This window comes from Methylobacterium sp. CM6257, assembly GCF_054611515.1.
In genome coordinates this window covers 227,660-454,680 of the sequence record NZ_CM137735.1, presented here as the reverse complement: position 1 = coordinate 454,680, position 227,021 = coordinate 227,660, and the positions used below count along the sequence as shown (strand labels likewise).

Annotated in this window: 197 protein-coding genes, 3 tRNA genes, 15 pseudogenes and 1 other annotated feature (2 of these 216 running past the window's edge); of the genes and pseudogenes, 103 read left to right on the top strand and 112 right to left on the bottom strand. The window is 67.6% G+C overall.

Annotated elements, in window-relative coordinates; all coding sequences use genetic code 11:
* Together ACYCO6_RS02265 and ACYCO6_RS02260 are read left to right on the top strand one after the other, a co-directional pair.
* Window positions 1-104, top strand: partial view of an IS110 family RNA-guided transposase gene (locus ACYCO6_RS02265; protein WP_459773400.1) — the final stretch only. The gene continues 1,081 nt to the left of window position 1, outside the view; the window shows 104 of its 1,185 coding nt (coding positions 1,082-1,185); its start codon lies off the left edge, out of view; it ends in the stop codon at window positions 102-104.
* A 299-nt stretch (window positions 105-403) separates the two neighbouring features.
* Window positions 404-1,189, top strand: a pseudogene (locus tag ACYCO6_RS02260) (IS110 family RNA-guided transposase); the annotation flags it as partial.
* A 187-nt stretch (window positions 1,190-1,376) separates the two neighbouring features.
* Here ACYCO6_RS02260 and ACYCO6_RS02255 read toward each other — a convergent pair.
* Window positions 1,377-2,590 (bottom strand): IS3 family transposase gene (locus ACYCO6_RS02255; protein ID WP_459768911.1). Its coding sequence is split into 2 segments (ribosomal slippage): window positions 1,377-2,302 and window positions 2,302-2,590, totalling 1,215 coding nucleotides; the frame shifts between segments, so codons are not numbered across the junction.
* Window positions 2,193-2,309: a sequence feature (AL1L pseudoknot), on the bottom strand. (Overlaps the previous gene by 117 nt.)
* 50 nt (window positions 2,591-2,640) lie before the next feature.
* Window positions 2,641-3,402: pseudogene (locus ACYCO6_RS02250) on the bottom strand (IS481 family transposase); the annotation flags it as partial.
* A gap of 129 nt (window positions 3,403-3,531) precedes the next feature.
* Between ACYCO6_RS02250 and ACYCO6_RS02245 the strand changes: the two are divergent.
* Window positions 3,532-3,750, top strand: a pseudogene (locus ACYCO6_RS02245) (IS5/IS1182 family transposase); the annotation flags it as partial.
* Between the two features lie 23 nt (window positions 3,751-3,773).
* Here the strand turns inward: ACYCO6_RS02245 and ACYCO6_RS02240 are convergent.
* Window positions 3,774-4,136 (bottom strand): hypothetical protein, encoded by a 363-nt coding sequence (locus ACYCO6_RS02240; protein ID WP_459768909.1) that lies wholly within the window; start codon window positions 4,134-4,136, stop codon window positions 3,774-3,776.
* Between the two features lie 234 nt (window positions 4,137-4,370).
* Here ACYCO6_RS02240 and ACYCO6_RS02235 point away from each other — a divergent pair, with 234 nt between their 5' ends.
* Both ACYCO6_RS02235 and ACYCO6_RS02230 read left to right on the top strand, forming a co-directional pair.
* Window positions 4,371-5,528 carry a hypothetical protein gene (locus ACYCO6_RS02235; RefSeq protein ID WP_459768908.1) on the top strand — a complete coding sequence of 386 codons (1,158 nt, stop codon included), beginning with the start codon at window positions 4,371-4,373 and terminating at the stop codon, window positions 5,526-5,528.
* Between the two features lie 47 nt (window positions 5,529-5,575).
* A complete protein-coding gene (locus ACYCO6_RS02230) occupies window positions 5,576-6,109 on the top strand; it encodes a J domain-containing protein (RefSeq protein ID WP_459768905.1) in 534 nt (177 codons plus the stop codon).
* A 99-nt stretch (window positions 6,110-6,208) separates the two neighbouring features.
* On the opposite strand, the gene ACYCO6_RS02225 is transcribed toward ACYCO6_RS02230, so the two are convergent.
* The 3 genes from ACYCO6_RS02225 to ACYCO6_RS02215 form a co-directional block, all read right to left on the bottom strand.
* Window positions 6,209-6,688: a hypothetical protein gene (locus ACYCO6_RS02225; protein WP_459768903.1), complete on the bottom strand. Its 480-nt coding sequence runs from the start codon at window positions 6,686-6,688 to the stop codon at window positions 6,209-6,211.
* 93 nt (window positions 6,689-6,781) lie between these two features.
* On the bottom strand, window positions 6,782-7,267 hold the full coding sequence (locus ACYCO6_RS02220) for a hypothetical protein (RefSeq protein ID WP_459768901.1): 486 nt from the start codon (window positions 7,265-7,267) through the stop codon (window positions 6,782-6,784).
* A gap of 137 nt (window positions 7,268-7,404) precedes the next feature.
* On the bottom strand, window positions 7,405-7,917 hold the full coding sequence (locus ACYCO6_RS02215; protein ID WP_459768899.1) for a hypothetical protein: 513 nt from the start codon (window positions 7,915-7,917) through the stop codon (window positions 7,405-7,407).
* Window positions 7,918-8,270: 353 nt separating this feature from the next.
* Here ACYCO6_RS02215 and ACYCO6_RS02210 point away from each other — a divergent pair, with 353 nt between their 5' ends.
* Together ACYCO6_RS02210 and ACYCO6_RS02205 are read left to right on the top strand one after the other, a co-directional pair.
* Window positions 8,271-8,696 (top strand): hypothetical protein, encoded by a 426-nt coding sequence (locus tag ACYCO6_RS02210; protein WP_459768897.1) that lies wholly within the window; start codon window positions 8,271-8,273, stop codon window positions 8,694-8,696.
* Window positions 8,697-9,505: 809 nt separating this feature from the next.
* Window positions 9,506-10,069, top strand: a complete 564-nt coding sequence (locus ACYCO6_RS02205; protein ID WP_459768896.1) for a hypothetical protein — start codon at window positions 9,506-9,508, stop codon at window positions 10,067-10,069.
* Window positions 10,070-10,369: 300 nt separating this feature from the next.
* On the opposite strand, the gene ACYCO6_RS02200 is transcribed toward ACYCO6_RS02205, so the two are convergent.
* The 3 genes from ACYCO6_RS02200 to ACYCO6_RS02190 all read right to left on the bottom strand — a co-directional run bounded on the left by ACYCO6_RS02200 (window position 10,370) and on the right by ACYCO6_RS02190 (window position 13,691).
* Window positions 10,370-11,254 carry an efflux RND transporter periplasmic adaptor subunit gene (locus tag ACYCO6_RS02200; RefSeq protein ID WP_459768894.1) on the bottom strand — a complete coding sequence of 295 codons (885 nt, stop codon included), beginning with the start codon at window positions 11,252-11,254 and terminating at the stop codon, window positions 10,370-10,372.
* Window positions 11,255-11,375: 121 nt separating this feature from the next.
* Complete coding sequence (locus ACYCO6_RS02195) at window positions 11,376-13,076, bottom strand: ATP-binding cassette domain-containing protein (protein WP_459768892.1); 1,701 nt, start codon at window positions 13,074-13,076, stop codon at window positions 11,376-11,378.
* Window positions 13,077-13,412: 336 nt separating this feature from the next.
* On the bottom strand, window positions 13,413-13,691 hold the full coding sequence (locus tag ACYCO6_RS02190) for a hypothetical protein (protein WP_459768890.1): 279 nt from the start codon (window positions 13,689-13,691) through the stop codon (window positions 13,413-13,415).
* A 337-nt stretch (window positions 13,692-14,028) separates the two neighbouring features.
* On the opposite strand from ACYCO6_RS02190, the gene ACYCO6_RS02185 reads away from it, so the two are divergent.
* A complete protein-coding gene (locus ACYCO6_RS02185; protein WP_459773405.1) occupies window positions 14,029-14,925 on the top strand; it encodes a LysR substrate-binding domain-containing protein in 897 nt (298 codons plus the stop codon).
* Between the two features lie 48 nt (window positions 14,926-14,973).
* Here the strand turns inward: ACYCO6_RS02185 and ACYCO6_RS02180 are convergent, their stop codons facing one another.
* The gene (locus tag ACYCO6_RS02180) at window positions 14,974-15,744 is read right to left on the bottom strand and encodes a potassium channel family protein (RefSeq protein WP_459768889.1); all 771 of its coding nucleotides are present in this window, start codon (window positions 15,742-15,744) and stop codon (window positions 14,974-14,976) included.
* A gap of 357 nt (window positions 15,745-16,101) precedes the next feature.
* Window positions 16,102-16,455, bottom strand: a complete 354-nt coding sequence (locus ACYCO6_RS02175) for an ArsA-related P-loop ATPase (RefSeq protein WP_459768887.1) — start codon at window positions 16,453-16,455, stop codon at window positions 16,102-16,104.
* A 402-nt stretch (window positions 16,456-16,857) separates the two neighbouring features.
* Here ACYCO6_RS02175 and ACYCO6_RS02170 point away from each other — a divergent pair, with 402 nt between their 5' ends.
* Together ACYCO6_RS02170 and ACYCO6_RS02165 are read left to right on the top strand one after the other, a co-directional pair.
* Complete coding sequence (locus ACYCO6_RS02170) at window positions 16,858-18,090, top strand: efflux RND transporter periplasmic adaptor subunit (RefSeq protein ID WP_459768885.1); 1,233 nt, start codon at window positions 16,858-16,860, stop codon at window positions 18,088-18,090.
* A 41-nt stretch (window positions 18,091-18,131) separates the two neighbouring features.
* Window positions 18,132-21,260 carry a multidrug efflux RND transporter permease subunit gene (locus ACYCO6_RS02165; protein ID WP_459768884.1) on the top strand — a complete coding sequence of 1,043 codons (3,129 nt, stop codon included), beginning with the start codon at window positions 18,132-18,134 and terminating at the stop codon, window positions 21,258-21,260.
* A gap of 689 nt (window positions 21,261-21,949) precedes the next feature.
* Here the strand turns inward: ACYCO6_RS02165 and ACYCO6_RS02160 are convergent.
* The 5 genes from ACYCO6_RS02160 to ACYCO6_RS02140 are packed head-to-tail and all read right to left on the bottom strand — an operon-like array spanning window position 21,950 to window position 24,963.
* Complete coding sequence (locus tag ACYCO6_RS02160; RefSeq protein WP_459768882.1) at window positions 21,950-22,336, bottom strand: rhodanese-like domain-containing protein; 387 nt, start codon at window positions 22,334-22,336, stop codon at window positions 21,950-21,952.
* Window positions 22,337-22,347: 11 nt separating this feature from the next.
* On the bottom strand, window positions 22,348-23,259 hold the full coding sequence (locus tag ACYCO6_RS02155; protein ID WP_459768880.1) for an MBL fold metallo-hydrolase: 912 nt from the start codon (window positions 23,257-23,259) through the stop codon (window positions 22,348-22,350).
* 19 nt (window positions 23,260-23,278) lie between these two features.
* Window positions 23,279-24,085, bottom strand: coding sequence for a sulfite exporter TauE/SafE family protein (locus ACYCO6_RS02150; protein ID WP_459768878.1), 807 nt, complete (start codon window positions 24,083-24,085; stop codon window positions 23,279-23,281).
* Entirely contained in the window at window positions 24,085-24,534 is a 450-nt protein-coding gene (locus tag ACYCO6_RS02145; RefSeq protein WP_459768876.1) for a DUF6691 family protein, read from the bottom strand. Before ACYCO6_RS02145 ends, ACYCO6_RS02150 begins: the two co-directional genes overlap by 1 nt.
* A gap of 3 nt (window positions 24,535-24,537) precedes the next feature.
* Complete coding sequence (locus ACYCO6_RS02140; protein ID WP_459768874.1) at window positions 24,538-24,963, bottom strand: YeeE/YedE family protein; 426 nt, start codon at window positions 24,961-24,963, stop codon at window positions 24,538-24,540.
* A gap of 165 nt (window positions 24,964-25,128) precedes the next feature.
* On the opposite strand from ACYCO6_RS02140, the gene ACYCO6_RS02135 reads away from it, so the two are divergent.
* Window positions 25,129-25,587 (top strand): hypothetical protein, encoded by a 459-nt coding sequence (locus ACYCO6_RS02135; RefSeq protein WP_459768872.1) that lies wholly within the window; start codon window positions 25,129-25,131, stop codon window positions 25,585-25,587.
* 37 nt (window positions 25,588-25,624) lie between these two features.
* On the opposite strand, the gene ACYCO6_RS02130 is transcribed toward ACYCO6_RS02135, so the two are convergent.
* From ACYCO6_RS02130 to dsbD, 4 genes are read right to left on the bottom strand one after another with little or no spacing between them, the layout of a single operon-like run.
* Window positions 25,625-26,092: a DsrE family protein gene (locus ACYCO6_RS02130; protein ID WP_459768870.1), complete on the bottom strand. Its 468-nt coding sequence runs from the start codon at window positions 26,090-26,092 to the stop codon at window positions 25,625-25,627.
* The gene (locus ACYCO6_RS02125) at window positions 26,076-26,915 is read right to left on the bottom strand and encodes a L,D-transpeptidase (RefSeq protein ID WP_459768869.1); all 840 of its coding nucleotides are present in this window, start codon (window positions 26,913-26,915) and stop codon (window positions 26,076-26,078) included. Before ACYCO6_RS02125 ends, ACYCO6_RS02130 begins: the two co-directional genes overlap by 17 nt.
* Window positions 26,915-27,547 carry a DsbA family protein gene (locus tag ACYCO6_RS02120; RefSeq protein ID WP_459768868.1) on the bottom strand — a complete coding sequence of 211 codons (633 nt, stop codon included), beginning with the start codon at window positions 27,545-27,547 and terminating at the stop codon, window positions 26,915-26,917. The genes ACYCO6_RS02125 and ACYCO6_RS02120 overlap by 1 nt, the downstream gene beginning before the upstream one ends.
* A gap of 34 nt (window positions 27,548-27,581) precedes the next feature.
* Complete coding sequence (gene dsbD, locus ACYCO6_RS02115) at window positions 27,582-29,366, bottom strand: protein-disulfide reductase DsbD (RefSeq protein ID WP_459768867.1); 1,785 nt, start codon at window positions 29,364-29,366, stop codon at window positions 27,582-27,584.
* A 106-nt stretch (window positions 29,367-29,472) separates the two neighbouring features.
* On the opposite strand from dsbD, the gene ACYCO6_RS02110 reads away from it, so the two are divergent.
* The gene (locus ACYCO6_RS02110) at window positions 29,473-30,135 is read left to right on the top strand and encodes a response regulator (protein WP_459768865.1); all 663 of its coding nucleotides are present in this window, start codon (window positions 29,473-29,475) and stop codon (window positions 30,133-30,135) included.
* Entirely contained in the window at window positions 30,132-31,448 is a 1,317-nt protein-coding gene (locus ACYCO6_RS02105; RefSeq protein ID WP_459768863.1) for an ATP-binding protein, read from the top strand. The genes ACYCO6_RS02110 and ACYCO6_RS02105 overlap by 4 nt, the downstream gene beginning before the upstream one ends.
* A 14-nt stretch (window positions 31,449-31,462) precedes the next feature.
* On the opposite strand, the gene ACYCO6_RS02100 is transcribed toward ACYCO6_RS02105, so the two are convergent.
* Entirely contained in the window at window positions 31,463-31,786 is a 324-nt protein-coding gene (locus ACYCO6_RS02100; protein ID WP_459768861.1) for an ArsR/SmtB family transcription factor, read from the bottom strand.
* Window positions 31,787-32,113: 327 nt separating this feature from the next.
* Here ACYCO6_RS02100 and ACYCO6_RS02095 point away from each other — a divergent pair, with 327 nt between their 5' ends.
* Window positions 32,114-33,364 carry an NAD(P)/FAD-dependent oxidoreductase gene (locus ACYCO6_RS02095; RefSeq protein ID WP_459768858.1) on the top strand — a complete coding sequence of 417 codons (1,251 nt, stop codon included), beginning with the start codon at window positions 32,114-32,116 and terminating at the stop codon, window positions 33,362-33,364.
* A gap of 342 nt (window positions 33,365-33,706) precedes the next feature.
* Window positions 33,707-34,228, top strand: a complete 522-nt coding sequence (locus tag ACYCO6_RS02090; protein ID WP_459768856.1) for a hypothetical protein — start codon at window positions 33,707-33,709, stop codon at window positions 34,226-34,228.
* Window positions 34,229-34,257: 29 nt separating this feature from the next.
* Here ACYCO6_RS02090 and ACYCO6_RS02085 read toward each other — a convergent pair whose 3' ends face one another.
* From ACYCO6_RS02085 to ACYCO6_RS02070, 4 genes are all read right to left on the bottom strand, one after another.
* Window positions 34,258-34,731, bottom strand: coding sequence for a thermonuclease family protein (locus ACYCO6_RS02085; RefSeq protein ID WP_459768854.1), 474 nt, complete (start codon window positions 34,729-34,731; stop codon window positions 34,258-34,260).
* A 63-nt stretch (window positions 34,732-34,794) separates the two neighbouring features.
* Window positions 34,795-35,547 (bottom strand): TlpA family protein disulfide reductase, encoded by a 753-nt coding sequence (locus ACYCO6_RS02080; protein WP_459768852.1) that lies wholly within the window; start codon window positions 35,545-35,547, stop codon window positions 34,795-34,797.
* Window positions 35,548-35,620: 73 nt separating this feature from the next.
* Entirely contained in the window at window positions 35,621-36,139 is a 519-nt protein-coding gene (locus ACYCO6_RS02075) for a DsrE family protein (RefSeq protein ID WP_459768850.1), read from the bottom strand.
* 62 nt (window positions 36,140-36,201) lie between these two features.
* Entirely contained in the window at window positions 36,202-36,897 is a 696-nt protein-coding gene (locus ACYCO6_RS02070; protein WP_459768848.1) for a DsbA family protein, read from the bottom strand.
* A 560-nt stretch (window positions 36,898-37,457) separates the two neighbouring features.
* On the opposite strand from ACYCO6_RS02070, the gene ACYCO6_RS02065 reads away from it, so the two are divergent.
* From ACYCO6_RS02065 to tetH, 3 genes are read left to right on the top strand one after another with little or no spacing between them, the layout of a single operon-like run.
* Entirely contained in the window at window positions 37,458-38,138 is a 681-nt protein-coding gene (locus tag ACYCO6_RS02065) for a c-type cytochrome (RefSeq protein WP_459768846.1), read from the top strand.
* Entirely contained in the window at window positions 38,135-39,061 is a 927-nt protein-coding gene (locus ACYCO6_RS02060) for a c-type cytochrome (RefSeq protein WP_459768844.1), read from the top strand. Before ACYCO6_RS02065 ends, ACYCO6_RS02060 begins: the two co-directional genes overlap by 4 nt.
* A gap of 32 nt (window positions 39,062-39,093) precedes the next feature.
* On the top strand, window positions 39,094-39,864 hold the full coding sequence (gene tetH / locus ACYCO6_RS02055) for a thiosulfate dehydrogenase (protein WP_459768842.1): 771 nt from the start codon (window positions 39,094-39,096) through the stop codon (window positions 39,862-39,864).
* A gap of 211 nt (window positions 39,865-40,075) precedes the next feature.
* Here tetH and ACYCO6_RS02050 read toward each other — a convergent pair whose 3' ends face one another.
* The 12 genes from ACYCO6_RS02050 to soxC form a co-directional block, all read right to left on the bottom strand.
* Complete coding sequence (locus tag ACYCO6_RS02050) at window positions 40,076-40,984, bottom strand: molybdate ABC transporter substrate-binding protein (RefSeq protein ID WP_459773403.1); 909 nt, start codon at window positions 40,982-40,984, stop codon at window positions 40,076-40,078.
* A gap of 274 nt (window positions 40,985-41,258) precedes the next feature.
* Window positions 41,259-41,774: a GlcG/HbpS family heme-binding protein gene (locus tag ACYCO6_RS02045; protein ID WP_459768839.1), complete on the bottom strand. Its 516-nt coding sequence runs from the start codon at window positions 41,772-41,774 to the stop codon at window positions 41,259-41,261.
* The gene (locus tag ACYCO6_RS02040; RefSeq protein ID WP_459768837.1) at window positions 41,761-42,216 is read right to left on the bottom strand and encodes a DsrE family protein; all 456 of its coding nucleotides are present in this window, start codon (window positions 42,214-42,216) and stop codon (window positions 41,761-41,763) included. The genes ACYCO6_RS02045 and ACYCO6_RS02040 overlap by 14 nt, the downstream gene beginning before the upstream one ends.
* Before the next feature lie 13 nt (window positions 42,217-42,229).
* Window positions 42,230-42,697 carry a DsrE family protein gene (locus ACYCO6_RS02035; RefSeq protein ID WP_459768835.1) on the bottom strand — a complete coding sequence of 156 codons (468 nt, stop codon included), beginning with the start codon at window positions 42,695-42,697 and terminating at the stop codon, window positions 42,230-42,232.
* Window positions 42,694-44,475 carry a thiosulfohydrolase SoxB gene (gene soxB / locus ACYCO6_RS02030; RefSeq protein ID WP_459768833.1) on the bottom strand — a complete coding sequence of 594 codons (1,782 nt, stop codon included), beginning with the start codon at window positions 44,473-44,475 and terminating at the stop codon, window positions 42,694-42,696. Before soxB ends, ACYCO6_RS02035 begins: the two co-directional genes overlap by 4 nt.
* Window positions 44,472-44,780 (bottom strand): hypothetical protein, encoded by a 309-nt coding sequence (locus ACYCO6_RS02025; protein WP_459768831.1) that lies wholly within the window; start codon window positions 44,778-44,780, stop codon window positions 44,472-44,474. Before ACYCO6_RS02025 ends, soxB begins: the two co-directional genes overlap by 4 nt.
* A gap of 8 nt (window positions 44,781-44,788) precedes the next feature.
* Window positions 44,789-45,649 carry a sulfur oxidation c-type cytochrome SoxA gene (gene soxA / locus ACYCO6_RS02020; RefSeq protein ID WP_459768828.1) on the bottom strand — a complete coding sequence of 287 codons (861 nt, stop codon included), beginning with the start codon at window positions 45,647-45,649 and terminating at the stop codon, window positions 44,789-44,791.
* Entirely contained in the window at window positions 45,646-45,957 is a 312-nt protein-coding gene (gene soxZ / locus ACYCO6_RS02015; RefSeq protein ID WP_459768826.1) for a thiosulfate oxidation carrier complex protein SoxZ, read from the bottom strand. Before soxZ ends, soxA begins: the two co-directional genes overlap by 4 nt.
* A 28-nt stretch (window positions 45,958-45,985) precedes the next feature.
* A complete protein-coding gene (soxY, locus tag ACYCO6_RS02010; protein ID WP_459768824.1) occupies window positions 45,986-46,474 on the bottom strand; it encodes a thiosulfate oxidation carrier protein SoxY in 489 nt (162 codons plus the stop codon).
* A 13-nt stretch (window positions 46,475-46,487) separates the two neighbouring features.
* Window positions 46,488-46,835 (bottom strand): sulfur oxidation c-type cytochrome SoxX, encoded by a 348-nt coding sequence (gene soxX, locus ACYCO6_RS02005; protein ID WP_007562708.1) that lies wholly within the window; start codon window positions 46,833-46,835, stop codon window positions 46,488-46,490.
* Between the two features lie 20 nt (window positions 46,836-46,855).
* The gene (locus ACYCO6_RS02000; RefSeq protein WP_459768822.1) at window positions 46,856-47,524 is read right to left on the bottom strand and encodes a c-type cytochrome; all 669 of its coding nucleotides are present in this window, start codon (window positions 47,522-47,524) and stop codon (window positions 46,856-46,858) included.
* Complete coding sequence (gene soxC / locus ACYCO6_RS01995; RefSeq protein ID WP_459773401.1) at window positions 47,508-48,725, bottom strand: sulfite dehydrogenase; 1,218 nt, start codon at window positions 48,723-48,725, stop codon at window positions 47,508-47,510. Before soxC ends, ACYCO6_RS02000 begins: the two co-directional genes overlap by 17 nt.
* A gap of 294 nt (window positions 48,726-49,019) precedes the next feature.
* On the opposite strand from soxC, the gene ACYCO6_RS01990 reads away from it, so the two are divergent.
* Both ACYCO6_RS01990 and ACYCO6_RS01985 read left to right on the top strand, forming a co-directional pair.
* Entirely contained in the window at window positions 49,020-49,346 is a 327-nt protein-coding gene (locus ACYCO6_RS01990) for an ArsR/SmtB family transcription factor (protein WP_007562714.1), read from the top strand.
* Window positions 49,347-49,348: 2 nt separating this feature from the next.
* Complete coding sequence (locus tag ACYCO6_RS01985) at window positions 49,349-50,347, top strand: MBL fold metallo-hydrolase (protein WP_459768819.1); 999 nt, start codon at window positions 49,349-49,351, stop codon at window positions 50,345-50,347.
* 4 nt (window positions 50,348-50,351) lie between these two features.
* On the opposite strand, the gene ACYCO6_RS01980 is transcribed toward ACYCO6_RS01985, so the two are convergent.
* Window positions 50,352-51,389 (bottom strand): YeeE/YedE family protein, encoded by a 1,038-nt coding sequence (locus ACYCO6_RS01980; protein WP_459768817.1) that lies wholly within the window; start codon window positions 51,387-51,389, stop codon window positions 50,352-50,354.
* 618 nt (window positions 51,390-52,007) lie between these two features.
* Here ACYCO6_RS01980 and ACYCO6_RS01975 point away from each other — a divergent pair.
* The 4 genes from ACYCO6_RS01975 (at window position 52,008) to ACYCO6_RS01960 (ending at window position 55,216) form a co-directional block, all read left to right on the top strand.
* Window positions 52,008-53,126, top strand: coding sequence for a site-2 protease family protein (locus ACYCO6_RS01975; RefSeq protein ID WP_459768815.1), 1,119 nt, complete (start codon window positions 52,008-52,010; stop codon window positions 53,124-53,126).
* A 392-nt stretch (window positions 53,127-53,518) separates the two neighbouring features.
* Window positions 53,519-54,217, top strand: coding sequence for a cyclic nucleotide-binding domain-containing protein (locus ACYCO6_RS01970; RefSeq protein WP_459768813.1), 699 nt, complete (start codon window positions 53,519-53,521; stop codon window positions 54,215-54,217).
* 38 nt (window positions 54,218-54,255) lie between these two features.
* On the top strand, window positions 54,256-54,477 hold the full coding sequence (locus tag ACYCO6_RS01965) for a hypothetical protein (protein WP_459768811.1): 222 nt from the start codon (window positions 54,256-54,258) through the stop codon (window positions 54,475-54,477).
* Window positions 54,478-54,979: 502 nt separating this feature from the next.
* Entirely contained in the window at window positions 54,980-55,216 is a 237-nt protein-coding gene (locus ACYCO6_RS01960) for a hypothetical protein (RefSeq protein ID WP_459768809.1), read from the top strand.
* A gap of 22 nt (window positions 55,217-55,238) precedes the next feature.
* Here the strand turns inward: ACYCO6_RS01960 and ACYCO6_RS01955 are convergent, their stop codons facing one another.
* The 14 genes and pseudogenes from ACYCO6_RS01955 to ACYCO6_RS01890 all read right to left on the bottom strand — a co-directional run bounded on the left by ACYCO6_RS01955 (window position 55,239) and on the right by ACYCO6_RS01890 (window position 66,756).
* Complete coding sequence (locus ACYCO6_RS01955) at window positions 55,239-55,619, bottom strand: response regulator transcription factor (RefSeq protein WP_459768806.1); 381 nt, start codon at window positions 55,617-55,619, stop codon at window positions 55,239-55,241.
* Window positions 55,620-55,728: 109 nt separating this feature from the next.
* Window positions 55,729-56,034: pseudogene (locus tag ACYCO6_RS01950) on the bottom strand (LuxR C-terminal-related transcriptional regulator); the annotation flags it as partial.
* A gap of 299 nt (window positions 56,035-56,333) precedes the next feature.
* Window positions 56,334-57,518: an IS110 family RNA-guided transposase gene (locus tag ACYCO6_RS01945; RefSeq protein WP_459773400.1), complete on the bottom strand. Its 1,185-nt coding sequence runs from the start codon at window positions 57,516-57,518 to the stop codon at window positions 56,334-56,336.
* A 61-nt stretch (window positions 57,519-57,579) separates the two neighbouring features.
* Window positions 57,580-57,888 (bottom strand): annotated as a pseudogene (locus tag ACYCO6_RS01940) (response regulator); the annotation flags it as partial.
* The gene (locus ACYCO6_RS01935) at window positions 57,881-59,449 is read right to left on the bottom strand and encodes a PAS domain-containing sensor histidine kinase (RefSeq protein ID WP_459768803.1); all 1,569 of its coding nucleotides are present in this window, start codon (window positions 59,447-59,449) and stop codon (window positions 57,881-57,883) included. The gene ACYCO6_RS01935 and the pseudogene ACYCO6_RS01940, both read right to left, overlap by 8 nt.
* 437 nt (window positions 59,450-59,886) lie before the next feature.
* Window positions 59,887-60,225: a c-type cytochrome gene (locus tag ACYCO6_RS01930; RefSeq protein WP_459768801.1), complete on the bottom strand. Its 339-nt coding sequence runs from the start codon at window positions 60,223-60,225 to the stop codon at window positions 59,887-59,889.
* Window positions 60,226-60,289: 64 nt separating this feature from the next.
* Window positions 60,290-60,917: pseudogene (locus tag ACYCO6_RS01925) on the bottom strand (NRAMP family divalent metal transporter); the annotation flags it as partial.
* A gap of 678 nt (window positions 60,918-61,595) precedes the next feature.
* The gene (gene fixJ / locus ACYCO6_RS01920; RefSeq protein ID WP_459768799.1) at window positions 61,596-62,210 is read right to left on the bottom strand and encodes a response regulator FixJ; all 615 of its coding nucleotides are present in this window, start codon (window positions 62,208-62,210) and stop codon (window positions 61,596-61,598) included.
* The gene (locus ACYCO6_RS01915; RefSeq protein ID WP_459768797.1) at window positions 62,210-63,535 is read right to left on the bottom strand and encodes a PAS domain-containing sensor histidine kinase; all 1,326 of its coding nucleotides are present in this window, start codon (window positions 63,533-63,535) and stop codon (window positions 62,210-62,212) included. Before ACYCO6_RS01915 ends, fixJ begins: the two co-directional genes overlap by 1 nt.
* Before the next feature lie 641 nt (window positions 63,536-64,176).
* Window positions 64,177-65,138, bottom strand: a protein-coding gene (locus tag ACYCO6_RS01910) for an IS630 family transposase (protein ID WP_459764350.1) whose coding sequence is annotated in 2 segments (ribosomal slippage) — window positions 64,177-64,799 and window positions 64,799-65,138 — 963 coding nt in all. Because the reading frame shifts where the segments join, the coding sequence is not laid out codon by codon here.
* A 292-nt stretch (window positions 65,139-65,430) separates the two neighbouring features.
* Window positions 65,431-65,697 carry a hypothetical protein gene (locus ACYCO6_RS01905; RefSeq protein WP_459768795.1) on the bottom strand — a complete coding sequence of 89 codons (267 nt, stop codon included), beginning with the start codon at window positions 65,695-65,697 and terminating at the stop codon, window positions 65,431-65,433.
* 27 nt (window positions 65,698-65,724) lie between these two features.
* Window positions 65,725-66,075 carry a c-type cytochrome gene (locus ACYCO6_RS01900; RefSeq protein WP_459768793.1) on the bottom strand — a complete coding sequence of 117 codons (351 nt, stop codon included), beginning with the start codon at window positions 66,073-66,075 and terminating at the stop codon, window positions 65,725-65,727.
* A 145-nt stretch (window positions 66,076-66,220) separates the two neighbouring features.
* Complete coding sequence (locus ACYCO6_RS01895; protein WP_459768792.1) at window positions 66,221-66,445, bottom strand: hypothetical protein; 225 nt, start codon at window positions 66,443-66,445, stop codon at window positions 66,221-66,223.
* 71 nt (window positions 66,446-66,516) lie between these two features.
* The gene (locus ACYCO6_RS01890; RefSeq protein ID WP_459768791.1) at window positions 66,517-66,756 is read right to left on the bottom strand and encodes a biotin/lipoyl-containing protein; all 240 of its coding nucleotides are present in this window, start codon (window positions 66,754-66,756) and stop codon (window positions 66,517-66,519) included.
* Window positions 66,757-66,932: 176 nt separating this feature from the next.
* Between ACYCO6_RS01890 and ACYCO6_RS01885 the strand changes: the two genes are divergently transcribed.
* Entirely contained in the window at window positions 66,933-67,541 is a 609-nt protein-coding gene (locus ACYCO6_RS01885; protein WP_459768789.1) for a hypothetical protein, read from the top strand.
* Between the two features lie 169 nt (window positions 67,542-67,710).
* Here ACYCO6_RS01885 and ACYCO6_RS01880 read toward each other — a convergent pair whose 3' ends face one another.
* From ACYCO6_RS01880 to ACYCO6_RS01870, 3 genes and pseudogenes are all read right to left on the bottom strand, one after another.
* Window positions 67,711-68,571 (bottom strand): universal stress protein, encoded by an 861-nt coding sequence (locus tag ACYCO6_RS01880; RefSeq protein ID WP_459768787.1) that lies wholly within the window; start codon window positions 68,569-68,571, stop codon window positions 67,711-67,713.
* A 15-nt stretch (window positions 68,572-68,586) separates the two neighbouring features.
* A pseudogene (locus ACYCO6_RS01875) lies at window positions 68,587-68,919 on the bottom strand (c-type cytochrome).
* The gene (locus tag ACYCO6_RS01870) at window positions 68,919-69,734 is read right to left on the bottom strand and encodes a universal stress protein (RefSeq protein ID WP_459768785.1); all 816 of its coding nucleotides are present in this window, start codon (window positions 69,732-69,734) and stop codon (window positions 68,919-68,921) included. The pseudogene ACYCO6_RS01875 and the gene ACYCO6_RS01870 overlap by 1 nt, the downstream one beginning before the upstream one ends.
* 213 nt (window positions 69,735-69,947) lie before the next feature.
* Here ACYCO6_RS01870 and ACYCO6_RS01865 point away from each other — a divergent pair, with 213 nt between their 5' ends.
* The 6 genes and pseudogenes from ACYCO6_RS01865 to ACYCO6_RS01840 form a co-directional block, all read left to right on the top strand.
* Entirely contained in the window at window positions 69,948-70,943 is a 996-nt protein-coding gene (locus tag ACYCO6_RS01865) for an ABC transporter transmembrane domain-containing protein (protein WP_459768783.1), read from the top strand.
* Window positions 70,944-71,017: 74 nt separating this feature from the next.
* Window positions 71,018-71,746 (top strand): annotated as a pseudogene (locus ACYCO6_RS01860) (bifunctional enoyl-CoA hydratase/phosphate acetyltransferase); the annotation flags it as partial.
* Window positions 71,747-71,817: 71 nt separating this feature from the next.
* Entirely contained in the window at window positions 71,818-72,927 is a 1,110-nt protein-coding gene (locus ACYCO6_RS01855) for an alpha/beta fold hydrolase (protein WP_459768781.1), read from the top strand.
* Between the two features lie 28 nt (window positions 72,928-72,955).
* A complete protein-coding gene (locus tag ACYCO6_RS01850; protein WP_459768779.1) occupies window positions 72,956-73,435 on the top strand; it encodes a universal stress protein in 480 nt (159 codons plus the stop codon).
* Window positions 73,436-73,625: 190 nt separating this feature from the next.
* Window positions 73,626-76,028: an HAD-IC family P-type ATPase gene (locus ACYCO6_RS01845; RefSeq protein ID WP_459768777.1), complete on the top strand. Its 2,403-nt coding sequence runs from the start codon at window positions 73,626-73,628 to the stop codon at window positions 76,026-76,028.
* A gap of 173 nt (window positions 76,029-76,201) precedes the next feature.
* Window positions 76,202-76,300 (top strand): annotated as a pseudogene (locus tag ACYCO6_RS01840) (BA14K family protein); the annotation flags it as partial.
* A 737-nt stretch (window positions 76,301-77,037) separates the two neighbouring features.
* On the opposite strand, the gene ACYCO6_RS01835 reads toward ACYCO6_RS01840, so the two are convergent.
* Together ACYCO6_RS01835 and ACYCO6_RS01830 are read right to left on the bottom strand one after the other, a co-directional pair.
* Window positions 77,038-78,198 (bottom strand): IS110 family RNA-guided transposase, encoded by a 1,161-nt coding sequence (locus tag ACYCO6_RS01835; RefSeq protein ID WP_459768776.1) that lies wholly within the window; start codon window positions 78,196-78,198, stop codon window positions 77,038-77,040.
* A 254-nt stretch (window positions 78,199-78,452) separates the two neighbouring features.
* Window positions 78,453-79,491 (bottom strand): annotated as a pseudogene (locus ACYCO6_RS01830) (IS110 family RNA-guided transposase).
* 574 nt (window positions 79,492-80,065) lie between these two features.
* Between ACYCO6_RS01830 and ACYCO6_RS01825 the strand changes: the two are divergent.
* The 3 genes and pseudogenes from ACYCO6_RS01825 to ACYCO6_RS01815 form a co-directional block, all read left to right on the top strand.
* Complete coding sequence (locus ACYCO6_RS01825; RefSeq protein ID WP_459768774.1) at window positions 80,066-80,608, top strand: cache domain-containing protein; 543 nt, start codon at window positions 80,066-80,068, stop codon at window positions 80,606-80,608.
* A 461-nt stretch (window positions 80,609-81,069) separates the two neighbouring features.
* Window positions 81,070-81,588: a Cache 3/Cache 2 fusion domain-containing protein gene (locus ACYCO6_RS01820; RefSeq protein WP_459768772.1), complete on the top strand. Its 519-nt coding sequence runs from the start codon at window positions 81,070-81,072 to the stop codon at window positions 81,586-81,588.
* Between the two features lie 129 nt (window positions 81,589-81,717).
* A pseudogene (locus ACYCO6_RS01815) lies at window positions 81,718-82,107 on the top strand (transposase); the annotation flags it as partial.
* A gap of 443 nt (window positions 82,108-82,550) precedes the next feature.
* Here ACYCO6_RS01815 and ACYCO6_RS01810 read toward each other — a convergent pair.
* The gene (locus ACYCO6_RS01810; RefSeq protein WP_459768769.1) at window positions 82,551-82,937 is read right to left on the bottom strand and encodes a rhodanese-like domain-containing protein; all 387 of its coding nucleotides are present in this window, start codon (window positions 82,935-82,937) and stop codon (window positions 82,551-82,553) included.
* A gap of 289 nt (window positions 82,938-83,226) precedes the next feature.
* Between ACYCO6_RS01810 and ACYCO6_RS01805 the strand changes: the two genes are divergently transcribed.
* The 5 genes from ACYCO6_RS01805 (at window position 83,227) to ACYCO6_RS01785 (ending at window position 92,108) form a co-directional block, all read left to right on the top strand.
* A complete protein-coding gene (locus tag ACYCO6_RS01805; RefSeq protein WP_459768767.1) occupies window positions 83,227-85,608 on the top strand; it encodes a phosphoketolase family protein in 2,382 nt (793 codons plus the stop codon).
* 266 nt (window positions 85,609-85,874) lie between these two features.
* Window positions 85,875-88,685, top strand: coding sequence for a cation-translocating P-type ATPase (locus tag ACYCO6_RS01800; RefSeq protein ID WP_459768765.1), 2,811 nt, complete (start codon window positions 85,875-85,877; stop codon window positions 88,683-88,685).
* Window positions 88,682-89,389, top strand: coding sequence for an HAD family hydrolase (locus tag ACYCO6_RS01795; protein ID WP_459768763.1), 708 nt, complete (start codon window positions 88,682-88,684; stop codon window positions 89,387-89,389). Before ACYCO6_RS01800 ends, ACYCO6_RS01795 begins: the two co-directional genes overlap by 4 nt.
* Window positions 89,386-91,698, top strand: coding sequence for a glycoside hydrolase family 65 protein (locus ACYCO6_RS01790; protein ID WP_459768761.1), 2,313 nt, complete (start codon window positions 89,386-89,388; stop codon window positions 91,696-91,698). The genes ACYCO6_RS01795 and ACYCO6_RS01790 overlap by 4 nt, the downstream gene beginning before the upstream one ends.
* 113 nt (window positions 91,699-91,811) lie before the next feature.
* The gene (locus tag ACYCO6_RS01785) at window positions 91,812-92,108 is read left to right on the top strand and encodes a hypothetical protein (RefSeq protein ID WP_459768759.1); all 297 of its coding nucleotides are present in this window, start codon (window positions 91,812-91,814) and stop codon (window positions 92,106-92,108) included.
* A 152-nt stretch (window positions 92,109-92,260) separates the two neighbouring features.
* Here the strand turns inward: ACYCO6_RS01785 and ACYCO6_RS01780 are convergent, their stop codons facing one another.
* The 3 genes from ACYCO6_RS01780 to ACYCO6_RS01770 form a co-directional block, all read right to left on the bottom strand.
* Window positions 92,261-95,551 (bottom strand): efflux RND transporter permease subunit, encoded by a 3,291-nt coding sequence (locus ACYCO6_RS01780; RefSeq protein ID WP_459768757.1) that lies wholly within the window; start codon window positions 95,549-95,551, stop codon window positions 92,261-92,263.
* A gap of 3 nt (window positions 95,552-95,554) precedes the next feature.
* Window positions 95,555-96,784: an efflux RND transporter periplasmic adaptor subunit gene (locus ACYCO6_RS01775; RefSeq protein WP_459768755.1), complete on the bottom strand. Its 1,230-nt coding sequence runs from the start codon at window positions 96,782-96,784 to the stop codon at window positions 95,555-95,557.
* A 340-nt stretch (window positions 96,785-97,124) separates the two neighbouring features.
* Entirely contained in the window at window positions 97,125-97,967 is an 843-nt protein-coding gene (locus ACYCO6_RS01770) for a universal stress protein (RefSeq protein ID WP_459768753.1), read from the bottom strand.
* A 313-nt stretch (window positions 97,968-98,280) separates the two neighbouring features.
* On the opposite strand from ACYCO6_RS01770, the gene ACYCO6_RS01765 reads away from it, so the two are divergent.
* The 3 genes and pseudogenes from ACYCO6_RS01765 to ACYCO6_RS01755 all read left to right on the top strand — a co-directional run bounded on the left by ACYCO6_RS01765 (window position 98,281) and on the right by ACYCO6_RS01755 (window position 102,307).
* Complete coding sequence (locus ACYCO6_RS01765; protein WP_459768751.1) at window positions 98,281-100,611, top strand: heavy metal translocating P-type ATPase; 2,331 nt, start codon at window positions 98,281-98,283, stop codon at window positions 100,609-100,611.
* A gap of 700 nt (window positions 100,612-101,311) precedes the next feature.
* Window positions 101,312-101,398, top strand: a pseudogene (locus tag ACYCO6_RS01760) (IS5-like element ISMex42 family transposase); the annotation flags it as partial.
* Between the two features lie 261 nt (window positions 101,399-101,659).
* Window positions 101,660-102,307: a BON domain-containing protein gene (locus ACYCO6_RS01755; protein WP_459768749.1), complete on the top strand. Its 648-nt coding sequence runs from the start codon at window positions 101,660-101,662 to the stop codon at window positions 102,305-102,307.
* 330 nt (window positions 102,308-102,637) lie between these two features.
* On the opposite strand, the pseudogene ACYCO6_RS01750 reads toward ACYCO6_RS01755, so the two are convergent.
* The 5 genes and pseudogenes from ACYCO6_RS01750 to ACYCO6_RS01730 all read right to left on the bottom strand — a co-directional run.
* Window positions 102,638-102,943: pseudogene (locus ACYCO6_RS01750) on the bottom strand (MBL fold metallo-hydrolase); the annotation flags it as partial.
* A gap of 25 nt (window positions 102,944-102,968) precedes the next feature.
* Window positions 102,969-103,448, bottom strand: coding sequence for a thioredoxin domain-containing protein (locus ACYCO6_RS01745; protein WP_459768747.1), 480 nt, complete (start codon window positions 103,446-103,448; stop codon window positions 102,969-102,971).
* Between the two features lie 99 nt (window positions 103,449-103,547).
* The gene (locus tag ACYCO6_RS01740) at window positions 103,548-104,432 is read right to left on the bottom strand and encodes an MBL fold metallo-hydrolase (RefSeq protein WP_459768745.1); all 885 of its coding nucleotides are present in this window, start codon (window positions 104,430-104,432) and stop codon (window positions 103,548-103,550) included.
* 35 nt (window positions 104,433-104,467) lie between these two features.
* Window positions 104,468-104,680, bottom strand: a complete 213-nt coding sequence (locus ACYCO6_RS01735) for a YgaP family membrane protein (protein ID WP_459768743.1) — start codon at window positions 104,678-104,680, stop codon at window positions 104,468-104,470.
* Between the two features lie 73 nt (window positions 104,681-104,753).
* Window positions 104,754-105,539 (bottom strand): sulfite exporter TauE/SafE family protein, encoded by a 786-nt coding sequence (locus ACYCO6_RS01730; RefSeq protein ID WP_459768741.1) that lies wholly within the window; start codon window positions 105,537-105,539, stop codon window positions 104,754-104,756.
* Between the two features lie 211 nt (window positions 105,540-105,750).
* Between ACYCO6_RS01730 and ACYCO6_RS01725 the strand changes: the two genes are divergently transcribed.
* The 3 genes from ACYCO6_RS01725 (at window position 105,751) to ACYCO6_RS01715 (ending at window position 108,638) form a co-directional block, all read left to right on the top strand.
* Window positions 105,751-107,433, top strand: coding sequence for a bifunctional protein tyrosine phosphatase family protein/NAD(P)/FAD-dependent oxidoreductase (locus ACYCO6_RS01725; protein ID WP_459768739.1), 1,683 nt, complete (start codon window positions 105,751-105,753; stop codon window positions 107,431-107,433).
* A 154-nt stretch (window positions 107,434-107,587) separates the two neighbouring features.
* The gene (locus tag ACYCO6_RS01720) at window positions 107,588-107,929 is read left to right on the top strand and encodes a carboxymuconolactone decarboxylase family protein (RefSeq protein WP_459768737.1); all 342 of its coding nucleotides are present in this window, start codon (window positions 107,588-107,590) and stop codon (window positions 107,927-107,929) included.
* A 73-nt stretch (window positions 107,930-108,002) separates the two neighbouring features.
* Window positions 108,003-108,638: a peroxiredoxin gene (locus ACYCO6_RS01715; protein WP_459768734.1), complete on the top strand. Its 636-nt coding sequence runs from the start codon at window positions 108,003-108,005 to the stop codon at window positions 108,636-108,638.
* Between the two features lie 30 nt (window positions 108,639-108,668).
* Here ACYCO6_RS01715 and ACYCO6_RS01710 read toward each other — a convergent pair whose 3' ends face one another.
* Window positions 108,669-109,058, bottom strand: coding sequence for an ArsR/SmtB family transcription factor (locus ACYCO6_RS01710; RefSeq protein WP_459768732.1), 390 nt, complete (start codon window positions 109,056-109,058; stop codon window positions 108,669-108,671).
* Entirely contained in the window at window positions 109,058-109,720 is a 663-nt protein-coding gene (locus ACYCO6_RS01705) for a peroxiredoxin (RefSeq protein ID WP_459768729.1), read from the bottom strand. Before ACYCO6_RS01705 ends, ACYCO6_RS01710 begins: the two co-directional genes overlap by 1 nt.
* Before the next feature lie 182 nt (window positions 109,721-109,902).
* Here ACYCO6_RS01705 and ACYCO6_RS01700 point away from each other — a divergent pair, with 182 nt between their 5' ends.
* The 3 genes from ACYCO6_RS01700 to ACYCO6_RS01690 all read left to right on the top strand — a co-directional run bounded on the left by ACYCO6_RS01700 (window position 109,903) and on the right by ACYCO6_RS01690 (window position 112,464).
* Entirely contained in the window at window positions 109,903-110,133 is a 231-nt protein-coding gene (locus tag ACYCO6_RS01700; RefSeq protein WP_459773398.1) for a recombinase family protein, read from the top strand.
* 79 nt (window positions 110,134-110,212) lie between these two features.
* Window positions 110,213-110,479 (top strand): hypothetical protein, encoded by a 267-nt coding sequence (locus tag ACYCO6_RS01695; protein ID WP_459768727.1) that lies wholly within the window; start codon window positions 110,213-110,215, stop codon window positions 110,477-110,479.
* Between the two features lie 1,130 nt (window positions 110,480-111,609).
* Window positions 111,610-112,464 carry an SGNH/GDSL hydrolase family protein gene (locus ACYCO6_RS01690; RefSeq protein ID WP_459768725.1) on the top strand — a complete coding sequence of 285 codons (855 nt, stop codon included), beginning with the start codon at window positions 111,610-111,612 and terminating at the stop codon, window positions 112,462-112,464.
* 37 nt (window positions 112,465-112,501) lie between these two features.
* Here the strand turns inward: ACYCO6_RS01690 and ACYCO6_RS01685 are convergent, their stop codons facing one another.
* Window positions 112,502-113,629: a hypothetical protein gene (locus tag ACYCO6_RS01685; protein WP_459768723.1), complete on the bottom strand. Its 1,128-nt coding sequence runs from the start codon at window positions 113,627-113,629 to the stop codon at window positions 112,502-112,504.
* 188 nt (window positions 113,630-113,817) lie between these two features.
* On the opposite strand from ACYCO6_RS01685, the gene ACYCO6_RS01680 reads away from it, so the two are divergent.
* From ACYCO6_RS01680 to ACYCO6_RS01670, 3 genes and pseudogenes are all read left to right on the top strand, one after another.
* A complete protein-coding gene (locus tag ACYCO6_RS01680) occupies window positions 113,818-114,252 on the top strand; it encodes a hypothetical protein (protein ID WP_459768721.1) in 435 nt (144 codons plus the stop codon).
* Between the two features lie 295 nt (window positions 114,253-114,547).
* The gene (locus ACYCO6_RS01675; protein ID WP_459768719.1) at window positions 114,548-115,468 is read left to right on the top strand and encodes a hypothetical protein; all 921 of its coding nucleotides are present in this window, start codon (window positions 114,548-114,550) and stop codon (window positions 115,466-115,468) included.
* An 11-nt stretch (window positions 115,469-115,479) separates the two neighbouring features.
* A pseudogene (locus ACYCO6_RS01670) lies at window positions 115,480-116,415 on the top strand (IS110 family RNA-guided transposase).
* Window positions 116,416-116,976: 561 nt separating this feature from the next.
* On the opposite strand, the gene ACYCO6_RS01665 reads toward ACYCO6_RS01670, so the two are convergent.
* Window positions 116,977-117,567 carry a helix-turn-helix domain-containing protein gene (locus tag ACYCO6_RS01665; protein WP_459768717.1) on the bottom strand — a complete coding sequence of 197 codons (591 nt, stop codon included), beginning with the start codon at window positions 117,565-117,567 and terminating at the stop codon, window positions 116,977-116,979.
* A 241-nt stretch (window positions 117,568-117,808) separates the two neighbouring features.
* Here ACYCO6_RS01665 and ACYCO6_RS01660 point away from each other — a divergent pair, with 241 nt between their 5' ends.
* From ACYCO6_RS01660 to ACYCO6_RS01650, 3 genes are all read left to right on the top strand, one after another.
* Window positions 117,809-120,427 (top strand): PriCT-2 domain-containing protein, encoded by a 2,619-nt coding sequence (locus ACYCO6_RS01660; protein WP_459768715.1) that lies wholly within the window; start codon window positions 117,809-117,811, stop codon window positions 120,425-120,427.
* 268 nt (window positions 120,428-120,695) lie between these two features.
* Complete coding sequence (locus ACYCO6_RS01655; RefSeq protein ID WP_459768713.1) at window positions 120,696-121,088, top strand: hypothetical protein; 393 nt, start codon at window positions 120,696-120,698, stop codon at window positions 121,086-121,088.
* Complete coding sequence (locus ACYCO6_RS01650) at window positions 121,081-122,346, top strand: integrase (RefSeq protein WP_459768711.1); 1,266 nt, start codon at window positions 121,081-121,083, stop codon at window positions 122,344-122,346. The genes ACYCO6_RS01655 and ACYCO6_RS01650 overlap by 8 nt, the downstream gene beginning before the upstream one ends.
* Before the next feature lie 90 nt (window positions 122,347-122,436).
* On the opposite strand, the gene ACYCO6_RS01645 is transcribed toward ACYCO6_RS01650, so the two are convergent.
* The 3 genes from ACYCO6_RS01645 to aroA form a co-directional block, all read right to left on the bottom strand.
* Window positions 122,437-122,512 (bottom strand) — tRNA-Lys (locus ACYCO6_RS01645).
* 97 nt (window positions 122,513-122,609) lie between these two features.
* Window positions 122,610-123,248: a (d)CMP kinase gene (gene cmk, locus ACYCO6_RS01640; protein ID WP_459768708.1), complete on the bottom strand. Its 639-nt coding sequence runs from the start codon at window positions 123,246-123,248 to the stop codon at window positions 122,610-122,612.
* Between the two features lie 5 nt (window positions 123,249-123,253).
* On the bottom strand, window positions 123,254-124,603 hold the full coding sequence (aroA, locus tag ACYCO6_RS01635; RefSeq protein WP_459768706.1) for a 3-phosphoshikimate 1-carboxyvinyltransferase: 1,350 nt from the start codon (window positions 124,601-124,603) through the stop codon (window positions 123,254-123,256).
* 243 nt (window positions 124,604-124,846) lie between these two features.
* Here aroA and ACYCO6_RS01630 point away from each other — a divergent pair, with 243 nt between their 5' ends.
* The 3 genes from ACYCO6_RS01630 to ACYCO6_RS01620 all read left to right on the top strand — a co-directional run bounded on the left by ACYCO6_RS01630 (window position 124,847) and on the right by ACYCO6_RS01620 (window position 125,581).
* The gene (locus ACYCO6_RS01630; RefSeq protein WP_459768704.1) at window positions 124,847-125,224 is read left to right on the top strand and encodes a TIGR02300 family protein; all 378 of its coding nucleotides are present in this window, start codon (window positions 124,847-124,849) and stop codon (window positions 125,222-125,224) included.
* Between the two features lie 150 nt (window positions 125,225-125,374).
* A tRNA-Ala gene (locus ACYCO6_RS01625) sits at window positions 125,375-125,450 on the top strand.
* A 55-nt stretch (window positions 125,451-125,505) separates the two neighbouring features.
* Window positions 125,506-125,581: transfer RNA gene (locus ACYCO6_RS01620), tRNA-Ala, on the top strand.
* 120 nt (window positions 125,582-125,701) lie between these two features.
* On the opposite strand, the gene ACYCO6_RS01615 is transcribed toward ACYCO6_RS01620, so the two are convergent.
* Complete coding sequence (locus ACYCO6_RS01615) at window positions 125,702-126,190, bottom strand: Lrp/AsnC family transcriptional regulator (RefSeq protein ID WP_459768702.1); 489 nt, start codon at window positions 126,188-126,190, stop codon at window positions 125,702-125,704.
* Window positions 126,191-126,400: 210 nt separating this feature from the next.
* Between ACYCO6_RS01615 and mdeB the strand changes: the two genes are divergently transcribed.
* The 6 genes from mdeB (at window position 126,401) to ACYCO6_RS01585 (ending at window position 134,072) form a co-directional block, all read left to right on the top strand.
* A complete protein-coding gene (gene mdeB, locus ACYCO6_RS01610) occupies window positions 126,401-129,076 on the top strand; it encodes an alpha-ketoglutarate dehydrogenase (protein ID WP_459768700.1) in 2,676 nt (891 codons plus the stop codon).
* A 74-nt stretch (window positions 129,077-129,150) separates the two neighbouring features.
* Window positions 129,151-130,527, top strand: coding sequence for a 2-oxo acid dehydrogenase subunit E2 (locus tag ACYCO6_RS01605; RefSeq protein ID WP_459768697.1), 1,377 nt, complete (start codon window positions 129,151-129,153; stop codon window positions 130,525-130,527).
* Between the two features lie 11 nt (window positions 130,528-130,538).
* Complete coding sequence (gene lpdA / locus ACYCO6_RS01600) at window positions 130,539-132,251, top strand: dihydrolipoyl dehydrogenase (RefSeq protein WP_459768695.1); 1,713 nt, start codon at window positions 130,539-130,541, stop codon at window positions 132,249-132,251.
* Window positions 132,252-132,624: 373 nt separating this feature from the next.
* Window positions 132,625-133,212: a hypothetical protein gene (locus tag ACYCO6_RS01595; protein ID WP_459768693.1), complete on the top strand. Its 588-nt coding sequence runs from the start codon at window positions 132,625-132,627 to the stop codon at window positions 133,210-133,212.
* A gap of 34 nt (window positions 133,213-133,246) precedes the next feature.
* Window positions 133,247-133,657: a DUF2147 domain-containing protein gene (locus tag ACYCO6_RS01590; RefSeq protein WP_459768691.1), complete on the top strand. Its 411-nt coding sequence runs from the start codon at window positions 133,247-133,249 to the stop codon at window positions 133,655-133,657.
* 130 nt (window positions 133,658-133,787) lie between these two features.
* Complete coding sequence (locus ACYCO6_RS01585) at window positions 133,788-134,072, top strand: hypothetical protein (protein WP_459768689.1); 285 nt, start codon at window positions 133,788-133,790, stop codon at window positions 134,070-134,072.
* A gap of 81 nt (window positions 134,073-134,153) precedes the next feature.
* Here ACYCO6_RS01585 and alaS read toward each other — a convergent pair whose 3' ends face one another.
* Entirely contained in the window at window positions 134,154-136,832 is a 2,679-nt protein-coding gene (gene alaS / locus ACYCO6_RS01580) for an alanine--tRNA ligase (RefSeq protein ID WP_459768686.1), read from the bottom strand.
* A 231-nt stretch (window positions 136,833-137,063) separates the two neighbouring features.
* Here alaS and ACYCO6_RS01575 point away from each other — a divergent pair, with 231 nt between their 5' ends.
* From ACYCO6_RS01575 to ACYCO6_RS01555, 5 genes are all read left to right on the top strand, one after another.
* Window positions 137,064-138,242, top strand: a complete 1,179-nt coding sequence (locus tag ACYCO6_RS01575) for a transglycosylase SLT domain-containing protein (RefSeq protein ID WP_459768684.1) — start codon at window positions 137,064-137,066, stop codon at window positions 138,240-138,242.
* A gap of 119 nt (window positions 138,243-138,361) precedes the next feature.
* Window positions 138,362-138,958, top strand: coding sequence for a response regulator (locus ACYCO6_RS01570; RefSeq protein ID WP_459768682.1), 597 nt, complete (start codon window positions 138,362-138,364; stop codon window positions 138,956-138,958).
* 132 nt (window positions 138,959-139,090) lie between these two features.
* Complete coding sequence (locus ACYCO6_RS01565; RefSeq protein ID WP_459768679.1) at window positions 139,091-140,020, top strand: transglutaminase family protein; 930 nt, start codon at window positions 139,091-139,093, stop codon at window positions 140,018-140,020.
* A 66-nt stretch (window positions 140,021-140,086) separates the two neighbouring features.
* A complete protein-coding gene (locus tag ACYCO6_RS01560) occupies window positions 140,087-140,905 on the top strand; it encodes a transglutaminase-like domain-containing protein (RefSeq protein WP_459768677.1) in 819 nt (272 codons plus the stop codon).
* A 150-nt stretch (window positions 140,906-141,055) separates the two neighbouring features.
* On the top strand, window positions 141,056-141,703 hold the full coding sequence (locus ACYCO6_RS01555; RefSeq protein WP_459768675.1) for a L,D-transpeptidase: 648 nt from the start codon (window positions 141,056-141,058) through the stop codon (window positions 141,701-141,703).
* Between the two features lie 113 nt (window positions 141,704-141,816).
* Here the strand turns inward: ACYCO6_RS01555 and ACYCO6_RS01550 are convergent, their stop codons facing one another.
* On the bottom strand, window positions 141,817-142,188 hold the full coding sequence (locus tag ACYCO6_RS01550; protein WP_459768673.1) for a hypothetical protein: 372 nt from the start codon (window positions 142,186-142,188) through the stop codon (window positions 141,817-141,819).
* 130 nt (window positions 142,189-142,318) lie between these two features.
* Window positions 142,319-142,807 carry a phasin gene (locus ACYCO6_RS01545; protein ID WP_459768671.1) on the bottom strand — a complete coding sequence of 163 codons (489 nt, stop codon included), beginning with the start codon at window positions 142,805-142,807 and terminating at the stop codon, window positions 142,319-142,321.
* Between the two features lie 222 nt (window positions 142,808-143,029).
* On the opposite strand from ACYCO6_RS01545, the gene ACYCO6_RS01540 reads away from it, so the two are divergent.
* The 5 genes from ACYCO6_RS01540 to ACYCO6_RS01520 all read left to right on the top strand — a co-directional run bounded on the left by ACYCO6_RS01540 (window position 143,030) and on the right by ACYCO6_RS01520 (window position 152,065).
* Entirely contained in the window at window positions 143,030-145,477 is a 2,448-nt protein-coding gene (locus ACYCO6_RS01540) for a PAS domain-containing protein (protein ID WP_459768669.1), read from the top strand.
* Window positions 145,478-145,782: 305 nt separating this feature from the next.
* Window positions 145,783-147,729, top strand: coding sequence for an acetate--CoA ligase (gene acs, locus ACYCO6_RS01535; RefSeq protein ID WP_459768666.1), 1,947 nt, complete (start codon window positions 145,783-145,785; stop codon window positions 147,727-147,729).
* A gap of 142 nt (window positions 147,730-147,871) precedes the next feature.
* On the top strand, window positions 147,872-148,240 hold the full coding sequence (locus ACYCO6_RS01530) for a DUF485 domain-containing protein (protein ID WP_459768664.1): 369 nt from the start codon (window positions 147,872-147,874) through the stop codon (window positions 148,238-148,240).
* Window positions 148,240-149,922 carry a cation acetate symporter gene (locus ACYCO6_RS01525; RefSeq protein ID WP_459768662.1) on the top strand — a complete coding sequence of 561 codons (1,683 nt, stop codon included), beginning with the start codon at window positions 148,240-148,242 and terminating at the stop codon, window positions 149,920-149,922. The genes ACYCO6_RS01530 and ACYCO6_RS01525 overlap by 1 nt, the downstream gene beginning before the upstream one ends.
* A gap of 460 nt (window positions 149,923-150,382) precedes the next feature.
* The gene (locus tag ACYCO6_RS01520; protein WP_459768660.1) at window positions 150,383-152,065 is read left to right on the top strand and encodes an MFS transporter; all 1,683 of its coding nucleotides are present in this window, start codon (window positions 150,383-150,385) and stop codon (window positions 152,063-152,065) included.
* Window positions 152,066-152,733: 668 nt separating this feature from the next.
* Here the strand turns inward: ACYCO6_RS01520 and ACYCO6_RS01515 are convergent.
* The 4 genes from ACYCO6_RS01515 to ACYCO6_RS01500 all read right to left on the bottom strand — a co-directional run bounded on the left by ACYCO6_RS01515 (window position 152,734) and on the right by ACYCO6_RS01500 (window position 157,902).
* Window positions 152,734-152,940, bottom strand: a complete 207-nt coding sequence (locus tag ACYCO6_RS01515) for a hypothetical protein (RefSeq protein WP_459768658.1) — start codon at window positions 152,938-152,940, stop codon at window positions 152,734-152,736.
* Between the two features lie 475 nt (window positions 152,941-153,415).
* On the bottom strand, window positions 153,416-155,014 hold the full coding sequence (purH, locus tag ACYCO6_RS01510; protein WP_459768656.1) for a bifunctional phosphoribosylaminoimidazolecarboxamide formyltransferase/IMP cyclohydrolase: 1,599 nt from the start codon (window positions 155,012-155,014) through the stop codon (window positions 153,416-153,418).
* Window positions 155,015-155,083: 69 nt separating this feature from the next.
* The gene (locus ACYCO6_RS01505) at window positions 155,084-156,820 is read right to left on the bottom strand and encodes a heparinase II/III family protein (protein ID WP_459768655.1); all 1,737 of its coding nucleotides are present in this window, start codon (window positions 156,818-156,820) and stop codon (window positions 155,084-155,086) included.
* A 155-nt stretch (window positions 156,821-156,975) separates the two neighbouring features.
* On the bottom strand, window positions 156,976-157,902 hold the full coding sequence (locus tag ACYCO6_RS01500) for a metal ABC transporter substrate-binding protein (RefSeq protein WP_459768653.1): 927 nt from the start codon (window positions 157,900-157,902) through the stop codon (window positions 156,976-156,978).
* A 180-nt stretch (window positions 157,903-158,082) separates the two neighbouring features.
* Between ACYCO6_RS01500 and ACYCO6_RS01495 the strand changes: the two genes are divergently transcribed.
* The 7 genes from ACYCO6_RS01495 (at window position 158,083) to ACYCO6_RS01465 (ending at window position 167,879) form a co-directional block, all read left to right on the top strand.
* On the top strand, window positions 158,083-158,616 hold the full coding sequence (locus ACYCO6_RS01495; RefSeq protein ID WP_459768651.1) for a Spy/CpxP family protein refolding chaperone: 534 nt from the start codon (window positions 158,083-158,085) through the stop codon (window positions 158,614-158,616).
* Between the two features lie 123 nt (window positions 158,617-158,739).
* Complete coding sequence (locus ACYCO6_RS01490) at window positions 158,740-160,500, top strand: ABC transporter ATP-binding protein (protein ID WP_459768649.1); 1,761 nt, start codon at window positions 158,740-158,742, stop codon at window positions 160,498-160,500.
* Between the two features lie 125 nt (window positions 160,501-160,625).
* A complete protein-coding gene (locus ACYCO6_RS01485; protein ID WP_459768647.1) occupies window positions 160,626-161,714 on the top strand; it encodes a branched-chain amino acid aminotransferase in 1,089 nt (362 codons plus the stop codon).
* Window positions 161,715-161,741: 27 nt separating this feature from the next.
* Complete coding sequence (locus tag ACYCO6_RS01480) at window positions 161,742-163,559, top strand: DEAD/DEAH box helicase family protein (RefSeq protein ID WP_459768646.1); 1,818 nt, start codon at window positions 161,742-161,744, stop codon at window positions 163,557-163,559.
* A gap of 133 nt (window positions 163,560-163,692) precedes the next feature.
* A complete protein-coding gene (gene oxlT, locus ACYCO6_RS01475; RefSeq protein WP_459768644.1) occupies window positions 163,693-164,979 on the top strand; it encodes an oxalate/formate MFS antiporter in 1,287 nt (428 codons plus the stop codon).
* 51 nt (window positions 164,980-165,030) lie between these two features.
* Window positions 165,031-166,776, top strand: coding sequence for an oxalyl-CoA decarboxylase (oxc, locus tag ACYCO6_RS01470; protein WP_459768642.1), 1,746 nt, complete (start codon window positions 165,031-165,033; stop codon window positions 166,774-166,776).
* Window positions 166,777-167,183: 407 nt separating this feature from the next.
* On the top strand, window positions 167,184-167,879 hold the full coding sequence (locus ACYCO6_RS01465) for an alpha/beta hydrolase (protein ID WP_459768640.1): 696 nt from the start codon (window positions 167,184-167,186) through the stop codon (window positions 167,877-167,879).
* Window positions 167,880-168,086: 207 nt separating this feature from the next.
* On the opposite strand, the gene frc is transcribed toward ACYCO6_RS01465, so the two are convergent.
* A complete protein-coding gene (gene frc / locus ACYCO6_RS01460; protein WP_459768638.1) occupies window positions 168,087-169,337 on the bottom strand; it encodes a formyl-CoA transferase in 1,251 nt (416 codons plus the stop codon).
* 55 nt (window positions 169,338-169,392) lie between these two features.
* A complete protein-coding gene (locus ACYCO6_RS01455) occupies window positions 169,393-169,866 on the bottom strand; it encodes a PAS domain-containing protein (RefSeq protein WP_459768636.1) in 474 nt (157 codons plus the stop codon).
* 299 nt (window positions 169,867-170,165) lie between these two features.
* On the opposite strand from ACYCO6_RS01455, the gene ACYCO6_RS01450 reads away from it, so the two are divergent.
* Window positions 170,166-170,819 (top strand): ABC transporter ATP-binding protein, encoded by a 654-nt coding sequence (locus ACYCO6_RS01450; protein ID WP_459768634.1) that lies wholly within the window; start codon window positions 170,166-170,168, stop codon window positions 170,817-170,819.
* Window positions 170,820-170,959: 140 nt separating this feature from the next.
* Window positions 170,960-172,201, top strand: a complete 1,242-nt coding sequence (locus ACYCO6_RS01445) for a capsule biosynthesis protein (protein ID WP_459768632.1) — start codon at window positions 170,960-170,962, stop codon at window positions 172,199-172,201.
* A 72-nt stretch (window positions 172,202-172,273) separates the two neighbouring features.
* On the opposite strand, the gene ACYCO6_RS01440 is transcribed toward ACYCO6_RS01445, so the two are convergent.
* A complete protein-coding gene (locus ACYCO6_RS01440) occupies window positions 172,274-172,855 on the bottom strand; it encodes a hypothetical protein (RefSeq protein WP_459768630.1) in 582 nt (193 codons plus the stop codon).
* Between the two features lie 242 nt (window positions 172,856-173,097).
* On the opposite strand from ACYCO6_RS01440, the gene flhA reads away from it, so the two are divergent.
* A complete protein-coding gene (gene flhA, locus ACYCO6_RS01435) occupies window positions 173,098-175,242 on the top strand; it encodes a flagellar biosynthesis protein FlhA (RefSeq protein ID WP_459768629.1) in 2,145 nt (714 codons plus the stop codon).
* Window positions 175,243-175,520: 278 nt separating this feature from the next.
* On the opposite strand, the gene ACYCO6_RS01430 is transcribed toward flhA, so the two are convergent.
* The 3 genes from ACYCO6_RS01430 to fliI form a co-directional block, all read right to left on the bottom strand.
* Entirely contained in the window at window positions 175,521-176,588 is a 1,068-nt protein-coding gene (locus tag ACYCO6_RS01430; RefSeq protein ID WP_459768627.1) for a lysylphosphatidylglycerol synthase domain-containing protein, read from the bottom strand.
* A gap of 183 nt (window positions 176,589-176,771) precedes the next feature.
* Window positions 176,772-177,179, bottom strand: a complete 408-nt coding sequence (fliJ, locus tag ACYCO6_RS01425) for a flagellar export protein FliJ (RefSeq protein WP_459768625.1) — start codon at window positions 177,177-177,179, stop codon at window positions 176,772-176,774.
* A 148-nt stretch (window positions 177,180-177,327) separates the two neighbouring features.
* Window positions 177,328-178,680, bottom strand: a complete 1,353-nt coding sequence (gene fliI, locus ACYCO6_RS01420) for a flagellar protein export ATPase FliI (protein WP_459768622.1) — start codon at window positions 178,678-178,680, stop codon at window positions 177,328-177,330.
* Window positions 178,681-179,100: 420 nt separating this feature from the next.
* Between fliI and ctrA the strand changes: the two genes are divergently transcribed.
* Entirely contained in the window at window positions 179,101-179,802 is a 702-nt protein-coding gene (gene ctrA, locus ACYCO6_RS01415) for a response regulator transcription factor CtrA (RefSeq protein WP_010683835.1), read from the top strand.
* 69 nt (window positions 179,803-179,871) lie between these two features.
* Here ctrA and ACYCO6_RS01410 read toward each other — a convergent pair whose 3' ends face one another.
* Complete coding sequence (locus ACYCO6_RS01410; protein ID WP_459768619.1) at window positions 179,872-180,672, bottom strand: trypsin-like serine protease; 801 nt, start codon at window positions 180,670-180,672, stop codon at window positions 179,872-179,874.
* Window positions 180,673-180,770: 98 nt separating this feature from the next.
* Complete coding sequence (gene cysS / locus ACYCO6_RS01405) at window positions 180,771-182,168, bottom strand: cysteine--tRNA ligase (protein ID WP_459768617.1); 1,398 nt, start codon at window positions 182,166-182,168, stop codon at window positions 180,771-180,773.
* Window positions 182,169-182,479: 311 nt separating this feature from the next.
* Between cysS and ACYCO6_RS01400 the strand changes: the two genes are divergently transcribed.
* Entirely contained in the window at window positions 182,480-182,827 is a 348-nt protein-coding gene (locus ACYCO6_RS01400; RefSeq protein ID WP_459768615.1) for a hypothetical protein, read from the top strand.
* Window positions 182,828-182,872: 45 nt separating this feature from the next.
* Here ACYCO6_RS01400 and ACYCO6_RS01395 read toward each other — a convergent pair whose 3' ends face one another.
* Entirely contained in the window at window positions 182,873-183,385 is a 513-nt protein-coding gene (locus ACYCO6_RS01395) for a CreA family protein (protein WP_459768613.1), read from the bottom strand.
* Between the two features lie 159 nt (window positions 183,386-183,544).
* Between ACYCO6_RS01395 and ACYCO6_RS01390 the strand changes: the two genes are divergently transcribed.
* From ACYCO6_RS01390 to ACYCO6_RS01370, 5 genes are all read left to right on the top strand, one after another.
* The gene (locus ACYCO6_RS01390) at window positions 183,545-184,624 is read left to right on the top strand and encodes a DUF2865 domain-containing protein (RefSeq protein WP_459768611.1); all 1,080 of its coding nucleotides are present in this window, start codon (window positions 183,545-183,547) and stop codon (window positions 184,622-184,624) included.
* 79 nt (window positions 184,625-184,703) lie between these two features.
* Window positions 184,704-186,539 (top strand): OmpA family protein, encoded by a 1,836-nt coding sequence (locus ACYCO6_RS01385; protein WP_459768609.1) that lies wholly within the window; start codon window positions 184,704-184,706, stop codon window positions 186,537-186,539.
* A 92-nt stretch (window positions 186,540-186,631) separates the two neighbouring features.
* Entirely contained in the window at window positions 186,632-187,840 is a 1,209-nt protein-coding gene (locus tag ACYCO6_RS01380; protein WP_459768607.1) for an MFS transporter, read from the top strand.
* A gap of 15 nt (window positions 187,841-187,855) precedes the next feature.
* Entirely contained in the window at window positions 187,856-188,623 is a 768-nt protein-coding gene (locus tag ACYCO6_RS01375) for a class I SAM-dependent methyltransferase (RefSeq protein ID WP_459768605.1), read from the top strand.
* 127 nt (window positions 188,624-188,750) lie between these two features.
* Window positions 188,751-190,037: a hemolysin family protein gene (locus ACYCO6_RS01370; protein WP_459773397.1), complete on the top strand. Its 1,287-nt coding sequence runs from the start codon at window positions 188,751-188,753 to the stop codon at window positions 190,035-190,037.
* A gap of 19 nt (window positions 190,038-190,056) precedes the next feature.
* Here the strand turns inward: ACYCO6_RS01370 and ACYCO6_RS01365 are convergent, their stop codons facing one another.
* Together ACYCO6_RS01365 and gltX are read right to left on the bottom strand one after the other, a co-directional pair.
* The gene (locus ACYCO6_RS01365; protein WP_459768603.1) at window positions 190,057-191,274 is read right to left on the bottom strand and encodes an RNA-guided endonuclease InsQ/TnpB family protein; all 1,218 of its coding nucleotides are present in this window, start codon (window positions 191,272-191,274) and stop codon (window positions 190,057-190,059) included.
* A gap of 67 nt (window positions 191,275-191,341) precedes the next feature.
* Window positions 191,342-192,682, bottom strand: coding sequence for a glutamate--tRNA ligase (gene gltX / locus ACYCO6_RS01360; protein WP_459768601.1), 1,341 nt, complete (start codon window positions 192,680-192,682; stop codon window positions 191,342-191,344).
* A 157-nt stretch (window positions 192,683-192,839) separates the two neighbouring features.
* Between gltX and ACYCO6_RS01355 the strand changes: the two genes are divergently transcribed.
* On the top strand, window positions 192,840-194,117 hold the full coding sequence (locus ACYCO6_RS01355) for an NAD(P)/FAD-dependent oxidoreductase (protein ID WP_459768599.1): 1,278 nt from the start codon (window positions 192,840-192,842) through the stop codon (window positions 194,115-194,117).
* Between the two features lie 3 nt (window positions 194,118-194,120).
* Here ACYCO6_RS01355 and ACYCO6_RS01350 read toward each other — a convergent pair whose 3' ends face one another.
* Window positions 194,121-194,591, bottom strand: coding sequence for a hypothetical protein (locus tag ACYCO6_RS01350; protein WP_459768597.1), 471 nt, complete (start codon window positions 194,589-194,591; stop codon window positions 194,121-194,123).
* Complete coding sequence (locus ACYCO6_RS01345; RefSeq protein ID WP_459768595.1) at window positions 194,588-195,001, bottom strand: hypothetical protein; 414 nt, start codon at window positions 194,999-195,001, stop codon at window positions 194,588-194,590. Before ACYCO6_RS01345 ends, ACYCO6_RS01350 begins: the two co-directional genes overlap by 4 nt.
* A 214-nt stretch (window positions 195,002-195,215) precedes the next feature.
* On the opposite strand from ACYCO6_RS01345, the pseudogene ACYCO6_RS01340 reads away from it, so the two are divergent.
* Both ACYCO6_RS01340 and ACYCO6_RS01335 read left to right on the top strand, forming a co-directional pair.
* Window positions 195,216-195,365 (top strand): annotated as a pseudogene (locus tag ACYCO6_RS01340) (TadE/TadG family type IV pilus assembly protein); the annotation flags it as partial.
* A gap of 118 nt (window positions 195,366-195,483) precedes the next feature.
* Window positions 195,484-195,873 carry a hypothetical protein gene (locus ACYCO6_RS01335; RefSeq protein ID WP_459773896.1) on the top strand — a complete coding sequence of 130 codons (390 nt, stop codon included), beginning with the start codon at window positions 195,484-195,486 and terminating at the stop codon, window positions 195,871-195,873.
* Window positions 195,874-195,983: 110 nt separating this feature from the next.
* Here ACYCO6_RS01335 and dksA read toward each other — a convergent pair whose 3' ends face one another.
* From dksA to ACYCO6_RS01315, 4 genes are all read right to left on the bottom strand, one after another.
* Window positions 195,984-196,403: an RNA polymerase-binding protein DksA gene (dksA, locus tag ACYCO6_RS01330; RefSeq protein ID WP_459768593.1), complete on the bottom strand. Its 420-nt coding sequence runs from the start codon at window positions 196,401-196,403 to the stop codon at window positions 195,984-195,986.
* A 173-nt stretch (window positions 196,404-196,576) separates the two neighbouring features.
* The gene (locus tag ACYCO6_RS01325) at window positions 196,577-197,593 is read right to left on the bottom strand and encodes a hypothetical protein (protein WP_459768591.1); all 1,017 of its coding nucleotides are present in this window, start codon (window positions 197,591-197,593) and stop codon (window positions 196,577-196,579) included.
* 2 nt (window positions 197,594-197,595) lie between these two features.
* Entirely contained in the window at window positions 197,596-198,969 is a 1,374-nt protein-coding gene (locus tag ACYCO6_RS01320; protein WP_459768589.1) for an MBOAT family O-acyltransferase, read from the bottom strand.
* 101 nt (window positions 198,970-199,070) lie between these two features.
* Window positions 199,071-200,318: an Hsp70 family protein gene (locus ACYCO6_RS01315; protein ID WP_459768587.1), complete on the bottom strand. Its 1,248-nt coding sequence runs from the start codon at window positions 200,316-200,318 to the stop codon at window positions 199,071-199,073.
* Window positions 200,319-200,474: 156 nt separating this feature from the next.
* Here ACYCO6_RS01315 and ACYCO6_RS01310 point away from each other — a divergent pair, with 156 nt between their 5' ends.
* Window positions 200,475-201,971 (top strand): helicase HerA domain-containing protein, encoded by a 1,497-nt coding sequence (locus ACYCO6_RS01310; protein WP_459768584.1) that lies wholly within the window; start codon window positions 200,475-200,477, stop codon window positions 201,969-201,971.
* A gap of 157 nt (window positions 201,972-202,128) precedes the next feature.
* Here ACYCO6_RS01310 and ACYCO6_RS01305 read toward each other — a convergent pair whose 3' ends face one another.
* Window positions 202,129-202,557: a flagellar assembly protein FliX gene (locus ACYCO6_RS01305; protein ID WP_459768582.1), complete on the bottom strand. Its 429-nt coding sequence runs from the start codon at window positions 202,555-202,557 to the stop codon at window positions 202,129-202,131.
* A gap of 242 nt (window positions 202,558-202,799) precedes the next feature.
* On the opposite strand from ACYCO6_RS01305, the gene ACYCO6_RS01300 reads away from it, so the two are divergent.
* From ACYCO6_RS01300 to ACYCO6_RS01290, 3 genes are read left to right on the top strand one after another with little or no spacing between them, the layout of a single operon-like run.
* The gene (locus ACYCO6_RS01300) at window positions 202,800-203,936 is read left to right on the top strand and encodes a flagellar basal body P-ring protein FlgI (RefSeq protein ID WP_459768580.1); all 1,137 of its coding nucleotides are present in this window, start codon (window positions 202,800-202,802) and stop codon (window positions 203,934-203,936) included.
* 25 nt (window positions 203,937-203,961) lie between these two features.
* Window positions 203,962-204,321, top strand: coding sequence for a rod-binding protein (locus tag ACYCO6_RS01295; RefSeq protein WP_459768578.1), 360 nt, complete (start codon window positions 203,962-203,964; stop codon window positions 204,319-204,321).
* The gene (locus tag ACYCO6_RS01290) at window positions 204,308-204,781 is read left to right on the top strand and encodes a hypothetical protein (RefSeq protein WP_459768576.1); all 474 of its coding nucleotides are present in this window, start codon (window positions 204,308-204,310) and stop codon (window positions 204,779-204,781) included. Before ACYCO6_RS01295 ends, ACYCO6_RS01290 begins: the two co-directional genes overlap by 14 nt.
* Window positions 204,782-204,789: 8 nt before the next feature.
* Here the strand turns inward: ACYCO6_RS01290 and ACYCO6_RS01285 are convergent, their stop codons facing one another.
* From ACYCO6_RS01285 to ACYCO6_RS01265, 5 genes are all read right to left on the bottom strand, one after another.
* Window positions 204,790-205,101 (bottom strand): porin, encoded by a 312-nt coding sequence (locus ACYCO6_RS01285; RefSeq protein WP_459768574.1) that lies wholly within the window; start codon window positions 205,099-205,101, stop codon window positions 204,790-204,792.
* A gap of 1 nt (window position 205,102) precedes the next feature.
* The gene (locus tag ACYCO6_RS01280; protein ID WP_459768572.1) at window positions 205,103-205,363 is read right to left on the bottom strand and encodes a hypothetical protein; all 261 of its coding nucleotides are present in this window, start codon (window positions 205,361-205,363) and stop codon (window positions 205,103-205,105) included.
* A gap of 168 nt (window positions 205,364-205,531) precedes the next feature.
* On the bottom strand, window positions 205,532-207,163 hold the full coding sequence (locus ACYCO6_RS01275) for a flagellin (protein ID WP_459768570.1): 1,632 nt from the start codon (window positions 207,161-207,163) through the stop codon (window positions 205,532-205,534).
* Between the two features lie 2 nt (window positions 207,164-207,165).
* A complete protein-coding gene (gene flgK, locus ACYCO6_RS01270; protein ID WP_459768568.1) occupies window positions 207,166-209,052 on the bottom strand; it encodes a flagellar hook-associated protein FlgK in 1,887 nt (628 codons plus the stop codon).
* Between the two features lie 34 nt (window positions 209,053-209,086).
* Entirely contained in the window at window positions 209,087-210,361 is a 1,275-nt protein-coding gene (locus ACYCO6_RS01265) for a flagellar hook protein FlgE (protein WP_459768567.1), read from the bottom strand.
* Between the two features lie 301 nt (window positions 210,362-210,662).
* Here ACYCO6_RS01265 and ACYCO6_RS01260 point away from each other — a divergent pair, with 301 nt between their 5' ends.
* Both ACYCO6_RS01260 and ACYCO6_RS01255 read left to right on the top strand, forming a co-directional pair.
* Complete coding sequence (locus tag ACYCO6_RS01260; protein WP_459768565.1) at window positions 210,663-211,130, top strand: BLUF domain-containing protein; 468 nt, start codon at window positions 210,663-210,665, stop codon at window positions 211,128-211,130.
* Window positions 211,131-211,138: 8 nt separating this feature from the next.
* Window positions 211,139-211,597 carry a response regulator gene (locus ACYCO6_RS01255; RefSeq protein WP_459768563.1) on the top strand — a complete coding sequence of 153 codons (459 nt, stop codon included), beginning with the start codon at window positions 211,139-211,141 and terminating at the stop codon, window positions 211,595-211,597.
* Window positions 211,598-211,805: 208 nt separating this feature from the next.
* Here ACYCO6_RS01255 and ACYCO6_RS01250 read toward each other — a convergent pair whose 3' ends face one another.
* Complete coding sequence (locus ACYCO6_RS01250) at window positions 211,806-213,419, bottom strand: peptide chain release factor 3 (RefSeq protein WP_459768561.1); 1,614 nt, start codon at window positions 213,417-213,419, stop codon at window positions 211,806-211,808.
* Between the two features lie 423 nt (window positions 213,420-213,842).
* A complete protein-coding gene (locus ACYCO6_RS01245) occupies window positions 213,843-214,889 on the bottom strand; it encodes a threonine aldolase family protein (RefSeq protein WP_459768559.1) in 1,047 nt (348 codons plus the stop codon).
* A 220-nt stretch (window positions 214,890-215,109) separates the two neighbouring features.
* Between ACYCO6_RS01245 and rpsU the strand changes: the two genes are divergently transcribed.
* Window positions 215,110-215,445: a 30S ribosomal protein S21 gene (rpsU, locus tag ACYCO6_RS01240; protein WP_459768557.1), complete on the top strand. Its 336-nt coding sequence runs from the start codon at window positions 215,110-215,112 to the stop codon at window positions 215,443-215,445.
* Window positions 215,446-215,621: 176 nt separating this feature from the next.
* Here rpsU and ACYCO6_RS01235 read toward each other — a convergent pair whose 3' ends face one another.
* Window positions 215,622-216,014, bottom strand: coding sequence for a response regulator (locus ACYCO6_RS01235; protein ID WP_459768555.1), 393 nt, complete (start codon window positions 216,012-216,014; stop codon window positions 215,622-215,624).
* A 325-nt stretch (window positions 216,015-216,339) separates the two neighbouring features.
* Here ACYCO6_RS01235 and ACYCO6_RS01230 point away from each other — a divergent pair, with 325 nt between their 5' ends.
* Window positions 216,340-217,131: a class II glutamine amidotransferase gene (locus ACYCO6_RS01230; RefSeq protein ID WP_459768553.1), complete on the top strand. Its 792-nt coding sequence runs from the start codon at window positions 216,340-216,342 to the stop codon at window positions 217,129-217,131.
* A 106-nt stretch (window positions 217,132-217,237) separates the two neighbouring features.
* Complete coding sequence (locus ACYCO6_RS01225) at window positions 217,238-218,671, top strand: NAD-dependent succinate-semialdehyde dehydrogenase (protein WP_459768551.1); 1,434 nt, start codon at window positions 217,238-217,240, stop codon at window positions 218,669-218,671.
* 46 nt (window positions 218,672-218,717) lie between these two features.
* Here the strand turns inward: ACYCO6_RS01225 and ACYCO6_RS01220 are convergent, their stop codons facing one another.
* The 4 genes from ACYCO6_RS01220 to ACYCO6_RS01205 all read right to left on the bottom strand — a co-directional run bounded on the left by ACYCO6_RS01220 (window position 218,718) and on the right by ACYCO6_RS01205 (window position 225,463).
* Window positions 218,718-218,924: a SlyX family protein gene (locus ACYCO6_RS01220; RefSeq protein WP_459768549.1), complete on the bottom strand. Its 207-nt coding sequence runs from the start codon at window positions 218,922-218,924 to the stop codon at window positions 218,718-218,720.
* Window positions 218,925-219,242: 318 nt separating this feature from the next.
* Complete coding sequence (locus ACYCO6_RS01215; RefSeq protein ID WP_459768547.1) at window positions 219,243-220,394, bottom strand: GGDEF domain-containing protein; 1,152 nt, start codon at window positions 220,392-220,394, stop codon at window positions 219,243-219,245.
* Window positions 220,395-220,687: 293 nt separating this feature from the next.
* Window positions 220,688-224,764, bottom strand: coding sequence for a Pls/PosA family non-ribosomal peptide synthetase (locus ACYCO6_RS01210; RefSeq protein WP_459768546.1), 4,077 nt, complete (start codon window positions 224,762-224,764; stop codon window positions 220,688-220,690).
* Between the two features lie 111 nt (window positions 224,765-224,875).
* Window positions 224,876-225,463: a histidine phosphatase family protein gene (locus ACYCO6_RS01205; RefSeq protein WP_459773395.1), complete on the bottom strand. Its 588-nt coding sequence runs from the start codon at window positions 225,461-225,463 to the stop codon at window positions 224,876-224,878.
* 97 nt (window positions 225,464-225,560) lie between these two features.
* Here ACYCO6_RS01205 and ACYCO6_RS01200 point away from each other — a divergent pair, with 97 nt between their 5' ends.
* Complete coding sequence (locus ACYCO6_RS01200; RefSeq protein WP_459768544.1) at window positions 225,561-226,553, top strand: polyphosphate kinase 2 family protein; 993 nt, start codon at window positions 225,561-225,563, stop codon at window positions 226,551-226,553.
* A gap of 79 nt (window positions 226,554-226,632) precedes the next feature.
* Here the strand turns inward: ACYCO6_RS01200 and fabI are convergent, their stop codons facing one another.
* Window positions 226,633-227,021, bottom strand: partial view of an enoyl-ACP reductase FabI gene (fabI, locus tag ACYCO6_RS01195; RefSeq protein WP_459768542.1) — the 3' end only. Its footprint extends 436 nt past the window's final position; 389 of the gene's 825 nt are visible here — the last part of the coding sequence; its start codon lies off the right edge, out of view; it ends in the stop codon at window positions 226,633-226,635.

Sequence of the window (227,021 nt, the reverse complement as noted above, 5' to 3'; positions counted from 1 at the left end):
AAAAGATCGCCATCGTGGCTCTCGCCCGCAAGCTTCTCGTCGCGCTCTGGAAGTATGTGACGGCAGGTGTGGTCATCGAGGGCGCTGCGATGAAGAGCGTCTGACCGAGAGCGACTGCAATCCCTCTCAATCCACCGAGGCACGAGAAGCCTTGGCGGATCCAGGTGGACGAACCGACGAACGGTATGGCCTCAGCCGCCGCAGTTAAGAATGGTCTCGTCCTCCTGAGCTCGGCCCGCCGGATGCGGGATCATGGTGCAGCCGAGATCGATCGGCGACCGCATGTGAGCTTGAGCGCGTCCGCTGCGGCCGCTTCACCCATCGGGCTCGGACCTGCGATCTGGAACACGCCAGGAGATCACTCATGACCGGATGAGATCCCTTGCACATCGACTCCTCATGTGAGCCGTTCATCAAGCGGCAGAAGAACGATGCCGCCGACGCGGAGGCGATCGCCGAGGCCGCCTCGCGCCCGACGATGCGCTTCGTTGCGATCAAGAGCGAGGCTCAGCAGGCGCGAGCCATGATCTTTCGGACGCGCGACCTTCTGGTCCGGCAGCGCACCCAGCTCATCAATGCGTTGCGCGGCCATCTCGCCGAGCACGGCATCGTGGCACCGCAGGGAGCGACCAACGTGCGCCAGCTCGCCCTGGCGCTTGACGACGTCACGACTTCGCTCGATCCGCTCGTCGCTGATCTGAGCCGTCTCTACCTCGACCAGATCAAGGATCTCGACGCTCGGATCTCGGAGTTGGAGAAGCGGGTCGCGCGGGAAGCCAAGCGATCTGGCACGCCGTCCCGCCTCATGACGATGCCGGGCATTGGACCAATCACCGCGATGGCGATCGAGACGTTCGCGCCGCCGATGGCGACGTTCAAGCGCGGACGCGACTTTGCAGCCTGGCTCGGCCTCGTGCCGCGGCAGTTCTCTTCAGGCGGAAAGCAGGTCCTGGGTCGCGTCTCCAAGATGGGCCAGCGCGACATCCGGCGTCTCCTGATCATCGGCGCCATGACGGTCATCCGCTGGTCGATCCGCAAGGGAGCACCGGCAGGCTCCTGGCTGGCGAGGATGCTGCCACACAAGCCGCGTCTGGTCCTGGCCATTGCGTTGGCGAACAAGATGGCCCGTGCAGCCTGGGCGATGCTGATGAAGAACGAGAGTTACAAGGCTCCGGTGCCGGTGGCTTGATCAAGACATCAAGCCGCCGTCGCACCGGTGTGGCGGGCAGGAAGGTCGAAGAGAGGTAAGGACGGAACGATCGGTCAGATCGGGATCAGGAAAAGCAAGACTGGTTGACGAGCTACGAACTCGCGTGTGTTGATCTGCACCTGATCCGCGCATCTCCATACTGGCCCGCGGCATGGACATGGCCGCATCATGAGGCCTGAGACATGACCGCACCCGATCCCCCGTCAGAGCCGCTCGACACCCTCTTGCGCGTCAGGGGGCATCCAGACATGAACCAATCCACCCATTCGAGCGTGGCGTACTCGACTGCCTCGAACGAGCGCCACGGCCCGCGCCGATGGATCACCTCCGCCTTGAACAGGCCGATCACCGTCTCGGCGAGAGCGTTATCGTACGAGTCGCCGACGCTGCCGACGGACGGTTCGATGCCCGCCTCGGCCAGGCGCTCGGTGTAGCGGATGCTCACATATTGCGACCCGCGGTCGGAATGGCAGACGAGGCCGCTGCCGGCGAAGGGGCGGCGCTCGTGCAGGGCCTGCTCCAGAGCATCGAGCACGAAGTCTGCCCGGGCCGAGCGTGAGACACGCCAGCCCACGATCCGGCGGGCGAAGACGTCGATCACGAAGGCCGCGTAGACGAAGCCGGTCCAGGTGGCCACGTAGGTGAAATCCGCCACCCACAGCCTGTTCGGGCAGTCGGCCCTGAACTGCCGATTGACTCGGTCGCGCGGATAGGCCGCCGCCGGATCGGGAACGGTGGTGCGGACCCTGCGCCCCCGGACGACGCCGGCTAAGCCCATCATCCGCATCAGTCGGGCCACTGTGCAGCGCGCCACCACGATCCCCTCGCGGGCGAGTTGCCGCCAGACCTTGCGCACGCCGTAGACCCGGAAGTTCGCCTCGTACACGCGCCGGATCTCGGCCGAGAGCACCGCGTCGCGCCTGGCCCGGGCCGGCAGCCTCTCGGGCTCGGAACGCCGCGCGGCATGGGCGTGGTACGTCGACGGGGCGATCGGCAGGACCCTGCAGATCGGCTCGACCCCGTAGGTGGCGCGATGATCGTCGATGAAGGCGATCATGACCGGAACCGGCGGTCGAGCTCCGCCTGGGCAAAATACGCGCTCGCCTTCCTCAAGATCTCGTTGGCCTGCCGGAGCTCGCGGTTCTCCCGCTCCAGCGCCTTGATCCGCTCGCGCTCATCCGTCGTCGGTCCGGCTCGTACACCCCGGTCGCGCTCGGCCTGGCGCACCCAATTGCGCAGCGTCTCACCCGAGCAGCCAATCTTGGCGGCGATCGAGCGGATCGCTCCGTACTGCGACTCGTGCTCGCCTTGGTGCTCCAGCACCATCCGCACCGCGCGCTCGCGGACCTCGGGGGAGAAGGGTGGGGTATGCTTCGTCATGGCTCCAGTCTCTCAAATGTTGGAGCCTCCGAAAATCCCGGGGCGGTTCAGTCGGCGATGTCGGCGGATTTCGGATCCATTGTGGTCCAGAACTCTTCGAGAACGGCGCGATGGCTCCGCTCGACCTTGCCATTCAGATGGGGCGATCGTGGAAGGATCGGGCGGAACTTGATGCCCCAGTCGATCAGCCGCTGCTGCACAGCCTCGGCAAAGAATTCGCGTCCGCGGTCGGTCTGGATCCGCTGAATGGCAAACGGCATCTCCTCGATCACCCGGTCGAGAAAATCGAGAGTGTTCGCGGCGGTCCGGCGTGGATAGATCCCAAACACGGCGTAGCGCGAGCAGTCGTCTATGGCTGTGTACTGGTACACGCCCGGGCAGATTTTGCAGACGTCCATCTGCACCCGATCGCCCGGCACGGGTCGACTATAGCGGAGCTTTCCTCTGACGCGCCGCCGCGGCCGCTTGAGCACCTGCTCGCCGTGACGGACGAGCACGCGATGGATGGTGTCGAGCGACAGCGTCAGATCGTGTTGACGGACGAGCTCATTGCGGAGCTGCTTGATCCCGAGCTTGCGGTCGCGCCGGAGGCTGAGGATCAGCGTCTCGTGCTCTGCAAACACCTTCTGAGCTGCCAAGCGGCGCGGACGGCGGCTCTGTTCCACCAGCCCAGCTGGACCAGCGGCCTGATACCTTCGCCACCATTTGCGCAACGTCGGGCGTGAGATGCCGCAGCGGCGGCAAACGAGGCCGGCGTCGCCGGTCCGAGCATAGAGTTCAACCCATCCCAGACGCGCCTTCGTCAGATCCATGGCCGTGTCTCGCGCGGGCTGGGGATCTGATGGACAGCGCGTGCCGCGCTGCCCACAGCTCCACAGCAGAAGCAGCAATCAGGATGCCAGATCGGCCGGGAGCGCGGACGGCGAGGTAGAAACGATGTCGCCGAACCTCACACATGGGCAAACGTGAAGCCGATGCCCAACCGCAAACAGGTGCTGGCCTTCAGCCCGTTCTTGTACAAATACCGCAACCTTGTCGAGCGCTTCTTCAGCAAGATCAAGCACTTCCGAGCTGTTGCCACGCGCTACGACAAGGATCCCGACAACTTCCTCGCCAGCGTCAAACTCGCGGCCATGCGGGTCTGGCTGCGAACTTTATGAGTCCGCGACCTAAACCGCGCGACTCAGATCGTTGCGGTAGTTTTTGGGAAGCTCGCTCGCAAGATCTTCATCGTGAGCAGGTGGGCGCCCCACCCTCCCCTCACGCTGAGCTCCCAACCCTGACCGTGCTTCGGGCGCTTCTCGGCAAGAACGCGCTCCCGGGTTGCCGCATAGTGCTGCTCAACGTGAACACTCCAGCGCGCTTGGCGCCACTCTCGCTCGAACGTGGCACGGACCGGCAGCAGCGGCAGCTGCGCCTCACGTCGCAGAGCATTGCGTGCCCAGATTGAGGCCAGGATCGCAGCAGCATCTACTTGCGTAGTTGCAGAGGTTTCGTCCGCCATGAACTCAGAGTGTAATGCTTTGAGCGTTGCTCCGTCCATCATCGTTGACGATTAATCCTAACCGTAGGTACCAACCTCTACAGAACCATTGCACCCGATGTGCCTTGTGCTATGATGATGCTTCTATCGAGACGGGTGATGCGCAGGCTGGCGTGACCACGGCGATGCTCTTGGAGCTCGCCCTTGGCCCTGCGCTTGAACGATCTCGCAATCGCGAGTGATCCAGAGACGGCTCGGGCGCCTGCGCCAATTTCCGGCTGGGCGTGCGAACCCCTGATGCGTCTCGACCGAGCCGGTGCGCGCGGCCTCGTGGCCGATCTCACCGTCGCGGGATGCTTGACGCGGCAGGCGGCCTTCTCTGTCGCTGCCGCCATGCTGGAGCGCGGTGAAGCCGCGATCGACGCTCTGATCGCACCCTTCGACCTCGCCCAAACGGGTGCGGAGGCGGTCGGCGTCATCCTGCGTCGCCAGCGCGCCCGCGAGGTCATTGCGGCCATCTACGGGATCCGGCCAGCCGCCGTGCCGGGCGGGTTCTTGCGTGCCCTTCTGCGTGTCCAAGAGGTCCGCTCGGTGACGTCCGGACTTGATCCGTTCGCTGAACCCGTCGCCTACGCGCGCCTGTTCGAGATCTTCGTTCAGCGCAAGCACAGCCCAGCTGCACACGCCCTCCGCTATGCGGGACCGCTGCATGCGCTGCACCTCCGCGCCGTCGCTGAGCTGGATCCGCTGTTGGTCTTGCCCGAGGTGCTGCGGGTCCTGCATGGGCCGGACACGATCCGGGCGGCTAACCGCCTCGTGGCGCTGCTGCGCGCCTGTGTCTCTACCGCCGATGACGACAGCCTAAGGCTCGCCTTGCGCCAGTCGCTCGGCGGCACCGAACCGCTGCGCAAGTTCGCGGAGCGGGTGCTCCAGCGCGCCGACCGCCTGCCCGTTCCGGATCTCCCTCCGCTGGAGGGGCTCCGCTTCTTCGCCAGCACGGCTGAGATCGAGACGTTCGCCGCGGAGATGAAGAACTGCGCCGCCAGCTACATCACGGAGATTGCCCTCGGGCTCAAGCTGGTGTGCTCATACACCCACATCGACGAGGCCGGCGTGGCGGTCCCTCTGGCCGTGCTCCTTGCGCCGATGGCAGATGGAGGCTGGGAGATCGACCAGATCGCCGCCAAGGCCAACGTCCGGCCACCAAAGCCCGTGCTGCGGGCCGCGCTGCAGCGCCTGATGGGCATCGGCCTGCGCGTGGCGGGACCAGCGCCGGGCGGGAGCTACGATCGGGATCTGGCCAACCTGCTCGGGCAGCACTGCTACTTCCGCCTCGGCGATGCGCTCCCCGACATCATCGAGGACACCGAGACCGCCTCCGATGACGGGGTGAGCGGGATCGAGCCGTCCGAGGGTGTCCAGGCGATGCTGCAGCGCGTGACAGGAGCTACCTGATGCTCAGCGTCGCGTTCCATCCGCCCACGCCGCGGTGGTGATCAGCCATGCTGACTCTCGTCGGCAATGGCCTCGCGGCCATCGAGCAACGGTTGGCGGCCCTGGATGAGATCGGGCTGCGCCTTGTGGCTGGCATCGGCGCTGCGGCGATGCTCTCCATCTGCCCCATCTGGGTCGCCCCCGTGCTGGGCTGGTGTGGTGTGCTTCGCTACGCGCCGCGGGCAATCAGGGCCGCACGAGAGCACGATGGTTTACGGGCAGCTGTTCGAGCCGCTCAGTCAGCCGCTGCTGAGGCCAGGACAGCCCTCGACGAGGCGTGCGAGCGCATAGCCGAGCTGGAACGTGATCTGGCCGCGGCCCGTGCCGCAGTTCGGCCAGCGCAAACCCCGAACCCGCTCTATCACCGCGTTGGACTCCACGAGGGTAGTCCGACCTTTCTGATCCAAGCAGCCAGAAAGGCGTTCAGGGCCCGGCTACACCCGGATCGGCACCCACGATATCGCGAGCAGGCGCACGAGCGTTTCGTAGAAGCGGAAGAGGTGTTCGCTCGCATCTTCCGCGAACGCGGGATCCGGGAGTGATACCCTTCGCTCGAGCTCCGGATGTTGAGGTCGGGCCGGCGGACGGCGCCGCAGGGGTCGCGATGCCGCCGATCCCGGAGGGCCGCATCGGAGGTCGTGCTACTTGCAAGGTCCTGCCGGCAGCTCGTCCATCGACCAGATGAAGCTCGTCACGATCGCGTCCCAGCGAAGGTAGATACTGCGATAACGGGTGAACCGCTCCCGGTTCGGCTCGATCGTCGCGGTGACGATCTCCGCGGCCTGCCGGATGTGCGGGTGGCGCATCAGATCCGGCCGGTAGTGCTCGACGAGTTGCAGGAGCATCTCCTGCACCGCGGCAGAGTGGGCCGCCTTGCGAGTGGAGTCGCGCAGGACGGCCGCGGAGGCCACCGGATCAAGGCTGCCCGGATCGCGGATGGGGAGACCGCTCGCGTCGGTATGCGCCCAGGCGCACGTGCGGTCATAAGGATTGCCCCCGGTGCTCACGAAGGTCTCGTTCGTCACCGGGGTCCGGACCGTGTGGGTGATGGGCGCGCCCTTGGCGCGCAAGATCCGGTTAAGCGCGGTCGTGCTCCGCGCGGTGGTGGATTTCAAAGGCATGGTGTCTCGTGATCGTAAGAGGATGAATTTTGGGGTGTGGGCCAGATGGTCCGGTCGTGCGCGAGCAACCGCAGCGTCACGATCAGAGGGCGGTCAGAGGCGAGCGGCGATGTCAGCAATCACCGGGGGCGCGTAGGCATCAACCTTGACGAACTCGCCCGCAGCGTCGGCCGTGGCGATGGCGTCGGCGAACCGGGTCCACGGGTCGTCGAGGTCGTCCAAGGTGGCCTCGGCCCGCGCATTGACCGCGCCGCGCCAGAGATCATCGCCTTCGATCCTCGCGAAGGTCTCGGAACAGGCGAGCCACAGCTCAGCGCCAGGGCGCATCCGCTTGAGCGCCGCCAACGCATCCAGACCCTCCGCGAGGCTCGCGAACCCCATCACGTACATGTGGGGGGAGGCGTCAGCCGGTCCGACGTGCAAGGCGAAACCGCCCTCGTCTTCGGCCGCCTCGACAGAGGCTCGCACGTAGCCGTCGGGTCCCTCGCAGCAGCACTCCAGCACGAAGCCGGTCGCGCTCGGCAGATCCTCGCGAACTCGCGGAGGAAGGCGGTCCAGGTTGATGTAACCGTTGATCATGAATTGATGTCCTGAAATGTCTTGATTGAAATCGAGGTCGAAGCGCGCCCAAACGGCGCGCCGGGGCGCGGTATGGCTGGAAGGGGCGACCGACCGAGATCGTGATGAGGCACTGGGTCGGCCCGCCCTGGTGCTGATCAGAGGTGGTCGATGACGCTCCAGATCACGTCGGACAGGTCGTCGCCGTGGCCGATCAGCCAGTCCTTGAGGGGGCGGCGGAGCGAAACGCCATCGGTGTCCGCCCGCGTGATGACGGACGCGAGCTGGTTCCACTCGTTGTCGTAGTCGGTGTCATCGATCTCGGCCTGCACGAAGACGACGCCCTCCCAGACATCGTCGGCTTCGATCTTCGCGATGATCTGCTGGGTGCTCAGGTACAGGTCCGCGTGAGGTTGCCTCTCCCGAAGCTCCGCGAGACGAGCCACCCCCTCCTCGAAGGTCATGAAGATCTCGGCGCGGCGATCATCCGGCCGATCAGGCAGGCCGATGTGGAGGGCGTATCCGCCCTCGTTCTCGGCGTCCTCCAGCGTGGCGAGCAGGTAGTGGTCACCGAACTCGGTATACGCCTCCAAGATATAGTAGGCGGCGCGCGAGTTGCCGGTGGCGCCGTCAGAATCGACGGAGCACGCAGGAAGATTATCGATGGACATAACGGGTCTCTGAAAAGGAGCTGCTGGTGAAAATGGTGGGTGGTCCGCTCCCAAACGGCGCGGTGATCTCTGGGTAGCAGGGTCCGCGACAAGAAGTCGAAATTCATCTCGCGCCGACTTTGTCTGGCGGGCCGACGCACCCTATCCGGATGAAATCACACGTGGTGATCGCGCCCGGCCACCCAGCAAGGCGGGGCTTCCGGACCCGACATGTCGTAGCACCTGCGCGCCAAGGCGCGCCCGCGCGCGCGACCCTTTACGAGAATTTCGACTTCCGCGGGTCCGGTCTGGCAGACCGGGTGTCAGCGCCCACGCGGATTTCGAGGGGTGCCGGCCGCATTGCCGAGGAACCGATGAACAAGAACCCCGACCACAACGCCCGCGCCGAGTTGCTGGCACGCCAGCTCAATACCCGTCTTGCCGCCGAGGGCCTCGGCGTGCAGGCGCGCAGGGACCGTCGGGCGCTCGCCCGCGACGCCGTGGCCGAGACTGCCGAGCGGCGCCGGATGATCGAGATGCGTTGCCGGCCGAGCTACGCGGCCAGTGAGGCTCGTCAGCCGTTCGAGGCCGGGACGCGCCTGATCCCGGCGGCAAACCGTTCACACGACGCCGAGACCCACGAGAAAATCGCCGAGACCTCAACACGACCGACCTACGAACAGATGCGGGCCCAGAGGGACGAGTACCCGGACATGCCCGCCGAGGTGCGCGAGCATGAGCGGCGCAGGCGAGAGCAGCGGCGCGCCAGGAGCCGAGCGGGCAGCTGCAAGAAGAAATAGACCGGCGACGGCCCCACGTGGCTAAATAGAGGATCACGTCGAGGGCGATCTCGCAGGGGATCTCGGTGGCTGGCCCGGCCCGAAACTCTCAGACCGGGACTCAGACCGGGGGAGAAATCGGCACGACAGCCGGGACGCAGGAGGGTCGTCTGCAGTTCGACTGCTGAAATCCTCCACAAGCGATGGCAATGAGCACGCCTCAACCATCACCTCTCGCCTGTCATGCAGATCGGGCTCGCGAGGGGCGCGCCGCAAGGCACCCGCTGGCCCTCGGGCCGTAGTGGGCGAGCAATGCCGGGTCCCGCCAGGGAGCCGCCCGGCCCCGGTAAGACGGGTACGCCGCCCGGCGGTCTGCTGCCGAGACTCGAGTGGGATCTCAGCAACCTCTACCCCGCCCTCCTCAGAAGACGCCCGGCATTGGACCGCCCGGCTATCCGCTTCTGGGGAGGGCGGGGGATAGACGCGTGCCTCGATCTGCGTGGGTCCGGCGCCGGACGGGCGCAACCTGAAGATCCACGATCACCTCCTGATGAGCATCGATCTACCTACCAACCACTCGGCAAAGGGATCGCCGATCGTCGAGCGCATGCGAGACGAGAAGGCGATCACGAAGCCGAGCGCACGGGCGACGCGCAGCGAGCCCGGGCGCCTCACATCTACGGGTGACAAGGGACACCTCCTGCGAGGTGTTCGAGAGGAGGCGGGCAATCAGCCCGTCATGGATGTCGAGCTTGCAGGGAGCTCTCCGTCCCGCACGCCGAGTTCGACGTGTTCCGCTGAGCACGAAGCGTTGCCACCGGCGTTTGGCTATGAGCTCTGTCGACACCGAGGCGTTGGATCAACCCATCCGCATGGGCGAGATAAGGGCACTGAATGAAATATTGAGATGTCGATGTTGTGTCGGGCAAGCTGAGTCCGTTAACAAAAAACCGGACATCAACGTGACCTGCTTCAAGAACACCAAACGCAGCCCTTGGGACTGCTACATCGACGCGCCCGGATACGGCCCGATCGTCGAGATGACGCCGCGCTGGCTCGATGACCTCACCCTGCAGGTCGCCTTGAGCGACCATGGCCGCTATTACAAGATCCACACGCACACGACGCTGGCTCGGTTGGTCGGTGTGCGCCGGGCTGTCCCCGAGCTCGCGGAGGCTCTTCGCTGGTGCGCCGAGCGCCGCATGGGCACGCGCGTCGTCTGTGTCCCGGGGTCGATGAACGACCAGCTCGCCGCTACCTTGCGGGATTGGAAGGGTCCTTATGGGCTCCATTCGGCGGAAGCTCTGCTCGCCCCCGACTACCCGCTCGCGTCGCACCAGCTGAAGTTCAAGACTTGGCAGCGCGCTTTCGAGTTTCGCATGGCTTGGTACTGATGCAGCCCTGAAGCTGCCCTCGATCGAGGGCAGCTTCAGAGCGCCATGGCCTCTACTGACCGGGATCTGAGGTGTGATACCGCCTGCTTGCGGCGCTTCCGCGGAAGGTCGGAGAGGTCGCTCCCGCGCCACTGCTGAACGGCAAAAATCGCTCCTTCTCGGGCCTTTGGAGCGTCCGCTTGCTGGCAGTCTGAGCGGCCCGGACTGACCGAAGCTGGCCGAAAGCCGCCGGTCTGCTTCAGAGAAGAGAACCGGAAAGGCGGTCGTCTTCCTCTCGATCGTCGCCCCCCACTCGATCTTTCAGATTGGATCTGAGCGTTTTTTCGGAAACTCCAGCGGGAGGTCGTTGAGCACGCGCCAGAGCTCGTAGCCGATAGAGACGGTCTCCATCCGGATCCAGCCCCGCACCTTTGCCCCCAGTGGGATGAAATCGGCGTCGGGCCACGCGGACCGGTCGGGGTCCTGCTCGACCAGCACGCGAAACAGGCCGCTCTGTTGCGCCGAGGGGTCGACCGCACGCACCCGCCCATCGAACATGCCATGGGCTACCGAGGGCCAGCCGCTAAACTGGATGGCCGGCCATCCCTCGAAGGCAAGGCGCACGCTCTGGCCGGGCCGGATCAGGGCGACATCCCGGCCGTCGACCATCAGTTCGACGACGCGGGCCGGCGCGAGCGGCGCGAGGGTGGCCAGAGTGTCCCCCGCGTTGACCAGCGTGCCGGCGGCTGCCGCGTTGATGTGCAGGATCCGGCCGTCCCGCGGCGCGCGAACGAGCTGCGCCGATTGGCGGTTCACGGTCACTTCGAGTCGGCTGAGCTTGGCCTTGGCCTCGGCCAGCTTCGCGCGCTGCTCCGCAACACGGATCTGCGCGGCCTCGAAGTTGCGCCGGATTACGAAACCCTTCTCTGCGGCCTCGCGCGTCTGGCTGACCTGGCTCTCCGCAACCTTCACCGCCTGCTCCGCCGCAGCGATCTCGGCCTCGATCTGCTCCCGCTCGGCCGCGAGCCGCTTCAGCAGAAGCGGATCGTTGTCGACGAGACGGGCGATAGGATCCCCCGCGCGAACCCGCTGGCCATCCTCGACGTACCAATGCTCCACACGACCCTGGACCAGGGCCGTAACCGTCTGCACGCGGTCGGCGGGGTTCGGGGCGATAACGCGCCCCGTCCCGGCCGAGGTCTGCACCCAGGGAACATACAGAAGGACCAGGACCGCGAGGCAGATCCCGATGCCGATGATCCAGCCGAGGACGACCGCCGCACGCGGAGGCCGGATCGCGGTCAGGGTCGGAAAGCGATGGAGGTGTTCAGGCCGCGACAGCATGGGTCGTCTCCCTCGGCATCGCTTTGTCGAGCCGGTCCTCACGCTCGGTGGCGCGCACATAGCCGCGCGAGCCCAGCCGGATCTGGTCATCGTGGATCGGTTGTGGGGGGCGCCGGGTGACATGCAGCACCGTCGTGCCCGCCTCCCGGAACCTTGCGAGCGCCGCCGCGACGCGATCCGGTGGAAGCAGGTCGAACAGCGTCGACAGGACGACGAGCTTCGGCGGTTGCAGAAGGGTGGCGGCCAGCTTCAGCGCGACGGCCTCACCCGCCGAAAGCGGCGAGCCGGACGCGGACAGCGGCGTGTCGAGGCCGGAGGACAGGCGCCGGATGCGCTCGACTAACCCAACACGCTCCAAGCATTCGTGGATCCGAGCAGGGCACGGCCCATCGTCCGGCGACAGGTATTCGCGGATGGTCGTCTCGGCGAGCGTCGGCCGATCCAGGACAAGGATCTCCGACCGCAGCCTCTCTGGACCGAAAGCCGCGATGTCGGCTCCGCCGACCATCACCCACCCGCGCTGCGGCCGAACCCTCCGCGCGAGGAGCGCCGCGACCGTCCGCTCGATCCCCTCGTCGGCAGCCACGGCGAGGATCTCACCGCTCTCGACCGCAAAGTCGAAGCGGCAGCCTTCGAGCTCAACATCGCGCAGGCGCAGGCTGCCATTGGCGGGGCCAGGGCCGGTCCACCCATCCCCGTCCGCTTGCTCGATCCCGTCGAACAGCGACAGTTCGTGGAGCGCCGCGACGAGGTCGTAGAAGGTCCTCGCATGCGAGCCCAGTTGCGAGATGCCGTAGAAAGCCCCTGACAGGACGAGTTCCGCCGCCACGAGTTGCCCGAGCGACAATTGCCCCTGCAGGATGAGCCATCCGCCCATGGCCAGCAGGGCGGCACTGGCGACCGCGTAGACCACGAGGAATCCGATGGTCTGCGCGAAGGTGTGGCGGAAGTGGCGGCGATGCGCTCGCAGGTAGGCGGCGGTCATCGCGTCGGAGCGCGCCATCGCGGCCGAGAGCCGACCACCGTTCTTGTAAAAGCCGTTCGAGGTGCCGACGCTCTCCAGCCAACGCGCCGTCTCGTGCTTCGCATGGCTCAGCGCCGCGCCGGACCGGACCGCCGGCCCCGCCCAGAGGAACCCGATGCCGAGCAGGACGGCGGCGGCGACAAGATTGAAGGCGAGAAAGAACGGATGATAGAAACTTGTCAGGACGAGGCCGATCCCGGCTTGTAGAAGGATCGCCAAGCCGCCGACCAGAAGATGCGGGACCGCTTTCTGGACCGTCATAAGATCGAAGAAGCGGTTGAACAGGTCGCGGCGCCCTGCGTCGTCGAAGTGCGGGTTTCTGGCGTGGAGGGCACGCAGGGTGATTTCCGCGACAAACCTCGCGAACACGCGCCGCTCGAACAGCGCAAGGACGTATATCCGCGCGGCGCTGAGCATGGCGGCGGCGAGCAGAAGCCCGAGCAGAAGCCCGGACAGGACGAACAAAGGCGCCGGCAGCGCCGTGTTGGCCACCGAGTTGATCAGGAGCTGCACCGACACCGGCACGGCGAGGCCCAGGAGCGACACGGCAATTCCGTAGACAACCGCTGTCCAGACGAAGCCCGCCTCCGGTTTCAGGAGGCGCGCGATGAGCCTGCAGGCTTCCGCGAACGTCAGGGGCGTGTGTTTGATCGCATCCACGGGTCGAGGACCTTCCAGATCGGATCGAGTGCGTGCAGGGAGGCCATGGCGCCGCCATGTTGCCGGGCACGGCCGTGGAGAAACGGAAAAACCGTCGTCATGCGGGAGCGCGGAGCCGACCCGGAACACCCGGCTCATGCCGGGCTCGAACCTCATGGGGTCAGATCGAAGCGACTGGCGGTCCACCGGAGGGCGTTTGGCGGATGCCGGTGAGATGCCCTCCAGGGCGAGGATCGCACGCGCGGTCAGCCATGCCCGGGTGGCACGGCGGACCATGTTGATGTCGGCGATTGCTGGACAGCCGGACGGCTGTCGCGTCGAGGTGATGCGCCCGCTTCAGCAGCGATAGCCGCCCGACGTCTGCCCGTACTGCTGCACCGGGAAGTGCTGCTGGTCGGCGTTGCCTTCCTGGGCTGAGCTTCTGCGGCAGCCGCCGACCGTGCGGGTCAGCATCTCCCCCGAGAGGATCGAGCCGGTCGAGAGCCCATCCCAGGTCGTCTGCGGGAGGGGCCGCGTCGGAGAGCCTACACGCAGGTCGGCGAATGCGGCGGAGAGCGGCGCGACACAGAGCGCGGCCGCGACCGTCACGATGGATAGCTTCTTTGACGCCTTCATCGCTTGTCTCCAATCAGATTTACGGTCGTGACGACCTGTCCGTGGATCGAGGTCGGCCTGGCCACCACAGTTTTCCAGACAGGTCCGCTTCATCCACGCAAATGATTTTGAGACACTTGGTTCGCAGTACAATTTCGCGGTTTCAATGACAATCATTGCGAAAACAAATGAGGATGAATGCTTCGCGTATGCAGATCGAAATTTAATCCCCGAAATAGACATCTGGTCAAAGAGCAATGTGTGTTCCGTCACATCGCGCCATTACGATCAGTAAGGATTTCGCGGAGGCTTGAGGCCGGAGCTTGAGATTCGACCCAGGAGAGCTGATGTGACGGCGATGCCCGTCCCGCCATTGCCTTTCGACCTCGACCTGCTGCGCACGTTCATCGCCATCGTCGACAACGGGAGCTTCACGCGCGCGGCCAGTAGACTGGGCCTGACGCAGTCGACCGTGTCGCTGCAGATCAAGCGTCTGGAGGACGGCATCTCCCGTCGCCTGTTCGACCGGGACGGCCGGGAGCTCAAGCTGACGCCCGAAGGCGAGGTTCTGCTCACCTATGCACGGCAGATGCTCAAGCTCAGTGCAGAGGCCCTTTCCCGGATCGTCACGCCGGAATTGACGGGCCTCGTCAGGCTGGGCACGCCCGAGGATTTCGCGACCACGCACCTGTCGGAGGTTCTGGCGTGTTTCGCTCGCTCCCATCCGCAGGTCGCGCTCCAGGTGAATTGCGACTTCACCGTCAACCTGCTCGACGACTTCTCGAAGGGGAAGTACGACCTGATCCTGTTCAAGCGCGAGCCACAGGGTCCGAGCGGCGGGACGCGGGTCTGGCGGGAGGTGCTCGATTGGGTCGCGTCACCGCGTCTCGTTGCGGAAGCCGGTGACCCGATCCCGCTCGTCCTCTCGCCGGCGCCGGACGTCTATCGCAAGCGCGCGCTGTCGGCCCTCGATGTCGCCGGACGCGATTGGCGCATCGTCTACGCCAGCCCGAGCTTGGCCGGATTGCAGGCCGCCGTGCAAGCCGGGCTCGGGGTGACGGTGTTGCCGACGGAAATGGTCCCTGCGGACATGGTGTCGGTTTCGGGCCGCCTTCAACTGCCTAAGCTCCCCGATACGGAGATCGTCCTCTACCAAGCGCCGGGCCACGTGTCGGCGGCGGCGGAGTTATTGTCGTCGACGATCGTCGCGGCGCTGGAGCGACGCGTCGTGGCCCCTATGGCTATCGTCCCTTGACGACATTGGGGCCTGCACCCGACTCGAAGGTTTGCCGCGCTCGCGCCGTCAGTCCGCCCCCTCGTCGGGGATATTCAGGAGGTTGCCGCAAGCCTTGCAGTGCACGGCGTCTGGCTCGTGGCGCTGCAGCCCGCAGGCGTCGCAGGGGAAGCGCACCTTGTAGGGTCGGAACACCACCTGGGCGAGGCGGAAGAACAGCGTCACGCCGCAGATCATCACGAAGACCGAGAGCAATCGTCCCGAGGAGCCCGGCAGTGTGATGTCGCCATAGCCCGTCGTTGTGAGCGAGGTAACGGTGAAGTACAGCGCGTCGACCGGCGTCTGGATGGCCGGGTTGTGGTCGTGCTGCGTGGCGTAGACGATGCCCGTCATCGTGAACACGAACACCACGAGGTTGGTCGCGGCCAGGATCGCGTCCTCGTTGCGGCGGAACAGCCCGCTGTCCCGCCGCAGGCGCTCTAGCAGGTGGTAGGTGCGCAGCAGGCGCAGCGTCCGCAGGATGCGCAGGAAGCCGACACCCTCGACGAGCACGGGGGCGAGGAACGAGGCGACCGCCACGAGGTCCGTCCAGGTACTCAGGTGCCGGAATTCGCGCAGCGGGGCACGGCTGATGCCGAGGCGGGCGGCGAAGTCGAGGAGGACGCACAGGCCCACCGCCACGTCGCAGGCGACGATCCAGGGCATCAGCGGCAGGAATGAGGTGACGATGACAAAGGCGACGGTCGCCACGTCGAATACGAGCAGGGCGTAGCGGAAGCGGTGCGCGCGTCCCGTGTCCCCCTCGTAGAGCTCGCGCAGCGTGGCGGTGGCTGTCGTCATCGGTCGTCGGGCCGGAAGGGGGACAGAATCAGGAATCCCGCGTCAGCACGTACGCGGCCTTGGCGCCACCCCTTCAGGCCGCTTCGCCACACGTCCAAACCAACCGGGATAGAAGAGTCATCGCCTCTCCGGCGAAGCCGGCCTATTCTCGTATTGATCCTTCCGCACCTCATCGTCCGGCGCCGCGAGCTGCATGAGCGCCGGTACGCCGGTCGGCACGCCGGCCAACCACGGAATGACGAAGACCTTTCGGGATAGCCCACCGCGGATTCGGTTGACCTGCTTCGCTTCGCCGGCCAAGCGCATGCGCAGCAGCGGATCATGCGTGCCGATTGCCAGGAGGCTTCGGTTGATCACTCAAGCATACGGTTCGATCTGTGCCCGGCGCAGATCCTCCCGGAGCGCGGCCGCCTCCGAGACGGGCGTGGTCTCGGGCAGGGTTACGACAATGACATGGGTGTAGGCGGGATCCCGCAGACGCATGAGAGGGGTGACGCTCCTACCCGAGGCGTGCGTGCCGGGTGCGGCGATGAGATCGCGCGTCATCTGGCGGCGATAGGCCCCGGTCGCATCGAGTAGGGGCAGTGTGCGTCCAGTGGGTGCGGCGTCGAGAACGACGAATGCACTGCGCGCCTCCGCGACGATGCGCGAGAAGGCGTGGAATACGGCGACTTCCTCGGTACAGGGTGAGCGCAGATCCTCGTGCAGCATTTCACCCCACTCAAAGTCTGGTCGCGGTCTGCAACGGAACCTGACTGTATGAGGACGTCTGCCCAGACCTGTTGATGTAGCTCAAGGTAGTCGGCTGCGGTCGGCCTACGCTGTCGAAGATGGTCCGACATCGCGAGATCGCCGGCAGCTCTCGCCAGAGGGGCGCGGACCGGGGATGCTGTGCAGTTAAGTGACGGACCTAATACGAGCAAGGCGCGTTTCGCCAATGCGGCTCATTGAGGAAGTCAATCGACTTTTCTCATCCGCGCGCTTGAAACGGCGAGTGTAGATCACGAACCTATTTATACGGAGATCCGGGCTCCTCTGGTAGTCTCATGTGAGAGTGCGATGTCGGATGCTCTCGGAGCGCGCCTCATCAGTGCCAGACCAGAGGATTGTCCGATGCTGTTCCGCATTGGAAGCGAGCCGATACCTGGGCATGAACGCGTAGGTGCGCGCACGCGGAGTCAACTTACGGGCACTGCGGCGATCCTGGTTCTGTTCATCGCATTGATAGGCTGCCAGGACAAACAGGCCGCCTCCTCCGCTCACACAGCAGCGACGGCTCCCGCAGTCAGCATCATCGTCGCGGAGCCGAAGGCCGTAACCCTGGTCAAGGAATTGCCGGGTCGGATCACGCCGATGCGCATCGCCGAGGTACGGCCGCGCGTGTCCGGTATCATCGTCAAGCAAACCTTCGAGCAGGGTAGTCTCGTCAAGGAAGGGACCGTCCTATATCACATCGATCCCAAGCCATTTGAGGTCGAACTCGACGCCGCCAAGGCGGCGCTGGCCAGGGCCGACGCGACACTGTTCCAGGCAAATCGTCAGGAGGACCGCCTGCGGCAGCTCCTCAGCGGGCAGACCACAACCCAGGCGCAGTACGATCTAGCACTGGCGGCAGAAAAGCAGGCCGAAGCGGACGTCGCAGCTCAGAAGGCCGCCGTCCAGCGTGCCCAGCTCAACCTTGACTTCGCAACCCTGCGGGCGCCGATCACCGGGCGGATCGGGCGGGCGCTCGTGACAGAGGGCGCCCTCGTCGGCCAGAACGAGGCCACACACCTCGCTACCATCCAGCAGCTCGATCCCATCTACGCCGACTTCACGCAGTCCGTGACCGAGCTGAACCAGCTCAAGCGCGATCTCAGCGACGGCCGGCTGCAGAAGGTGTCGCCCAACGCCGCCAAGGTGCGCCTCGTATTCGACGATGGCACTCTCTACCCACATTCCGGGCGGCTTCTCTTCTCCGATGTCACGGTCGACCCCGGCACTGGCCAAGTAATCCTGCGCGGCGAATTCCCGAACCCAAACGCGGAACTCTTGCCGGGCACCTACATGCGCGTGCAAATCGAGGAGGGTATCGACGCCGATGCCGTCGTGCTGCCGCAGCAGGCGATCCAGCGCAACAATGCCGGCGGCAGCGAGGTCTACGTCGTCAACGACGAGGGCCGCGCCGTACTGCAGCCGGTGCGTGTCGGCCGCACGCTCGGCAACGAGATCGTGGTCGAGGACGGGCTGAAGCCCGGCTATCGCGTCGTCGTCGAGGGCTTCCAGAAGTTCACGCCCGGCAGTGTGGTGCAACCCGTGCCGTGGGTGCCAGCCAAGCAGGCGGCGGCGCAAGCCCGACCGAACTGATCCCTTTCCAAGCGCCCCGCTCCCTCCGGAGACCTGCCGCCATGCCCGGCTTCTTCATCGCGCGTCCGATCTTCGCCTGGGTGGTGGCGATCTTCATCTGCCTGGGCGGACTGCTCGCGCTGCCGTTCCTACCGGTCGCGCAGTATCCGGTGATCGCGCCACCCTCGATCTCGATCTCGACCGTCTACCCCGGAGCCTCGACCCAGAACCTCTACTTCAGTGTCACCCGGCTGATCGAGGAGGAGCTGAATGGGGCCGCCAACGTCCTCAACTACGAGTCGACGAGCGACACCACCGGCGAGGTCGAGATCATCGTCAACTTCCAGCCCGGAACCGACATCGCGCTGGCCGCCGTCGATGTCCAGAACCGTATCAAGCGCATCGAACCACGCCTGCCGGAGGCGGTCCGCGAGCAAGGCATCCTAATCGTCGAGGCGAGCAGCGCCATCCTACAGTTCGTGACGCTCACCTCCAGCGACGGCAGCCTCGACGAGGTCGGCCTAGGCGATGTCGCCACCCGCAACGTGCTTCCGGAGCTGCGGCGCCTCCCTGGTGTCGGCCGGGCGCGCCTGTTCTCGACCGAACGTGCGATGCGGGTCTGGCTCGATCCGGACAAGATGCTCGGCGTCAACCTGACCGCGCAGGATGTCGAGGACGCGATCAAGGCGCAGAACGCGCAGGTCGCCTCGGGCTTGCTCGGCGTGCAACCGAGCCCGAGAGCTCAGCGCACGCAGAACATGGTGCTGGTGAAGGGCCAGCTCGAGTCGCCCGAGGATTTCGGCTCAATCGTGCTGCGCGCCAACCCGAACGGCTCCACCGTGCGCTTGCGCGACGTCGCACGACTGGAAGTCGGCGGCCTATCCTACGCCTTCTCAACCCGCCTGAACGGCAAGCCCGCGGCCGCCATCGCCGTGCAGCTCGCGCCGACCGGCAATGCGCTCGCCACCGGCAAGGCGGTGAAGGCCAAGATGGAGCAGCTCGCCCGCTTCTTCCCGCCGGGCATCAAGTACGAGATCTCCTACGATGTCACGCCGGTGATCACGGCGTCGGTCAAGAAGGTGCTGCTGACGCTCGCCGAGGCGGTGGTACTCGTCTTCGTCGTCATGTTCCTGTTCCTGCAGAACTTCCGCTACACGCTGATCCCGACCATCGTGGTGCCGATCGCGCTGCTCGGCACCTGCGTCTCCCTTCTCCTGATGGGCTTCTCGATCAACGTGCTCACCATGTTCGGCATGGTGCTGGCCATCGGCATCCTCGTGGATGACGCCATCGTGGTGGTCGAGAACGTCGAGCGCATCATGGCCGAGGAGGGCCTCTCGCCGAGAGCGGCCACCGAGAAGGCCATGGGTCAGATCACGGGCGCCGTGATCGGCATCACGCTTGTCTTGATGGCGGTGTTCGTGCCGATGGCGTTCTTTCCCGGCTCGGTCGGCATCATGTACCAGCAGTTCTCGGCCGCCATGGTCGTGTCGATCGGCTTCTCCGCATTCTTGGCGCTGTCGCTCACCCCGGCTCTGTGCGCCACGATGCTGAAGCCGATCGCCAAGGAGCACGGTCACGCCAAGGGCGGCGTTTTCGGCTGGTTCAACCGCGGCCTGGACTGGCTGACGCGCCGCTATGGCACCACGACGCGCTGGATGGTGGCGCGCTCGGGCCGCTTCATGCTGCTCTACTTGGCATTGCTGGGCGGCCTCGGCTACGCCCTTTGGCGGCTGCCTGCGGGCTTCGTGCCAATCGACGACCAGGGCTTCGTCATGGCCGACGTTCTGGCACCTTCGGACGCGAGTGCGAATCGGACGCTCGATGTCGTCCGCTCGGTGGAGGAACAGCTCGCCGGAACGCCGGGCGTCGACAAGATCACGTTCATCACGGGCTTCAGCTTTTTCGGTCAAGGCGCGATGACGGCACAGGCCTTCGTCACCCTGAAGGACTGGTCGGAGCGCGATGCCGATCAGAGTTCCGCGGCCATCATCGACCGGAGCAATGAGACTTTCGTAGGCTTGCGTGACGCGGGGGTGTCGGCGCTCGCCCCACCGCCGATCGCCAATCTCGGCACGACGAGCGGCTTCAGCTTCCGTCTGCAGGACCGCTCGCAGCGTGGCTACGAGGCGCTGATGGCTGCCAAGGATCAGCTTTTGGCGGCCGCTAGCCGCTCGCCGATCCTGCGCGAGGTGACAGTCGAGGGTCTGCCGCCAGCCCCACAGATCCGGCTCGACATCGACCGCGAGAAGGCAGCAGCCCTCGGTGTGACGTTTGCCGATATCAACACCACGCTCTCGGCACAGCTCGGATCCAGCTACGTCAACGACTTCCTCAATCGCGGCCGTATGCAGCGCGTGGTCGTCCAGGCACGTGAGGATAAGCGGGTCAGGCCGGAGGATCTGCTGACGTATAGCGCCCGCAACAGCAGCGGTGCCATGGTGCCGTTCGCCTCGTTTGCTCGGGTCACCTGGGTTGTCGGTCCAACCCAGGTGATCGGCTTCAATGGCTACCCGGCCGTTCGGATTACTGGCAGCCCGGCACAGGGCTACACCAGCGGCGACGCGCTCGCCGAGATGGAACGGTTGACGAGCGAACTGCCGGGCGGCTTCGGCTACGAGTGGACGGGTCAGTCGCTGCAGGAGAAGCTTGCCGGCTCCCAGGCCGCATTCCTGCTCGGGCTCTCGATCCTGTTCGTGTTCCTGTGTCTCGCCGCACTCTACGAGAGCTGGTCGATCCCGTTCGCCGTCATGCTGGTGGTGCCGCTCGGCATCGTCGGCTCTGTGGCGGCCGCCTACCTGCGCGGGCTGCCGAACGACGTCTACTTCACGGTGGGCCTGATCACCATCATCGGTCTGTCAGCCAAGAACGCGATCCTGATCATCGAGTTCGCCAAGGACCTGCGCGCGCAAGGCAAGCCGTTGATCGCGGCGACGCTCGAGGCGGCGGAACTACGCTTCCGGCCGATCGTGATGACGTCGCTGGCCTTCATCCTCGGCGTGGTGCCGCTGGTGATCGCCTCCGGCGCGAGCGCTAAGAGTCAACAGGCCCTTGGCACAGGTGTACTAGGCGGCATGATTACCGCGACTGTGCTCGCCGTGTTCATGGTTCCGATTTTCTTCGTGGTTGTGATGCGGTTCCTCTCGCGGGGACAGAGGACAAGAAAGTCAGAGCTTGCCGACGCCGCTTAGTGGCAGCCGTATCAGCTCGAATTATACGAAGCGCTTCCGCAATGAAGCGGCTGACCCAGATCCATCAAAATGGTCCACGCCGAGCGCAAGTTTTTTCGGGCATCCTGAACCCTGAAGGAGGGTGGGTGCCATGCCTCGCAAACGCTTCACGAATGAACAGATCCCCTTTGCCCTACAGCAGCCGGATTGTGCCGCGCCGGCCGACCGAGAGCGTCTCTGCCTCGAAGATCCGGGCCGAGCCATGATCATGAACTGGCTTACCGCTGGTTGTTGGTCCTCGGCATTGTCTTGGTGATCACCGGGCCTCTGGCGGCGCTCTCGGCGTCCGGGTTCAACCACGTTAACGCCACATGCGGGTTCGCCGCGCTGGTGGCGAGCGTCGTGAACGTCTGCGTTCCGAAAGCCGCCCTTATGCGAATGGGCCGCCGCCGCGGCCGTCACGGTGAATGTCCGCTATGGAGGAGCATCCGCGGCTCCTTGGATGACCGGGATGGGCGCCAAGCCGAACGTCCGTTCCTGCGCGCGATGGCGATCCGGCGTGACGTAGTCTGGCCGAAAGCGGCTCGTCCGCTTCCGGCGTTCAGACCGCAGAAGCGGACCTTCGTTTCCGACGCTTGTCGCCAGGCGGGGACTCAAACGCCGAGGATAACCGCTGTAGGGGCCAAGCGCCGGATACAGTTCGCCTGCGGTCACATCCGCTCTACTGACCCACCCGCTTTCTCTAGCGCGGAGAAGCCGCCGGCTACGTGAGCGACGGACGTGAGCCCCATATCCCTGAGCGCCTTGGCGGCCAGGGCCGAGCGGTTGCCCGAGGCGCAGTAGAGGACCAACCTCTTGTCGCCCGCGAGCTCGGCCTTGTGGGTCGGGCTCGCCGGGTCAGCCTGGAACTCCAGAAAGCCCCGCGGCACGTGCACCGCGCCGGCGATCTTGCCGGTCTTGGCCAGTTCCTCCCCCTCGCGCACGTCAACGAGCACCGTGTCGGGCTGCCCGAGACGCGCCAGCGCCTCCTCGGCCGACAGGGTCTCCACCGCGCGGCTCGCCTCAGCCACCAGGTCCTTCGCGCTCTTCGTCGTCATGATCACCTCCGTCACTCGCCCCAAGCCGCGCCGTCGAGCGCGTTCAGCGGGATCTTCAGGTAGCGTCTTCCGTTCGCCTCGGGCTCGGGCAGGCGGCCGCCCCTGATGTTCACCTGCAGCGAAGGCAGGATGAGCTTCGGCATCGGCAGCTCACGGTCGCGCGCCTCGCGCATCCGCACGAACGCCTCCTCGCTCCCAGTCTCCGTCAGGTGCTTGTTTTCGGCCCGTTGCCGGGCGACCGTGCTCTCCCAAGCGGCCTCGCGCCCACCCGGGCGGTAGTCGTGCCCGGTGAACAGCCGCGTCTCGTCTGGCAACGCCATGATGCGCTCGATGCTGCGCCAGAGCACGTGCGCGCTGCCGCCCGGGAAGTCCGCCCGCGCCGTGCCGCTATCTGGCATGAACAAGGTGTCGTGGATGAAGGCGGCGTCCCCCACCCGGTAGGCGACGGAGGCCAGGGTGTGACCCGGCGTGAACATCACCTCGACGTCCAGGGTGCCGATCCGGAAGCGCTCGCCGTCGGCCAACAGGCGCGACCACTGCGAGCCGTCCGTCCGGAACGTGTCGGGCAGGTTGTAGAGCCCCTTCCAGAGCCGCTGCACCGCGACGACCTTCTCGCCGATGGCGGTCGGGACGCCGGTCCTGTCGTGCAGGTAGCCCGCCGCCGAGAAATGGTCGGCGTGCGGGTGCGTGTCGAGGATCCAGTCCAACGCGTAGCCCTCACGTTCGATATGGGCGAGCAGGGCGTCGGCGGACCGGGTGGCGGTCGCGCCGGACCTCGGGTCGAAGTCGAGCACCGGGTCGATGATGGCGCAGCGCTTCGTCTCGGGATCCGCGACGACGTACTGGATGCTGCCGGTCGGCTCGTCGTAGAAGCCCGTCACGATGGGCCGTCCGCGCAAGGGCGCGGTGGTCTGGTCCGACATGGATCTCCTCCTTCCGGGTTCAGGTCGTCGCGCCGAGGAGCGGTAGGGCTCCGCGGGCGACGACATAGAGGCCGACCGAAATGACGAGGCCGGCGAAGGTGATGGTCAGGGCACGCTTGTGCTCGGCGAGGCGTTTGCCGAGGCGGGCGCCCGCGAGGCCGCCGAGCACGCCGCCGAGGATGAACAGGCCGGCCAGCGGCCAGTCGATCAGACCGGAGGCAGCGTAGCTGGCCGCGGTGGCGGCGCCGAAGGCGCTGACCGCCACCAGCGAGGTGCCGATGGCCATCGGCAGCGGCATACCGGTCGCTAGCATCAGGCCCGGCACGATCAGAAAGCCCCCGCCGATCCCGAAGAAGCCGGAGAACAGGCCCACGGCGAACCCGATACCGAGCAGCCAGGGCAGGAGCACCGGGGCGCTCTGTTTGGTCAGGCGCACGTCCGGATCGCCCGCGCCGCGCCGCTTGCGCAGCATCAGGCCCCCGACGACGAGCATCACGACCCCGAACAGGGCCAACAGGCTCTGTCCGTCGATCGCTTTGGCCGCGGCGGCGCCGGCGAGCGCGCCGAGGACTCCGGCAGCCGAGAAGACCGCCGCGCACCGCCACTTCACCATCCCGGCGCGCCAATGCGGGACGAGGTTGCCCGCCGCACTGGCCGAAACCGCCAGGGCGCTCGTGCCGATGGCCACGTGCGGCGAGCTCACCCCGACCACGTAGGTCAGGAGCGGAACTGCCAGGATCGAGCCCCCTCCGCCAACGAGGCCGAGGATCACGCCGACGACCCCGCCCGAGCCGGTCGCGAGGCCGGACGTCAGCAAGTTGGGCATCACGCGTCCGCTCCCTGCGCCGCCGAGGGCTTCGTGGCCGCCGAGGACACGAGGCGAAACAGCAGCATGCCGACGACCATGGCGGCCACGAAAGTGGCGGCCTGGGCTGGAACGACCGTGAGGATGGTCAGCGCCGGCCCGGGGCAGAGGCCGGCAAGACCCCAGCCGAGGCCGAAGATCGCCGCTCCCGCGATCAGGCGCGGGTCGAGCTCGCGCCGGGTCGGGAGCTCCAACCGCGGCGCAAGCAGCGGCCGGCGCCTGCGCCTCGCGATCAAGTAGCCAGCGGCCGAGACCGCGACGGCGCCCGCCATGACGAGGGCGAGGCTCGGGTCCCAACGTCCGGTCACGTCGAGGAAGGCGAGGACCTTGGCCGGGTTAGCCATGCCGGAAACGAGCAGGCCGAGCCCGAACAGCAGGCCGACGGCAAAGGCGGAGGCGATCTTGGCCATGACTCAGGCTCCGAGCAGGTGACGCGCGACGAAGACGGTGGCGATCGCGACGGCCATGAAGGTGCCCGTCGCGACGATGGAGCGGGGCGAGCCGCGACCGATGCCGCAGACGCCATGGCCGCTGGTGCAGCCGGCCCCGAGGCGCGCTCCGAACCCGACGAGCAGGCCCGCGAACACCAGGAGCGGGAACGAGGTGGCGACCGTCACCGGCGGCAGGCTGCCACCCAGGCCGGCATAGACCAGCGGCGCCAGGACCAAGCCGGCCAGAAAGGCGATCCGCCAGCCGGTCTCTCGTGACGGCCAGGCGAGCAGCCCGCCGAAGATGCCGCTGATGCCGGCGATGCGTCCGTTGAGGAGCAGGAACAGGGCCGCGGAGGCGCCGATCATGAGGCCGCCGAGGGTAGCGCTGAGTGGCGTGAAACCGTCCATGGTGATCTCTCCCGAGCCGCGGCAGCGGCAAACCCGTGGGCACCGCATGATCCTCAGGCCATCTCCGGGGTTGTCGTTGACCAAGTGCCCCCGCGCTCGGCCGCAGAAACATTAGGTGATACTTAATTAGTAAGATCTAATCCAACGTCAAGAGGGAGATGGCCGATGATCCCCGGAACGGCGGAGCGGGTCCCGCTCCACACGGGCGCGCACGACAACCGGCGCATCGCCGCCGACCTTGATGCCAGTGTCCGCTGGCATGCCGAGCACCCGCAGGCCATCGGTCGCCGGATACGCGAGCTCGACGCGGAGTGGGACATCGAGCGGACACTGGAGGCCAATGCCGCGACGCTGGCGCTCACCGGAACCGTGCTGGGCATGACCGCCGACCGGCGCTGGCTCGCCCTGCCGCTGGCAGTGACAGCGTTCCTGCTCCAGCATGCCGTTCAGGGCTGGTGCCCGCCCTTGTCGGTGCTTCGGCGGCTCGGCTTCCGCACGGCCCGCGAGATTGAGGTGGAGCGCAACGCTCTGAAGGCGCTCCGGGGCGATTTCGGCCCCATCGGACCGGGCTCGGGCGACCACGACACCCGGGCGAGCCACGCGCTCATGGCGGCCAGGCTCTGATGCTAGGACGCCAGAACGGCCTCGCCATCTCGCCGGGCTAAGGGTGGATGTAGGCGAACCCCATGCCCTGCAGGCGCGCCAACTCGGCGACGCCGCTCGGCACGATATCGTCCGCGCTCACGCCGTAGAGAGCGCCGCGGTCGATCTTCCGTTCCCGCAACGTGTTGGCGCAGACCAGGAACCTGACGCCCGCGGCCCGGAGGGCATCGATGCGTCCGGCAAGATCCGTGTTGTCCACGGCAGACTGGAGGAGCGCGACCCCGTCGCCGAGGCTCACCACGCGTATGTCGACGTGCTCCTTGCCTACGGCCTCGACATGGTTGCGCAGATTGCCGAGCAGGCGCTTGAAGTAGGCGGTATCGTCGGGGCCTCTCCCACCGTTGCGGTAGACCACCTTCTGGTCCGCGTAGTAGCCGGCCGGCGCTGCCGAGCCGGACCGGGCGACTCCCGCGCCAAGGGTTGCGAGTAGGACCGCGAGCAGCAGGCTTCTAAAGACGATCGTCACCGGGCTCTCCGTCGTCGGTCAGGGGCTCCGGGGCCTGGGCAGACAGGCTGTCGAGCCGCGCATGGTCGAGCCCATCCTCCAGCTCCGGTCCGGCGGACGCGCCGCTCCGGAGGCTGCCCGTCGTCTCCGGCCTGACCTGCCGTGCGGCGTGGGCCGTACCTCGTGATCCGAGCACCACGACCTTCGTGCCGGTCGGCACCCGCCGGTGCAGGTCGATCACATCCTGGTTCATCATGCGGATGCACCCTGAGGAGACCGCCTCGCCGATGCTCCACGGCTCCGTGGTGCCGTGTATGCGGTAGAGCGTGTCCTTGCCGTCCTTGAACAGGTAGAGCGCCCGCGCACCGAGGGGGTTCCTCTCCCCGCCCGGCATGCCGCCCGCCCAGCGCCCATTCCGTTCCGGGTCTCGCCGGATCATGTCGGGCGTCGGCGTCCAGCGCGGCCACGCGGCCTTGCGGGCGACCGTCGCCTCACCGGTGAACTCGAAGCCCGCCTTGCCGACGCCAACCCCGTAGCGCATCGCCTTGCCACCCTCCATGACGAGGTAGAGGAAGCGCTTGTAGGGGTCGACCACGAGTGTGCCGGGCGACTCATTCGTCGGGTAGTCGACCACCTGGCGGACGTTGCGGGCCTTGAGGTCGCGCGGATCGACCGCCTCCACCAGAAACGGCTCGTCTGTGATCGCCGCGTACCGGCGCAGGGCATCCGGTGCGATGCGTGGCCGGGCTTCCGCGACCGGAGCCGGTGCCCCCATTGAGGCCGTGCAGGCGCCGAGCGCCGAGGCGAGCGCGATCAACGCCGAGAGGCGCAGGACCCGCCGCATCACGAGCGCCCCCTGGCGCGCGCCTGGGCCGCCGCCTGCTTGAAGCCGTCGTAGTCGAGCGCCGCGGCCACCTTCAGCGGGCCAATCAGGAAGACGGGCGTGCCCTGCAGGCCGAGAGCATCGGCCTGGTCCAGGTTGCGCTGGAGCAGAGCGGCGATCTCACCCTGATGGGCCTTCCCATCTTCCTCCAAGCGGGCCATGTCCGCGCCCGCGGCGGACACGGCCTCCAGCATCCGCTCCTTCGAGATCCTGCGGCCCGGAATGGCCATGAGCGCCCGGTGCACCGCGTCGTAGCGGCCCTGGTACTTCGCCGCGAGGGCGAGCTGGGCACCGTAGACGGAGGCGTCTCCGAGGATCGGCCAGTCCTTGTGGACGAGGCGGATGCGCCCGTCCGATTTCACCAGCCGGAGGAGGTCGGGCTCGGACTTCTTGCAGAAGGGGCAGTTGTAATCGAGGAAGGCGACGATGGTCAGGTCGCCCTTCGCGTTGCCGGAGACCGGCGCCTCGGGGTCGTTGAGGATGGCATTCGCGTCGATGCCTTCGGCGAAGGCTTGGCCAGCTCCCGGCGGTGCCAGCAGGGCCGGCGCGAGCGCGGCGGCAGGCAGAAGGGCGAGCAGGGTCCTGCGGTCCATGACGGTCTCCGTGGGGTTGTCGAAGGGGGCTGGCTCAGGCGCCGACCAGGGCGAGGCGGCGGGTCAGGGCCTCGACCGTGAGCTCGCCCTCGGTGCGACCCTCCCGTATCTCGCCCCCGTCGGTGCGCATCAGGATGAGGGTCGGCGGTCCGACGACTTCGAAGCGCCGCATCAGGGCACGCGCGTCGGCGTCGTCGCGGGTGACGTCGGCCCGGATGACCGAGACGGCCTTGAGCCTCTCACGGATGCCGGCGTCGGCCAGGACCGTCCGCTCGTTCGTCCTGCAGACGGTGCACCAGTCGGCGGCAAACTCGATGAGCACCGGCTTCCCCTCGGCACGTGCGGCCTGGAGGGCGGCCTCGAAGGCAGTGACCGAGGAGACCGTGTGGGCCTCGGCACCGCGATCCGCTTGCGAGGTGACGAGGCCGGCGAGTGGCCGGAGAGGGTCGCTCGCGCCAGTGGCGGCTCCGATCAGGAGGACGCCGCCATAGGCAACGGCCACCATGCCCGCCGCCCGACCTGCACGCGACGGCTGGCCGTTCGTAGCCATCGCCGCGACCGACAGCCCGAAGCCGATGGCGAGCGCGGCCCAGATCAGGAGTGACAGCCCGTCCGGCAGCAGGCGGGTGATCAGCGAGACCGCGAGCGCCAGGAAGACGAAGCCGAACGCCTGTTTCGCCCGCACCAGCCACGGGCCGGACCGCGGCAGTATGCCGGCGCCGAACGTGCCGACCAGCACGAGCGGTGCGCCCATCCCAAGGCCGAGCGCGAACAGGGCCAGCGCGCCGCGCAGGACGTCGCCGGTCTGGGCGACGTACAGGAGCGCGGCGGCAAGAGGCGGCGTCACGCAAGGCCCGACGACGAGGGCCGAGCTGAAGCCGAGCAGCGCGGCGCCCACGACCGATCCTCCCTCCGCCGCCGGGGCGGCGCCGAACCGGTCCCGCCACCAGCGCGGTGCCTGGAGGTCGAACAGACCGAACATCGATAGGGCAAGTGCGGCGAAAGCGGCGGCCATGAGGCCGAGGGCCGGGGGTGTCTGGAGGGCGACCTGCAGGTTGCGACCCAGCCATGCCGCCGCGACGCCGAGGCTGGCATAGGCTACCGCCATCGCGAGGACGTAGCTCCCGGACAACACGAGCCCCCGCCCTGGCGTGAGCGCTTGGCCGGAGCGGACCAGCATGCCCGACAGGATCGGCACCATCGGCAGCACGCAGGGGGTGAACGCCAGGAGGAGGCCGAGCCCGAACATCCCCATTAGGACGCCGGTCAGGTTGCCGAAGAGGAAGATGGCAGGTCCGGCGGGAAAGACGCCCGGGCGCGAGGCCGTCGTGGCCATCCCGCCGGGACGCTCGGCGGCACGGACGGCTTCGCCGCCTGAGCGTGCATCGGCGTTTGCCAGGGCGGCGAGGTCAACTCGCTTTGTGACCGGCGGGTAGCAGATGCCCCGCTCGGCGCAGCCCTGGAAGGTGACCCGAACCTCCCGCAGGCTGGCGAGCGCCGCGCCGGGCACGATGGCCTCGGCCGAGCCGTGATAGACTTCCGTTGGCCCGAAATTCGGATCGTCTTTGGTCTCGCCTGGCGCGGTTCTGAGGGGCAGCTCAAGGCCGGCCCTGGCTTCTGCCCCGATCTTGTCCCGGTAGAGGTAGGTGCCGGGAGGAATGGTCCAATGCAGGCGGAGCGAGAGGTCGGCTTCGCGGGTGGCGGTGAGGGTGAACGGCGTCCGCCGGGCGGACCCTTCCTGACACTGCCCCGGCGACCAGAGCGCCGCGCCCGCCCAGACGAGGATGGCAAGGACGATGTGGATGAGAAGGTTCGGCATGAACGGGCGGGGTCCGGAATCGGATCGGTCCGCCGCGGGTCGGAAGCGCAGCTTAAGCCAGGCTTAAGCCAAGCTCGGAGGGTGCCGGACAGCCAGGGAGACATGCATGCGCATTCTCGTCGTCGAGGACGACCACATCATCTCGGACGGCCTCCGGGCCGGCCTCGCCATGAGCGGCGCGACGGTCGACTGCGTCGCCAATTGTGCCGATGCGGACGCCGCGCTCGCGGCGAGCCGGTTCGGTGCCGTTGTCCTGGACCTAATGCTGCCGGACGGTTCCGGCTTGGATGTCTTGCGCAGCCTGCGCGGCCGGGGTGATCGAACACCCGTCGTCCTGCTGACGGCCCGCGACGCCGTGGCGGATCGGATCGCGGGGCTCGATGGCGGAGCCGACGACTACCTCAGCAAGCCCTTCGATCTCGACGAGCTCTCCGCCCGAATCCGCGCCGTCGTCCGGCGGGCCTCGGGACGGGCCGCGGCCAGCCTGGAGCACGGCGGCATCAGACTCGACCCTGGCACCTCGACCGTCACGGTCGACGGGGCACCGGTCACCGTGTCCCGGCGCGAGTACATGGTGCTGGCGGCCCTCATGGAACGGCCGAGCGTGCTGCGCTCGAAGTCCGAGCTGGAGGATCGGCTCTACGGCTGGCAGGAGGAGGTCGAGAGCAACGCAATCGAGGTCCATATCCACAACCTGCGCGCCAAGATCGGCAAGCACGCCATCGAGACGGTTCGGGGCCTTGGCTATCGCATGAGGGCGCTCGCATGAGGTCGCTGCGCATCAGGCTCTTCGCCATCCTCCTGCTCGCGACCGGCCTGATCTGGCTGAGCGCCATGGCGTGGATCTACCTGGGCTCCAGGCGCGAGGTGGAACGGGTCCTCGACAACCGCCTCCAGGAAGCCGCGCGCATGGTCAGCTCCCTTGTGGGTGCGGTCGGCGGAACGGATCCGGACGGGACACCGCACACGATCCAGGCCCCGATGTCCTACGAGCGGCAGCTCTCCTGCCAAATCTGGTCCATCGACGGGCGCATGGTCGCGCGCTCGAGCGGCGCCCCCGAGCAGCGCCTGAGCGATGCGCCGGCCGGCTTCTCGGAGCGCGAGGTGGATGGCGAGACCTGGCGGGTCTTCACCGTCGAGGAACCCGAGAAGAAGGTCCGCGTCATGGTCGGCGACCGCCTCGGCTTGCGTGAGCGCCTCGTCACGGACCTCATCATGGGCCTGCTCGCGCCGGCCCTCCTCATCGTCCCGCTGCTCGGCATGCTGATCTGGGTGAGCCTGGGGCGTGGCCTCCGCCCCTTGCGGCTGATGGCCCGAAACCTGGCGGCACGGGACGCCGACGACATGAGCCCCATCGACGCCGCACGGGCGCCGGCCGAGGTGCGCCCCCTGGCGGCCGCCCTCAACGGGTTGTTCCTCAAAGTCGAAGCGGCCCGCCGTCACGAGCGGGACGTGACAGCCTTCGCCGCGCACGAACTGCGCACGCCGCTGACTGGCCTGAAGACCCAGGCTCAGGTGGCTCTGGCCGCCACGGACCCGGACGTCACGAAGGCCGCACTCCGCCAGATCATGGCAGCGGTGGACCGGAGCACGCACCTCGTGCGCCAGCTCCTCGACGCCGCCCGGCTCGACGCCGCCACGGAAGCCCGGCCGTTGACGGAAGTCGACCTGGGCGCGCTCGTCACCGAAACTGTGAGGGGCATGCGGACGCCGCCTGGCATCCGAACCACCATCGATCCCGGGCTGCGGGGCTTCACGATCCGCGGGGACCCGGACAGCCTGCGCCTCGCTGTCAGGAACCTGCACGAGAATGCCGTGCAGCACATGGAGACCGGGACGATCGAGTGGGGACGGCGACCGGAGGGCGGGGGCGTCTTCGTGCGCGATGAGGGTCCAGGCATTCCAGACGAGGAATTGCCGCACGTGACGAAGCGTTTCTTCCGGGGACGCCATAAGAGTGCGACGGGGAGCGGTCTCGGGCTGGCCATCGCGGAACTGGCGTCGCGCCGGAGTGGATTGAGCCTGCAGCTCCGCAACCGGTCTGACCGGCCGGGGCTTGAAGCGGAGATCCTCCGAGGCTGATCGGGCTCGTGCGCTCAGCCGAGGTTCGGACAGAAGATATCCTTTAAGGTCGCGAGCACGCGCGCCGCCCGCGGGTCCTCCAATCGGTAGTAGAGCGTCTGGCTCTCTCGCCGGAACGCCACGAGCCCGTCCTCACGAAGCTTGGCGAGATGCTGCGACAGGGCCGACTGGCTGAGTTCAACGGCCTCGGCGAGACTGGTCACGTCCATCTCGCCGCGCGCGATCAGCAGGCACAGGATGAGGAGGCGCTTCTCGTTGGCGAGCAGGCGCAGCAGCCGCGCCGCATCGGCCGTCTTGTCTTGGAGGCGCAGCAGGTCGGAGGGCGTCACGGCATCCACGCGGGCATTTCCCATAAATTAGAATTGACTTATTTAGAATAATCTAACATATAAGGCCAGCGACGCTCTATTGCCCCTGGTAGCTCGAAAGGAGAACAAACGCCCCTCGACGAGTGCCCTTCACGGCGAGCCAACCACCTGAACCTCGCGAAGGAAACTCTCGCCGCCCTAAGAGCCTGCTGTCCTCAAACCAGGTGACCGCTCGGGCAAGCCGGGCCGCCTCTAGCTGCGTGAAGAGGAATAGCGTCAGTCACTCGCCCATCTGCGTCGAGCCGAAGCGCACCCAAGCGTGAGCGGTGCTTCGTTCATCCAAATGGATCACTTCCTATGACCCTGCCCGTCACCAATGCCACTGTCGTCATCGTTGGCGGTGGTGCTGGCGGCCTTGCGACTGCCGCGAGCCTGCTCCGGCGCCGGCCCAATCTCAACGTCACCGTGATCGAGCCGCGTGACACCCACTACTATCAGCCTGGCTGGACCTTTGTTGGCGGCGGCATCTTCGACCAAGCCAAGACTGCCCGGCCGATGGCCTCGGCCCTTCCTCCCGGCGCGAAGTGGCATCAAGCGGCGGTTACCGGGTTTGAGCCGGCGCTGAACCGGCTCAGCCTGAAGGGCGGCACGCGCATTGGCTATGACGCCCTCGTGGTCGCGCCAGGCATCGAACTCAACTGGGATGGGATTGAGGGCCTGCGGGACACCTTGGGCCAGAACGGTGTCACGTCGAACTATGCGTTTGATTTGGCTCCCTATACCGACCGGCTAGTGCGAGACCTTCGTGGAGGCCGGGCCTTGTTCACGCAGCCGCCGATGCCGATCAAGTGCGCTGGCGCTCCCCAGAAGGCCATGTATCTGTCCTGCGACCGCTGGCGCCGAGCTGGCCGCCTCGGGGACATCGATGTGGAGTTCCATTCTGCCGGCGCCAACCTGTTCGGGGTTGAACACTTCGTGCCGTCCCTCATGCGCTACATCGAGCGCTACGGGATCGATCTGAAGCTGACATCGACCCTGACGGCGGTGGATGGTCAAACCAAGCGGGCCCGGTTCTCCACAAAGGTTGCCGACGGCACTCTCCGTACCGTCGAGCGCGATTTCGAGATGCTGCACGTCTGTCCGCCTCAGCGGGCGCCGGCCGTCATTCGGGAGAGCGAACTGGCGGATTCGGCCGGCTGGGTCGAGGTCGATCCCGGCACTCTCCGTCACCGTCGGTTTGGCAATATCTTCGGCTTGGGCGACGCCTGCTCGGCTCCGAACGCGAAGACGGCGGCCGCGGTGCGCAAGCAGGCGCCGGTCGTGGCAGAGAACCTGCTCGCCGCCATCGACGGTCGCGCTCCTGCCGCCATCTATGACGGCTATGGATCCTGCCCTCTCACTGTTGAGCGCGGGCGGGTAGTGCTCGCCGAGTTCGGCTACGGTGGCAAGCTAATGCCGAGCTTCCCCGCGTGGCTGATCGACGGGACGAAGCCGAGCCATTTGGCGTGGCTCCTGAAGGAGCGGATGCTACCGCCGATCTACTGGAAGGCCATGCTGAAGGGCCGCGAGTGGATGGCGAAGCCCCGCGAGGCCGAAGAAGCTGCCTGAAGCCGCTCTCCTTTGCAGGCCCGGCAATCCAGAGCGGTGCCCCGGGCTGCAGGGCCCACGTTACTGGGGGCCTCGCGTTTCCCTCGCTCGCGGCGGAGAGAGTCCCGATGAAGGGCATAGAGGGAATGTGTCGCCGTGCGCGGCCTGAGCGGCGACGCGAGGGAACGGCGTCCGGTGCCTCGCATACCCGTCGATGCTCCCGACCGGAGGCTCACGCGCAGGGACATCACGCTCTCCGACCGACAGAGAACGAAAATGGCGCCGATGGGTCATGCCGGAACAAGATGTAACGCGGTACTCCCCGGAGCCCTGCTTCTCGTCAATGCCGACAGACAAGGGGCAATGATCCTCTCCGAGGCTCTCCGATCGCGCGGGCACTCTGTCACGATCTCCGAGAGGCTTCCCGAGGCCTTCGACAACTTGTCGGCCCCGGTCCCCTCCGCGGCGGTCCTGGACTATGGCAGTCTCGCGGGAGGGGCTGCCTGCGCAGTTCGCGCTCTTCGCGCACTCAGTCCGGACATTCGGATCATCCTCCTCTCGCATATCGCCTCGTTGTCCGGCGCCGTCGCCTGCATCAAGGCAGGTGCCGACGAATTTCTGACTCAACCGGTTTCGGCCGACGAGATCGATGCCCTGGTACGGACAGGGTATGACTCGGCGCCGCTGCCTAGCGTGACGAGCCTAGCGGAAGCGGCCCGCCTGCACGCGCACGCGACCTTGCGGGGCGTCGAGAACAACCTACCCGCGGCCGCGCGCTTGCTGAGGGTCAGGCCCCTTACCCTGCGGCGCCTTCTCGACCTGCCGGAGCCCGCGAGCCCCGATCTCGCCAGGCGCAGGACCCGTTCGGCGGGCGACCAGGGTTGAGGCGCGCAACCACCTTATCGCTCGCCACCTTACATCGGCTCCGCTCGACGGTGGGCCCGCCGCCAACTGGCTGGCTCGTCGAAGACGCCGGCCCACAGGCCGACCCGCAGGCCCCACGCGACGTCTTCTGTCGCCGAATAAACGCCGGTGACGTCGCGGAGCGCGAGCGCATGCCCCTGCGCCACCATCCACGCCGAGAGGTCGGTCTCCCCAACGTGGCAGACGGCCGTCAGTCGGTCCTGCGTAGTACCGCCCTTCGGGGTGCAGGACACCGGTGTCGCTCCGATCCGCTGCCGAAGCGCGCCGGCCGCTGTCTGCCCGCACCGGTATTGGCTACCATCGGCCCGCGCGCAGACCTGTTCGGCCTCGGGGGCATCGATGCCATACAGATCGATGAGGCGGCCCTGCAGCTCAAGCGTGTCCCCATCCAGAACCTTCGCGGCTCCGGTCAGGGTGTCGCCGGCACAGGCGGGGCGGCGGTCAGGAGGATCGCGCCAACCCAACGCAGCATGGCGTCTCGTCCCCACATCCGGCTTATCTCGAATGCGCGCTTTGGTACGGCCACGCTATCGGGGCCTTTTCAGCAGCCGCGCGATTCCCGCCGCGAGCACGTCCTCGGAGATCGCCCCCGTATGCATATCCGCGAGGGACCCGTCGGCACGCAGGAACAGGGTCAGCGGGATGCCGCGGGTGCCGTAATGGCGAGGAACCTCCATGCCCCTGTCCAGAGGCACATGCACGAGCGAGAGCTTGCTCGCGGAGAGGTATGCGCGAACCCGGTCGGCGCTTTCGCCCTGGTTGACGAAGGCGAAGGCGACCGCCGACTCGGCGGCGGCGGCCTGAGCGAGCGACGGCATCTCGCTCCGGCACGGGGGGCACCACGTCGCCCAGATGTTGACGACCGCAGGACGGCCGTGCAGGTCGCTGATGGCGAGCGGCTCCCCTTCGAGCTGCTCGAACAGCGTGTCGGGCGCGGCTTGGCCGAGCGTCGCCGCGGTGAGAAGGCTGACCACCCGCCAGACGAGCAGTCCGCCACCGGCGGCCGCTGTGCCGGCCGCCACAGAACGCAACGAACGCAGGTAGATGGCGCTGACTGGCGCGAGCCCGAGAAGCCCGGCGCCGGGCTGAAAGCCGCCTTGCCAGACCGCCAGCGCACGCCAGGGCGCGGGCGCGAAGGACGGCCAGTTCTCCCAAACATAGCCGAGCCGCGCGGTCACCAGGGTCGCGATCACGGTCCACGTCGCCCACGCATACAATCCCCGGCCGAACCGCGGTGCGAAGACTGACGTGGCAGCCAGGTACGCGCCGATGCCGGCCACGACCGCGAGACGTTCAGGGTCAAGGACCAAAGGGCCGAGTGAGATCGCGTTCACGTTGCGTGAAGCTCACTGATCAAGGATGGATTTCGGCGAAGCCGTCTTGCTGCAGCTGCACCAGCCGCAGGTTGGCGCCAGAATTGACCAGCACGCCGGGGATAAGGTCGGCATTTACCCACCCATTGTTCCGGGCCGTCTGGCCGCATTCCTCGAATTGAACGCCCTGCTTCTGCAGATTCAGGATCTCTTCCTTGTAAGGGTTGCCCCGGTTGGTCTTCCGAGCCTTGTTGTAGGCCGCATCATCCAGCAAGAGATACCCGATTGCCCCGTGGAAGACGGCTATGATCTCCAGTTTCGCCCCGGATGCTCGATAGTTTTTCAGCATCAGCTGCATGTATGTTAGTCCAATCGACTGATCGCCGTTGAACGCCAGATGGTCCATGTTGAAGGCCACGCGGCTGTCCCTGACCTTCACGGGAACGTCGATATGAAGCCCGCTGGTGTTGAGATCCTGTGCAAGGGCTGGGGTAGAAAGCGGGACTGTGATGGCAAGATGAATGCAGGCCATTGCGCAGACTGCTAAGTTGCGTTTCATGATCAGGTCCTTCGGCGGGTGTGCGGGTGTCGCAAGTCGGGGCGTTGTAGGCGAGGAATAGTTCAGCAAATGGGCTCACCGCAGACGCGCCCCGCGGCGATGATCTTGGAAAACGATTCCGGTCCCGGATAGCCGGTGATCCCACTGTTCCCGAGCACGAAGGCCGGGGTCGCCGACAAGCCCAGATTGGCGGCGGACTGCATCTGCCTGTTGAGCATCGCCTTGACCTCGGCGCTCTCCGCCCGCTGACGAAGCAGCTCGCGATCCACGCCGAGCTCGACGCCGATCCGCAGCGCGCGTTCGCCGTCGGCAGGTCCCGACATCGCCATCAGCCGTTGCTGGAGCGTGTATGCCAGGCTCGATCCCTTCAGGCTGAGCATCGCCAGCTCGACCTTCGCCGACTCGACTGAGCGGGGCGAGAGGACAGCGTTGTTGATCAATCCCAGACGAAGGTCGGGCGTCCGACTTAGAATTCGCTCGATGTCTTTGACGGCGCCGCGGCAATAAGGACAGTTGTCGTCATAGAATTCATAGAGCGTCAGCGCGTCGTCGTGCGAGCCGGCCCAGATGATACTCGGAAGGCTGGCGAGCTCACCGGTTAGCTCGCCCGGCAATCTGGTGTTCCGGACCGGACTGCCATCGTCGCCATGCAGGTCGTACCAGAAGTCGTCTGCCGAGGCAGAGGCATCGACGATGAGGGACCCCGCCACGGCACCGAGGGCCAGCCGCAAAGTCTGTCGCCGGTTCGGAGGCAGCATGGAATTCACCCCTGGAACGCCTGTCATCGGGTCGCGACAGCCACCGCTCAGCCGGGTCACCGGGAGGGCTGGTTGCCGAAGCGCCGAAACGTCGAACGGGGCTCGGCCTGCAAGCTTAAGTGACGCTTAAGTCAGGAGAGGGACGGGGATGACCCAACCATCGCCCTCGTGCGCCGTGCGCGTCAGGATTCGACCATCGCTAGGCGCGTGTGGGCAATTCGGTCCTGGGGTTCTTCAAGCAATATCCTCGACGGGCTGGTCGCACCGGGAAGCGACGGGCCACGCTCTGCCGAGCAACTGGCCGAGTGTCACTGGCCGTCGGCGAAGGTGGTTGACGGCCGCAATTTGCCGAAGCGGCGGGCGCTTCCGCGCAGCCGCCCATGCTGTCGGCGGGCGTTCCGCCGTAGGTCAGCCCGATTTCCAGGATTGGATCGTCTCCCGCAACGAGGAGCACACGGGTATCGGCTGGCGGCGACGTAAGGACGCTGCCTTAAGTTCGGCTTAAGCGAGATGGTGAGGCTGGCGGGATGAGTGCCGGTTCAACCGGGAAGTAAATCACCATGCGGGAGGGGGCCATGGGGCGGAAAGGCAGGAACACCCGCATGGCTCTTGGAGGGCTGATGGTTCTTCTTGCCTGTCCAGCCTGCGCCAGCGACGGTGGCGAGATCGCGCGAAGCGGCACCCAGACTGGCGCACCGGCCTGTGCCGCGTGTCACGGGGATGACGGGGGCGGGAGCGTCAACGATGGCTTTCCCCGTCTCGCCGGCCTTACGGTCGGTTATCTCACACACGAACTCGACAGTTTCGGGGACGGCAGCCGGGAGAACGAGACCATGGGTCCTATCGCCCAGCTTCTGACGTCCGACGAGCGACGAGCAGTTGCCGCCTATTACGCCGGGCTCTCCGCACCGAGGACGGCCGAGGCCTCTGCCCCGGACGGGGCCATATCTTCCCGTGGCCGAAGTCTGGCGGAGGAGGGAGATTGGTCGAGAGGGCTGCCCTCTTGCGGACAATGCCATGGCCCGGCAGGACAAGGCGTTGGCGCCGCCTTCCCTGCGCTTGCCGGCCAGCCGGCCGCATATCTTTCGTCGCAACTCTCCGCCTGGAAGGCCGGAACACGCCATAACGATCCGCTCGGGCTAATGAAGGGGATTGCCGATAAGCTCAGCGATCAAGACGTAGCGGCCGTGTCCGCCCATTACGGAGCCCTGCCGGCTACACAGGTCGGGGGTAAGCAATGAGCCTCACGAAACATGGCGCCGCGCCGCTGACGACTATCCTGGCCCTCGGGCTTACCTTGGCCTTGCCGCAGGTCGGTGCGACAGGGGCCGAGCGAGAGGCGGCCGTCCCCCCATTCATATCGCCGCCGGCTTCGGCAATCCCCGATGACGCCTTCGGCGAGGTCATCCGCCTTGGCGAGCGCATTTTCCACGATACGCCCAACCAAGCTCTAACCTTCGTCGGCAACGATCTGCGGTGCACGAACTGCCACCTTGATCGAGGCCGTCTCAGCAACTCGGCCCCACTCTGGGCCGCCTACGTGACGTATCCGGCCTATCGAGCCAAGAACCGGCACGTGAACACCTTCGCCGAGCGGCTTCAGGGCTGCTTCCGCTACAGCATGAACGGCAAGGCGCCGCCGCTCGGCGATCCCGTTCTGGTCGCGCTGGAAAGCTACGCCGCCTTCCTCGCCCACAGCGCTCCCGTGGGGGTGAAGCTCCCAGGCCAAGGCTATCCGAAGCTGACCAAGCCGAAGGGCCTCGACATCCCCCACGGCCGGGAGGTCTACGCCGCGAAATGCGCACTGTGCCACGGGGAGAACGGCGCGGGCCAAGCGAGTTCTGACGGGACGATCGTCTTCCCGCCGCTCTGGGGCGGCAGGTCCTACAACTGGGGTGCGGGGATGAGTTCCGTCGTCAACGCAGCGGGCTTCATCAAGGCCAACATGCCCCTCAGCCAGGGCAACAGCCTGACCGATGCCGAAGCCTGGGACGTGGCGGCCTACATCGACAGTCGCGAGCGCCCACAGGATCCGCGCTTCAACGGCGACCTTGCTGCGACCCGCGCCGCCCATCACGAAAGCCCTTACGACTTCTACGGTCAGACTGTGGACGGCGTGACGCTCGGAGCCCAATCCTCGCCCGCCGGGACGGTGGCGCGCTGATCCGTCGTCGGGGGCAGACAGGAGGGACTAAGATGAATCCTGAACGCCGCACACTTTTTGCACTCGGTGCCGGTCTCGCGGCGGGGCTTGCCGAAGCCCGTTCCGCCACGACAGCCGGCGCCGCCGAATCGCCGGAGGGGGCGCAGACCTTGGGCGCGCTCTCGGAGTGCTTAGCGAAGGCGCCCCGGCGTCGCGACTTCAAGTCCGTTCCGATAATCCTCGACCGGCCCAACCTCTGGGATCACGAGGCCCTGTCGGCGGTGATTGCCTACCGGGGCGGCCCGCGGCAGGTCTGGGACAACACCGAGATCGGCGGGCCCTGGCTCAACCTGATGCGCAACGCCCTGAACAATCAGGTCTGGTCGTTCCGACACCCCGATTTCCTGGCGGCTTCGGCAACGCACGGCTCGGCCAACATTGCCCTCTACGACCAGGCGATGTGGGACAAGTATCAGCTGACGAAGCTCGCTGGCGAGGCCTTCGCGATCAACACGCTGATCGTGGCCAAGAAGGCGGCGCAGGCAGATGCCGCCAGTTTCGAGGATCCGACGGGCGTGTTCTCGCCGGAAAACAATTCCATCCCCGCGCTGATGGCCCGGGGCGTCGTGTTCCTTTCCTGCCACAACGCGATCTGGGAGCAGGCGGCCGCGCTCATCAAGCGCGACCTCAACCCCGACAAGCTCTCGCACGACGCACTGGCGGCAGAACTCACGAACCACCTGATCCCGGGCGTGGTGCTCACCCCCGGGGCCGTCGGCACGCTGCCCGAATTGCAGCAGGCTGGCTTCCATTACGCGAAGTGAGGCGCGCGATGCCCGGGACAGCCGTGCTGGCGCTCGTCGGAGTGCTCACCCTTGCCTGGGCCACGGAGGCATCGGCGACCAGGCGGCCGATACGCTCGTCGGAGGCGGTATACTTGGAAAACGCCTTCGCCCACGAACTTTGTTCCAGGGACGACCGGAGCTTGAATGCGCTCAACCGCGCTCTGGCGCGCGGCGCCCGACCCAGGGCAGCTCAGGGTCGATATTCGCCGAAGCCGTAGCGGGCAAAGATCGCCTTGGCCTCGTCGCCCATGAGGAAGTCGAGCCAGAGCTTCGCCTCGGCCGGATGGATGGCGTCCTTGACCACCGCGCCGGCATAGATTCCCGTGGCATTCTGGTCGGCCGGAATGTCGACGCGCCCAGTCGGCAATCCAGCCTGTTCCTGGAAGATTGTTTCGGAGCGCCACGTCATGCCAGCCTCGGCGCGCCCCTGCATCAGCCAGACGGGCGTCTGCCGGTGATGCATTCGGGTCAGCAGGGTCGTGCCGCCGGCGACCTTGGTCTCGTAGACCGCCTTTACCAGTGCGTCACCGCCCGCCTTGGCTAAAGCGGCCTTGATCTGGCGGGCCACGCCTTCGAATTCTGGGTTCGGCATGGCGAGCTTGAGGTCCGGCCGGGCGAGATCGGCCAGACCCTTCACCCCGGCCGGGTTGCCCTTGGGAACCATGATTGCGAGCTGGTTCGTGGCGTAGATCGTCGGAGGGCCGACGAGCTCGCCGGCCTCGATCAGACGCTTCACGGCCATAAGCCCCGAGAAATAGACATCGGGCTTAGCCGTCCAGGTCATGTTGCCGACAGTAATGCGCCCGCCGGCCTTCATCTGCCGCGCGAGGAGCCCAGGCGGGATGGTCTCGTAATAGATGCGGCCCTTGAGATCAGTATGTTTCGTCTCGAAGGCCGCCACCAGCGGTGCCATGGCAAAGAAGTAATTGCCGCCGACATAGAGCACGAGGCGAGCATTCGTAACATCGCCGTGGAAATCGGCGAGGTTGTCGGCTTCCTTGACCGTGAATTCTAGTCCCTTGTCCTGGGCGGGGTTGTTGGCGCCATTCTGCCAGGGCGGTAACCGGTCGACCGGGAGTTCTGAAGCGTGGCCCGGCATCACTTGGACGCTCGTCGCGCACGCCATCGCAATCAGGGTCCGCCGTCCTGCTGAGAGCATTGGTTCCTCCGTTGGCGGCTTCGCGCCGCCAGCGTCAAACGAACGTCGATGCCTTGCCACGCCTCAAGACGACGGGACGATCAGGATCCGAACGGAAAAGTCCTTCGGCGGGTGCAGGGTGGAGCGCTGCAAGATGCCCCCGGGACTTTGCCATTGGACTCCCTGAAGGGATGAAGTCTTCGGAAGTCGATGACGGCCACAAGGTCCGGACACATCAGAAATCCAAGCGGTCTCTCACCGCTTCGATGCCCGCAGCGGCGCAGGCGTCGTCCTTGTCGCCCCCCGGCGCGCCCGAGACGCCGACCGCGCCGACAATGCCCCCGCCCGCCTCTATGGGCAGGCCGCCGGCCATGGCTACCACGTTCGGCAACCGGCCGAGGCCGGCATCGAGGCGCTTCGTCTCGATGCCCTTGGCGAATTCGGCGGTGGTGCTGCGGAAGCTCAAGGCCGTGTAGGCCTTGGACGAGGCCGTGGTCGCCGAGGGCAGGCCGGCGAAGCGGTCGCGCAGCAGCACGAGCGGCGCGCCGAACCGGTCCATGACTACGACCGCCACCTGAAGCCCGTCCTCCCGGCACCGCTTCAAGGCAGCTTGGGCGATCTCGAAGGCGATGTCGGGCGAGACCGACTTGTAGGTGACGAGGGCCTCCTCTGCCGCAGCCGGGCGGACGAGGAACAGGCTCGCGAACGCGACGAAGACCGCGCGCCGGCTGATCACCTTACGGCCGTACATAGCTCCACCCCTGCTCCTGCCGCTCCATGATCTGCACCACACCGGATGGGACGATCGTCGCCTGCGGCAGCAGCGTGATCGGATGGCCCTCGGCCCTCTCCATGGCGGTCTTCGTGTTGTTGCAGGCCGAGAACTGGATCTTCGACGGAAAGCCGTAATCGGCGAAGTGCGCGATCCGGTCGGCCACGGTGGACTTGTCGGCCCGGTACATGGCGAGGCCCGGCCCGAAGGCGACGATGTCGATCTCCACCTCCTCGTTCTTGGCGCGGTAGTGATCGACGACGTTGGTGGCGTTGTTGAGCGTCAGGTTCATCGTGGCCGGGTCGGCCGTGTCTACCTGGAACACCACGCGGTGCTGCTTGCCCGCCTCGACGGCTGAGACCGGGGTGGCGGCGAGCCCGGCCAACAGGAGCAGGATCAGGCGTCGGGCGGGCTGTCGCATGGCGGATCCCCGGTCAGGGCCGGACCAGGATATACCCGGCCTCGGCGAGCGTCATGAGTTGCACCACCCCAGCCTCGACCGGGATGGCGTGCGGGTTGAGCGCCGGCCGTTGCCCGGTCTCGCGGGCGATGGTCTCGACGGTGTTCAGGCACAGGTCGAAGCGCACGCCCTGCGACACGAGACTGTCGACCTCGCTCCTCCGGGGGCTCTCCGCCCGCAGGAGGTCGATGCCGGAGCCGAAGGCGACCACCTCGATGGCGACCTTGTCCGGTCCGTAGGCCTTGAGCACGTTGTTGGCGACGCTGAGCACGAGGTCCTGCCGGTGCGGCTCGCGCTCGGAGAGCTGCAGGGCGAGGCGATGCTCGGCGAAGGCCGATACCTCCGGCGCCGGGCCGCCGCCGACGGTCCCGGCCGCTTGTGCGGCGACCGGAGCCAGAGCTGCGCCGAGCAGCAGCCTGCGCGGGAGGCCGGACCGGCTCACGCCGCTCCGCCATAGCCGGGATTGCCCGCGACGCCACCGACCTCGACCGGCTTGTCGGCAGACAGGGTGGCCCTGCCCGAGCGTCCGAGATGGGCCTCCAGCACCTCCCAGACCGGCTTGCCCTCCTGCGTGTTCACCGAGGCCCAGCCCGCCACCTTGTAGGTTTTGGCCGGATCGAGGGGGCCGCCGCCCGTGAGGGTGAGGTTCGAGAGGCGCTTGCCGCTCTCGGCCCCGGGCTCGCAGCGATAGCTCAGGCCGCCGACGCGGACCATGTCACCGCCCTGCTGATAATACGGATCCGGATTGAAGAGGTTGTCGCAGACATCCTCCAGGATCGAGCGGATCTGGGCGCCGGTCATCGGCTGAACGTAGACCTCCGAATAGGTCGTCGCGGTTTGGGCCAGCACGTCGGCGGCCGTGATCTCGCCGCCGGCGAGCGTCGTTGTGCCCCAGCGGAAGCCCGGCGACAGGGAGATCTCCGCGTCGAGCTGCCCGCGCAGGGCGTCGCAGAGCAGGTGGTCCATCGTGCCGGTGAAGTTGCCCCGGCGGTAGAGCAGGCCTTCCGCGCTTGCGACGCGCCGCCCGAACGCGGCCGCGTGCGGGGCTTCGAGGGAGGCGATCAACGCCTCCATCTCGGCATCGGGCTTCAGGAGGTCGGCGAAGACCGGGAGCAGACGGTAGCGGATGCCCCGCAGGGAGCCCGGGGCGAGATCGAGATCGACCACCGCCAGGAACTTGCCGTTCGAGCCGGCATTCGAGACCAGCGTCTTGCCGCCGGAATTCTCCACCGCGACCGGCTCGGGCACCGCGTCGTGGGTGTGGCCCCCGAGGATGAGGTCGATACCGGAGACGCGGCTCGCGAGCTTCAGATCGACATCCATGCCGTTGTGGGAGAGCAGCACCACGGCGTCGACCTTCTCCTTCGCCCGGAGGTCGTCCACCAGGGCCTGGAGTTCGTGGTCGCGGATGCCGAAGGTCCAGTCCGGCGTGAACCGCTTCGGATGGGCGATCGGCACGTAGGGGAAGGCCTGACCGATGATCGCCACGCGGCGGTCGCCGAACGCCTTCACGGCCGCCGGCTTGAACACCCGGCCGGACGCGGAATCGAAGGCCGGCGCCTCGTTGAAGGCCGCCTCCTCCGTGAGGAACACGTTCTGCGCCAGGAACTCGCCCTTGAACCGGTCGAGATTGGCCCGAAGCCCGTCCTGCCCGTAGGTGAACTCCCAGTGGCCGGTCATGGCCTCGATGCCCAGGAGATTGGCAGCCTCGACCATGTCGGCGCCCTTGCGGGCATTCGAGAGGCCGCTGCCCTGCCAGAGGTCGCCGCCGTCCACGAGCATGGCATGGCCGCCGGGCGCCTCGGCGCGCAGCCGGCCGACGAGGCTCCGCAGATGCGCGAAGCCGCCGAGCCGGCCGTAGCGCTTCGCGCCCTCCTCGAAGTCGAGATAGGTGAAGGCGTAGGCCTCGCGGCTGCCGGGGGCGATGCCGAACCGCTTCAGGAACGCCTCGCCGACGAGGTGGGGCGGTCGGCCGCGCATCGCACCGATGCCGATATTGACGCTCGGCTCCCTGAACAGGACCGGCCGCAGCTGGGCATGGGTGTCGGTCATGTGCAGGAGGCGGGCATTGCCGAACGGCTGCAGCTCGTAGAGGCCGGCGCCCGTGTCCTGCGCCAGGGCGCGGCGCCACAGGAACGGCAGTGCCAGGGCGGCGCCGCCGGCCTGGAGGAGTTGCCGCCGGTGCAGGCCGGGGCTCGATGCGTCGAGGTCGCGCGTCATCGGATCACCGCATCCTTCCAGGCGGTCTTCTCCCGCTCGGTCTGGTCGATAGAGGCGCGGGCCAGCGCCTCGGCTTCCTTCGCATTGGCGAGGGCCTCGTCGTAGCGGCCCGCCTCGCTCGCGGCCTTGGCGGCGGCGAGTGCCGTCGCCGTGGCGGGCCACTGGTTCTTGTTGGCGGCGGCCTTGTCGGAGAGCGCCTTGGCCGCTGCATAGGCGTCGTTCGCCTCCTGCGCGCTCGCCGCCAGGGCGGCCGAGCCTGGGAGCAGAAGGAACACGAGGGCGGCGCGCGCGAATGCCGAGATCATGCCGGACCTCACGGACGCGCACCGGGGCCGGAGATCGGCAGCCCGTTGCTCATGAAGGAGAGAAAATAGTCGACGTCGCGATAGAGCGCGTCGTCGGGCGCCAGCGGCGTGCCGCGGACCTGGCTGTTGCAGGACATGTAGCGGCGGGTCGCCGTGCCCATGCCGCCCCATTCGGAGCGGTAGATCGGCAGGGCCGCGGTGATGCCGAGCGCCGGCGCCAGAACCTCGGCGCGGATGCGGCGGCCGGGATTCTGGACGTGGCAGCTCGCGCAGGAGAAGTTGAGCTGCCCCCGGCGGGTGTAGAAGTACTGCTTGCCGGCCTCGTAGGCCGCGAGCGCCCGCGGATCGTCCGGCACCGTGATGGCGAAGGGTTTTCCGCGCGAGGTGAACGCCATGTAGGCGGTCACGGCGGCCATGTCGTCCTTCACGTAGGAATAGGGCGTCTCACCGTTCTCGGTGAGACAGCGGTTGACCGCGTATTCGAGCGTCACGACCTCGCCGAGCTTGGCGTCGAAGCGCGGATAGGTCTGGCGCACACCGATCCCGCCATTCTCAAAGCAGTCGGCGAAGGTCTTGCCGTTCTTGAACCGTGTCTCGAACAGTTCCTTGCCCTTTTCGACGGCGAAGTCATAAGGAGGAAATTCTTCTTTCTCCTCCCATTGCTTGCGCATGCCTTCGTCCATCGAATACGGCCCGTTCACGAAGTCCTCGTGCTTCACGTTCGGGAATTTCTCGTAGAAATAGGCCTGGAACGCCTTCATATCGGCCTTCGGATCGACGGCGTCGGCGGCACGCGCCCCGGCGATGCCGCAGACGGCGAGGCCGAGGACCAGGGCGAGCCCAGCCGCCGGAGCGTGGCGGGCACTCATCCGATCTTGGCGACGGACGAATCCGTCTTGCCCATGTTATCGGTCCAGGTGACCTTGAGCTCGTCGCCCTTCTTGGCCCCGGAGAACTTGAACTTCAGGTATGGGTCCTTGGAGACCGCCGGCCCCCAGAAGGCGGTGAGCACCACCTTGCCGTCATGCTCGAAGGTGACGGTCTCGATGTAGTGCGGGGGGATCAGCTCCCCCTTCGCATCCTTCACGTAGCCGGAATCCATGGGATGCTGGATGAGCGACTGGACATCGGTCTGGTCGCCGCTGGCGGTCGCGCGCACGCGGATGGTCGATGGCATCTGTGTTCCTCCCGTCGTGTGATCGTCGTCAGCCGCCGCAGCCGCCGACCGTGACCTTCACTTCCCTGGTCGCGCTGTAGAGCTTGCCGCCGGCCTCCACGACGGCGATGACCGGCGTTGTCTTGGCCATCTTCAGGCGGCTCGCCACGGTGGGCGGCGTGCCGGGTGCGAACTTGTACAGGGCGGCCAGCGCGCTCGGGTTCTCGGCGACGAGGATCGCGATCGCGGTCACGTCCGGCAGGTCGGTGCTGACCGACACCGGTACAACGGCGCCGTTCTCGGCGATCTCGGGAGCGTCGAGCTTCACCTTGTCGGAAGCCGTCGCCGCCTGCCCGAACAGCGTCTTCACGGCGTCCGCCTCGCCCTTCTGCTTGAAGGCATCGGCGGGATAGGCGGCCGCGGTACTGGCCGAAGCCCGGAGCGGGAAACCGAAGCCGGTCACCGCCAGAACGCTCCCGAGACCCGCCGCCCGGAGGACGAAGCGACGGTCGAACATCTTGCTGTCATAGGCAGCCATGACGGCCTCCCTTTCAGTACGAATACAGGTACTCGACGACGGACCGGATCTCCCGGTCGGAGAGGAGCAGGTTCCGCCCGAACGGCGGCATCACCGTCGCCGGATTGCGCAGGGTCTCATCGCGGATGATCGCGACAACGTCCTCGCGGTTCGGGTAGCGCTCCTTCAGGCCCGCCAGGGACGGGCCGATATTGCCCGGCAGGTCGCCGCCGGGAATCGCGTGGCAGGACAGGCAGTTGCCCCGGCCGCGGTCGAACGCGATGGCCTTCCCCTCGGCCGCATCGCCCTGCGCCAGGGCGGCTCCCGCTGGGGCGAGGATCAGGGCGGCGGCCAGGAGTGCCGTGACGGGATGCCGGCGCATGGAGGCCTCCTTCGGGAACGTCATTTCGGCTGCATGTCGTCGAGGGGCCCCGTGGTGCGCGGGGTCAGGGTCTTGCCCTCGGCGGTCGAGGTGATGGTGACCGCCTTCGGATCGCGGCAATTGGTCATGCACGGCTCGGCGCGGGTGTCGGGCCGCGGATCCTCCCAGGTGAAGTTGTCGTGGTTGGGCATCCTGACCTTGGGCAGACTGTCCTTGTCGGCCACGAAGTCGCCGGGAACGAGGTTGTTGAGGTTCAGGATGTAGGCGGTGAGCGCGTAGACCTCGTCCGGCGTGAGGCTGCGCGGGTTCGGGAACGGCATCGCCCGGCCGATGTAGTCGTAGAGGGTCGCCGCGAAGGGCCAGTAGCTGCCCACTGTCGGCTCCGGACGATCCGCCTTCAGGGTGCCTTCGCCGCCCGCGAGCTTCGGCCAACGGTCGACACCCTCGCCGAAGGTGCCGTGACAGGCTGCGCATTTCTCGGCGAAAACCTCGCTGCCCTGATCGACGCTGCCCTTGCCGGCCGGAAGACCGAGGCCGTCCTGCCCGCGCACGTCGATGTTCCAGGCGTCAATCTGCGCCTGGGTCGGGCGCGTGCCGTAGCCGTAGAGAGGCTTGTCCCCGGCCAGGGCGGGGCCTGCGAGCGCGAGGAGCGCGCTGACGGCGAGAAGGGCTTCAAGCGGTCTGGACATCGAACACGCTGCCATCCGGCTTCACCTGCCAGGTCTGGATCGAGTTGTTGTGGTAGACGGAATTCACGCCGCGGATCTTGCGCAGATCCGCGATGGTCGGCTGCACGTAGCCGGTCTCGTCGATGACCCGGGATTCCAGCAGGGCTGGCTTGCCGTCCCACTGCCAGGGCAGGGAGAACCGGGTCAGGGCCTTCGACAGGACTGGCTCATGCAGGCTGGCGGCCTGCCAGTTGACACCGCCGTCGAACGACAGGTCGACCCGCTTGACCTTGCCGTTGCCGGTCCAGGCGAGGCCGCGCACCTCGTAGAGGCCCGGCTTGCCGAGCGGTTTCTCGGGGCAGGGAAAAGTGATGACCGACTTGGCGTCGATGCTCCACGTAAAGCCCCGGGATGTTCCGTCGGGCATCAGGTCGGTGTACTTGGAGGTCTCCTCGCGGGTGTACCACGGCTGGTCGCCGATCTTGATACGGCGAAGCCACTTGACGCTGACGTTCCCCTCCCAGCCCGGCACCACGAGGCGCAGCGGATAGCCTTGCTCGGGCCGCAGCGCCTCGCCGTTCTGGCCGTAGGCGATGAGGCAATCGTCCAGGCACTTGGACAGCGGCAGAGACCGGTTCATGTGGGCGCCGTCCGCGCCCTCGAACATCACCCACTTGCCCTCGGGCTTCACGCCGACCTCCGCGAGCAGCGTCGAGAGCGGCACACCGGTCCATTCGGCGCAGGAGATCATACCGTGGGTGAACTGGAGGGAGTTGAGCTGCGCCGCGCGCCACTCCATGCCGCCATTGGCCGGGCACTCGATGAAGTGGATGCGCGAGACGGACGGGTAGCGGACGATGTCGCTCATGGAGAGCAGCAGCGGACGCTCCACGAGGCCGTGGATCATCAGGCGGTGCTGCTCCGCGTCTACGTCGACCCGGCCGGCATGGTAGCGCTCGAAGAACAGGCCGTTGGGCGTGAGAATGCCCTTTAGATCCTGGATCGGCGAGAAGCTGATTGAGGATTCGGTGCCTGCCGTCAGCCAGGGCACGTTGCGGCGTATCACGCCCGCTTCCTGCGCGGCAGGCTGGCCGTAGGGCCTGTCCACGACGCCGGCCCCGAGGCTCTGCGACCAGGGGTATTCAGCCGGCGGCCCGGCGTCCCCGGCGCTGACCAGAGTGGGCAGCGCTGCCCCGCCGGCCCCGGCTGCTGCGAGGCGCAGGAAACTCCGGCGGCCAAGGGAATGGGCAAGAGATCGCGTCGACGCTCCGCCCCGCGGCGTGCGCCCGTCAGCCCGGTTCGTCACCGGCTTCCTCCCGAATTGACCGGCTTCTGCCGTTTCACTAGGGCTATCCAGCCGCCTTCTATCAGTCAATACTAAAGTTAGAAAAACCTGATATACGGGTCATCGCGGTGTTGTGGCGCTGTGCTGACTGGCCACGGCGCCGCGTTCGGGCAACCATGGTGACACCTTCCCCTGCCCAACGCGATTGGGCCAAGCCGGTTTTGCGAGACCATGCAGGCGACTACGATCGACGAGACGACCCTGGATGCCTTCGCGGAGCAGGCCGCTGAGGCGGTGCGCCTGTTGCGCCTGCTCGGCAACGAGCACCGGCTGATGATCGCCTGTTTGCTGATCGTGCACGGGGAACTGTCTGTCGGCCAATTGGTCGAGGAGCTTCGGCTCAGCCAGTCGGCCCTGTCGCAGCATCTTGCGCGGATGCGGGAGGATGGGGTGCTGACATTTCGGCGGGAGGCCCAGACGCTCTACTACAGCGTCAAGGACCCGAACGCCGTCGCGGTGATCGGGCTCCTGAAGCAGCTCTACTGCAAGGACTTGTGAGGATGATCCGGCGGGCCGCGTTGATCCTGGCTGTCCTGCTCACAGGGTCGGCGTCGGCTTCTAATTACGCGCCGATCAGCAGGCCGCTCACCGTCGCGCAGGTGCCTGGCGAACCGGTCTATTACAGCCTCGGAAATACCGGCGTGCCGAGCCAAGCCAACGAGGGCAACACCTCGAATGGCGGCTTCGTGGTCACAGACGAGGGGGTGGTGGTTTATGATGCCCTCGGTACGCCGAGCCTCGGCTGGGCGCTCCTCGAGCAGATCCGGAAGGTCACGGACAAGCCGGTGCGCTACGTCGTGGTGAGCCATTATCACGCCGACCACATCTATGGGTTGCAGGCCTTCAAGGACCATACAGGCGCCGTCGTCATCGCTCAGGAGCGGGCTGCGGAGTACCGCGAGAACGACGAGACCGCCGACGAACGGGCCGACGCCCGCCTGCGCCAGCGGCAGGGAGCGCTTTCTCCCTGGGTCGACGAGCACACGCGGATCGTCCCGCCCGACGTCACCTTCGCCGAGCGGCTGACCCTCACGCTCGGCGGCAAGCGCTTCGTGCTGCTCTATGCCGGGCCCGCCCATTCGGCGAGCGACATGATGATGATGGTCGAGCCGGACGGCGTCCTGTTCGCGGGCGACATCGTCCAGAACGGCCGCATCCCGCACATGAACAGCGACGACGTCGATACCGGCCGCTGGCTGGCGGCCCTGAAGCAGGTCGAGAGTTTGAAGCCGCGCTTCATCATCCCCGGTCACGGCGAGCCTTCGACCGAGGCGGCGAAGGCTATCGCCTTCACGGCGGGCTACATCGCTGATGTCCGGCGGGTCATGAAGGCGGCGGTCGACACTTGGACCGATTTCGACGTCGCATATCGGGCCGCCGACTGGTCGGCCTACGATGCGCTCCCGGCCTTCACCGCCAACAACCGTGGCAACGCCTACCGGATCTTCCTGGAACTCGAAGGCGCGAATTTCGGCGACGGCAAGAAGCCCGAACCCTAGGCGGTCATACCTGCCGCTCCACCAAGTAGTAGAGGCCGGCACGTCCCCCGAGGGCGATCGACGCCAGGGCGATGGCCGACCCGGTCGACAGCGTCGCGATCCCGGTGACGCCCTGGCCGATGGTGCAGCCCAGCGCCGTGATGCCGCCGGTGCCCATCAGGAACGCGCCGACGATGTGCCGCCGCAACTCGCCCACATCGTCCGGCGCCTCCCAGCGGAAGCGCCGCGCCTGCCGCGCCTCGATGAACGCCCCCATGAGCACGCCCAGGACCGAGGCGATCCCGAAATCCACCTGCATCCCGGAGGCCAGCATCGCGAAGAGCACGGTGTCGCCGACCGGCCGGGCGAAGCTCAGCGACATCGGCCGCTCGGTCCCAAAGGCATCGAACCCGGCGAATCCTGTCGCCCACCAGCCCGCGGTCACACACAATCCGATCACGACCGCCGCCGCGGCGAGCTTCCGGTCCTTCCGGAAGGCTTTATCCGCGAGGGCGTAACCGGTGAGGAAGACGGCGCAGGCGACCGCGAGGAGCATCGATGCGGGTTGCCCGACGCCGAGCAGGTCCGGAAGGAGTTGCAACCGCCCGCCGGGTATCGCCACGTAGAGAGGATCAATCGCCATCACCCGCACGACGGCGGTGAGCCCGCGCATCGCCATCACCGCCGAGACGGCCGCGACGAGGAGAGCGACCAAAGCTTTCAGATCCCCGCCGCCGAGCCGCAGGAGATTCCCGAAGGCGCAATTGCCGACGAGTGCCATGCCAAACCCGAAGGTGAGGCCGCCGAAGACCAAGGGGCCGAGTTCGAGTTGGGATGAGGCGTACAGCGTTCGGTGGAGTGCTAGCCCGTTCAATTGAAGGCCATGGACCCCGACCATTGCCACGGCGATGGCCAGCGCCCAGGCGCGCAGACGCCGTGTATCCCGGCCATAGACGGCATCCTCCAGCGCACCGAGCGTGCAGAAGCGGCCGCGCCGCGCTGCAAAACCGAGCGCAAATCCGATGCCGAAACCTAGGACCGCACGAATGAGATGCGGCTCCATCCTTCCTCCTATCGCCTCGCCGAACTCGATCGGCTCGGGTCTCATTGAGCTCAGGAAGCTTGAAGGCTCGGCTTAAGGGAAGCTTATGAGGCTGCTTAGGAGGAACACTCAGCCGCGGATCCATAGGACCAGAGGGCCGTCCTCCGATGATGCGGGCGGTCGCGAAATGCGGTCAACGCCCCCGCACATGAATTCCCGGCAGTTGCTGTGTCTGCTTGCAAGTGACTGTCCTGATCAGTCAGGTGACCGCTTCGGACGCGAAGCCGAACGACCGGTCCGGCGTGCGATGGCGCTCCCCCGTGACGTAGTCTGGCCGAAAGCCGCTGGTCCGCTTCGACGCGGTCCAGGCCGGAAAGCGGCCGTTCGCGCGGCACTGGCTTAACGACAAAAATCGACCCCTTTTCGGGCCTTCGCCAGGTCTGCTTACCGACAGTCGGATCAGGCGCAAGCGACCAAGCCTGGCCAAGAGCCGCGTTTCGGGCCGATAGGCTCCACGGGACCTGTGGGCGAAGCCACCCTCAATTTAGCATTTTGAGTATGCGGCGCTGCAGGCGCGAGGCGTAAGCTGGCCCGCACAGCTGCCGCCCCTGAGACGCGGTGTCAGAAGGACGATTCGAAATGGGATGGTCGCTTCCGATCGGTGTGGTGAAGGGCACCGTTATTCGGGTCCACATCACCTTCCTGCTCTTCCTTGTCTGGATCGGCATGGCGGCCTTCGCCCGGGGCGGCCAGGATGCCGCCCTGCAGAGCATCGTCTACATCGTGCTTTTGTTCCTTTGCGTGTTGCTGCACGAATTCGGGCACGTCTTCGCAGCCCGACGCTACGGCATTCAGACGCCGGACATCACGCTCCTGCCCATCGGCGGCGTTGCTCGCTTGGAGCGCATCCCCGAGAAGCCCGCGCAGGAACTCGTCGTGGCGCTCGCCGGGCCCGTGGTGAACGTTGCCATCGCAGCCGCGCTTTTCCTCATCCTCGGCGGGCTGGCCTCGGACGCCGGAACCGAGGTTGCCAACCCCGGCGTCAGCCTCCTGGAGCGCCTGCTCTGGGTGAATCTGTTCCTTGTGGTGTTCAACCTGATCCCGGCCTTCCCGATGGACGGGGGTCGCGTGCTGCGCGCCATCCTCGCTTACCGTCTCGGCTATGCCCGAGGCACTCAGATCGCCTCACGCGTGGGGCAGGCGCTTGCCTTCGCGTTCGGCTTGGCAGGGCTGCTCGGCGGCAATGCGCTGCTGATGTTTATCGCGCTGTTCGTCTACCTGGGGGCCGCCTCAGAGGCCCATGCCGTTCAGATGCGGCAAGTCTCCCGGGGTCTGCTGGCGGCGGACGCGATGATCACGCGCTTCGAGAGCCTGGGGCCGGCCAGCGTGGTGGAGGACGCGGTGCGCTGCCTCATCGCCACGACGCAGCATGAATTCCCCGTCGTGGATGACACCGGGCGATTACGTGGTGTGCTCACCCGAGACGACATGATCCGCGCCCTTCGTGAGCGTGGTCCGGAGACGCCGGTTCTGGAGGTGATGCGTTCCGACATCCCGGTGGTGCGCGACCGTCAGCTGCTGGAGGACGCACTACAGTTGATGCAGCAGAAGCAGCTGCCCGCTGTCGGTGTTACCGATGGAGCAGGTCGGCTTGTCGGTCTGATCACGCCTGAGAACGTCGGCGAGATGATGATGGTGCTGTCTGCGCGCCCTGAGAGGCGACCGCCCCTCGTGCCCCGCGTGCGGCCCTCTGCGTGAAGGTGAACATGCGGCCGTGAAGCTTGGTCGTTGGTCTGACCCCGTCGGTTGGCTCGCACCGCCACCATGATCACAGATTTGCGCGGGATGTGGTCGTCGTCTCGACCGAGGCTGGCCGAAAGCTGCCGGTCCGTTTCGGAGTTGGCAAGGCGGTGAGGCGGACATTCTGCGCGGCTTAGATGAATGCCTCAGAGTGACCCCTCACAGACCTTGAGCTTCGCCGCAGCAAACAGGCACGCGTAGGCAGGCAATACGCCAGCTGCGCGGTCATCCAGGCGCCGCGCCTACGTAATGGCCCTTAAGCGGCCCCGCTTAAGATGCCGTCCGGAATTTCGTCGCCGCCATACCTCAGGCATTCAAGCTGTCATCCAACACGGATGAGGAGCAAACCGATGCCGAGCGCGATCTCCCTGCCCCAGCCCTCGCAGGCAGCCGTGAGCTTCGATGCGCCGGTCGGCGACATCCGCGGAAGCGCTCACTTCGCGGGCTGCCCGGAGCTCATCGGGACGCCGTTCGCCTACACCCGCGAGGAGGAGATCTACGGCGAGGGCGAGGACGCCGAGTTCGTCTACAAGGTCGTCGAGGGCGCGGTGCGCACCTACAAGGTCCTGAGCGACGGCCGCCGGCAGATCACCGGCTTCCACCTGCCGGGTGACCTGTTCGGCTTCGAGCAGGAGGAAACCCACCGGCACACCGCCGAGGCTCTGTCCGAAACAAAGGTGCTGATCTTCAAGCGCCGCCAGATCGAGCGTGCCGCGACCCATCGCGCCGAGGTCGCTTGCCAGCTCTGGAGCATGGCAACGAACAATCTGCGCCACGCCCAGGATCATATGCTGCTGCTCGGGCGCCGGTCGGCCACGGAGCGCGTCGCCTCTTTCCTGATGGAGGTGGACGAGCGCCTCGGCGGCACCGGCACCTTCACCCTGCCGATGACCCGACGCGATATCGCCGACTACCTCGGCCTGACCATCGAGACCGTGTCGCGCACCATCACGCAACTCGAAGGGGACGGCGCGCTGCTACGCAGCAGCATCGGTGGTCGGCAGGTCAGCCTCCGCCGCGGCCGGATGCGTCGCGCGGTCGAGGACTGAGTTGATCGCTAATGACAGCTGGTGGCAGCGAGGCACGTATGACGGCAGGGCAGCGACGGGCTTGGCGGAGCATCCTCGGCGCCGCAGCCATTTTGGCCACGGCGGATTTGACATCGCGGCTTGCCTACTCGGATGCGGTCGTCGCGGCGCAGGTCGAGGCTGCCGTCAGCCGTGCCAATGATGACATGGCGCTCGCCACCCGAGAGGAGCCACGCATCGTTTACCCGCGTCCGCATCAGCGGTTCGCGGCTGGCCCGTGAGAGTGTGTCCCTCATAGGACACCAACCCCCCCGCTCCCGCGAGGACACCTCCCGTCCTACGCACCGATTGTGGTGCCGAGCCGTACCATGCGGATCCGCGACGCATGACGCCCTGGACGGCGGCCTGTCCCTTGGCCCGGCAGCCTTTACTTCGTCCGCGGAACGACCGGTCCATGCCGCTTGGATCCGGCGGCGGTTTGTCATCGCAGCCACACCCGCCCTAATCGAGGTCGCCCCATTGCCTGTCTGACACTGTCACGGGCGAGCGCGTCGGACCGGCACCGGGTGGCGCGGCAGGCTGCCCTACTGGCAGGTGGCCGTCCCGCTTGCCGGGTTCTGCTCCGGTTTGGTCGCGCAGGAGGTAGGTGTTCGATGCGCTCGCCGGAGCGCTCCGGGTGCGCCGCGCAGAGGGTGTGCTGACCCAACTCTAGCAATTTGCGCTGGATCAACGAGAATCACGCTCCTGGCTGCTTGAATAGCCAAGCTCGAGGAGGCAGCCACGTTGGCACAGACCCAGTTATTCGACCCCTACAATGTGTTCCTGCGCAAGCACAAACCCGGCCTGTGTTGTGCCGTGCGTGAAGACATGCCGATTCCGACCTTTCTCAACCCGGAGAACTGGTCCTACGGCTACACGGCTCGGAGCAAGGCGGATCTGCCGGTCGGCTTCCAGCGTGGTGCTGCCCGCGATGCGACAGGCCGGCTTGGCTTCTACCTCTTCCAGGACGTCTGTGCCTGATCGAGCCGCGGAGCTGCCGCGATCAGTGTTGCGGGCCAGCACGATCCGCGGCCGGCCCTGTGCGGGCGGTCTCGATGGCACAGAGCAGATCCGGCGACAGCGGCTTCTCGACCAGCGGCAAGCCTGCTGCTTTCGCGCGCTTGCGGATCAGCGGATCGGGATGCCCCGTGGTCAGCACGACAGGAGCCTCGACGTCGAGCTCGCGCAACCGGCGGAACACCTCCACTCCGTTCAGGCCCGGCATCACATAGTCGAGCACCACGCAGCTTGGCTCAGGGCCCGGGAAGGCTGAGAGCAGTTCTGCTCCGCTTCGGAACGCCGAGACCGTGTAGCCTTCGCCCTCCAGCAGGAAACGAAGCGCGTCCAGCACAGCTGGATCATCATCGGCGATGTAGATCGGCACGGTCGTCGTCCTTGAACGGGCTCGCTGCGCACGCGGGCTCCGTCACCGCGCGAGCGTCATCTTCGATCGCCAATCTAGGCCGAAGGCCGGCCAGCAGCCTTGATCTCACTCAAGCGGGTCCAAGGCCGGCCAACACCGACCAGCGCACCAGTTCGGACAGGCTGCTCGCCTGGGTCTTCGCCATGAGCTTGGCCCGGTAGATCTCGACGGTGCGCGGGCTGATCTCGAGCGCGCGGCCGATCTCCTTGCTGGTGCCGCCCGCGACCAGATGGTCCAGAACCTGCCGCTCGCGCTCGCTCAAGGTACCCACCCGGCGGACGAACTCCCGAATGGCAGGATCTGCGGATGGAGACGGCTGCCCTTGTTCGAGAGCCGAACGAAGCGTCTGAAGGAGCGCCTCATCGCCGAACGGCTCACATGAGGAGTCGATGTGCAAGGGATCTCATCCGGTCATGAGTGATCTCCTGGCGTGTTCCAGATCGCAGGTCCGAGCCCGATGGGTGAAGCGGCCGCAGCGGACGCGCTCAAGCTCACATGCGGTCGCCGATCGATCTCGGCTGCACCATGATCCCGCATCCGGCGGGCCGAGCTCAGGAGGACGAGACCATTCTTAACTGCGGCGGCTGAGGCCATACCGTTCGTCGGTTCGTCCACCTGGATCCGCCAAGGCTTCTCGTGCCTCGGTGGATTGAGAGGGATTGCAGTCGCTCTCGGTCAGACGCTCTTCATCGCAGCGCCCTCGATGACCACACCTGCCGTCACATACTTCCAGAGCGCGACGAGAAGCTTGCGGGCGAGAGCCACGATGGCGATCTTTTTCATGCGCCCGCCGGTGCGCTTGACCCGGTCGTGGTACCAGCGCGACAGGGCCGAACCTGGCTGATGGCGGAGCCAGAGCCAGGCCAGTTCGACAAGTGTCGCGCGCAGGCGTGGATTGCCGGCCTTCGACACGCCTTGCTCGTGATCAATCGAGCCACTCTGCCAAGGCGTTGGCGCCAAGCCCGCGTAGGCGGCAAGCTGGCGACGATTCTCAAAGCGCCGGAACAACCCTTCAGACCAGAGCACACCGGCAAAGCCGGGACCGACACCTTTCAAGTCGAGAAGCATGGCCGCTGCCGCACGCTGTGGTGTGGCCGCACGCTCGGCCGCCACGAGTGCGTCGCGCGCGGCGCGCACGTCATCGATCTGCTCGATCAGCAGCTCGATAAGACCGAGTTCGCGTTCGATCATCGCCTTGAGGTACCGCGGGAGCGGCCGGCCATCGCCGGTCCGCAACGCCTCAAGCCGTTCGCGCCTGTCCGACCGACGGGGATCGTAGTCGGTGATACCCTGCGCAAACAGCACGCCTCGGAGCCGGTTGACGTGCCGGACACGCTCGCTGATGAGCGTTCGAAGTTCGCGGCACAGCCGGCGGCGATCCTCCTCCTCAGGCGTGGGCGCCCGGACCATCGCGCACACGCGCGGCTCTCCGCGCTTGTAGGCCAGCAGCGTACGGACCAGGGCTTCGCCATCGATCCGGTCGGTCTTGGCCCGTCGCCTGCGCCTTGAGGTGGCGACGGAGGCGGCGTCAACAACGTGGCTCTCGATGCCCTTGCCCTCGAGCACGCGGTGCAGCCAGAAGCCGTCGAGCCCGGCCTCCTGGATCACCACGACGGGGAACAGCTTGCCGGTGCGCGCCCGAGCTCGCGCCCGTAGGTCAGCCAGTCGGCTGAGCAGGCCCGCGGCATCACCACCGCGCACCACGTGCCGGGACATCTTCTGGCCGGCTCCAGGAGAGAGCGACGTCACCAACCACGTTGCGCGGCTGAGTTCGAGCGAGACGAAGATCGCCGCGAGATCGACCCGGATAGGCTCGGGCGCACCGCCAACATCAGGAGAAAGGCTCACGTTCACCTCCATGAAGAGCGTCAGGCCGTCCATCCTGCTGAAGCGCCGCCTGATCGCCACCTCCTCATGGGATCTTCTCGATGAAGTCGCAGGCCCCGAGCTTCATCGCCTCGACCGCCAGCGGCACATCGCCGTATCCCGTCATCAGGACCACCGGGAGCGGGTTTCCCACCGTCCGCAGATGACGCAGGAGCTCCAGGCCGTCCATGCCGAACATGCGTATATCCGACAGTATGCAGCCACCTCCCAGATTCGGTAGGGCGGCCAGCAGCGCCTTTGGGCTGTCGTAGAGCCTGACCTCGAACCCCGTGCTGGCCAGCAGGAATCCGACGGCGCCTCGGACCGCCGCGTCGTCATCGACGACATGCACGAGGTCAACCATCGCCCAACTCCCGCTCATGCACGGCCGGGAGCGTCAGGCGGAATGTCGCCCCCCCGAGTCGGTTGCGCTCGACCGTGAGTTGCCCGCCATGCGCCTCCGCGATGGTCCGGCAGATTGACAATCCCACGCCCATCCCGGTCGGCTTCGTGGTCACGAAGGGCTGGAACAGCTTGTCGGCTACGGCCTCCGAAATGCCCGGTCCAGTGTCCGAGACCATGATCTGGATCATCTCCTGGGTGACGGGCTTTGCCTCGACGATGAGCTCGCGCTGTTGGCTCTCCTGCATGGCCTCGCGCGCGTTGCGCATCAGGTTGACCAGGATCTGCTGGATCTGCACGCGGTCGGCCAAGACGGACTGGACCCGCGGGTCGAGCCTGACGTGAGCCGACACGCCCTGCTCGCGCGCTCCCACCAGCGCCAAGGCGCTGGCCTCCTCGATTAGTCTGGAGACAGGCTCGATCCGCTTCTCCGCCTCGCCCCGCGAGATGAACTCACGGAGCCGCCGGATGATCTGGCCGGCCCTGAGCGCCTGCTCGGCCACTTGGTCGAGCGCCTCCTTCGTTCCCGGTGGAACGGTCACACCTTCCCGGTCCAACAAGCGGCGGCAGCCCTTGGCGTAGCTGCTGATTGCCACAAGTGGCTGGTTCAGCTCGTGCGCGAGGGTGGAGGCCATCTCGCCCATGGCACTCAGACGTGAAACCTGGGCGAGCTCGGACTGGAGTTCCTGCAGCTGTGCCTGGGTCTGGTGCTGCTCAGTCAGATCATTGATGAAGCCGGTGAAGAAGACCTGCTCGCCCGAGCGCATCTCGCCAATGGCTAGGTCCATCGGGAAGGTCGAGCCGTCCCGCCGCTGGCCGGTGACCACCCGTCCGATGCCGATGATGCGGCGTTCTCGGGTCCGCCGGTAGCGCTCAAGGTAGCCGTCATGCTCGCTCCGCATCGGCTCGGGCATGAGCAGCTTGACGTTGCGGCCGACCGCCTCATCCGCCGTGTAGCCGAACAGGCGCACGGCGGCCGCGCTGAAGGACTGAATGACCCCTGCCTCGTCGATGACGATCATCGCCTCCGGGACGGTGTCGAGGATGGATTGCAGATGTGCCTCGCGGGCCCGCAGCTCCGCCTCGGTCCGCTTCTGCTCCGCTTGCGCCCGCTTCTGGACGTCGATGCTGAACATCACGCCCCGATGCCGGACCGGATGACCGGCCGCGTCGAGCTCTACCTGCCCGCGCGAGCGGATCCAGCCCGTCTGTCCGTCGGGGCGCAGGATGCGCAGGTCGACCTCGTAGGTCCCACCCTTCTCAAGCGCGTGCTGGATCGCCTGCGTGCGTTTCTCCCGATCGTCGGGGTGAATGATCTCCTGCAGGGCGGCAAGGCTGGTCAGCTGCTCGGGTGGCACACCGAGCAGGCGAACACACGTCTGGGACAGGGTGACTGTGCCTGTGGCCGGCTCCAGCGACCACGTGCAGATCCCGGCCGCCTCGAGCGTCTCGCGCAGCTCTTCGGCGGACAGGGCCGGTGCCGTGACAGGAGGCGTGCCGGTCGGATCAACCGTAGGCGGCATCGCGGCCACTCGGTTCGTTCAGGTTCGCGCGAAGCGACATAGATCGAACAACCTGCTCCCAGAAGAGAATGGGTGAAGCAATCAGGTTCACCCAGCGCATCGGCAGCCGCCCGTAACAATCCGGAGTTGTGCCCAGATGACAACCCAAACGTCAACGTGGCGCATAGCTGCCATATCGCAGCAGCAAAGCCCCGTCTGCTTCCACGTAACTTTCTCAAACTCGGCGGCCCTCCGGCTGGCGGCCAAGATGCTCACGGCGGCGCGCAGCCGGATAACCGCTGCGGCCACTGCCCGCCGCCCGCCTGCTGAACAGCAAGAACCAACAGTGGCAGGAGCGATCCCGCTGCGGGACGTCTGTGATAGTCTTCGCGGCGCACCATCAAGTTACAGACGACGCCCTTTGCCCTACCGGGATGGCTGCCGTGTCATTGCAATGCTCATCGCTCCAAGCTGGAAAGATAGCGGATCACATCCTCCACTTGGCCTGGGTCAAGCTGGAACTCTGGCATGCTCGGATGGCCCGTCCGAATACCCTCGGCCAGCGCCTCGGCGAGGTCGGTGACGGGATAGCGCGTGTGCAGATCACGGAAGCGGGGCGCTTCTGCCAGCGGGCTCTCGCCCGTGCGGCCGACCGCGTGGCAGCGGGCACAATGGGTCTGCACGAAGATACGCCCTCGCTGGACATGGGGATCCTCGGCCGCCTCGGCGGTCCCCGTGCACAGGGTCAGGATCGTGAAGAGTCCCGCTCCAGCCAGGGCGGAGGTGGAAACGCGCATACAGGCCTCCTGCAGATTGATGGAATACGGCCAAGTTCTCTGAGTCCTTACGGAAGGACAAGCCTCAGCCGACCAGGGTGATGATCATCCCGACGGCGGCGAGCGCCATGACCAGGGTGGCGAGCCAGCCCAGCCCCTTCAGCCAGCCCGTCACCGCGAAGGAGCCCATCACATCGGTCCGAGCGGCGAGACGCATCATCACGGCCATCACCGGCACCGCCACGACGCCGTTCAGAACCGCGCTCCAGAAGAGCGCCTGAACCGGATCGACGTTCGGCATGAGACTGATCAGCATACCGACAAGGGTCGCCAGCCCCACCACGCCGTAGAAGGCCTTCCTCCTGCACCCGGCGCGAGAAGCCGACCGGCCAACGCCGCGCCTCGCCGACGGCATAGGCGGATGAACCGGCGAGCACTGGCACGGCGAGCAACCCGACACCGATCACGCCCAGGGCGAAGACCGCCTCGGCAAACCGCCCCGCCACCGGCCGCAGGGCCGCAGCTGCCTCTGCGGAGGTCTGGATGTTCAGGGTGCCGTGTGCATGGAGCGCGGCCGCCCCAGTGCCCAGGATCGCGAGCGCCACGAGGTTCGACATCCCCATCCCCGTCAGGGTGTCGATCTCGATCCGGCGCAAGGCCGGAGGGCCCTGTTCAGGCGCATGGAGGAGATCGCGCCGCCGCGGATGGACGTGAAACCACCCGAGCGTGCCACAACCGGATGGCGTGCGAGGAGGTATGTAGAAACCCTTAAGCGAGCGGCCGGAATATCCTTCCCCTCCGAATTCGGAGACCATTCACCTGCCCAGCTGGTGCGCTTCTTGTGCCTCGTGCCCGGAGGCTCGACCGTTATTCGGGCAAGGAGTTTTCATGGTTCCTCGCAAGCGATCTGGCCTGCTGACCAGCGCGATGAGAGCTGCGCTTTGTGTGTCAGCTATCCTGGCCACCGAGGCCAGCGCCCGATTTGTCTACTCCGGCCCCGTGCCCGATGCGCGGACAGGAAGCGCCACCCGGCAAGTAGATGCGAAGACCGGCGTGCGGGCGGAGACAGCCGCAAGGCGACTAGCCCCTGATGCCGGACCGGGCATCAGCAGCCATGACGTTCACCATGGTGTCCGGGTGGTCCTCGCTTCACCCTACGCGCGCTGAGCTGCAGAGAACGCCGACCATGATCTTCCCCGATGCCTCGCTGCTCGACGACGAAGCCGAAGACCTTGCGATACTGCGCAAGGTTCTCCCGGCGAGCGGATCGGTGCCATCGCGGCGGCAGCCCTTTAGGGGCGGCAAGCTCGCCAACTCCGTTCAGCCGCTTCAGCCAGCTGGGACGATGAGGGCGGCGCTTAAGCGTGGCGCTTGCTCGACCAAGCAGAGGCTCAGCACTCCTGCTGCGACATCATGATCATGCGGACCAATTCAGATAGGCTTCCCGCCTGCATTTTGCTCATGACGTGAGCTCGGTAGATCTCGACCGTCCGGTGACTGATGCCCAGCTCCTCAGCAATGACCTTATTGGCTTTGCCCGCGACGAGGCCGTCCAGAACCTGCTGCTCCCGCTCTGAGAGACTGCGCCTCCGCTCAGTAACGGCTGCACGCAGTACAGCGCGATCGGCCTGTTCCTCTCGAGGCGCCAATGCAGTCTCAACGGCCCGAAGCAAATCCTCATCCTCGAACGGCTTCTCAAGAAAGTCGCTTACGCCCGCCCTCATAGCCTCAACCGCGAGCGGCACATCGCCATGACCCGTGATGACGATGATCGGTAGTGGTGAGCCGAGTTCCTTCAGCCTCACGGCAAGCTCCAGACCCGACATGCCAGGCATCCGGATATCCGCCACGACGCAGCCCTTGTGCGCGAGCGGCTGCTGCTCGAGAAAGGTTGTTGCAGTCTCGTAGGTCCGCACGGTGAAGCCGCAAGTGTCCAGCAGCATCCGGAGGGAATCGCGGACGGCGTCGTCGTCGTCGATCACGTGAACCAAGCGTGCATCCGGCATCAGGCGGGAACCCCGCTGCTTGTGCCCGCACGGGGCAAGGTGAGGTGGAAGACAGTACCGCCAGCTCGGTTCGGCTCCGCCCAGATGCGGCCGCCGTGCGCCTCGACGATCGTCCGGCAGACGGAGAGGCCGACGCCCATGCCGCGGGCGCCCTTCGTGGTCACGAAGGGCTGGAACAGCTGATCGGCAACCTCCGGACCGATGCCGGAGCCGGTATCTGCGACAGAAACCCGGGCGACGTCGGGCGAGAGGGCGGCCACATCCACTGTCAGCTCCCGCTCGGTCGACGTCTCCATCGCCTCCAACGCGTTGCGCATGAGATTAAGCAGAACCTGCTGGATCTGAACCTTGTCGACGAGCACGCGCGTCACCGCTGCATCTCGTTCGATCCGCACCCGCACCCCGCGCTCTTCGGCCCCGACGAGAGCGAGTGCGCTGGCCTCCTGCAGAAGCTCGGGCAAGCTTTCAACCCGACGTTCGCTATCCCCGCGAGAGACGAACTCGCGCAGGCGACGGATGATCTGCCCGGCTCGCAGAGCCTGATCGGCCGCCTTGGTCATGGCCTCGACCGCCGGGCTATCCGGATGCTGGGCAACGATCAGGCGGCGGCCCGCCTTCAGGTAGTTGGTGATGGCCGCGAGGGGTTGGTTCAATTCGTGGGCCAGGGTCGCTGCCATCTCGCCCATGGCGGACAGGCGCGACATGTGGAGCAGTTCAGCCTGCATCTGCTGAAGACGGCGCTCGGTCTGCTGCCGCTCAGTCAGGTCGCGCACGAATCCAGTATAGTACTTACGCCCGCCGGAGGTCATCTCGCCGATCGCGAGTTCCATCGGAAAGATTGTCCCATCTTTTCGCTGACCGGCCACCACGCGTCCCTTGCCTATGATGCGTCGCTCGCCTGTCCGCGCATAGCGTTCGAGATAGCCATCGTGTGCGTCCCGGTCCGGGGCGGGCATTAACATCTTTACATTCCGTGCTTCGACTTCGGCCGCCGACCAACCGAACGTCCGTTCAGCTGCGGCGCTGAAGGACTGTACGAGACCATGTTCGTCGATGACGATCATGGCATCTGGGACAGTCTCAAGAACGGACTTGAGATGGGCCTGCTGCTGCAGCAGCGCCTCGGTCACCTCCAGAGCGCGGCGCTGAGCTTGGCGAAGGCGCTCAGCGCCGATTGCGATGTAGCCTCCCAAACCTGCGAAGAGAACGGCATCGACCTCGTTGCCAAAGATGACCCCCTGCCGGAACAGGATGGCCGACCCCATGATGACGCCAGCCGCCGTCGCAAAGAGGCCGGGGAGGAGGCCCCCGCCGGCAGCAGCCACCAGAACAGCCGGCACGAGGAAAAGAAAGACGACGCGATCGCCGAGGTAACGGTCCAGCAGAATCCGAAGGCCCCCCCGATCAGCACCAGGCCGACTGCGTACAGGTACGGGATGTATGGAGCGAGAGCGCGATGCCCCGTGCCCCCGACAGAGCACCGGTCGCCCACACGCAGGGAAGGGACTGGTGGCTGAGCAGACATAATCTTGTTGAATCCATTTCCTCTCATGAGGTATCCGAGCGGCAGCAGAACCTCGAAAGTAAATCCCAATCATGCGCTTGCGTCTAGCTCACGAAATTCCCACTCGTCCGTCCGGACAGCCCAGCGCGCGGTCTTGGTGGCGCGACAGAGGCAAGTTTCACATGCGGCGAACATCAACTCGGACGAGCGGGATCTCACTTTGACCTGATGCGGAAGAGCACGCTGTTCTCTTTGAGCTGCTTTCATTCCAGACCCGCCTGTAGAGAGTGCCCAGGAAGATCCTCATTGCAACACTCCAGGCGTGAACGGCCAAGAGCGTTCCGCCCCCCTGGCGCGCTGAGTACCCAAAGCGATGCCGATCTCGGTGAGGTCGAACCGCCAGGGCACGGTGGTCAGGCGCGTGACCCCGCCGTCGGTGCGCCCTGCTAGAGCTGTTCCCGGTCAGGTAGCGACGGCCAAGTCGTTCTCGTAGCCGGCTGCGGCGAGGTAGTTGCGGCACTCTTGCGGCGTGAAACGGGTGAAGGCCTGCCGGATCGCCGCCCACAGATCCGGGATCGTGCGGGCTGCCGCGCTGCGCAACAGCGCCTTCAGCTTTGCGAAGGCCTGTTCAATCGGGTTGAAATCAGGGCTGTAGGACGGAAGGTAGAGCAGCCGCGCTCCTGCGGCCTCGATCGCATCCTGCACGCCGGCGACCTTGTGGGCTGGCAGATTGTCCATGACGACGATGTCGCCCGGCTGCAGCACCGGGACCAAGGTGTCGGTGACATAGCTGCAAAAGCGCGTGCCGTTCGTGGGGCCGTCCAGCAGCGCGGTGGCACACAGCCCGCTCGTGCGCAGGGCGGCGGTGATGGTCGTGGTTTTGTAATGGCCCAGTGGGGCTGCGAGCCGGCAGCGCTCGCCGCGTGGGGCCCAGCCGGAGCGCCGCGCCATGTTGGTGGCCGCCGCTGTCTCGTCCAGGAACACCAGCCGGTCCGGATCGAGCTCGGGCTGTGCCTCAAACCACGCCTCGCGGGCCGCTCTTACGTCTTCACGCTCCTGCTCAGCTGCGAACGTCGCCCCCTTTTCCAGGTGATCGCGTGTCGCTGGAAGAAGCGCGACAGGCCGCTTGTGCTGGTCTGGACGCCCTGCTCAGCCAGTCGGTCGCGCAACTCGCGCAGGAAGAGACGCGGCTCCTGCTCGGAGGTCGCCAGGATCAGTGCGGCATGCGCCTCGATGCGCTGCGAGGTGTGATCGCCGCCCATCGGCTTGGGCGCGACATGGCCCTCTTGGTGCGAGCGCTGCGACCAGCGGCTGGCGCTCGACACGCTGACCCCAAAGCGAGCTGCGGCTCGGTGGCACGAGGCCCCTGCCGCCACGGCAGCCACGACACGCTCGCGTAAGTCGACCGACAGAGGTGAAGGCATCGGCATGCTCCTTCACCCGTCAACGCGCCAGCCGCTAACCCGTCGCAATCCGCCCGGGACCGGCTCTAGGGCGAGGAAGGCGGGCTCGGTCAGGCCGCGCTGCCCGGTCGGGAGAGACCTGGATCGCGGCGACCGGGCCGGGGAAGCCCACCGTCGGCATCCTCCGAATCGCACCCGGCCGTGCCCCAGACTCTGGGAGGAGGGAGAAGCGAGCGTAGATGCAGCCGAGGCCGGCCAGGAGCACAGGATTGGGCAGCATGGCCAGGGTTGATCCAGCCTGGTCGAAGGAAGCCTAGGCACTGAGCTCGCCGGCGGTGGCAGTCGTCGCACCGGTGGCCCGCGGTTGCCGGCGGAAGGTCAGACCGGCATCGTCCCAGACCACGCTGCAGCCGTGACCGCGCGCGAAGTTCGCGACCCGCCCGACGAGGGCATCGTTGACACCGAAGAGGCGGTCGCAATCCGCGCCCGTCAGGCGCAGGGCCTGCCCGGTCCCGAGGCCGTCCAGGGCGGCCTGGAGAGCGGGAAGCGTGTCGGTGGGCAGAACCGTCATCTCGTTCATCGTGGCCGTTCCGAGATTTGTACCGCCTCAGGGAAGTGCGACGCCATCACCCTTGAGGCTGAGGATGTAGTCGATGACCGCGTCCATCTCGTCCCGGTCCAGCCGCAGGCTCGGCATTTGTTGGTGATGGCTCTGTAGGAAGACGTTGAGGGACAGGGCGGTCGTCGAGGGCATGTTGGCGACCCGGAGGAAGGCGGGCCCGACGAACTCGCCCGCCTGCGGCTCGCGACCAATGACGTGGCATTGGCTGCAGAGCTGCTCGGCCACAGTCCGCCCCCCCACGCGGTAGTCCTCCGCAGAACTGGCGGGAACGCCTGCGCTTGCCGCCAGCAGGCCGGCAAGGGCCACCGCGCGGACGGCGGAAGACGGGAAAGTCATGACTGCCTCACGATCTTGAGCCAAGTCGCCGCGGACGCCACGGCCACGCTTCCGAGCGCGACTGCGCCCAAGTCGCGCCGTCATTCGCGACGAACCCGAGTACCCACGGTGCGACGAGCGTCCAGGCGCTGACGAGCAGGACCGCTCATTCGAGCACGGCCTCGAAGCGGATCTGGTTAGTGCCGTAGAGCGCGACGATCAGCAGCCCCGGCAGAAGCGCCGACGCTGCCGCACGGGTATGATCGGTGAGGACAAGCGCCGACGCCGTTAGCACCACCGTGATGCCGGCCGCGTGCTGCAGGAAGCCGAACAGGATCTCGTCCGCCCGCCACCGCGGTGGCGAGGGGATGGTCGTGCCTGCGCGGGACATAATCTGCCTCCGTTGAGCCCAGCTTGGGGCCGCACCACGACCGGTGTCGAGCTGGTCACCGCGGCGAGACGTCAGGCATGGACCTCTGCGATGATGCAGCCGGGGTCGACCACCTCTTTGATGGGTGCGAGGACCGTCAGGCGGCCCTCGGCGGGCGAGGCGATGTCATGCAAGGCCTCGCCGATGCGCACGGCGGCTACGGCCTCTCCGGCCCGCACCCGTGCTCCGTCCGCCACGAACCACCGCTCCAGGATGCCCTCGGGCAGCATGCCCGTGGACCAGAGATCCTCGGCAACACGCACATCCGCCATGGTCGCCTCCCGTGTCCAGGCACCCGTCGCGGGGCGCATTGAGAAGGTGGGGCCATCGGAAGGGGGATCGCTTTGATCTGGATCACCACGCGGCGCCGGGAGACCTTGGGCCAAGTCAATGAGGCATCCGCTCCGCTGGGCAGGCGCGGCCCGCAACACTCACCCGGGACAGCACCATGTTCCTCGCCATGACGACCAGCGTCATCCTCGTCGTCTCCACGATCCTGGTGCTCTACGAGACGCTCCGGCTGACCTCGGAGCACCTGCTCCGGCTGCCGATTCCGCCCCGCCTGCTCGCCGGCGTCGAGGCGCTCAACGGTCTGCTGCTGATCGGCTGGTCGGCCTCGTTCACCTACCTCGCCATGGAACGATACCGGCCGCTGCACGGGAAGGCGCGCATCATGCCGCCAAGGCCGGCCTGGGCGGCGAGCCGGGCCGGAAGCGCCTGTTCCCTCGGCGCCGGGCACCTGACCGACGCGGCGGTCCTCGCCCAGGTCCTTGCGCAGGATCAAGGCGTCGTCCGCAGCGGGCTCCCATATGGGCTGATCCTTGAAATCGTCGGTCGCACCATGCGCACGTTCCTCGTCACCTTTCACAAAGTTGTTCCGGATGATCGCGGTCACGACCACCGCGTGCTGCAGCAGCAGTTCGTCGTCCCCGCCTGCTCCGAGGACGCAGCCGCCGATTCGGCCAAGGCGCTCTTCTGCGAGGCTGCCGGGATCATCAACTGGCGGCTGCGGGCCGACACCTGCAAGGTCATCGAACTCGCCGAGCTGGCCGCCTGAGGAGAGCGCGATAAAACAGCCCCCACTCGACGAAACGGCCCTCACTCGATGTGCACCGTCTCTTCAGAGACTTGCTTCCCCTCGCTTGACCACACTTTTGGCCGGACCTACCGGAAGTCACAGACGCAGATAGGCGGGGGCGGGTTCACTGCAGGGGGCTCACCACCCTTCAGTGGGCCATGAGCACCGGGACGCTGGCGTTCTCGATCACGTACCGGGTGACCCCGCCGAGCAGGAACTCGCGCACGCGGCTGTGGGTGTAGGCGCCCAGCGCGAGCAGCGAGGCGCCCCGCCGCTCGGCCTCGGCCAGGATCGCCATGCCGACCGGGAGTGGCTCCTCCATGTGCAAGGTGACGGCCTCGGCCATGATCCCGTGCCAGCGCAGGTAGCCGCACAGGTCCGCGGCCCGCGCCTCGTCGAAGCGCTCGGTCCTGGCATGCACCACCGTGACGCGGGTCGCCTCGTGCAGGAGGGCGATGGACTGCCCGATCAGGCGCGTCGCCTCCAGGCTGCCGTTCCAGGCGATCACAACGTGGTCCAGCAGATCGTGCGGGACGCTCTCCCCGATCATCAGCACCGGCCGGCCGACCGAGAACAGCGCGGTGTCGAGCGCGCGTCCAGTGAAGGGCCTCTCGGGATCGGGCCGGTCGACGATGACGAGGTCGTGGACGCGGCCCGCCAGCGTCAGAAGGGGCTCAACCTCGCCGGAGAGTTCGGTCCAGGTCGCGAAGGTGGCGTCGAGGCGCTCGGCCTTGCCGGTCAACGGCACGCCCGTGCGCGCGCACCAAGCCTGCAACGCCGCCCTGCCGTCGGCCGCCGCCGCGCGCACGCCCTGCTCGAGCGCCGCGATGGTCCGGCCATCGACGGGCACGATGCTCGCCATGCCGGCCAGCACGTGTTCCGGCCCGGGCGCCATGAAGCAGACGCCGATATGGGCCTGGAGGCGCCGGCCGAGACGCAGGGCGGCGTCCAGCCGGCGGGTCGGGTCGATCCCCGGGCCGGTGGGGACGAGCAGGCAGCGCAGGTACATCGGGGTTCTCCTCGCTCAGCGCTCCAGGGATTTCAGGTAGGCGATGAGGGCCTGCGCCTGGTCCGGATCGAACCGGAATTCGGGCATGCTGGGGTGGCCCGTGCGGATGCCCTCGGCGAGCGCCTCGCCGAGATCCTCGACGGGGTAGCGCGTATGAAGTTCGCGGAAGGGTGGTGCCGCGCGCAACGGGCTCTCCCCGACACGCCCGACCGCGTGGCACCGGGCTCAGTTGGTTCGGGCGAGGGTCTCGCCTTGCCGCACCTGCCGGTCCCAGGCCGTCGCGGGTGCGGCGGGAAGGAACGGCAAGGGTGCCAGGATGCCGGCGAGGAGGACGGCCGCCGGGCGCATCAGTGGCTCATCAGGCAGCAAACGGGGGTCGTTTGCAGTACGTCACGCGTGACACCGCCGAAGACCCACTCGCGCAGGCGGCTGTGGCCGTAGGCGCCCATCACGATGAGGTCTGCAACCTCGCGTCCGGCGAACTGGAGGATCTCGTCCGCGGTGTCGATCTCTGGCTTGCGCAGCAGGTGGGTCGTGGCTTTTATCCCGTGCCCTGACAGGTACTCGGCCGCGCCCTCGGCGCCCACGTCTTGCGCGTCCGGTCCCACGGCCACCACGCAAACATGCTCGGGATGTCCCAGGAACGGTAAGGCGTCATGGAGGGCGCGGCGTGCCTCAGGCGCGTCCTTCCAAGCCACCACAACCCGCTTGGCCGCGAGGTGCTCGATGCCTGGCGGGACCACGAGCACGGGACGTCCCACCTCCATCAGGACGGCGCCGGTGGGTGCCGCCATCGGACCAGGGTCACCGTCCGCAGGACCCTGCCGGCCGACAACCACGAGGTCGGCGGTGCGCGCCTGCGCACCGAGGAAAGTCAACGGATCGGTGGGTGCGGAGCGCCAATCCGTTCTGGGCGCCTGCCCGGCCTCGCGCTCGAAGAGGGCTTTGGCCTCGGCGAGTCGCTCGTCCGTCAGGCGCTCCTCGATGGCCCAGACGCGCTCGACCTCCCGCATGTCGCCGACCAGCATGGGGCCCAGGACTGGGCGTGCGGCGACGCCGGTCAGCTTGGACCCGAACCGCTCTGCGAGGCCGGCCGCCAGTTGGACCCGGTCTGCCGTCGCGGCCCCGAGATCGACTGACACCATGATGTTGGAGATCCGCACGAACACCTCCCGCGCTCCGGCTTGCCGGCTCAGCGGAAGGCACCCTTGCTCGCGCGCACCGCCCGGACCTTGATCCAGCTCAACGGGATCAGTTCCCAGCGCCAGCAGGCGAATACATCTCCGGCTGCGAAAGGGAGCTGGGTCCGGGACGGTTGATCGAACGCAATGCCGCCCTTTGCCGGCTGAGGACATGAGATTCGGCATGGAGGTGCCATGCCACCCGCACTCGCGATCCAGGCCTCAGGATCAATCGGCCTCGGGCAGCGACGCGATAGGCTCGTCACGCCGCAGACGCTCCTCGCGTTCATCAAGGGTGCGAGTGGGTCCCATCAGCCTACCCTGGTGCTTATGGCGACGGTCCTCTTCGTGGCGGACCTCGCGCCCCTTGAGCTGCAGCGCCGCATCGTCAACGAAGCGCTACCCGGCGGGAGCGCCCGGACCATCGCCTCGCTCGCGGCGCTGTACATCGCGGCCGCCGTCGCGATGGGCGCCCTGAAGCTCGGGCTCAACGTGTACCGCAGCTACGTCAGCGAGAGCGCCGTGCGCCGGCTCCGCAAGACGCTGCTGGACGACCTCGGCAAGCTCGCTCCCGGAGACCGCGCCGAGGTCGAGGGCGTGGAGGTCTCGCTCGTTCTGGCGGAGGTCGAACCCGTCGGGGCCTTCGTCGGGATGAGCGTGTCGGAACCCGTCCTGCAGGGCGGCATCGTGGCGGGCACGTTCGGGTACATGCTGTATCTCAACCCGCCGATGGCGGTGCTGGCGCTGGCGGTCTTCTCGCCCCAGGCGGTCTTCGTGCCGCTGATGCAGCAGGCGATCAATCGGCGTGTGGTCACGAGGACGGGCACGTTGCGCCGTATCAGCGGCGGCGTCATCGGCCAGCATCGCTACAAGTCTTCAAGGCACCAGGACGCGCGCATCGACCGGGTGTTCGACCTCAACATGGGCATCTTCAAGCTGAAGTTCTCGATGAACTTCCTGATGAACCTGATCCACCATGCCGGCGTGGCGGGCACGCTGGGGCTGGGCGGCTACCTGGTGGTCCTGGGCGAGGCGGAGATCGGGACCGTCGTGGCGTTCGTGGCTGGCCTGAAGCAACTCAACGATCCCTGGGGCGGCCTGGTCGACTGGTTCCGCGAGTTGCGTGTCACCCAGGCGAAGTATGGCCTGCTTCGGCAAGCTCTGGATACCATGTCGCGTCAGGCCGCCTGAGACGGTGTTCCGTCGCGGAAGTCGCCGAACTTGCGCTTGGGCGGGGTCTTGATATCTCGTGCTATTGCATCGAGGCGACACCCCACAGCCACGCGGCCGAGGCATGCGCAGTCGAACTTGTGCACCGCGGCCGGGCAAGCCTGTTGATGAAAGGTGCTCTGCACATCGACGAGCTGATGCACGAAGTCGTGGCCAGCGAAACAGGATTACGAACAGAGCGTCGGATCAGCCAAGTCTTTCTCAGGGACGTGCCGGGTTTCGGCTGACCGCTGTTGATCACCGACGCCGCGATCAACATTGCCCCCAACTTGGAGGCCGAGCGGGACATCGTCCAGAACGCCATCGATCTCGCTCACGGAATGCAGATCGAGAGGCCGAAGGGAGCGATCCTCTCGGCAGTCGAGACGGCCGACCCGAAGCTTCAGTCGACCGTCGACGCAGCCGCACTCTGCGAAATGGCCGACCGCGGCCAGATCATCGGTGGACTGCTGGATGGTCCGCTCGCATTCGACAGTGCGATCAGTGTCGATGCTGCCCGCGAGAAAGGCATCAACTCGTCGGTTGCGGGACGAGCTGACAATCTGGTCGCGCCCGATCTGATCTCGGGCAACATCATGGCCAAGGAACTCACCTTCATCGCCCATGCCGACGCGGCCGGCGTAGTCCTGGGCGCGCGGGTCCCAATCATCCTGACCAGCCGCGCCGACGCCGAGCGCACTCGTATCGTCTCTTGTGCTTCTTATGCAGTGGCCGTGCTAATGTCGCGGGAAGACATCCGCACGGTCAAGTCGGCGTCGCGATGACGGACGCAGCCATTTCCACCTGCGCCGAGCATTGATCGCTCGCCGTCCCTACTCTCTTCGTGATGATCGCCATGGCCAAAACCGTCTCCGAGGCCCATCACTACCCCGAAGTTGGCGTGCCGCTGTTCTGGCCCTTCGGCCTTGCGCTCGAATTCGAAACGGCTGCACTGAAGCTCGGGCAGCGCAACTTCGACTATCTTGCGGAGGTCGAAAAGACCCAGTTCACGCGGCCGCCGCCAGACTGGACGACCCCGAACCACATCCTCATCGACCTCCACACCATGAAGCTGCGCGATTTCTCGCGTGGTGAGGGCCGCCCGGTCCTCATCCTGCCTCCCTATGCCGGCCACACCTCGGTCATCGCCGACTTCCACGCGGACCAGAGCTTGGTGGCGACGCTGCTGAACCACGGCTGTCCACGTGTGGTGTGCGCCGACTGGCGCAGCGCCACGCCGGCTATGCGCGACTACGACATCGATAACTACCTGTCCGAGATCAACGTCTGTGTCGACGAGCTCGGCGGCGAGGTCTCGCTGGTTGGCCTCTGCCAAGGCGGCTGGTGCGCGGCGATGTACGCGGCGCGCTTTCCGCACAAGGTCCATCGTCTCGTGCTCGCAGGCTCGCCCATCGACACAGACGCCGGCGATGGGGCGATCCGCACGATGGTCCACACGCTGCCGATGCGCTTCTATGAGGCCCTTGTTCGATCCTCCGGTGGTCTCCTGATGGGCAGCTACATGCTCGAAGGATTCAAGAACATGCATCCGGCTGCACAGTACGTGGAGAAATTTGTCGACCTCTACGAGCACATCGAAGATCCGAGCTACGTTGAACGCTTCAACGCGTTTGAGCGCTGGTACGAGTACACGCTGAACCTTCCCGGCGCCTGGTATCTGCAGGTCGTGCGCCAGCTCTTCAAAGAGAACCGGCTGGCGAACGGGAGCTTTGTCGGACTAGGCAAGACGCTGAATCTGAAGGTTATTGAGTGCCCGCTCTACCTGTTGGCGGGTGAGGGCGACGACATCACGCCCGCGGCTCAAGTGTTTGCCGCTGAGCATCGCGTGGGTTCGGCGGAAGTGCGCAAGTCCCTCACCAAGGGCGGCCACATCGGGCTGTTCATGGGACATGACGTGCTGCGCGACGACTGGCCGCCGATCGCAGAGTGGCTGGCCGGTCGTTGAGCCATTCGGCTTGCGGAGAACTCAATCCATGCAGACGCAAAGACGGCAGCACAACGACCAAGTCAAGGTGCTGGTTCCTGTAGACGGTTCGGCGGCTGCCAACCAAGCGGTCGACTATGCAATCTGGTGTGCCGGAGCGATGTCGAACGTCTCGATTCTCCTGCTCAACGTCCAAAACCGCGATACCCTTCAGCTCTCCGACATTTTGCCACTCACCGATGACGAGCAGTCCCTCAGCGCGGCCGCGGCCTCCGCAGAGGTGCTGCACCCAGCACGTGAGCGCTGCCTAGCAGCGGGGGTGCACGCCGAGAGCCGAGCCGCGTTCGGTCCCATAGCAGCGACCATCGCCCAGGTAAGCCGCAAGGCGAAGGTGGATCTGGTCATCATGGGCACGCATGGGCGCAGCCGCCTTGGAGCGGCTGTGCTCGGATCGACCGCAGCCGAGGTGCTCCACCGCGTCCATGTGCCGGTGACGCTGCTCAAGCAGGGCGAGCGTCACTGGGCCTGAACGCCGAATATTTCACGAGTAAGGCAGGACATGTTTGCTGCCGGATGGGCGACGATCAAACAAACCGCGCGGGCAGCTGATCTGCATCAAACCCTCTGTGGCCTGCGGGCAGCATAGGTCCGATTGACGATTTCCCCCCAGCCAGGTCGGTCTGCAGCAGAGGTCACCCGGTTGAGCGTTGGAGCTTCGCATGCACGGCGTCGCGCGAACGGACGTGAGTGGCGGCCACCTCCCGAAATCGCCGCGATGGAGCACCCTCCCTAGAGGCGCTGCTGCATCCGGGGACGGCGGAGCCGAAGGCCTCACCGCCGCGGAAGCGGGCCGCCGCCTCGCGACCTATGGGCCGAATGCCACGCCGAACGAAACGGTTCATCCGCTGCGTCTCATCGTCAGCAAGTTCGTTGCGCCGGTGCCATGCCTGCTGGAAGCGGCAATCGTGCTGCAGCTCGTCCTCGGCGAGTACGTCGAGGCGTCGGTTGTCGCGATCCTGCTCATCTTCAATGCCGGACTCGGCTTCCTGCACGAAAGTCGGGCTCAGGCCACCGTTGCCGCACTCAAGGCACGCCTCGCGCTTGTGACCAGCGTTCATCGCGACGGGCGCTGGATGACGGTGCCGGCCGCAGAACTGGTGCCGGGCGATGTCGTCAAGCTCTCGCTCGGCACGGTGGTCGGCGCCGACGTCCGCATCACCGGGGGGCACGTGCTGCTGGATCAATCCACGCTCACCGGCGAGTCCCTGCCGATCGAGGCGGGTCCCGGCTACGAGACCTATGCCGGCGCGCTCGTCCGCCGCGGCGAGGCCGCTGGACTCGTCACGGCGACCGGCGCCCGCACCAAGTTCGGCAAGGCGGCAGAGCTCGTCCGCACGGCGCATGTCGAAAGTGCCCAGCAGAAAGCCGTGCTCCGGGTGGTGCGCAATCTCGCCCTGGTGAACGGCGTGGTCACGCTCGGGCTGCTGGTCTACGCGCTGGCGATCGGGATGCCGATGCCCGAGCTGCTGCCGCTCCTGCTGATCGCCGTCCTAGGCACCGTACCCGTGGCACTGCCGGCCACATTCACGCTCGCCACCGCGCTCGGCGCGCGGGCATTGGCGCGCTCGGGGGTGCTGCCCACCCGTCTGTCCGCCGTCGATGAGGCGGCCAGCATGGACATCCTCTGCTCCGACAAGACCGGCACGCTGACCCGCAACGCCCTCGCAGTCACGGCCGTACGCCCCATGCCGGGCTTCAGTGAGGCACGCGTGCTCGCGCTCGCGGCGCTTGCCAGCTCGGACGGGGGACAGGATCCCGTCGACAGCGCAGTGCGGACCGCCGCTTCGGCAGTCGAGCCGGGCAGCCTGACGCTTGTCGCCTTCACGCCGTTCGATCCGGCCGTGAAGATGTCCGAAGCCGTCGCATCGGAGCCCTCCGGTTCCCGCTTGCGCATCGTGAAAGGCGCGTTCGCCACGGTGGCGGACTTGTGCGCACCGATCCCCGACGCCGCTCAGATTGCGCAGTCGTTGGAACGGGATGGCTACCGCGTGCTCGGCGTCGCAGCCGGCTCCGACGGGCCTCTGCAGATGGCCGGGCTTCTCGCCCTGAGCGATCCACCAAGGGACGATGCCCACCCGGCGATTACCGAGCTCAAGCGTCTCGGTGTCCGGGTGGTGATCGTCAGCGGCGACGCGCCCGCCACGACCGGGGTGGTCGCCGAAGCGGTCGGATTGACGGGTCCGATCTACGCCGGAGGCGCCATCCGCAAGGACGTGCGGCCGGACGACTTCGCCGTCTTTGCGGGCGTGCTCCCGGAAGACAAATTCCACTTGGTCCAGGCCCTGCAAAGCGAGGGCCATACGGTCGGCATGTGTGGTGACGGCGCCAACGATGCGCCGGCCTTGCGGCAGGCCCAGATCGGCATCGCCGTCTCGAGCGCGACGGACGCGGCCAAGTCTGCGGCGGGCATCGTGCTGATCAATCCGGGGCTCAGCGGCATCGTGACGGCCGTTCGGGAGGGGCGCGTCACCTTCCAGCGCATCCTGACCTATACACTGCGCTCACTCGTCCAGAAGGTTCGTCAGGTGCTGTTCCTGGCAATCGGCCTCGTGATGACCGGCCACGCCGTCCTGACGCCGATGCTCATGGTTCTATCCCTGGTGGTCGGCGACTTCTTGGCGATGTCGGCGACCACGGACAATGTCGAGCCCTCGCCCGAGCCCAATAGCTGGCGGATCGGAAACCTGACGATGGCCGCCATCGTGCTGGGCCTGGTTGACCTTGTCTATTCTGCGGCCGCGCTGGCTGCCGGTAAATACTGGCTCGGCGCGAGCTTACCGGAACTGCAGGCGCTGACACTGATGATGCTGGTGTTCAATGGCCAAGCCGTATTCTACGTTGCGCGCGAGCGGCGCCGCATGTGGGCATCGCGACCGAGCGGGATTGTGGTCGCGTCCTCGGCCGCCGACATCCTGGTGATTCCGTTCATGGCTTGGCGCGGTATCCTCATGGCGCCCCTGCCGCTCTCATGGATCGGCGGTTTGTTCGGGTCCGCCTTGGCGCTCGCCCTCCTGCTCGACGTGACCAAGGTCGAGCTGTTCAGGCGGCTTCAGATGGTATGAGTAGAAACCATGAGAAAAGCCATAGACAATTAAAGTCCTTAACCGCTCGACTATTGCTCTCTGGTTCGGGGTGGTCGACCCTGGAATGAAAACCTTGAGAGCTTCTCACAAAGATCGCAAGTTGCGCGAATTTCAAACCAAGCCGCCGCATCGAAACGGACGTCACGCCGTCCGGCAACTCCACCGACTACTGCGCCCAGCGCTTTCGGTCGTACGATCCGCGCTCCGGGACGTACCTCGGCTATGATGGTCGGCGCCATCCCTGCCCATAGACGCATCCCCGCGATATTGTGCTCGATCAGAAGCCCCGCAGCGGACACGCTGCGGGGCTTCTTGTTTGGTCGGCGTGCGCCGCAGGGCACATGGCCGTCAATCGAGCGGCGCTCAAGATTGTCGCCGACGACGAGACCGGCGAGTTGGAGGGGGTAGTGATCGTGGGCCGGTGAGGCATGGTGTCCGCCCACGGCGCACACCATAGCGTTCACCAACGACATGGGAGAACGAGACGTCGGCCGTTCGGCTGGTCCCTGCAGGTGCAAGACGGCGATGGCCGTCAGCGCCATTTGCCGGTGACCAGTGTCCAGATGAAGCTCCGTGAGCGGCGCAATCCAGTCTCCCAGCCCTCCTCGCCGAAACGTCCTGTGTGGATGGCTCCCGCGTTGCAAGGGGATCTCTGTGACGGTTTGGCGTTTCGGTCGGGTGCCGTCTTGTGTTCGGCCTCACATGAGGGCGCAGGCGTCAAGCTGGATCATGGCAGGTCTTTCCGATCCTCGTGCGGCACAGCGGAGTTCGTGTCCAAGATGGAGCTCTCTTGAGGGCAGGATCTCCTGCCAACCTCACATCCGGCGGGACCTGTCCCACCACTGTCCCGCATTCGGGACGGGAGAGCTCCAGGAAGGCGGCACCACTCTATAAAACGGCGCTCATGCGCCAAGCCGAACAACGGCGACGCCCTCTTGGATCCTGAGGGTCGAGCCGACCGACGGCTCAGACCCGATCTCGTAGCGGATCAGGATGCGGGCTTCATAACCGCGCCTTCCGGCAGAACGCCCTGGGTGGCGAACCGCCACAAGGCGATGAGCAGTTTCCGCGCCAGGGCCACCACCATCACCTTGCGGCCTCGCGCGCCCGCGCCGCTGGCGCGCGTGCGGAACCAGTTCACCTGCACGGAGCCAGGCTGATAGCGTTGCCAGAGCCAGGCGAGTTCGACCATGACGGTCCGTAGCCGCCGGTTCCCAGCCTTTCCGATGCCCTGCTCACGCTCCGTGCCGCCGCTGCTATAGGGGGTCGCGGTCAAGCCGGCGTAGGAGCCGAGTGCCTTGGCGTTAGCGAACCCGCGCACGAACGCCTCGCGCACCAGGAAGGTGGCGCTCTGCACACCGATGCCGCGCAGCGCGCTCAATTGCTGGATCATCGCGCCAGCTCTGTCCGGCGCCTCCTGTTCGAGAACAGCGTCGCGCTCCCGCTCCAGGGCCGTGATCTGCGCGCACACGAGATCTAGGCGGTCGAGCAGGCGCCCGATCTTAGCGCAGGCATGCGGGGGCAGCGGCGTCCCGAGCGCGGTGCGCAGGGCGTCGAGTCGCTCGCGCCGGTTCCGCAGCAAGGGGTTGTAGTCGCACACGCCCAACGTCGCCAGCACAGCGCCGATGCGGTTCCCCAGGGCGACCCGCTCAGTCACGAGTTCCGCCCGCTCCCGCACACAGCGTCGGGCGTCCTCGTCAGCCTCGCTCGCGATGGGCACCATCGAGCACACGCGCGGCTCACCGCGCAGCCAGGCAAGCAGCGTCCGCAGCAGCAACTCGGCATCGATCCCATCGGACTTGGCGCGCCGCGTCCGGCGGTCCACTGGGACGCTCGCGGGCTGAACGACATGGGTCTCGATCGCCCGCAGGCTCAGCCAACGCGCCAGCCAGAACCCGGACCAGCCGGCTTCGTAGATCGCGATCACGCGTTCGACCTCGCTTCCTGCCGTTCGGGCGCGCTCACGGTAGCCTTCGATGGCCGCCATCAGGGCCTCAGGAGTCGGCTCGATGCTGCGCCTGGCCTTCGCGCCCGGCAGGCCAGGGATCTGGGCGGCCAATACCCAACTCACATTGCTCAACTCGATCGCGAGAACGAGCGTGCGCTCGTAGTCGGGCGTCGGGAAAGACGGGCTGGGTATCTGTGTCATGGCTGAACCCCTCAAGGTCATGCTCCGGCAACCAGACTAACCACCTGGAGCCGCCCTCATGGGATCTGTTCGCGCGGTCATCGACCGCTGGCCTTGATGGTTTCCGCGGATGAGGTCCCATTCTGCTTGGCGGGCTTCGACGCCCTCGACATTTAGCGGGTTGTCCTCGTCCCCGGTCTGACCAGTGCGCCATCACTTCACAGGGTCCTCGCAACCTCCTTCGCGCGGTACCGCGCTGATCGGTAAGCTCCTCCTCAGACCGCCGCGGTGCCGAGTGGGGGCGTCCGGTAGACCTCGCCCCGGATCATGATGGCCCAGATCGCCCGCGCCGCGCGGTTGGCCATCGCGACCGTGGCGAGGCGGACCGGCTTGCGAGCGAGCAGTGCGTTCAGGCGCGGGTCGGCCGCGCTGGGATGGTGCTTGTTGCGCCGGACGAGCGAGGTCATGCCGGTGACGAGAAGCCGGCGCAGGTACTGGTCGCCCATCTTCGAGATCCGGCCGAGCCGTTCCTTGCCGCCGCTGGAGTTGTTGAGCGGTGTCAAACCCAGCCAGGCCGCAAACTGACGCCCGGAGCGGAAGTGGCTCGGATCAGTGACGGTGGCGGCCAGCGCGGTCGCGCCGAGCAAGCCGACGCCGGGCACGGTGGCGATGCGTCGGGCGAGATCGTTCGAGCGGTACCAGGCCAGCAGGTCGCGTTCGAGCCGGTGGATGCTGTCCTGCACCGCGATCGCCTGCTCGGCCAGGGCGCCGATCACCTTGGCGGCCAGCTTCGGGACCTCGTGCGCCTCACCGGCGATCGCACGCCGTACGAAGGCTAGGGCGTGCGTGAGACCCTTCGGGATATCGATGCCGAACTCGGCCAGCAGCCCGCGGACCATGTTGACCAACTGCGTGCGCTGCCGGACCAGGAGATCGCGCGTCCGATGCAGAGACAAGGCTGATTGCTGCTCGACCGATTTGATCGGCACGAAGCGCATGGTCGGGCGCGTGACAGCCTCGCGAGAAGCGCCTCGGCGTCCGCCGCATCAGTCTTGACCTCCGCTTTACGTACGGCTTGACGTAGGCCGGCGGCATCAGCCGCACCTCGTGACCGAGGGCCGTGAGTTCGCGCGCCCAATGATGGCTCGTGCCGCAAGCTTCCATGCCGATCAGACAGGGCGGGAGCTTGCGGAAGAAGGGCATCACCTGCGCCCGCCTGAGCGCGCGCCGGACGAGAACCTCGCCCGTGCAACTGATGGCGTGCACTTGGAAGACATTCTTGGCCAAGTCGATGCCGACGGTCGTGATCTCCATCGTCGTGGCTCCAAGCTCCTGCTGCATGACAGCACCTTCTTGGCGCCGCAGCGCCGGGAGCGGGAGCCATCCAGCCCATCTGCTTTCGGGATGCCGTCGGAGGCGGCTATACGGCCGCTATGGGCGCAATGCTGAACGTCCGGTCTTGCGCGCGATGGCGATCCGGCGTGACGTAGTCTGGCCGATTGCGGCCCGTCCGCTTCCGAACAGGAAATCGGAAAAGCGGCCGTTGCTGTGATGCCTGCTCACGACCCATAGCAGGCCCTGGAAGGGTCCGCTTCCGGGCGCGTGACGGAGCAGCCCGTAGCGATCGGACCGGGTGGGAAGCAGAAGCTCAGGCGGCGTGTCTCGGATGTCTGGTCTGCTACCGGATGCGGACCTTCGCCGATCGGACGCCCTGGAATGCAGTCCTGAGCGCGTGGACATCATCCTGCGGCAATCCCGCTGACTTGCTGACCATCGGACCACATGCGATGGTCATATACTCGGACGCCCGATAGGACGATGACGCACAATCGTCTCATCCCGCGCCCCTGCTTTCGGTCAGAAGCTCGACCAGCGGCGGGAGGTTGCTATGGCCGTACGGGCGCTGAACTCACATCGTCACTACATCGAGGTGGCGCGAAGGGGCAGCGGCATGTTCAAGATGCTGCTGACATGGCCTGTGTTGCTGGTCCTGACCGCAACATCTCCTGCTCTCGCGCAGAGGAGGTTCCCACCAGCACATGAAGCGGCGGAGATCGAGGCACTCGTCAACAAGGCATCCGACGTTCTGGAGGAACGGGGCAGCAAAGCATTCGCGGATTTCCGGAAGAAGGGCACCCCCTGGCGCTACGCTGATGTCTACCTGTTCGTGGTCGATATGCACGGTGTCGTGTTGTTCAATGCCGCCCGCCCGGACCGCGAGGAACGCGACTTCCTCGACGACCGCGACGCTGACGGGAAGCGGTTCCACAGGGACTTCATCGAAGTCGTCAGCAAGTACGGGGCTGGATGGGTCGATTACATGTTTCCCAAGCCCGGCCAGTCCCACGCCAGCGTGAAGTGGAGCTACGTCTGCGCGACGCGAGTTGACGGCATTGACGCGCTCGTGGGCGCTGGCGTCTATGTCAATTAACACCGCCTTGGTCTCGGACGGAACGGCGACGACACAAGGCCAGCCCATCGGCGCCGATGCAACCTCTTCGAAGGTCTGACATGCTCTCGTAAGCGGTCCCTCGTTGCTAACACACAAGACGACTGCTCAGGGTCGATAGCAGCCGATGAGCTACCCCACTTCGAGGCGGGTAGAGGGTGTCCGACGGCGTACGATAGAGTGCAACCTCAGCGGACATTCCGCTGTAGGCACGCAGCATCACGGCGCTCGCCGATTGGGCGTTATGGTGCGTTACAATCTGCTTCGATGACCAAGAACACGAGGACACACAACCCTATCAGCCCTGCCGCACACGTCTAACTGATGGCGGTGTCTCGTCTTATCAAGCAATGCGAACAGGAGTGATTAGAATCCGCGCTTCGGTTCACAGCGCAATCCGAATTGTCGTCACATCGATGTGGCGAAGGCGGAGGGAAACGGTCATGAAGGCATCTCTACTCACTCTGTCACTTTTGGCCGCCCTCGCCGGCGCGGCCGTTCCGATGTCCGCACGCGTCGCCGCCGCCGCCGAGGATGTCCAGACGGCCATGCAGCGCCTGAAGGCGAAGACCGCCGAACTCGGTGCTCCGAGCGTGAAGGGGGAGGATGCCGTCGCCGGAAAGACCGTCCCGGCCCTCTATTTCGGCCAGACCAAGATGAACAACAATTTCGCCGTGGTGGACGCCGTGCAGAAAGACGTGGGCGGGACCGCGACGCTGTTCGTCAAGAGCGGCGGCGAGTTCGTGCGCGTCGCCACGAACGTCAAGAAGGACGACGGCTCGCGCGCGATCGGCACCGTCCTCGACCCGAAGGGAAAAGCCTTCGCGGCGATCACGAAGGGCGAGGCCTATTTCGGTGACGCCGACATTCTGGGCAAGCCCTATACGACGGGCTACGAGCCGATCCGCGATGCCAGCAGCGGCGTCATCGGGGTCTATTATGTCGGATACCCGAAGAAATAGGGCTTGGTGAGCTAGGCCGTGACGCAGCGAAGCATTCCAATAGGGGTTGCCCTAGCGGAACGGTGATGCCTGGAACGGCTACGCTCTGCCCGATCGTTCCGGTAGAGTGGTATTGATTTTTGGAACGCCTCAGATGCCTGCCGGCGGTTGATGACGATCCCCGGCGTCGGTCAGCTCACCGCGCTCGCCTTCGCGGCAGCCGTCGACGATCCTGAGCGCTTTAGGCGTTCCCGCGACGTCGGGCCGTATCTCGGTCTCGTCCCACGGCGTTACCAGTCGGGCGAGGTCGACTACACCGGCAGCATCTCGAAGTGCGGCGACCGACGGGTCAGAACGCTGCTCTACGAGGCTGCCAACGTGATGCTGACGCGCTGCAGACGGCCTCTGAAGCTGAAGGCTTGGGCTCTGGCCATCGCAAAGCGCTCGACGATGCGCAAGGCTCGCATCGCACTCGCGCGCCGGCTGGCGATCATCATGCACGCGATGCTGCGGCAGGGCACCGAGTTCAAGCCCGCGTAAGGGCCGACATCGCGGGACAGGAGGCCGAACCGAGCTCCCGAGCGGGAGCGACGCTCGAGGGAGGGAGTGGAAGACGGCGCCGATTTTGTAGCGTGCGGCCTTGCGCCGACTGCGTTTTCAACCGAGCCGCTCTGCACCCAGCTGACCCCATCAAGTGCCGCACGAGCACGTAGAGAACGCAGGCACCCGAAAGCGTCGAACGCTCTGGATCGAGCTGCCGCCCATTGACCCATTAGAGAACACAATCGGCGCAAAGCCGAACGGCCGGTCCTGCGCGCGCTGGCGATCCGGCGTGACGTAGTCTGGCCGAAAGCGGCTCGTCCGCTTCCGGCGTTCAGACCGCAGAAGCGGACCTTCGTTTCCGACGCTTGTCCCCAGGTGGGGGCTCAAACGCCGAGGATAACCGTTGTAGGGGCCAGGCGCCGGATACAGTTCGCCCGCCGTCAGCTCCGCTCCACTGCCCCGCCTGCCTGCGCCAGCGCCGGGAAGCCCCCGGCGACGTGAGCGACCGGTCCCAACCCCATATCCTTGAGCGTCTTGGCAGCCAGAGCCGAACGGTTGCCGGAGGCGCAGTAGAGGACCAACCTCTTATCGCTCGCGAGCTCGGCCTTGTAGGTCGGGCTCGCCGGGTCAGCCTGGAACTCCAGGAAACCGCGCGGCACGTGGACCGCGCCGGCGATCTTGCCGGTTTTGGTCAGTTCCTCCCCCTCGCGGACATCAACGAACACCGTGTCCGGCTGCCCGAGACGCGCCAGCGCCTCCTCGGCCGACAGCGTCTCCACCGCGCGGCTCGCCTCAGCCACCAGGTCCTTCGCGCTCTTCGTGGTCATGATTGCCTCCGTCACCCGCTCCAAGCCGCGCCGTCGAGCGCGTTCAGCGGGATCTCCAGGTAGCGCTTTCCGTTCGCCTCGGGTTCGGGCAGGCGCCGCAACTACCTGCCCACCGCATTCCTCCATCCTGTATGCGAGAATGGTCGCGGACTGCTGCCAGCACGTGTTCAGAACCAGCCGGTTCAGCCCAACCTTCTGTCGGACTGAGCTTGCGCTTGACCTCGGTCAATGACCGCTCCGGCGTCACGACCTAGCAGCAACGAAACGCCACTCTTCATAAGCGGGTACAATGACCAGCCAGAACACTAAAGTCAGGAATCCCCTTGACTCCGATGAGCTCCGTCGGATTGACGCTTGGTGGAGGGCCGCAAATTATCTCAATGTTGGACAGATCTATCTCAGTGCCAATCCGCTGCTTCGCGAAAGGCTCACGGCCAGTCACATCAAGCCACGTCTTCTCGGCCACTGGGGCACCTCGCCGGGCCTGAATCTAATCTATGTTCACCTGAATCGGTTGATCAAGAAGTACGACCTCGATGCGCTTTATATGGCCGGCCCCGGGCATGGCGGGCCTGCGCTGATCGCCAACGTCTGGCTTGAGGGCAGCTACAGCGAGCACTTCCCTCAGGTCACCCAGGACGAGGCGGGCATGCTGCGCCTGTTCCGGCAGTTCTCCACACCGGGCGGCGTGCCGAGCCACGTCAGTGTGCCGACGCCGGGCTCCATCCATGAGGGCGGGGAACTCGGCTATGTTCTGCTGCACGCCTTCGGGGCCGTAATGGACAATCCGGATCTGCTGGTCACGGCCGTAGTCGGCGACGGAGAAGCCGAGACCGGCCCGCTTGCTGGGAGCTGGAAGAGCATCGATTTCATCAACCCCGCCCGCGACGGTGCCGTTCTGCCGATCCTGCATTTGAACGGCTACAAGATCTCCGGGCCGACCGTCTTAGCTCGGCACAGCGACGAACAGCTCGGCAAATTCTTTGAGGGCCAGGGTTACGAGCCATATTTTGTCGAGGGTGATCAGCCCGCGATGGTTCATCAGACCTTCGCAGCAGTGCTCGAAAGCGCCGTTCTGAGGATCCGCGCCATTCAGCAGTCTGCCAGAAAGGGCAGCATGACAGACCGGCCGATCTGGCCGGTTATCGTGCTCCGCACTCCTAAAGGCTGGACGGGCCCGAAGATGGTGGACGGCGTTCCGGTGGAGGGGACGTTTCGTGCACACCAGGTGCCGGTCTCCGAGGTCAAGACAAATCCCGAGCACCTGCAGATCCTCGAAAGCTGGATGCGTAGCTATAAACCCGAGGAATTATTCGACACACAGGGTCGCTTCCGCGCCGAGTTTGCACAGCTCGCCCCTGAGGGCGCAAGACGCATGGGCTCCAATCCCCACGCTAACGGTGGCAAGCTGACCGTGCCGCTGAATCTCCCGGATTTCACGACCTACGAAGTTAAATTTGAGAGGCGAGCGCGCGAGCGAGTCGGCTCAACGGCTGTCCTAGGTCGGTATCTGCGCGACATCTATAGGAAGAACCCTAATAATTTTCGCCTGTTCTGCCCAGACGAAACCAATTCCAATCGCCTTGGTGCCGTGTTCGACGTCTCCGACCGGTGCCTCGTCAGCGAGACTATGCCAGGCGACGATCACGTCTCGCGCGACGGCCGCGTGGTCGAAGTGCTGAGCGAGCATTGCTGCCACGGCTGGCTTGAAGGTTACACACTGACGGGCCGCCACGGTCTGTTCGCGACCTACGAAGCTTTCGCGATGATTATCGACTCGATGGCGATGCAGCACGGCAAGTGGATCGAGCACGCGAAACGCGTCTCATGGAGGGCTGACATTCCCTCTCTCAACTATCTGCTCACCTCGACGTGCTGGCGCAACGATCACAACGGCTTCAGCCACCAGGGCCCAGGCTTTATCGATACCATCATCCACCGTAAGCCGACGGTCGCGCGGGTCTACTTGCCGGCCGATGCGAACTGCCTCCTATCCGTAGCCGACCATTGCTTCAGGAGCGTCAACTACCTGAACCTCATTGTCATCGACAAACAGCCACAATTCCAGTGGCTGACCATGGAGGAAGCAAAGGGCCATTGCGCAAGAGGCGCGGGCGTTTGGGAGATGTACAGCAACGGGCCCGAGAACCCTGACATCGTCCTCGCGTGCGCGGGCGACATCCCTACACAGGAAACCATTGCGGCTGCCGCCATGCTGCGGCAATACCTGCCCAACCTGAAAGTTCGCGTCGTCAACGTGGTTGATCTCATGCGGCTCTGCCCGATCGATCGGCACCCGCACGGCATGAGTGATGAGGAATTCACCGAACTCTTCACAGAGTCCGCAGATGTCGTGTTCGCGTTCCATGGTTATCCGGGCGTAGTTCACGACCTGCTGCATGGTCGCGTGGCGCACGAACGTTTCCACGTGCGGGGTTACATCGAGGAGGGTACCACAACCACGCCATTCGATATGGTGGTATTAAACAAGATGAGCCGGCTCCATCTGTGTCTCGACGTCCTGCGTTATGTGCCTTCCATACTGACGGACGCTGCTCCGTTGATCCAAAAATGCGATCAACTGCTCTCCGCCCACGATCAATATACGCGCGCCAATTTCGATGATCTTCCAGAAATCAAGGACTGGGCTTGGCCAGCCGTATTCGGGTGAGGCGGTTGACGGCTCAGAGGACGAACTCGGGCCGACGGCCGACTGCTGCCTTGTAGGAGAGTGCGCCTCCCGCTGTGGCGGCGGTGCCGCCGTACCCGCTCGGCTGGGCCTGAGATAACGTAGGACTGGAACAGGAAGTTCGTGATCTCGGCCGGACCAACTAGGGAAAGTTCTTGCTGAGGGCTGAGCCGACTGGTCACCTGAGCATCGCGTCGGACGGGGCTATGATTGGAATGCGGTCATCGGAGATCAGTAGCGCGGGTGACATGCAGAGACCGGCCGAGCCTTACCGTCTCGCTGCCGAAGAGGTCCTCGCGTCTCTGCGCGTCGAGGTCGAGTCCGGACTGAGCATGAGCGAAGCGCGCTCGCGCCTTGGGCGCTGGGGTCGGAACGAGCTGCGCGCCGCGGAGCCCGTGCCGCTGTGGCGCAAACTCCTCGCCCCGTTCACGGATGTCCTCGTCCTCCTGCTCCTCGCCGCAGCGCTCGTCTCCCTCGGCCTGTGGCTTTACGAGCGCGACGCCGCCCTGCCCTACGACGCGCTCGCGATCGTCGCCATCGTGCTCCTCAACGCCGCGATGGGCTATGTCCAGCAGGCGCGCGCCGACCGGGCGGTCGCGGCCCTGCGGCAGATGTCGGCCGCGCAGGCACGGGTCATTCGAGACGGGACGCTCCGGACCGTCCCGGCGGCGGAACTCGTCCCGGGCGACATGATCCACCTCGAGGAGGGCGATACGGTCCCGGCCGATGCACGGCTGATCCAGACAAGTCTGCTGCAGACGGCGGAAGCCGTCCTGACGGGCGAGAGCCTGCCGGTGTTCAAGGACGTCGCGGCCCTCGCGGGTCCGGCCGACCTGGGCAGCCGCCGCAACATGGTCTTCAGCGGGACCGCGATCACCTACGGCCGGGGGCTGGCGGTCGTGACGGCGACCGGCATGCGGTCTGAGATCGGACGCGTCGCCGCGATGCTGCAGGATGCGCCGGACGAGAGCACCCCGCTGCAGGTCGAACTGGATCGCGTCGGCAAGCGCCTCGGGCTCGCGGTCATCGGCGTCGCGGTCGTCCTGATCGCGGTCATCCTCATCGTCGCGGATGTCCGAGGCGTCCACGCCCTCCTCGGTGTGCTCATCCTGGGCGTGGCTCTGGCGGTCGCGGCGGTTCCGGAAGGTCTCCCGACGATCGTCACCGCCGCTCTGTCCCACGGCGTGCAGCGCATGGCGGCGCGGAACGCGATCGTGCGGCGCCTGTCGGCGGTGGAGACACTCGGTTCGGCCGATGTGATCGCGTCCGACAAGACCGGGACGCTGACCAGGAACGAGATGACCGTGCGCGCGATCGTGACGGCGGCCGGGCGCGCCGAGGTCGGCGGCAGCGGCTACGTCCCTGTCGGACGGTTCAGCCGGGCCGGCGGCGATCTCGGCGCAGCGCAGCGGTCCGAGGTGGAGCAGGCCCTCCTCGCCGGTCTGCTGGCCAACAACGCCGTCCTGCAGGAGCGCGACGGGCGCTGGACCGTTCAGGGCGATCCGACCGAAGGGGCGCTCGTCGTGGTCGCCCGCAAGGCGGGGCTTGAGGACGGCGCGACGGCGCGCCGCTCCACACGCATCGCCGAGATCCCGTTCTCGTCGGAGCGCAGACTGATGAGCACCGTGTCCCGCGATGGCGAGCGGGACGCGCACCTGTTCGTGTGGACGAAGGGCGCACCGGACAGCGTCCTGGCGCGCTGTTCGGAGGAGTTCGCCGACGGCCGCGTCCGCGCGCTGACGCCCGCGCGCCGGAGCGCCATCTTGGCGGAGAACGAGGTTCTGGCCGGCGAAGGTCTGCGGAGCCTCGGGGTCGCCTCCCGGCGCCTGTCGCGGGACGGCGTCGACCCTGCGGCGCTGGACGGGCGCATCGAGCAGGATCTCGTCTTCCTCGGCCTGATCGGCATGGCCGACCCGCCGCGCCCCGAGGCGCGCGCGGCGGTCGCGCAGGCCCGGGCGGCCGGGATCCGCCCGATCATGATCACGGGCGACCACCCGGGGACCGCGTCGGCGATCGCCGCCGAACTCGGACTCGCCACCGGAGCGCGCGCCGTCACGGGCGCCGAGCTCGAGACCCTCTCGGACGAGGCCCTGGATGCGACCGTGCGCACCGTATCGGTCTACGCGCGCGTCAGTCCCGAGCACAAGCTGAGGATCGTGCGGGCGCTCCAGCGCAACGGCCTGACCGTGGCCATGACGGGCGACGGCGTGAACGACGCGCCCGCCCTGAAGGCCGCCGATATCGGCGTCGCCATGGGCCTGACCGGCACGGATGTGTCGCGGGAAGCCGCCGACATCGTGCTCGCCGACGACAACTTCGCCACGATCGTGGCGGCGGTCGAGGAAGGACGCGCGATCTTCGACAACATCCGCAAGTTCCTGCGCTATCTGCTTTCGTCGAACATCGGTGAAGTCGCGACCATGGTCCTGGGTCTGGTGCTGGCCGGGACCCTCGGGCTCGCCGGTTCGCGGGCCGGCGAGGTCGTGCTGCCCCTGCAGGCGACCCAGATCCTCTGGATCAACTTCGTCACCGACGGAGCGCCGGCTCTCGCCCTCGGGATGGATCCGGCGGACCCGGCGGTGATGCAGCGCCCGCCCCGGCCCCGCGGCGAAGGTGTCCTGTCGCGCCGGATGTGGTGGGACATCGCCCTGGTCGGGCTCGTGACCGCGTGCGGAAGCCTGTTCGTGCTCGATGCCTCCCTGCCTGGGGGCCTCGTCGAAGGGAACGGCACCCTGATCTACGCACAGACCATGACGTTCACGACGCTGGTCCTCTTCCAGCTCTTCAACGCGTTCAACGCCCGCTCCGAGGACGGAAGTGTTCTCGATGGCCTGTTTCGAAACCCCTGGCTCTGGGCCGCGGTGATCCTGTCGCTCCTGCTCCAAGCCGCTGCGGTCCACCTCCCCGTCCTGCAGCGCGCCTTCGCCACCGTGAGCCTGAGCCTCGGCGACTGGGTGGTCTGCCTCGCCGTCGCCAGCTCGGTGCTGGTCTTCGGCGAGATCCGGAAATGGCTGCTGCGCGCGACGCGCCCCTCGGCCGGCGGGAGGGCGACCGGATGACGCCGATCACGCGCCGGCCGAGTGCGCCCGCCTTCATCTTCGACGTCGACGGTGTCCTGCTGGCCTCTCCACATGAACGTACCTGGCGCGCGGCGCTCGCCGGCTCCGCGGATCCCCGGTCCTTCACCATCGTGCTGTATCCGGCGCAGGTCGCCGGCAAGCCCCGGCTGGACGGGACCCGTGCCGCCCTCGCCGCGCTGGGTCTGCCGGATGCCGAGCGCCCCGCGCCAGCCTATGCCGATGCGAAGCAGCTTTGCCTCGAGCGGATCGTCGCGGCCGAAGGTGTGACGGCCTTCCCCGACGCCCTCCGGTTCGTCCGGGCCCTCGCCGACCGCGATTGGGCCCTCGCGGCGGCCTCGTCCTCGAAGAACGCGGAGGCCATGATGCGCGCGGACCGGACGCTGCTCGATGCGTTCGCGGCCCGGGTCTGCGGTCGCGCGCTCCGCCACAGCAAGCCGGACCCCGAGATCTTTCTGCTGGCTGCCGCCGGATTGCGGGTCGCTCCGGCTCGCTGCTTCGTGGCCGAGGACGCCCCTATGGGCATCCGGGCAGCCAGGGCCGGCGGCATGACCGCCATCGGCATCGCCCGCCTCGGCGACGCCGACGGATTGCGGGCGGCGGGAGCCGACCGCGTGGTGACGAGTTTCGACGAGATCCGCGTCGACGATCTCGCGCCGCCCTCCTCGTCGGGAGATGCCGCATGAATGTGGCTGGCACCTTGGCCGAGGACATGGTTTCCGAAGGTGATCCGTCCTGGCTGCTGCGCGAGACCGGATACGAGTTGATGCGGGAGAGCACCTTCGAAACCCGCTTCGCCATCAGCAACGGCTTCCTCGGCGTGCGCGGCGGATTGGCCGCCCATCTCGGAGCCTGCCGGGCCATTCCGCCGCGGTTCTACGTGGCCGGGTTGTTCGACACGCCGACGCCCGACAGCCTCGTTCCGGAACTGGTGCCGGCGCCCGACTGGACGCAGATCAGCATCCTCCTGCCGGACGGCCCGCTCATGCGCTGTCCGGACCGGTCCTCGCGGGCGCTGACCCTCGACATGCGACGGGGTGCCCTGTTCATGGAGGCCCGCCAGACCTGCAATGCCCCGCTCGAAGTCCGACTGCGCTCCCTGCGGCTGGTGTCGCTCCACGCGCGCGCGATCGGAATGCAGGTGATCGAGCTGCGGATCGAGAGCGGCGTCAGCGACCTCACCTTCGAGGCCGCGCTGGGACCGACGGATTTCGAACTCGCCCCGGAACGGGCGGATCTCGATCTCAAGGCGTGGCGAACCTGGCGGTCCGGCCGGAGCCTCGCGATCGCGTCGGCGGCTTCGCTGGAGGTGGACGGTATCGAGCGCCAGCCCGTGGCGCGGGGCGACCTGACCTGGGCTTGGCGCTGGACCGCCGAGCCGGGCCAAGTCGTGACCTTCCGGCGCATCGTCGCGGTGACGCGCCACCACGCCACCGACGTCCATGCGGGGGCCCGGGCCCGCAGGGAACTGGCCGCCGCGCGCACCCTCGGCTGGCGCGGCATCCTGGCGCGCCACGAGGCGGCCTGGGCCGAGCGCTGGCGCTGCAGCGACATCCGGGTGACGGGCGACCCGGCCGCGCAGGCGGCCCTGCGCTTCGCCGTCTTCCACCTCATCGGGGCGGCCAACCCGGACGACCCGCACGTCTCCGTCGCCGCCCGCGCCCTCACGGGGGACGATTACCGCGGCCACGTCTTCTGGGACACCGAGATCTTCCTCGTGCCCTTCTACGCGCTGACCTGGCCCGAGGCCGCGCGCACGCTCCTGATGTACCGCTTCCGCACCCTGGACGCGGCCCGCGCCAAGGCCGCCCGGATGGGCTGGCGGGGCGCCCTCTACGCCTGGGAATCGGCCGATACCGGAGCCGAGGTCACGCCGCCTCAGACGGTCGGTCCGGACCGCAAGATCCTGGACATCCTCTGCGGCAGCCAGGAGCAGCATATCAGCGCCGACGTCGCCTACGCGGTCTGGCAATACTGGCAGGCGACCGAGGACGAAGCCTTCCTGCACGAGGCCGGTGCCGAGATCGTCCTGGAGACCGCCCGGTTCTGGGCGAGCCGTGCCGTCCTGGAGGCGGACGGCCTGCGCCACATCCGCGGCGTCATCGGACCTGACGAATACCATGAGCGCGTGGACGACAACGCCTTCACCAACGTCATGGCCCGGTGGAACATCGCGCGCGGCCTAGAGGTCGCGGACCTCCTGCGGGAGCGCTGGCCGGATACGTGGGAGCGGCTCGCGCGGAGCCTCGACCTCGGCGAGCCGGAACTGGCGCACTGGCGCGAGGCGGCGGAGACCATCGCCACTGGTCGCGATTCGGCAACAGGGCTGTACGAGCAATTCGTGGGCTTCTCGACCCTGGAGGTGATCGACTTGAACACCTACGCCGGGCGCTCGGTCCCGATGGACGTGGTTCTGGGGCGCGAACGGACGCAGCGGGCCCAGGTCATCAAGCAGGCTGACGTCGTCGCGCTCCTGGCACTCTTGCCCGACGCCTTCCCCGGCACCAGCGGCGGAACCAACTTCGACCATTACGAGCCCCGGTGCGGGCACGGAAGCTCGCTGAGCCGGGCCATGCACGGCCTCGCGGCCGCACGGCTGGGCCGTTCGGAGGCGGCGCTGGGCTACTTTCATCGCAGCGCGGCGATCGATCTCGCCGACACCCACGTGGCGATCGGCGGCGGCATCCACATCGCGGCCCTCGGGGGCCTGTGGCAGATGGCGATCCTCGGCTTCGCCGGCGTGTCGCTGCGGGCCGACGGCATCGCCTTCGATCCGCGTCTGCCCGAGGCTTGGCACAGCCTCGAGTTCCGGATCCAGTGGCGCGGGCGGGAACTCGCTGTCGCCTTGGACGAGAAGAGCCGTGAGCTTCGCGTCACCCTCGACCGGGGAGATCCCATGACGGTGTTCGCCGGAGGCGCAGCCTTCGTCATCGTGATGGACAGACCCTTGGTCGTCCGGCTACCTGCCGATGCCAAGTCGGGCGCCGGCCGATGAAGCCGCCGGACCTCTGGCGCAGCAGGGATGAAGGGAGCGCGGTCAGAGGCGAAGGTTTCGCGCACGAACGACGCGATCGGCCTCCGGAGGCGTTCGATCTGGAGCGGGGTAGCATGAGCCCGACCGCCGCGGATTGGGATGCGCGGGTCGACCGCCTGACCGGTCGTCTTCCCGGGCGCCTGCGCAACGCGGTCGCGTGGCTGAGAGTGCCGTCGCGGCGGCCGGTGCGATTGGCCGCGGCGCTCGCCCTCATCGCAGGCGGGGTGCTCTCGTTCCTGCCCATCCTCGGCCTCTGGATGCTGCCTCTCGGCCTCGCGCTCCTGAGTGAGGACATCCCGGCACTGAAGCCGCAGCTCGAAATGGCGGCTCAGGCGGGCGAGCGGTTCCTGTCTCGCTTCCGGAAGTCGTGACCAGTCCGAGCGCGCGCCGACGTGTCCCGCTGCCCGACTCCGCTCCGGTGAGCCGGAGCGTGATCGTGTGCGTCCCGCAGACGGCCGAGCGGGACGCTGGATCAAGGCGAGATGCCGAGTTCGTCCCTGGCGTGGGCTCTTCGAGCGCATCCTTATGCCGCCGGTCTCAGGCGCCCTGATGCCGCGCTCGGTACGTCCTCGGCCGGCTTGGCTGTCACCCTGCCGAACCGCGTGTACAGAGCCGGCAGGACCAGGAGCGTCAGCAGCGTCGCACTGACGAGGCCGCCGATGACGACGGTGGCCAGCGGACGCTGCACCTCCGCGCCCGTGCCCGTCGCGAGCGCCATCGGCACGAAACCCAGGGCGGCGACCAGCGCGGTCATGACCACGGGCCGGAGGCGGGTCAGGGCCCCCTCCTGCACGGCTTCCGGAATGCCCATCCCGTTCGCCACCAGCGTGCGGATGTGGTTGAGCAGCACCAAGCCGTTCAGAACCGCCACGCCCGAAAGGGCGATGAAGCCGACGGCCGCCGAAACCGAGAAGGGCATGTCCCGCAGCCACAGGGCCGCCACCCCGCCGGTCAAGGCCATCGGCACCGCACTGAACACGATGGACGCATCCCGGGCAGAGCCCAGGGCGCCGAGCAGCAGGATGAAGATCAGCGCGAAGCAGGCCGGCACCACGATCGTCAGGCGCTGGCGCGCGGCCGTCAGGTTCTCGAACTGCCCGCCCCAACGCACCTCGTAGCCGGCCGGCAGCTTCACCGCGGCGGCGATGCGCGCCTGCGCCTCGGCCACCAGCGAGCCGATGTCGCGGCCGCGCACATTGGCCGTCACCACGACCCTGCGCCGGCCGTTCTCGCGGCTGACCTGGTTCGGTCCCTCCGTGAAGGTGAAGCTCGCCAGCTGCCGCAGGGGCACGCTCAACCCGGTAACCGGCCCGGGTGCCGCCGAAACGCCCGTGCCCGTCCGGCCCTGCGCGACCTGCGAGGCCGGGAGCGGCACCGGAAGGTTCTTCAGCGCCTCGACGTCGCCGCGGACGGTGTCGGCGAGGCGCACCACGATGTTGAACCGACGGTCACCTTGGTAGACCAGCCCGGCATCCTTGCCGCCGACCGCGGTCCCGATCACGTCCTGCACATCGGCCATGCTCAACCCGCGCCGGGCGATCTCCCGCCGGTCGATCTTGATCTCCAGGAACGGAAGACCGACCGCCTCCTCGACCTTCACGTCGGCTGCCCCGTCCAGGCTCCGCAGGATGCCGGCGATCTTGCGGGCGCCCTCGACCATCGGCTCGAACTCCTCGCCGAACACCTTCACCGCGAGGTCGTCGCGCACGCCGGCGATGAGCTCGTTGAAGCGCATCTGGATCGGCTGCGAGAAGCCCAACAGCGTGCCCGGGATCAGCTTCGCTTCCGCCTCCATCCGGCCGATGAGGGACTCCTTGGTTTCCTCCGGATCGGGCCAAGCAATCTGGGGTTTCAGGATGAGGTAGGCATCGCAGGCGTTCGGCGGCATAGGGTCCGCCGCGATGTCTGGCGTGCCGCACCGCGAGTAGACGAAGGCCACCTCGGGGAACTGGCTCATCGCCTCCTCGACGCCGAGCTGCATGGCCTGCGACTGCGAGATGGCCGTCGAGGGGATGCGCCGCGCCTCCAGAACGATGTTCTTCTCGTCGAGAGTCGGGGTGAACTCCTGGCCCAGCCGCGTCGCCAGGACCCCTGCCAGGCAGAGGATGGCGATCGCGCCAGCCACGTAAGTCAGGGGCGCCCGGATCGCGCCGGCGAGCAGCGGCCGATAGGCACTCTTCAGCACCCGAATGAGGGCATTGTCGCCCTCGCTGACCCGGCCGGTGATCACGGCCGCGATCATGGCGGGTACGAAGGTCAGCGATAGAACGAAGGCCGCCCCCAGCGCGATCAGCACTGTCAGCGCCATCGGCGCGAACGTCTTGCCCTCGACCCCGGTGAAGGTCAGCAGCGGCACGTAGACCAGGATGATGATGGCCTGCCCGTAAACGCTCGGTTTGATCATCTCCTCGGCCGAGACGCGGACGGTCTCCAGCCGCTCGTCCGGGGTCAGCTGCCTCCCGAACTTGTGCTGGCGCTCTGCGAGGTGCCGCAAGCTGTTCTCGGAGATGATGACGGCGCCGTCGACGATGAGGCCGAAGTCAAGGGCGCCAAGCGACATCAGATTGGCGCTGATGCGCCCCGCCAGCATGCCGGTGGCCGTCAGCATCATGGCCACTGGAATGACCAGCGCCGTGATGATCGCCGCGCGAATGTTGCCGAGGGCCAAGAACAGCACCGCGACGACCAGCAGCGCCCCTTCCGCGAGGTTCTTGGCCACCGTCTTGACCGTTGCATCGACAAGGTCCGTGCGGCTGAGCAGTGTCTGGGCCTGGATGCCTGGCGGGAGCAGCCGATTGATCTCCTTGATCTTTGCGGCGGCTGCCGCCGCGACCGTGCGGCTGTTCTCGCCGATCAGCATGAGCGCGGTGCCCAGCACCACCTCGTGCCCGTTCTCGCTGGCCGAGCCGGTCCGGAGCTCCCGTCCGAGTCCGACCGCCGCGACATCCCGGACCAGGATGGGCACGCCGTTGCGGGTGGCCACCACGATCTCGCGGATCTGGTCGATGGTCTCGATCAGCCCGCCGGCCCGGACGACATAGCCCTCGCCGTTACGCTCGACGTAGTTCGCCCCGCGGGTCACATTGTTGGCTGCGATGGCCCGCGTGAGGTCGGCGAAGGACAGGCCGTAGCCGACGAGCTTCATCGGGTCGGGTTGGACTTGATACTCCTTCACGAAACCGCCAACGGCGTCGGCCCCCGCCACCCCCAGCACGCTCTTCATCTGCGGCCGGACGATCCAATCCTGGACCGTGCGCAGATAGACCGCGCGTTCGAAGTCCGAATTCAGCCGCTCGCCCTCAGGCGTCAGATAGCTGCCGTCCGGCTGCCAGCCGGGCTGGCCTTCCCGGACGGGCGATCCCTCGCCGGGCGGTCGGTATTCGACGGCCCACCAGTAGATCTCGCCGAGGCCGGTCGAGATCGGCCCGAGCCGAACCTCGACCCCGGGGGGCAGTGTGCCGCGCACCTCGACCAGCCGCTCGTTCACTTGGCTCCGGGCGAAGTAGACATCGACCCGGTCGCTGAAGACGGCGGTGAGCTGGGCAAACCCATTGCGCGAGAAGCTGCGCATACTCTCCAGGCCCGGCGTGCCGGCGAGCGCCCGCTCGACCAGGACCGTGACCTGCTTCTCGACTTCGACCGGCGTCAGCGCCGGCGCGATGACGTTGATCTGCACCTGGTTGTTCGTGACGTCTGGGACCGCGTCGATGGGCAGCCGTGTGAGCGACCAGGCGCCGAAGGCGGCCGCGATGAGCGTGACCAAAATGACCGCGTAGCGATTGGCGACAGAGAAGGCGAGGACCGAGCGGATCATGGCTCAGTCCTCCGCCGCGACCTTGCCGAGCTCGGATTTGAGCGTGAAGGTGTTGGCCACCGCGATGACCTCTCCCGGCTCCAGCCCCGCCGTCACCTCGACGCCGTCATCGTCCGACCGGCCGAGCCTGACCGGCCGCGTCTCGAAGCCCTCCGCCACCCGCACGAAGACGCTCGGCTTGCCCTCCAGGGTCTGGATGGCTGTCGCGGGGATGAGGACCCGAATGGGCTTGTCTGAGATCGCGATCTCGGCGGCCACGAAGGAGCCGGGCCGCCAGATCTCGTCCGGATTGGGCAGCGCCGCGACGACCCGCGCCGCGCGCGTCGTCTGATCGAGGACGGGCACGATGATGACGATGCGACCGCGAGCCGCTTCGCCGGTGGCGTCCGCCCGCACCACCACGGTCTGGCCCTCGCGGACCAGCGGCAGGTCGCTGGGGCTCACCGCGAGATCGATCCAGACGGTCGACAGGTCGACGACGCTGTAGAGCTCGGTCTCCAGGTTGTCCCGGCCGACAGCCGCCCCGAGGTCGACGCGCCGTTCCACCACTTTGCCGCTGAGCGGCGAGCGAATCTCCTGGCGCTCGAATTGAGCCTCCGGCTGGTTCGGCAACGCCTGGATCTCGGCTTGGCTGAGGCCGAGAAAGGTCAGCTTGCGGCGGGCCGCGTCCTCCTTGACCTTCAAGTCCTGATAGCTCGCCTGCGAGCGCAGGTACTGCTGCTCGGACGAGACGCGCTTGTCCCAGAGCTCCTTGTCGCGCTCGTACAGGGTCTTCTGCAGCGCGGCCGTCACCCGCGCCGCCAGGTACTCGCCCTTGGCATCGGCAATCTCGCGGCTGTCGAGCAGGGCGACCACCTCGCCCTTGGCGACCTTGTCGCCGAGCCCTTTGCGCAGCTCGACCACCGTGCCGGTCGTCTTCACCGCGATCCGGGCGGTGCCGTCGGCGCTCGGGACGATGGTGCCCGGGACATGCAGGTGACGCGAGAGGCGCCCCTCGCCGACCGGGGACACGCGGATCCTGGCCGTCGTGACCTGATCGGCGGTCAGGCGAACCAGCCTGGGCCGTTCCGGCTCAGGACCGGCCGCCGGCGAGACCTCGGGATGTGCGATCGTGGGCTCGTGCTGCGGGCCGGTCAGCAGGGCCCGCAGTGCGTCGGGGGCGGCGGGCCACCACGTCGCGACGAGGAAGCCGCCGACGACGGCCAGCAGCACGATGGGAAGATGCTTGAGCATGTCTGTGTCATGGGCGGCGGCGCACGCGCGAGCGTGGTCTCAGTGCCGGTGTTTGAGGAAGGTTAGCTGCCCTCATTACGAGCGCCGCCAGCGATGAGGTCGGCCGTCGGTTCAGCTAAACTTAGACTGACCCGGCCCGGGTGATCGCACCTTGATGTTGATCAAGCGCAGAGGGCCGCTGGACCGAAGTTGAGATCCTCTGTGCGCGGCCCATGTCCAGCAGTCAGGAGGTCACAGGATCATTCATCGCGTTCGATTCGAGAGCACTTCTTAAGGCTCCCGATTGCCTTGAACTTTATCCCTGCACAAGGCAGCGCGACACGGGCTTTATGAGAGCCTCTTAGCGGGACAGGAAGAGGGGCACGGGACAGGATCGGAGCAGGGCCTGTGTGACTCCGCCCCAGACCAGTTCGCGCAGGCGCGAATGGACGAAAGCGCCCATCACGATCATGTCGGCGCACGACAGCGTTGCGTGCTTGCGCAGCGTCTCGGCCACGTCCCCGTCCTCGGCCACGAGGTCCACGACCGTGACCGGAACATCGTGATGCGCCAGCGACGGCGCGATCTCGACGCCCGGCAGGGACTCGGACAAATCCTTCTCCCCCATAACCGAGACGATCTCGACGGCATCCGCCTGCCTGAGGAACGGCAGGGCGTCATGCAGGGCCCGGGTCGCCTGCGCGCTGCCGTCCCAGGCCACGAGGATCCGCCGTGCCGTAAAGGTGCCGCTGGCGCGCGGAACGACGATCAAGGGCCGGCCGCTATCGAACAGGAGCGCTTCGATCAGCCCGCGGTCGCCGGTCATAGCGTCTGGCTCGGCATCGATCACGGCGAGATCATGCAGACGCGACTGCCAGCGAAAACTTCCCAGGAGATCGGAGTAAGCGAGATGCGGTGTCTCTGTGGTGCAGACGACGCCCCCCGAGGCGGCGTTGCCCCGGGCCTGTTCAGCCGTTCGTTCGGCCAAGACGCGCAGCCTTCGGTTCTCGTCGGCAACCAGTTCCCTGACCAAGCTGCTGATCCAGGCATGCGGCAGGACGAGCTTGACGGAAGCCGCTTGCAGGGTGACGCGCGCGCCGGCCTGCTCGGCGAGCGAGAGGCCGTAGGCGAGAGCGTCCGAGGACGCCTCGGTCCCGAGCTGCTCCGTCACGCAGATCAGGATGTTCCTGAGATTCGAGATCATGGTGCCCCGCTTTTCGAGCGGACATTCTCGGATCTGCCGTCCCGAGCGCATTGAGGCCGATCAAACGCAGTGGTGGTTCCCGGCCTCTGGCCAGAAGCTGCTCTCGGCTGCTCGGGACGCTTCACTTGCCGCGATCATGTTCGACACCGTCACCTCCCATCAGGTGCCGATACCCTCTTGCTCTGGATCAATGCCCTGTCGGGACGACAGGATAGGCGTGCGATGATGCTGCGGACGGCCGTCGCGAGGATCTTGCGGAGCGGCGCGGGACGAGGCGGTTCGACGACGTCACCGAACGGAGGCTGACCCGGGCATGGCCGAATACAAGCGCGCGCTCAATCTGGCACTTCTTGGTCTGGCCCTTGCCGGATTGATCGGTGGGTTGGTCGCCCGGAGCTTTGATCGTGACGAGTGGGCGGCCTGGATATTTCTAGCCGGTACCGGCCCTGTGCTCGTCGCCGTCCTCGCCGACAGCGTCGCGAGTCTGGTGCGTCGGGAGGTCGGGCTCGACATCATCGCCCTTCTCTCCATCGGCGGTGCGCTCCTGCTCCAGGAATATGTCGCGGCCGCCGTCATCGGACTGATGCTGTCGGGCGGCAGGGCACTGGAGGACTTCGCGGACGTGCGGGCGCGCCGCGAGATGTCCGCGCTCCTGTCCCGCGTTCCGCGCACCGCCAGCCGCTACGACGACGGGCAGATCGCGAGCGTGCCGCTCGACGCCGTGCGCGTCGGCGATCGCCTCCTCGTGCGAGCCGGCGAGGCGGTGCCCGTCGACGGATATCTTGCGGCGGGCACGGCCGTGCTCGACGAGGCCGCGCTCACGGGGGAGCCTCTGCCGGCACGACGACTTCAGGGCGAGCACCTGCGCAGCGGCAGCGTCAATGCCGGCGGCCCTTTCGACCTGACCGCAACGGCGACCGCGGCCGACAGTACGTTTGCGGGGATCGTCCGTTTGGTCCGAGCGGCCCAGGAAGCCAAGGCGCCGTCGGCCCGGCTCGCCGACCGGGCGGCCTTCGTGTTCACGCCGCTCACGGTCGCGCTCGCCGGGGCCGCCTGGGCCTGGAGCAACGATCCTGTGCGCGGCCTCGCGGTCCTGGTCGTCGCGACGCCCTGTCCGCTGATCCTGGCCGTTCCGGTCGCCATCGTCTCGGGTCTGTCGCGCTGCGCCGGGCGTGGCGTCTTGGTCAAGGGTGGTGGCGCCCTGGAGCAGCTGGCGCGGCTGCGGACGCTGTTCCTCGACAAGACCGGGACGCTGACCGGCGGCCGGGCGCGCGTCGCCGCCATCGAGACCGAGGCGGGCGTGGGGAGCGATGAGGTTCTGCGCCTGGCCGCAAGCCTCGACCAACTCTCGCAGCACGTCATCGCCGACGCGATCGTGGAAGCCGCTCGCGGCCGGACCTTGCCGCTCGGTCTTCCGTCTCACGTGGAGGAGGAGCCCGGAGCGGGGCTAACGGGTGTTCTGGAGGGCCGCCGCGTCTCGGTGGGGAGCTACGCGTATGTGTCGGCCCGGGCCGAGCGCTCCGACTGGAGCACGCAGTTCCTGAAGCGGATGGGCTATGAAGGGGCAACGGGGGCCTTCGTCGCGGCAGATGGGCAGATGCTGGGCGCCATCCTGCTCGCCGACGAGATCCGCGCGGATTCTGCGCGCGCCCTGCGCCTTCTGCGCCGGGCCGGGATCGAGCGCACCGTGATGCTCACGGGGGACCGGCGCGACGTCGCCGAGCGGATCGGCGCGGCACTTGGCGTGGACGAGGTCCGGGCCGAGCTGCAACCGCAGGACAAGCTCCTCGCCATCGCTGAGGCGAAGGCGGAGGGTGTCTGCGCAATGGTCGGCGACGGGGTGAACGACGCCCCTGCTCTGGCCGCCGCGGATGTCGGGATCGCCATGGGAGCGCGCGGCTCGGGGGCCTCTTCGGAGGCGGCTTCCGTTGTCCTGCTGGTCGACCGCCTCGACCGCCTTGCGGATGCACTCGCCATCGCCCAGGGCGCACGGCGTATCGCCCTTCAGAGCGTCTGGATCGGGATGGGACTGTCCATCGCCGCCATGGTCGTGGCAGCGCTCGGCTTCCTGCCTCCTGTCGCTGGGGCGCTGCTACAGGAACTCATCGACGTTGCCGCCATCCTGAACGCGCTGCGGGTGCTGCGGGTGCGCATCCCCGGACATCCGCGTGTCAGCCTGCCCATCGCCGAGGTTGCGCGACTGAGAGAGGAGCACGAGCGTCTCGCGGGACCTCTCGCGCGCGTGCGTGCGGTTGCAGATCAGCTGGCGACCCTTCCGCCCGCCGAGGCGGTCGTGGCGCTCGGGACAGTTGAAAACCTCGTGCGGGAACAGTTGCTGCGGCATGAGCAGGAGGATGACGCGCAGCTCTACCCAAGGATCGAGCGGGCCCTCGGCGGTGATGATCCAATCGCAGCCATGCACCGAACCCATCGCGAGGTGCAGGAATTGGGCATCCTGTTGAGCCGTATGGTAGCGGACCTGCCGCCGGACGGCCTCGACCCCACGACGATGAACGAATTCCGGCGCGTGCTCTACGGCCTCGACGCGATCCTGCGCCTGCACTTCGCTCAGGAGGATGAGCTGTATCATGGCCTGGCCAGCACCCGAGCGGTCCAAACCGAGCCGCAAGCGGCACCGGCCTGATCCCGGGGCTGTGACCGCGGCGCTTCATCCGTCGAACGGGCGAAGGCGTGTCGGCCTGTTGCACCAGGCCGAAGGTCTGCGATGACATAGGTCGCCCCTATAAGCTGAGCTACTGTGACGTCCGCTTCGGAGAAGCCGCGAGGACCGGCTGAGCGGCCGAGATGGGCGCAAAGCGGCACGTCCGCTTCCGAACGTTGAGCCAAGGCGCGCTTTGACGCAACTTAGCTGTTGAGTTCCGCGTGTCATCCTTCCGCGGCTCGCACCAAGTCCGTAACGGCAGCGCGTCATTCCAGGCGCCAAAGATCACCTTGTGCGCCGACACCCTAATGGTCCGGACTTGGCGGCTCCTCGTGGCTCGCAGCCTCAAGCCACGGTTCATCTTCGACAGCCCGCCAGAGATCTGAGCGACGTCGCTAAACTTCTCGCCCCCGCCGCGAAGCTGTCTCATGGGCAGCCGCGGAGTAGGTCATGATGGGGTGCAAGGCGATCGGTGTCATCGCGCGAGAGGTTCTCAGCAAAGGCCGCAAGGGGCTCGCCCTCGGCGGCCTCATCACGCTTGGCCTCACCGGCGCCTACGGGCTGATGCAGGCCCATGGTCAGCATCCGCTATTCGCGGTCACGCCCGGGCAGATGCCGGCCTGTGACAGCCCGGTGACCCCTTCCACCAAACCTGACGGAGAACCACTCAGTGGGGGCCGATCAGGCGGTTACCACGCGGTACGAGAAAACCGCCGCCAGCTTCACCGGCGTCCTCTGCCTCGCCGCAGCCCTCGATCACCTTAGGTGACGACAGACCCTAACATTTCTAAATATTATAAAAGCACTTTTAAGAGGTAGATCATTATTGATTTTGGCTACAAAGGTATTAGTCAGCACAGATATTTAGCTCTTCGGCACGAAATGCGACGCTCACGTCTCCGTAATGCGACAGATGCACGTGTTTGCGCCAGATCAATGTGCTAGTCAGTCCCGCGGCGACTATGGTCGGGATTATAGTGAGGCGGCCACTTATGTAGCTTGGCTGTCAGGTCAACAACGGGAGGTCAACGTGAGCGATAAAACAATTCAGCAGCACGTTATAGACGAGCTGGCCTTCGATCCCAGAATTGATGCGGCGAACATAGGCGTGACCGTGGACGATGGCGTAGTCACACTCAGTGGGCACGTGGATAGCTACTCGGAACGCTACAATGCCGAACAGGCCGCGAAAAGGGTGAAGGGTGTGCGGGCAGTGGTCTTGCACCTCGATATCCGTACTCCCTCCGCACCACGACCGAAAGACGAAGACCTCGCTCACCGAGCTATCCAGATCTTGGACTGGAACGTACAGGTGCCAAGAGACGCTATCCAGGTCAAAGTCGATGCGGGCCAAGTCACACTCAGCGGCAAGGTCGAATGGCATTTCCAGAAAAGCGCAGCCGAAGCCGCCGTTCGACGACTCTCCGGCGTTACCGGGCTCATCAACCTGATCGCGATTCAACCGACGGCGACAGCTCCCGCCATTCGCGAGAAGATCCTGGCCGCCTTGAAGCGTGACGCCGAACTTGAGGCAGACGGAATAAACGTCAAAGTCGATGGAACGAGGGTTACGCTTGAAGGCCGTGTGCATGCATGGCACGAGCGTGAAGTCGTCGAACGCGCCGCCTGGGCTGCGCCGGGAGTCACGGTCGTCGAAGACCGCTTGGCTTTAGCTTGAGGGAAAGCGGCAGGGGCGACGTTGAACTGCATCCGGTCTCCAACCGATTTACGGTTGGTGACCGCGGGCAGTTCATGATGGCCGAAAGGTCATTGTCATCGACTGCAAGCCCGGGCCGGCAAGCCGCCGTCCAGTAGAACCCGGGCCCATATGAGCCGATCATCCCAAGCCTCGCTTGGTGGCCGGTCCTAGGCGATCAGTCTTTGACTTGGGCTTCCTCACGTCCTGTCTGCAGGCGGATCCCGATGCACTCGGGCGGAGGCGACGGAGGGACAGCGATGCTAGCCGAACAGACCGACGGCCTGTCAGTCCGCGTGGAACCCTGCTCGGCTCGGGTTCGGGCAGGCGGCCGCCCCTTATGTTGACCTGCAGCGAAGGCAGGATGAGCTTCGGCATCGGCAGCTCACGGTCGCGCGCCTCGCGCATCCGCACGAACGCCTCCTCGGTCCCGGTCTCCGTCAGGTGCTTGTTCTCGTCCCGCTGCCGCGCGACGGTGCTCTCCCACGCCGCCGCGCGCCCGCCCGGGCGATAGTCGTGTCCGGTGAACAGCCGCGTCTCGTCCGGCAGCGCGAGGATGCGCTGGATGCTGCGCCAGAGCACGTGCGCGTCGCCGCCCGGGAAATCGGCCCGTGACGAGACCCTGCCCGTTCCGATCCCGCACCTATCGGGCGCCATCAGCGGCTCGGCTGCTCGTCGAGCCACCCATCTGGGTACGGGTCCAGGCGACGATACGCGTGGTGTCCATAGCGCCCGTGGTGCGCGCCAGGATGCGGCCCCGCTGAATCAGGAACAAGGCCGGGATGCCGCGCACTCCAAGGCGCGAGGCCACGCCCGGCACCGTGTCCGAGTTCAGCTTGAGCAGCCGGACCTCGGGTTCAAGCAGGCTTGCGGCGCGCTCGAAGGCTGGTGCCATGGCTTGGCAGGGCCCGCACCATGGAGCCCAAACATCGATCAGGAGCGGGATATCATCACGGCTGCGGTGCTTCTCGAAGGCAGCCTCGTCGACCGCGATCGGCCGCCCCTCGAAAAGCTGCCGATGGCAAGCCCCGCATCGCGCCACCAGCGCGGGGCGGTCGTCGGGGACCCGATTCGTCTTCGTGCAATGTGGGCACACGACGTGCCGCGCCCCATCCGAGCCCATCGCCAACTCCCTGAAGCATGGAGGGTGGGTCAACCTCCGGACCGTACCTGATCGGGAGCCGCGGCGCGGATCCGCCGCGGCCATCCTCAAGATCGCGCCTCAGACTGCCGCCTCGGCACCGCCTCTGAGCTTCACGGGAATAGTCAGGTAATGCACCCCATTGGCCTCCGCCGGCGGGAACTTGCCGGCGCGGATGTTCACCTGGATCGAGGGCAACAACAAGCGCGGCGCGGCGAGGGTGGCGTCGCGCGCCGTGCGCATCGCCGCAAAGTCCTCCTCGGTCACGCCCTCCTTCACGTGGATGTTGTTCGCACGCTGCTCCCCCACCGTCGTCTCCCATGCGTAGACGTCACGCCCGGGGGCCTTGTAGTCGTGGCACATGAAGAGCCGCGTCTGCGGCGGCAACGCCAGCAGGCGGCGGATCGAGCGGTAGAGCTTGTGCACATCCCCGCCCGGGAAGTCCGCCCGCGCCGTGCCATAATCCGGCATGAACAGTGTATCGCCGACGAAGACGTTGCCACCGATCTTGTAGCAGATATCGGCAGGGGTGTGGCCCGGCGTGTAGAGCACCTCGACCGAGAGGTCGCCTATGGCGAAGGTCTCGCTGTCGGCGAAGAGACGGTCGAAATCGCTGCCGTCCGTGCGCAGATCCGTCGCGTTGAAGACCGGCCGGAAGATCTTCTGCACCTCCTTGATGTGCTCACCGATGCCAATCTTCGCGCCGGTCTTGGCTTTCACGTACGGCGAGCCGGAGAGGTGGTCGGCATGGGCATGGGTCTCCAGCGTCCAAACCACCGTGTAGCCGGCCTCGGCAGCGGCCTTGAGCATCGCCTCGACCGAGCGGGTGTCGACGCTGCCGCCGTTGTGGTCGTAGTCGAGGACGGGATCGATGAAGGCGGCCTGCTTCGTGTCGGGGTCGGCCACGATGTAACTGACCGTGTTGGTCGGCTCGTCGAAGAAGGCACGGATGATGGGTTCGGGCACAGCGGTTCTCCTTTCAGTCTCCCCAGCGCGTGCGATCAGGTGCCGCGTAGCTGGCGCCGACAGGTGCTGATGCCGAGCAGCCTGTAGGCGGGGCAAAAGCCGACGAGGGCGGTCAGCGCCAGCACGGCGCCGGCGCCGATGGCGACGTAGGTCCAAATGTCCGACAGCATCGCGTAGCCGAACCCGGCGAGGAGCAGGCCGGCGACCAAGCGCAGCACGCGGTCAATGCTGCCGACGTTGGCGATCATGATGGTTCTCCCGAACAGTGCCGGAGCGGGGAACGGAGCAGGCGCGGCACCGAGCGCACGGCTCCGGACACCGTCATGACGTCGCGGCCCAGGCGCCGGCATTGCGGTAGATCATGTAGCCGGCGACCACGAATATGACGGCGGCGAACACCGTGTTGAGGGCGCCCTTGTAGGCGCCCAGCCGGGTGGCGAGCAGCATGCCGAGGAAGCCGCCGACGAGCCCGCCCGCGATGAACTGGCCTGCCACGAGCCAGTCGACCATCCCGGAGAGAGCGTAATTGAGCGCCGTGGCGAGCCCGAGGGCACCGACAGCCAGCAGCGAGGTGCCGACCGCCTGAAGGAGCGGCATGCCGGTGGCAAAGACGAGGCCCGGTACGATCAGGAAGCCTCCGCCGATACCGAAGAAGCCCGACAGCACGCCGACCGCGAGAGCGACGCCCACGACCTTCCAGCTCGGCACCGGCCCACAGCCGACCGGCTCGGCCGTGCCGCCCTGGACCCGTCGGCGGCGCAGCATGTGCACGCCGACGACGACCATCAGGAGAGCGAACAGGAACAGTAGGCGCTGCCCGTCGACCGCCTTGCCGAGGGAGGAGCCAACGAAGGCGCCGACGATTCCGACCCCGGCGAATACCGCAGCGCAGCGCCATCGCACGTTGCCAGCCCTGGCATGTCCAACGAGCGTCAGGAAGGCGTTTGCTGCGACTGCCAGTGCGCCGGTGCCGATAGCGAGGTGTGGTTGGGCCATGCCGACGACGTAGAGTAGCAGCGGCGTGGCAAGGATCGAGCCGCCACCGCCGATCAGGCCGAGCGTGAAGCCGACCCCGGAGCCGGACAGAAGAGCGGGAAAAGCGCTCATCGGTGGTGTTCCTGCGAATGCCGGGACGAGCGGGCCTCAGGGGGGCTTACCAGGGCCGGCCGTTGCATCGCCGCGTCGTTTAACGAATTCATATAATGAACCTCCTGCTCCTCCGCGAAATTCATGTGATTTGCCTTGTATGCGCTGTCAATATGTGATTTCGTGCATCGCATCCATCAAACTACACATTTGTGAACCGATGAAAGCACCAGTGGAAGCCAAACGCCTCACGCCCGACCTGTCGGTCATGGGCCAGATCGACTCTGCCGATCTCGCGGACGCTGCCCGCGCCGGCTTCAAGGCCGTGATCTGCAATCGCCCCGATGGGGAGGGGGCGGATCAGCCGAATTTCCCCGAGGTTCAGGTCGCCGCCCGCGCCGCTGGAATGGAGGCACGCTACTTGCCTGTCATGTCCGGCAAAGTTTCGGCTGAGGACGCCGCCGCCTTTGGCGAGGCGCTAGCGGCGTTGCCCAAGCCAGTGCTGGCCTACTGCCGCACCGGTACCCGCTCGGTCACGCTGTGGTCGCTATCCGAAGGTGCCCGCGGCCGGCCGCTGCCGGAGATCCTGTCCGCCACGAAGGCTGCCGGCTACGACATGAGCGGTGTGCTCCGCCGCATCGCCGCGGGCGGACGCGTGCCGACCGAGTCTGCCGATCTCTTCCACAGCGTCGTGATCGTCGGCGGCGGGGCCGGCGGCATCGCCGCGGCGGCGAGCCTCAAGGCGCGCAAGCCTGACCTCGACATCGCGCTGATCGACCCGGCCGACGTGCATTACTACCAGCCCGGCTGGACCATGGTCGGCGGCGGCATCTTTGAGCCAGCCGCCACGGCTAGGACGATGGCCTCGCTGATCCCGGACGGCGTGACCTGGATCAAGGCGGCGGTGGCGGCTTTCGAGCCGGAGCGTCGGGCGGTCATCCTGGAGGGCTGCCGGGTGGTGCGCTACGACCGCCTCGTGGTGGCGCCGGGGCTGAAGCTCGACTGGGCCGGCATCGAAGGGCTCGTCGAGACGCTCGGACGCAACGGCGTCACCTCGAACTATCGCCTCGACTTGGCGCCCTACACCTGGGAACTCGTGGAGAACCTGCGTGGCGGCCGCGCCGTCTTCACGCAGCCGCCGATGCCGATCAAGTGTGCGGGCGCGCCGCAGAAGGCGATGTATCTATCCGCCGACCATTGGCTGCGCCAGGGGCGGCTCAAGGATATTGCAGTCGAGTTCTTCACGGCGACGCCCGGACTGTTCGGCGTGAAAGAGTATGTACCACCGCTGATGGAGTACGTGAGGCGCTACAACGCCCAGCTACACTTCAACCACACCCTGGCCCGGATCGACGGCCCGGCCAAACGGGCGTGGTTCGCCCGCAACGGCGAGGATGGCGCGACCAAGATGGTCGAGACCAGCTTCGACATGATCCACGTCGTGCCGCCCCAGAAAGCGCCGGATTTCGTCCGGGTCTCGCCGCTCGCCAACGCATCCGGCTGGGTCGAGGTCGATCCGGCGAGCCTGCGCCACAAGCGTTTTCCCGAAATCTACGGCCTGGGCGACGCGTGCAGCGCCCCCAACGCCAAGACGGCAGCCGCCGCGCGCAAGCAGGCGCCAGTGGTCGCCCACAATCTGCTCATCGACATGGGCCACCTGCGCGGAGCCGAGGTCGCCTATGACGGCTACGGCTCCTGCCCGTTAACGGTCGAGCGCGGCAAAATCCTGCTTGCCGAGTTCGGTTACGGGGGGAAGCTGCTGCCGAGCTTTCCCTCCTGGTTCATCGACGGAACGAAGCCCAGCCGCGCGGCATGGCTTCTGAAGGAGCGCATGCTGCCGCCGATCTACTGGAAGGCGATGCTCAAGGGCCGCGAGTGGATGGCCAAGCCCCAAGAGGCCGAGAAGGCCGCCTGATCGAGCCCATGGGTGTCGAGACCGAGAGGAGAGTCGACGATGAGCCCATTCCTGCTGGCGGGCAATTTCGCGGGCAGATCGCGGGCCGAGATCTGCCGCGCTCTCATCGCCCGGCACTGACGCGCCGGAGCCGAACCGAGAAAGGGCACTAGCCATGACGGAAGACTGGTCCGCGATGATCGCCGGAATGAACTCGGCGGTGGGCAATCTGCGGCAAGCCTCGCCCGAGGTGATGAAGGCGTTCGGAGCTATGTCCCGAGCTGCCCATGCGGACGGGGCACTCGACACACAGACCAAGGAGCTGATCGCACTCGCAATTGGCGTGGCGGTGCGTTGTACGCCCTGCATTGCCTACCACGCCGAGGGCGCCCTCAAGGCCGGCGCATCACGCGAAGCAGTGGCCGAGACGCTCGCCATGGCCGTCTACATGGGGGCCGGTCCCGCAGTGATGTACGCCGCCAAGGCCCTCGAGGCCGTCGATCAGATGGCCACCTGAAAACACATGATTGAACGACTGGCTCCCTTTCGTTCGGCGCCAGCTACAAGCCACCCGACACTGGAGTGAGGCCATGTCCCTTCACCTCGGCGATACCGCCCCGGACTTCGCGGCCGACACCACGGTAGGCCGCATCCGCTTCCACGACTGGGCGCGCGGCTCCTGGGTGTTCTTCTTCTCGCACCCGGCCGACTACACACCGGTCTGCACGACAGAAATGGGACGGACCGCGCAGCTCGCGGCCGAGTTTCAGCGCCGCGGCGTGAAACCGTTGGGTCTCTCGACGGACTCGGTCGAGGAGCACCACGGCTGGGTGAAGGACGTCGACGAGACGCAGAGGACGTCCGTCTCCTTCCCCATCGTGGCCGACACTGATCTGTCGGTGGCCCGGCTCTACGACATGATCCACCCGAACGTGAATGACACCGAGGCCGTGCGAACGGTGTTCCTCATCGATCCGAACTTGAAGATCCGTCTGACGATGGCCTACCCGATGACCGTCGGGCGCAACTTCTCCGAGATCCTGCGGGCCATCGACGCGCTGCAACTCACCGACCGAATGGAAGTGGCGACGCCGGCCGACTGGAACCCAGGCAACCGGGTGATCATCCGCCCCTCGCTCTCCGACGAAGCAGCACGGGCGAAGTTTCCGCAGGGATGGGACACCCTCAAGCCCTACCTGCGCCTGACCGAGGTCAAGGAGGGGTAGGATCCTCCAGCCCTCAGGCGAGAGGGGCGTTCACGAGTGGTCTTCGATCTGCCCGAACATCGCGGCTTGGCCGAGCGCCCGCGCCCGTGCGTCCGGACGAGGCGTCGGCAGCCGTCGCTGCGGACGGCCGGCGATCAGGATATCGTCGAACGCCTCTAGGAGCGCGCGCATCCGCGGGTCGGCCAAGCTGTAGAACACTGCCTTGTGCTCGCGCCGCGTCACGACGACCTCAGCATTGCGCAACTCGCCGAGCTGCTGTGACAGCGTCGGCTGGCGGATGCCGAGGCGCTGCTCGATTTCCGAGACTGAGCATTCACCCTGCGTCAGAAGATAGAGAATGCGTAGGCGGTTGGGATTGGCGGTCACCTTGAGCAGGTCGGCGAGCCGTGCCGCGGTTGCCTCGTCGGTGCCCGGGGCCATCAGGCGCTTTCCAGGCGGTAATACCAGTCGGTCCCGCAGGCGCCGACCTGGGCGAGTTCGTCGGCGGTCAGTGGCGGGTTCGCGAGCACAGGCTCGCCCGGTTGCCAACCCTCAGGCGTCGAGATGTCGGCAGCATCGCTGGCCTGGAGCGCCTGCACGAGGCGTAGGATCTCGGCGACGCTGCGTCCGACCGTCAGCGGGTAGGCGACAAGGGCGCGCACGATCCCCTCCGGGTCGATCACGAAGGTGGTGCGCACTGTGGCGCTGGACGTCGCGCCGGCCGGCAGCATGCCGTAGGCCCGCGCGATGCCCATGGCCGGGTCCTCCACGATGGGGAACGGCACCCGGACGCCGAAACGCTGCTCGATACTGTGCTGCCACGCCAGATGCGACGACAGGCTGTCCACGGACAAAGCGAGCAGGTCGCAATCGACTGCCTGGAACGCCGCATGGGCCTGCGCGAAGGCGACGAACTCGCTGGTGCAGACGGGGGTGAAGTCCGCCGGATGCGAGAAGAACACCAGCCAACGGCCCCGGTAGGACGAGAGCGTGCGCGCGCCCATGGTGGTGCGAGCGCGGAAGTTCGGCGCCGCGTCTCCGATGATGGGAGGGCAGGCCGGCGGGGGGACCGTCGCAGGGCCTCTGTCGGTTTCGGTACTCATGAATCGACGCTCACGAAACGGGACTCGACATAGTGGCGGGCGCAACCCTGCTTCGTCAATATATATTCGCCTGGTGTCAGCGCAACTATAAGATAAATTATGGATTGATACGCATTCGCTTCGGCGCAAGATAGGCCGGCATGCGTCCTGGAGGCGGCTGAGTTGGTCGTCTCACACGGTCAATACCTGCGAGGGACCGATCCGATGCTGCCCTAATCGCCGGCCTCGCTGTACGCCAGGACCGAGCGAAACGCCGGACCGCCGATCTGGCGCCGATCATCGCAGACCTTCGGGCGAAGGGAGTCACCTCGCTCCGCGGCATTGTCGCCGAGTTGAACGGTCGCGAGATCCCGACCGCGCAGGGTGGCAAGTGGTCGGCGACGCAGGTTCAGAGGGTGCTCGATGCAGTCTGAGTGCCTTCGGAGGGGCTACTGATCCCTCGCAGATGGCGACCCGTTAGGCTAGCTTCGCCGCAGGGCAGGAGTGTTCCAGATGGCCTTACTCATCCGCGAGCTTCAACGATCCGCCAAAGGTCCTGTCGCAAACGACGAGGATTGGTGGCGCTTGGTCTTTAATACGGACACGAAGCGCCTCTACATCGAGCACGAGTGGCAGCACACAAGCGTACGAGAGACCGGTCGCTCAGCCCATGGAAAGGAGCAAATCGAGATCCCGGAGTACCTCATGCAGGCAGGTCAAACATCTGGGCACCGCGAACTCTGGCGCCTCATTCAGACGCTATTCCACGAGGCGCACTGACCTATAGGCCTGCCAGCTTCCAGGCCTCACGATTGCTCTGGTCGGCTTTGAACGCTTGCCACCACACTTTTCGGAGCGCAGCATCAGCCGGCGCCCTGGGTCGAAGCAGCCAGAGTGGCAGGCACCGGCCGCACACGTTCATCCCGCAAACGCTGGCGGTCGGTGCCCCATATGTCACGCTTCCGTCAGTCAGTCTTCCTGGCCGATTTGTCGATAGCTGGATCTGGGCAGCACCGCGGTGGCGCTGAACACGCGCGGGATATCAGCGGCCCCGGGCTGTGCGTGGACGGCTACCCAGGTCCGGCGGGCAGAAGCCCAGGCATCCTAATCGCCCTTACGCAACCGCACCCTGCGCCTGTCAGCTCTCGTCCATGACGGGCGAGGTATGGAACAGCCACACCAGCCTTACGAGGCGGGCAACGTAGAGCGCCCCCGCTTTGTCTTCTCCTACCAGATGCGTAGAGCTCAAGGCGCGCAAGACTGTAGGTCTGGTAGTAGCGCGATCTAGACCCGGGAGGTTTGCTGTCGGAGCGTCCGCTTCCGGGACGTCGCCGAGTTTGGCTGGACGGCGGCAATGAGCGCAAAGCCGAATGTCGGCTTTCGAGCGGCGACCTGATGATGGCTCACCACCCTTGTCGGTTCTATAAACGGTGAAGCCGATTGCGCTCGAAACACAGAACGTCTGAACGCGAATTCACTTCATCTCAGTACTGATCAGGTTCAAGCGTCGGGAATTTCGAGTCGCTGACTAGGCCTCGTGAGCTCTATGGCCAAGCTAGGCCGACGAACCCTTGCAGCAGGAGAGCGGAATTGTTGCCTGCAAGCTTGGCAGATTAACGCATGAATACAGTTCTTCTTGGGATCTCTGTTGCGTTGCGGCGAACCTTCTGGTATTCAAAATTCCATTCTCACAGCGATTCGACAACGACGTCGAAACGGCCAGCCACTTAGGCTGATCGGGGCCGGAGCAGGTCTCCTGCGAAGCAGCAACCTTGTACCCCAAAGCGGCCTCGACCGGCTCAAGCTGCGCGCTCGTGCATGCTCGCCGATTGAGCTCCTCGTCTCAGCGCGTGCTCAGCCGACGCCGCGCGCCTGAGCCTCACTCTGTCGGCGCATGCTCCGGAGCAGAGATGTTGGTACGCCGGTTCAGCGAAGGCTCGTCGAGGGTTTCGCCCGTCCTTGAGCGTTGCTGGCGCGAACTCACGCGAAGCGCCATCCTACTTCTCGGCCTGAGCCTGCCCTCGACAGCAGTGCCCGCCTATCATGATCTCTTGCCGGAGGCCGTGGAACGGGCCGTCGGCTTCATGCCGGCTGGGACAGCCGCTCTCCCGCACGTGGCACACAGCCTCGCCGCAGGCGACCCGTTGCGGATCGTCGCCTTCGGCTCGTCTTCGACGGAGGGGATCGGCGCCAGTTCGCCCGCAGCGGCGTACCCGGCCCGCCTGGCAGCCGCGCTCAAGCAGGCGCAGCCGCAGAGTGCAGACCGCATCACCGTGATCAATCGCGGCATCGGCGGCGAGGCCGTTGACGACATGCTCGGTCGCCTCGACCGCGATGTGATCGCACCCCGGCCCGATCTCGTGATCTGGCAGACGGGCAGCAATGATCCGCTGCGCGGTGTATCGCTCGACCACTTCCGCGCGGCCACGATCGCCGCGGTACAGCGGATTCGTGAGGCCGGCGTCGACGTGGTGCTGATGGAGCCGCAGTGGTGCCCTAAACTCGACGCGACGCCTGGCGCCTACCGGTTCCGCGACGCGGTGCGCGAGATCGGCACTGCGCTCGGCCTGCCGGTGATCCGCCGCTCGGAGATGATGCAGGCTTGGATCGCCGAGGGGACGCTGACCCACGAGCAGCTGTTTGCCCCGGACGGTCTGCATATGGCCGATCGTGGCTACGATCTGCTCGGGCAGGCCGCAGCCGCGGAGATCCTGCGTGCGGCCGGTCCCGCCCAGTTCGCAAAGGTTGCTTCGCTCGGCGAATGAGCGGCCCAAAGCTGGTTGTTCGAAACGGCCTTCAGGGTCAGGCGGCAGCCGGCAGCTGACCGCCATCCCCCGCTGCGGAGCAGCGCAGGTGATCCAGAACATCGCGCCGGAGATGGTCGGCGTAGGTCAGAAAACCCTCTCGCAGCGCCTCGTCGCTCGTCCAGTCGAGCAGCGTGTCAGGGCGATACATCGCCAAACACGCCCAGTCGTGCAGAGCCTCCGCCTCGCAGCTGTCGAGGAGCTCATACTCGACCCAGTCACGAAAATCGTTGCTCTCACCATCGGCCCAGACCGCATCGTCGCGCAGGTACCTCGCCAGGACCCGCAACAGCCCACGGTCGATCTCCGTGCGCGCCCGATCGAAGCTGAGCAGGAACTCGACATCCTCCTGGCTCTCCGCCGCCCGCGCCAAGTCGCTGTCGAGGACGGCCTCCTTGCTCCCGGCGTCGAGCAGGTCGCACACGGCGGAAACAGTGCGTTCGAACGTGAGATGCCGAGGCAGATCACCGCCCACAAGCTGGCCAAAGTGCCTGATCGCCAGGGCCGCACGCGTCCACAGGCGATCAGCCGGATCCGGGGCGGTGAGCAACGCCTCGTCATCCGAGATCAAGAGGAGCGCCTCGGCGGACCTGGCGGCGATCGGGTCAGGGCAGTAGCCGCTGCTGATGAGCAGCTGGCACTGCGGATCGAAGGCGCCGCCTGCCTCGACGTACTCGCCCTGCCGGAACGCCGCGACGACGCACCAGTCCATGGCCGCGTCACTGGCCACCACGGCGCCCCGGAGCAACGGATACCGCTTGGCGAGCGCGCGGACAGCCGCAGTGGGGCAGGACCAAGCCGTAAGGAAGCTGCAGTCGTAGATCATGTCTCCGATCAGCCGACCGCGGAACTCGGTCACGTTCCATTTCGTGCCCCAATTCCGGCAGCTCCAGTCGTACCAGCTCTCGAAGCCGGTCGCGGCCCGGGCGATCGCGCGCAGCTCGTCGGTGGCGCCATCGCAGGTTGCCAGGATCTCGGGCGGCATCGGCACGAGCGCATCGAGGTCGAGGCTTGGCGCGTCGTCCGGACCATCATCCCGGCGGACGCGAATGCACTCGCGCACGAAGCGGGCGATCTCGTCGGCGGGGCCGGTCAGGGTGAGGCGGTTATCGGCATAGTTGGGCATGGGCAATAGCTCTTGGGTTCAGCAATACCCCGACCGTAGCGAGCCGCCGAAGTGAAGGTCAAAATTTCTCTTCGCCTGTTTGAGCTCAGTGCGTCGGCCGGGGCAGCGCCGGGCCGTGACGAAAATATTGATCGCGCAAAATGGGAGCGGGCAGAGTGGGTCATCATCACTGAGACCGAGGAGGTACTATGACCGGCCTGACGCGGACCGCGCGGACTTACGACGGCACCTATATCGACGCGCCCTGCGACGGCACTATCGTCGAGATGATGCCGCTCTGGCTCGACGAGCTGACGCTGCAGCTCGCCCTGAGCGAGTGCGGCGGCTGGCACAGCGGGTACAAGCTGGTGACCTACGCGCGTCTGGCCAACGTCAAGAAGTCTGTCCCGGAGCTGGATGAGGCGCTGCGGTGGTGCGCTGAGCGCCGCATGGGTGTGCGGCTGCGGTGTGTCGAAGGGGAGATGAACGATCGCCTCGCCCAGACCCTGTGCGATTGGGAGCAGCGTCACGGCGGGGATGAGGTGACGAGGTACCTGCTCGACCCCGACATGCGCTTCGCCTCGCACCGGCTCGTGTTCCGTGACTGGCATCACGCGCTCGAGTTCAAGTTGAATTGGTGCTGATCCTGATTTTCAGCACGGCAGTGCTTGCTCGAGCCCCGTCGATCAAATGAGAAATTGTCAGCGCCGAGGGCTGTGTGCGACGGTGAATTCGTCGCCGCGGATTGCTTCGGCCCAGGACCCCGGAAGAAGGGCCGACATCGACAAACGGCAGGCACAACGAAGCGCCTGCTGACGCGATCAGACGCGAGGGCGGACTTACTGCCCTGACCCGGAACGACCGTAGAACGATGGTCCGGCGGGGATTGCGACACCGTATGCGCCGTTTGGGCGCGGTTAGAATTTTCAGGAGAGCTTTGTGGCTAAGTTGATTGTGACGGGCAGCGGCTTCCGTCTCTGGGCGCTGACCAAGGCCGAGGATTACCTGTTTATCGATGCGTATCTGCTGATCAAGCCTTTTGTGCCGAACTACGACAGCCGTTTTCGGGAGTTCGAGCGGATGTACTTCAGCGAGGGCTGCATGCTGGCCGACAAGTCGCTGATGCTGATCAACTCGATCCTGAACCGCAAGGGCTACGACCCTCTCCACCTGCGCGAGGGTCACAGCGACAGCTACACCGTCCTGAAGGGGCAGCCCAAGGCCGAGGAGCGGGCCCGCATTCGCACCGCGTTGGAGGATATGGACGACCGCGATCGCTCGCTTGTCATCGAAAGCAAGGCGGCGGAGGTGAACCGGCAGATCGACCGTGATGTGATCTATGACGCCACGAAGTCGGCGCGCCTGATGCCGCTTGAGCCGGCTGGAACGGTCAAGGTCGCGCCCACGGCGCTGACCGAGCAGTTGATCGGCGCTCTGGATGGTGGACGTCTCATGCTCCCTGCTGTGGCCAGGGCCGGCACGCACGAGCCCGCTGGCACGCTTGATCCGATGAGGTCGAAGCAGTCCACCACGACGGGCCGGCGTGTGCTGCTCGACCTCCGCAAGCGTGAACAGGAGACCCCGCCGGTGGTGGACACGCCGCCGCGTGAGAAGCGCGCGCGGTCGGCGACCGTGAAGCTCGCGATGCTCACGGCCGTGCAGGACGAGGTGTCCGCCATTCGCGATGAGATGGCCGCCTTGCAGGCAATTAGGGCCGAGAACGGCGCGCTTCACGCTGCGGTGAACGAGATCGAGCGGTTGAAGCAGGTTATCGCGGTCAGTCAGGAGGAGATGCGGGGCCTGCGGGCTGCTCTGAAGGCGTTCCAGTCCTCGATCGCCGAGGTTGCGATTGCCGCGTAAGCGCAGCGGGATTGGCGGTCTGCTGCGCAGCCATATCCAGGAGCCCCTCCGAGAAATCCTCTCGACGGCAGGGGCGGAGGCTGCTTCACTCGGCCCATGGCCAAGTTGTTTCGCCCCTTGGCCTGGAGGCCTGCTCATGCACGGCCTGGCTGCAGGATGACCTCCGGGTCGCCGGCCTGCCGGCGGTCTGCATCGAGACGCGGTCCGCCAACGCGGCCATGAGGACGACGCCGGACAAGACTGACCGCAACGACGCTCGCGCCCTGGCCCAAATCAAGCGCACCGGCTGGCACCGGCAAGTCCACGTCAAGTCGCGCCAGTCCCCGCCTCTGGCGCTCGCTCCTGGTGGCGGGCCGCACACTGCTCAACGAGATGCGAGCGATCGAGAACGTCGTGCGGGCCATCCTGCGCGAGGGCAGGATCAAGCTCGGCACGCCAGCTCGGACAGCCCTCGCCAGACGCGTGCGGGACCTTGCCGGCAAGGATCCCGAGGTCATGCCCTCGTCGAGCCGCTGCTGACGGTGCTGGGTACCATGCTGGGGCAGCTCGATCGCCTGAGCCGACAGGTTCTCGTCATCGTACGCGGTGAGGCGGTCTGCCGACGGCTGACGGGTGTGCCGGGTGTCGGCCCGATCACGGCACTCGCGTTCCGCGCCACCATCGACCGACCCGAACGCTTCCGCCGCTCGCGGGACGTGGGCGTGCATCTCGGTCTCACCCCGGCCCTCTACCAGCCAGGCGAGACCAACATCCAGGGCAAGATCAGCCGCTGCGGCGATGAGCTCGCCCGCACCGCTCTCTACGTGGCCGCCCATTCCCTGCTGGTGCACTCGCGCAAATGGTCGAGCCTGCGCGTCTGGGGCATGCGGATGGCCAAGCATCACGATATGGCCCTTACTCGCGTGGCGGTCGCGCGCAGGCTCGCTGTTGTCCTGCACACGATGTAGCGGGAAGAGTCCTCATTCCGCTTCGGCCAAGCGCCGGAACCAACTGCCACATGAAGGAGACACGCCTGCTGGAGCAGGCCAGACTTCGCCCGCAAGGAAGACCGGATCGTCCCCGCGGGGACGATGGCTGAGGCGATCTCATTGAGAGCCGAGAGCCTGCGGCCCCGCCGTAAGCTCGTCGGACAGATTGAGACACCTTGCTCTTCTGACCCCATCATGCGGCGGCCTTCAGCGCCGATCGCGAAGATAAGCGCGTGACTTGCGGGCGCGATAGGTCCGGAACCAAGCAGGATCAGGAGCTGCTTGCCTCAGTGACCCCAATCAGAAGGCTCCTAGGCGTTCACTCCTCACCCGCGGTGAGCGGCAAGCTCGTGGCACAGCCTGGGTTGCGCGCGCTCGGCAACAACGTGCGCAGACTTTCGCGCTTCGTTAAACTGCCCGCAAGTAATCGCGGATTATTTACAAGTAACCCGAGCGAAATCTGCGTCTATTTATCAGACACATTGCCTTCCGTCGCAGCAAACTGCGACACAGTCTCACACATCATTTATGCCAGTAGATTTAGCCTTTCCCTTTGGCTGCAATCATGAATGCGGATTGACTGATCGGATCTGGGAAAACGGCCACTCGAACTCGCATTGGCCGTGCATATTTATCACATTTGGCGACCGGGAGAGATTTCCAATCAAAAGACACATCTCCATGGTAAAATTGCCTTTCCACCTCCTCTGCCGCCGCAGGATCGTCCCATTCAGGTTCAGCAATCAAGACATATGGGTAAGGACGCCATTCTTCCGGAAACAGTCTCCTTCCTTGAAGCTCAAGCTCAGGATCTCGCAACTTGCTAATTTCCATAATCCAGCTGGCATATGGCCTATCATCCGCATTAGAGATGGTATTTTTATTTTCATACTTGACAGCACCCCACTCGATGGCCTGACAAGCGAGCTCAACCACAAGAGGTATTACCGCTTCTTTCCCGCTCGATCTTCGGACCCCACTCTCGTAGTCTATAATAGTTCCTCTAGTTAACCCCAACCGATCTGCCGCGGCGCTCTGCGTCAAGCCGAGCCGTGCCCGCCAGCGAGCAAATTCCTCACCCGTCATATTTCGCGCCTTGCAAAGCACCATGCTGTGTGCGAGAAGCACCACCGGGTGCTCCGACGGAGATAGGTAACACGACCATAAGAGGTCTGCAACGCGCGGGAAGCCCTGCGCCTGCACTCGCGGACGCGTACGTACCGCGCGTAGTCTAACGTAATCCGTCGCAGCACTAAGCTTGCTTCAAGACGACCTGAGCAAATCACGGCGCCATGTTGTCCTCGACAATATACCGCAAATCGCGGTGCTGCATCGCCGTGCACACCTTTCATGGTAACGGATCTTTGGCTCTATGACCACAAATCCACATCTCGAGCCGACCGAGCTGCGCCTTGCACTTCGCTCGCGCGGCTTTCATCCAGTGCCGGTCTCCGGGCCGACAATGAACGTGAAATCTGCCGGCAAGCGGCCAATGATGCCGGCCTTTCAGCACCGGTGCCTCGATGCTTCGCCCGAGGAGATCATGAGCTGGAGCAGACTCTATCCCGATAGCGTAAACACTGGCCTCCTCTGCGGCCACTTAGCTGGCGTTGATATCGACGTGCTCGATCCGGCCCTCTCTGCTTCCATCGCCAACCGCGCGCGTAAGATCCTCGGCCCGACGCCGCTCGAGCGCACCGGCCGGCAGCCGAAGCTGCTCCTCGCGTATAGACTACCAATCTCTGGCAACAAGATTCAGACTGCACCGTTCTATTATACTGACGATCCGCTAGAGAAGCCCACAAAAGTCGAGGTGCTGCTGCGCGGGCACCAATTTGTCGCCTTCGGCATCCATCCCGAAACCGCCGCTCCCTACAGCTGGTCGGATGCTTCACCCTTGAGCATCAACTTCGCCGATGTGCCCGAGACTAGTGAGGCCGAGCTGCGACGTTTCATAGCCGAGGCCGAGACTCTAGTCCGCGACTCCGGCGCCGCGACTAGTCAGGACCGTCGGCAAACGCGCCGAAGACAGGAGACCAAAGGCCGACTCGCCGCCGCCATAAGGTCTGGCGAAGCTCCGGATGTTGAAACCATCGCGAGCGCACTCAAGTACGTGCCCAATAATTTCGACTACGACGGCTGGGTCCGGATTGGTTTCGCTCTCTACGATGGTCTAGGGGAGGCTGGACGGGGATTGTGGGAAGCCTGGTCTGCAACCTCGCCTCGCAACGATCCCTCATTAACCTCGCGGAAGTGGTCAACGTTTGCGCGCGGGCATACCGTCACGGTGGCGACCCTGTTCTGGCACGCCTCCGAGAACGGCTGGAAGCGCTCGGGATCAGGTCAGTCGGGCGCGCCAAAACGCAACAGGGCCGATTATAGGGCGAATGTAGACCCTGAGGCTCCGCCTGAGGATGAGGACGGCCGGCCAATTGTGCGCTTCGTTGCCGGCAAGGTGCCCAAGGGCGTCGACCGCATGGAGGCGATCCTACTGAACGCTGGGGTGCAGATCTACTCTCGCGCCGGCACCCTGGTGCGACCGGTGATCCAGGCCGTACCGGCCGCCAAGGGTCGAATGACTTCGGTGGCGCGGATGCGCGCGCTCAGCACAATCGGTCTTGCGGATATAGCCGCCCAGAAAATGCGCTTCCAGCGCTACGACGTGCGAGCTGAAGATTGGCTGGATATCAATCCACCAGACGAAATAACGGCGACGCTTCTTGCTCGCGAGGGCCAATGGCGCGTGCCGCCGGTAGTTGGTGTCATCACCGCGCCGACTGTGCGCCCAGACGGCACTATCCTCGACCTGCCCGGCTACGATCCTGCAACACAGCTATATTATGCTGCGGCCCCCGACTTCAGATTGCCATCGCTCTCGAAGCGACCAGACAAGACCGAGGCATTACGCGCTCTGGCTTTGATCGAAGAACTCCTAATCGACTTTCCCTTCGTCAGCCACATTGACCGCTCGGTGGCATTGTCCGGTGTCCTGACGGCACTAGTGCGTTCTGTGATCCCAACCGCACCCATGCACGCGATCCGTGCGTACACCCCGGGCACCGGAAAAAGCTATCTGATCGACCTCATTTCCATCATCGCCGCGGGCCGGCGCTGCCCAGTGATCACGGCCGGCAAGAGCGCGGAGGAAACCGAGAAACGCCTCGGAGCGCTGCTGCGAGATGGCGTGTCGGTGATCTCAATCGACAACGTAAACGGCGAGCTCGGCGGGGATATGCTCTGTCAGCTCACTGAGCGGCCACTGGTTCGAGTCCGCATCCTTGGGAAGTCTGAAGCGCCGGAGCTGGAATGCCGCTCGGCCGTCTTCGCCACCGGCAACAACCTTGTCCTGGTGGGCGACATGACCCGGCGCGCACTCGTCTGCTCGCTGGACGCTAAGATAGACAATCCGGAGCAGCGGACCTTCAAATTCGACCCGATCTTGCAGGCCTTGACTGATCGCGGCGCCTATGTCGCCGCGGCACTTACTGTGATCCGCGCCTATCGCGTCGCGGGAGCACCGTCTGTCTGCGGTCCACTCGGTTCTTATGAGGAGTGGACCGAGATGGTTCGCTCTCCGCTCGTTTGGCTGGGCCAAGCCGATCCAGTGTCGAGTATGGAAATCGCCCGTGACGAGGATCCGGAGCTCTCCGCGATTCGAGAGCTATTCGAGCATTGGCGCGAGCATCTGAGCCCGTCGAGTGGCTACACCACCAGCGCTATCATTAGAGCTGCCTGTGAAAAGGGTCCCGGCGCGAGCTTCGACTACATAGCGCAGGAGTTCCGCGCACCCGAGTTCCGAGATCTGCTGCTGCGGCAAGCCGGTGAGGGCGGCGCGGTCAACAGCCGGCGCCTTGGCAAGTGGTTGTCTCGTATTAAGGGCCGCGTCGTCGGTGGCTATCGGCTGGAGATGAAGGCCGACAGCAGCAATGGAAACCGGTTCTCGCTCAACCAGGTAGATGGACCCCCTACTCAAACGGATTTCAATGAATGACGCGCCATGGTGCCAGGCTAGGCACAAGCGCGCAGGCGCTGATGCCTAAGTTAGGGGTTTCAAGGGTTTCAGGGGTTTGTTACGGCCCGAAGCGGCAAACTGTCGTCGACCGTCGTAGCTCTGTGTCCGCACACGCATGGGATCGCCCTCGTGACTGTGTACGCGCGGCCATCGAAGCAGACCCCTCAAACCCCTTAAACCCCTATCCGGAGTTCCGGCTGACCCGCCGCGCTCATCTCGCGCGCCCTCAGCTGAAGGGTTCGCCGCAATGATTCGCGAGCGCCGCCCTGCCGCCATGCTGCCCGCTTCATTTGGACCCGAACGCGAACGCAGCCAGCCCTCGGTGCACCTCCAGGCACCTGCAATCCGGTTCAGGATCGACCCGGCCTACGTGCCGGCTGACAAGATCGCACGACGGCTCCACCTCACTGAGGCGCAGTTCGAGGCCTGCCGCCCGCGCCTGTTTGCCCGAGGCTTTCCAACGCCGGACGAGACCACCGGCATGTACGACCTGGAAGCTGTCGACCGCTGGCGCAAGCGCCAGCGTCCGGATCTCTATCCCGAGTTGACGGCGCCCCATGCCGCAGCCGACCATCACGCTCCTCGCAAGAGTATGGGAGACCGCTTTGTCGAGGCCAAGGAACGCCGCGGGCATGGTTGACCTACCCCGCTACGTGAAGGCGCGGGCGAAGCCGTCGGGCCGCGTGTTCTTCCATTACGAGCGGTACCGCAGCACGCCGCGAGAATGGCCTCGGCTCGCCCTCCCCTTCGGCCCGAAGGATCCCGAATTCTGGCGGCGCTGCGCACAGTATGCGGACCTCGATGCAAGTCGCGACGGCGGATCCTGGTCGTGGCACTACGCGCCCGCAAGCGGCCGACGCTATCCCCTGCCCGACCCGCGCTCGGCAGGCGGAATTGCCGCGTTCTGGCAAGCGCTCGATGCGGCCGAGGCGAAAGAGCGCCATGGCGACGCCTCTGAGCGCCGGACGTTCTCATCCCTCGTCGAGGCGTACAAGGCGCACACCGCCTACACCGATCTCGCCGCGCTCACCCGTCGAGACTATGACCGCCACCTGCGCATAATTGCTGAATTCTGGGGCGATGACCCGGTTGAGGCATTGACCACGGTAGATGCCCAGAAGGCGATCGACAGCTTTCAAGGCACGCCCGCCGTTGCCCGCTATTTTCGGGCGGTGCTCTCGCGCTTGGTCGCTTTTGGCATCCCACGCGGCTTCTCGACGCACAACGTCGTCGAGGCCACCGAAAAGATCGAGCACGAGGCCGATCCGCACCAGCCCTGGACAGACTGGGCCTTCGAGATCTTCTTCGAACATGCCCGAGTCGGACTGCACCTGCCGGTCTACTCGGCCCTTTATACGGGTCAGCGCTCGATCGACGTACTCCCGATGCTCCGGCCAGGCCCCGGCGCCAATGCCATTGAACTGATCGCTCGCAAGACGAGTAAGGAAGTCTACGTGCCGATCCACTCGGAGTACCGGGAGATCCTAACCCGCACGCACATCGAGCACTCGGCGCTGCACCTGCGCGAGGATGGTGAGCCCTGGACGCTCGCGGCCTACCGTACCGCCTGGCAGCGCGAGATGACGTCGCGCACGAGCAAGGGCACGGCAGCCGACGTTACGTCGGAGAAGGCTGCTGGCATGGCGCGCCTGAAGGCGGCCGGCTTCGTCTTTCATGGCCTGCGGAAGAATGCTGTGAACATGCTCTTAGAGGCGGGCTGCACCGAGGCCGAGGTCTCGGCGATCGTCGAGATGTCCGAGCAGATGGTCCGCCACTACGCCCGAGATGTGAACAAGCGCCGCCTCGCGCGCTCTGCCATGCGCAAGCTTGAGGAGGGCTGGGCTGAGACCCGGAAAAACCTGTTCGGGACGGGCTCAGCGGCGCACGGCCCTGCGTGAGTTTGGCAACCATTCGTCTGAAATTGGCAACCGGCACCGGCCGCAGCAGGCCAGCAGATCCGGAAGCAGAAAATGTTTCAGAGGGTTAGGTGGTGAGCGCGCTGGGACTCGAACCCAGGACCTACAGATTAAAAGTCCGTTGCTCTACCAGCTGAGCTACGCGCTCGCGTCCGCGGCCCGCCTGCAGCGGCTCCTCTCGAACGGCGTGTCCGCAATAGGTGAGCGGGGCCGGAGGGTCAACACACGGCGCCGCCGGCGCCGCTTCAGGGCACCTCCCCACGAACCCGCTCGACGATCCCGCGGGCCTCGTCGAAGGCGGCGTCCGCATCGAGCGCCGTGGTATCGAGCCGCACAGCGTCGTCGGCCATGCGCAGCGGCGCGGCGGCCCGGGAGGCATCCCGGGCATCCCGAGCCTCAATGTCGGCCAGGATCGCCGCGAAGGTCGCGGCCTCGCCGCGGCCGGCAAGCTCCCGGTGCCGGCGACGGGCGCGCTCCTCCGCGGAGGCGGTGATGAACAGCTTTACCTGAGCCCCAGGGCAGACGACCGTGCCGATGTCCCGCCCGTCGAGGACGGCCCCCTCCGGATCAGCGGCGAAGCGGCGCTGCCATGCCAGCAGTCCTGCGCGGACCTCCGGCACAGCCGAGATCCGGGAGGCCGCCTCGCCCATCGCCCGCTCGCGCAGGCGCGGATCGTCGAGCTTGTCCGCCTCAAGGGCCTGAGCCGCTCGGGCCGCAGCCGCGTGATCGTCCAGCGACAGGCCGGCATCGATGAGCGCCAGCGCAACGGCTCGGTAGAGGAGCCCCGTATCGAGATGCGGCAGGCCGTAATGGTCGGCCAGCCTCTTGGCGAGAGTGCCCTTGCCGGAGGCGGCCGGACCGTCGATTGCGATGACGAGCGGCATCCGGTTCACGCTCCGATCCGGCCGCCGAGGGCCTGCATGGTGGGCAGGAAGCTCGGGAAGCTGGTGGCGATCATCGCGCCGTCATCCACCGTTACGGGATTCCGCGTGGCGAGGCCCATCACCAAGAACGCCATGGCGATGCGGTGATCGAGATGAGTCGCCACCGTGCCGCCGCCGGAGGCCGCGCTGCCGTCGCCCTCGACCACAAGGTCGTCGCCTTCCACTATGTGCCGCACGCCGTTGGCTGCCAGACCTGCTGCCACGGCGGCGAGCCGGTCGGATTCCTTGACGCGCAGCTCATGGAGGCCGTTCATCCGGGTCCGGCCCTCGGCGAAGCTCGCCGCCACCGCCAGCACCGGGTACTCGTCGATCATCGCGGGCGCCCGCTCGGCCGGGACGTCGACGCCGGTGAGACGACTCGCGCGCACGCGCAGGTCCGCCACGGTCTCGCCGCCCTCTTCCCGCTCGGCAACGCGCTCGATCTGCGCGCCCATTTCAAGAAGCGTGGTGATGAGCCCGGTGCGCAGCGGGTTCATCATCACGCCCTCGATCACCACATCGGAGCCCGGCACGATCAGCGCCGCCACCAGCGGGAAGGCCGCCGAGGAGGGGTCGGCCGGCACGACCACGTCCGTCCCGCGCAAGGTGGGCTGGCCAGTCAGCGCGATCGTGCGGCCATGTCCGCCCGGCCCGTGGGGCTCGACGCTGACCGTGGCACCGAACAGGCGCAGCATCCGCTCGGTGTGATCGCGGGTTGCGGCCGCCTCGATCACCGTGGTGATGCCGGGGGCGTTGAGGCCGGCGAGCAGAACCGCGGACTTGATCTGCGCGGAAGCCGCCGGGGTCTCGTAGGTGATCGGGATCGCCTCGCGGGGGCCACGCAGGGTCAGCGGCACGCGCCCGCCTGGCGCCTCGGCCAACACCTGCGTGCCCATGCGGATGAGCGGATCCAGGATGCGCCGCATCGGCCGCGAGCGCAGGGAGGCGTCGCCGTCGAACGTCGCGGTGACCGGCTGGCCCCCGACCACGCCCATCATCAGCCGGGAGCCGGTGCCGGCGTTGCCGAAATCCAGCACCTCGGCCGGGTCGGTAAGGCCGCCGATGCCGACGCCCCGCACACGCCAGCGCCCCTCGCCGAGGCGCTCCACACCGGCACCGAGCGCCTTCGCGGCAGCGGCCGTGCGCAGCACGTCGTCCCCCTCCAGCAGGCCCTCGACCCGGGTCTCGCCCTCGCTCAGCAGGCCGAGGATCATCGCCCGGTGGGAGATCGACTTGTCGCCCGGCGGACGCAGGCGTCCTGTCAGGGGCGTGCCCGGTGCGGCGGTGAGGGGCTGGGGAGGCGAATCGTGCGACACGGGATGTCCGTTCGGGCTCTATCGGTGGGCCTGGATCCGGCGCGTCGCGCGGTATCGCCGCGGTGCTGCAATCGGACCGTGAAATCGCCGCGCGGTTAACACGCGCACCGTCTCACGTCATCCATGGCGGCCCTCGGGATCGGCCGACCGGAAAACCGCGCGCCAGCTCGATTGACAGGGGCGACGCCCGCGACTAACGGGGCCCCTCCCCCCAGAACTGTAGTGACGACGAGGTGTCCGCCCGTGGCCCGACCGGAACTTGGCTTGAAGCGCCAGTGCATGAGCTGCGGCGCGAAGTTCTATGACCTCGCCCGCGACCCCGCCGTCTGCCCGAAATGCGGGGCGGTCTATCAGGCGGCCGCGACCAGCCGCGTGGCGGCACCGGCCCTGTCGCGGGCCTCGAACGACGATGAGGACGAGACGGACGAGAAGGGTCCGGAACTCGTCTCCCTCGACGAAGTCGAAGCCGCCGAGGACGAGGCGGATCCGACGCCCGAAGACGACACGGTCGAGGACGGGGATTCGGCCGAGGACGACACCTTCCTCGAGGAGGAAGATACCGGCGACGACGATGTGTCCGACCTGATCGACGGCGACATCGAGAACGACGAAGAGAGCTGAGGCGGTCTCCGCCTCCCCTCCCTAAAACCCCCGGCGAGAGCGAAAAAAAGGGGTTGAGTCCGCGGCGCGAGCCGCCTATAGAACCGGCCTCGCCGGACGCAAGCCGGATCGGCGAGACCCCGCGGGACCCAAACCGCGGCGGATGAAAGTGGGGCCTTAGCTCAGCTGGGAGAGCGCTTCCATGGCATGGAAGAGGTCATCGGTTCGATCCCGTTAGGCTCCACCATCCCCTTCTCGCGTGACGCGGCCATGTCGGGACGCGAACCGCGGCCATTAAAATTGGGGCCTTAGCTCAGCTGGGAGAGCGCTTCCATGGCATGGAAGAGGTCATCGGTTCGATCCCGTTAGGCTCCACCATCTCCCTCTCGCGTGACGCGGCCGTTTCTGGCCTCCGCGCTTGGAACCGAGAACTTCCGATCCCAGACGATCAGGGCGGCCCGCGACCCGCTACGGTGCACTAGCACCGGCAAGCGCCGCTCAGCGGGTCAGATGCCCAAGCGGCAGCGCGGTCGTATACTTCACCTGACCCAGGGCGAAGCTGGAGCGGATGTTGGCCACGCCGGGGATCCGGGTCAGGTGGTCGAGGACGAGTTTCTGGTACTGACCAAGATCCTCTACCACCACACGCAGCATGTAGTCGGCCTCGCCGCTCATCAGGTAGCATTCCATCACCTCCGGCCGGCTTCGAACCGCCTCGTCGAACGCCTGGAGCGCGGCCTGCGTCTGCTTCTCCAGCGAGACATGGACGAAGACGTTGACCGCCAGCCCCAGGCTCAGCGGATCGACCACCGCCACGCAGCCGCGGATGACCCCAGCCTCCTTCAGATCGTTGACCCGGCGCCAGCATGGCGAGGTGGAGAGACCGACCTGCTCGGCCAGATCCGCGATGCTGATCTCACTGTCCTGCTGCAGGCGTTCAAGGATGCGCAGGCTGGCGGCATCGAGCTGGGCCGGTCGCGAGGGCATGGGTTCGGTCTCCGGTTTGGGGCCGCGCCGACATACGGCTGGAGGGCAGACACGCGAATGTCGCGGCAGCCAGACGGTGAGGCAAAATTTTCCGCTCTCTCCCAGCTTATCGGTCGGCCGATCCCACAAATACCCCTCGAGAGCAAATCTTCGGCATATCCCGCCGCCGCGATACCCGTATGATCCAGCTCATAAGGGGAGGCCGCGCCGATGAACGCCATACCGCCGAAAGCCACCATCGCGCGGTCCGCCGAGGTCGATCACGATCCGGCGGAGACCCAGGACTGGCTGTCGGCCCTGGAATCGCTGTTTCGCACGGAGGGGGCGGCCCGGGCCCGCTTCATCCTCGACCGGCTGGAGCGGCGCTCGAAGGAGATCGGCATCCTCGACGAGGCGCTGCCCTACTCGCCCTACCGGAACACGATCCCGCTGGAGAAGCAGCCGCGCTACCCCGGCGACCTCGAAATCGAGGAGCGCCTGACCTCGATCATGCGCTGGAATGCCCTTGCCATGGTGGTGCGCGCCAACATGGCCTACGGCGAGCTCGGCGGGCACGTGGCGAGCTACGCCTCGGCGGCCGAACTGTTCGAGGTCGGTTTCAATCACTTCTTCAAGGGCGGGGCGGACGGCGACCTCATCTATTTCCAGCCACACTCGGCCCCCGGCGTCTACGCGCGGGCCTTCCTCGAGGGTCGGCTGTCCGAGGAGCAGCTGAAGCACTACCGCCAGGAAATCGCCGGCGACGGCCTGTGCTCCTACCCGCATCCCTGGCTGATGCCGGATTTCTGGCAGGTTCCCACCGGGTCGATGGGCATCGGCCCGATCCACGCGGTCTACCAAGCGCGGTTCATGCGCTATCTCGGCGACCGGGGTCTGGCCGACACGTCCGGGCGGCATGTCTGGGGCGTGTTCGGCGACGGCGAGATGGACGAGCCGGAATCGATCGGCGGCCTGGCGCTCGCCGCGCGCGAGAACCTCGACAACCTCACCTTCGTGATCAACTGCAACCTGCAGCGGCTCGACGGTCCGGTGCGCGGCAACGGCCAGATCATCCAAGAGCTGGAGAGTCTGTTTCGCGGCGCCGGCTGGAACGTCATCAAGGTGCTGTGGGGCTCGGAGTGGGACGGGATCTTCGCTCGCGACACCAATCATGCCCTGCTGCGGCGCTTCGCCGAGACGGTTGACGGCAAGTACCAGACGCTGGGCGCCAAGGATGGCGCCTACAACCTCGCCCACTTCTTCGGCGAGGATCCGGAGGTGCGCGATCTCGTCGCCCACATGTCGGACGCCGACGTGGATCGACTGAAGCGCGGCGGCCACGACTTCCGCAAGCTCTACGCGGCCTTCGCCGCCGCAAAGGCCACCAAGGGCCGCCCCACGGTGATCCTGGCCAAGACCAAGAAGGGCTACGGCATGGGCGGGGCGGGCGAATCGCGCATGACCGCCCACCAAGCCAAGAAGCTCGACACCGACGCCCTTCGGGCCTTCCGGGACCGCTTCGCCCTGCCGCTCACGGACGCGCAGGTGGAGGGGCTGGCCTTCTACAAGCCCGCCGAGGACGGCGCCGAGATGCGCTACCTGCGCGAACGCCGCGCGGCGCTGGGCGGGGTCCTGCCGGCCCGCCGCCGCACGGCACCGACCGTGGCGGTGCCGCCGCTCTCGACCTATGCGGGCTTCGCCCTGGAAGCCGGCGGCAAGGAGATGTCCACCACCACCGCTGTGGTGCGCCTGTTCGGCAACCTCCTGAAGCACAAGGATCTCGGGCCGCGCATCGTCCCGATCGTCGCCGACGAGGCGCGGACCTTCGGCATGGCCAACCTGTTCCGGCAGGTCGGGATCTACGCGCCGCAAGGCCAGCTTTACGAGCCGGAGGACGCCGGCTCGATGCTCTACTACCGGGAGGCCCGGGACGGGCAGTTGCTCGAGGAGGGGATTACCGAGGCCGGAGCTATCTCGTCCTGGACGGCGGCCGCCACGGCCTACAGCGTGCACGGCCTGTCGATGCTGCCATTCTACATCTACTACTCGATGTTCGGCTTCCAGCGGGTCGGCGATCTGATCTGGGCGGCGGCCGACCAGCGCGCCCGCGGCTTCCTGATCGGTGCCACGGCCGGGCGCACGACGCTCGGCGGCGAGGGGCTGCAGCACCAGGACGGGTCGAGCCACCTCGCGGCGGCCGCGATCCCGAACTGCCGGGCCTACGATCCGGCCTTAGCGTACGAGATGGCGGTGATCGTCGACCGCGGCGCCCGCGCGATGATGGAAGAGGGCGAGGACGCCTTCTACTATCTCACCGCGATGAACGAGAACTACGCCCAGCCCTCCATGCCGGAGGGAGCGGAGACAGGGATCCTGAAGGGCATGTACCGCCTACCGGGACCGGACGCCGGATCGGGCGCCGTACGCCTTCTCGGCTCGGGCGCGATCCTGCCGGAGGTGATCGCCGCCGCCGACCTGCTGGCGCAGGATTGGGGCGTCTCGGCCGAGGTGTTCAGCGTCACGAGCTTCAGCGAGCTGGCCCGCGATGCCCGCGAGGCCGAGCGACAAGCGATGCTCCATCCGGAGGCCGAGGCCCCGGTCAGCCACGTGGCGGCGCTGCTGCCGGGCACGGCGCCCGTCGTCGCGGCGAGCGACTACGTCCGGGCGTATCCGCAGCTGATCGCCTCCTATGTCGGCGCACGCTTCGTTACGCTCGGCACGGACGGGTTCGGCCGCAGCGACACCCGCAGCGCGCTCCGGCGCTTCTTCGAGGTGGACCGGCAGCACGTGGTGATCGCCGCCCTGCATGCCCTGGCCGAGGCTGGCACGGTGCCGCGTGCCACGGTCGCCGAGGCGATCCGCCGGTACGGCATCGCGGCGGACGCTCCGGCGCCCTGGACCATCTGAGGTCCAGTGCCCGCCCAGCGTCGCCTCTCTGCCCCGCTCGAACTCCGAACGCCCGACCACGGAAACACGCCCGCATGAGCGCCGCGCTGCAGATCGCCCTCCCGGATATCGGCGATTACCGGGATGTCCCGGTCATCGAGCTCCTGGTGAAGCCGGGCGACCGTCTCGCAGTCGACGACCTGATCCTGAGCATCGAGTCCGACAAGGCGACCATGGAGGTCCCCTCCCCGATCGCCGGCATCGTGCGGGAGCTGCTGGTCTCGGTGGGTTCGAAGGTGTCGGAGGGGACGCCGATCCTGACGGTGGAGCCAACGGAGGGCGGCGGGACCACACCGGCGACGGAAGCTTCTACCGCGGCCACAGCGCCGTCGGATTTCGAACAGAGCGCAGGTCCCCTCTCCCGAGCAGGGGAGGGACAGGCTGAGGGCAGAGAACCATCCGGAGAGGGCACGCCCCTCACCCCAACCCTCTCCCGCTCGGGAGAGGGGGCCGGTCGCGTCCCGTCGGAGCCGACACAGGCCGATCCGCTCCCTGCGACCCGGAGCGACGTGCATGCCAGTCCCTCCGTCCGCCAGCTCGCACGCGAGCTCGGCGTGGCGCTGGACCGGGTTCCGGCCACCGGCCCCAAGGGGCGGATCCTGCGCGAGGACGTGCATGCCTTCGTGAAGGCGGCCCTCAGCGCGCCGGCTGGGCAGCCGTCTGCCGCCTCCAGCTTCGGCGCCAACCTGCCACCCTGGCCGGAGGTGGATTTCGCCAAATTCGGCCCGGTCCGGCGCGAGCCGCTCTCGCGGATCCAGACCATGTCGGGGGCCAATCTCAGCCGCAACTGGCTGATGATCCCGCACGTCACGAACTTCGACCGGGCCGACGTCACCGAGATCGAGTCGTTTCGCGTCGGGCTCAACACGGAGGTGCGCACGCCGCCCGCGAAGGTCACCATGGTGGCCTTCCTGATCAAGGCGGCGGCCTCGGCGCTCCGCGCCTATCCGCGGTTCAATTCTTCCCTGGACGGCGGCGACCTCATCCTCAAGGATTACGTGCATATCGGCTTCGCGGTGGACACGCCGAAGGGCCTGATGGTGCCGGTGGTGCGCGACTGCGACCGCAAGGGCCTCATCGAGATCGCCACCGATATGGCCGCGATGGCCGAGAAGGCCCGCGCCGGCACTCTTCCGGGCTCCGACATGCAGGGCGGCTGCTTCTCGGTTTCGTCACTGGGCGGCATCGGCGGCGACGGCTTCACGCCCATCATCAACGCGCCCGAGGTGGCGATCCTGGGAGCGGCGCGGTCGCGGACGGAAGCGGTCTGGGACGGGAAGGCCTTCCAGCCGCGTCTGATCCTGCCGCTGAGCCTGTCCTGGGATCACCGTGTGGTGGACGGCGTCGCTGCAGCCCGCTTCCTCGGCCACGTGGCCTCGGTCCTGTCCGACCTGCGCCGCGCCCTCCTGTGACGGCCCCAGACATGTCCGAGACCCACGAAATTCGCGTTCCCGACCTGGGGGATTATCTGGACGTACCGGTGATCGAGATCCCGGTGACCCCCGGCCAGGCGATCGCCCGCGACCAGACCCTGCTGGTGGTCGAATCCGACAAGGCAACCCTGGACATCCCATCTCCGGTTGCAGGACGTCTCGTGGAGATGCTGGTCGGCCTCGGCGACACCGTCTCGGCCGGCACGCTCGTTGCCCGGCTGGCCACCGAGGAACCGGTGGCCGCGCCGGTTCGGGCGCCAGCTCTCCCCGCGACCGGCGAGAGCGCGGAGGCGGTCTGCGACGTGCTGGTGATCGGCGGCGGCCCCGGCGGGTACTCGGCTGCGTTCCGGGCTGCCGATCTCGGGCAGCGGGTGATCCTGGTCGAGCGCGACGCCACGCTGGGCGGCGTGTGCTTGAATGTCGGCTGCATCCCGTCCAAGGCGCTGCTCCACGTCGCCGCAGTCACCGAGGAGGCGACCCGCCTGGCCGCCCATGGCATCAGCTTCGGCACTCCGACCGTCGATCTCGAGAAGCTGCGGGCGTTCAAGGCCGGAACCGTGCGCCGCCTCACCGATGGGCTCGGCCAGATGGCGCGTCAGCGCAAGGTCGAGGTCGTGAGGGGCACGGCGCGGTTCACCGGCGCGCATGCGGTCTCGGTACAGCTCCACGAAGGCGGCGAGCGGGCGGTCACCTTCACCAGCGCCATCGTGGCTGCCGGATCCTCTCCGGTCGCGTTGCCGATGCTGCCGGAGGATCCGCGCATCGTGAACTCGACAGGCGCGCTGGAGCTGCCTTTCGTGCCGGGTCGCTTTCTGGTGATCGGGGGCGGCATCATCGGCCTGGAAATGGCCACTGTATACAGTGCGCTCGGCGCCCGGGTCGACGTGGTCGAGCGCCTGCCGCACCTGCTGGAGGGCGTGGACCGCGACTTGGTCGCGATCTGGACCAAGCGCAACGCCCACCGTTTCGACCACCTGCTGACCGGGGCCGAAGTCGTCTCCGCGACGGCCACGCCGGAGGGCATCGCCGTGACCCTGGCGGGTGAGGCAGAGCCGCGGAGCTACGACCTCGTGCTCCAGGCGGCCGGCCGGCGCCCGAACGGCGCGGATCTCGGGCTAGAGGCCGCTGGGGTCATGGTGGAGCGCGGCATCGTGCCGGTCGACGCGCAGATGCGCTCGAACGTCCCACACATCCTCGCCATCGGCGATCTGGTCGGGCAGCCGATGCTGGCTCACAAGGCGGTGCACCAGGGCCACGTCGCCGCCGAGGTGGCCGCCGGCCACCGGGCCGGCTTTGACGCCGCCGTGATCCCCTCGGTGGCCTACACCGATCCGGAGATTGCCTGGGTCGGCCTGACCGAGGCTGCCGCCAAGGCAGACGGCCGGGCTGTGGAGGTGGCGCGCTTCCCCTGGGCCGCCTCGGGCCGGGCCATCGCCAATGGCGCCGAGTACGGCCTGACCAAGCTGCTCTTCGATGCCGGGACGAGGCGCATCGTCGGGGGTGCCATCGTCGGCCCGAGCGCCGGCAATATGCTCGGCGAGATCGCGCTGGCCATCGAGATGGGGGCGGATGCCGCCGATATCGGCCGCACGATCCATCCGCACCCGACGCTCGGCGAGACGGTCGGCCTGGCGGCGGAAGCCGCGCTCGGCATCTGCACCGACCTGCCGCCGGTCGGGCGTGGCTCGAAGCCCTTGTTTTGACGCGCTCTCTTTCGCCGAACCGGCGTCCGCTTCGGCGGAGAGCGCGCTACGGCCGCTGACGCGCCAAGAGCATCTCGACCGGCCCAGGCTTCTTGTATAGACCCCGACTCGCGTGGCCGGCGAGGCAAGACTCATCCCGTCCGGCACGTTCTATCGAGCCTCGACGCGTCGGTAGCCGACGATAATCTGGAACCTCATTCGGGAGGACATGTCCGAGATGCTGTGTCGCACCGGAAGGTCTTTTCGCCATGCCGACATCATCTCGCATTTATTGTTTGGACGCCGATCATCAGCCTCAGAATGCGCCGCAGGCCGAGCGGCCGGCCGATGGGCGATCCGCCTCGGTGTGGCGGCGTTCCTCGTGGCGCATCCCTTGAGCGCGTCGCGAGGCCTCGCGGCCGAGCCTTCCCTCGCAGACGGAACCGCCTCTGAGCCGCCACAGAACGACGGGCGGCAGGCCCTGATCGTCTCGCTTCGGAGCCGGATCCTGGCCTCGCACAGCGCGACACTCGCCCTCGAGAGCTGGTGCGCCGATCACAAGCTCGCGGGCGATCCCCACCTCTCCGCCGAGCGCCTGCCTGTCGCCGACAAGCCCTTGACGGCCGCGCAGCGCGCGCGCCTGATGATCGGCCCGGACGAGCCGGTGCGCTATCGCCGGGTCCGCCTCGCCTGCGGGAACCGCGTCCTGTCGGAAGCGGACAATTGGTATGTCCCGGCCCGTCTCACCGCCGAGATGAACGCCACGCTGGACGGGACCCGCACGCCGTTCGGCCGCGTCGTACGCCCCCTCGCTCCGGTGCGGAACACGGTCGAGGTCCGCTCCCGCATCCCACGCGCGGAGCCCGGTCCCGACGATCCGCTGTTCGAGGTCGACGCGGTGCTGTCGACCGGGGCCGGTCAGCCCTTCTGCGAGGTGGCCGAAACCTATTTGAGCAGCGCATTGCCTCAAGCGTCGCGGTAAGTGAAACCGGACACGATCGGTAGGAGGATCAGGGATGCGTTCCAGGCTCGGCCGTATGGTTCTTGCTGTGCTCGCGGCGAGCGCTCTCGGCGGCGCCGCCCGGGCAGCCGATCCGGCAGGGCTCTGGATCACGGAAACGGGCAGCTCCCGCATCCGAATCGCGCCCTGCGGCGGCGGCTTCTGCGGGACGATCGTCAGTGCGCCCGGCAAGGGACTGGATGCGAAGAACCCGGATCCGGCCCTGCGGAGCCGCAGCGTCGTGGGTGTGCAGATCCTCGATGCGCGCCAACCCGATGGGTCGAGCTATTCGGGTTCGCTCTACAACCCCAACGACGGCAAGACCTATTCCGGATCGATGCGCCTCACGGGTCCGAACACGCTCGAAGTCTCCGGCTGCGTGATGAGTGTCTTCTGCAAGCGGCAGACTTGGACGCGAGCCAACTGAGCGGAACCGGGGCTCAGTCTGCACACCCGAACGCGCCCGCAAAAGCCGACCGCGATTGCTGCGTCGCAACATCGCAGGATCGATCGTGTACCATCGAAGTTGCCTGGGTCAGCAACCGACAAGGATTGTCATGACTCGTACGTTTCTCGTCGCCACCTTCGCCCTCGCCTCTCTCGCGCCCGCCACAGCCCAGGTCATCGAGACGCCGACCAGCACCGCGGTCGTCGCGGCGCCGGGGGCTCCGGGCGTGGTGAGCCAGCAGTCGAACGCGACCGGCGGCGATGCCGCGATCACCTATTCGCCCACGGGACGGGCGTCCGACACGATCTCCAACGACTCGGCCTCGGCCGGCAACGCCAACCAGCCCTCGCGGGTCGCGCCGCAGGGCGGCGGTGGTGGCGGCGGCAACAAGTAAGCCACGGCGCCCGATCACGACGGTCGCGGCTACACAGCCCGGAATGAGGCCGCACCGACGACGGTGCGGCCCTAAAGCGCGTCAGGCCGCCTCGGTCAGGGCCTGCTCGACGGCGTCGAGGGCCGCTTCCGCTCCGGCACCGTTCGGCCCGCCGGCCTGCGCCATGTCGCGGCGGCCGCCGCCGCCCTTCCCGCCGAGCGCACCGGCGCCGGCCCGGACAAGGCCGACCGCGTCGTAACGGGCCGTCAGATCGTCGGTGACACCCACGACCAAGCCCGCCTTACCGTCCGGCCCCACGCCGACGACCGCCACGATACCGGAGCCCAGGCGCTTCTTCTCCTCGTCGACGATCGGCTTGAGGTCGCGCATGTCGAGCCCCTCGACCACCGAGCGGCGGAAGGCGATTCCGGCGATCTCGGTCTGGCGACCGCCGGAACCCGGGCCGCCCTCGCCGCCCATGGCGAGCTTGCGGCGCGTCTCTGCCAGCTCGCGTTCCAGCCGCCGCCGATCCTCCATCAGCGCCGTGAGGCGGTCGGGGGCTTCGGAGACCGGGGCCTTGAGGATGCCGGCGAGCGCCGCCAGCGTCCGGGCCTCCTCGGCGCGGTGGTGGCGGGCCGCATCGGCGGTCAGCGCCTCGATCCGGCGGACCCCGGCGCCCACCGCGCTCTCAGCCACGATGGTGATCGCCCCGATATCGCCGGTGCGCGCCGCATGGGTGCCGCCGCAGAGCTCCACCGAGAAGTTCTTGAGCCGGCCCTGCTCGGCCCCGGCGTCGACCGGCAGCCCCATGGAGACGACCCGCACCTCGTCGCCGTACTTCTCGCCGAAAAGCGCCCGGGCGCCCGACGCGATGGCGTCGTCCACCGCCATGAGCTTGGTCACCACCGGCGCGTTCTGGAGCAGCACCGCGTTGGCGATGTCCTCAACCCGGGCCAGTTCGCCCGCCTCGATCGGCTTCGGATGGCTGATATCGAAGCGCAGGCGATCGGGGCTCACCAGCGAGCCCTTCTGGGCAACGTGATCGCCGAGCACCTGCCGCAGGGCCTCGTGCAGAAGGTGGGTGGCCGAGTGATTGGCCCGGATCGCCTTGCGGCGCGCGTGGTCGACCTTCAGCTCCACCGGCTGGTCGAGGCTCAGCACCCCCTCCTCCACGGTCACGTGGTGGACGAAGACGTCGCCGAGCTTCTTCTGGGTGTCGGTGACCCGGGCCCGCAAGCCCGACGCCAGGATCAGGCCGGTATCGCCGACCTGGCCGCCCGATTCCCCGTAGAACGGCGTCTGGTTGACCAGAACCAGTCCGGTCTGGCCGGCTTCCAGGCTCCGCACCTCGGCGCCGTCGCACAGCAGCGCGGTGACGATGCCCTCGGCGGTCTCGGTCTCGTAGCCCAGGAACTCGGTGGCGCCGACGCGCTCGCGCAGGCCGAACCACACCGTCTCGGTGGCCGCCTCGCCCGAGCCCTTCCAGGCTTCGCGGGCCGCCTGCTTCTGGCGCTGCATCGCCGCCGCGAAGGCGTCGGTGTCGACGCCGATGCCTCGGGCCTTCAGCGCGTCCTGCGTGAGGTCGAGGGGGAAGCCGTAGGTGTCGTACAGCGTGAAGGCGGTCTCTCCGGACAGCTTGTCGCCTTCCTTGAGCTCGCGACTCTCGGCGTCGAGGATCGACAGGCCGCGCTCGAGGGTGCGCCGGAAGCGAGTCTCCTCCAGCTTCAGGGTCTCGGCGATCAGGCTCTCGGCCCGCATCAGCTCCGGGTAGGCCTGGCCCATCTCGCGCACCAGGGTCGGCACGAGGCGGTACATGGTAGGCTCGCGGGCGCCGAGGATCTCGGCGTGGCGCATGGCGCGACGCATGATCCGGCGCAGCACGTAGCCGCGGCCCTCGTTGCCCGGCAGTACGCCGTCGGCCACCAGGAACGACGAGGCCCGCAGGTGGTCGGCGATCACCCGGTAGGAAGCCATCGTGGCGGGCTCGGGGGCCCGCGATACCGCGTGCGCCACGGCGTCGATGAGCGCCCGGAACAGGTCGGTGTCGTAGTTCGAGTGCACGCCCTGGAGGATCGCCGCCATGCGCTCCAGGCCCATGCCGGTATCGATCGACGGCCGCGGCAGCGGGTTGCGGACACCCGGCTCCAGCTGCTCGTACTGCATGAACACGAGGTTCCAGAATTCCAGGAACCGGTCGCCGTCCTCGTCCGGGGAGCCGGGCGGGCCGCCCTGGAGCGCCGGGCCCTGGTCGATGAAGATCTCCGAGCACGGGCCGCAGGGGCCGGTATCGCCCATCTGCCAGAAATTGTCGGAGGTCCCGATCCGGATGATCTTCTCGTCCGGGAAGCCGGCGATCTTCTTCCACAGGCCGGCGGCCTCGTCGTCGTCGGCGTAGACGGTGACGAGGAGCCGGTCGGGCTTGAGGCCGAACTCCTTGGTGATCAGCGTCCAGGCCAGCTCGATCGCGCGGTCCTTGAAGTAGTCGCCGAACGAGAAGTTGCCGAGCATCTCGAAGAAGGTGTGGTGGCGCGCCGTGTACCCGACATTGTCGAGGTCGTTGTGCTTGCCGCCGGCCCGCACGCATTTCTGCGCGGTCGTCGCCCGGTCATAGGCGCGCTTCTCGACGCCGGTGAAGACGTTCTTGAACTGCACCATGCCGGCGTTCGTGAACATCAGCGTGGGATCGTTCTTCGGCACAAGGCTCGAGGAAGGCACGACCTCGTGCCCCGCCTTGGCGAAGTAGTCGAGGAAGGTCGACCGGATCTCGTTGACGCCGCTCATCGGGGCTGACTCTGGCAGGACACACGGGGACCGGGCCGCCGCGCGTCTTCCGCGCAGCACCCGCATGGCGCCCTCTTAAGGAGGGATCCCGCGCGAGTCACGGGCGGCCTGCCCTGAAATCTCCCCGGGATGCCGCAACTCGGCCACAAGCGCGGCCGTGTTGTCGCCACATCTGTCAAGCGATGGTGAACAGGTGGCGCCGTCAAGGGCGCGTGAGGATTCGGATACACGATGCAGGGCCGCACGGTCGGATCGTCGAGGACCATCACGGGCAAGGCCGGCTCCCGGCCGGGCCATTTCGGCTCCGGCAACGCCGATGTCATCGCCGCCCAGCCCATGCTCGGCCGCACCCATGGCAGCCGCCCGGCGCTCTTCCGCTCGCTGCTCACCGTCTCGCTGATCGCCGGCGGAATCAGCGCGACGCTGATCGGGTCCGGGGTCGACCTCGGCAAGGTGGGATTGTCGCCGGCGGTGTCCCCCGCGGAGGCCGCGACCGAAATGCCGATGCCGCGCCCGCGCATCCATACCGTCGCTCTCGCCGATTCCCCGGAACAGACGCCTCTGCGCGCCGCGGCCAGCTTCGCCCCCGTCCACGACCTCGACACCGAGCTCGGCTCCAACACGGTCGACCGGGTGTCCTACGATTACCTCCTCTCCGAGAGCGCGGTCGGCGATCCGAACGACATCCTCGAATTCGGCCCGATGAAGATCCGGCGCCACATCGTCCAGACGATCGTGCGCGCCGCGCAGGCGGTGCAGACTGATCCGGTGCTGCTGATGGCGGTGGCCGACAAGGAATCGAGCTTCGTCACCGCCGTTCAGGCCAAGACCTCCTCGGCCACCGGCCTCTACCAGTTCATCGAGCGGACCTGGCTCGGTGTGGTGCGCGACTTCGGCGCGAAGTACGGGCTGGAGAAGGAGGCCGCGCTGATCACGTCGGACGCGAACGACCGGCCGGTGATCACCGACCCGACCGAGCGCGCGCGCGTCCTGGAACTGCGCCGCGACCCCTATCTCTCGGCGCTGATGGCCGGCGAGATGCTCAAGCGCGATGCGGCCCGCATCGCCCTGCGCATCGGCCGCGAGCTGACCCTCGGCGAGGTCTACCTCGCGCACTTCCTCGGTCCGGACGACGCCGAGGAGTTCCTCGCCAACGTCGTGAACAAGCCGGCCGCCGCTGCCGCGGCCCTGCTGCCCGGCCCGGCCCGGGCCAACCGCTCGATCTTCTTCGCGGCCGGACGCTTCGTCGGGCGGGGCCGTCATCGCAAGCCCCTCAGCCTGTCGGTGGCCCAGGTCCACGAGAAGTTCGAGGCGATGATGAGCACGCGCGGATCGCGCTATCAGAACGTCCGCGCCGTGTCGGGCATCATGGCCTACGCGGACGCCGACGCCGGGACCGCGACGCAGTAACGCGTCGGCGAGGCCGCGCCCGATCGACGACCCGGTGCGCAACCAGCGGCGGGTTGCCGACTTTCCTCCCCAAGCGCCGCATCCTCGCCCGGCGCGCATGACGACTTCGGGGGGAGTCCTTGAGAAAGCACCAGACGAGCGCACCCTTGCCGCTCACCGATACGCTGTCGCCGGGGATTCCGCTCGATCAGATCGGTCGGACACTCGCGTCGTTCTACGATGATCTTGTCTCCGAGGGGGTGCCGGAGCACCTCGCTTCCCTGGTACGCCGCGTTCGCCAGACCGAGACAGAAGCGCCGGCACGGCGGGAGCCGGCCGTCGCGGCGACCGGCCAGGAGCAGCCGCGGCTCGCGCTCGTGGTCGAGGACGATCCCGAGGTCCGCGCCCTGGCGGAGACCCTGCTCGAAGAGACCGAACTCGACGTCATGGGGTGCGATAGCGCCGAGGCTGCCCTGTCGGTTCTGCAGGCGCGGGGCGGCGATGTCGCTCTGGTCTTCGCCGATGTCCGGCTCGCCGGCCAGATGGACGGGCTCCAGCTCGCCCGGGCAGTGGCGACCCTGTGGCCGCGGGCCCGGCTCGTGGTCACGTCGGGCCACGGTCTGCCCCGCCCCGACCTTCCGCGGGAGGCGGTTTTCATCGCCAAGCCGTGGCGCCCCCTCGACGTGTTGGTCGAGGCCGAGCGTGCCGCCGCCGAACCGCCGCCGCCGGTTCTCTGACGGCGGTCCACGTCTACTCGAACAATCGCCGCCGTTATTCCGGGGCGCCGCAGGCGTGCAGCATCGGATCACGAAGGGCCCGGCCCTTGCATCACCGATGCGCGCGTCGGTGCGAGCCCGGAGCCCCAGCATTTGCCGATCCTGTCCGTCCGCCACCGTACGGTTTACCGGTACCGGCGTCCGGTCGCCTTCGGCGAGCACCGGATCATGTTTCGGCCGCGGGACAGCTACGACCAGCGCCTGATCGAGGCGACGCTCGACATCGCGCCCGAGCCGGCCTCCCTGCGCTGGATGTTCGATGTCTTCGGCAACTGCGTCGCGGTGACGACCTTCGACACCCGGGCGGAAGCCCTCACCTTCGCCTGCGGCATCACGCTCGAGCACACGCCCGAGCATGCACCCGTCTTCCCCCTAGCCCCGCACGCGACCCATTACCCGTTCGGCTACGGCGCCGAGGACACGCCGGACCTCGCCCGCTCCATCGAGCGCCAATGGCCGGACCCGCGGCATGAGGTCGATACCTGGGCGCGCGGCTTCCTGCCGGCGCACGGGCGCATTCCGACGCAGGACCTGCTCGCCGACATGACGCGCAGCGTGCGCGCCAACTTCACCTATTTGGCCCGCTCCGAGAAGGGGGTGCAGGATCCGCTGACCACCCTGCGCAGCAAGCTCGGCTCCTGCCGCGACTTCGCGGTCCTGATGATGGAGGGTGTGCGGGCCCTGGGCATGGCCGCCCGGTTCGTCTCCGGCTACCTCTACAATCCCCGGAACGACCGCGCCCGCCATGTGGGTGGCGGATCCACCCATGCCTGGCTGCAAGTCTACCTGCCGGGCGCCGGCTGGGTCGAGTTCGATCCGACCAACGGGATCGTCGGCAACCGCGACCTGATCCGCGTGGCCGTCACACGCGATCCCGCGCAGGCCGTGCCGCTGCACGGCTCCTTTTTCGGCCTGGCCAGTGACGACCTCGGCATGCGCGTCGAGGTCGACGTGGTCGAGTTGCCCGTGAATGGGATCATCACACGGGACTCTCAGGGCCGCCCGCCATCCCCGGAGCGGTGAGCCCCGGACCCGATGCGAGCGTGCGTGGCGACCCCGCGCGAGTGGCGACAGAGTGAGGTGGCCGCGATGAAGATCAAGACAGGTTTCGACATTGCCTTCACGCTCTCCCAGCCGACCCCGATGGTCCTGATGCTGAGCGTTCATCCCTCCCGGCTGGACGACGTGCTGACGCCGCACGTGCTCGGCTTCGATCCGCCGGTCCCGGTGCGCGAATACCGCGACGTGTACGACAACATCTGCCACCGCATCGTCGCGCCGCCGGGCCGGCTCGCGATCTCGGCCGATTTCACGGTCGCCGATAGCGGCCTGCCGGACACGACCGATCCGGACGCCGGCCAGATCCCGGTCCAAGACCTGCCCGACGCCGCGATGGTCTACCTGCTGGGCTCGCGCTATTGCGACACCGACAAGCTCTCGCCGACGGCCTGGTCGCTGTTTGGCGGCACGCCGGAGGGCTGGGCGCGGGTCCAGGCGATCGTCGACTACACGCACGAGCGGATCCGGTTCGACTACCAGCGGGCCGATGCCACCCGCACCGCGCACGACGCGTTCATGCAGCGCGAAGGCGTGTGCCGGGACTTTGCGCATCTGGCGATCACGTTCTGCCGCTGCATGAACATTCCGGCCCGCTACGCCACCGGTTATCTCGGCGATATCGGCGTGCCGAAGGACCCGGCGCCGATGGATTTTTCCGCGTGGTTCGAGGTCTATCTCGACGGGCCGGAGGGGGCGCGCTGGTACACGTTCGACGCTCGGCACAACCGGCCGCGCATCGGCCGCATCGTCATGGCCCGCGGCCGCGATGCAACCGACTGCGCGATCGCGACGAACTTCGGCTACGCGCATCTTGCGCGATTCGACGTCCACAACGACGAGATCAGCTGATGTTCTCGGCCGGGGACGACCGGCCGCCCCTCGGCACGGACGAACCGGCCTGCGTATTCCGCCGTACAACAAAATGTCTGACGGCGCGTGGAACTGCCTGCCTATGCTCACGCTTGTAATGGCAAAGGTTATTGCACAGGTAGGCCACTCATGAAGACCAGGGTCACCGCACTCGCCGCGCTCCTCGGCGTGGCTGTTCTTGCCGCCACACCGGCGCTCGCAGCTTCGTCGTACGATCCCTTTGGCTCAGACAGCGCCGACGAATACTACTCCGATCAGGGGCAGTACGGTTACCAGGGCACTTACGCCCCCGGTTACGGCCAAGGCGTCCAGGCCGCCCCGCAGGCTCAGGTCCAGCCGATCCCCCGCGAGGTCGTGGCGTTCAATGGGCGCTACGCTCCGGGCACGATCGTGGTCTCGACCTCGGAGCGCCGCTTGTATTACGTGCTGGGCAACGGCCAGGCGCTCCGCTACGGCGTCGGCGTCGGCCGACCGGGCTTCAGCTGGAGCGGCACCAACACGATCACCGCCAAGCGCGAGTGGCCGTCGTGGACTCCGCCGAAGGCCATGATCGCCCGCCGTCCCGACCTGCCGCGCTACATGGCCGGCGGCATCGAGAACCCGCTCGGCGCCCGCGCCATGTATATCGGGCACACTGAGTACCGCATCCACGGTTCCAACGAGCCGGACACGATCGGCCAGGCGGTGTCCTCGGGCTGCATCCGGATGACCAACGAGGATGTCACCGACCTCTACGAGCGCGTGAAGGTCGGCGCCAAGGTCGTGGTCCTCAACTGAGCGCGCTCGATCGGCCCGCCAGGCTTTCACGGTCCTGAGCCCGTGTGAACGTATCCGGCCGCGTCGTCCCTCCCGGGCGGCGCGGCCGCGCGCGGTGTCGGGCCGCGCTCAGATCACGGCACGACGCGGCCGATTGCGGTCTGCGGCGGGCTGAAGGAGGCGATCGGGAGATCGCAGAAGCAGCGGACGCCGAGCGGGCGCGGACCGGGAAGCGGGCACGAGAACGGCTTCGGCCCGGTGATGCCCTGCTGCACGGCGTCGCAGTTGTAGCCGACGGGTGTGCGCTCCACCCGGCGCGGCGCCCGGCGGTAGCCGCGCTCGTAGCCCGGATCCTCGTAGCCCGGCGGCGGCGCGCCGTAAGCCGGACCGTCGACATACTGCGCCCGGGCCGCCGTCCCCGGCAGCACGGTCGCCAGCGCCAGCACCGCGACCGTCAGACGGAGTGGAGCACACAGGCCGGATCGGCCATGGACAGTGAGGCGCATCGCTGAACCCTTCGCTCGGCGCGGACAAATTCCGCCCACCCGGCGGCTCTTAGCGGCAATGGGGGCGAAAACGAGACGGCCCGCCCCCGGGTCCGGGAGCGGGCCGCAACCCGACGCGTGACGGAATGCTTCAGTGCGTCGCGCGCTCGGCGGCATCCTGCGCGTTCTGCGCCGCCTGCTTAGCCGCATCCTGGCCCTGCTCCATCGCCTTGCGCGCCTCATCGGCACCCTGCTGCATGGCCGACTTGGCCCGCTCGGCCCCCTGCTGCATCGCGCTCTGGGCGAGGCCGCTGAACTCCTTCGCCTGCGCCTGGATCGCGGCGAACTGGCTGCGCACGAACTCAGCCTGATGCTGCATCGCCTCCTGCATGTCCTTCGAACGGACGAGCTTCTGCGCGAGGTCGAAGGCGGCGTTCACGTTCTGCTCGGCATATTCGAAGCCGCGCGAGGAGACGTCGAGCGCGTTGGAGCGCGCCAGCTCGGCCGAGCCCTGAACGGTATCGGCGGTGCGGCGGGCCGCGCCGATGAAGCTGTCGAACGCCTTGCGGGCCTGCTCGACACTCTTCTCGGCGAGATCGCGCATCTCGGCCGGAACTTCGTAGTTCGGGGTGTTACTCATGTATCGTCTCCTCTCATTTTGATCTGTGGATGGCGCTTTGTGCGGTGCAAAATAACCGATTCGCCGCCATATGCCACCCGCGCCACCGGCGTTAAGGTTGACATAGCGTAAACGTGTGACGGTTGCCGCCAGAGTCCAGCGTCGCGGTGCGCAGGAGTTTACAATAGGGCTACGGTCGCGCGCGTTTCTCAGGCAAACGGGTCGGGAAACGAGAGATCGCGCGTGCGTTCGAGGTCGCGGGCTTTGGAGACGACACTGACATCGACCGCCGGAGCCGCCGAGACCGGGCTCGCCACAGCCTTCGCGGGCTGGGCACGGCACCCGAGCCTCACGGCCGCGCTGTCCGATCCCACTTCCATCCACTTGGTCGTCGACCCTGCGGAGGCGCGGATCCTTCATGCCTCCCCGAGGGCGCGCGCGCTCTCGGACACTTTGACCGATTCCGGGCTCGCCGACCTGTGCCGGCAGATCGCGTCCGCTCTTCCGAACGACGGCGCCCCGCGACTCGCCCGCCTGCGCCTCGACTCGCACCGGCTCGCGCCGCCCGTGCTCTGCTGGCTGGCCCGCGGAAGGCAGAAGGGGGGAGAGCCGGCCATCCTCGTGATGCCCACCGGGCCGGTGACGCTGCGCCGGGTAAAGGCCGCGCCTTCTGCCGCGCCGTCCACGGAATTGCCGACGCCGGACCCGGCCCCTGTCCCGGCAGCCTCGGACAGAGACGATCGATTTGTCTGGCGCATCGATGCCGCCGGGACGCTTACCGCGCTCACCGGTCCGGACGTCCTTGCGGGTCTCGTCGGCCGGCGCTGGCAGGATCTCGCCGCGTCCGGGCACGTGGCCGACGCCATGCTGGCTGCGCTGCGCGAGCGGCGCACCTTCCGCGGCGAGCCGGCGACCCTCGACTTCGGCACCGGGCCATTTCAGGTCGAACTGTCCGGTGCCCCCCTCGGACGGGGCGAGGCCGCCTTCTCGGGCTTCGGCGGCTTCGGCCTGATTCGAAGCTGGCCGCCAATCCGCCCGCATGCGCCCGCGGAGCCGGTCGTCTCGGTGGTGCCGACCCCGGCCGTTCCCGAGCCTGCCGAGCCGCACCCCGTCGAACCGGAACCGGCCGCGACCTCGCTGTCCAACGACGAGCACGCCGCCTTCCGTGAGATCGCTCGGGCCCTCGGAGCGCGCTACGCCGGCGACGAGACGGAACCCGAAGCGCCGGCGGTGCGGTCAGAGAGCGGTGCCATCATGCCGTTCCCCGGACCGCAATCCGGGCCTCAGGACCCGGGCGAGGCGGAAGCCGCAGCGGCTCCGCGGCCCTCTCCGGAATTCCTCGACGGGCTGCCTTTGCCGGCGCTGATACACCGCGGTGACGCCATCCTGGCGGCGAATCGCGGCCTGCTGGACCTGACGGGCTATGCCGACCTGTCCGCCCTGGCCGAGGCCGGGCTAGGCCGGGTGTTCCGGGGCCTTCAGGATGCGTCCGGGCAGGACACGGGCTCGCGGCGGACCGCGGTCGAAGCGGCCGACGGTCGCGCCCGACCGGTCGAGGCGCTGAGCGGTCGCCTCACCTTTGCGGGTGAACCCGCCGTGTGCCTGCTCGTACGCCCGCTCCTGGAGGACGATTCTGCAGGCGCACTCACCGCGGAGCGCCTCGCCCGCGAGGCACAGGCGGAACGCGCGGTCAGCGCCGAAGCGGCCCTCGACGCCCTGGAGACCGGGGTCGTCACCCTCGACGGTGCCGGTCGGATCGTGGCGCTCAACCGGGCCGCGGCCGGTCTGTTCGGGTGTGATCCCCGCGAGATCGTCGGAGGCAGCTTCGTCGCACTCTTCGATCGGGAGAGCGTGCTGGCGGTCGCCGATATCCTGCGCGGGACCGCCAAGGCGCCGCGCGCCGTTTCCCTCGCCGGCAAGGCTCTGACCCTCGTCGTGACGGCGGCGCGAACCGACGGACGCCGGGTCGCGATCATGAATCCGGCGCCCACCGAGGTCGCAACCGCGCCCCCGGCTGATGCGGGCCGGACCTCCCCGGCCGGCATGGCCCTGGCGCGCCTGGACCGCGCGTTCCGCGAGCCCCTGACCGGGATGATCCATCTGGCCGACGCGATGCTGAAGGAGCCGTTCGGGGCGCTGGGCGACCCGCGCTATCGCGGCTGCATCGCCGAGATCAAATCCTCCGGCGAGACGATGCTGGAGCGCGTAGGAGAACTCCTCGACCTCGCCGCCGTGGAGGCCGGTTCCCTGCAGCTCGAGCCGCGAACCCTCGCCCTCAACGATGTTGCGGCCGGATGTGTCGAGCGGCTTCAGGCCGAGGCGGCGCGCAGCCGGATCGTCGTGCGCACGAGTTTTTCCTCCGATCTCGCGGAGCTGGAGGCCGACGAGCGCTCCGTCAGCCGCGCCGCCTCCCTGGTCATCGAGAACGCGATCCGGCGCTCGGTCGCCGGCGGTCAGATCATCGTCTCGACCGGCTCAGCCGACAGCGCCGCCGTCGCCTTGAGGGTGCGCGACACGGGAGCCGGGGCGGCGGTGCGGGCGGACGCCCCCCAGGGCAACGTCGAGGATGGTCTTGCGCTGCCCCGCGCCCTCGTGGAAGCCAATGGCGGGCGCCTCCAGTTGTCGGCGCGCGCGGAGGACGGCACGCTGGTGGAGATCATCATGCCGACGCGACGCGCGGCGAGCGGGTGAGGCCGGAGGTCATCGAGAGGCTGCATACCGTCGTCGACCGATGCTGCCCCACGCAGCCGCCTCAAGTATTCATAAGCAGGATGCCTCTGCCGGCTTCCCGCTCGACAAGCTCGGCTTGACAGGGCACCGCCGAGGCTTCAATCACCTCCTTACATTGTGCCCAATTTATTCAGGGAATCTGGCTTCCGCGGCTGCGGGCACGCGATGATATCGTCATCGTAAGATGTAGGCTACGTTACTTTGGAAGTCCTGGCTGCGCGGCGCACGCCGCGATACGATCGGGCACCAAGCAGGGATGGAACGCCATGGAAGGCAAAGTCATCGAGGTGCAGGCTGCGTGGCGTGAGGGCGCTCACGTCGACGACGCCAAGTATCGGGAGATGTACGAGGCTTCGGTCGCCGATCCGAACGCCTTCTGGGGCGAGCACGGCAAGCGCATCGATTGGATGACGCCGTACTCCAAGGTCAAGAACACAAGTTTCGAGCCCGGCAAGGTCTCGATCAAGTGGTTCGAGGACGGCAAGACCAACGTCGCCTACAACTGCATTGATCGGCACTTGGAGACGCGCGGAGACCAGACCGCGATCATCTGGGAAGGCGACAACCCGGACGAGTCGAAGCACATCAGCTACCGTGAGCTGCACGCGCAGGTGTGCCGGATGGCCAACGTCCTGCGCAACCGCGGCGTCGGCAAGGGCGATCGCGTGACCCTCTACATGCCGATGATCCCCGAGGCGGCCTACGCGATGCTCGCCTGCGCCCGGCTCGGCGCGATCCACGCGATCGTGTTCGGCGGCTTCTCGCCCGACTCCCTCGCTTCGCGCATCCAGGGCTGCGGCTCGAAGGTGGTGATCACCGCCGACGAGGGCCTGCGCGGCGGCCGCAAGGTTCCGCTGAAGGCCAATGTCGACGAGGCGATCAAGCGCATCGGCACGGATCTCGTCGACCACGTCATCGTGGTCCGCCGCACGGGCGGGACCGTCGACATGGAGGCGGGCCGCGACGTCTACTACGACGAAGCCGCCGAGCAGGTGACCGACGATTGCCCCGCCGAGGCCGTCGAGGCCGAGCACCCGCTGTTCATCCTCTACACTTCGGGCTCTACCGGCCAGCCGAAGGGCGTGGTGCACACCACGGGCGGCTACCTCGTCTATGCGTCGATGACCCACCAGTACGTGTTCGACTACCGCGAGGGCGACGTCTACTGGTGCACGGCCGATGTCGGCTGGGTCACGGGCCACAGCTACATCGTCTACGGGCCGCTCGCCAACGGCGCGACGACCCTGATGTTCGAGGGCATCCCGACCTACCCGTCGAGCTCCCGGTTCTGGGAGGTGATCGACAAGCACAAAGTGAACATCTTCTACACCGCGCCGACCGCGATCCGCTCGCTGATGGGCGGTGGCGAAGGGCCTGTGAAGAAGACCTCGCGGCAGTCGCTGCGGGTGCTCGGGTCGGTGGGCGAGCCGATCAACCCGGAAGCCTGGGAATGGTACTACAACGTGGTCGGCGAGCAGCGCTGCTCCATCGTCGACACGTGGTGGCAGACCGAGACCGGCGGCATCCTGATCACCCCGCTCCCGGGCGCCACCGCGTTGAAGCCGGGCTCGGCGACCCGGCCGTTCTTCGGCGTGAAGCCCGAGATGGTCGATGCCGAGGGCAAGGTGCTGCAGGGCCCCTGCGAGGGCAATCTCTGTATCGCGGATTCCTGGCCCGGGCAGATGCGCACGGTCTACGGCGACCACGAGCGCTTCGAGCAGACCTACTTCTCGACCTATCCGGGCAAGTACTTCACCGGCGACGGCGCCCGGCGGGACGCGGACGGCTATTACTGGATCACCGGCCGCGTCGACGACGTGATCAACGTCTCCGGTCACCGCATGGGCACCGCGGAGGTGGAATCCTCGCTGGTGGCGCATCCGAAGGTGGCCGAGGCCGCGGTGGTGGGTTACCCGCACAACGTGAAGGGACAGGGCATTTACGCCTACGTCACCCTCAACGAAGGCGAAGAGGGCACCGACGCGCTGCGCAAGGAGCTCGTGACCTGGGTCCGCAAGGATATCGGTCCGATCGCCTCGCCCGACCTGATCCAGTTCGCGCCCGGTCTGCCCAAGACCCGGTCCGGCAAGATCATGCGCCGCATCCTGCGCAAGATCGCCGAGGACGATTTCAGCTCGCTCGGCGATACCTCGACGTTGGCCGAGCCGGCCGTCGTCGACGACCTGATCGAGAACCGGCAGAACCGGGCCTGATCGGCACGGGGTCGCCGTACCGGCGACCCCGGGACGGATCCTGACGAGGCGGATGCCGGTGCGGTGCCCGCCCCCAACAAGAACCACAAGCCCCAACACGATGAACCGGAGGGCCGGAGAGCCCTCGCGGGAGGAAGACGCCATGAGCGGCACGACACTCGGCCTTCGAAGGGGCGCAACGCCCCCGGGAACACGCACGACCGGCACGGACCTCGATCCGCAGGCCGAGCGGATCGCCCGGACTCCGGAATTCCAGCAGCTCGTCGGCGAGCGCACCCGGTTCGCCTGGACCCTCACGTTCCTGATGCTGGTGGTCTATTTCGGCTTCATCGGCCTGATCGCCTTCGACAAGTCGCTGCTCGCCGTGAAGGTCGGCGGCACCGCCTCCCTTGGACTGTTCGTGGGCGTGTTCGTGATCCTGTTCGCCTTCGCGTTGACCGGCATCTACGTGGCCCGCGCCAACACGCGCTTCGACGCGCTGAGCGCCGCCCTCAAGCGGAGCGTGGCCTGATGAACCGCCTCCTCCTCGGCCTGACGCTCGCCACCATCGTCGCGAGCGCGGCCTATGCCGCCGGCCCGGATCTCGGCGCCGTGCAGCAATCGGCCACGAACTGGCCGGCGATCCTCATGTTCCTGTTCTTCGTGCTGCTCACGCTCGGCATCACCTACCGGGCCGCGAAGGGCACCAAGTCGGCCTCCGACTTCTATGCGGCGGGCGGCGGCATCTCGGCCGGAACCAACTCGCTGGCGATCGCCGGCGACTACATGTCGGCGGCCTCGTTCCTGGGCATCTCCGGCCTCGTCTACACCTCGGGCTTCGACGGGCTGATCTATTCCACGGGCTTCCTGGTCGGCTGGCCGATCGTGCTGTTCCTGATCGCGGAGCGCCTGCGCAACCTCGGCAAGTTCACCTTCGCGGACGTGGCGAGTTTCCGCCTCGATCAGACCGCGATCCGCATCATCTCGGCGGTGGGCACCCTCGTGGTGGTGGCCTTCTACCTGATCGCCCAGATGGTCGGCGCGGGTAAGCTGATCCAGCTCCTGTTCGGACTGCCCTACCTTTACGCGGTGATCATCGTCGGCGTCCTGATGATCGTCTACGTCGCCTTCGGCGGCATGAAGGCGACCACCTGGGTGCAGGTGATCAAGGCCTGCCTGCTCCTCGGCGGCGCGACCTTCATGGCCGGCGCGGTGCTGTTCAAGTACGGCTTCAACCCGGAGACGCTGTTCGCGGCCTCCGTGCAGGTCCATCCGAAAGGCGACGCCATCATGGCGCCGGGCGGTCTCGTGTCGAACCCGGTCGAGGCGATCTCGCTGGGCGTCGGCCTGATGTTCGGAACGGCCGGCCTGCCGCACATCCTGATGCGCTTCTTCACGGTCTCGGATGCGCAAGCCGCGCGCAAGTCGGTGTTCTACGCCACCGGCCTGATCGGCTACTTCTACATCCTGACCTTCATCATCGGCTTCGGCGGCATCGCCCTGCTGATGTCGGATCCCAGCTACTTCAAGCTCGGCGCCGCCGGCACCTTCGACAAGCTCAAGGACATGATCGGCGGGACCAACATGGTGGCGGTCAACCTCGCCAACGCGGTGGGCGGCCCGTACTTCCTCGGATTCATCTCCGCGGTGGCGTTTGCGACCATCCTGGCGGTGGTGGCGGGCCTGACGCTCGCGGGTGCCTCGGCCATCAGCCACGATCTCTACGCCCAGGTGATCGCCCGCGGGCGCACCACCGAGAAGCATGAGGTCAACCTGTCGAAGATCTCGGCGGTGGTGATCGGCATCGTGGCGATCTACCTCGGTTACGTGTTCGAGAACCAGAACGTCGCCTTCATGGTCGGCCTCGCCTTCGCGGTCGCCGCAAGCTGCAACTTCCCGGTGCTGGCCATGTCGATCCTGTGGCGGGGCACCACCACCTGGGGTGCGCTGGCCGGCGGCCTCGTCGGCCTGCTCGCGGCGGTGATCATGGTGGTGCTGTCGAAGGCCGTGTGGGTGACGACGCTGGGCAATCCGGCCCCCCTGTTCCCCTACGACAACCCGGCCCTGTTCTCGATGCCGCTGGCCTTCGCGACGATCTGGGTCGTGTCGCTGATGGACAATTCCCGTCGGGCCCAGCGTGAGCGCGCGGCCTTCGAAGCGCAGTACGTGCGCTCCGAGACCGGAATCGGGGCGGCGGCCGCACACGCCCACTGACAGTCCGACAAAGCACGAGGATGAGGGGCGCGGCGGGAGCCGCGCCCTTCGTCGTTCTGGTCCTCCAAAGGGGCTCTCGCGCGCTTCGAACGACGGCCTGCAGCGCTGCAGGATCGCGACTTCCAGGCATCCATTTCCAACCCGCCCTCCTCATCCTGAGAGCGGACGAGAGGTGTTCGCCTCGAAAGAGGGCGCTAGCCGGCCGCGTCGTCCCTGGAGGACCGCTTCGAAGCTCGCTGCAGCGTCCTCAGGACGAGATTCAGGGCCGAGTCAACCGGCGCGATCGAGGCCGCGCCTGAACGCGGCTGAGCCCAATCCCCCATGTTGATGAGGCGCTTCACAATCGCTTTACCGATTGACCCGGCGCGCCCTTGCGATCACGCATAGGTGATCTGCGCTGTGCGCAGGGTTCGTCCGATCAACGGACTGATTGCGAGCGTCGCCTGGGGAGAACCGGATAATGGCCGTGGCAAGTGCAGTCCCGCGCGCGGGCGAGGCCGCAAGGCCGATGAGCTCCGCCGAGAAGCGGGTGATCTTCGCGTCCTCGCTCGGCACCGTGTTCGAGTGGTACGATTTCTATCTCTACGGATCCCTGGCGGCGATCATCGGGGCGCAGTTCTTCTCGGCCTATCCGCCGGCCACGCGCGACATCTTCGCGTTACTCGCCTTCGCGGCCGGGTTCATCGTCCGGCCGTTCGGCGCGCTGGTCTTCGGCCGCATCGGCGATCTCGTCGGGCGCAAATACACCTTCCTGGTCACGATCCTGATCATGGGTCTGTCGACCTTCATCGTCGGCGTGCTGCCCAACGCCGCCACGATCGGGATCGCGGCGCCGATCATCCTGATCGTCCTGCGGCTTGCCCAGGGCCTCGCGCTCGGCGGCGAGTACGGCGGCGCGGCGACCTATGTGGCCGAGCACGCCCCCAACGGCCGGCGCGGATTCTACACGAGCTGGATCCAGACCACCGCGACGCTGGGCCTGTTCCTGTCGCTGCTGGTGATCCTGGCGACCCGGACCTTCACGGGCGAGGCGGCCTTCGCCGAATGGGGCTGGCGCATCCCGTTCCTGGTCTCGGTGCTGCTACTCGGCGTGTCCGTCTGGATCCGCCTGCAACTGTCCGAGTCGCCAGCCTTCAAGAGGATGAAGGAGGAGGGCAAGACCTCCAAAGCACCCCTCACCGAGGCGTTCGGCCAGTGGCGCAACGCGAAGTTCGCGGTGATCGCCCTGTTCGGCCTCGTCGCGGGCCAGGGCGTCGTCTGGTACACGGGGCAGTTCTACGCGCTGTTCTTCCTGCAATCGATCCTCAAGGTCGACGGCTACACCGCCAACCTTTTGATCGCGTGGTCGCTTCTCCTGGGCACCGGCTTCTTCGTGGTTTTCGGCTGGCTGTCCGACAAGATCGGCCGCAAGGTCATCATCCTGGCAGGCTGCGCCATCGCGGCGGCGACGTTCTTCCCGATCTTCAAGAGCATCACCTCCGCGGCCAATCCGAAGCTCGAGGCGGCGATCGAGAACGTGAAGGTGACTGTCACGGCTGATCCGGCCGGCTGCGGAAACCTGTTCAACCCGGTCGGCACCCGGGTCTTCTCGGCGCCCTGCGACCTCGCCCGCGACTTCCTGTCGAAATCGTCGGTGCGGTACACCACCGTTCCCGGCGCCGTCGGACAGCCCACCACGATCCGGATCAACGACACCGAGATCCCGTACCCGCAGGGCGGCACGGCCGAGGCCAACAAGGCGACGACGGCCGCACTCCAGGCGGCCGGCTATCCGAAGGCCGGCGACCCCGAGATCGTGAAGATGGCGAACCCGTTCGACATCTTCCGGCCGCAGGTCGCTCAGGTGATCGGTCTGCTGTTCATCCTCGTGCTGTTCGTCACGATGGTCTACGGCCCGATCGCCGCGATGCTGGTGGAGCTGTTCCCGACCCGGATCCGCTACACCTCGATGTCGCTGCCCTATCACATCGGCAACGGCTGGTTCGGCGGCCTGCTGCCGGCCACCGCCTTCGCCATGGTGGCGCAGACCGGTGATATCTATTTCGGACTCTGGTACCCGATCGTGATCGCGGTCGCGACGGTGATCATCGGCGTTCTCTTCGTACCGGAGACCAAGGACCGCGACATCTTCGCGGACACCTGAGAGCCCCGCACCCGGGCGGACATTGCCGGTGGCAGAGGCCCAGGCCGTTCGGGCGGCCTGGGCCCATTTTTCGCGCGGACAGTCCGGGCTGTCTTTGAGTCCGCCCGATTGCGATGCCGGTGTTCGACGCTCCCAAGACCAGCCGTTGAGCGACCATATAGCGGCCGGGTGAAGATCCGAGGTCCCGGTCTTCACGCCGGTGGCCGGTCTCGGCGGCAGTCGCGGCATCATGCCACGCGCGTTCGATCACGCCGTCAAACTCGAAAATTGGTCTATATACGAAGGATCCGGAACAGTCGTTCCGAAATTATCTACAATGCAAGACAGTCAATGGCGGCCATTTCCGCTCCTACCCCCGTCAAATTCAAGAATACGGCTGAAGCGTCACCGCTTCCAAGCGGCCTCCTGACAAGGACCTCGGAATTGACGCGAGGTCATACGGCATTGACAATTTCTTGAAGGATATGAGCTCGACGCGGCGGAACCAGGAGCGGTTCTCGACCGTATAGGGTCTCCTTCGACATCGGGCATCTGGGATATCGGACGTGAACGACGTGTTGGCTCGCCTGAGACGCAGAACTGCCACGAGGCCGCCACTTTTACTTGTGATTGTCTGGCTTGTTGCAACCGTCGCGCTATGGATCTTGATCAACAACCTCTCTGGACGATTAATCTGGTGGTGGTGACGGGCGCCCGCCGTGTCGGCTGTTTTCTTGGTAGCCACCGCAATAGGCACCCAGCAAGTAGCCGGATTGGTGAGCAGCCAGATAACCCAGCGTGATGATGACATGCAGCCGGTCGAGCCCGTGGACCGTCGCGAAGACGATCAGGGCCGTAAACAAGATGACGGGCGACGTAAGGAGCAGAATCAGCATGGTGTAGGATCGGCCGACAAGCCATCCAACCGTGAACAACATCGCAGCGACCAGCATTCTGTGACCTGATAGGGAACCGTTCCAAACATTGCCATGCGCAATGTCTCGGACAACATCTCGATCATGGTGACGCAACACCGTCAAACTATCAACTCTTCAAAATATATTGATAAAATTTCCATATGATTCGACCGATTTACCGGAAATATTCGGCAAACTAGCGCATCCGATTGCCGAAATGGTCGTTAAATTTACTTAGCTCAACGATAGAAACATTATCCGCGGCGTCAGATCCGCGAGCGATCCGGGTCGCGCGGCGGTCATGCGCAGGCCGAATTCGGCGCATCGTTAACAGGCTGCTCCGCGCGCGGCCTCAGCGGCACGGCAACGCGCCATCCGGTGCACGGACTCGCTCCGCAGCGGGGCCGAAGGCACCGATCGCGTCGCGCGGGCGCTTCACCCGCGCGATTCGCAATCAGTGCCGGAAATGGCGGTGGCCGGTGAAGACCATCGCGAGGCCCGCCTCGTCGGCGGCCGCGATGACGTCCGCATCGCGCATCGAGCCGCCGGGCTGGATCACGGCCGTGGCGCCCGCCTCCGCCGCCGCCAGGAGGCCGTCGGCGAACGGGAAGAATGCGTCCGACGCCACCACGGACCCAACCGCGAGGCTCTCGGGCAGACCGAGGCGCTTGGCGCCCTCGGCAGCCTTCCAGGCGGCGATGCGCGAGGAATCGACCCTGGACATCTGTCCCGCGCCGATCCCCACCGTGGCACCGCCCTTCGCGTACACGATGGCGTTGGATTTCACGTGCTTGGCGACCCGGTAGGCGAATCGGAGATCGGCGAGTTCCGCCTCGCTCGGCGCGCGCCGCGTGACGACCTTGAGGTCCATCTCGTCGACGACCGCCGCGTCACGGCCCTGGACCAGCAGGCCGCCCGAGAGCGACCGCACCATCTCGCCGGCCGCGCGCGGATCGGGCAGGCCGCCGGCCAGAAGCAGCCGCAGGTTCTTCTTGCCGGCGATGATCGCCGCCGCCTCGGGTGTGGCGTCCGGGGCGATGATCACCTCGGTGAAGATCTCGACGATCTTGCGCGCCGCCTCGGCATCCAGCGTCCGATTCAGCGCCACGATACCGCCGAAGGCGGAGGTCGGGTCGCAGCTCAGCGCCCGCTCGTAGGCTTCGAGCAGGCTCGCGCCCTCGGCGACACCGCAGGGATTAGCGTGCTTGATGATGGCCACCGCAGCCGTCCGCGCGGGGTCGAACTCGGCGACGCACTCGTAGGCGGCATCCGTGTCGTTGAAGTTGTTGTAGGACAGCTCCTTGCCCTGGAGCTGGCGGGCGGTCGCCACGCCCGCCCGGGCCTTGCCCGGAGACCGGTAGAAGGCGGCACTCTGGTGCGGATTCTCGCCGTAGCGCAGCTCCTGCGCCAGGGTGCCACCGAAGGCGCGGAACTGCGCCGGCTCGTCGGCGCCGAAGCGGCCGGCCATCCAGTTGGCGATGGCCGCGTCGTAGGCAGCGGTGCGGGCGAAGGCCTTCTGCGCGAGGCGGCGGCGCAGATCCGCCCCGAGGGCGCCGTCATGCGCCTCCAGCGCGGCGAGCACGCCGGCATAGTCCGACACGTCGGTGACGACGGCCACGTCCGCGTGGTTCTTGGCCGCCGCGCGGATCATCGCCGGGCCACCGACATCGATGTTCTCGATGCAGTCGGCATCCGGCTTGTCGGCCGCGATGGTCGCCTCGAACGGGTAGAGATTGACCACGAGAAGGTCGATCGCGCCGATCCCGTGGGCGGCCAGCGCGGCCTGGTGCTCGGGATTGTCGCGGATGGCGAGCAGGCCGCCATGCACCGCCGGATGCAGGGTCTTCACCCGGCCGTCCATCATCTCGGGGAAGCCCGTCAGGTCGGCGACTTCCGTCACCGGCAGGCCGGCCTCCTGCAGGGCACGGTGGGTGCCCCCCGTCGAGACCAGCGCGATGCCGTGGGCGTCGAGCGCCCGGGCGAAGTCGACGAGGCCGGTCTTGTCGGAGACCGAGAGGAGCGCGCGGGAGACCCGCACCTGATCGTGCGCCATAGCTTCGTGCCGCCGTTCGAAATTCTGGCGCGCGGTAGCACGGAAACGGGGAACCGGGCCAGCCGCCCGTCAGGCGGTCGTGGCGCCCCGCAGCGGTGCGGAGGCCAGCCGCTCGAAGCTCCAGCGCACCTCCACGTCCTCGGAGACCCGCAGGTGGAGCACGATCTGGTCGGTGCGCCGCGGCCCGGTAAGGCCCGAGAAGTACACGCTCTCCTCAAGGGCGATGTCGGCGTTTTCTGCCCGAAACACCCAGATCTCGCCCAGCGCCGAGGCGAGTTCCAGGCCCTCCGGGACGCCGCGCACGGCGATGCCGGGATGCAGGTGGAAGCGGATGGCCACCTCCTGGCGGCGCAGGCGCCCCCGCCCCTGGCGCAGGAAGGCGTCACGCCCCTCCAGGCGCGCCGTCGCTGGGAAGAGCTGCCAGCGGCGCTCGTGCACGATGCCGAACTCCGGCCCGTAGCCGTTGTGCCGGGCGGCGAGAATGACACTCTCGGCATCCTCGGCCCGCTCCGACGCGACCGACGCTGGGCCGCGCAGGATGACGGAGCCGCGCCGGCGGATCAGCCAATCGGCCAGCCGGCGTTCGCCCCACCACCCGGTCTCCGTGAGGAACCGGCATGAGGAGGCGTCGGCGACGGAGGCGGTGGAATGCGCAGGCGTGGAGCGGGCGAGGAGGCGCAGGTCCGGCCCGCTCGCCGGCAGCCCGCAATTGACCACGATGCGCTGGGGACCGCTCGACATCTCGAAGGCGAGACAACCCGCACCGGCATTGATCGAGTACGGCAGCGGCGGGCTCGCGCCGACATCGGCGACGATCACGACCCGGCCGCCCTCCAGGCGCTCGTAGCCGGAATTGGGCGCATGCATCAGCGGTCGGGCGAGCGCGCCGTCGTAGACCAGCAGCGTCGCGAGGTGGTCCGCATCGGTCGCGCCCATGCCGTTGAAATGGCTGAGCGAGGCATCGGGATGGCGCAGGAGCCGCAGCAGCGGCAGCATGCGGTCGATGGCCCGCAACAGTGCCATCGGCGGCTCGACGCTGCGGCTGAGATAGCTCTGGCGCAGCGGCAGCAGGTCGAGGAGCAGCTCCATGGCGAAACGCGGGTCGCGGGAGCGGTGACCGCCGTCCGTGAGGATCTGACGGTCGAGTTCCCGCGAGAGGATCCGGGTCGCCCGGCGCAGGATCGGCTGGATCCCGTCGCAGCACAGGCCGGCATAGCAGAGCGCCACCGCGGCGTTCAGGCGCCATTGCGGCGGCACGCCCCGCCGCAGATCGCGCTCGAGCTGCTGCGCGTTGCGGGCGATGGCCTTGAGGAAGGTCTGGTAGAAGCCGTGGTCGGCGCCCTCCAGCACAAGGGGCGACTGGCACAGGAACGAGATCAGCCGGCGGGCCGCGACCGGCGTCTGCCGGGCGAGCGCCGGATCACCCCGGCCGGCGATGAAATCGGCCACGAAGGCGCGGGCATTCGCTCGGGCCAGCGCCGTGTCGGCGGCGCGCAGGTGGCGCAGCCAGCCGAATCCGTAGAGTTCGTCCGCCCATTCCGGCGAGGGCGCCGCGTGGTCGAACGGCGAGCCTCCGCTCGCCACCAGTGAGCGGCCGGCGAAGACGAACAGCCCGGCATAGATGTCGTCCGCGAAGGTCGCGTCCGAGGTGCGCAGATCCTGGGGCGCGATCACGAGCCCCGTGACTCGCATCCGGGAGAGGATGTCGGGCGGTGCGGTGAGGCTGGCAGCGGCCGCACGCGCCGCGCGCGCAGCCTCGCGAGCGGCAAGTCGATAGAAGCGCCAGCGGTCAGGCCCCCAAGCCACGCGATCTCCGAGCCACGCGTCCTCACAAGGCCCCAAGGCCTTGAGCCCTCGCGCACGAGGATCGGCTGGCACCCGTTCCGTTAGGCTAGTGGGGGCCTCTTAACCGTCAGTTTACGCTATGTCATGTCCAACCCGGTGCAAGCGAAGGTCGCTCGTCAGCCAGGCATGAGAGCCCCGACGAACGCCCGCAGATTCGACCGCATCAGGTCGAGATAGGTGGATGCCGGGCCATCCGGTCCCGAGAGAGCGTCGGAATAGACCTTGCCGCCGATGCGGGCGCCGCTTTCGCGGGCGATCTGCTCCATCTGGCGCGGATCGCTGATGTTCTCCAGGAACACCGCGGGCACGCGGTCCCGGCGGATCTGCCGGATGATCGCCGCAACATCGCGGGGGCTCGCCTCGCTGTCGGTGGAGACGCCCTGCGGAGCGACGAAGTGCAGGCCGTAGGCCGCCGCGAAGTACCCGAAGGCGTCGTGGGTCGTGATGATCCGGCGCCGCTCCGGCGGGATGCCGTCGATCGCGGCCCGCACGTCGCGCTCAAGGACGTCGAGCTTGGCGATGTAGCTGTCGGCGGCTTGCCGGTAAGCGGTGGCGTTGGCCGGATCGGCCTTCGCAAGCCCATCCCGGATGTTGGCCACGTAGGTCCGCACGTTGGCGACGTTCTGCCAGGCATGCGGGTCGGGGGCGTGGTCACCGTGGCCGCCCTCGCCATGGGCGTGCGCGTCTTGCGTATGCTCGTCCTGGGCTGGGATCGGCTTCACCCCCGCGGAGGCGACCACGACCGGCGCGCGCGTGCCGGAGGCCCGGATCAGCCTGTCGAGCCAGCCTTCCAAGCCGAGGCCGTTGACGAACACGCTGTCGGCTTCCGCGAGCTTGCGTGCATCGCCCGGAGACGGGCTGAAGCCGTGGACGTCCGCATCCGGCCCGACCAGCGTCACCACCGTCACATGCGGGCCGCCGACCTGTCGGACCAGATCCCCCAAGATCGAGAAGCTCGCGACGGCCTTGATCGGCGCTCCATTCTCGGCTGCCGCCGGGCCGGCGAGACCGAACCACAGGGCAAGCATCGCGAGCCATGCCATCCCGACCGTTCCCGACGCTCGCCGCACCGCCCTACTCCCGCCAGATCGCGTGAGCGGTCCATAATGTAACAGTATTACATACACAAGCGGGATACATGGTGGGCGCCTCATAGGCGTGAGGGCTGCTGCCGCGGACGCGTCTCGCACCGCCGGCATCCCGAGCGTGAGACGGAGATTTCCATGTCCCGACGTTTGAGAACCGCCATCCTCCTCACCGGTGCCCTCGGCCTGGGGCTGGCGGGTGCGGCCGCCGCGGGCGAGCACGGACCGGATGGATACCGGGAGCACGGGCGCTGGAGCGCACTCAGCCCCGAGGATCGGGCGGCCTTCACGGATGCCCGCATTGCCGCCCTGCATGCCGGTCTGAAGCTCAATCCCGACCAAGAGAAGCTCTGGCCGCCCGTGGAGGACGCGATCCGCAACCTGGCCAAACTGCGCCAGCAGCGCCGCGAGGCGATGCGCGATCGGCCCAGGTTCAGCGACGACGCTCCGGCCGCCCTGCGGGCGATGGCGGATGCCGCGACCGCGCGCGGCGAGGCGCTGCGAAAGCTCGCCGACGCGTCGCAGCCGCTCTACGCCAGCCTCGACCAGGACCAGAAGCGGCGCGCCATGATCCTCGCCCGGCCCATGGGTCCGATGGGCGGCCACGGTCGCATGGGCGGCTGGCATCACGGCCACGATGACGACCACAGACCCGGCGGCGACAACCGCTGAGCGCACCGCGGCCTGGAAGCTGGAGCTCGACAGGCTTGATCCGCGACGGCGGCGGCGGCAAACCGCTGCCGCCGTGCGTCTCACCCGTGGACGGCTGGCGACAGGTCCGACCCGGTAGGTTTCATGGCGCGCCTTCCCGGCGACACGGCTCCCCTTCTCGCCCGGCTCTGGCGCACCTGGTTGTTCCCGCACCGGGGCACCCTCGCGGTGGTGCTGGTCCTGATCGCGTTGGTGGGCGCTTCGACCGGGCTCTACCCGGCGCTGATCAAGGCCGCCTTCGACGCCTTCGACCGCAAGGATGCGGCGGCAATCGCCTACGGGCCGCTGGTGGTGATCGCCGTCACCGCCCTGCGCGGCTTCGCGCTCTACGGCCAGACGGTCCTGACCAACCGGGTTGTGACCCGGGTCGAGGCCGACATGCAGGCGGCGCTCTACGGCCACCTGATCGACTCGGATCTCGCCCAGCTCGGTCGCGAGAGCCCGGCAGCGCTGACCCAGCGTTTCACCACCGACTTCGCCTTCATCAAGGAAGCGCTGACCCGCATCTCCACGGTTCTCCTGCGCGACATCGCCATGCTGATCGGCCTCGTGGCGGCCCTGATCTGGATGGATCCGGTGCTGACCCTGGTGGCGGGCGTTACGGTGCCGTTCGTGGCCGGGCCGATCGGACGGATCGGCAAGAAGCTCCGGCGGGTCTCGACCTCCACGCAGGAGCAGATGGGCGCGACCGCGAGTCTGATCTCCGAGAGCCTTCAGGGTGCGCGCGTCGCCAAGACCTACGCGATGGAGACCTATCTGAAGGGCCGGGCCGTGCAGGCGCTGGACGAGGTGCGCCGCCTTAAGATGAAGGCCGCCAATGCCCGCGGTCGGCTCGACCCGCTTCTGGAGATCGGCGGCGGGATTGCGGTGGCCGGCGTGCTGGTGCTGGTCGGCCAACGCGTGCTGGCGGGCGAGAAGACGGTGGGCGATTTCACCGGCTACGTGGCGGCTTTGCTGCTCGCCGCCCAGCCCGCCCGCGCCCTGGGGAATCTCAACGCGATCCTGCAGGAGGCGGCAGCCGCGCTCCGGCGCTATTTCGACGTGATGGACGAGGCGCCCGGCATCCGTGAGGCGCCCGACGCCCGGCCGCTGACGGTGACCGCCGGGGCAATCCGCTTCGAGGGCGTGCGCTTCCGTTACCGGCCGGACGCGCCGGCGCTCGAGGGAATCGACCTCGCGGTTCCCGCAGGCTCGGTGACGGCGCTGGTGGGGCGTTCGGGCTCGGGCAAATCCTCGCTGCTCAACCTGGTCCCGCGGCTCTACGACGTGACCGCCGGCCACGTGACCATCGACGGCCAGGACGTGCGCGCCGTGACCCTGGCCTCGCTGCGCGATGCGGTGGCGGTCGTCTCGCAGGAGGTCGTCCTGTTCGATGATACGATCGCGGCGAATATCGGCTTCGGCCGGCCGCGGGCGAGCCGCGCCGAGATCGAGACGGCGGCCCAGGCCGCGGCGGCCCACGGCTTCGTCTCGGCCCTTCCGGAGGGCTACGACTTCCGGGTCGGCCCCGGCGGCGGCAGGCTCTCGGGCGGCGAGCGGCAGCGGGTGGCGCTCGCCCGCGCCTTTCTCAAGGACGCCCCGATCCTGCTCCTCGACGAGGCGACCTCGGCGCTGGATTCGGAATCCGAGCGCCTGGTCCAGGAGGCGCTGACCCGACTCATGCGCGGGCGCACCACCCTGGTGATCGCACACCGGCTCTCGACCGTGCGCGAGGCCGACCAGATCGTCGTGATGGAATCCGGCCGCGTGGTCGAGACCGGGCGGCACGACGACCTGATCGCGGTCGGCGGCGTCTATGCCCGCCTGCACCGGTTGCAACTCTCGGAGCCCACGACCGCGGAGTAGCGCGCCCGAGGCAGACGATCCGCCGGCACCACGCAACGCATGTGCGGCGATGCCGTCATGCGCGGGGTCCGTAGATTCGCGCGGCGGAGCGCGCCATAAGAGCCTCAGCCGACGAGGACCACACCGTGAGCGACCTGACGTTCAAGACGATAGCCCATCCCGCGCCCAGGACCGCCGAGGAGCGGGCCGCCCAAATGGCGAATCCGGGCTTCGGCAAGGTGTTCACAGACCACATGGTGGTGGCGCGCTACTCCGCCGGGCGCGGCTGGCACGATGCACGGATCCAAGCCCGCGAGGCGATCCCGCTCGATCCCGCCGCCGCGGTGCTGCACTACGCGCAGGAGATCTTCGAGGGCCTCAAAGCCTATCGCACCGCCGATGGCGGCGCCGCCCTGTTCCGGCCGGACGCCAATGCGCGCCGGTTCCGCCGCTCGGCCGAGCGCATGGCGATGGCGCCGTTTCCCGAGGATGCGTTCGTGGAGGCGGTCCGCAAACTGGTCGAGATCGACCGCGCCTGGATCCCCGACACGCCCGACGGCAGCCTCTATCTCCGGCCGTTCATGATCGCGTCCGAGGCATTCCTCGGCGTGAGGCCGGCCTCGGAATACCTGTTCGTGACGATCGCCTCAGCGGTGGGCTCTTACTTCAAGGATCCGGCCGGTACCGTCACGGTCTGGGTCTCGGAGCACTTCACCCGGGCGGCCCCGGGCGGCACCGGCGCGGCCAAGTGCGGCGGCAACTACGCGGCGAGCCTCGCCGCGCAGGCCGAGGCCACGGGCCAGGGCTGCGAGCAGGTCGTGTTCCTCGACGCGGCCGAGCGCCGCTACATCGAGGAGCTCGGCGGCATGAATGTGTTCTTCGTCTTCGAGGACGGGACGCTGGTGACGCCGCCGCTCTCGGACAGCATCCTGCCCGGGATCACCCGCGATTCGGTGATCACGCTGGCGCGCGAGGCCGGCCTCACCGTCAGGGAGGAGCCTTACACGATCGACGCTTGGCGGACCGACGTCCGGGAAGGCCGCCTCACCGAGGCCTTCGCCTGCGGCACCGCCGCGGTGATCACGCCGATCGGCACCGTGAAGAGCCGGGAAGACTCCTTCACCATCGGGAACGGAAAGGCCGGTCCCGTGGCGCAGCGGCTGCGCGGCATGCTGGTCGACATCCAGCGGGGCACCGTGAAGGACACGCATGGCTGGTTCCAGAAGCTCTTCTAGGACCGTCCGATCCATGTGGACGCACCCATGACGGAAGCGGCGGCCGAGATCGCGTGCGAGCCGGCCGCCGGCCCGTGGAATCCGGGCGTCCGATCCGATCTGCCGCCCGCCTTTCTGCCCCTCGTCACCGTTTACCGGCCCGAGCACGTCGAGACGCCGCTCCGCGATGCGCTGGAGACGAGCGATCTGTGCGGGCTGCCGGCCCGGCAGCTCACGCGGTTCAGGGCGCGCCGCCTCGTCGTCCACGAGGTCCTGATCCGGGTCATGTCGGACCTCTCCGTCCCGGTGGGCGCGGTCTACGCCGATCTCGGCGTGAATTTCCGGGCGATCGTCGCCACCATCCTGCGGGAGGGGATCGAGCCGCGGCTCGGAGAGGTCGAGACCGCCTTGACGCAGATCCGCGCCGAGGCCGACGCGGTTCTCGACCGCGAGATCGCCGCGATCCTCGATGACCGTCCGGCGACTCCGCCGCCTGCGCCGAACTGGCTCGACCGGCTCCTCGGGCGGCGTCCCCCCGAGGCGCCGCGCCCCCGCGAGGATCTCGCGACCCGGGCGCTGCGCCACCTCGAATCCTGGCATCGACGGGCGACCGAATCCGGCGACGGCCTGGAGATTGCCGCCTGCGAGTCCCTGCGCAGCGTGGTATCCGGCCTTATCGCCCGGCAGAACACGCTGATCCGCAACCCGGCACTGCTGCGCGGCATCGCCGGAACCCTCGTCTCGAACGGGTATGGAAGCCGCCGCGTCGGTGAGCTGATCGAGCCCTGGATGGCCGCCGTGGTCGATGCCCACGGCTATCGCAGGCTCGCCCCGCAGGCTTATCCGGTGGTGATGAACGTCAAGGGCGCCTCGGCGTCCGGGAAGAGCACGATCCGGCCCTACCAGCTCGGTTTGGCGAAGCGTCTCGGGATGGCTTGGTCCGACTTCGCCGTGATCACGCCGGACGTTTGGCGCAAGTTCCTGCTGGATTACGGCAGCCTCGGCGAGGCCTTCCGCTATGCCGGCACCCTGACCGGCTACGAGGTCGAGATCATCGATATGAAGCTCGACCGCTACGTCACCCGCAAGGCGGCCGAGCGACGGATCTCGAACCTGCTCATCGACCGGTTCCGGTTCGACAGCTTCAAGGCGGAGGCCGGTTCCGACGGAGGTGGTCAGTTGCTGACCCGGTTCGGCGACCGGGTCTACATGCAGTTCATGGTCACGCCTCCGGCCGACACGGTAGAACGGGCCTGGAAGCGGGGCGAACTCTTCGGACGCTACAAGGCGGTCGAGGACCTGCTGGCGCACAACGTGGAGGCCTATACGGGCATGCCGCGCCTGTTCTTCAACTGGGCGCTCGCCCGGGACAAGCAGGTGGTCTGCGAATTCCTGGACAACAGCGTCCCGCTGGGTGAGCGCCCGCGCACGATCGCGTTCTGCACCGGCGGGATCCTGAATATCCTCGACGTGAAAGGGCTGATCGACATCGATCGCTTCCGCAAGGTCGACATCTTCGCGCGCAGCCCCGACGAGGTCTTTCGCGGCGTGGACCTTGCAGCGGGCGCCAATACCGCTTTCCTGCGCGCCTGTCTGAGCCGAATGGCAACGGTCCGTTTTGCGCGCGCGGATACGGGGCGGGTGATCCTGCGCCTGGACCGCGGCCGGATCACGGGCCTCGACCGCGAGGGGCTGGCAGGGAATGGCGGAGGGGCCGAATGGGCCGCCGCCTGTGCCCTGATCGGCATCCCGGACGATCTCTCGGGTATCCCGGCGCTGGACGAGACGTTGAAGCCGGCCGATGAGCCGACGCTGGGGGCGTGGGGGCCCGTCGGCGGGTTCCGTTCCGACGGCCGGGCGGAATAATATCGCTGCCCTGACAGTTCATCCCGACCGTCTCACGCTGGTATATTGCATACCTGGAACGGATATGCATGATCGGCGCTCCACGAAAGACGCGCCCCGGTGAGGTCGCGCCGCCTTAGGGAGAGGCTCAGGGATGGAACGCCAGGATTCACCCTCGGCGAAATGGTGGCAGCTCGCCTTTGGCGTGATCTGCATGGCCATGATCGCCAATCTGCAATACGGCTGGACGCTGTTCGTCGATCCGATCGATCAGAAATATCATTGGGGCCGGGCGGCGATCCAGCTCGCCTTCACGCTGTTTGTTGCCACCGAGACCTGGCTCGTTCCGGTCGAGGCTTGGTTCGTCGACCGGTACGGCCCGAAGATCGTGGTCGCGTTCGGCGGTGTGATGATCGCCCTGGCCTGGACCATCGACGCCTACGCCGACAGCCTGTTCCTGCTCTATCTCGGCGCGGTGATCGGCGGCATCGGGGCCGGCTCGGTCTACGGCACCTGCGTGGGCAACGCACTGAAGTGGTTCCCGCATCGCCGCGGCCTGGCCGCCGGTGCCACCGCGGCCGGTTTCGGAGCGGGTGCGGCCATCACGGTGGTGCCGATCGCCAAGATGATTGCCTCCAGCGGCTACCAGGATGCCTTCCTGTATTTCGGCCTCGGCCAGGGCGCCGTGGTTTTCGCCCTCAGCTTCCTGCTGCGCAAGCCGTCTGTTGCCGTGCCGGTGCAGCGTAAGAGCCTGCGTCTGCCTCAGACCAAGGTCGACCGCACGCCGCGCGAGGCCGTGCGCGCGCCCGTCTTCTGGGTGATGTACGCGATGTTCGTGATGGTCGCCTCCGGCGGCCTGATGGCGGCGGCGCAGATCGCCCCGATCGCCCACGACTACAAAGTCGCAGGTGTTCCGGTGAGCCTGTTCGGCCTGCAGATGGCGGCCCTGACCTTTGCGATCTCGCTTGACCGCGTCTTCGACGGTTTCGGCCGGCCCTTCTTCGGCTTCGTCTCCGATAACATTGGCCGCGAGAACACGATGTTCATCGCCTTCTCGACGGCAGCCGCGGCGCTCATCGCGCTCACAACTTACGGAACCAATCCGCTGGTTTTTGTCTTCTCGACGGCAGTTTACTTCGGCGTCTTCGGAGAAATCTACTCGCTCTTCCCGGCGACCTGCGGCGACACGTTCGGCTCGAAGTTCGCAACCACCAATAATGGCCTTCTCTACACGGCCAAGGGTACGGCATCCTTTCTCGTGCCAGTGGCGAGCATCATCTCCGCTCAATACGGGTGGTCGGCGGTGTTTGCCATCAGCATCGGCCTGAACGTCACAGCGGCGGCGCTGGCGATGTTCGTCCTGCGCCCGATGCGGGCCCGCTACCTCGCCGAGGCCGAGCAGCCCGCGGCCCTGCCCGCCCAACCGATCCGGGCGGCCTGAGAACCGCCCCCGAAATCCCTACATCGCTACGGAATTCCCGGAGATACCCCGATGACCGCACTGGCCAAGATCGTTCACAACACACCCGAAATCGAGGCCGAGCCGGACCTGACCGACGGCTTCCACCTCGTCATCGACGCGCTCAAGCTCAACGGCATCGAGACCATCTACGGTGTCCCGGGCATCCCGATCACCGACCTCGGCCGGATGGCGCAGGCCGAGGGGATGCGGGTCATCTCGTTCCGGCACGAGCAGCACGCCGGCAACGCCGCGGCGATCGCGGGCTTCCTCACCAAGAAGCCCGGCATCTGCCTCACCGTCTCGGCCCCGGGCTTCCTGAACGGCCTGACGGCGCTGGCCAACGCCACCACCAACTGCTTCCCGATGATCCTGATCTCGGGCTCCTCCGAGCGGGAGATCGTCGACCTGCAGCAGGGCGACTACGAGGAGATGGATCAGCTCGCCATCGCCAAGCCCCTCTGCAAGGCGGCCTTCCGGGTGCTGCATGCGGCCGATATCGGCATCGGCGTGGCCCGCGCGATCCGCGCGGCCTGCTCGGGCCGCCCGGGCGGCGTCTATCTCGACCTGCCCGCCAAGCTGTTCTCCCAGGTGATGGACGCCGAGGCGGGCCGCAAGTCGCTCGTCAAGGTGATCGATCCGGCCCCGGCCCAGCACCCTGCCCCCGAGGCGATCGCCCGGGCCCTGGAGGTGCTGAAATCCGCCCGCCGGCCGCTGATCGTGCTGGGCAAGGGAGCCGCCTACGCGCAGGCCGATGCGGCGATCCGGGCGCTGGTGGAGACGAGCGGCATCCCCTACGTGCCGATGAGCATGGCCAAGGGCCTCCTGCCCGACACCCACCCGCTCTCGGCCGGCGCGGCACGCTCCACGGCGCTGAAGGACTCGGACGTGGTGCTGCTGATCGGCGCCCGGCTGAACTGGCTGCTGTCCCACGGCAAGGGCAAGACCTGGGGCGAGCCCGGCTCGACCAAGTTCATCCAGATCGACATCGAGCCCCGCGAGATGGACTCGAACGTCGAGATCGTCGCTCCGGTGGTCGGCGATATCGGCTCCTGCGTGCAGGCGCTGCTCGACGGGATGGGCCAGGGCTGGCAGCAGCCGCCGGCCGACTGGATCGACACGCTGAAGGCCAAGCGTGAGGCGAACATCGCCAAGATGGCGCCCAAGCTCATGAACAATGCCTCGCCCATGAACTTCCATGCCGCTCTGGGGGCGCTGCGCACGATCATCAAGGAGCGGCCGGACGCGATCCTGGTCAACGAGGGCGCCAACACCCTCGACCTCGCCCGGGGCATCATCGACATGTACCAGCCGCGCAAGCGCCTGGACGTGGGCACCTGGGGCATCATGGGCATCGGCATGGGCTTTGCCGTCGCGGCCGCGATCGAGACCGGCAAGCCGGTCCTGGCGGTGGAAGGCGACAGCGCCTTCGGCTTCTCCGGCATGGAGATCGAGACGATCTGCCGGTACGAGCTGCCGGTCTGCATCGTGGTGTTCAACAACAACGGCATCTACCGCGGCACGGACGCCGACCCGACCGGGCGTGACCCGGCCACGACGGTGTTCGTGAAGGACTCCCGCTACGACAAGATGATGGAGGCCTTTGGCGGCGTCGGCTACCACGTCACCACGCCGGACGAGCTGACCCGCGCGGTCAACGAGGCGATGAACTCCGGCCGGCCCGCGCTGGTCAACGCCGTGATCGACCCGGCCGCCGGCAGCGAGAGCGGCAACATCGGCAGCCTCAACCCGCAGAGCGGCATCAAGAAGAAGAAGTGAGGGCGGGGGCCACAAGAGGCCCCTGACCGCGAAGTCTTCACGCCGGCCGGGTCGCACAGCGATCCGGCCGTTTCCGCTCCCGGCAGCCGGGCTCGCACGCAGACCGCGTCGATGCGGTTCCGGTTCCTGGCGCGCGTCCTCTCCCCGTGTGGGAGTGGGACAGATCGTTCTGAGAAGGCACAGCCCTCGCCCCAGCTCTCTTCCCGCCGGGCAAGCAGATCCGCACCTCCCTCCCGGTCGCCAATCTTCTGAAAATGAGAGCGCCTTTCCCCTCCCCCTTGTCGGGAGGAGCGCGCGCCGGCGAGGCGACGTCTGAACATCGTAGCCCCGCCAGGCGAGGGAACGTGTCGCGGTCCGCGAAAGACGTCGTCCGACCACAACATCCCGACCTGATGAGAGATCCGGTTATGATCGATCCCGAGCTCGCCGGGCGCCTCCAGTTCCGTCACCGGCTGCCCACCCGCGAGCCGCTGCCGCCGGGGCGCCACCCACTCGGCCTGTTCGCCGAGCGCGACGCGGTTCTGGTGGTCCCGGAGGGGCTCGACCCCCGGCGCCCCTGCCGGCTCGTCGTGCTATTCCACGGCGGCGGCGGTAGCGCCGAGCGCATCCTCCCGATGCTGGAGGGACACGCCCGGGCCGAGCGGTTCCTGCTCCTGGCGCCGCAATCCCTGTTTCCGACCTGGGACATCGTCATCGCCGGACACGGTCCGGACAGGGAGAGGGTCGCGGCGGCGCTCGCCGCGGTGGCGGATCGCTTCCTCCTCGACCCCGAATACCTCTGCTTCGCTGGCCACTCGGATGGCGGCAGCTACACGCTTTCCCTCGGCCTCGCGAACGGGGACGTGGCGCGCCACCTGATCGTCTCGTCGGCCGGGTTCCTCTCCGTGCATCTGCAGGTCGGCGCACCGCGCATCTTCCTGTCGCACGGGGTCCGCGACGAACAGATCCCGATCGAGCGGAGCGCGCGTGTCCACGTCCCCAAGCTGCGGGAGGCGGGCTACGACGTGACTTACGTCGAGTATGACGGTCCCCACGCGCATCAGCCGCCCGTGGTGGCGCAGGCCGTGGCGTTCTTCATGGCTGGCGCTACAGCCGCAGCCTAGCAAGCGGATTGGTCCGCTCCCGCGGGGTGCCGACACGCCGCGGAACGATCCGGCCGGACCGATCAGGGCCGGCAGCGCCCTCCCCTGTCGCCGCCGAGCGATGCGCGGCAGACGAAGCCAGCCTCGCCAGAACCCGCACATGAAAAAGGACGGCGCCCGGGGGGCGCCGTCCTGTTCACGGATTGCAGAGGCTCTGGCGGCGACCGATCAGACTGCGCGGGCCGCGTGCATGGCCTGGATCTGCTCCTGCGTGTAGCCGAGGCCGGCCAGCACCTCGTCGGTGTGCTCGCCGAGCAGCGGCGAGGCCTTCACCTCCACCTTCATGTCGGAGAACTTGATCGGGCTCCCGACGGTCAGGTACTTGCCGAGCTTCGGGTGCGCCACCTCGACCACGGTGCCGCTCTCGCGCAGGGACTTGTCCTCGGCGATCTCCTTCATCGACAGCACCGGCGCGCAGGGGATGTCGTAGGTGCGCAGGATGTCCACCGCCTCGAACTTGGTCTTGTCGGCGAGCCACTCCTCGATCGTCGCGAAGATGTCGAAGATCTTGTCCTGGCGGGCGCGGGGGGTGTTGTAGGCCGGATCGGTGATCCACTCCTCCTTGCCGAGCGCCTTGCAGATCGGCGCCCAGGCATGACCCTGGATGGTGAAGTAGATGTAGGCGTTCGGGTCGGTCTCCCAGCCCTTGCACTTGAGCACCCAGCCCGGCTGGCCGCCGCCGCCCGCGTTGCCGCCGCGCGGCACCACGTCCGAGAACTCGCCGTGCGGGTACTGCGGGTACTCCTCGAGGTAGCCCAGCGCATCGAGGCGCTGCTGGTCGCGCAGCTTCACCCGGCACAGGTTGATCACCGAGTCCTGCATCGACACGGCGACCTTCTGGCCCTTGCCGGTCTTGTTCTTCTGGTGGAGCGCCGTGAGGATGCCGATGGCAAGGTGCATGCCGGTGTTGGAATCGCCGAGCGCGGCGGCGCTGACGGTGGGCGGCCCGTCCCAGAAACCCGTGGTCGAGGCGGCGCCGCCGGCGCACTGCGCGACGTTCTCGTAGACCTTCAGGTCCTCGTAATGGTGACCGTCGGAGAACCCCTTCACCGAGGCGAGGATCATGCCCGGGTTCAGCTCCTGAATGCGCGCCCAGGAGAAGCCCATCCGGTCGAGCGCGCCGGGGCCGAAATTCTCGACCATGACGTCGGAGTTGCGGATCAGCTTCTCCAGAACCTCCTTGCCGGCCTGGGTCTTGGTGTCGAGGGTGAGGGAGCGCTTGTTGGAGTTCAGCATCGTGAAGTAGAGCGCGTCCGCGTCCTCGACGTGACGCAGCTGGGTGCGGGTCACATCACCGGCGCCGGGGCGCTCGACCTTGATCACGTCGGCGCCGAACCACGCCAGCAGCTGCGTGCAGGCAGGCCCAGCCTGAACGTGCGTGAAGTCGATGATCTTGATCCCTTCCAGCGGCTTACTCATTGGGCGTTTTCCCTTTCCGGTTTGCTGATCGGATTCTTCGGACAATCCGACGGGCTCAGGAGGCCCGGCGTGACGGCTCCGACGAAGCTTCGAGTTCGGTCACGCGCTGGCGCAGGCGCTTCTCCTCGGCCCAGCGCTCCGTCTCGTCGCGGATCACCGCGACAATTCCGGTCACTCGGTCGGAGGCATCCCGCACCATCCCCACCGTGAAGGCGATGGAGAGCTGGCTTCCGTTCTTGTGGAGCGCCGGCACCCTCAGGGTCTCCGCACCGTAACGGGTCACGCCGGTTCGCATCGTCTTGGCATAGCCATCCCAGTGGCGGCGCCGGTGCCGTTCGGGCGTGATCAGGTCGAGTGTCTGTCCGAGCGCCTCTCGGGCGGTAAAGCCGAAGATCCGCTCGGCGGCCGGATTCCAGACGGTGATCGCACCGTCCGGATCGGACACCACCACCGCATCCCCCATGGCCTCGACGAGGCCTGCGAGATCGGTTTGCGGTTCGACTGTCGCGCGGGCCATTGCAGCTGTCATGGGCGGTCCTTCTCTCCACAGGTGGAGCTAAAGTTCCGGCTCACCGGCCCCGCACTCCGGTCGTATCGCCGCTCCGAGTGGTATTTGGTATGCCATACACCTGATTCCGTCAACGCCCCCGCCACAAGCTGCACTTTCATGCGGGATCGTTCTGTATCTTTCCCAGCCGTAGTCGCGCGTCCGATCCGACGTCGCGGGTGCCTATCGTCTTCTCAGATTTGCCGCTTTCCGCGGGCAGTTGCTCGGCCACCCGACAGCTCGGACCGGCGGTTCGACGATCCGTCCTGGAGACCATCCCGGTGATCCGCTTCGAGAAAGTCAGCAAGGTTTACCGCACTGAGGGCCACCGGCGGACCATCCTGGAACAGGCCTCGTTCACGCTGAAGCCGGGCATCTCCTACGGGATCCTCGGCATCAATGGTGCCGGCAAGTCGACCACGATGCGGCTCATTGCCGGGACCGAGGATCCAACGCGGGGCAAGATCCACCGCGGCCTCCGGGTTTCCTGGCCTCTCGGCTTCGCCGGTGGCTTCCATCCGAAGATGACCGGCCGCGACAACGTCACCTTCGTTGCCCGGATCTACGGCGAAGATCCGCGGAAGGTTCTCGATTTCGTCGAGGATTTCTCGGAACTCGGCAGCTATCTCGACGTGCCGATCTACACCTACTCATCCGGCATGGGCGCGCGGCTCGCCTTCGGGATGAGCATGGCGATCCCGTTCGACTGCTACCTGATCGATGAGATCACCTCGGTGGGCGACGCCCGCTTCTCCAAGCGCTGCGACGAGGTCTTCTCCCAGCGCCGCAAGAATGCGGATATCATCATGGTCTCGCACTCGATGGAGACGATCCGCCAGTGGTGCTCGCAGGGTCTCGTCCTGCTCAACGGACGCGCGATCATCTACGAGGATGTCAACGACGCCATTGAGGTCTATCGGCGCCTCAACGCCTGAGCCTGCGGCCCGGCGCAGGGCCGTAAAGACATGCTTTTGCCGCCTCCGCGTGCGAGAGACATCCGCCGCGTGCGCTGCGGCGCGGTCGAGAGCCCGGTGACGGGTCGACCTTCGGGGCCGGGGAGGCCGGAAATCAGGCCATGAACATGGAGATCCGGAAGGCCGAGGGGCAGCCGGTCACGACCGCCGATCGCCAGCAGGCGATCACCGAGTCGCTGCGGCAGATCGCCCGCATGTCGCGCTTCGCCGACCGCAAGAAGGGCATTCGCTCCTATCAGACCAACGTCAAGAATGATCCCTGGATCCCGATTCTGTTCGTGGTCTGCTTCGTGCTGCCGACTCTGGCTGGGGCCATCTATTACGGGCTGATCGCCTCCGACCGCTTCGTGACGGAAGCGCGGTTCGCGATCCGGCCGGCGATCGGCGCATCCGAGAAGGGGGGCTCGGAGTCAGGCGGGACCAGTTCGAGCGGGCAGAGCCAGATGGTCTCGCAGGACATACAGATCACCCGGGAATACATCCTCAGCCGACCGATGCTGGAGATCTTGGAAGCGCAGTTGCCGCTCCGTGAGTGGTTCAGCCGTGACAGCATCGACTACTTCTCGCGCTTCGACCCGGAAAAGCCGATCGAGAAGTTTCTCCGCTACTGGAAGCGGCGCGTCGGCATCGAAGTTGAGGGTGGATCCGGGATCATGTCGGTCTCCGTCGAAGCCTTCACTCCAGACGAGTCTCTCGCCATCGCCAAGGCCGTGATGAAGGAGGCCGAGCGGATGGTGAATAACCTCACCGTGAAGCTACGCGCCGATGCGTTGGCCGAGAGTTCCCGCGAGCTGAAGCTCGCCGAGGATCGGATGATCAAGATCCGCCTCGCGATGCGGGATCTGCGCAATCAGGAGGGCATACTCGACGCGCAGAAATCGAATGAAGCCAACCTCAAGATGATCTCCGAGATGCGCGCATCCCGCGTCAACCTCGCGGTACAGCTCGCGATCGGTCAGCGTGATCTCGGCCCGGATTCCCGCCGCATCATGGACATCAAGCAGCAGATCAAGGATCTCGACGACAACATCGCCAAGATCGAGCGGCAATCGGCCAGCCAGGATCCGGAGCAGAAGCGCTTGCTGTCCGACGCGCTGACACGGTTCGAGGCGTTCGAGAACGAGCGCAAAAACGCGGAGAAGTACTACCAGCAGGTGCTGACCGCGTACGAGCGGGCCCGCATCATCGCAGCCCGGCAAATCGAGTTCTTCAGCCCGATCGTGGAGCCGGTGCAGGCGCAATCCTCCATCGAGCCGCGGCGGATCCTGATGATCAGCCTGATCACCGCGGGCGCCGCAGTGCTGTTCGCCGCGTCGATGTTCGCGCGGAAGATGATGGCCTGAGGCGGGGGCTGCCCGGGGCGCTCTCCGCCGAACCGAACGCCGATCCGGCGGAGAGCGCGTTCGGACAGGGGCTTACAGCCGATCGGCGGCGGGGCCGACGGTGCCGCCGGTCCAGCCCTGAGCCCGCCAGTCCTCGGCGCGTTCGTCGAGGTCGATCGAGCCCGCACGGTCGAGGATGGCCAGCACGCGATCGGCCCGGGTCTCGTCGGCCCGCACGGTGACCAGCGTACCGCCCCGGCGGATACCTTCGGCATAGGTCTCGGCCTCACCCTCGCTCAGGCCGGCACCCGTGAGGCCTCCGATCAGCCCTCCGGCCGCGGCGCCGACGCCGGCGCCCGTCACCGCGGCCACCAGCCAGCCGGCCGCCACCACCGGACCGAGACCGGGAATCGCCAGCAGCCCGAGTCCGGCGAGCAGCCCGGCACCGCCGCCCAGGACAGTGCCGACGGTCGCGCCGGTGCCGGCGGCATCGGCCGCGTCCATCGTTTCCGGCGCGGCGCTGGTGGAGGGCTTCGGTGCAGCCGGGGTGGGCTCGGCCCTGTTGCTGATGATGCTGATGTCGGCATGGGGGATGCCGGCAGCCTCGAGCTGATCCACCGCGCTGGCCGCGGCCTCGTAATCGTCGAACAAGGCGGTCAGGGCGCGTGCGGTCATGGGAACCCTCCGATGATCGGGCCCCGTTGGAATGCCCGGCGATGGCGGCGCCGGGCCGAGCGGGGCGGAGACAGGATGGCCCGCCCCGGGCAGGGGAGCCGCCGACCGGTCAAGTGGCGGCGGCGGAGCGGGTTCCTTCCGACTTGGCGCGTCTCTTAACGCACCGCTAACCATCCGCCCGGCAGATCTTGCCGGGTGCGCCCCCGGGATATTCTTCGGCCGGGCGACGACGGGTGGGATCGATGGCGGAGACGGCGAGCGCGCCGGCACGGGTTGGAGCTGCGGCGGTGCTGGGGCAGCTCGCGCTGCCCACGCGGGGCGACCTCCAGGCGCTGTCCAAGCGCTCGGACCTGCTGTTCGCCACCGGCGTGCTGGGGATCCTGGCGGTCCTGATCTTCCCGCTGCCCGCGATGCTGCTCGACCTGCTGCTGGCAGTCTCGATCATCACCTCGGTGCTGATCATGATGACCGGTCTGTCGATCGACAACCCCCTGGAATTCACCGTCTTTCCGACGCTGCTGCTCATCGCCACGATGCTGCGGCTCGCCCTCAACCTCGCCTCGACGCGCCTCATCCTCGGCCATGGCCACGAGGGTACGGCGGCGGCCGGCCACGTTATCGAGGCCTTCGGCCACTTCGTCATGGGCGGCAACTTCGTCATCGGGATCATCGTCTTCGCGATCCTGATCATCGTGAACTTCGTGGTGATCACGAAGGGCTCGGGCCGCATCGCCGAGGTCGCTGCGCGCTTCACCCTCGACGCGATGCCCGGCAAGCAGATGGCCATCGACGCCGACCTCTCGGCGGGCCTCATCGACGAGAAGGCCGCCAAGGCCCGGCGTGCGGCACTTGAGGAGGAATCGTCCTTCTTCGGCGCCATGGACGGCGCCTCGAAATTCGTCCGCGGCGACGCGGTGGCCGCGCTGCTGATCACGTTCATCAACGTGGTCGGCGGCATCATCATCGGGGTGGCGCAGCAGGGCCTGAGCTTCGGCGAGGCGGCCAAGAGCTACACGCTGCTCACCATCGGCGACGGCTTGGCGAGCCAGGTTCCGGCGCTGATCGTCTCGACGGCCGCGGGCCTGCTGGTCTCGAAGGCCGGCGTGCGCGGGGCGGCCGACAAGGCGCTGGGCAAGCAGCTGGCGCATTACCCGAAGGCGCTCGGCATGTCGGCGGCCGTGATGCTGCTGATCGCTCTGCTGCCCGGCATGCCGATGCTGCCGTTCCTGCTGCTGGGCGGCGGAGCAGGCTACGCGGCGTGGCGCATCAACAAGGCCGCCAAGGCGACCCCGCCCGTCGACGCACAGGGCGCCCCGATGGACGCGGCCGCGGTCGCCGCGGCAGCCGCCAAGGAGGAGACGGTCACCGATCTCCTGAAGCTCGACGACCTCAAGCTCGAGATGGGCTATGCGCTCCTCGCGCTCGTCAACGGCGAGGGCCAGGACCGGCTCACCGACCAGATCAAGGCCCTGCGCCGCCAGCTCGCGGCGGAACTGGGCTTCGTGATGCCGTCCGTGCGCATCCTCGACAACGTCCAGCTCGACGCCAACACCTATGTGGTGCGGGTGAAGGAGATCGAGGCCGGCTCGGGCCGGATCTTCCCGGGCCAGTTCATGGCAATGGACCCGATGGGCGGACAGGTGCAGCTCCCGGGGCAGCACATGCTGGAGCCGACCTTCGGCCTGCCGGCGACGTGGATCGACGCCGCCCTGCGCGATCAGGCGCAGCTCAAGGGCTACACGGTGGTCGACGCCGCCACGGTGGTCTCGACCCACCTCACCGAGGTGATCAAGGCCCATGTCTCGGAGCTCCTCAACCACGTCGAGGTGTCGAAACTGCTGCGCGAGCTGCCCAAGGATCACGCCGACCTGCTCAAGGAGATCGTGCCCTCGCAGATCTCCACCACCGGCATCCAGCGGGTGCTGCAATTCCTGCTCGCCGAGCGCGTCTCGATCCGCGACCTCGGGGCGATCGTGGAGGCGATCGCGGAAGTCGCGGGCGGGGTGAAGAACCCCCGCGACGTGGTCGAGCATGTCCGTGCCCGGCTCGGCCGGCAGATCTGCGCCCAGTACCAGGACCAGAACGGCACTCTGCCGATCATCACCCTGTCCCCGGCCTGGGAGCAGGCCTTCATGGAATCGATCGTCGGCGAGCGCGAGGAGCGCTATCTGGCGATGCAGCCCTCGAAACTGAGCGAATTCGTCAACGTGGTGCGCGATCGCTTCGAGGCGGCGGCCCGACAGGGCGAGATGCCGGTCCTGGTGACCTCCGCGCAGACCCGGCCCTTCGTGCGCTCCATCATCGAGCGCTTCCGCCGCGAGACGCCGGTAATGAGCCAAGCCGAGATCCACCCGCGAGCGCGGCTGCGGACGGTGAACTCGATCTGAGGATCTCGATGGCTCGGCGCGTCATCGAAGCCCGAGGGCCTGCGAATTGCGCCGGGCTGCCTTTCCGGCTCCGAGGGGACGGGCGACCGCTCGAGAGAGCGAGGCCGTCGCGACCTTCCTCGAGAGCAGCACGTCCCACGGCGAACGCGCCGCGCGAGCCGTCTCATGCCGGCTCAGGCTGAACGCAGCGCGACCTCTGAGACCATGGCGCAGGCTGAGTTGCTGCGCTCGGCTCGGCGTAACGGCGGCATCGAAGAAGACATCGAGCGGAAGCCGGCTCAGACCGCCTTCTGCTTCAGTTCCCGCTCCATCTCGTGCGCGTCGAGGCCGGGCACGATCACGGGCGGCTCCGGCACGGCTGTCGGCTTGGACCCGTTCGTGGCCGAGCCGATCGCAGCGGCGAGGCGCGAGCGCTCGAAGGCTACCACGACGATTACCGAGATGAGCGCCGGAATCCAGAAGTAGAAGATCCGGAAGATGATCACCGCCGCGATGATCGCATCCTTCTGCGCTTCGTCAGTGATGTGCATCGCAGTGATAAACACGATCTCGAACACCCCGAGGCCGCCCGGGGCGTGCGACGCGAGCGCCACCGAGAAGGACGCGAGGAAGATCGCCAGAACCGGGATGAAGCCGGGATTCATCGCCTCGGGGAGCGCGAAGTAGATGATCCCCGCGGCTCCGAGCAGCTCCAGCGGAGCCGCCAGCAGTTGGCGGCCCATGATACCGGGCCGCGGATATTCGAGCTTGAACGAACGGATGTGCAGGGGACGCAGGCGCAGGATCGAGCCGACCACGTACAGGCCAACGAAAGCCAGCATGCCGATGCCGACGACCAGCGCCGTCTTGGGATCGGTGAGGAAGCCGGGGAGCTTGCCCTCCAGCCGCGTCAGCAGGTGTGGATCGACCACCAGGGTGAACCCGCCGAGCAGCACGGTACCGAGGAAGAACGTGAACGAGCACAGGGCCACCAGAACGGCGACCTGGGCCGCCGTCAGGCCCTTGGCGGTGTAGGCCCGGTAGCGGACCAGCGCCCCGGAGAAGACCGAAGCACCGATATTGTGGGAGAGCGCGTAGGTCGTGAAGGAACAGAGGGAGACGAACAGCCACGAGATATGGCGCACGCCGAGATGCAGCAGTGCGATCCGGTCGTACCAGGCGAGCGCCGCGTAGGCGACCAGCGTCGAGAGAGCCGCGAGCAGGATCCGGTGCGGGGGAATCGCCAGGATCGCCGACCAGATCGCCGCCAGCGAGGTCGTCTTCAGCTCCTGGTAGAGGAAGTAGCCCGATACGACGACGGCGGCGAGGCCGATCATCGGCCAGATGAACTCGCTGAGCTTCTTCATGTACACCGACGCCCTGGGGACAGCCCCTGATGCGCCGGCAAGCGACGCGCTGCAAGCGGCCTGACGGCCATCCCGGCCCCCTTGTCAGGTGATCGTGACGGTTTCGTGCCGCAAGGCCCGTCCCTGCCGTGCAGCCCGGGCCGGACGCCGCGCGTCGCGGTCTGCAGAGAGGGCCGGACCGCGTCAGCCGCGGGCGCGGTTCAGCCCGATCCCGTCCATGGCGGCCTGATCGCGGGCCGAATCGGCGGCGCGCTCCGCGGAACGCTCACGGTCGTTCAGGATCTCGACCTTCTTCAGCTCCTCGAAGGCCTCGCCCAGTTCGGCCTTCGCCTCCGCGAGCTGTCCCTCCAGCGCCTGGGCGGATTGGCGCATGTTGTCCCGGCGGGTGGCCGCCGCGCGGGCATAGGTCGGATAGGCGAAATGGCCGACATCGGTGATGCCGGCGCGGGCTTCCTCGACCGCGACCTCCCGGTCGAGCTCCACCGCCATGCGCTGGAAGTCGGCCATCATCATCTCGATCTGGGTGACGCGGCGGCGCTTCTCGTCAACCTGGAAGCGACGCAGGCGGATCAGCGTGTCACGCGATTTCATCAGGACGCTCACTCCACGCAACGCTTGAGGCCGCGTCTGGGACCAGGCCCGGCTCGCGCCCCTGAGGAAGTCTGCCCGAGACAGCTCCGCTCAGATTCTTGGTCGGGCATCCTATCCGCCTCGGCGTTACCGCTTTGGCGCGGGATGCTCAGGCCCCGCCGACGATCTGGCTGAGCCGTGCGTAACCATCGCCGATGGACGTTGCTTCTTCCTTACCCTGCCCCAGAAAAGCCTCAAGATCGGGCATGAGCGCCACGGCCTCGTCGACCTCCTGGGACGAGCCCGCGCGGTAGGCGCCGAGCCGGATCAGCTCCTCCATGTCGGCGTAGGTGGACAGGACGCGGCGTGCCCGGCGGACCACCGGCAGAAAGGCCGGATCGCAGGAGCGCGGCATCGTCCGCGAGACCGAGCGCAGCACGTTGATCGCCGGATAGCGTCCGCGCTCCGCGATGGCACGCTCCATGACGATGTGGCCGTCGAGGATGCCCCGCACCGCGTCGGCCACAGGCTCGTTGTGATCGTCACCCTCGACCAGCACGGTGAACAGGGCCGAGATCGTCCCCTGCCCCACCCCCGGCCCGGCGCGCTCCAGAAGGCGCGGCAGCTCGGAGAAGACCGTCGGCGTATAGCCTTTGGCGGTGGGCGGCTCGCCGGCGGCGAGGCCGATGTCGCGCTGCGCCATCGCAAAGCGCGTGATCGAGTCGATCATGCACAGGACCTTGGCGCCCTGATCGCGGAAGTACTCGGCCACCGAGAGGGTCACGTAGGCCGCGTTGCGGCGCATGAGGGCGGGCTCATCGGAGGTCGCCACCACCACGACCGACCGCGCCAGGCCCGCTGCGCCGAGATCGTCCTGCAGGAATTCCTGCACCTCGCGGCCGCGCTCACCCACGAGCCCGATCACCGCCACGTCGGCGGCGGTGTAGCGGGCGAGCATCGAGAGCAGCACCGACTTGCCGACGCCGGATCCCGCGAAGATGCCCATCCTCTGGCCGGCGCACATCGTCAGGAAGGTGTTGATGCATCGGACCCCGAGATCCAGCGGGCCGCCGACCCGGGTGCGGGCATGCGCCGGCGGCGGATCGGCCCGGAGGGGGTAGACGTCGGACCCTTGCGGCAGAGGCCCGAGCCCGTCGACCGGGCGGCCCAGAGCATCGACGACCCGCCCGAGCCAGCCATCCGACGGGCGGATCGCCCCGGCCGATTCGTCGCGCACATAAGCCGGGCAGCCGCGCCGGACTCCCTCCAGCGATCCGAAGGGCATGGCGAGGGCCCGGTCCCCCTGGAAGCCGATGATCTCGCACGGCACCAGCCCGTGGCCGTTCGCACCCTCGACGTCGATCCGGCCGCCGAGCCGCATCGCGGCCACGGGTCCGGCAACCTCCACCAGCAGGCCGCGGATCGCCACCACCCGGCCGAAGGTCTCCAGCACCTCGACGCGCTCCAGCGCCGCGCGGGCCGCCGCGAGGGAAGAAACGGATCTTGCCGGATCCTGTGTCATCGGCCTGGCTCTCAACGCTTCGTTTACCGGCCTCCTTAACACTGCGGTCCACGGGCTCGTAGCGGCTCGATCCAGTCCGCGGTCACGGCCAAGCTCAAAGAAGTCGGGCCGCTGTGTCCCATTGACCACAGTCAGGATCGAAACGTTACGCGGGAAGTACTTACGCCGGAGGGGGCGGGCGACTTGGTCGCGATCGGATCGGAATCACGCCCTCGGGCGGGACCGGAGGGACACCATTCCTCCTGTCAAGCTCGCGGGGTTGCGAACGAGACGCTTGCGGGCAGGAATCAGGTTTTGTTAACGATTAATCCATAGCGTTCCACGTCAAGAGTGACGGAGCGCCCGTCCACAGGCCGGTGGCGGGCGAACGATAGGGACGTGTCTGCGCGCTGATGCGGCCGGCGGGGCTGGGGACCGACGATGCGGGTACTTTTGATCGAGGACGACAGCGCGACCGCGCAGAGCATCGAGCTGATGCTCAAGTCCGAGAACTTCAACACCTATACCACCGACCTCGGGGAAGAGGGTGTCGATCTCGGTAAGCTGTACGATTACGACATCATCCTCCTCGATCTGAATCTGCCCGACATGTCGGGCTACGAGGTGCTGCGCTCGCTGCGCGTGGCGAAGGTGAAGACGCCGATCCTGATCCTCTCCGGCATGGCCGGCATCGAGGACAAGGTGAAGGGCCTGGGCTTCGGGGCCGACGACTACCTCACCAAGCCGTTCCACAAGGACGAGCTGGTGGCACGCATCCACGCCATCGTACGCCGCTCGAAGGGCCACGCCCAGTCGGTGATCACCACCGGCGACCTGATCGTGAACCTCGACCAGAAGACCGTCGAGGTCGGTGGCGCCCGGGTGCACCTCACCGGCAAGGAGTACCAGATGCTGGAGCTCCTCTCGCTCCGGAAGGGCACGACGCTCACCAAGGAGATGTTCCTCAACCATCTCTACGGCGGCATGGACGAGCCCGAGTTGAAGATCATCGACGTCTTCATCTGCAAGCTGCGCAAGAAGCTCGCCAACGCCAGCCAGGGCAAGAACTACATCGAGACCGTCTGGGGCCGCGGCTACGTGCTGCGCGAGCCGATGGACGGCGAGGAGCGCATGGCGGTCTGATCCGCCTGCGCGCTTGATCCCGAAAAACCCCGTGCGGTCCGGCCGCGCGGGGTTTTCGCGTTTCGGGGTTCAGCGCGTCCCGGTCGCCGAGAAGACCTGTGCGGCAGGCGCGATCACCACGTAGCCGCCGCAGGGTGCGGCCTGGCTGATCACCGCGCTCGCCACACCCCAGATGTAGGTTCCGTGCCGATCCTGCGCGACGACCGGGCCGCCCGAATCGCCGAAGCAGACCCGGGCGCCGTTCGCCCGGGCGATGGTCAGGCCGGTGTTGCTGGCCGCCAGCGGCGTGAGGCTCGCAGTGCGCAGCCGCCCGACGGTGCGACCCGAGAGGCCGGCCCCGGCGATTCGCAGGCTCTTCGGGACCCGGCCGAGTTCGGCGGCGAGTGGCACCGGGCGCCGATCGCGCACCGGTTCGGACAGGCGCAGCACCGCGAGGTCGAGAGAGAGGTCTGCCAAGCTGACGTTGGGCGCCTCGTTCGGCAGCATCTCCCCCGGATCCGGGCTGTAGCGGCTGGCGACCCGGGCTGCGTAGACCGGCCGCGCCGGCTCGGTGCCGCGGAAGAACACCACCAGCGCGCCGAGGGGGTCGCCGTTCACGCAATGGGCGGCCGTGAGGACGAGGTCCGGGGCGATCAGGACACCGCTGCAGCGGGTCAGGCGCAGCGCCTCCTCGGGCTGGGTGATCGTACCGATGGCGACCGTGGCCTGGGCCAGCGCGTCACGGCCTGCGGGCGTCCCGCCGTCGATGGCGGCGGCCGGCCCCGCCAAGCCGAGCCCGAGGGCCAAAGCCGATCCGGCACGGGCGAGACGCGCCCAGGCGATTCCGAAAATGGTCACGTGCAGATCTTCCCCGCCGAAATCCCCCCGCATCACAGTCGCGGCCCGCGGAACGGAGGGCAAGCAGGCGCGAGGCCGCGATCGCCGTCAAGTCTCCGTCATCAGACCTGGGCGGACGACCGGGCACCCCGTCAACGCGCCACCGTCCAGGTGGTGGTGCCGTCCTTGTTGTCCTTCACGACGACACCCATGGCGGCGAGCGCGTCGCGGGCCCGGTCGGAAGCGGCCCAGTCCTTGACCGCCCGGGCCGCACGGCGCTCGGCGATCAGCGCCTCGACCGCCGCAACGTCGATGCCGGAGGCCGCGACCTGATCCCGCTCGCGGTCGCTCCGGGTTCGGGTGAGCAGACCGAAGAGGTTCGCGCCGGCCCGCAGGGCACCGGGCAGCGCCTCAACTCCGCTGCCGAGCCGGTGCAGTTCGTTGATCGCCGCCGGGGTGTTGAGATCGTCGCACAGGGCGTCGACCACCGCGCCGGGTACCTCACGCGCGGCCGCTTCATCCCCGGCGGCGTTGTACCAGCGGTCGAGCACGCGACTCGATTCCTCGAGCCCGCGCAAGGTCCAGTCGATCGGCTGCCGATAATGAGTCTTGAGCATGGTGAGGCGCACCACCTCGCCCGGCCAATCCCTCAGCACGTCGCGGATCGTGATGAAGTTGCCGAGCGACTTCGACATCTTCTCGCCCTCCACCTGCAGGAAGCCGTTGTGCAGCCAGACATTGGCCATCACGGGCGTCCCGAAGCAGCAGCGGGATTGCGCCACCTCGTTCTCGTGGTGCGGGAAGATCAGGTCGATGCCGCCTGCATGGATGTCGAAGACCTGGCCCAGGTGCTTGGCCGACATGGCCGAGCACTCGATGTGCCATCCCGGCCGCCCCGGCGCGGTGATTCCGGCAGGCGACGGCCAGGACGGCTCCCCTGGCTTCGAAGGCTTCCACAGGACGAAGTCCAGGGGCGAGCGCTTGTAGGGCGCAACCTCGACCCGGGCACCGGCCTCCATCTCGTCGAGGGGGCGCTTCGACAGGCGCCCGTAATCCGGCATCGCCGGCACGTCGAACAGGACGTGCCCCTCCGCCACGTAGGCATGGCCCGAGGCGACCAGCGCCTCGATCATCGCCACCATCTCGGCGATGTGATCGGTGGCGCGGGGCTCAACGAAGCGGGGCCGCTCGCCCGGCACGTTCACGTCCTCGGGCATCAGCACGCCGAGATCGCGCACGTCCTTATGGAATTGCGCCAACGTCTCGTCGGTGAGTTCCCGGATGGTGATGCCGCGCTCGGCGGCGCGGGCGTTGATCTTGTCGTCGACGTCCGTGACGTTGCGGGCGTAGGTGACATGGGCCGGCCCGTAGAGGTGGCGCAGCAGCCGGAACAGCAGGTCGAAGACGATGATCGGCCGGGCGTTGCCGATATGGGCCGCGTCATACACCGTCGGGCCGCAGGCGTAGATCCGGACGTGCTCGGGATCGATCGGCGCGAAAGCCTCCTTGGCGCCGGTCAATGTGTTGTAGAGCCGCAACATCGGCGCCATGAAACCCATCCCTCTTCCGGCGCCGCGGCTGTTTTCCGGCGCCGCGCCGTCGCCGGAAAACCGGCTCTGCCTTCAATGACCTGCGGGCGTCGCGCGGCGAAGAACGGCCGAAACGTGGCGGCTCCGACAGCTCCGCCCCAGCGTCCTGTTGCATTGCCGCGACGGCGCGGCCCGCCCGATGGGGCTAACCCAAAAGCGTGAGGAATTCGAGATGGCCCTCGCGCCATGCGGGTAAGGCTTCCTTAACCGCGTCATCGGACCGTCCTGACCACGATCCCCACGCCACAGACCCTGTGCCCCAAGGACATTCCATGCGACGCTCGGCCGCCGGTTTCCTCGTCCTCGCCACCGCCGTGGCCACCGCTTGCCTGGCGCACGCGGCGTCGGCGGGCAGCGACGGTGAGACGCCCATGAAGGCGCCGACCCATGTCGAGAAGACCTTCCTGATCCCGTCGAGCGACGGCTACGGCGTCGGCGAGTGCCTGACGACCCCCGGCAGCGAGTGCGGTCAGGTGGTGGCCAACGCGTGGTGCGAGGCGCAGGGCTACGCCGCCGCCAACTCCTACGGAGTCGCCGCGGCCGACGAATATACCGGCGCCATCAGCCAGCCTGTCCCGGCGCCTTCGGAGCGCCCGATCCGCATCACCTGCCAGGACTGATCTCGACGGGCACGACCGGCCCGGGCCTGTCCCGGCGCCACTCCGTCACTTCACGAAATCCGCACATTTCGGCGCCGGCTCCGTGCCCCAGGGCGCCAGCGGCACCGCCGAGGTCGAGTTCTTCGGCGAGCCCTGAATGACCTTGTCCGAGTAGACCATGTAGATCAGCGTGTTGCGCCGTGCGTCGCAGCCGCGCACGATCTGCATCGACTTGAAGATCAGCGAGCGCCGTTCGCTGAACACCACCTCGCCCTGGCTCAGCTTGCCCTTGAAGGCGACCGGGCCGGTCTGGCGGCAGGCCAGCGAGATGTCCGACACATCCTCGGCCAAGCCGAGCGTGCCCTTGATCCCGCCCTTCTCGGGCTGGGTGTACCAGCAGGCGACACCCGAGACCGCCGGATCGTCGATGCCGTAGACGACCAGCTTGTCGTTTGGGGTCAGCGGGCGCCAGACCGTCGACTTGTCGAAGATCCGGTCCGGCTCCTGGGCCGCCGCCGGTCCGGCCACGGCCAGGCCAAGGACCGAAAGCCCAACATAGGTGAGACTCCGAAACCACATCGCCGGCCTATTCCCCCTCAAGCTTGCCGGCAGGATGTAGGAGGGGTGTCGCGGTCTGGCGAGGGGGCGTAGAATGGCTTCGCTTCGGCCCCGAAGCGCGGATACGCTGACGCCCGGTCTCTTCGGCGCGCCGCGCACCCGATCAACGCGATGCAGCCTATGTCTCACCGCCCGACCGTCCGTTCGCTCGGCCGCCTCATCCTGAGCGCGGCCCTCGTCCTCGGACTGTCCAGCTTTCTCCTGGTCCCTGCCGGCGCGCAGGACGCGGCGGCGCCCGCGCCCGCTGCCGAGGTGAAGCCGGCACCGCAGATGCCCTCGCCCCAGTGCCGGCGCTACCGGGCCGAACTCGCGGCGCTGCAGAACGGCGCCAGCACCACGCGGGCCCTCAACGACGAGATCGGCCGGCTCGAAGCCTATTTCCGCGGCCTGAACTGTGAGGGCGGAAAATTCCTGTTCTTCGATACGCGGCCGCCACAATGCGCAGCCGTCGAGCAGCGGATCCGTGCCCTCAAGGCCACCTATGGCGGCGCGGTGCTCGACGACAGCGGCGCCCGCAGGCGCGAACTCCAGGGGCTCGTGGTGTCCACCTGCCCGGCGCGGGAAACCTATGCGGGGACCGGCGAGTCCTACGCCAAGGGCGGCCCGCAGATGGTGTGCGTGCGGACCTGCGACGGCGGCTTCTTCCCGATGAAGAACCTGCCGGAAGGGCGCAGCGGCGCGGACGAGATGTGCCAGGCGCTCTGCCCCGGCACCGAGGCACAGGCCTATTCCATGCCCTACGGTGACGACGCGCTGAAGCACGCTGCCTCGGTGAAGGGCAGCCGCGCCTACGCGAACCTCGCCAACGCCTTCAAGTTCCGCAAGGAATTCGTCCCGAACTGCTCCTGCAAGCCGGAGGGCAAGAGCTGGGCGCAATCCCTGGTCAAGGCCGAGAGCATGCTGGTGCGGCACAAGGGCGATATCTTCGTGACGCCGATGCAGGCCGAAGCTTTGTCCCGCCCGAAGGTGCGCCTGACCCTGGTGGGTCGGGCCGACCGGACCGCCGCGGAGCTCGCCGCCGACGCGGCCGGACGCGCCGGAGTCAATTCCAGAGGCGGCGCCGGGACGCCCGACGACCGCGGGACCGAGGACCCGACCAAGCTCGAGACGGCGAAATCCGGCGATGCCAAGCCGGATCACGTTGCCGTACGGGTCATCGCGCCGGACGTGATCGCGGTGCCCCAGCGCCTCACGCCCTGAGCGGCGTTTCCGCGCTGCGGCGCGGGAACAAAATCCGGTGCCTCGTGTTCGGCTCGGCTTGACCCGACACGAGACTTCCATGCGGCTCCTTCGACTGATCCTCCTCACCGGCACGGTTCTGCCGAGCCTCGCGCTCATCCATACCGCCGCGGCGTCGCCGGAGCGGATGCTGATGGCCCAGGGCGGACCGGACGAGCGGGGTCCCCGCGGCGGCGAGCCCCAGCATGGCGGCCCGCGTCCGGAGCGTCCGCCGCAGGAGCGCCCCGGCCTTCCGCCGGGTCCCCCGGCCGCGCGGGAGCGCGCCCCGGACCGCAGACCCGAGCCGCCGGAGCCGCGCGCGCCGGCTCCGGAGCGCCAGGAGAACCGACCGGATCGCCAGGAGCGGCAGCAGGAGCGCCAGGAGCGGCAGCAGGAGCGACAGGAGCGGCCCCGCCAGGAGCGAACCGCCCCGGCGCGGCCAGAGCCCGAGCGCCAACAGGCGCCGGATCGCGACCGGGAGCCAGCCGGCCAACCGAAGCCTGGATCGGAGCGGCCGCTGGCGCCGCCACAGCAGCGGCTGGCGCCCGATCGGGACCGCCGCGCCCCGGAACCGGAGCGTGTCGCTCCGGACACGACTCCGAACCGCCCCCTCCCGCGCGACGCCGCTCCGGATCGCGAGACGCCCGGGCGGCGCCCGGGGGCAGCACAACCCGACACCGGTCCCCAGGCGCCCAACATGGCACGGGGCGTGCCCGGCCGGCCGGTTCAGCGCCAAGAGATCCAGCGCCAAGAGATCCAGCGGCAGGACATCCAGCGCCCGGACACCCAGCCCGACACGCGGTCCCAGCCGAACGCCGGTGCCGGCGCGGAGCCGGGGCGGCCCGTGCCGCCTAACATGGCTCCCGGGGTACCCGGACGTCCGTTCCAGCCACCGGGACAGGCTCCCGTCCCCGGCCAAGCTCCGCCTGCCCCCGGCGCTGCGCAGCCGGGCTACGTGCCGGGCGGGTTCCGCCAGGACGACGACGTGCGCGACTACGAGCAGGTCCGTCGGGATCGGCGCGAGTACAGCGAGGGCGGCCGCACCTTCTACCGGGAGCCCGGCCGCATCATTGTCCGCGACCGCGACGGCTACCTGATCCGCCACGACGAGAACGAGCGCTTCCGCGATCTCGACCCGCGCGGCTACCGCTACGAGCGGCGGGGTGCCGACTTCTACAGCACCATCGACCGGCCCGGCGGCGAGCAGATCGTCACTGTCACGGACGATGACGGGCGCCTGCTGCGCCGCTATCGCCGCTTCCGCGACGGCCGCGAGGTGGTGATCATCGACAACAGCTACGCCGGGCCGCCCCGGCCGATCTACGAGGACGTGGTCGTCCTGCCGCCGCCGGACATCCGGATCCCGCGGGACCGTTACGTCGTCGAATACGACCAGGCCGACGAGGGCGCGGTCTACGAGGCGCTCACGGCGCCGCCGGTGGTGGCCGTCGACCGGCGCTATACGCTCGATCAGGTGCGCTACAGCCCGGATCTCCGCGCCCGCATGCGCTCGGTCGATATCGACACGATCAACTTCGACACCGGCTCGTTCACGGTCACGCCGGATCAGGCGGCGCGGCTGTCGGTCATCGCCGCGGCGATCAACAAGGCGATCCGCGCCAACCCGCAGGAGGTCTTCCTGATCGAGGGCTACACCGACGCCGTCGGCTCCGACATCGACAACCTGTCCCTGTCGGATCGCCGGGCTCAGTCGGTGGCCACCGTCCTGACCCAGCAGTTCCAGGTGCCCCCCGAGAACCTGACGACCCAGGGCTACGGGGAGCAGTACCTGAAGGTGAACACCCAGGCTCCGTCGCGGGAGAACCGCCGCGTCACGGTCCGCCGGATCACGCCCCTGCTCCAGCAGGGCCAGGGGCAGGCCGCCCCGCCGCGCTGAGGGCAGGCCCGCGTGGGTCAAGCCCGCGCGGCGGTTGACTGTGCCTGCCCAACGCCCCACCACCGGGCGAAGGTCGGCAGCACGGGACGGGTATGGACAGCGAAGCGGACGGGCGGCTGATCCGGTCTGGCACACCGGTCTTCCGCCGCACGGCGCTGGCGCTCGCGGCCGCAGGATTCTCGACCTTCGCGGTCCTCTACGCAGTGCAGCCGCTGCTGCCGATCTACGCGGATGATTTCGGGGTCTCCCCGGCCGAGAGCAGCCTGGCCCTCTCGCTCCCCTGCGGCCTGCTGGCGGTGGCGCTTCTGGCGGTCAGCCCCCTGTCGGAAGTCTGGGGCCGCAAGCCGGTGATGCTGGCCTCGCTGTTCGCCTCCGCCCTGCTCACCATCGTGGCGGCCCTGGTCCCGGGCTGGCACGGGTTCCTGGTGCTCCGCGCCCTCACCGGCCTCACGGCGAGCGGACTGCCCGCGGTGGCGATGGCCTATCTCGCCGAGGAGATGGACGCGCAGGCCATCGGCCTGTCGATGGGCCTGCTCGTCGGCGGCAACGCGCTCGGCGGCATGTCGGGCCGGCTGATCAGCGGCATCATGGCCGACCATGTCGGCTGGCGGGTCGGCCTCGCCACCATCGGCGTGCTGGCGCTCGCCGCGGCGCTGGCGTTCTGGCGCTGGCTGCCGCCCGCGCGCAACTTCGTGCCGCGCCGGATGGCCTGGCGCGAGGTGCCGGGCAGCTTCGGCCACCACTTCCGCGATGCCGGACTGCCCTGGCTGTTCACCGAGGCCTTCCTGCTGATGGGCGGCTTCGTCTGCATCTACAATTACATCGGCTTCCGCCTGCTCGATCCGCCCTTCTCGCTGAGCCAGACGGTGATCGGCCTGATCTTCTCAGTCTACGTCGCCGGCATGGTCAGCAGCCCCGTGACCGGCGAGCTGGCGAGCCGCTTCGGCCGACGGCGCGTCCTGTGGCTCGCCACGGGCCTGGGCCTCACCGGCATACTGATGACGCTGTCGCAGCATCTCGTGCTGATCATCGCGGGGATCGTGGTGACGACGGTCGGCTTCTTCGGGGCTCACTCGGTGGCGAGCAGCTGGGTCGGTCGGCGGGCCCTGCGCGACCGGGCGCAGGCCTCCTCGATCTATCTCTGCCTGTACTACCTGGGCTCGTCGGTGCTCGGCACCGCGGGCGGCTGGTTCTTCGCCCATTCCGGCTGGAACGGCGTGGTGCTGTTCGTGGGCGGCCTGTACGGTTTGGCGCTGGTCATCGCCCTACGTCTGTCGCGGCTCGCGCCGCTGACGGCTTGAACCGGAGATAAGCCCATGAGCGAGCGCAGCCACGTCAAGCACGTCGTCGACCAGTTCGGCGCGCAGGCCTCCGCCTACGTGACGAGCGCCGTGCACGCCGCCGGCCCCGATCTCGACCGGATCGGCGCGCTGATCAGAGGCAGACCGGAATCGCGTGTTCTCGATCTCGGCTCCGGCGGCGGCCATGTGGCTTTCGCGGCCGCTGCGGCCGGAGCCTCGGTCACCGCTTACGATCTTTCGGCCGAGATGCTGTCGGCCGTCGCCGCCGAGGCGGACCGACGCGGCCTCGATCGGATCGAGACCCGGCAGGGCGCCGCCGAAACGCTGCCCTTCGCGGACGCCGCCTTCGACGCGGTGCTGACGCGCTACAGCGCCCACCATTGGCGCGACGTGCCGGCGGCACTGGCGGAGGCGCGGCGGGTGCTGCGTCCGGGCGGCCTTCTCGTCGTCTGCGATATCGTCGCGCCCGAGGATCCGCTCCTCGACACGCATCTCCAGGCCGTCGAACTTCTGCGCGACCCCTCGCACGTGCGCGACTACCGGGTTTCGGAGTGGCGTGCCATGCTGGAGAGGGCGGGCTTCGCGGTCGGTGCCGTGACGGCAAGCCGGCCGCGTATGGACTTCGCGAGCTGGATCGCGCGGATGCGCACGCCCGCGGTCAACCTCGCGGCCATCCGCGCCCTTCAAGACTCGGCGCCCGCGGAAGCGACGGCCCATTTCGACATCGAAACCGACGGCAGCTTCCTGCTCGATTCCGTACTGATCGAGGCGCGCCCGCGCTGAGACGCGATCTGCCGGAATCGGTCGAGGCTTGGCCGTTGAACCGTCCGCACCGGGCACCCATCTTGGAGGCCCGCGCCACCAGAGGAAGCCGAACCCGCAGGCCGGTTCTTCGGCTCTACGATCCGGCCTGATCGAGCTCGTCATCGTCGTCCTGCTGATCGCACTGAACGGCGTCTTCTCCCTCTCGGAGCTGGCCGTTGTCTCGGCGCGCAAGAGCCGGTTGCGGGCGCTGGCCGAGAGTCGCCGTCCCGGCGCGAAAGCGGCTCTGGCGCTCGCCGAGGAGCCGGGGCGCTTCCTGTCCACCGTGCAGATCGGCATCACGCTGATCGGTATCCTGTCCGGTGTGGTCTCGGGCGCGGCGCTCGGCGACCGGCTCGCCGTGGTGCTGATCGATTTCGGCCTTCCGCGGGGCTGGGCCGACACGCTGGGCTACGGCCTCGTCATCGCGGCGATCACCTATCTGTCGGTGATCATCGGCGAGCTGGTGCCGAAGCATCTCGCCCTGCGCGATCCCGAGCGAATCGCCTGCGCGGTGGCACCCGGCATGCGGGTGGTCTCCCGGGTGGCGCTGCCGGCCGTGTGGCTCCTCGACGCCTCCACCCGGGCCGTGTTCCGGCTGATCGGGCAGGAGACCGAGAGCGCCAGCGCGGTCACCGAGGAGGAGATCCGCAGCCTCGTGGCCGAGGCGGAGAACGCGGGCGTGATCGAAGGCGACGAGCGCGCGATGATCGCCGGCGTGCTGCGGCTCGGCGATCGGCTCGTGCGTGGTGTCATGACGCCGCGAACCGACGTGGTCTGGATCGATCTCGCCGACGACCCGGAGACGATCCGGGCGCAGGTCCTGGAGAGCCCCCATGCCCGGCTGCCCGTCGCCGATGGCGGCCCCGACGCGATGATCGGGGTGCTGCAGGTGCGCGACCTGATCGCTCCCCTGTCACGGGGCGAACCTCTCGACATCCGCGCGCATCTGCGCCAAGCGCCGGTGCTGCCCGACACCCTCGATGCCCTCGATGCGCTCGACTCCCTGCGCAAGGCGCCCCTGCCGATGGCGCTGGTGCATGACGAGTATGGCCATTTCGACGGTCTCGTGACGCCGGCCGACATCCTCGACGCCATCGCGGGCGCCTTCCGCTCCGAGAATGTCGAGCCGGACGCGGTGCGACGTTCGGACGGGTCGTGGCTGATCGCCGGCTCGATGCCGGCGGACGAGCTGGCCGAGCAGCTCGGCCTGCGGCTTCCACCCTCGCGGGACTACGCCACGGCCGCCGGCCTCGTCATCGCGGCGTTTCAGCGGCTGCCCGAGACGGGCGAGAGCTGCGACATCGCCGGCTGGCGCTTTGAGGTGGTGGATCTCGACGGACGGCGCATCGACAAGCTTCTGGCGACCCGGCTGGAACAGGTCGAGGCGGAATGAACGACCCCATCCAAGCCGCTCATGCGGCTCTGGATGAAGTTACCGGCCTGTCGGCCGCGGCCAGTTCCTGACCGATGGTCCACAGCACCCAGGCCGAGGCTTGGTCGCGGGTGATCACCCGCCCGTCCGGCAGCACATGGGTGCGCTCGCCCAGGCTCTTCTTCCGGACGAGGCCCGAGACCGGGCATGTCTGGCTGGGCCTGTGCTTGCGTGGATCGACGAGAACGAGTCGGCTGCCAGCTTCTTCCGCTTTGCAAGCCAACTGGGAGAGAAACGACCCGGGAGCCGTGTCGAGGATCGCCCGGTTCAGACCGGCCTTCTGACGGACCTGCCTGCCCGGCTCCTCCGCCGTGCCGCGGGCGGAGCGGGTCAGGGTGCGGATCGCGAGGTCCTCCGTGACGATGATCGCGTGCTTGTGCACGAGCTGCGCCGTGACCTGATGCGTCCGGTCCCTGCGCCGGTTGGCGAGGCGACGCGAGCGCTTGGCCAGCAGCCGCTTGGCCTTGAGCGCCCGCTGCGAGCGCCTGCCGCGCAGCGCCCGCGCCAACGAGCGTTGCACCGCGCGCAGCCCGTCCCGCTCCGCCTGCTCGAACCGCGCGTTCAGCGCCTCGCCGAACTGCATCGGCCCGGTGCAGGTCGTGGCGTAGGTCTCCACGCCCCAGTCGATCCCGACCACGCCGATCCCCGCCTCGCGGTGCGGCTCGCACGCGACCACGAGCGAGAGCCACCACCCGTCCGCCTTGCGCTGCACGTCGCAGCCGATGACTTCGCCGGGCGTGCGAGCGAGGCCGCGCGCGTCCATCGCGCCGATGCCCGACACGCGCAGCACGCCGTGCCGCCACCCAGCGCCGGGCGTGAACCGGAAGCCATCGCCGTGGTGCTTGAACCCGAAACCGGGGAAGCGGTCGCGGCCCTTGAAGCGGGGGAAGCCCGGTATCTGCCCGGCCTTCACGCGCCGGAAGAAGTTCTGGAACGTTCGGTCGAGGCGCTTGAGCGTGACCTGCAACGACTGGGCGTTGAGCCCACGATAGGCCGGGTCGTCGAGCCGGATCGCGGTGACGGACTTGCACTGGTCGGCAAACGAGATTGAGCGCTTGGCCTTGCGCCACGCCGCGATCCGCTCCTCCAGCGCGGCATTGTACAGCGCCCGGTGCAGATCGCAGGCACGTTCTAGCGCCGCCGCCTGGGCGGCGTCGGGATAGAGCTTGTATGTCACGCGGCGGTAGACGGGAGCCATCGCGCAGAACTTATCGTGAACGGATGTCGGGTCAATCCGCGCTCACGCGCGTCGCAGGATCAGTAGCTCAGGCCGTCTCGCCAGAGAGTCGCCGCGCCGCGCGCTCGCGCCCGATCAGCGGCAACAGGCCGGCGAGGTCCGGTCCGTGCTCCAGCCCGGTGAGCGCGAGGCGCAGGGGCATGAACAGCCCACGACCCTTGGCGCCCGTGCGGTTCTTGATCGCGGCCGTCCAGGCCTTCCAGGTCTCCGGTCCGAAGGGCCCGGGCGGCAGGCTCTCCCGGGCGGCGGCGATGACGGCCGGTTCCGTGATGATGGGTTCGACCGGACCGGCCGTGACCCGCCACCAGTGGGCCGCCTCCGTGACGCGGCCGAGATTGGCCCGCACCGCGAGCCAGAACGCCTCCGCGTTCTGCGAGGGGATCCCGAGATCCGCGAGCCGGCCGGCGACCTCCGCAAAGTCCATGGCGTGGACGAGGCGGGCGTTGAGGCCGTCGAGTTCCGCCGGGTCGAAGCGGGCCGGCGCGCGTGAGATCTCGCTCAGATCGACCAGCTGCGCCAGCGTGTCGAGGTCGGGCACGGCCCGCACGGATTCGGCCGAGCCGGTGAGTACGGCCAGCGAGCGCACCGCGGCGGGCTCGTAGCCGGCCTCGCGCAGGCCGCGCAGCGACAGATGGCCGAGTCGCTTCGACAGCCCCTCCCCGTCCGCGGTGGTGAGCAGGTTGTGGTGGCCGAAGATCGGGACCGGGGCACCCAGCGCCTCGAAGATCTGCACCTGCACGCCGGTATTGGTGACGTGATCCTCGCCGCGGATCACATGGGTGACGCCGAGATCGGCATCGTCGACCACGGAGGGCAGCGTGTAGAGATAGCTGCCATCGGCGCGGATCAGCACCGGATCGGACAGCGACGCGCAATCGACATGCGCCGGGCCGCGCACGAGATCGTCCCAGGTCACCGTTCGGGCTTCCAAAAGGAAGCGCCAATGCGGCCGGCGGCCCTCCGCCTCCAGCGCCGCGCGCTCCTCGGCGCTGAGCCGGAGCGCGGCCCGGTCGTAGATCGGCGGCTGACCGCGGCCGAGCTGGCGCTTGCGGCGCCGATCCAGCTCCTCCGGTGTCTCGTAGCAGGGATAGAGACGGCCTGCCGCGCGCAGGCGGTCCGCGGCGGCGTCGTGCTGCGCCTTGCGGGCGCTCTGCCGGGCGAAGAGGTCCGGCTCGATGCCGAGCCAGGACAGATCCTCCCGGATCGCATTGGCGAACACCTCCGTCGAGCGCTCCGCGTCGGTGTCGTCGAGGCGCAGCAGGAACCGTCCGCCCGTCCTGCGCGCGAACAGGGCGTTGAGCAGGGCTGGACGGGCATTGCCGATGTGGAGGTAGCCGGTCGGCGACGGGGCGAAGCGGACGAGAGTCATGATCCGCTCTGTAGCCGATCTCGGGGCGGATTTGCGCGGGACTTTGCACGGGAACGGTCCCCTCCCCCGCCTCATGGCTCGCCCGCTTCGGCCAGCTACCCAGAGCTGCGAAAACCCGTCAGAAGGGCGCGCTTGGCGCGGCGCGGGACAGGGCGGAATGGCGAGGGACGAGACGGCCGACATCGTGGTGGTCGGCGGCGGGATGGTCGGCCTCGCCAGCGCCATCGCGCTCAGGGATCGCGGCCTCGACGTCGTCCTGTGCGATCCCGGCGAGGCGCGGGCCCGGACCTCCTACGGCAATGCCGGCGTGATCAGCCGGGGCTCGATCCTGCCGATGTCGAGCCCGGCCCTGTGGGGCAAGCTCCCGGCCTATCTGCGCAATGCCGATCGCGGCCTGCGCCTGAACTATGCGCATCTTCCGCGGATCATCCCCTACACGGCGCATTTCCTGGCGAGCGCGCGCGCCTCGCGCTGGCGCCGGGCCGCCGAGGCGCTGCTGCCGCTGACGAGCGCGGCCTATGCGGCGCATGAACGCCTGGCCGCCCGCGCCGGGACGAGCGACCGGCTGCAGCGGACGGGCTGGCTCAAGGCCTACCGCACGGAGGCCGCCTTCGCGGCCGCCGCGCTGGAGCGCGAGATCCTGGCCGGGCACGGGGTCGGGTTCGAGATCCTCGACACGGCGGGCGTGCGCGATCTCGAGCCGGCCCTGGTGCGGCCCTACGCACGGGCGATGCTGCTCACCGAGACCGGCTCGGTGCGCGAGCCCGGCCGACTCGTCGAGGCCTGCGAGACGCTGTTCGCGGGGCTCGGCGGCCGGCGCCTGCGCGGCAGCGTCGCGCGGCTGGCACCCGACTCGGGCGGGTGGCGCGTCGACCACGAGACGGGCACGGTGCGGGCCCGGCAGGTGGTGCTCGCGGCGGGCGCGGCTTCGGGGGCGATCGCCCAGACCCTGGGCTACCGGTTCGCGGTGGCGGCCGAGCGCGGCTATCACCGCCACTACGCCCTGCACCCGGAGAGCCCGCCGCTGACGCGGCCCGTCCTCGATACGGGGGCCGGCTCCATCCTGTCGCCGATGGGCCAACACCGGGTCCGGGTTCTCTCCGGGGTGGAACTCAACGCACGCCTCGCGGCTCCGGACCATACCCAGATCGAGGCGGCCTCTCGGGAAGCCGCCGGGACACTGCGCCTCGGCGGACCGCTCGACAACGCACCATGGCTCGGCTCGCGCCCGTCCACGCCCGACGGGATGCCGGTGATCGGCCGCGGCCCACGGCACGAGGGGCTGCTCTTCGCATTCGGCCACGGCCATATCGGCCTCTCCACCGGGCCGATCACGGGCGAGATCGTGGCCGACCTCGCCACCAGACGGGATCCGGCGGTCCCCATCGCGGCCTTTGCGCCGGAGCGCCTCCTGCGCTGGCCACGGCTGTTCTGAGCGTCAGCGCCAGTCGTAGGGGTTGTACGGGTCCAGGGCCGCCTGGATCTTTCGCAGGATCTCCGGCTGCCCCTGGAGATCGACCTCCCGGGCCAGCGCCCGCAGGAAGGCCTGCGGCCCGTGTTCGAGATCCCGGGTCAGGCCGTTGTACCGATCGGCCGGCTCGACATGGGCCGGGTTGACGGCCACGCGGTAATCGAGACCACAGGTCGGCGGATCGATGCCCAGCCGGTAGCAGATCCGCACCCGGGCGAAGGGGACGTCCGGGCGATAATCGACCCGGAAATTGCTGACCTTGAAGGCGCCGCGGGTCACGCGCTCGGCGTAGGCCAATGTGCGCGCGACCGTGGTGAAGCCGGCGGTGCGCCGATCCCGCACGAGGTCGATCGCCGCACGCTCCGCCGGCACGAAGGGTCGGGCGCAGGCCGCAGAGGCGGACAGGGCGCCCAGGAGGACGACGACGAGGGCTCTCATGGGTTCTTCAGGCAGACCGCGACGGGCTGCGCATCCTTGGCTGTCTTCGCGGTCATGTCGAGGCAACCCACCGTCGATACGCCGTCCGTGACGGTGATGGACGGCACCACGGCCATGCCCCGGCAATAGGCGCCGATCAACGTTTCGTCCCGATGGCAGGCCACGTCGAGCCGCACCTGTCCGTTCATCGCCGGGCCGGGCGGACCGGGCGGCCCGGCCGGTCCCCGCTCGCCCGCCGGTCCCCGCTCACCCGTGGCACCGTTCAGGCCCGCTGGCCCCTGCGGCCCGGGCGGCCCCTGTTCGCCTTTCGGCCCGGGCGGTCCGGCCGGTCCAGGCTTCGGCGCGTCGCAGCCGGCGAGCGCGAGCGTCGCGACCGCGCCGGCCGCGATCGCGATCAGGGGGGATCTCATGCGGTTCTCCGGCCAAGCCTGCCGCGGACGAAGTGGCGCGAACAGCCGAGGCGTCAACCGCGCGGAGGCGTGGGTTCGACTGGCAGAAATGTGATTGCAAAGGTCGGAGGCCGAGGTGGACTCGCACCGGCTGGCGCGATCCGATCAAGGCTTTGGCAAAATCTTGATCACACATCGAGCTTGTTTCTTATTACAGGCAGATCTTTTGTCGCGAATGACTGTCCGAGCAAAAATACCCACACGTAGAAACGCAACACTAGGTAATCAGCTTGCGCGTCCGGGTCGGGATGCCCATGGCGCCGCGGCGGTGGAGTTCGCCCTCGTGGCGCTGCCCGTCCTGGCGCTGTGCGGCGCGATCTTCCAGATCGCGTTCCAGACCTGGGCCACGCAGAATTTTGATCGCGCCTTACAGAACGCGGTCCGCCTATTCCTCGAGTTCGAACAGCTCCAACGCGAGCACGATCAACAAGATCATCATCCTGATGACCGACGGGACCAACAGCTGGACCGCCAATCCGTATGCGCCGAGCGGTTCGCTCTATTTCTCGTCCGGCTACTTCCAGAATGCCAACGGCACGAACCCGAACCCGCGGCTGCCCCCGAACAACCAGAACATCTCGGACGCCACCAGCGCCCGGAACGCCCTGGACACGCTCACGGCCCAGGCCTGCTCGAACGCCAAGGCGGTCAACATCTCGATCTACACGATCGGTTTCAGCATCCCATCGGATCCGATCGATTCGGCAGGTCAGGCGCTCCTGAAGAATTGCGCCTCGCCGAACCAGTACTACCTCGCCAACAGTTCGGATGACCTGATCGCGGCCTTCCGGCAGATCCAGGCGAGCATCGGCGCCCTGCGGCTGACGCAGTAGGCGATCGGCTGGCGGGCTCGGGCGGAGACGCTCGGGGACACACTCGCCGTCGCCGCGCTCGCGATGACGGCGCGGATCAAAGCGACGCCGCGATCGCCGCGGAAACGGTATCAGTCGTCGCGGTAGACCCGCTCACGCCGCTCGTGCCGCTCCTGGGCCTCCAGGGAGAGGGTGGCGATCGGCCTCGCGTCGAGTCGGCGCAGCGAGATCGGCTCTCCGGTCTCCTCGCAATAGCCGTAGGAGCCGTCCTCGATCCGGGCGAGCGCCGCGTCGATCTTACCGGTGAGCTTGCGCTGGCGATCCCGCGCTCGCAGCTCGATCGCCCGATCCGTCTCCGACGATGCCCGGTCGGCGAGGTCGGGATGGTTCTCGTTCTCGCTCTGGAGCGCCACGAGAGTGTCCTGCGCCTCGCGCAGGATGTCGTTCTTCCAGCTCAGGAGCTTGCGCCGGAAATATTCGCGCTGCCGGTCATTCATGAAGGGCTCGTCGTCGGACGGGACGTAGCCGTCCTCCAGCGTCACCTTCGCCATGCGTCACCCTCGCTGGATTCTAACCGCCCACCAGGGGATGGCCGGTGTGCGGCGATAACGTGAGGTGCCGTATAGTCGAGGCGCTCTAGCGGGACAACGCACACGGAAGCAGGGCTTGTTACAGCCCGTCATTGCATGGCAGCGTGCGGCAATCAGGTCACGGTACAGACCTTTTACTCCGCCGGGTGTGTCCGCAAGCGTACGATCGTGGCGGCGATCTCGGTCGTCAGCGTCCGGGCCAGGGGCAACCGGTAATGCGTCTGGTCGAAGAACAGGTTTGGATCCGCAGCCTCGGGCCGTCCGTCGCGCCAGTCGACCACCGCGCTGAGCGCATGCGTTGAGAGCACGGACCGGACATCAGCCCGACAGGCGGTCTCGGCCTTGGCGCGGGGACTGCCGGACGGCGGCTCGGCGCGGGCATAGACGGGTGGGAAGACCACCACCACCGGGGTCGCCGCAGGGATCCGCGCCAGTTCGGCGCGCAGACGCTCGGCGATCGGGAACGGACCGCCGTGATGCCGCTCGGGCTCGGGCCCGACCGGCTTCTCCAGCGCGGCCTTCTTGGCGGGGTCGATACCGAAACCCTGGCTGAGGTAGTTGCGCTCGTAGTCCCACCAGCCGTCCCGGGCGGCCGTCTTGCGGTGCGGGTTGAGGAGCCAGCCGAGGCGGTTGATCGTCTCCTGCGCGGCGGTGAAGCGCAGGAGGCCGCGCAGATAGGCTGGCCAGTCGCCCAAGAGCCAGTACGGAAACCCGTGCTCGCTCGGGAAGGCGGGATCGTCCGCGCACCAGAACGCGTCGGCTGAGAGCACGATCGCCTCGGGTTTCGCGTGGTGCCGCAAATACCAGCCGAGCAGCGCGAACTGCTCCGTCGGTCCGGTGGCCGGCACCGAGAGCTGGATGAAGGGGATGCCGGTGAGTCGGCTCAGCGCCGCGGGCTCGATGAGCTGGATATGCGAGTTGCCGATCACCGCGCCCGCATAGGCCGGGTCGCGGCCGCGCACGGCCGAGGCGGTGCGCGGTCCCTGCGGGCGGACGGCGCCGCGGGACAGCAGGGTCGAGCGGCCGGTGTCGTAGGGATCCACCAGGGCCGCGAGGCCGAGATAGGCCGCGAACAGGGCAGCCATCGACAGGAACAGGGTGCGGGCGAAGCGCCGCCAGTCCCGGTCCGTGGTGAATCGGGGAGCCGCCATCCTCAAAACTGGAAGTAGATGAACTCGTAGTTCGCATCGTCGCCGATCTTCAGCAGGACGAGCACGAACAGGAGTGCGAAGCCGAAGGCGAGAAGGCGCCTGGGCGGCAGGCGGTGCACCGCCGCCCAGGCGGTGGGCCCGACCGTGGCGACGAGGGCTGCGACCGCGATGGTGCGCCACTTGAAGCCCGAGCCCTTGGGCGCGAGCCCGAACAAGCCCTTGAACACGATGAGCGCCGCCTCGAAGCTCGTCGCCCGGAACAGCACCCAGGTCAGAACCACGAACAGGCTGGTGAGCGCCCAGCCGAGCGGTGCCGGGATCGAGACCCGGGCGCGGCGCGCCAGCACCCCGGCGCCGAGGCCGAGCCCGTGCAGGGCGCCCCAGGCCAGGAAGGTCAGGCCGGCCCCGTGCCAGAGGCCGCCCAGCGTCATGGTGGCGGCGAGCGCCCCGACCTGGCGCGGCAGACCGCGGCGGTTTCCGCCCATCGGGATGTAGAGATAGTCGCGCAGGAAGCGCGAGAGGGTCATGTGCCAGCGCCGCCAGAAGTCGCGCAGCGAGGTGGCGCGGTAGGGCACGTCGAAATTCTGCGGCAGGACGAGGCCGAATAGCAGCGCGATGCCGAGCGCCATGTCGGTGTAGCCGGAGAAGTCGAAATAGATCTGGAAGGTGAAGCCGAGCGTCGCCTGCCACGCCTCCACGACCGTGACGGCCTTGCCGGCGGCGGCCGCCTGAAACACCGGGTTGACGTACTCGGCCAGCGGATCCCCGAGGAACACCTTCTTGGCGAGGCCCACCGTGAGCAGCATCAACCCGCGAGCGAAGCGCTCGGCGGCGTCGCGCCGCGCGTAGGGCGCCTCGTCGAACTGGTGCATGATCTCGCTCCAGCGCACGAGCGGGCCGGCGAGAACCTGCGGGAAGAAGGCGATGTAGAGGGCGTACTTCACGAGCCCGAAGGCCGGTGCCCGGCCGGCCCGCAGGTCGGCGAGGTACATGATGTGGTGAAAGGTGAAGAACGAGATGCCGAGCGGCAAAGCGAGCCCGAGCCGGGGCGCCCCGAGCCCTGGGATCAGGTTGGCGAGATCGGCGAAGAAGTCGAGGTACTTGAACACCCCAAGGAGCGCGAGGTTGGCGGCGATGGCGGCCGGGATCAGCCAGCGCCCCGGCCAGCGGCGGTGGGTCCTGGCCACGCACCAGTTCGCCAGAATCGAGCCGGCGAGCAGCGGCACGAAGCGCACGTCCCACCAGCCGTAGAACACGAAGGACAGGCCGACGAGGAGCGGCAGCCGCCACGTCGGCGCGGCGCGCGCGACCAGCCCGTGCAGGATCAGGGCGGCCGGCAGGAAGGCGAGGAGAAAGACGAAGGAGTTGAACAGCATCGGGCGAGGCGGCGAGGAGGACGCCGGGTTGGCCGCCGTTGTCTCCGATCACGAGGCGCCGCCTTGTCGGGGATCGACGCCGGTCCGTCAATCGCGGCGGATCACGCCGCGCGTCGCGCCGCCTCGATGGTGAGGCCGAGACCCACCGAACCGAACGTGTCGCCCTCGACCACGCGGGCGGCCGGCAACGCCCCCGTCAGCGCAGCGCGCAGATGTGGCAGGCCGGTGGAGCCGCCGGTGAGGAACAGAGCGTCGATCCGCTCCGGCGCCAGTTCCGCCTGCACGAGGCAGCGGTCGACCCGCGCGGCAACCGCCCGGGCCAGATCGCCCGTCTGGCCGGACAGCGTCCCGCGATCCACCGGAACGGCGAGCCCGCGCTCCACGAGACCGAGATCGAGCTCCGTCGTGCCGGCCTCGGAGGCGGCGATCTTGGCGCCCTCGACCGCCCCAGCCAGGGCATGCCCGCGCTCGCCCTCGACCACCTCCCGCAGCCGTACGACGAGATCGGGACAGGCGCTGTCGCGAATCACCTCGTCGATCTCGCGCAGGGTCTTCGGGGTGTAGAGCCGGTTGATCGCCGACCAGGTTGCGAGATCGTGATAGTAGGCGTTCGGAACGGCGAGATCGCCCCGGCGCATCGGGCTGCCGAGCCCGAGGAGCGGCATCACCGTGCCGAGGCTGAGCTGCCGGTCGAAATCGGTGCCGCCGATGCGCACGCCGTCATTGGCCAGGATGTCCTCGGCGCGATCCGCTCGGCCCCTCCGCTCGGGAGACAGGCGCACGATGGAGAAGTCGGAGGTGCCGCCGCCGATATCGGCGACCAGCGCGATCTCCTCCGCGCGCACCTGCCGCTCGTAGTCGAGGGCGGCGGCGATCGGCTCGTACTGGAAGGAGACCTCACGGAACCCGACGTCCCGCGCGATGGCCGCGAGTGTGTCCTCGGCGCGGCGGTCGGCCTCGGGGTCGCCGTCCACGAAGTGCACCGGGCGGCCGTGGACCACGCTGTCGAGGGTCTCGCCGCAGGCCGTCTCGGCCCGCGCCTTCACGGCGGCGAGATAGCGGGCGATCACGTCGCGCAGGCGCAGCCGCTGCCGGCCGACCGGGGTGGCCTCCTCCATCAGCGGCGTGCCGAGGACCGATTTCAGGCCGCGCATCAGGCGCCCAGACCGGCCCTCGACATAGGCCGCGGTGGCGGCCCGGCCGATGATCGGGTCGCGGCCCAGTTCGAAGAAGATCGCGCTCGGAATCGTCCGGTGCGCCCCCTCAAGGGGCAGCAGGGCGGGTCCCGCCGGACCGCTATGTCCGAGGGTTGTGTTCGACGTGCCGAAATCGAGGCCGCAGGCCGCCATCGTGTCGTGGGTCCGGGTTCTGTCTGGGAGGGCCGTCGCCCTACAGGGCCGCGGCGGCCGGGTCCAGGGTGGCTGCGACGCGGTGGCCCTGGCGGGAAGCGTGGACAGCCGGCTGGCGGGGGCCCCGCACCCGCACCCGGCGTGGTATGAGGCGCCATGCGTTCCGACATCGATCTCGGCCTGACCGGCGAGCGCCCCGCGCTCCTCGACCTCACCGAACTGCTCGCCACGCGGCTCCTGGTCCAGGGCAATTCCGGCTCCGGCAAGTCGCACCTGCTGCGGCGGCTTCTGGAACAGAGCGCCGGCCTCGTGCAGCAGGCGATCATCGATCCGGAGGGCGATTTCGCGAGCCTCGCCGATCGCTACGGTCACGTGGTCGTGGAGGCGGACGGCGACGACGTCGCCCTCCAGCGGATCGCCGCGCGGGTGCGCACCCACCGGGTCTCGGTGGTCCTGTCGCTGGAGAATCTCGACGCCGACGGGCAGATGCGGGCGGCGGCCGCCTTCCTCGGCGGCCTGTTCGACGCCGACCGCGACCATTGGTATCCGATGCTGGTGGCGGTGGACGAGGCGCAGCTCTTCGCGCCGGCCGCCGCCGGCGAGGTCTCGGACGAGGCGCGGCGCCTGTCGCTCGGGGCGATGACCAACCTCATGTGCCGCGGGCGCAAGCGCGGGCTGGCCGGCATCATCGCCACCCAGCGGCTCGCCAAGCTCGCCAAGAACGTCGCGGCCGAAGCGTCGAACTTCCTGATGGGCCGGACCTTCCTCGACATCGACATGGCCCGCGCCGCCGACCTCCTCGGCCTCGAGCGCCGCCAGGCCGAGACGTTTCGCGACCTGCCCCGGGGGCATTTCGTGGCGCTCGGCCCGGCCCTGTCGCGGCGCCCCATGACCATCGCGGTAGGGCCGACGCAGACCGTGAGCCGAAGCTCCTCGCCGGTGCTTGTCCCCCTGCCCGACCCGACCGAGGATGCCCGCGCGCTGATTCTCACGGCGAGCCCGGAGGAGATCGCCGTTCCGCTCGCGCCCCGGCCGAAGCCGCGCCCGACGGCTGCCCCGGATGTCCTCGTCCAGCTGGCGAACTACCGGCCGCCGGCGCCCGCGGAGGAGCCGGAAGAGGAGCCCATGGATCCGGAGGCGCGCGAGGCGGCGCTCGCCGAGGTGCTCGCCTCGGTGCTGGCGGATGCCGACGCGGCCGCCTGCACGCCCGCCACCCTCTACCAGGACTTCACGGTCCGCTGCCGAATCCGGCGCCTGCGCGGCGACACGATGGGCCTGCCCGAGTTCAAGCGCCGGCTCGCGGTGGCCCGGGCCGAGGCCGGCGGCGCGGTCGCGGACAATTCGGGCTGGGAGCGGGCGCAGGAGATCGCGGCCGGCCTGCCGGACGATCTCGCCGGCCTGTTCCTTGTGGTCGCCCGGGCGGCGATCGAGGGCGCCCCCTGCCCCACCGACGCGATGCTGGCCGAGGCCTACGGAACCAGCTCGGGGGGCCGCGCCCGGCGGATGCTGGCCTATCTGGAGGAGCGCGGCGCCATCGTCACCCGCAAGGACCTGCGCGGCGCGCCGATCATCGCGGTGCCGGATCTCGGCGTGGAGACCGGGCCGGGCGAGCCGCAGATGCTGCCGTCCGGGCCGAAGCGACGGGCGGGGTAGAGCAGGATCGGAGCTCCGCCCGCGGGTCCCGTCGGCGAAGGCGCATGAGATCCCCACGGCGCGCCCTCATCCTGAGGTGCAGGTCGGAGGATCGGTGCTGATCGGGCCGACAATCGAGTTCGGCGGCCGATCGGCAGCCGTCCGATCGTCGATCCACTCAGATGCCGCGGCGAGCTTCCAGTTTCGCCAATTCCACCGCCGCACGCAGCTCGATCTCGGCCATCAGCCCATCGAGCCGCGGATCCCCCGAGGGACCCGCGCGGTCGGCCAGACGGCCCGCGATGGCGCGCAGCTCCTGCGGAGCGACCCGGCCGCCGAGCAGCGCGGCCTTCAGCCGATCGAGCCCGTCGAGGAGATCCTGGCCGCGCTTGGCCGAGCGGCGGCGCCGCTCCTGGGGCGTGTCGGCCTCGGCCTGAAGCAGCAGGACCGCGTCGAGCCCCGCCAACGTGGCGGCGCCCGCGGGGGCGCCGGCATTCGCGGCGGAGCCCGGGGTCGCATCAAGGCTGAATCGGCCCGCGCCTTCGGGACGCCGGGTGGTGGCGACGCTTCCCGCGCTCTGGATCGGCTGGCGAGTCTCGACGCGCATGATCCTGTTCGCGTTGCTCCAAGCGCCCCTGCGCGGGACCGGAAACTCGGTCCGCAGGGTTAAGCGCAGGTAAACAGGCCGGCAGAAGCTGCCGGGTCGGCAGCTTCGGTGCCGGTGCGTCCGGACGCGGCGCGCCCGAATCTGCGAGACAAGCGCAATATTTTCAAGACCTTGACCGGCACGCCCGGCTGGCATGGCCCTGGCAGGGTATCGGCAGGCCCGTTCACCCTTGAAAACCCGGCATGCGCCCGAGTCCCGCGTTCAGACTCCTCCGATCCCTGCTCGGCCTCCTCGCCGGAACGCTGCTGCTCGCCGCCCTGTCGGGCCCGGCGCTCGCCCTGTCGCGGGTGAAGGACCTCGCCTCCATCGAGGGCGTGCGCCAGAACCAGCTCGTGGGCTACGGCATCGTGGTCGGCCTCAACGGCACCGGCGACACGCTGAACAACATCCCGTTCACCAAGCAGTCGCTCCAGGCCATGCTGGAACGCCTCGGCGTCAACACCCGCGGTGCCACGATGCGCACGCAGAACCTCGCCGCCGTGATGGTGACGGCGAACCTGCCGCCCTTCGCCGCCCAGGGCACGCGCATCGACGTGACGGTCTCGTCGCTCGGCGACGCCAAGTCTCTCCAGGGCGGTACGCTGCTGGTCACCCCGCTGCTCGGCGCCGACGGCGAGGTCTACGCCCTGGCGCAGGGGTCCGTGGCCATCGCGGGCTTCTCGGCCGAGGGCGACGCCGCCAAGATCACCCGGGGCGTACCGACCAACGGCCGGATCTCCAACGGCGCCAATATCGAGCGTGAGATCGCGTTCAAGCTGAACGATGCGCGCTCGCTGCGCCTGTCCCTGCGCAATCCGGATTTCACCACCTCGAAGCGGATCGCGGCGGCGATCAACGACTTCATGGGCGCGGACACTGCAGAGCCCACCGACCCGGCCACCGTCACGATCCAGATCCCGGCCCGCTACAACGGCAACATGATACGGCTGATCACCGAGGTGGAGCAGCTGAAGGTCGAACCCGACCAGACGGCCCGCGTGGTGGTGGACGAGCGCTCCGGCATCATCGTGATGGGCCGGGACGTACGCGTCTCCACGGTGGCCATCGCGCAGGGTAACCTCACCGTCACCATCACCGAGCAACCGCAGGTCAGCCAGCCGGCGCCGCTCTCGAACGGACGCACCGTCGTGGTGCCGCGCACCGGCCTGAAGGTCGATACCGGCGACGGCAACAAGCTCGCCCTGGTCAAGGAGGGCGTCAGCCTGCGCGAGCTCGTGGACGGCCTCAACGCGCTCGGCGTCGGCCCGCGCGACCTGATCTCGATCCTCCAGGCGATCAAGACGGCCGGCGCGCTGCAGGCCGATATCGAGCTGATGTGACCAACCGGAAGGGGAGGCTCGAACCATGCTGCCGCTCGCCACTTTCGCGGCCAGTGCCGCCGCCGGCGTCGGGACGTCGGTTGCCGGAAGCGCCGTCGATGGCATCATCAAGACCGCCAACAAGGCCAAGGCCTGGAAGACCGCGACCGAGTTCGAGTCGATGTTCCTTGAGAGCAGCCTCGACCGGCTGACCCAGTCGGAAGGGACCGACGGCCCCCTGGGCGAGAACGGCACCGGCGGCGGCGTCTACCGGTCGATGCTGACCAAGGAATACGCGGGACAGATCGTGAGGAGCGGCGGCGTCGGCATCGCCGATTCGGTGTTCCGTGAGATCATGAAGATGCAGGGTGCGGCGAGCGATGGAGCGGGCAATGCAAGGGGCTGAACCGCTGCGGGTCGCGGACCGGGTGACGGCCGAGGCGCTGGTCGCGGGTGTGCTCGGCAACATGGCAGCCCTGGAAGCGGTGCTCGCCGACGAGGCCGCCCATGTCCGGGCCGGCCGGCTGCGCGAGGGGATCGCGGCGGCGGAGCCGAAGGCGGCGCTCGCCGCGGCCTACATGCAGGGGCTGGAGGTCGCCAAGGCGAACGCCGTCGCGCTCAAGCGATTCCATCCGGAGGGCGTGGAGACCCTGCGGGCGGCGCACCGCCGCTTCACCGCGGCCGTCGAGGCGAACCAGACGGTGCTGGACAGCGCCAGGACCGTCTCGGAGGGACTGATCAAGTCGCTCGCGGAGGAGATCGGCCGGGCACAGATACCGACAGGCTATGGCCGTCAGGCGCCAGCCCCCTCCCCGTACGGTCGCGGCGTGCGCAGCGGGCCGCTGGTCCTGTCGCGGAGCCTGTAGGCTCCGCCTCAGCGGCGCCCGTTGCCGATCCGCACGTAGGTCCGCACCTCGCCGAGAGCCGTATCGGCACGGCTATCGATGGCGATCCGGCCCGCGACCGTCGGGGCCGCCGCCGCGCCGTATCCGGTGCGCAGGTCCATCCCGGCGGCGACGCGGCCGGAGACGCGAATGCAGCTGTCGGTGCCCGGCATGCGGACGAAGCCCGGCCCCTTTGAGGGGCACGGCACCGGCCCGGGCGTCGCCGGCATCTTCTGCAGGTCGACCGCCAGGGCCGGGACGGCCAGGGACAGCACCGCCCCCGCGACGACCAGCAGGCGCATCTCAGGCCGCCTGGCGCGCGATGTCCCGGTGGAGCAGGTCGATATAGGTCTCGACCTCGCCGATGAACTGGTCGAGGTCCGGCTCTTGGACGCGCAGCCGCGCGAGGTCGCGCAGCAGAATGTCCAGCGCGATGGTTCGGTCATCGGGACACAGATATCCGGCGCAGTACGTGTCGATCGCCTGTTCGGCCATGACGATGGCGCCGACCCGCGGGGCGGCTCCGAGGCGGCGGACGAGTTCGACGGGTTCGGACAGCGACATGCGGACCTCTCCTCGGATGAACGACGGGGCGACTGCGCGTCCGCAAATCGTGGTTCAATGCGAGAAAGCGGCGAGACTATGATGGCGGGGTCCGATTAAGATCCGGTTCACTACAAACGAGCGGAAGTGACCTTCGCCGGCCTGGATCCGGGTCTCGGCGGCCCGGACTCAGCCGATGTAGTTGACCAGCGAGAGCTTCGAGAGCGTGGCGGTCACTTGATAACTCGCCTGAAGCCGGTTCTGCACGTCGAGCAGCTTGGCGACGACCTCCTCGGTGGACGCCTGCTCGATCCCGTCCAGGGTGTTCTGCACGGTGTTCTGGGTCGCCTTGTTGGTCGTGCTGGCGTTGGACAGGCGCGCCGAGGCGAGGGAGAGCTGGGTGACGGTGTCCTGGACGCTGGAGCTGCCGTTGGCGGAGGCGAGAAGCGGTCCGGCCGCGTCGATCACTGCTTGGTAGGTGGCGTTGGGGCTGGTGCTGCTGGACGTGGGCAGGCCGAAGGCCATCGTGGCGAGTCCGGCGAGGACGTTCTGGACCGCGGGATCGATGGCGCGGGCGCCGGTGCCGATGCTGGAGGTGGCGCTGACCTGGACCGATTGCGTGTCGAGGGCCGATGTCTGCGTCGCGGGCGTTGTCGATGTGGAGTAGGTGTTCTCGCCCTGGTACCAGAGCACCGTGTCCTGCGGGCTCGCCGACCGGTAGCCGATCGGGGTGCCCGGGGTGCCGGTGCTGGTATCGTACAGGACGCGCTGGGGCATCACGCCGGTGCCCGACGGTCCGCCCTTCACCGAGCCCGTGAAGAAATGCGACGCGGCCGTCGCCGCCGAGCTGGCGGTCAGCGGACCGGCCGCGGCCGCCCCGATGGCGCGGGTGAGCGCGGCGCTGAGGTTGTTCGTCGTGGCCGTGGTGTCGCCGTTGGCGCCGAGCGCGAAGGTCGTGGCGGACGCGGGCGGCGACGTGCCGGCGGCGACGGCTGTGAGCGTGAACGACGTGGAGACGCCGTCGTGCATCGTCAGCGTCACGGTGATGCTGTCCCCGACGGACGGCTGCGCGTTGACGTTCAGTTGCAGCGAGCCCGCGGTGGTCGCGGTACCGGCCGTGTAGGTCGCCTGGATCGCCGACGTGGTCGAGGTCGGCGTGCCGGCGAGCGCGAAGCCGAAATTCGCGCGGACGCTGTCGTTAGACGGTTCGTTGATCGTGACCTGCGTTGGCGTCGTGGGCGACGGGTCCACCGACAGCCAGCCGTTCTGGCCGGGTCCCTGGTCCGCGCCGACCTGCTCGGCGATCATCTGCGTCAGGCCGGCCTTCCGCGAGCCGTCGCTGTTCGTGGCCCCGTTCAGGATCGCGTCCGTGTCGGCCACCGGCTGGGTGGTGGTGTCGCTGCCGCCGAACAGGTAGTTGCCCGCCGCCGACTGGTTGAGGGCGTCGAGCGCCGACTGGAGGTTGCCCAGCGCGGTCGACCGCCCGGCGACGGAACTCGCCGCCACACTCTGCAGGCCGTTGTTCAGCGTCGCGCTGGCGCTCGTGCCGAGGGTCGCGACCTGGGTCAGGCTGGTGACCGCGAGGTTCGTCCGGGTCTGGGCGGCAGTGATGCCGGCGGCATAGCCGGAGAGCGCGCTCAGCGTCGCCTGGGCGCCCAGCGCCGTGGACCGCCCGGAGCCGAGGCCGCCGTAGGTCTGCGCCACCTGCCCGCTCGAGAGCTGGTTCGACAGATCGTTGAGCTGGTTCTTCAGCGTCAGGAGGTGAGAGGCGGTCCGGTTCGTGACGTAGGCGCCGGCCGCAAAGGGCGTGATCGTCGTCATGATCAGATCTGCAGCAGCTGGTTGAGCATGTCGCGGGCCGCGCTCAGCACCCGGGCGTTGGCGCCGTAGGCGTTCTGCAGGGCGATCAGGTTCGACATTTCCTGGTCGATGTTGACCCCGGCCCCCGCCGCAAACCGACTCTGGGCTGTGGACAGAGCGGTCTGCTGGGTGTCGTTGAGGGCCGAGGCGTTGGCCGAGGCGGCCCCCTGAGCCGCGATCACGTCCTGTGCAAACCCGACCACGGTGGTGCGGTAGGGCGCCGCGACGCCGCCGATGCCGCTCGACGACGAGAAGGTCTGCGGCGTGGCGGTCAGGGCGGTGAACAGCTTCTGCGCGCGCGCGCCCGAAGTGCTCGTGTCGGTCGCACTCGTCGCGGTGAGGGCCGCGGGATTGGCCGTCGCCGCGCTGTTGACGGTGATGCGCTGGGCGAAGCCGGTGAGCTGCGAACCGGTATCGAAGGACCCGGTGAAGAGCGTGTTGGCCGTGCCGTCGACGAACAGGGCGATCGAGGGATTGCCCGTATTCAGGTCGGAGGCCGAGACCGCCGAAACGCTGGCGGAGGCCGCGGCGGCGACCTTGCCGCCCGCCGTCAGCGTCAGGGTCGCGCTCGTGCCGGTTGCGGTGCCGGTGACGCCCAGGGACGGGAGCTTGTAGCTGGCCGCGGCCGGATTGGCGCTGAAGGCGGCGAACGCCGCCTGGATCGCCGTCACGTAGCTGGCCGGGCCGCCGCTCGCGTTGAAGGTCAGGGTGAGGCCGTTCGCGTCGCTGGTCTGCCCGGCAGGCACGATCGTGCCGCTCGTGGTCGCTGAAGCCACCAGGGTCACGTTGCGCACGGTCCCGGTGTTGTCGGTCACCGGGACCGTGAGGGTGTTGCCGGGCTGCATGCTCCCGACGCTGATCGTAGTGGCGCCGCCGCTGAGGGTGCCGGTCGTGCTGGTGTTGGTCAGCGCTGTGGCGAGGCCGGCCGCCAAGTCGTCGAGCTGGCGCTGGGCCTGCGGCAGGATCTGGTCGCGCAGCTCGAATTCGGCAGCCATGCTGCCGGAGCGCAGCACGCCGGGCTCGCCGAGGTCGATCGTGCCGCCGCCCGCCAGCGTTGCGGTGACGGTCCCGACCGAACGCTGGCTCGGATCCGTGGAGTAGGTCGAGCTGGCGTTGAGGGTGCCGTGCCCGTCGAAGGTCAGGGTCGCCGCATTGCCGCGATCCACCAGCGTCACGCCCGACTGGGTCATGACCGAGACCGTCCCGTCGCTCTGCGGGGTCGCCTTGACGTCCATGTAGCTCGATAGGCTGTTGATCGCCTGATCGCGCTGGTCCTGGAAGTCGGCCAGGGAGCTGTCGTCGGTCGTGTTCTGGATCTTGGCGTTGAGGCTCGCGATGCTGGACAGCAGCGAGCTCGCCGCATTCGTGTCGGCGCCGAGCTGGGACTCGATCCCGGTGCGCAGGTTCTGCACCGTGCTGGCGGCGCTGTTGATCTGGCTGGCCAGCGCCGAGGCGTTGCCCAGGACCGTCGTCCGGGCGGCCGCAGAGGTCGGGTTGGCGGCAAGTTCCTGGAGGGACTCGGTGAAGGTGTTGAGCGTGCCGTCGAGCGACGACGAACTGCCGGGCGTGCCGTACAGGGCGTCGAGCTGGGAGATGATCCCCGCCTTCGTGCTGGTGTAGGCGGCGCCGGAGGTCTCCAGGCGTAGCTGCTTCAGAGCCGCCGCGTCGAAGCTGCGGGCGATCGTGCCGGTGGCGACCCCCGCGTTGTTGGGACCGGTGGCGACCGACGTGATCGTCCGCTTGACGTAGCCCGCCGTGCCGGCATTGGCGACGTTCTGCGAGACGATGTTGATCGCCGCCTGCGTTGCGGCGAGCCCCGCGGTCGAGGTGGAAAGCGCATTCAGCGACATCTCACGGCCTCCGCGTCCCGGTGCGCACCCTCACTCAGCGGATCACGTTCAGCAGGTCCGACATCATCGTCTGAGCCGTCGACATGACACGCGTGTTCGCAGAGTAGGCCTGCTGCGTTACGATCATCTTAGAGAACTCGGTGGCAATGTCGGTATTCGACTGCTCGATGCTGGCACCCGTGATCGTGCTGCCATCGAGGCCCGCCAGCGGAGGGCCCGAATCGGCGGTCTGCAGGTAATTGCCCTTCGAGTCGGCCTTCAGCCCGTCCGGGTTGGCGAACTGGGCGATCCCCACGGTGGCGAGCGCCTTCACGGCCCCGTTCGAGAACGTGCCGTTGATCTTGCCGTCGGTGCCGACCGCGACGCTCGTCAGCGTGCCGGAGGTGCTGCCGTCCTGGCTCAACGCGCCGGTGGTCACCGCGCCGCTGGCATCGGCGTATTGAGTCAGGCCGCCGGAGATGTCCAAGGTCAGGTTCGGGAACTGGTAGCCGGAAAACGTGAGGTTACTCAGATCCACGGTGGTGGTGCTCGGGGTCCCGGTACTGGCGGGGGCTGTGAGCTTGCCGGTCGCGTCGAAGGAGAATTGCGTCCCCACATCCGTCCAGGTCGGATTGCTGCCGGTGGTGCTGGCGTAGGACAGCTTCCACGTCGACCCGGTCGTGCTCGTGGAGACCTGGGTCCAGCGCATGTTGATCGCCACGGGCGCGCCGCTCGCCGTGTAGGCCGTGATCGAAGGGCCGGCGATGCTGTTCGGCGGCGTGGTCGACGCGCTCGTGGCCGGCGTCGCCGGGAGGTTGGCCGCGTAGGTGATGGTGGTGGTGGGCTGTGCGGGGAGCGTGGGGTTCCCGATCACGATCGGCCCCGAACTGGTGACCTGACCCGTGAGTGGATCGAGGTTGTTACCGGTCAGGTAGCCGCCCGCGCCGTTCATCAGGTAACCATCCGCCGTCTCGGAGAAGTCGCCCCGTCGCGTGTAGGCGTTCGTCCCGCTGAACGTCGCGGCTCCGTTCGCGTCGCCGGTCTTCTGCACCACCGTGAAGAAGCCTGTCCCGCTGATCGACATGTTGGTCGGCACGCTCGTCGATACGACGTTGCCGGCGATCGTGTTCGTCAGCTGCGACTGGGCCAGCACCGAGCCGGCGACCTCGCGCTTCGGCGTCGTCTCGGACATCATGTCGACGAAGCTGGTGTCGACCCGCTTGTAGCCGGTCGTCTGCGAGTTCGCGATGTTCCCGGAGATGTTGCTGATGGCGTAGGATTGCGCCTGCAGTCCGGAGACCGACGTCTGCAGGGCGGTGAAAAGATCCATGGCAAGCGATCCCGATGCGGGGCGCGACAGCCCGCCGGCCCCCTGAGGGGCAACCGCCGTGCCACGACTAAGTGCTTGATCTGTCAGCGTCCGGACGGGCTCGACCCGGCAGGGTTGGCCGACCGCGGAGGTCGACCCGGCAGATCCTGCCGGGTCCGGGACCGCCCGGGCCGCCCGGAACGAGCCGCCGATGTTTACGGGGTGTTATCCGGCACGCGCGAAGATCGCCGCCGGGCGAGACTGGGCGGGGAGCGTCCTGCCCGGAAGCGCTGAACGGGCACGGATTTCGGATCTCGGGATCATGCGGGCGAAACGGACGAGCCTCGTCCACATCATCTACTTCTCGCGGCTGAACCTGTCGTCGGACGCGGCGAAGCGGTCCGAGCAGATCAACGAGATCGGTCGCATCGCCCAGAAGAAGAACGAGTTCGCCGTGATTACGAGCTTCCTGATCATCGAAGGAAACTTCGCCTGCCAAGTGGTCGAGGGCGAGCGCTCCTCGGTGCACGAGACCTTCGACCGGATCAACGCCGACAGCCGGCACCGGGACGTCCAGATCAGCGAATGGCGGGAGATCGCCAAGCGCGAGTTCGTGCATTCCTTCAAGATTGCTCAGCGCACGGCGGGCAATGACACCCTCTTCGCCAAGGCCAACCTGCTGCCGATGCTCCAGCGCGGCACGCCGAAGGCTTCGGCGATCCACGGGCTGTGCCTGGCCCTTCAATCCGATACGATGTCCCGTCAGGGCATCGACCACCTGTTCATCTGAGCCGAGCGATGTCCGAGAGCGATACGCCCCCGATCCTCATCGTCGACGATCAGGAGAAGCTGCTGCGTCTCATCGTGATGCTGATGACCCGCATCGGCTTCCCTGACGTGGAGGGCGTCACCAGTGCCACCGAGGCGTTGGAGCGGCTGCGCCAGCGCCGCTACGCCCTGGTGATCTCCGACCTCGACATGGAGCCGATGGACGGAATCAGCCTCCTGCGCGAGATCCGCGCCGACGACGCGCTGATGAACACGCCCTTCATGCTCACCGAATCGTCCTTCGATTTCGAGGACATCAACCTCGCCCACCAAGCGGGCGCGGACGCCTTCATTCTCAAGCCGTTCGACATGGCGGTGCTGAAGACGAAGCTGAAGCAGGTCCTCAACCGGAAGCCGCGCAAGCGCGAGGCGCCGATGGCGGCTGAGTCGAGCTTGAGCGTCGAATTCCCGATGCTGGGGAAGTTCTGAAGCTCGGTCCAGCCCGACATTTTCCGCGGACGACCTGCGTAACCCGGCACTGCCACCCATCCCCCTTCATCCTGAGGTGCCCGCATCAGCGGGCCTCGAAGGAGGGCTCCAGAAGGCGCCGCGATCCCTGGACGACGCCTTCGAGGCCTCCACTGCGCTCCGGCACCTCAGGATGAGAGCGTGGGTAGGACAAGCGGGTTCGGACAGCTCACGCCGCCCGCTTCTGGTAATCCTTCACGTCGGTGAAGCGCACCGCCGGGTAGCGCTCCTCCTCGTAGCGGAGCGAGAACGCCGTGGTCGCCATGAAGACCGGGGCCCCGTCGAGGTCCTTGGCCATGGCCGAGCCGTGCGAGTCGATGAACTTGTCGAGCTCCGACTCGGAATCCGAGGACACCCAGCGGCAGACCGAGAATCGCGAGGTCTCGTAATCCACCGGCAGCCCGTATTCGGCCTGAAGCCGCTCCTTGAGCACGTCGAGCTGGAGCGCACCGACCACGCCCACGATCGCCTGGCTGCCGTCCTGCGGCACGAAGACTTGAACGACGCCCTCCTCGCCCATCTGCTGGAGCGCCTCGCGCAGCTTCTTGGCCTTCATGGCGTCGGTGAGCTTGATCCGGCGCAGGATCTCGGGGGCGAAGCTCGGGACGCCCCGGAACAGGATGTCCTCGCCCTCGGTCAGCGTATCGCCGATCCGCAGCGTGCCGTGGTTCGGGATGCCGACCACGTCGCCGGCATAGGCCTCGTCGGCGATGGCGCGGTCCTGCGCGAAGAAGAATTGCGGCGCCGAGAGCGAGATCGGCTTGCCGGTCCGCACGAGGCGCGCCTTCATGCCGCGGCTGAGCTTGCCCGAACAGACCCGCATGAAGGCGATGCGGTCCCGGTGGTTCGGGTCCATGTTCGCCTGGATCTTGAACACGAAGCCGGTCATGCGCGGCTCGGTGGGCTCGACGAGGCGCTTGTCGGCATCCTGGCCGCGGGGCGGCGGCGCCACCTTGGCGAGGCCGTCGATGAGGTCGCGCACGCCGAAATTACGCAGCGCCGAGCCGAAGAAGACCGGCGTCAGGTGACCCTCGCGGAAGGCGTCGAGGTCGAACGGCTTCAGCCCACCCTCGGCGAGTTCCACCTCCTCGCGCCACGCGTCCGCCGCGCCGTCCTCGGTGAGCAGTTCGTCGAACAGCGGGTCGTCCGGTCCGGACACCGGCACCATCCCGGCATCCTCGGCGGCGTCGAGCCGACGCACGCGGTTGCCGCCGAGCTCGTAAGTGCCGGAGAAGTTGCGGCCCGTGCCGATCGGCCACGTGACCGGGGCGACATCGAGGGCGAGCGTCTTCTCGATCTCGTCCAGCAGCTCGAACGGGTCGCGGGCCTCGCGGTCGAGCTTGTTGACGAAGGTGACGATCGGGATGTCACGCAGGCGGCAGACCTCGAACAGCTTACGGGTGCGCGCCTCGATGCCCTTCGCGGCGTCGATCACCATCACGGCCGAATCGACCGCGGTGAGCGTCCGGTAGGTATCCTCCGAGAAGTCCTCGTGGCCGGGCGTGTCGAGCAGGTTGAAGACGCAGTCGCCGTACTCGAAGGTCATCACCGAGGTGACCACCGAAATGCCGCGCTCCTTCTCGATCCCCATCCAGTCGGAGCGGGTCGAGACCCGGTTGCGCTTGGCCTTCACCTCGCCGGCGAGCTGGATCGCGCCCCCGAACAGCAGCAGCTTCTCGGTCAGCGTGGTCTTGCCCGCGTCCGGGTGGGAGATGATCGCGAAGGTGCGCCGCCGCGACACCGGATCTGCCGGCCTCGCCTCGGTCTTGGTCTGCATCAGCATGGAGCGAACGCTCTGGGTCGGAACGTGGTGGTGCGCGGCGCTCGCGCGGTCTCGGGATCGTGTAGCGGCAAGCCCCGATATTGGCAAAGACGCGGCATCATCGGGCCGTCCTTGAGGCTCCTGGGACCCGGCACCAGGCTCCTTCGGGCCGATAACCTTCCGGGAGAACGGCAACCGCGGCACCGATCACGGCCACGGCAGCGTCTACTGAATCCTCGGTGGCGTCCGCGGCCGGCGGATCGCCGGGCCACAGATTCGGGCCGACGAGGCACACGTGTTCCAGAACCGGGACCATCCGGTGCTCACCGACTATCGCGGGCTGCTGGGCGGCCCGTTCCGGCGCCTCTACGGACTCGACCAGGCGAGCCTGCGCCGGATCTGCGCGCGGATCCGGCGGAGCTGCCGCTGCTGTGAACGCGGTGCTCAGGCTGCCGCGGCCGCCAGCGCACGCAGGTCGGCGACCAGCTCGTCCACCCGCTCGGGTCGGGCGTCCCAAGCGAACATGAAGCGCGCCCCGCCGCCGATGAAGGTGTAGAACCGCCAGCCCCGGGCGCGCAGGCCCTCCATCGTGGCGGTGGGCATCGTCAGGAAAACGGCGTTGGCCTCCACGGGAAACAGTGCCCGCACGCCCGGAAGCCCGGCCACCGCCTCGGCGAAGCGCCGGGCGCAGGCATTGCCGTGCGCCGCGTTCCGCAGCCACGCGCCGCTCTCCAGCATGCCAACCCAGGGGGCCGCGAGGAAGCGCATCTTCGAGGCGAGCTGCCCGGCCTGCTTGCAGCGGTAGCCGAAATCCTCGGCAAGCTTGGCATCGAAGAACACCACCGCCTCGCCGGCATGCATGCCATTCTTGGTGCCACCGAAGCACAGCACGTCGATCCCGGAGCGCCACGTCATGTCGGCGGGGCTGCAGCCGAGGCTCGCGCAGGCATTGGCGAAGCGCGACCCGTCCATGTGCAGGGCGAGCCCCAGTTCGCGGCAGGTCGCCGACAACGCCCGCAGCTCGGCGAGGGAGTAGACCTGTCCCGTCTCGGTGGGCTGGGTGATCGTCACCACCCGCGGGCGGGGAAAGTGGATGTCACTGCGGTTCTGCGCGAGACCGCGGATCGCCTCCGGCGTGAGCTTGCCGCCCTCGGTCCGGACGGTCAGCAGCTTCGAGCCGTTGGAGAAGAATTCCGGCGCGCCGCACTCGTCGGTCTCGACATGGGCCGAGTCGGCGCAGATCACGCTGTGGTAGGACTGACAGAGCGCCGCCAGCGCCAGCGCGTTGGCCGCTGTGCCGTTGAACGCGAAGAACACCTCGCACGGGGTCTCGAACAGGGCGCGGAACGCGTCCGCGGCCCGGGCCGTCCAGGCGTCCTCGCCGTAGGCCGGCGCGTGGCCACGGTTGGCCGTCTCCATGGCCGCCCAGGCCTCGGGGCAGATGCCGGAATAGTTGTCGCTGGCAAATTGCTGCGAGTCGTCGTGTATCATCCCGGCAACCTAGCACGCCGGCCTTGAAGATGGATCGCGCGAGAAGGTTGGAACTGCTGCGCGCTTGGTGTAGAAGCCCCGCCAAGGCGTGAGCTCCACGCCGATTCGGAAACCGACGTTCCCGTCCCTCCCGGGTTCATCCCGGGCGAGGGACGTTGCCGGTTTCCAGATCGGCGGCGGGCCGCGCAACCGCAAATCCAGGTCCAGAGGATCAAGTCCGTTGCAGGTACTCGTTCGCGACAACAACGTCGATCAAGCGCTCCGCGTCCTCAAGAAGAAGATGCAGCGCGAGGGCATCTTCCGCGAGATGAAGCAGCGCAAGGCTTATGAGAAGCCGTCCGTGCGCAAGGCCCGCGAGAAGGCCGAGGCCGTCCGCCGCGCCCGCAAGCAGGCCCGCAAGACCGCGATCCGCGAGGGCCTGATCGCCGCGCCGAAGCCGAAGCCGCGCTTCCCCGCCGGTGGCCGTCGTCCCGGTTTCCCGTCCCCGTCCACCGCGCAGGCGCAGGGCGGCAACGCCTCGGGTCAGACCCCGGTCAGCCCGGCGCCCGCCGCCTGAGGCGACATCGCCTCTGTTTCGAGAAAGCCCGGCCCGCGCGAGCGGCCGGGCTTTTTCTTTGCAGGCGGTCAAGACCTGACGCGCAGTCTCCCTCCCCCGCAAAGGGGGAAGGAAGGCGTGAGGCGGCGCGCGCCGCACGTCTTCTCAGACAGAGATGTGCCTTCTAGCGCCCCACGTCAGGCCGCCCGCGCCGCCATCGTGGCGTGCTCGGCCTGGACCAGCACGTCGAGTGCCCGCCAGGGCTTCTGCATGTAGACCGTCTGATCGGGAAGACGCGCGTCGCGGCTCGCCCCGGACGTGACGACCACGCGCACATCCGGCCAACGACGCCGCACCGCCTGGGCGAGGGAAACACCGTCCATGGCGCCCGGGAGGCGCACGTCGGCAAAGAGCAGCGCCACGGTCACGTCGGGCCGTTCCAGCACAGAGAGGGCGGCCTCGGCACTCTCACACGCGATCACGCCGAGATCCGTCTCCTCCAGCACCGCAGTTGCAAGGTCACGCACCGCTGCGTCGTCCTCGACGACGAGGGCCACGGGAGCGGAACTATCGGGCAGAGCGCGATCCATGAAAGTCTCCTGATGTCGGTGCGTTGCCCCTCTACGGGTCATGGCCCCTTGAACGGGCTTCTGATTCCCCGATTCGGCCATGCTGGCCTGTCAAGAGCCGGCTCACAAGAGTTTGTGCGAAACGAACGGCGTATGCCTGCCCTGCAGTCAGCCGGCGCCAATTTCGTGCGAAACGCCCGAAATTGGCGCAGTCGGCCCGCGGTTAAGAAACTGTTCACCGGAGTGGACCGACTGTTAACCTGCTGCGGCGGACCGCTCCCATTCCGGCGAGCCGGCCGCACCAATAGACCTAACGCGGACCAGAGCTGAAGGATCACCGTCCGACATGTGCCGTTTCCTCGCCTATAGCGGTGAGCCGGTCTTCCTCTCCGACCTCGTTTGCGCGCCGACCCACTCGCTGGTGCACCAGTCGCTGCACGCCGACGAGGGGAAAACCGAGACCAACGGCGATGGGTTCGGCATCGGCTGGTACGCCGAGCGCCCCGAACCGGGTGTCTATCGCGACATCTCGCCAGCTTGGTCGGACGAGAACCTGGTCAACCTGTGTGGACAGGTGCGGGCACGGACGTTCTTCGCGCATGTCCGCGCCTCGACGGGCACCGCCACCGCCCGGGCGAACTGCCATCCGTTCGTCCACGGGCGGCACCTGTTCATGCATAACGGCCAGATCGGCGGCTATCATCGGATCAAGCGCAGGCTCGAGGCTCTGATCCCGGACGCGTTCTACGACCATCGCCGCGGCAGCACCGATTCCGAGGCGATCTTCCTGCTGGCTCTGGCCAACGGACTCGAGGAGGATCCGGTCGGCGCCATGGCGCGGACCCTCGAGACGGTCCGCGACCTGATGAAGTCGGCCGGCATCTCCGAGCCGCTGCGCTTCACCGCGCTCCTCACCGACGGCGACACGCTGACCGCCTATCGCTGGGCCTGCGACGGCCGCCCACCGAGCCTGTACTTTCGCGAGGGACCGGGTGGTATCGTCGTCGTCTCGGAGCCGATCGACGGCTGCCGCGAGGGATGGCAGGTCGTGCCGAAGGGCGGCACGCTCCGTGCCCGCCACGGCAGTCCGGTGATCGTGGAGGGTCCCGGCGTCGCTCGCTCCCGCGCGGCGGCCTGAATCCGTCCACTCTGACGGCAGCCATGCCGGAAAAGGCATTGCGGGCACGCCTCGGCCTGCCACATTCCGCCTGCGGCCGAACATGCGGCTGGGCGGGAAACGACCGATGTATCCGGATACCGAGCTTCACATCGCCGGGCGCTGGCGCGCGGGCGCCGACCGGGAGACCCTGGGGGTCCTGAACCCCGCCACGGGCGAGACGATCGGCCAGTGCGCCGTCGCGACCACGGCCGATCTCGACGAGGCCCTGGCGGCCGCGTCCCGTGCCTTCCCGGCCTGGCGGAAGGTGGCGCCGTTCGAGCGCGCCAAGGTGATGCGCAAGGCGGCCGACCTGCTGCGTGCCCGGGTCGACGACATCGCCCGGATCATGACTTTGGAGCAGGGCAAGCCGCTCGCCGAGTCGCGGGTCGAGACGCTGGCGGCGGCCGACATCATCGACTGGTTTGCCGAGGAGGGGAAGCGCGCCTATGGCCGTGTCATCCCGGCCCGTGCCGACGGCGTGCTGCAGGCGGTGGTGCGCGAGCCTGTCGGCCCGGTCGCCTGCTTCACGCCCTGGAACTTCCCGATCAACCAGGCGGTCCGCAAGATCTCGGCGGCGCTCTGCACCGGCTGCACGGTGATCCTGAAGGGCCCGGAGGATACGCCGGCGAGCTGCGCCGCCCTGGTCCGCGCCTTCCTGGATGCCGGCATCCCGGGCGACGCGCTCTCGCTGGTCTACGGTGACCCGGGGACGATCTCCGCCTACCTGATCCCGCACCCGGTGATCCGGAAGATCTCCTTCACCGGCTCCACCGTGGTCGGCAAGAAGCTGGCGGCGCTCGCGGGCGAGCACATGAAGCGGGCCACGATGGAGCTCGGCGGCCACGCGCCGGCGATCGTGTTCGGCGATGCCGACGTCGAGAAGGCGGTCGCCGTCCTCGCCCCGTCGAAGTTCCGCAATGCCGGCCAGGTCTGCGTCTCGCCGACTCGCTTCCTGGTGCACGATTCGGTGTTCGATCGCTTCGTGGAGGGCTTCACCAATTTCGCCAAGACCCTGAAGGTCGGCGACGGGCTCGATCCCGAGACCAGGATGGGTCCATTGGTCCACGGGCGGCGTCTCGATGCCATCGCGGCCCTTACGGCCGAGGCCGAGGCGAGCGGCGCCAGCCTGCGCACCGGGGGCAAGCGCATCGGCAACCGCGGCAACTTCTTCGAGCCGACGGTCTTCACCGAGGTGCCGCTGACGGCGCGGATCATGAACGAGGAGCCGTTCGGTCCGGTCGCTGCGATCAACCGGTTCTCGGACGACGAGGAAGCCCTCAGCGAAGCCAATCGCCTGCCCTACGGGCTGGCGGCCTACGCCTATACCCGCTCGGCCGAGCGGGCGGCGCGGGTGTCGAATTCGGTCGAGAGCGGGATGATCTCGATCAACCATCACGGCCTCGCCCTTCCGGAGACGCCCTTCGGCGGCGTCAAGGATTCCGGCTACGGCAGCGAGGGCGGCCCTGAGGCACTCGACGCCTATCTGGTGACGAAATTCGTCACGCAGGCCAATTTCTGAAGATCCGTCCGGCGCTTCGGGTCACCGAGGCGCCGGGCCGGCGCCATCAATAATGTGGCGGCGGCGGTTCCGGACCGCGCGGGGCAGCCCGCGCGGCCGCCTCCTCGATCTGATCCCGCAGAGCCTCGACCTGACGGACGAGCCGGTCGATCAGCCGCCATTGCTCGGTGACGATCCGATTCAGATCCTCGATCACAGCGTCCTGCTCGGTCAGGCGCATCTCCAGGCGATCGATGCGGGTCGATTCGTCCATGTTCGATCTCCGGTCAGACCCGCCCCAGCGCCTTCGCTGGCGGGACTGACCTCGGCTCGGCAGGGCGCGTGTCCGGACGGGAGGCGGAGGGCCGCCGGCTCGGAGCAAGGAGACGGTTCCGCGGAAGCCGAGCCCGGCTGCCTGCGCGCGATAGCCCCAGCCGAGCCTTCAGTCCACGGCTGCCAGGCGTCGAGGCCGTGACGTCGTCTCATCGCGCGGGGAACCGTCACGATGAAGGGCACGACGGCCATGGATCGGCGTCGGCCTCCTCCCGCCCGCGCCTGACATCCCTACGGGGCCGAGACCGCCGCGCCGGATTCAGGCGGCCTGCGCGACGATCTCGGCCACGGCGACCCGGTCGCGTCCCCCGTTCTTAGCGGCGTATAGCGCGGCGTCGGCACGCCGCATCAACGTCTCGAACCCGATCCCCTCGCGCGCCTGTGCGATCCCGATGCTGACGCTGACGCGCAGGTCGGGAAGCTCGGGCACGGAGATCCGCGCGAAGGTCCGGCGCAGCTCCTCGGCCCGGGCCAGCGCCTCCGTGGGGGAGACGTCCGGCAAGAGGCAGGCAAATTCCTCTCCGCCCAGGCGCCCGAGCAGCGCATCGCGCGGCAGCAGGGAGGTGGCCATGGCGCAGAACCCCACCAGCACCGCGTCGCCCACCGCGTGGCCATAAACGTCGTTGACGGTCTTGAACCGATCGAGATCGAACAGCAGCAGGGCCGCCTCCCGATGTCCGGCCAGAACAGCTTGCGTGGTCTGCGCGAAGGCGCGTCGGTTGGGCACGCCCGTCAGCGCATCGGTGGAGGCGGCGATGCGCTGCTCGCGCTCGGCCCGCTCCTTGACCAGTGCCATGAAGGTGAAGGCCGAGGCGATAGCGAACAGCATGGTGACGAAGCACAGGATCGCAACCCAGGGCGAGGTGAGCGGGTTCGGCCCGAGATTGGGCGGCGCCAAGACGGTCGACGGGATCCGAACGAGGTAGAACAGGCCCTGCAGCCCCAATACCGCGACGGCCGAGATGCGGGAGGCGAGGCGTTCAGCGCGGCCGCGCCAGATCTCCAGGGCGGCCGCGCCGCAGTAGAATGTCGCCGCCGCCGAGGCGTAGATGATCCGCGTCGCGATCGACTCGTAGAAGGCCGGAATCAGGCAGAGCCCGCACCAGATGAATGCGCCCGCGAGCGCACCGCCCAGGCGGGCCGGCCGACCCTCGAACGAGCGGACTCCGCTCCAGATCAGCCCGTAGGCCGCCAGAACCACTGCGTTGGCCAGCCCGACCGAGAGCAGATCGGGGATCTGGCCGCGCAGGGCGAGGCCGGCGGAGCCGAAGGCGCCCATCAGATGCGCCGTTCCCCAGAGGGCCAGAGCGCTCGATTCCGGCGCCTGTCGCCAGGAGGCTAGGAACAGCGCGCCGACCAGAAAGGTCGTCGCGGAACTGACGATCAGCAAGGTGGCCGGGTCAAGGTGCACGGCGGTCCATCGATCTCCAGCCCGGACGTACCAACGTCCACCCTCCTCCTCTCGCCGCCGAACAAGCCCGTCCGACAGCTGAGAAAGACAAATATCAGTCTGACATGGCGTGACTAAGACAGCATACCTGCGATGATCGTAAAATGTAAATAATCAGCCGCCGTCCCGAAGACAGGCCTGGAATACGGGCTTCGCGTGAGGATAGCCGGATCGCCCCGAGCCACGTTAGGTTCGTCGGGCCACGCGAGGCTGAGAGTTGGGATCCGACTGTTCAACGCGCGCCCGGGTGCGCCTCAGATTTGGGCGGCGTGGATCACCGGGACCGCGGGCGCGCCCTCCCATTCGGTGTTGGCCGGGATCGATTCGCCCTTCATCACGATGGTGAGAGGGCGCAGCCGCGCGTAGTCGCCGACCTTGGTATCGTACAGCACCGTCGCGAACGCGCCGACCGATACGCCGCGCCCGACGACGACGCGGCCGATCTTCATGATCCGGTCCTCGTACAGGTGGGTCTGCAGCGCAGAGACGCGGTTGATGGTGGCGTAATCACCGATGGTGACGCAGTCGAACTCGGTGATGTCGGTGGTGAGCATGCACACGCCCTTGCCGACCTTCACGCCGAACAGGCGCAGCACCCAGGGCAGGAACGGTGTGCCCTGGAGGTGCTCGAGCAGCACCTTGCCGGCGAGTCCCCAATAGGCCACCGCGATAGCCTCGGTGCGCATCGCCCACCACGACCACATCGGCCGCATACCGGGCTTGTAGACGCCCATGAGCAGCCACTTCATGGCGATGACTGCCGACGACTGGATCAGCGCGATGGCGACGCTGACGGCGACGAAGCTGACAGCCAGCCCCACCCAGTCCTCCTCGAGGATGGCCGGGTAGAAGTACCAGTCGATCGCCGTGATCGCGAGGGTGATGTAGAGCATGGGCGAGAACGAGGTCGCGAAGGCCTCGAACACGCCGCGCCGGACCTTCGGCCAGAGCCCCGGCTCGTAGGTGTGGGCGGTCGATCCGAGATCGACCTTCTGCCGGGCCGGCAGCCGGATCGGCGGCGAGCCGAACCACGTCTCGCCGGGGCTCATGGCGTCGTTCGCCGGGGGCTTCGACTTGATGCCGATCAGCACGTCATCCGGGATGACCGCGCCGGGCGGCACCACGGCGTCGTTGCCCACGAAGACCCGCGCCCCTGTGCGCACCGGCTCCAGGTGCATCCAGCCGCGCCGGATCTCCTCCTCGCCGTAGACCACCTCGTCGGCGATGAAGTTCTTCGCGCCGACCACCGCGAGATCGTAGCGGCCCGCCAGGTTGGTCGAGATCTCGGCGCCCTGGCCCATCTGGGCCCCCATCAGCCGGTACCAGGCCCGCATGTAGACGGTGGCGAACAGCGACGAGAGCGTTTCCAGGGTCACTTCGACGGCCAGGGCGAGCGACCACTTGCGCAGGTAGAATAGCGAATGGACCGAGTACGTGCCCGACCGTGTCCGGGGCAGCACGATCCAGCGGATGCCGGCGATCAGCAGCACCGTGCCGGCGGTCATCAGCATGGCGGTGGGCCAGGTGAGGATCGGCAGGTACCAGTGGTAATCCACGTCCGTGATGTCGGAGAGCGAGTCCGAGATCTGGTCGAAGATGAAGAAGGCCGGGAAGATCGGCAGCAAGCCGACCGCCGGGATCGCGCCGAGCAGCACGAGATAGGCGGCCAGGAAGGCGGTACGCCGTCCCCATGAGGCATCGGCAGATTCGGGCAATGCGGCCGGATCGGCCATCCCGACCTTCCGCCCGGGCGAGCCGTCCCAGCGCTCCGCGCGTCCGACCCGCGAGCCGGCCGGGATGGTGGTCAGGTCACCGATCTCGGCGTGGGGTCCGATCACGGTGTCGTGGCTGATCACGCACGAGGTCCCGATCGCGGCGTCGGCGCCGATCTCCACGGGGCCGATCACCAGCTCGTTGCCGACGATCTCGGCGTTGGCGATGACGAGGCGGCCGCCGAGCGAGGCGCCATCCCCGATGGTGAGGAGATCGGGGGCGCCGATCTCGATATCGGAGATCAGGGCGTCGCGGCCGACCCTGGCGCCCATCATCCGCAGATAGAAGGCGATGGCCGGGGAGCCCTGGAGCCATTTCACGTGGACCAGGGGGGCCAGCCGCTGCGCGAGCCACCAGCGGTAATAATAGGCTCCCCAGAGCGGGTAGCGGCCCGGCTTGGTTCGGCCGAGGACGAGCCACTTGCCGGCCACCGCCGCCACCGCCGTCACGGCGTTGATCGCCACGTAGACAAGCAGCAGCACCCCGAGTTCGGCGAAGAAGCTCAAGCCCCCGCCGGTGAGCAGCAGGTAGGTGACGAACATGCCGAGCCACTGCGCGGTGGCCAGCGCGATCACGAAGGGCAGAGCCACGAGTTGCGCCAGCCCACACAGGGCCCGGCGCAGGAGCGGCGGCGGGTCGAAGCTCAGGTCGCGGATCGCGGCCGAAGCGCCCATGCCGCCGGTGCGGGCGATCAGCGCATCGGCCATCGCCCGCACGGTCCGCAGGGCATAGACGTCCGGCAGGGTGATGCCGGCGAGCGCCGGGTTCTCGCGCACCGCCGAGACGAACCGGGCAGCGAGCAGCGAATGGCCGCCGAGATCGGCGAAGAAGTCGCCCTCCAGCGGGATCGGCTGGTTGCCGAAGACCTGCTTGGCGGCGGCCACGAGGGCCGCCTCGGTCTCGTTGGCGGGAGGCTCCTGCTCGCCGTCCGGGGCGGCCACCGTGAGCGGAGCGATCCTGAGGGCCTTGCGGTCGACCTTGCCGGAGGTCAGCCGCGGCAGCGTCTCGGCCACCTCGAAATGGCCGGGAACCATGTAGGGCGGCATCTGCCCGGCGAGTGTCCGGCGCAGGGCGGCGGTGTCGATCGACCGGCCCCGTTCCGGGATCAGGAAGGCGACGAGGCGGTCGACGCCGTCGTCCTGCCGCAGCACGACGGCGGCTTGGTTGATGTCCGGGACGCTCCGGATCCGCGCCTCGATCTCGCCGAGCTCGACGCGGAAGCCGCGGATCTTCACCTGATCGTCGATGCGGCCGTGGAAGACGATCCGCCCCGCCGCATCCAGCGAGACCGCGTCGCCCGAGCGGTAGAGGACCGGATCGGTCCCGTCCGACGCGAAGGGGTTGGCGATGAATTTTTCCGCCGTCAGCTCGGGCCGCGCAAGATAGCCGCGGGCTACGCCGGGGCCGCCGATTAGAAGCTCGCCCTGCTGATCGCGACCGAGCAGGCTCAGATCCTCGCCGGCGACGTAGACCGAGTAGTTCGGGATCGGGCCGCCGATGGTGACCGGCTCGCCGGGCCGCATCTCGGCGGCGGTGGCCACCACGGTGGCCTCCGTGGGCCCGTAGGTGTTGAAGAGCTGGCGCGAGGCCGTCGCCCAGCGGGCGACCAGCGGCTCCGGGAGCGCCTCGCCGCCCAGGAGCACCAAGCGCACCGTCGGCAGGTCGCCGGAGATCATCGCCAGCAGGGTCGGTACGGTGTCGAGCACCGTGATGCGCTCGGCCTCCAGGATGCCGGGGAGCGCTTCCACGTCGCCCATCATGGCCGGGCTCGCCACGAACAGGGTCGCACCCACGAGGTACGGGACCCAGATCTCCTCCATGGAGAGGTCGAAGGCCACCGAGGCGCCCTGGAACACCACGTCGTCGGCGCGCATCCCGTAGAGCGCGTTCCCCGACCGGAGGAAGTGACAGATGTTGGCGTGGCTGATGACGATGCCCTTCGGCACGCCGGTCGAGCCCGAGGTGTAGATCAGGTAGGCGGGGTGATCCGGCGTCAGGCCGGCGGCGCGCGGATCCGGGACCGGCGCGTCGGCCGGGGTGGCGGCATCGAGATCCGCCGGGGTCAGGGTCGGCGCCGCGTCCGGCGCGGACGGGGCCAGCGCCGGGGAGACCAGCAACGCCTTGGCGGCGGCATCCGTCAGACAGACCCCGACCCGGTCCGCCGGGGCCTCGGCGTCGAAGGGGAGCCACGCGGCCCCCGACAGCGTGATCCCGATCTGTGCCACGAGGAGATCCGGGCCGCGGGCCATCCAGAGGCCGACGACATCTCCGGGGCCAATCCCGCGATGGGCGAGGCCAGCGGCGACCCGCCCGGCCCGGGCGGCGACCTCGCTGTAGGTGAGGTGCGGGTGCACGCCGCCCGCTTCCACGCGCGCGCCATCGATCAGGCACGGATGGTCGGGCCGCCCCGTCGCCGAATGCAGGAAGATCTCGGACAGCACCTCGTCGCGGATCAGGTCAGGACGGTGCTCGCCGCGCAGGACAGCCGCCCCGGTGCCGGGACGCTCGCGCTCCCCGGCAGCCGGTCCGGGCCGGGTCTTCTCGGCGACGTCGCTCATCCGCTGCTCCGCTGGCCGGCCGCTCGGGCCGGTGCCTTCCGTGGCGTCCGCCCTATAGCCCGCCGATCGTGCCGTTATCGAGGCGGCTTTGCACTGCGCCCGTGCACGTGATCAACCCCAGTGCCATCCGTCCGGCTCCAGGATCAGGACCTCGCCCTGCCGGATCCCGAGGCGGGGCGCCGCGTAGACGTCGAGATGTCCCAGCGCCACCAGGGCTGCCCGCGCGACGCCGCCATGGGCGACGACGACCGTGTCCCGCTTCAGGCCGGCGAGCACCGGACCGACGCGCTCGACCAGAGCGGCATAGCTCTCGGCGCCGAGACCGGGTGGACGGTAGTGCCAGCGATCCCGGTCGCGCCCCGCGGCACCGGCCGGGTCGCGGCGGCGGATCTCCGCCCAGGTCGAGCCTTCCCAGCTTCCGAAGCCGATCTCGCGCAGTCGCGGGTCGGTGCGGTAGGCCTCCGAGGGTAGGCCGAGCGTCGTCCGCAGGATCTCCATGGTGCGCCGGGTGCGCTTGAGCGGGCTGGCGACGAAATCCGCATCGCTCAGCTTCGGGCCGGCCAGGGCGGCGAGGCGCTCGGCGACGGCGGCGGCCTGCGCCTCGCCCTGGGCATTCAGGTCGGTGTCGCGGCCGCCCTGGAGGCGTCCTTCGGCGTTCCAGTCGGTCTGGCCGTGGCGGATGAAGTAGATCGTGACCAACGGTCTCAAACCCCGTCCTGCGCAGGTATTCGGAACGGCCAGGATTGCCGGCCGTTCTCGCCGTCGGTCGGCTCCGTCCGGAAACAGGTCCTGCCCTATGTCGAAGAAGCACGGCAAGCATCATCGCGGCCAGAAGCGCGACGAAGACGTGACAGACCGGGAGGACCGGCACGGGACGCCGCCCGCGCACCTGCCCTCCACGGCCCGCTGGGCCGGGATGATCGACACAATCGCCGGCACCGTGCCGGCGGCGATCGGCGCGCACCGCCAGATCCCGATCCTCGCCGCCGCGGGCATCGTTGCGGTGGAGCCGGGGACGCGCTTCGACCTCGCCGTGGTGGATGCCGATGCCGATGGCGGTCTCGACAAGGACTGGGCGAAAACCGCGCTGGAAACGGAGCGCGCGCGCATCAGCGCGCTTCAGGAGCGGCTCTATGCCGAGCGCGCCCGTAGCCTGCTGCTGGTCTTCCAGGCGATCGACACCGGCGGCAAGGACGGAACGATCCGGACGGTGCTCAAGGGCGTGAACCCCCAGGGCTGCACCGTGACCTCGTTCAAGGTGCCGTCGAGCGACGAACTCGATCACGACTTCCTGTGGCGCTACCATGCCCGGACGCCGGGACGCGGCATGATCGGGGTGTTCAACCGCAGCCATTACGAGGATGTGCTGGTGGTGCGGGTGAAGGGTCTGGTCCCGGATGCGGTCTGGCAGAGCCGCTACGGCCGGATCAACGATTTCGAGCAGCTCCTCACGGAGTCGGGCACGACCGTCCTGAAGTTCTTCCTGCACATCTCGAAGGCGGAGCAGAAGAAGCGCCTGGAGGCCCGGATCGCGAAGCCGGAGAAGCACTGGAAGTTCGACCCGGCCGATCTGGTCGAGCGGAAATCCTGGGATTCCTACCAGCGGGCCTTTGCCGACGCGCTCTCCCGCTGCTCGACGCCGCACGCCCCGTGGCTGGTGGTGCCGGCCAACCACAAGTGGTTCCGCAACTACGTGATCGCCAAGACGGTGGCGGATACGCTGGAGGCGATGGACCCGCGATACCCCGAGGCCCCCAAAGGGATCTCGGATCTGACGATCCCGGATTGAGGCGGGCGGCGCGCTTCGACGCGACGTTTCCGGACTTCCCCGGCCAGTCGTGAACGCTCCCGGCCTCTCGGACGGGAGCCTATTCCTTGTCGAGGGTCAGATCCGGCGCTTCGGGGTTCTTCATGCCGACGACGTGGTAGCCCGCATCCACGTGCAGGATCTCGCCGGTCATGCCGGCGGCCATGTCGGAGACCAGGTAGGCCGCGGTCTCGCCGACCTCGCCGATGGTCACGGTCCGACGCAGGGGCGCGTTGTACTCGTTCCACTTCAGAATGTAGCGGAAATCGCCGATCCCCGAGGCGGCCAGCGTCTTGATCGGACCGGCCGAGATCGCGTTGACACGGATGTTCTTCGGGCCGAGATCGGCCGCGAGGTAGCGGACCGAGGCTTCAAGCGCCGCCTTGGCCACGCCCATCACATTGTAATGCGGCATCCACTTCTCGGCGCCGTAATAGGTCAGCGTCACGA

Coding starts and splice junctions, on each gene's coding strand:
- ACYCO6_RS01710 (WP_459768732.1), bottom strand. CDS start 109,058: ATGGCCCCGGGCACCGACGAGGCAACCGCGGCACGGCTCGCCGACCTG.
- ACYCO6_RS02205 (WP_459768896.1), top strand. CDS start 9,506: ATGAGCTCTGTCGACACCGAGGCGTTGGATCAACCCATCCGCATGGGC.
- ACYCO6_RS01855 (WP_459768781.1), top strand. CDS start 71,818: ATGGCCAAAACCGTCTCCGAGGCCCATCACTACCCCGAAGTTGGCGTG.
- ACYCO6_RS02225 (WP_459768903.1), bottom strand. CDS start 6,688: ATGCCTTTGAAATCCACCACCGCGCGGAGCACGACCGCGCTTAACCGG.
- ACYCO6_RS02230 (WP_459768905.1), top strand. CDS start 5,576: ATGCTGACTCTCGTCGGCAATGGCCTCGCGGCCATCGAGCAACGGTTG.
- ACYCO6_RS01300 (WP_459768580.1), top strand. CDS start 202,800: ATGCGCCCGAGTCCCGCGTTCAGACTCCTCCGATCCCTGCTCGGCCTC.
- ACYCO6_RS01730 (WP_459768741.1), bottom strand. CDS start 105,539: ATGAGCGCTTTTCCCGCTCTTCTGTCCGGCTCCGGGGTCGGCTTCACG.
- ACYCO6_RS01490 (WP_459768649.1), top strand. CDS start 158,740: ATGGCGCGCCTTCCCGGCGACACGGCTCCCCTTCTCGCCCGGCTCTGG.
- ACYCO6_RS01605 (WP_459768697.1), top strand. CDS start 129,151: ATGAGCGCCGCGCTGCAGATCGCCCTCCCGGATATCGGCGATTACCGG.
- ACYCO6_RS01885 (WP_459768789.1), top strand. CDS start 66,933: ATGTTCCTCGCCATGACGACCAGCGTCATCCTCGTCGTCTCCACGATC.
- ACYCO6_RS02145 (WP_459768876.1), bottom strand. CDS start 24,534: ATGGCCAAGATCGCCTCCGCCTTTGCCGTCGGCCTGCTGTTCGGGCTC.
- fixJ (WP_459768799.1), bottom strand. CDS start 62,210: ATGCCGGATGCACGCTTGGTTCACGTGATCGACGACGACGACGCCGTC.
- lpdA (WP_459768695.1), top strand. CDS start 130,539: ATGTCCGAGACCCACGAAATTCGCGTTCCCGACCTGGGGGATTATCTG.
- ACYCO6_RS01930 (WP_459768801.1), bottom strand. CDS start 60,225: ATGCGCGTTTCCACCTCCGCCCTGGCTGGAGCGGGACTCTTCACGATC.
- ACYCO6_RS01850 (WP_459768779.1), top strand. CDS start 72,956: ATGCAGACGCAAAGACGGCAGCACAACGACCAAGTCAAGGTGCTGGTT.
- ACYCO6_RS01790 (WP_459768761.1), top strand. CDS start 89,386: ATGAATGTGGCTGGCACCTTGGCCGAGGACATGGTTTCCGAAGGTGAT.
- ACYCO6_RS01810 (WP_459768769.1), bottom strand. CDS start 82,937: ATGACCACGAAGAGCGCGAAGGACCTGGTGGCTGAGGCGAGCCGCGCG.
- ACYCO6_RS01410 (WP_459768619.1), bottom strand. CDS start 180,672: ATGCGGGGGGATTTCGGCGGGGAAGATCTGCACGTGACCATTTTCGGA.
- ACYCO6_RS02185 (WP_459773405.1), top strand. CDS start 14,029: ATGCCCGTCCCGCCATTGCCTTTCGACCTCGACCTGCTGCGCACGTTC.
- ACYCO6_RS01695 (WP_459768727.1), top strand. CDS start 110,213: ATGGCCTTACTCATCCGCGAGCTTCAACGATCCGCCAAAGGTCCTGTC.
- ACYCO6_RS01550 (WP_459768673.1), bottom strand. CDS start 142,188: ATGCGCCTCACTGTCCATGGCCGATCCGGCCTGTGTGCTCCACTCCGT.
- ACYCO6_RS02175 (WP_459768887.1), bottom strand. CDS start 16,455: ATGCTGCACGAGGATCTGCGCTCACCCTGTACCGAGGAAGTCGCCGTA.
- alaS (WP_459768686.1), bottom strand. CDS start 136,832: ATGAGCGGCGTCAACGAGATCCGGTCGACCTTCCTCGACTACTTCGCC.
- ACYCO6_RS02110 (WP_459768865.1), top strand. CDS start 29,473: ATGCGCATTCTCGTCGTCGAGGACGACCACATCATCTCGGACGGCCTC.
- ACYCO6_RS02140 (WP_459768874.1), bottom strand. CDS start 24,963: ATGGACGGTTTCACGCCACTCAGCGCTACCCTCGGCGGCCTCATGATC.
- ACYCO6_RS02220 (WP_459768901.1), bottom strand. CDS start 7,267: ATGATCAACGGTTACATCAACCTGGACCGCCTTCCTCCGCGAGTTCGC.
- ACYCO6_RS01965 (WP_459768811.1), top strand. CDS start 54,256: ATGACGGCAGGGCAGCGACGGGCTTGGCGGAGCATCCTCGGCGCCGCA.
- ACYCO6_RS01480 (WP_459768646.1), top strand. CDS start 161,742: ATGACGGAAGCGGCGGCCGAGATCGCGTGCGAGCCGGCCGCCGGCCCG.
- ACYCO6_RS01690 (WP_459768725.1), top strand. CDS start 111,610: ATGTTGGTACGCCGGTTCAGCGAAGGCTCGTCGAGGGTTTCGCCCGTC.
- flhA (WP_459768629.1), top strand. CDS start 173,098: ATGGCGGAGACGGCGAGCGCGCCGGCACGGGTTGGAGCTGCGGCGGTG.
- ACYCO6_RS01430 (WP_459768627.1), bottom strand. CDS start 176,588: ATGAAGAAGCTCAGCGAGTTCATCTGGCCGATGATCGGCCTCGCCGCC.
- frc (WP_459768638.1), bottom strand. CDS start 169,337: ATGAGTAAGCCGCTGGAAGGGATCAAGATCATCGACTTCACGCACGTT.
- ACYCO6_RS01245 (WP_459768559.1), bottom strand. CDS start 214,889: ATGATACACGACGACTCGCAGCAATTTGCCAGCGACAACTATTCCGGC.
- ACYCO6_RS02050 (WP_459773403.1), bottom strand. CDS start 40,984: ATGCCGGGCCACGCTTCAGAACTCCCGGTCGACCGGTTACCGCCCTGG.
- ACYCO6_RS01970 (WP_459768813.1), top strand. CDS start 53,519: ATGCCGAGCGCGATCTCCCTGCCCCAGCCCTCGCAGGCAGCCGTGAGC.
- ACYCO6_RS02120 (WP_459768868.1), bottom strand. CDS start 27,547: ATGGACCGCAGGACCCTGCTCGCCCTTCTGCCTGCCGCCGCGCTCGCG.
- ACYCO6_RS01280 (WP_459768572.1), bottom strand. CDS start 205,363: ATGTCGCTGTCCGAACCCGTCGAACTCGTCCGCCGCCTCGGAGCCGCC.
- ACYCO6_RS01515 (WP_459768658.1), bottom strand. CDS start 152,940: ATGCTGATTCTGCTCCTTACGTCGCCCGTCATCTTGTTTACGGCCCTG.
- fliJ (WP_459768625.1), bottom strand. CDS start 177,179: ATGAAATCGCGTGACACGCTGATCCGCCTGCGTCGCTTCCAGGTTGAC.
- ACYCO6_RS01720 (WP_459768737.1), top strand. CDS start 107,588: ATGACGGAAGACTGGTCCGCGATGATCGCCGGAATGAACTCGGCGGTG.
- ACYCO6_RS01210 (WP_459768546.1), bottom strand. CDS start 224,764: ATGAGCGACGTCGCCGAGAAGACCCGGCCCGGACCGGCTGCCGGGGAG.
- ACYCO6_RS01315 (WP_459768587.1), bottom strand. CDS start 200,318: ATGGCGGCCTGCGGCCTCGATTTCGGCACGTCGAACACAACCCTCGGA.
- ACYCO6_RS01890 (WP_459768791.1), bottom strand. CDS start 66,756: ATGGCGGATGTGCGTGTTGCCGAGGATCTCTGGTCCACGGGCATGCTG.
- ACYCO6_RS02075 (WP_459768850.1), bottom strand. CDS start 36,139: ATGAAACGCAACTTAGCAGTCTGCGCAATGGCCTGCATTCATCTTGCC.
- ACYCO6_RS01465 (WP_459768640.1), top strand. CDS start 167,184: ATGATCGATCCCGAGCTCGCCGGGCGCCTCCAGTTCCGTCACCGGCTG.
- mdeB (WP_459768700.1), top strand. CDS start 126,401: ATGAACGCCATACCGCCGAAAGCCACCATCGCGCGGTCCGCCGAGGTC.
- ACYCO6_RS02045 (WP_459768839.1), bottom strand. CDS start 41,774: ATGTACGGCCGTAAGGTGATCAGCCGGCGCGCGGTCTTCGTCGCGTTC.
- ACYCO6_RS02070 (WP_459768848.1), bottom strand. CDS start 36,897: ATGCTGCCTCCGAACCGGCGACAGACTTTGCGGCTGGCCCTCGGTGCC.
- ACYCO6_RS01275 (WP_459768570.1), bottom strand. CDS start 207,163: ATGACGACGATCACGCCCTTTGCGGCCGGCGCCTACGTCACGAACCGG.
- ACYCO6_RS01650 (WP_459768711.1), top strand. CDS start 121,081: ATGGTTGACCTACCCCGCTACGTGAAGGCGCGGGCGAAGCCGTCGGGC.
- ACYCO6_RS01765 (WP_459768751.1), top strand. CDS start 98,281: ATGGCCGAATACAAGCGCGCGCTCAATCTGGCACTTCTTGGTCTGGCC.
- ACYCO6_RS01895 (WP_459768792.1), bottom strand. CDS start 66,445: ATGTCCCGCGCAGGCACGACCATCCCCTCGCCACCGCGGTGGCGGGCG.
- acs (WP_459768666.1), top strand. CDS start 145,783: ATGGAAGGCAAAGTCATCGAGGTGCAGGCTGCGTGGCGTGAGGGCGCT.
- ACYCO6_RS01735 (WP_459768743.1), bottom strand. CDS start 104,680: ATGATCGCCAACGTCGGCAGCATTGACCGCGTGCTGCGCTTGGTCGCC.
- ACYCO6_RS01560 (WP_459768677.1), top strand. CDS start 140,087: ATGAAGATCAAGACAGGTTTCGACATTGCCTTCACGCTCTCCCAGCCG.
- ACYCO6_RS01445 (WP_459768632.1), top strand. CDS start 170,960: ATGAACATGGAGATCCGGAAGGCCGAGGGGCAGCCGGTCACGACCGCC.
- ACYCO6_RS01290 (WP_459768576.1), top strand. CDS start 204,308: ATGCAAGGGGCTGAACCGCTGCGGGTCGCGGACCGGGTGACGGCCGAG.
- ACYCO6_RS01575 (WP_459768684.1), top strand. CDS start 137,064: ATGCAGGGCCGCACGGTCGGATCGTCGAGGACCATCACGGGCAAGGCC.
- oxlT (WP_459768644.1), top strand. CDS start 163,693: ATGGAACGCCAGGATTCACCCTCGGCGAAATGGTGGCAGCTCGCCTTT.
- ACYCO6_RS01265 (WP_459768567.1), bottom strand. CDS start 210,361: ATGGATCTTTTCACCGCCCTGCAGACGTCGGTCTCCGGACTGCAGGCG.
- ACYCO6_RS01525 (WP_459768662.1), top strand. CDS start 148,240: ATGAACCGCCTCCTCCTCGGCCTGACGCTCGCCACCATCGTCGCGAGC.
- ACYCO6_RS01660 (WP_459768715.1), top strand. CDS start 117,809: ATGACCACAAATCCACATCTCGAGCCGACCGAGCTGCGCCTTGCACTT.
- ACYCO6_RS01680 (WP_459768721.1), top strand. CDS start 113,818: ATGACCGGCCTGACGCGGACCGCGCGGACTTACGACGGCACCTATATC.
- ACYCO6_RS01305 (WP_459768582.1), bottom strand. CDS start 202,557: ATGCGCGTCGAGACTCGCCAGCCGATCCAGAGCGCGGGAAGCGTCGCC.
- ACYCO6_RS01685 (WP_459768723.1), bottom strand. CDS start 113,629: ATGCCCAACTATGCCGATAACCGCCTCACCCTGACCGGCCCCGCCGAC.
- ACYCO6_RS01320 (WP_459768589.1), bottom strand. CDS start 198,969: ATGCTGTTCAACTCCTTCGTCTTTCTCCTCGCCTTCCTGCCGGCCGCC.
- ACYCO6_RS01235 (WP_459768555.1), bottom strand. CDS start 216,014: ATGGATCGCGCTCTGCCCGATAGTTCCGCTCCCGTGGCCCTCGTCGTC.
- soxZ (WP_459768826.1), bottom strand. CDS start 45,957: ATGCCATCGACCATCCGCGTGCGCGCGACCGCCAGCGGCGACCAGACC.
- ACYCO6_RS02040 (WP_459768837.1), bottom strand. CDS start 42,216: ATGCGACAGCCCGCCCGACGCCTGATCCTGCTCCTGTTGGCCGGGCTC.
- ACYCO6_RS01255 (WP_459768563.1), top strand. CDS start 211,139: ATGTCCGAGAGCGATACGCCCCCGATCCTCATCGTCGACGATCAGGAG.
- ACYCO6_RS01400 (WP_459768615.1), top strand. CDS start 182,480: ATGCGACGCTCGGCCGCCGGTTTCCTCGTCCTCGCCACCGCCGTGGCC.
- ACYCO6_RS01350 (WP_459768597.1), bottom strand. CDS start 194,591: ATGAGAGCCCTCGTCGTCGTCCTCCTGGGCGCCCTGTCCGCCTCTGCG.
- ACYCO6_RS01220 (WP_459768549.1), bottom strand. CDS start 218,924: ATGGACGAATCGACCCGCATCGATCGCCTGGAGATGCGCCTGACCGAG.
- ACYCO6_RS01980 (WP_459768817.1), bottom strand. CDS start 51,389: ATGGAGCCGCATCTCATTCGTGCGGTCCTAGGTTTCGGCATCGGATTT.
- soxB (WP_459768833.1), bottom strand. CDS start 44,475: ATGACGCGCGACCTCGACGCATCGAGCCCCGGCCTGCACCGGCGGCAA.
- ACYCO6_RS02240 (WP_459768909.1), bottom strand. CDS start 4,136: ATGATGGACGGAGCAACGCTCAAAGCATTACACTCTGAGTTCATGGCG.
- ACYCO6_RS02135 (WP_459768872.1), top strand. CDS start 25,129: ATGATCCCCGGAACGGCGGAGCGGGTCCCGCTCCACACGGGCGCGCAC.
- ctrA (WP_010683835.1), top strand. CDS start 179,101: ATGCGGGTACTTTTGATCGAGGACGACAGCGCGACCGCGCAGAGCATC.
- ACYCO6_RS01310 (WP_459768584.1), top strand. CDS start 200,475: ATGCGTTCCGACATCGATCTCGGCCTGACCGGCGAGCGCCCCGCGCTC.
- ACYCO6_RS01795 (WP_459768763.1), top strand. CDS start 88,682: ATGACGCCGATCACGCGCCGGCCGAGTGCGCCCGCCTTCATCTTCGAC.
- ACYCO6_RS01325 (WP_459768591.1), bottom strand. CDS start 197,593: ATGGCGGCTCCCCGATTCACCACGGACCGGGACTGGCGGCGCTTCGCC.
- ACYCO6_RS01375 (WP_459768605.1), top strand. CDS start 187,856: ATGAGCGAGCGCAGCCACGTCAAGCACGTCGTCGACCAGTTCGGCGCG.
- ACYCO6_RS01935 (WP_459768803.1), bottom strand. CDS start 59,449: ATGCCGCCTACGGTTGATCCGACCGGCACGCCTCCTGTCACGGCACCG.
- ACYCO6_RS01975 (WP_459768815.1), top strand. CDS start 52,008: ATGGGATGGTCGCTTCCGATCGGTGTGGTGAAGGGCACCGTTATTCGG.
- ACYCO6_RS01805 (WP_459768767.1), top strand. CDS start 83,227: ATGACCAGCCAGAACACTAAAGTCAGGAATCCCCTTGACTCCGATGAG.
- ACYCO6_RS01820 (WP_459768772.1), top strand. CDS start 81,070: ATGAAGGCATCTCTACTCACTCTGTCACTTTTGGCCGCCCTCGCCGGC.
- ACYCO6_RS01770 (WP_459768753.1), bottom strand. CDS start 97,967: ATGATCTCGAATCTCAGGAACATCCTGATCTGCGTGACGGAGCAGCTC.
- ACYCO6_RS01530 (WP_459768664.1), top strand. CDS start 147,872: ATGAGCGGCACGACACTCGGCCTTCGAAGGGGCGCAACGCCCCCGGGA.
- ACYCO6_RS01260 (WP_459768565.1), top strand. CDS start 210,663: ATGCGGGCGAAACGGACGAGCCTCGTCCACATCATCTACTTCTCGCGG.
- ACYCO6_RS01785 (WP_459768759.1), top strand. CDS start 91,812: ATGAGCCCGACCGCCGCGGATTGGGATGCGCGGGTCGACCGCCTGACC.
- purH (WP_459768656.1), bottom strand. CDS start 155,014: ATGGCGCACGATCAGGTGCGGGTCTCCCGCGCGCTCCTCTCGGTCTCC.
- ACYCO6_RS01900 (WP_459768793.1), bottom strand. CDS start 66,075: ATGACTTTCCCGTCTTCCGCCGTCCGCGCGGTGGCCCTTGCCGGCCTG.
- ACYCO6_RS01200 (WP_459768544.1), top strand. CDS start 225,561: ATGTCGAAGAAGCACGGCAAGCATCATCGCGGCCAGAAGCGCGACGAA.
- soxY (WP_459768824.1), bottom strand. CDS start 46,474: ATGGCTGCCTATGACAGCAAGATGTTCGACCGTCGCTTCGTCCTCCGG.
- ACYCO6_RS02160 (WP_459768882.1), bottom strand. CDS start 22,336: ATGACGACGAAGAGCGCGAAGGACCTGGTGGCTGAGGCGAGCCGCGCG.
- ACYCO6_RS02090 (WP_459768856.1), top strand. CDS start 33,707: ATGATCCTCTCCGAGGCTCTCCGATCGCGCGGGCACTCTGTCACGATC.
- oxc (WP_459768642.1), top strand. CDS start 165,031: ATGACCGCACTGGCCAAGATCGTTCACAACACACCCGAAATCGAGGCC.
- ACYCO6_RS02210 (WP_459768897.1), top strand. CDS start 8,271: ATGAACAAGAACCCCGACCACAACGCCCGCGCCGAGTTGCTGGCACGC.
- ACYCO6_RS02065 (WP_459768846.1), top strand. CDS start 37,458: ATGCGGGAGGGGGCCATGGGGCGGAAAGGCAGGAACACCCGCATGGCT.
- ACYCO6_RS02095 (WP_459768858.1), top strand. CDS start 32,114: ATGACCCTGCCCGTCACCAATGCCACTGTCGTCATCGTTGGCGGTGGT.
- ACYCO6_RS01295 (WP_459768578.1), top strand. CDS start 203,962: ATGCTGCCGCTCGCCACTTTCGCGGCCAGTGCCGCCGCCGGCGTCGGG.
- ACYCO6_RS01545 (WP_459768671.1), bottom strand. CDS start 142,807: ATGAGTAACACCCCGAACTACGAAGTTCCGGCCGAGATGCGCGATCTC.
- ACYCO6_RS02215 (WP_459768899.1), bottom strand. CDS start 7,917: ATGTCCATCGATAATCTTCCTGCGTGCTCCGTCGATTCTGACGGCGCC.
- ACYCO6_RS02165 (WP_459768884.1), top strand. CDS start 18,132: ATGCCCGGCTTCTTCATCGCGCGTCCGATCTTCGCCTGGGTGGTGGCG.
- ACYCO6_RS01705 (WP_459768729.1), bottom strand. CDS start 109,720: ATGAGTACCGAAACCGACAGAGGCCCTGCGACGGTCCCCCCGCCGGCC.
- ACYCO6_RS02180 (WP_459768889.1), bottom strand. CDS start 15,744: ATGACGACAGCCACCGCCACGCTGCGCGAGCTCTACGAGGGGGACACG.
- cysS (WP_459768617.1), bottom strand. CDS start 182,168: ATGGCGCCGATGTTGCGGCTCTACAACACATTGACCGGCGCCAAGGAG.
- ACYCO6_RS01800 (WP_459768765.1), top strand. CDS start 85,875: ATGCAGAGACCGGCCGAGCCTTACCGTCTCGCTGCCGAAGAGGTCCTC.
- ACYCO6_RS01585 (WP_459768689.1), top strand. CDS start 133,788: ATGACTCGTACGTTTCTCGTCGCCACCTTCGCCCTCGCCTCTCTCGCG.
- ACYCO6_RS01455 (WP_459768636.1), bottom strand. CDS start 169,866: ATGACAGCTGCAATGGCCCGCGCGACAGTCGAACCGCAAACCGATCTC.
- cmk (WP_459768708.1), bottom strand. CDS start 123,248: ATGCCGCTCGTCATCGCAATCGACGGTCCGGCCGCCTCCGGCAAGGGC.
- ACYCO6_RS02190 (WP_459768890.1), bottom strand. CDS start 13,691: ATGAAGGCGTCAAAGAAGCTATCCATCGTGACGGTCGCGGCCGCGCTC.
- ACYCO6_RS01355 (WP_459768599.1), top strand. CDS start 192,840: ATGGCGAGGGACGAGACGGCCGACATCGTGGTGGTCGGCGGCGGGATG.
- ACYCO6_RS02105 (WP_459768863.1), top strand. CDS start 30,132: ATGAGGTCGCTGCGCATCAGGCTCTTCGCCATCCTCCTGCTCGCGACC.
- ACYCO6_RS01655 (WP_459768713.1), top strand. CDS start 120,696: ATGATTCGCGAGCGCCGCCCTGCCGCCATGCTGCCCGCTTCATTTGGA.
- ACYCO6_RS01345 (WP_459768595.1), bottom strand. CDS start 195,001: ATGAGATCCCCCCTGATCGCGATCGCGGCCGGCGCGGTCGCGACGCTC.
- gltX (WP_459768601.1), bottom strand. CDS start 192,682: ATGACTCTCGTCCGCTTCGCCCCGTCGCCGACCGGCTACCTCCACATC.
- ACYCO6_RS01440 (WP_459768630.1), bottom strand. CDS start 172,855: ATGACCGCACGCGCCCTGACCGCCTTGTTCGACGATTACGAGGCCGCG.
- ACYCO6_RS02150 (WP_459768878.1), bottom strand. CDS start 24,085: ATGCCCAACTTGCTGACGTCCGGCCTCGCGACCGGCTCGGGCGGGGTC.
- ACYCO6_RS01555 (WP_459768675.1), top strand. CDS start 141,056: ATGAAGACCAGGGTCACCGCACTCGCCGCGCTCCTCGGCGTGGCTGTT.
- flgK (WP_459768568.1), bottom strand. CDS start 209,052: ATGTCGCTGAATGCGCTTTCCACCTCGACCGCGGGGCTCGCCGCAACG.
- ACYCO6_RS01945 (WP_459773400.1), bottom strand. CDS start 57,518: ATGGAGGTGAACGTGAGCCTTTCTCCTGATGTTGGCGGTGCGCCCGAG.
- ACYCO6_RS01225 (WP_459768551.1), top strand. CDS start 217,238: ATGTATCCGGATACCGAGCTTCACATCGCCGGGCGCTGGCGCGCGGGC.
- fliI (WP_459768622.1), bottom strand. CDS start 178,680: ATGACACAGGATCCGGCAAGATCCGTTTCTTCCCTCGCGGCGGCCCGC.
- ACYCO6_RS01990 (WP_007562714.1), top strand. CDS start 49,020: ATGCAGGCGACTACGATCGACGAGACGACCCTGGATGCCTTCGCGGAG.
- ACYCO6_RS01745 (WP_459768747.1), bottom strand. CDS start 103,448: ATGGGCTCGGATGGGGCGCGGCACGTCGTGTGCCCACATTGCACGAAG.
- ACYCO6_RS01500 (WP_459768653.1), bottom strand. CDS start 157,902: ATGGCATGGCTCGCGATGCTTGCCCTGTGGTTCGGTCTCGCCGGCCCG.
- ACYCO6_RS01985 (WP_459768819.1), top strand. CDS start 49,349: ATGATCCGGCGGGCCGCGTTGATCCTGGCTGTCCTGCTCACAGGGTCG.
- ACYCO6_RS01495 (WP_459768651.1), top strand. CDS start 158,083: ATGTCCCGACGTTTGAGAACCGCCATCCTCCTCACCGGTGCCCTCGGC.
- tetH (WP_459768842.1), top strand. CDS start 39,094: ATGAATCCTGAACGCCGCACACTTTTTGCACTCGGTGCCGGTCTCGCG.
- ACYCO6_RS02170 (WP_459768885.1), top strand. CDS start 16,858: ATGCTGTTCCGCATTGGAAGCGAGCCGATACCTGGGCATGAACGCGTA.
- ACYCO6_RS01590 (WP_459768691.1), top strand. CDS start 133,247: ATGCGTTCCAGGCTCGGCCGTATGGTTCTTGCTGTGCTCGCGGCGAGC.
- ACYCO6_RS02025 (WP_459768831.1), bottom strand. CDS start 44,780: ATGATCTCGGCATTCGCGCGCGCCGCCCTCGTGTTCCTTCTGCTCCCA.
- ACYCO6_RS01250 (WP_459768561.1), bottom strand. CDS start 213,419: ATGCTGATGCAGACCAAGACCGAGGCGAGGCCGGCAGATCCGGTGTCG.
- ACYCO6_RS02235 (WP_459768908.1), top strand. CDS start 4,371: ATGCGTCTCGACCGAGCCGGTGCGCGCGGCCTCGTGGCCGATCTCACC.
- ACYCO6_RS01285 (WP_459768574.1), bottom strand. CDS start 205,101: ATGCGCCTGCTGGTCGTCGCGGGGGCGGTGCTGTCCCTGGCCGTCCCG.
- ACYCO6_RS01335 (WP_459773896.1), top strand. CDS start 195,484: ATGACCGACGGGACCAACAGCTGGACCGCCAATCCGTATGCGCCGAGC.
- soxA (WP_459768828.1), bottom strand. CDS start 45,649: ATGAGTGCCCGCCACGCTCCGGCGGCTGGGCTCGCCCTGGTCCTCGGC.
- ACYCO6_RS01825 (WP_459768774.1), top strand. CDS start 80,066: ATGGCCGTACGGGCGCTGAACTCACATCGTCACTACATCGAGGTGGCG.
- ACYCO6_RS01835 (WP_459768776.1), bottom strand. CDS start 78,198: ATGACACAGATACCCAGCCCGTCTTTCCCGACGCCCGACTACGAGCGC.
- ACYCO6_RS01365 (WP_459768603.1), bottom strand. CDS start 191,274: ATGGCTCCCGTCTACCGCCGCGTGACATACAAGCTCTATCCCGACGCC.
- ACYCO6_RS01845 (WP_459768777.1), top strand. CDS start 73,626: ATGCACGGCGTCGCGCGAACGGACGTGAGTGGCGGCCACCTCCCGAAA.
- ACYCO6_RS01385 (WP_459768609.1), top strand. CDS start 184,704: ATGCGGCTCCTTCGACTGATCCTCCTCACCGGCACGGTTCTGCCGAGC.
- ACYCO6_RS01520 (WP_459768660.1), top strand. CDS start 150,383: ATGGCCGTGGCAAGTGCAGTCCCGCGCGCGGGCGAGGCCGCAAGGCCG.
- ACYCO6_RS01395 (WP_459768613.1), bottom strand. CDS start 183,385: ATGTGGTTTCGGAGTCTCACCTATGTTGGGCTTTCGGTCCTTGGCCTG.
- ACYCO6_RS01775 (WP_459768755.1), bottom strand. CDS start 96,784: ATGCTCAAGCATCTTCCCATCGTGCTGCTGGCCGTCGTCGGCGGCTTC.
- ACYCO6_RS01390 (WP_459768611.1), top strand. CDS start 183,545: ATGTCTCACCGCCCGACCGTCCGTTCGCTCGGCCGCCTCATCCTGAGC.
- ACYCO6_RS02155 (WP_459768880.1), bottom strand. CDS start 23,259: ATGTCGGACCAGACCACCGCGCCCTTGCGCGGACGGCCCATCGTGACG.
- ACYCO6_RS02125 (WP_459768869.1), bottom strand. CDS start 26,915: ATGCGGCGGGTCCTGCGCCTCTCGGCGTTGATCGCGCTCGCCTCGGCG.
- ACYCO6_RS01615 (WP_459768702.1), bottom strand. CDS start 126,190: ATGCCCTCGCGACCGGCCCAGCTCGATGCCGCCAGCCTGCGCATCCTT.
- ACYCO6_RS01880 (WP_459768787.1), bottom strand. CDS start 68,571: ATGTACCTGCGCTGCCTGCTCGTCCCCACCGGCCCGGGGATCGACCCG.
- ACYCO6_RS02060 (WP_459768844.1), top strand. CDS start 38,135: ATGAGCCTCACGAAACATGGCGCCGCGCCGCTGACGACTATCCTGGCC.
- ACYCO6_RS01715 (WP_459768734.1), top strand. CDS start 108,003: ATGTCCCTTCACCTCGGCGATACCGCCCCGGACTTCGCGGCCGACACC.
- ACYCO6_RS02000 (WP_459768822.1), bottom strand. CDS start 47,524: ATGTCCAGACCGCTTGAAGCCCTTCTCGCCGTCAGCGCGCTCCTCGCG.
- ACYCO6_RS01780 (WP_459768757.1), bottom strand. CDS start 95,551: ATGATCCGCTCGGTCCTCGCCTTCTCTGTCGCCAATCGCTACGCGGTC.
- soxX (WP_007562708.1), bottom strand. CDS start 46,835: ATGCGCCGGCATCCCGTCACGGCACTCCTGGCCGCCGCCCTGATCCTC.
- ACYCO6_RS01230 (WP_459768553.1), top strand. CDS start 216,340: ATGTGCCGTTTCCTCGCCTATAGCGGTGAGCCGGTCTTCCTCTCCGAC.
- ACYCO6_RS01380 (WP_459768607.1), top strand. CDS start 186,632: ATGGACAGCGAAGCGGACGGGCGGCTGATCCGGTCTGGCACACCGGTC.
- ACYCO6_RS01905 (WP_459768795.1), bottom strand. CDS start 65,697: ATGAACGAGATGACGGTTCTGCCCACCGACACGCTTCCCGCTCTCCAG.
- dsbD (WP_459768867.1), bottom strand. CDS start 29,366: ATGCCGAACCTTCTCATCCACATCGTCCTTGCCATCCTCGTCTGGGCG.
- dksA (WP_459768593.1), bottom strand. CDS start 196,403: ATGGCGAAGGTGACGCTGGAGGACGGCTACGTCCCGTCCGACGACGAG.
- ACYCO6_RS01865 (WP_459768783.1), top strand. CDS start 69,948: ATGCCACCCGCACTCGCGATCCAGGCCTCAGGATCAATCGGCCTCGGG.